The sequence below is a fragment of the Sphingomonas caeni genome, from assembly GCF_026013415.1.
Taxonomy (GTDB): domain Bacteria; phylum Pseudomonadota; class Alphaproteobacteria; order Sphingomonadales; family Sphingomonadaceae; genus Sphingomonas; species Sphingomonas caeni.
The window spans coordinates 111,943-322,568 of sequence record NZ_JAPDOK010000005.1 but is presented as its reverse complement, the minus strand read 5'-3'; the positions used below and the strand labels follow the sequence as shown (position 1 = coordinate 322,568).

At 66.8% G+C, this 210,626-nt stretch carries 219 protein-coding genes, 4 tRNA genes, 2 other RNA genes and 1 pseudogene (1 of these 226 running past the window's edge); 140 read left to right on the top strand and 86 right to left on the bottom strand.

Going from position 1 to position 210,626, the window contains the following annotated elements; translation table 11 throughout:
- Nucleotides 1–237 precede the first annotated feature (237 nt).
- Nucleotides 238–660, top strand: a complete 423-nt coding sequence (locus OF829_RS14835; RefSeq protein ID WP_264940868.1) for a hypothetical protein — start codon at nt 238–240, stop codon at nt 658–660.
- Here OF829_RS14835 and OF829_RS14830 read toward each other — a convergent pair.
- From OF829_RS14830 to OF829_RS14810, 5 genes are all read right to left on the bottom strand, one after another.
- Nucleotides 652–1,374, bottom strand: coding sequence for a 3'(2'),5'-bisphosphate nucleotidase CysQ (locus OF829_RS14830; protein WP_264940866.1), 723 nt, complete (start codon nt 1,372–1,374; stop codon nt 652–654). The genes OF829_RS14835 and OF829_RS14830 overlap by 9 nt on opposite strands.
- Nucleotides 1,375–1,471: 97 nt before the next feature.
- A complete protein-coding gene (gene cysN / locus OF829_RS14825; RefSeq protein ID WP_264940865.1) occupies nt 1,472–3,391 on the bottom strand; it encodes a sulfate adenylyltransferase subunit CysN in 1,920 nt (639 codons plus the stop codon).
- 124 nt (nt 3,392–3,515) lie between these two features.
- Nucleotides 3,516–4,418, bottom strand: coding sequence for a sulfate adenylyltransferase subunit CysD (gene cysD, locus OF829_RS14820; protein WP_264940864.1), 903 nt, complete (start codon nt 4,416–4,418; stop codon nt 3,516–3,518).
- A 67-nt stretch (nt 4,419–4,485) separates the two neighbouring features.
- Nucleotides 4,486–5,487, bottom strand: coding sequence for an NAD-dependent epimerase (locus OF829_RS14815; RefSeq protein WP_264940863.1), 1,002 nt, complete (start codon nt 5,485–5,487; stop codon nt 4,486–4,488).
- Nucleotides 5,488–5,546: 59 nt separating this feature from the next.
- Complete coding sequence (locus OF829_RS14810; RefSeq protein ID WP_264940862.1) at nt 5,547–6,548, bottom strand: M48 family metallopeptidase; 1,002 nt, start codon at nt 6,546–6,548, stop codon at nt 5,547–5,549.
- Between the two features lie 86 nt (nt 6,549–6,634).
- Between OF829_RS14810 and OF829_RS14805 the strand changes: the two genes are divergently transcribed.
- The 11 genes from OF829_RS14805 (at nt 6,635) to OF829_RS14755 (ending at nt 20,951) form a co-directional block, all read left to right on the top strand.
- Nucleotides 6,635–8,035 (top strand): exopolysaccharide biosynthesis polyprenyl glycosylphosphotransferase, encoded by a 1,401-nt coding sequence (locus tag OF829_RS14805; RefSeq protein ID WP_264940860.1) that lies wholly within the window; start codon nt 6,635–6,637, stop codon nt 8,033–8,035.
- Between the two features lie 10 nt (nt 8,036–8,045).
- Nucleotides 8,046–9,221 carry a glycosyltransferase family 4 protein gene (locus OF829_RS14800; RefSeq protein WP_264940859.1) on the top strand — a complete coding sequence of 392 codons (1,176 nt, stop codon included), beginning with the start codon at nt 8,046–8,048 and terminating at the stop codon, nt 9,219–9,221.
- On the top strand, nt 9,218–10,324 hold the full coding sequence (locus OF829_RS14795) for a glycosyltransferase (protein WP_264940858.1): 1,107 nt from the start codon (nt 9,218–9,220) through the stop codon (nt 10,322–10,324). The genes OF829_RS14800 and OF829_RS14795 overlap by 4 nt, the downstream gene beginning before the upstream one ends.
- Entirely contained in the window at nt 10,321–11,508 is a 1,188-nt protein-coding gene (locus OF829_RS14790; RefSeq protein ID WP_264940857.1) for a glycosyltransferase family 4 protein, read from the top strand. The genes OF829_RS14795 and OF829_RS14790 overlap by 4 nt, the downstream gene beginning before the upstream one ends.
- 317 nt (nt 11,509–11,825) lie before the next feature.
- On the top strand, nt 11,826–11,948 hold the full coding sequence (locus OF829_RS14785; RefSeq protein ID WP_264940856.1) for a hypothetical protein: 123 nt from the start codon (nt 11,826–11,828) through the stop codon (nt 11,946–11,948).
- A 154-nt stretch (nt 11,949–12,102) separates the two neighbouring features.
- Nucleotides 12,103–13,452: an O-antigen ligase family protein gene (locus OF829_RS14780; protein WP_264940881.1), complete on the top strand. Its 1,350-nt coding sequence runs from the start codon at nt 12,103–12,105 to the stop codon at nt 13,450–13,452.
- An 8-nt stretch (nt 13,453–13,460) separates the two neighbouring features.
- A complete protein-coding gene (locus OF829_RS14775) occupies nt 13,461–15,737 on the top strand; it encodes a GumC family protein (protein ID WP_264940855.1) in 2,277 nt (758 codons plus the stop codon).
- Nucleotides 15,738–15,743: 6 nt separating this feature from the next.
- Nucleotides 15,744–16,958 carry a tetratricopeptide repeat protein gene (locus tag OF829_RS14770; protein WP_264940854.1) on the top strand — a complete coding sequence of 405 codons (1,215 nt, stop codon included), beginning with the start codon at nt 15,744–15,746 and terminating at the stop codon, nt 16,956–16,958.
- Nucleotides 16,955–18,502, top strand: a complete 1,548-nt coding sequence (locus OF829_RS14765; RefSeq protein WP_264940853.1) for a hypothetical protein — start codon at nt 16,955–16,957, stop codon at nt 18,500–18,502. Before OF829_RS14770 ends, OF829_RS14765 begins: the two co-directional genes overlap by 4 nt.
- A gap of 12 nt (nt 18,503–18,514) precedes the next feature.
- Entirely contained in the window at nt 18,515–19,993 is a 1,479-nt protein-coding gene (locus OF829_RS14760; RefSeq protein ID WP_264940852.1) for an MBOAT family O-acyltransferase, read from the top strand.
- A 4-nt stretch (nt 19,994–19,997) separates the two neighbouring features.
- Complete coding sequence (locus OF829_RS14755) at nt 19,998–20,951, top strand: hypothetical protein (protein ID WP_264940851.1); 954 nt, start codon at nt 19,998–20,000, stop codon at nt 20,949–20,951.
- On the opposite strand, the gene OF829_RS14750 is transcribed toward OF829_RS14755, so the two are convergent.
- Both OF829_RS14750 and OF829_RS14745 read right to left on the bottom strand, forming a co-directional pair.
- The gene (locus OF829_RS14750) at nt 20,948–23,680 is read right to left on the bottom strand and encodes a polysaccharide pyruvyl transferase family protein (RefSeq protein ID WP_264940850.1); all 2,733 of its coding nucleotides are present in this window, start codon (nt 23,678–23,680) and stop codon (nt 20,948–20,950) included. The two genes, OF829_RS14755 and OF829_RS14750, sit on opposite strands and share 4 nt — an antisense overlap.
- A complete protein-coding gene (locus OF829_RS14745) occupies nt 23,677–24,867 on the bottom strand; it encodes a glycosyltransferase (RefSeq protein ID WP_264940849.1) in 1,191 nt (396 codons plus the stop codon). The genes OF829_RS14750 and OF829_RS14745 overlap by 4 nt, the downstream gene beginning before the upstream one ends.
- Before the next feature lie 206 nt (nt 24,868–25,073).
- Between OF829_RS14745 and OF829_RS14740 the strand changes: the two genes are divergently transcribed.
- A complete protein-coding gene (locus OF829_RS14740; RefSeq protein WP_264940848.1) occupies nt 25,074–25,334 on the top strand; it encodes a hypothetical protein in 261 nt (86 codons plus the stop codon).
- On the opposite strand, the gene OF829_RS14735 is transcribed toward OF829_RS14740, so the two are convergent.
- The 4 genes from OF829_RS14735 to OF829_RS14720 form a co-directional block, all read right to left on the bottom strand.
- On the bottom strand, nt 25,331–26,020 hold the full coding sequence (locus OF829_RS14735; RefSeq protein ID WP_264940847.1) for a hypothetical protein: 690 nt from the start codon (nt 26,018–26,020) through the stop codon (nt 25,331–25,333). The genes OF829_RS14740 and OF829_RS14735 overlap by 4 nt on opposite strands.
- Entirely contained in the window at nt 26,020–26,736 is a 717-nt protein-coding gene (locus OF829_RS14730) for a polysaccharide biosynthesis/export family protein (protein ID WP_264940846.1), read from the bottom strand. The genes OF829_RS14735 and OF829_RS14730 overlap by 1 nt, the downstream gene beginning before the upstream one ends.
- A 164-nt stretch (nt 26,737–26,900) precedes the next feature.
- The gene (locus OF829_RS14725) at nt 26,901–27,719 is read right to left on the bottom strand and encodes a flagellin N-terminal helical domain-containing protein (protein ID WP_264940845.1); all 819 of its coding nucleotides are present in this window, start codon (nt 27,717–27,719) and stop codon (nt 26,901–26,903) included.
- Between the two features lie 267 nt (nt 27,720–27,986).
- Nucleotides 27,987–28,247, bottom strand: coding sequence for an SWIB/MDM2 domain-containing protein (locus OF829_RS14720; RefSeq protein ID WP_264940844.1), 261 nt, complete (start codon nt 28,245–28,247; stop codon nt 27,987–27,989).
- A 311-nt stretch (nt 28,248–28,558) separates the two neighbouring features.
- On the opposite strand from OF829_RS14720, the gene OF829_RS14715 reads away from it, so the two are divergent.
- The 7 genes from OF829_RS14715 (at nt 28,559) to OF829_RS14685 (ending at nt 33,650) form a co-directional block, all read left to right on the top strand.
- Complete coding sequence (locus tag OF829_RS14715; protein ID WP_264940843.1) at nt 28,559–28,729, top strand: hypothetical protein; 171 nt, start codon at nt 28,559–28,561, stop codon at nt 28,727–28,729.
- A gap of 193 nt (nt 28,730–28,922) precedes the next feature.
- Complete coding sequence (gene leuA, locus OF829_RS14710; RefSeq protein ID WP_264940842.1) at nt 28,923–30,581, top strand: 2-isopropylmalate synthase; 1,659 nt, start codon at nt 28,923–28,925, stop codon at nt 30,579–30,581.
- Nucleotides 30,582–30,625: 44 nt separating this feature from the next.
- A complete protein-coding gene (locus OF829_RS14705) occupies nt 30,626–31,321 on the top strand; it encodes a hypothetical protein (protein ID WP_264940841.1) in 696 nt (231 codons plus the stop codon).
- A 62-nt stretch (nt 31,322–31,383) separates the two neighbouring features.
- Nucleotides 31,384–32,298: a glutathione-dependent disulfide-bond oxidoreductase gene (gene yghU, locus OF829_RS14700; RefSeq protein ID WP_264940840.1), complete on the top strand. Its 915-nt coding sequence runs from the start codon at nt 31,384–31,386 to the stop codon at nt 32,296–32,298.
- Nucleotides 32,299–32,384: 86 nt separating this feature from the next.
- Entirely contained in the window at nt 32,385–32,882 is a 498-nt protein-coding gene (locus OF829_RS14695; protein WP_264940838.1) for a DUF2975 domain-containing protein, read from the top strand.
- 2 nt (nt 32,883–32,884) lie between these two features.
- Nucleotides 32,885–33,121 carry a helix-turn-helix domain-containing protein gene (locus tag OF829_RS14690; protein WP_264940837.1) on the top strand — a complete coding sequence of 79 codons (237 nt, stop codon included), beginning with the start codon at nt 32,885–32,887 and terminating at the stop codon, nt 33,119–33,121.
- A 100-nt stretch (nt 33,122–33,221) separates the two neighbouring features.
- Nucleotides 33,222–33,650, top strand: a complete 429-nt coding sequence (locus OF829_RS14685; protein ID WP_264940836.1) for a hypothetical protein — start codon at nt 33,222–33,224, stop codon at nt 33,648–33,650.
- Nucleotides 33,651–33,758: 108 nt separating this feature from the next.
- Here OF829_RS14685 and OF829_RS14680 read toward each other — a convergent pair whose 3' ends face one another.
- From OF829_RS14680 to folE, 3 genes are all read right to left on the bottom strand, one after another.
- Nucleotides 33,759–34,109 (bottom strand): dihydroneopterin aldolase, encoded by a 351-nt coding sequence (locus OF829_RS14680; protein ID WP_264940835.1) that lies wholly within the window; start codon nt 34,107–34,109, stop codon nt 33,759–33,761.
- Nucleotides 34,102–34,866, bottom strand: a complete 765-nt coding sequence (locus OF829_RS14675; protein ID WP_264940834.1) for an SDR family oxidoreductase — start codon at nt 34,864–34,866, stop codon at nt 34,102–34,104. Before OF829_RS14675 ends, OF829_RS14680 begins: the two co-directional genes overlap by 8 nt.
- Before the next feature lie 115 nt (nt 34,867–34,981).
- Nucleotides 34,982–35,602: a GTP cyclohydrolase I FolE gene (gene folE, locus OF829_RS14670; protein ID WP_264940833.1), complete on the bottom strand. Its 621-nt coding sequence runs from the start codon at nt 35,600–35,602 to the stop codon at nt 34,982–34,984.
- 231 nt (nt 35,603–35,833) lie between these two features.
- Between folE and OF829_RS14665 the strand changes: the two genes are divergently transcribed.
- Nucleotides 35,834–38,566 (top strand): TonB-dependent receptor, encoded by a 2,733-nt coding sequence (locus tag OF829_RS14665; protein ID WP_264940832.1) that lies wholly within the window; start codon nt 35,834–35,836, stop codon nt 38,564–38,566.
- Between the two features lie 75 nt (nt 38,567–38,641).
- On the opposite strand, the gene OF829_RS14660 is transcribed toward OF829_RS14665, so the two are convergent.
- Nucleotides 38,642–39,316: a phosphoribosylanthranilate isomerase gene (locus OF829_RS14660; protein WP_264940831.1), complete on the bottom strand. Its 675-nt coding sequence runs from the start codon at nt 39,314–39,316 to the stop codon at nt 38,642–38,644.
- An 18-nt stretch (nt 39,317–39,334) separates the two neighbouring features.
- A complete protein-coding gene (locus OF829_RS14655) occupies nt 39,335–39,937 on the bottom strand; it encodes a TMEM175 family protein (protein ID WP_264940830.1) in 603 nt (200 codons plus the stop codon).
- Between the two features lie 129 nt (nt 39,938–40,066).
- On the opposite strand from OF829_RS14655, the gene OF829_RS14650 reads away from it, so the two are divergent.
- Nucleotides 40,067–40,210, top strand: coding sequence for a hypothetical protein (locus tag OF829_RS14650; protein ID WP_264940829.1), 144 nt, complete (start codon nt 40,067–40,069; stop codon nt 40,208–40,210).
- A 72-nt stretch (nt 40,211–40,282) separates the two neighbouring features.
- On the opposite strand, the gene ilvC is transcribed toward OF829_RS14650, so the two are convergent.
- The 4 genes from ilvC to miaA form a co-directional block, all read right to left on the bottom strand.
- Nucleotides 40,283–41,302, bottom strand: a complete 1,020-nt coding sequence (ilvC, locus tag OF829_RS14645; protein ID WP_264940828.1) for a ketol-acid reductoisomerase — start codon at nt 41,300–41,302, stop codon at nt 40,283–40,285.
- Between the two features lie 133 nt (nt 41,303–41,435).
- Nucleotides 41,436–41,951: an acetolactate synthase small subunit gene (gene ilvN, locus OF829_RS14640; protein ID WP_264940826.1), complete on the bottom strand. Its 516-nt coding sequence runs from the start codon at nt 41,949–41,951 to the stop codon at nt 41,436–41,438.
- Nucleotides 41,951–43,693, bottom strand: coding sequence for an acetolactate synthase 3 large subunit (locus OF829_RS14635; RefSeq protein WP_264940825.1), 1,743 nt, complete (start codon nt 43,691–43,693; stop codon nt 41,951–41,953). Before OF829_RS14635 ends, ilvN begins: the two co-directional genes overlap by 1 nt.
- A 79-nt stretch (nt 43,694–43,772) precedes the next feature.
- Nucleotides 43,773–44,702, bottom strand: a complete 930-nt coding sequence (gene miaA / locus OF829_RS14630; protein ID WP_264940824.1) for a tRNA (adenosine(37)-N6)-dimethylallyltransferase MiaA — start codon at nt 44,700–44,702, stop codon at nt 43,773–43,775.
- Between miaA and serB the strand changes: the two genes are divergently transcribed.
- From serB to OF829_RS14605, 5 genes are all read left to right on the top strand, one after another.
- Nucleotides 44,701–45,579 (top strand): phosphoserine phosphatase SerB, encoded by an 879-nt coding sequence (gene serB, locus OF829_RS14625; protein WP_264940823.1) that lies wholly within the window; start codon nt 44,701–44,703, stop codon nt 45,577–45,579. The genes miaA and serB overlap by 2 nt on opposite strands.
- Nucleotides 45,580–45,605: 26 nt before the next feature.
- Entirely contained in the window at nt 45,606–46,460 is an 855-nt protein-coding gene (locus OF829_RS14620) for a GNAT family N-acetyltransferase (protein WP_264940822.1), read from the top strand.
- Complete coding sequence (locus OF829_RS14615) at nt 46,453–47,241, top strand: PhzF family phenazine biosynthesis protein (protein WP_264940821.1); 789 nt, start codon at nt 46,453–46,455, stop codon at nt 47,239–47,241. The genes OF829_RS14620 and OF829_RS14615 overlap by 8 nt, the downstream gene beginning before the upstream one ends.
- Nucleotides 47,238–47,648, top strand: coding sequence for a GFA family protein (locus OF829_RS14610; RefSeq protein WP_264940820.1), 411 nt, complete (start codon nt 47,238–47,240; stop codon nt 47,646–47,648). The genes OF829_RS14615 and OF829_RS14610 overlap by 4 nt, the downstream gene beginning before the upstream one ends.
- A 152-nt stretch (nt 47,649–47,800) precedes the next feature.
- The gene (locus OF829_RS14605) at nt 47,801–48,676 is read left to right on the top strand and encodes an alpha/beta fold hydrolase (RefSeq protein WP_264940819.1); all 876 of its coding nucleotides are present in this window, start codon (nt 47,801–47,803) and stop codon (nt 48,674–48,676) included.
- A gap of 123 nt (nt 48,677–48,799) precedes the next feature.
- On the opposite strand, the gene OF829_RS14600 is transcribed toward OF829_RS14605, so the two are convergent.
- Nucleotides 48,800–49,789, bottom strand: coding sequence for an SPOR domain-containing protein (locus tag OF829_RS14600; protein WP_264940818.1), 990 nt, complete (start codon nt 49,787–49,789; stop codon nt 48,800–48,802).
- A 200-nt stretch (nt 49,790–49,989) separates the two neighbouring features.
- Here OF829_RS14600 and OF829_RS14595 point away from each other — a divergent pair, with 200 nt between their 5' ends.
- From OF829_RS14595 to OF829_RS14585, 3 genes are read left to right on the top strand one after another with little or no spacing between them, the layout of a single operon-like run.
- On the top strand, nt 49,990–50,706 hold the full coding sequence (locus OF829_RS14595; RefSeq protein ID WP_264940817.1) for a ParA family protein: 717 nt from the start codon (nt 49,990–49,992) through the stop codon (nt 50,704–50,706).
- The gene (locus tag OF829_RS14590) at nt 50,706–51,308 is read left to right on the top strand and encodes a hypothetical protein (protein WP_264940816.1); all 603 of its coding nucleotides are present in this window, start codon (nt 50,706–50,708) and stop codon (nt 51,306–51,308) included. Before OF829_RS14595 ends, OF829_RS14590 begins: the two co-directional genes overlap by 1 nt.
- Nucleotides 51,305–52,702: an SPOR domain-containing protein gene (locus OF829_RS14585; RefSeq protein ID WP_264940815.1), complete on the top strand. Its 1,398-nt coding sequence runs from the start codon at nt 51,305–51,307 to the stop codon at nt 52,700–52,702. The genes OF829_RS14590 and OF829_RS14585 overlap by 4 nt, the downstream gene beginning before the upstream one ends.
- Nucleotides 52,703–52,793: 91 nt before the next feature.
- Here the strand turns inward: OF829_RS14585 and OF829_RS14580 are convergent, their stop codons facing one another.
- The 4 genes from OF829_RS14580 to OF829_RS14565 form a co-directional block, all read right to left on the bottom strand.
- Nucleotides 52,794–54,002 (bottom strand): dihydroorotase, encoded by a 1,209-nt coding sequence (locus OF829_RS14580; protein ID WP_264940814.1) that lies wholly within the window; start codon nt 54,000–54,002, stop codon nt 52,794–52,796.
- Nucleotides 53,999–54,988, bottom strand: a complete 990-nt coding sequence (locus OF829_RS14575; protein ID WP_264940813.1) for an aspartate carbamoyltransferase catalytic subunit — start codon at nt 54,986–54,988, stop codon at nt 53,999–54,001. Before OF829_RS14575 ends, OF829_RS14580 begins: the two co-directional genes overlap by 4 nt.
- A gap of 12 nt (nt 54,989–55,000) precedes the next feature.
- Nucleotides 55,001–55,279 carry an HNH endonuclease gene (locus OF829_RS14570; protein WP_264940812.1) on the bottom strand — a complete coding sequence of 93 codons (279 nt, stop codon included), beginning with the start codon at nt 55,277–55,279 and terminating at the stop codon, nt 55,001–55,003.
- 67 nt (nt 55,280–55,346) lie between these two features.
- Nucleotides 55,347–56,018: a hypothetical protein gene (locus tag OF829_RS14565; RefSeq protein ID WP_264940811.1), complete on the bottom strand. Its 672-nt coding sequence runs from the start codon at nt 56,016–56,018 to the stop codon at nt 55,347–55,349.
- 142 nt (nt 56,019–56,160) lie between these two features.
- Between OF829_RS14565 and OF829_RS14560 the strand changes: the two genes are divergently transcribed.
- On the top strand, nt 56,161–57,093 hold the full coding sequence (locus OF829_RS14560) for a sterol desaturase family protein (protein WP_264940810.1): 933 nt from the start codon (nt 56,161–56,163) through the stop codon (nt 57,091–57,093).
- Here OF829_RS14560 and ruvX read toward each other — a convergent pair.
- Together ruvX and OF829_RS14550 are read right to left on the bottom strand one after the other, a co-directional pair.
- Nucleotides 57,080–57,541 (bottom strand): Holliday junction resolvase RuvX, encoded by a 462-nt coding sequence (ruvX, locus tag OF829_RS14555; protein WP_264940809.1) that lies wholly within the window; start codon nt 57,539–57,541, stop codon nt 57,080–57,082. The genes OF829_RS14560 and ruvX overlap by 14 nt on opposite strands.
- 105 nt (nt 57,542–57,646) lie before the next feature.
- Entirely contained in the window at nt 57,647–58,747 is a 1,101-nt protein-coding gene (locus OF829_RS14550; protein WP_264940808.1) for a DUF3089 domain-containing protein, read from the bottom strand.
- A gap of 172 nt (nt 58,748–58,919) precedes the next feature.
- Here OF829_RS14550 and OF829_RS14545 point away from each other — a divergent pair, with 172 nt between their 5' ends.
- Genes OF829_RS14545 through gatB form a run of 5 tightly spaced genes read left to right on the top strand, consistent with a single transcriptional unit; the run spans nt 58,920 to nt 64,893 of the window.
- On the top strand, nt 58,920–60,722 hold the full coding sequence (locus OF829_RS14545; RefSeq protein ID WP_264940807.1) for a DUF4153 domain-containing protein: 1,803 nt from the start codon (nt 58,920–58,922) through the stop codon (nt 60,720–60,722).
- 39 nt (nt 60,723–60,761) lie between these two features.
- Nucleotides 60,762–61,049: an Asp-tRNA(Asn)/Glu-tRNA(Gln) amidotransferase subunit GatC gene (gene gatC / locus OF829_RS14540; protein WP_264940806.1), complete on the top strand. Its 288-nt coding sequence runs from the start codon at nt 60,762–60,764 to the stop codon at nt 61,047–61,049.
- A complete protein-coding gene (gene gatA, locus OF829_RS14535; protein ID WP_264940805.1) occupies nt 61,046–62,527 on the top strand; it encodes an Asp-tRNA(Asn)/Glu-tRNA(Gln) amidotransferase subunit GatA in 1,482 nt (493 codons plus the stop codon). The genes gatC and gatA overlap by 4 nt, the downstream gene beginning before the upstream one ends.
- Before the next feature lie 4 nt (nt 62,528–62,531).
- Complete coding sequence (locus OF829_RS14530) at nt 62,532–63,389, top strand: FkbM family methyltransferase (protein WP_264940804.1); 858 nt, start codon at nt 62,532–62,534, stop codon at nt 63,387–63,389.
- Between the two features lies 1 nt (nt 63,390).
- Complete coding sequence (gene gatB, locus OF829_RS14525; protein ID WP_264940803.1) at nt 63,391–64,893, top strand: Asp-tRNA(Asn)/Glu-tRNA(Gln) amidotransferase subunit GatB; 1,503 nt, start codon at nt 63,391–63,393, stop codon at nt 64,891–64,893.
- Here gatB and OF829_RS14520 read toward each other — a convergent pair.
- Nucleotides 64,862–65,716: a hypothetical protein gene (locus OF829_RS14520; RefSeq protein ID WP_264940802.1), complete on the bottom strand. Its 855-nt coding sequence runs from the start codon at nt 65,714–65,716 to the stop codon at nt 64,862–64,864. The two genes, gatB and OF829_RS14520, sit on opposite strands and share 32 nt — an antisense overlap.
- Before the next feature lie 125 nt (nt 65,717–65,841).
- On the opposite strand from OF829_RS14520, the gene OF829_RS14515 reads away from it, so the two are divergent.
- From OF829_RS14515 to OF829_RS14505, 3 genes are all read left to right on the top strand, one after another.
- On the top strand, nt 65,842–66,450 hold the full coding sequence (locus OF829_RS14515) for a peptidylprolyl isomerase (RefSeq protein WP_264940801.1): 609 nt from the start codon (nt 65,842–65,844) through the stop codon (nt 66,448–66,450).
- 150 nt (nt 66,451–66,600) lie between these two features.
- The gene (locus OF829_RS14510; RefSeq protein WP_264940800.1) at nt 66,601–67,251 is read left to right on the top strand and encodes a hypothetical protein; all 651 of its coding nucleotides are present in this window, start codon (nt 66,601–66,603) and stop codon (nt 67,249–67,251) included.
- Nucleotides 67,248–68,126, top strand: coding sequence for a hypothetical protein (locus OF829_RS14505; RefSeq protein ID WP_264940799.1), 879 nt, complete (start codon nt 67,248–67,250; stop codon nt 68,124–68,126). The genes OF829_RS14510 and OF829_RS14505 overlap by 4 nt, the downstream gene beginning before the upstream one ends.
- A gap of 9 nt (nt 68,127–68,135) precedes the next feature.
- On the opposite strand, the gene OF829_RS14500 is transcribed toward OF829_RS14505, so the two are convergent.
- Nucleotides 68,136–68,309 (bottom strand): hypothetical protein, encoded by a 174-nt coding sequence (locus tag OF829_RS14500; RefSeq protein ID WP_264940798.1) that lies wholly within the window; start codon nt 68,307–68,309, stop codon nt 68,136–68,138.
- 108 nt (nt 68,310–68,417) lie between these two features.
- On the opposite strand from OF829_RS14500, the gene OF829_RS14495 reads away from it, so the two are divergent.
- Nucleotides 68,418–68,502: transfer RNA gene (locus OF829_RS14495), tRNA-Leu, on the top strand.
- 64 nt (nt 68,503–68,566) lie between these two features.
- Nucleotides 68,567–70,201, top strand: coding sequence for a trigger factor (tig, locus tag OF829_RS14490; protein ID WP_264940797.1), 1,635 nt, complete (start codon nt 68,567–68,569; stop codon nt 70,199–70,201).
- A 59-nt stretch (nt 70,202–70,260) separates the two neighbouring features.
- Here tig and OF829_RS14485 read toward each other — a convergent pair whose 3' ends face one another.
- A complete protein-coding gene (locus OF829_RS14485) occupies nt 70,261–70,851 on the bottom strand; it encodes a DUF4328 domain-containing protein (protein ID WP_264940796.1) in 591 nt (196 codons plus the stop codon).
- Nucleotides 70,852–70,947: 96 nt separating this feature from the next.
- Here OF829_RS14485 and OF829_RS14480 point away from each other — a divergent pair, with 96 nt between their 5' ends.
- The gene (locus tag OF829_RS14480; protein ID WP_264940795.1) at nt 70,948–71,871 is read left to right on the top strand and encodes a glycosyltransferase family 2 protein; all 924 of its coding nucleotides are present in this window, start codon (nt 70,948–70,950) and stop codon (nt 71,869–71,871) included.
- Here the strand turns inward: OF829_RS14480 and OF829_RS14475 are convergent.
- Together OF829_RS14475 and OF829_RS14470 are read right to left on the bottom strand one after the other, a co-directional pair.
- Nucleotides 71,828–72,886 carry an acyltransferase family protein gene (locus OF829_RS14475; protein ID WP_264940794.1) on the bottom strand — a complete coding sequence of 353 codons (1,059 nt, stop codon included), beginning with the start codon at nt 72,884–72,886 and terminating at the stop codon, nt 71,828–71,830. The two genes, OF829_RS14480 and OF829_RS14475, sit on opposite strands and share 44 nt — an antisense overlap.
- A gap of 10 nt (nt 72,887–72,896) precedes the next feature.
- Nucleotides 72,897–73,910: an SDR family oxidoreductase gene (locus tag OF829_RS14470; RefSeq protein ID WP_264940793.1), complete on the bottom strand. Its 1,014-nt coding sequence runs from the start codon at nt 73,908–73,910 to the stop codon at nt 72,897–72,899.
- A 138-nt stretch (nt 73,911–74,048) separates the two neighbouring features.
- On the opposite strand from OF829_RS14470, the gene OF829_RS14465 reads away from it, so the two are divergent.
- Complete coding sequence (locus OF829_RS14465; protein ID WP_264940792.1) at nt 74,049–74,690, top strand: ATP-dependent Clp protease proteolytic subunit; 642 nt, start codon at nt 74,049–74,051, stop codon at nt 74,688–74,690.
- 159 nt (nt 74,691–74,849) lie between these two features.
- On the top strand, nt 74,850–76,106 hold the full coding sequence (gene clpX / locus OF829_RS14460; RefSeq protein ID WP_264940791.1) for an ATP-dependent Clp protease ATP-binding subunit ClpX: 1,257 nt from the start codon (nt 74,850–74,852) through the stop codon (nt 76,104–76,106).
- 60 nt (nt 76,107–76,166) lie between these two features.
- On the opposite strand, the gene OF829_RS14455 is transcribed toward clpX, so the two are convergent.
- Complete coding sequence (locus OF829_RS14455; protein ID WP_264940790.1) at nt 76,167–77,012, bottom strand: energy transducer TonB; 846 nt, start codon at nt 77,010–77,012, stop codon at nt 76,167–76,169.
- A 66-nt stretch (nt 77,013–77,078) separates the two neighbouring features.
- Between OF829_RS14455 and OF829_RS14450 the strand changes: the two genes are divergently transcribed.
- Complete coding sequence (locus OF829_RS14450) at nt 77,079–77,801, top strand: hypothetical protein (protein WP_264940789.1); 723 nt, start codon at nt 77,079–77,081, stop codon at nt 77,799–77,801.
- A 23-nt stretch (nt 77,802–77,824) separates the two neighbouring features.
- Here OF829_RS14450 and OF829_RS14445 read toward each other — a convergent pair whose 3' ends face one another.
- Nucleotides 77,825–79,279 (bottom strand): NCS1 family nucleobase:cation symporter-1, encoded by a 1,455-nt coding sequence (locus tag OF829_RS14445; protein WP_264940788.1) that lies wholly within the window; start codon nt 79,277–79,279, stop codon nt 77,825–77,827.
- A 134-nt stretch (nt 79,280–79,413) separates the two neighbouring features.
- On the opposite strand from OF829_RS14445, the gene OF829_RS14440 reads away from it, so the two are divergent.
- The gene (locus tag OF829_RS14440; protein WP_264940787.1) at nt 79,414–80,037 is read left to right on the top strand and encodes a hypothetical protein; all 624 of its coding nucleotides are present in this window, start codon (nt 79,414–79,416) and stop codon (nt 80,035–80,037) included.
- Nucleotides 80,038–80,173: 136 nt separating this feature from the next.
- Nucleotides 80,174–81,430, top strand: coding sequence for an MgtC/SapB family protein (locus OF829_RS14435; RefSeq protein ID WP_264940786.1), 1,257 nt, complete (start codon nt 80,174–80,176; stop codon nt 81,428–81,430).
- Here OF829_RS14435 and OF829_RS14430 read toward each other — a convergent pair.
- Genes OF829_RS14430 through OF829_RS14420 form a run of 3 tightly spaced genes read right to left on the bottom strand, consistent with a single transcriptional unit; the run spans nt 81,427 to nt 84,472 of the window.
- Nucleotides 81,427–82,035, bottom strand: a complete 609-nt coding sequence (locus OF829_RS14430; RefSeq protein ID WP_264940785.1) for a methyltransferase family protein — start codon at nt 82,033–82,035, stop codon at nt 81,427–81,429. The genes OF829_RS14435 and OF829_RS14430 overlap by 4 nt on opposite strands.
- Entirely contained in the window at nt 82,032–83,747 is a 1,716-nt protein-coding gene (locus OF829_RS14425) for a M1 family metallopeptidase (protein WP_264940784.1), read from the bottom strand. Before OF829_RS14425 ends, OF829_RS14430 begins: the two co-directional genes overlap by 4 nt.
- A gap of 5 nt (nt 83,748–83,752) precedes the next feature.
- On the bottom strand, nt 83,753–84,472 hold the full coding sequence (locus OF829_RS14420) for a hypothetical protein (protein WP_264940783.1): 720 nt from the start codon (nt 84,470–84,472) through the stop codon (nt 83,753–83,755).
- Between OF829_RS14420 and lon the strand changes: the two genes are divergently transcribed.
- The 6 genes from lon to OF829_RS14390 all read left to right on the top strand — a co-directional run bounded on the left by lon (nt 84,471) and on the right by OF829_RS14390 (nt 93,889).
- Nucleotides 84,471–86,930 carry an endopeptidase La gene (lon, locus tag OF829_RS14415; RefSeq protein ID WP_264940782.1) on the top strand — a complete coding sequence of 820 codons (2,460 nt, stop codon included), beginning with the start codon at nt 84,471–84,473 and terminating at the stop codon, nt 86,928–86,930. The two genes, OF829_RS14420 and lon, sit on opposite strands and share 2 nt — an antisense overlap.
- 121 nt (nt 86,931–87,051) lie before the next feature.
- Nucleotides 87,052–87,390, top strand: a complete 339-nt coding sequence (locus OF829_RS14410) for an HU family DNA-binding protein (protein WP_264940880.1) — start codon at nt 87,052–87,054, stop codon at nt 87,388–87,390.
- 187 nt (nt 87,391–87,577) lie between these two features.
- Complete coding sequence (locus tag OF829_RS14405) at nt 87,578–88,735, top strand: hypothetical protein (protein ID WP_264940781.1); 1,158 nt, start codon at nt 87,578–87,580, stop codon at nt 88,733–88,735.
- A 329-nt stretch (nt 88,736–89,064) separates the two neighbouring features.
- Nucleotides 89,065–89,139, top strand: a tRNA-Val gene (locus tag OF829_RS14400).
- Between the two features lie 258 nt (nt 89,140–89,397).
- Nucleotides 89,398–91,080, top strand: a complete 1,683-nt coding sequence (locus OF829_RS14395) for a hypothetical protein (RefSeq protein WP_264940780.1) — start codon at nt 89,398–89,400, stop codon at nt 91,078–91,080.
- 88 nt (nt 91,081–91,168) lie between these two features.
- Nucleotides 91,169–93,889, top strand: coding sequence for a TonB-dependent receptor domain-containing protein (locus OF829_RS14390; RefSeq protein WP_264940779.1), 2,721 nt, complete (start codon nt 91,169–91,171; stop codon nt 93,887–93,889).
- 296 nt (nt 93,890–94,185) lie between these two features.
- Here the strand turns inward: OF829_RS14390 and OF829_RS14385 are convergent, their stop codons facing one another.
- Nucleotides 94,186–94,851 carry a prolyl hydroxylase family protein gene (locus OF829_RS14385; protein ID WP_264940778.1) on the bottom strand — a complete coding sequence of 222 codons (666 nt, stop codon included), beginning with the start codon at nt 94,849–94,851 and terminating at the stop codon, nt 94,186–94,188.
- Nucleotides 94,852–94,958: 107 nt separating this feature from the next.
- Here OF829_RS14385 and OF829_RS14380 point away from each other — a divergent pair, with 107 nt between their 5' ends.
- From OF829_RS14380 to OF829_RS14365, 4 genes are all read left to right on the top strand, one after another.
- Nucleotides 94,959–95,990: an ATPase, T2SS/T4P/T4SS family gene (locus OF829_RS14380; RefSeq protein WP_264940777.1), complete on the top strand. Its 1,032-nt coding sequence runs from the start codon at nt 94,959–94,961 to the stop codon at nt 95,988–95,990.
- A 50-nt stretch (nt 95,991–96,040) separates the two neighbouring features.
- Nucleotides 96,041–96,117: transfer RNA gene (locus OF829_RS14375), tRNA-His, on the top strand.
- Between the two features lie 126 nt (nt 96,118–96,243).
- A complete protein-coding gene (locus OF829_RS14370) occupies nt 96,244–97,296 on the top strand; it encodes a Glu/Leu/Phe/Val family dehydrogenase (protein ID WP_264940776.1) in 1,053 nt (350 codons plus the stop codon).
- A gap of 90 nt (nt 97,297–97,386) precedes the next feature.
- Nucleotides 97,387–97,731, top strand: coding sequence for a PilZ domain-containing protein (locus OF829_RS14365; protein ID WP_264940775.1), 345 nt, complete (start codon nt 97,387–97,389; stop codon nt 97,729–97,731).
- A gap of 18 nt (nt 97,732–97,749) precedes the next feature.
- On the opposite strand, the gene OF829_RS14360 is transcribed toward OF829_RS14365, so the two are convergent.
- A complete protein-coding gene (locus tag OF829_RS14360; RefSeq protein ID WP_264940774.1) occupies nt 97,750–97,965 on the bottom strand; it encodes a hypothetical protein in 216 nt (71 codons plus the stop codon).
- Nucleotides 97,966–98,008: 43 nt separating this feature from the next.
- Nucleotides 98,009–98,299, bottom strand: a complete 291-nt coding sequence (locus OF829_RS14355) for a hypothetical protein (RefSeq protein WP_264940773.1) — start codon at nt 98,297–98,299, stop codon at nt 98,009–98,011.
- Nucleotides 98,300–98,417: 118 nt separating this feature from the next.
- Here OF829_RS14355 and ccmC point away from each other — a divergent pair, with 118 nt between their 5' ends.
- The 7 genes from ccmC to OF829_RS14320 all read left to right on the top strand — a co-directional run bounded on the left by ccmC (nt 98,418) and on the right by OF829_RS14320 (nt 103,334).
- Nucleotides 98,418–99,173 (top strand): heme ABC transporter permease CcmC, encoded by a 756-nt coding sequence (ccmC, locus tag OF829_RS14350; RefSeq protein WP_406701434.1) that lies wholly within the window; start codon nt 98,418–98,420, stop codon nt 99,171–99,173.
- Entirely contained in the window at nt 99,170–99,298 is a 129-nt protein-coding gene (locus OF829_RS14345; RefSeq protein ID WP_264940771.1) for a hypothetical protein, read from the top strand. The genes ccmC and OF829_RS14345 overlap by 4 nt, the downstream gene beginning before the upstream one ends.
- Nucleotides 99,295–99,735 (top strand): cytochrome c maturation protein CcmE, encoded by a 441-nt coding sequence (gene ccmE, locus OF829_RS14340; RefSeq protein WP_264940770.1) that lies wholly within the window; start codon nt 99,295–99,297, stop codon nt 99,733–99,735. Before OF829_RS14345 ends, ccmE begins: the two co-directional genes overlap by 4 nt.
- A complete protein-coding gene (locus tag OF829_RS14335) occupies nt 99,732–101,648 on the top strand; it encodes a heme lyase CcmF/NrfE family subunit (protein WP_264940769.1) in 1,917 nt (638 codons plus the stop codon). Before ccmE ends, OF829_RS14335 begins: the two co-directional genes overlap by 4 nt.
- Nucleotides 101,645–102,175 carry a redoxin family protein gene (locus OF829_RS14330; RefSeq protein ID WP_264940768.1) on the top strand — a complete coding sequence of 177 codons (531 nt, stop codon included), beginning with the start codon at nt 101,645–101,647 and terminating at the stop codon, nt 102,173–102,175. Before OF829_RS14335 ends, OF829_RS14330 begins: the two co-directional genes overlap by 4 nt.
- Before the next feature lie 89 nt (nt 102,176–102,264).
- Entirely contained in the window at nt 102,265–102,675 is a 411-nt protein-coding gene (locus tag OF829_RS14325; protein WP_264940767.1) for a cytochrome c-type biogenesis protein, read from the top strand.
- Nucleotides 102,672–103,334 carry a tetratricopeptide repeat protein gene (locus OF829_RS14320; protein WP_264940766.1) on the top strand — a complete coding sequence of 221 codons (663 nt, stop codon included), beginning with the start codon at nt 102,672–102,674 and terminating at the stop codon, nt 103,332–103,334. Before OF829_RS14325 ends, OF829_RS14320 begins: the two co-directional genes overlap by 4 nt.
- A gap of 42 nt (nt 103,335–103,376) precedes the next feature.
- Here OF829_RS14320 and ald read toward each other — a convergent pair whose 3' ends face one another.
- Nucleotides 103,377–104,483, bottom strand: a complete 1,107-nt coding sequence (gene ald, locus OF829_RS14315; RefSeq protein ID WP_264940765.1) for an alanine dehydrogenase — start codon at nt 104,481–104,483, stop codon at nt 103,377–103,379.
- A 133-nt stretch (nt 104,484–104,616) separates the two neighbouring features.
- Here ald and OF829_RS14310 point away from each other — a divergent pair, with 133 nt between their 5' ends.
- The 4 genes from OF829_RS14310 (at nt 104,617) to OF829_RS14295 (ending at nt 107,786) form a co-directional block, all read left to right on the top strand.
- Nucleotides 104,617–105,087: an Lrp/AsnC family transcriptional regulator gene (locus OF829_RS14310; protein ID WP_264940764.1), complete on the top strand. Its 471-nt coding sequence runs from the start codon at nt 104,617–104,619 to the stop codon at nt 105,085–105,087.
- A 138-nt stretch (nt 105,088–105,225) separates the two neighbouring features.
- Nucleotides 105,226–107,148, top strand: a complete 1,923-nt coding sequence (locus tag OF829_RS14305) for a potassium transporter Kup (protein WP_264940763.1) — start codon at nt 105,226–105,228, stop codon at nt 107,146–107,148.
- A complete protein-coding gene (locus tag OF829_RS14300) occupies nt 107,145–107,654 on the top strand; it encodes a 2'-5' RNA ligase family protein (protein WP_264940762.1) in 510 nt (169 codons plus the stop codon). Before OF829_RS14305 ends, OF829_RS14300 begins: the two co-directional genes overlap by 4 nt.
- A 55-nt stretch (nt 107,655–107,709) precedes the next feature.
- A tRNA-Met gene (locus OF829_RS14295) sits at nt 107,710–107,786 on the top strand.
- A 146-nt stretch (nt 107,787–107,932) separates the two neighbouring features.
- Here OF829_RS14295 and OF829_RS14290 read toward each other — a convergent pair.
- Nucleotides 107,933–108,577 (bottom strand): DUF4815 domain-containing protein, encoded by a 645-nt coding sequence (locus OF829_RS14290; protein ID WP_264940761.1) that lies wholly within the window; start codon nt 108,575–108,577, stop codon nt 107,933–107,935.
- A gap of 273 nt (nt 108,578–108,850) precedes the next feature.
- Between OF829_RS14290 and OF829_RS14285 the strand changes: the two genes are divergently transcribed.
- Nucleotides 108,851–109,237: a hypothetical protein gene (locus tag OF829_RS14285; RefSeq protein WP_264940760.1), complete on the top strand. Its 387-nt coding sequence runs from the start codon at nt 108,851–108,853 to the stop codon at nt 109,235–109,237.
- Nucleotides 109,238–109,375: 138 nt separating this feature from the next.
- Here the strand turns inward: OF829_RS14285 and OF829_RS14280 are convergent, their stop codons facing one another.
- From OF829_RS14280 to OF829_RS14270, 3 genes are all read right to left on the bottom strand, one after another.
- Nucleotides 109,376–109,762 carry a hypothetical protein gene (locus OF829_RS14280; RefSeq protein ID WP_264940759.1) on the bottom strand — a complete coding sequence of 129 codons (387 nt, stop codon included), beginning with the start codon at nt 109,760–109,762 and terminating at the stop codon, nt 109,376–109,378.
- Between the two features lie 470 nt (nt 109,763–110,232).
- The gene (locus OF829_RS14275; protein WP_264940758.1) at nt 110,233–110,946 is read right to left on the bottom strand and encodes a hypothetical protein; all 714 of its coding nucleotides are present in this window, start codon (nt 110,944–110,946) and stop codon (nt 110,233–110,235) included.
- Nucleotides 110,943–111,263: a metalloregulator ArsR/SmtB family transcription factor gene (locus tag OF829_RS14270; protein ID WP_264940756.1), complete on the bottom strand. Its 321-nt coding sequence runs from the start codon at nt 111,261–111,263 to the stop codon at nt 110,943–110,945. The genes OF829_RS14275 and OF829_RS14270 overlap by 4 nt, the downstream gene beginning before the upstream one ends.
- Nucleotides 111,264–111,837: 574 nt before the next feature.
- Between OF829_RS14270 and OF829_RS14265 the strand changes: the two genes are divergently transcribed.
- Both OF829_RS14265 and trxB read left to right on the top strand, forming a co-directional pair.
- Nucleotides 111,838–113,262, top strand: coding sequence for a tyrosinase family protein (locus OF829_RS14265; protein ID WP_264940755.1), 1,425 nt, complete (start codon nt 111,838–111,840; stop codon nt 113,260–113,262).
- A gap of 373 nt (nt 113,263–113,635) precedes the next feature.
- Nucleotides 113,636–114,607, top strand: a complete 972-nt coding sequence (gene trxB, locus OF829_RS14260; RefSeq protein ID WP_264940754.1) for a thioredoxin-disulfide reductase — start codon at nt 113,636–113,638, stop codon at nt 114,605–114,607.
- Here the strand turns inward: trxB and OF829_RS14255 are convergent.
- The 3 genes from OF829_RS14255 to OF829_RS14245 are packed head-to-tail and all read right to left on the bottom strand — an operon-like array spanning nt 114,604 to nt 116,254.
- Complete coding sequence (locus OF829_RS14255; protein ID WP_264940753.1) at nt 114,604–115,377, bottom strand: hydrolase 1, exosortase A system-associated; 774 nt, start codon at nt 115,375–115,377, stop codon at nt 114,604–114,606. The genes trxB and OF829_RS14255 overlap by 4 nt on opposite strands.
- Nucleotides 115,365–115,985, bottom strand: a complete 621-nt coding sequence (locus OF829_RS14250; RefSeq protein ID WP_264940751.1) for a hypothetical protein — start codon at nt 115,983–115,985, stop codon at nt 115,365–115,367. The genes OF829_RS14255 and OF829_RS14250 overlap by 13 nt, the downstream gene beginning before the upstream one ends.
- Nucleotides 115,982–116,254: an acyl carrier protein gene (locus OF829_RS14245; protein ID WP_264940750.1), complete on the bottom strand. Its 273-nt coding sequence runs from the start codon at nt 116,252–116,254 to the stop codon at nt 115,982–115,984. Before OF829_RS14245 ends, OF829_RS14250 begins: the two co-directional genes overlap by 4 nt.
- A 74-nt stretch (nt 116,255–116,328) precedes the next feature.
- On the opposite strand from OF829_RS14245, the gene OF829_RS14240 reads away from it, so the two are divergent.
- The 14 genes from OF829_RS14240 (at nt 116,329) to OF829_RS14175 (ending at nt 134,692) form a co-directional block, all read left to right on the top strand.
- The gene (locus OF829_RS14240) at nt 116,329–117,831 is read left to right on the top strand and encodes an acyl-CoA ligase (AMP-forming), exosortase A system-associated (protein ID WP_264940749.1); all 1,503 of its coding nucleotides are present in this window, start codon (nt 116,329–116,331) and stop codon (nt 117,829–117,831) included.
- A complete protein-coding gene (locus OF829_RS14235; protein ID WP_264940748.1) occupies nt 117,828–118,274 on the top strand; it encodes a hypothetical protein in 447 nt (148 codons plus the stop codon). Before OF829_RS14240 ends, OF829_RS14235 begins: the two co-directional genes overlap by 4 nt.
- A complete protein-coding gene (locus OF829_RS14230) occupies nt 118,271–119,479 on the top strand; it encodes a pyridoxal-dependent decarboxylase, exosortase A system-associated (protein ID WP_264940747.1) in 1,209 nt (402 codons plus the stop codon). Before OF829_RS14235 ends, OF829_RS14230 begins: the two co-directional genes overlap by 4 nt.
- Before the next feature lie 53 nt (nt 119,480–119,532).
- Complete coding sequence (locus OF829_RS14225) at nt 119,533–121,950, top strand: TonB-dependent receptor plug domain-containing protein (RefSeq protein WP_264940746.1); 2,418 nt, start codon at nt 119,533–119,535, stop codon at nt 121,948–121,950.
- 302 nt (nt 121,951–122,252) lie between these two features.
- Nucleotides 122,253–122,894: an XrtA/PEP-CTERM system exopolysaccharide export protein gene (locus OF829_RS14220; RefSeq protein WP_264940745.1), complete on the top strand. Its 642-nt coding sequence runs from the start codon at nt 122,253–122,255 to the stop codon at nt 122,892–122,894.
- Between the two features lie 7 nt (nt 122,895–122,901).
- Nucleotides 122,902–124,419 carry an XrtA system polysaccharide chain length determinant gene (locus tag OF829_RS14215; protein ID WP_264940744.1) on the top strand — a complete coding sequence of 506 codons (1,518 nt, stop codon included), beginning with the start codon at nt 122,902–122,904 and terminating at the stop codon, nt 124,417–124,419.
- Nucleotides 124,420–124,423: 4 nt separating this feature from the next.
- The gene (locus tag OF829_RS14210) at nt 124,424–125,398 is read left to right on the top strand and encodes an AAA family ATPase (RefSeq protein WP_264940743.1); all 975 of its coding nucleotides are present in this window, start codon (nt 124,424–124,426) and stop codon (nt 125,396–125,398) included.
- A 23-nt stretch (nt 125,399–125,421) separates the two neighbouring features.
- The gene (locus OF829_RS14205; protein WP_264940742.1) at nt 125,422–127,002 is read left to right on the top strand and encodes a hypothetical protein; all 1,581 of its coding nucleotides are present in this window, start codon (nt 125,422–125,424) and stop codon (nt 127,000–127,002) included.
- A 17-nt stretch (nt 127,003–127,019) separates the two neighbouring features.
- Nucleotides 127,020–128,117 carry an ExeA family protein gene (locus OF829_RS14200; RefSeq protein WP_264940741.1) on the top strand — a complete coding sequence of 366 codons (1,098 nt, stop codon included), beginning with the start codon at nt 127,020–127,022 and terminating at the stop codon, nt 128,115–128,117.
- Between the two features lie 9 nt (nt 128,118–128,126).
- Nucleotides 128,127–128,969 carry an XrtA system polysaccharide deacetylase gene (locus OF829_RS14195; protein WP_264940740.1) on the top strand — a complete coding sequence of 281 codons (843 nt, stop codon included), beginning with the start codon at nt 128,127–128,129 and terminating at the stop codon, nt 128,967–128,969.
- Nucleotides 128,966–130,039: a FemAB family XrtA/PEP-CTERM system-associated protein gene (locus tag OF829_RS14190; protein ID WP_264940739.1), complete on the top strand. Its 1,074-nt coding sequence runs from the start codon at nt 128,966–128,968 to the stop codon at nt 130,037–130,039. The genes OF829_RS14195 and OF829_RS14190 overlap by 4 nt, the downstream gene beginning before the upstream one ends.
- Nucleotides 130,039–131,244: a TIGR03087 family PEP-CTERM/XrtA system glycosyltransferase gene (locus OF829_RS14185; protein WP_264940738.1), complete on the top strand. Its 1,206-nt coding sequence runs from the start codon at nt 130,039–130,041 to the stop codon at nt 131,242–131,244. The genes OF829_RS14190 and OF829_RS14185 overlap by 1 nt, the downstream gene beginning before the upstream one ends.
- Nucleotides 131,241–132,773, top strand: a complete 1,533-nt coding sequence (xrtA, locus tag OF829_RS14180; protein ID WP_264940737.1) for an exosortase A — start codon at nt 131,241–131,243, stop codon at nt 132,771–132,773. Before OF829_RS14185 ends, xrtA begins: the two co-directional genes overlap by 4 nt.
- Nucleotides 132,774–132,799: 26 nt before the next feature.
- Nucleotides 132,800–134,692 (top strand): XrtA/PEP-CTERM system amidotransferase, encoded by a 1,893-nt coding sequence (locus OF829_RS14175; RefSeq protein WP_264940736.1) that lies wholly within the window; start codon nt 132,800–132,802, stop codon nt 134,690–134,692.
- Here the strand turns inward: OF829_RS14175 and OF829_RS14170 are convergent.
- Entirely contained in the window at nt 134,689–135,126 is a 438-nt protein-coding gene (locus tag OF829_RS14170; RefSeq protein ID WP_264940735.1) for an MAPEG family protein, read from the bottom strand. The genes OF829_RS14175 and OF829_RS14170 overlap by 4 nt on opposite strands.
- A gap of 63 nt (nt 135,127–135,189) precedes the next feature.
- Nucleotides 135,190–136,194: an alpha/beta hydrolase gene (locus tag OF829_RS14165; RefSeq protein WP_264940734.1), complete on the bottom strand. Its 1,005-nt coding sequence runs from the start codon at nt 136,192–136,194 to the stop codon at nt 135,190–135,192.
- A 122-nt stretch (nt 136,195–136,316) separates the two neighbouring features.
- Between OF829_RS14165 and OF829_RS14160 the strand changes: the two genes are divergently transcribed.
- Together OF829_RS14160 and OF829_RS14155 are read left to right on the top strand one after the other, a co-directional pair.
- Entirely contained in the window at nt 136,317–137,522 is a 1,206-nt protein-coding gene (locus OF829_RS14160; protein ID WP_264940733.1) for a saccharopine dehydrogenase family protein, read from the top strand.
- Between the two features lie 69 nt (nt 137,523–137,591).
- On the top strand, nt 137,592–138,767 hold the full coding sequence (locus OF829_RS14155; protein WP_264940732.1) for a carboxynorspermidine decarboxylase: 1,176 nt from the start codon (nt 137,592–137,594) through the stop codon (nt 138,765–138,767).
- 324 nt (nt 138,768–139,091) lie between these two features.
- Here the strand turns inward: OF829_RS14155 and OF829_RS14150 are convergent, their stop codons facing one another.
- Nucleotides 139,092–140,300, bottom strand: a complete 1,209-nt coding sequence (locus OF829_RS14150) for a type III PLP-dependent enzyme (protein ID WP_264940731.1) — start codon at nt 140,298–140,300, stop codon at nt 139,092–139,094.
- Between the two features lie 148 nt (nt 140,301–140,448).
- On the opposite strand from OF829_RS14150, the gene OF829_RS14145 reads away from it, so the two are divergent.
- Genes OF829_RS14145 through OF829_RS14130 form a run of 4 tightly spaced genes read left to right on the top strand, consistent with a single transcriptional unit; the run spans nt 140,449 to nt 142,080 of the window.
- The gene (locus OF829_RS14145) at nt 140,449–141,417 is read left to right on the top strand and encodes a threonine ammonia-lyase (protein ID WP_264940730.1); all 969 of its coding nucleotides are present in this window, start codon (nt 140,449–140,451) and stop codon (nt 141,415–141,417) included.
- Nucleotides 141,418–141,421: 4 nt separating this feature from the next.
- On the top strand, nt 141,422–141,595 hold the full coding sequence (locus tag OF829_RS14140) for a hypothetical protein (protein WP_264940729.1): 174 nt from the start codon (nt 141,422–141,424) through the stop codon (nt 141,593–141,595).
- Between the two features lie 3 nt (nt 141,596–141,598).
- On the top strand, nt 141,599–141,778 hold the full coding sequence (locus OF829_RS14135; protein ID WP_264940728.1) for a hypothetical protein: 180 nt from the start codon (nt 141,599–141,601) through the stop codon (nt 141,776–141,778).
- Nucleotides 141,779–141,786: 8 nt separating this feature from the next.
- Complete coding sequence (locus OF829_RS14130) at nt 141,787–142,080, top strand: hypothetical protein (RefSeq protein ID WP_264940727.1); 294 nt, start codon at nt 141,787–141,789, stop codon at nt 142,078–142,080.
- Between the two features lie 161 nt (nt 142,081–142,241).
- On the opposite strand, the gene OF829_RS14125 is transcribed toward OF829_RS14130, so the two are convergent.
- Nucleotides 142,242–142,898 (bottom strand): alpha/beta hydrolase, encoded by a 657-nt coding sequence (locus tag OF829_RS14125; protein ID WP_264940726.1) that lies wholly within the window; start codon nt 142,896–142,898, stop codon nt 142,242–142,244.
- 136 nt (nt 142,899–143,034) lie between these two features.
- On the opposite strand from OF829_RS14125, the gene OF829_RS14120 reads away from it, so the two are divergent.
- From OF829_RS14120 to ffs, 6 genes are all read left to right on the top strand, one after another.
- Nucleotides 143,035–144,087 (top strand): cysteine desulfurase family protein, encoded by a 1,053-nt coding sequence (locus OF829_RS14120; protein ID WP_406701437.1) that lies wholly within the window; start codon nt 143,035–143,037, stop codon nt 144,085–144,087.
- The gene (locus OF829_RS14115; protein WP_264940724.1) at nt 144,084–145,178 is read left to right on the top strand and encodes a cysteine desulfurase family protein; all 1,095 of its coding nucleotides are present in this window, start codon (nt 144,084–144,086) and stop codon (nt 145,176–145,178) included. Before OF829_RS14120 ends, OF829_RS14115 begins: the two co-directional genes overlap by 4 nt.
- Nucleotides 145,175–145,507 carry a 2Fe-2S iron-sulfur cluster-binding protein gene (locus OF829_RS14110; RefSeq protein WP_264940723.1) on the top strand — a complete coding sequence of 111 codons (333 nt, stop codon included), beginning with the start codon at nt 145,175–145,177 and terminating at the stop codon, nt 145,505–145,507. Before OF829_RS14115 ends, OF829_RS14110 begins: the two co-directional genes overlap by 4 nt.
- The gene (locus OF829_RS14105; protein ID WP_264940722.1) at nt 145,507–146,118 is read left to right on the top strand and encodes a hypothetical protein; all 612 of its coding nucleotides are present in this window, start codon (nt 145,507–145,509) and stop codon (nt 146,116–146,118) included. Before OF829_RS14110 ends, OF829_RS14105 begins: the two co-directional genes overlap by 1 nt.
- 320 nt (nt 146,119–146,438) lie before the next feature.
- A complete protein-coding gene (locus OF829_RS14100; protein WP_264940721.1) occupies nt 146,439–146,735 on the top strand; it encodes a hypothetical protein in 297 nt (98 codons plus the stop codon).
- Nucleotides 146,736–146,796: 61 nt separating this feature from the next.
- An RNA gene (gene ffs, locus OF829_RS14095) (signal recognition particle sRNA small type) lies at nt 146,797–146,890 on the top strand.
- 12 nt (nt 146,891–146,902) lie between these two features.
- On the opposite strand, the gene arr is transcribed toward ffs, so the two are convergent.
- Together arr and OF829_RS14085 are read right to left on the bottom strand one after the other, a co-directional pair.
- A complete protein-coding gene (gene arr / locus OF829_RS14090) occupies nt 146,903–147,304 on the bottom strand; it encodes an NAD(+)--rifampin ADP-ribosyltransferase (RefSeq protein WP_264940720.1) in 402 nt (133 codons plus the stop codon).
- A gap of 125 nt (nt 147,305–147,429) precedes the next feature.
- On the bottom strand, nt 147,430–147,783 hold the full coding sequence (locus OF829_RS14085) for a DUF1428 domain-containing protein (protein ID WP_264940719.1): 354 nt from the start codon (nt 147,781–147,783) through the stop codon (nt 147,430–147,432).
- A gap of 83 nt (nt 147,784–147,866) precedes the next feature.
- On the opposite strand from OF829_RS14085, the gene OF829_RS14080 reads away from it, so the two are divergent.
- The 3 genes from OF829_RS14080 (at nt 147,867) to OF829_RS14070 (ending at nt 150,247) form a co-directional block, all read left to right on the top strand.
- Nucleotides 147,867–149,486, top strand: a complete 1,620-nt coding sequence (locus OF829_RS14080) for a DNA polymerase III subunit gamma/tau (RefSeq protein ID WP_264940718.1) — start codon at nt 147,867–147,869, stop codon at nt 149,484–149,486.
- Nucleotides 149,487–149,574: 88 nt separating this feature from the next.
- Nucleotides 149,575–149,895 (top strand): YbaB/EbfC family nucleoid-associated protein, encoded by a 321-nt coding sequence (locus tag OF829_RS14075; RefSeq protein ID WP_264940717.1) that lies wholly within the window; start codon nt 149,575–149,577, stop codon nt 149,893–149,895.
- Between the two features lie 58 nt (nt 149,896–149,953).
- Nucleotides 149,954–150,247, top strand: a complete 294-nt coding sequence (locus OF829_RS14070) for a hypothetical protein (RefSeq protein WP_264940716.1) — start codon at nt 149,954–149,956, stop codon at nt 150,245–150,247.
- Between the two features lie 3 nt (nt 150,248–150,250).
- Here OF829_RS14070 and mtgA read toward each other — a convergent pair whose 3' ends face one another.
- The 3 genes from mtgA to OF829_RS14055 form a co-directional block, all read right to left on the bottom strand.
- Nucleotides 150,251–150,925, bottom strand: a complete 675-nt coding sequence (gene mtgA, locus OF829_RS14065; RefSeq protein WP_264940879.1) for a monofunctional biosynthetic peptidoglycan transglycosylase — start codon at nt 150,923–150,925, stop codon at nt 150,251–150,253.
- 873 nt (nt 150,926–151,798) lie between these two features.
- Nucleotides 151,799–152,701 carry an RNA polymerase sigma factor RpoH gene (rpoH, locus tag OF829_RS14060; protein WP_264940715.1) on the bottom strand — a complete coding sequence of 301 codons (903 nt, stop codon included), beginning with the start codon at nt 152,699–152,701 and terminating at the stop codon, nt 151,799–151,801.
- 56 nt (nt 152,702–152,757) lie between these two features.
- A complete protein-coding gene (locus OF829_RS14055) occupies nt 152,758–153,720 on the bottom strand; it encodes an RluA family pseudouridine synthase (RefSeq protein ID WP_264940714.1) in 963 nt (320 codons plus the stop codon).
- A gap of 13 nt (nt 153,721–153,733) precedes the next feature.
- Between OF829_RS14055 and OF829_RS14050 the strand changes: the two genes are divergently transcribed.
- The 4 genes from OF829_RS14050 (at nt 153,734) to OF829_RS14035 (ending at nt 156,050) form a co-directional block, all read left to right on the top strand.
- On the top strand, nt 153,734–154,129 hold the full coding sequence (locus OF829_RS14050; RefSeq protein WP_264940713.1) for a M67 family metallopeptidase: 396 nt from the start codon (nt 153,734–153,736) through the stop codon (nt 154,127–154,129).
- A gap of 56 nt (nt 154,130–154,185) precedes the next feature.
- Nucleotides 154,186–154,842, top strand: a complete 657-nt coding sequence (locus OF829_RS14045; RefSeq protein WP_264940712.1) for a glutathione S-transferase family protein — start codon at nt 154,186–154,188, stop codon at nt 154,840–154,842.
- Between the two features lie 62 nt (nt 154,843–154,904).
- Nucleotides 154,905–155,051: a lmo0937 family membrane protein gene (locus OF829_RS14040; RefSeq protein ID WP_264940878.1), complete on the top strand. Its 147-nt coding sequence runs from the start codon at nt 154,905–154,907 to the stop codon at nt 155,049–155,051.
- 234 nt (nt 155,052–155,285) lie between these two features.
- Nucleotides 155,286–156,050 (top strand): hypothetical protein, encoded by a 765-nt coding sequence (locus OF829_RS14035; protein WP_264940711.1) that lies wholly within the window; start codon nt 155,286–155,288, stop codon nt 156,048–156,050.
- On the opposite strand, the gene OF829_RS14030 is transcribed toward OF829_RS14035, so the two are convergent.
- Complete coding sequence (locus tag OF829_RS14030) at nt 156,047–157,585, bottom strand: alpha-N-arabinofuranosidase (protein ID WP_264940710.1); 1,539 nt, start codon at nt 157,583–157,585, stop codon at nt 156,047–156,049. The two genes, OF829_RS14035 and OF829_RS14030, sit on opposite strands and share 4 nt — an antisense overlap.
- Before the next feature lie 5 nt (nt 157,586–157,590).
- Complete coding sequence (locus OF829_RS14025) at nt 157,591–158,727, bottom strand: aldose epimerase family protein (protein ID WP_264940709.1); 1,137 nt, start codon at nt 158,725–158,727, stop codon at nt 157,591–157,593.
- 160 nt (nt 158,728–158,887) lie between these two features.
- Between OF829_RS14025 and OF829_RS14020 the strand changes: the two genes are divergently transcribed.
- The 3 genes from OF829_RS14020 (at nt 158,888) to OF829_RS14010 (ending at nt 161,674) form a co-directional block, all read left to right on the top strand.
- A complete protein-coding gene (locus OF829_RS14020) occupies nt 158,888–159,532 on the top strand; it encodes a histidine phosphotransferase family protein (RefSeq protein WP_264940708.1) in 645 nt (214 codons plus the stop codon).
- 143 nt (nt 159,533–159,675) lie between these two features.
- The gene (locus OF829_RS14015; protein ID WP_264940707.1) at nt 159,676–160,467 is read left to right on the top strand and encodes a CmcJ/NvfI family oxidoreductase; all 792 of its coding nucleotides are present in this window, start codon (nt 159,676–159,678) and stop codon (nt 160,465–160,467) included.
- A 31-nt stretch (nt 160,468–160,498) separates the two neighbouring features.
- Nucleotides 160,499–161,674, top strand: a complete 1,176-nt coding sequence (locus OF829_RS14010) for a serine hydrolase domain-containing protein (RefSeq protein WP_264940706.1) — start codon at nt 160,499–160,501, stop codon at nt 161,672–161,674.
- A 39-nt stretch (nt 161,675–161,713) separates the two neighbouring features.
- Here OF829_RS14010 and OF829_RS14005 read toward each other — a convergent pair whose 3' ends face one another.
- The gene (locus OF829_RS14005; protein WP_264940704.1) at nt 161,714–162,937 is read right to left on the bottom strand and encodes an RtcB family protein; all 1,224 of its coding nucleotides are present in this window, start codon (nt 162,935–162,937) and stop codon (nt 161,714–161,716) included.
- Between the two features lie 291 nt (nt 162,938–163,228).
- Between OF829_RS14005 and OF829_RS14000 the strand changes: the two genes are divergently transcribed.
- The 6 genes from OF829_RS14000 to OF829_RS13975 all read left to right on the top strand — a co-directional run bounded on the left by OF829_RS14000 (nt 163,229) and on the right by OF829_RS13975 (nt 169,155).
- A complete protein-coding gene (locus OF829_RS14000) occupies nt 163,229–165,553 on the top strand; it encodes a chemotaxis protein CheA (protein ID WP_264940703.1) in 2,325 nt (774 codons plus the stop codon).
- Entirely contained in the window at nt 165,553–165,981 is a 429-nt protein-coding gene (locus OF829_RS13995; protein ID WP_264940702.1) for a chemotaxis protein CheW, read from the top strand. Before OF829_RS14000 ends, OF829_RS13995 begins: the two co-directional genes overlap by 1 nt.
- An 89-nt stretch (nt 165,982–166,070) precedes the next feature.
- Nucleotides 166,071–166,436, top strand: a complete 366-nt coding sequence (locus OF829_RS13990) for a response regulator (RefSeq protein WP_264940701.1) — start codon at nt 166,071–166,073, stop codon at nt 166,434–166,436.
- A gap of 123 nt (nt 166,437–166,559) precedes the next feature.
- Nucleotides 166,560–167,525: a chemotaxis protein CheB gene (locus OF829_RS13985; protein ID WP_406701436.1), complete on the top strand. Its 966-nt coding sequence runs from the start codon at nt 166,560–166,562 to the stop codon at nt 167,523–167,525.
- A gap of 10 nt (nt 167,526–167,535) precedes the next feature.
- Nucleotides 167,536–168,390 (top strand): CheR family methyltransferase, encoded by an 855-nt coding sequence (locus OF829_RS13980; protein ID WP_264940699.1) that lies wholly within the window; start codon nt 167,536–167,538, stop codon nt 168,388–168,390.
- A gap of 63 nt (nt 168,391–168,453) precedes the next feature.
- The gene (locus OF829_RS13975) at nt 168,454–169,155 is read left to right on the top strand and encodes an N-acetylmuramoyl-L-alanine amidase (protein ID WP_264940697.1); all 702 of its coding nucleotides are present in this window, start codon (nt 168,454–168,456) and stop codon (nt 169,153–169,155) included.
- Between the two features lie 3 nt (nt 169,156–169,158).
- Here OF829_RS13975 and OF829_RS13970 read toward each other — a convergent pair whose 3' ends face one another.
- Nucleotides 169,159–169,506, bottom strand: a complete 348-nt coding sequence (locus OF829_RS13970; protein ID WP_264940696.1) for a DUF2185 domain-containing protein — start codon at nt 169,504–169,506, stop codon at nt 169,159–169,161.
- 60 nt (nt 169,507–169,566) lie between these two features.
- On the opposite strand from OF829_RS13970, the gene rnpB reads away from it, so the two are divergent.
- The 4 genes from rnpB to OF829_RS13950 all read left to right on the top strand — a co-directional run bounded on the left by rnpB (nt 169,567) and on the right by OF829_RS13950 (nt 171,587).
- An RNA gene (rnpB, locus tag OF829_RS13965) (RNase P RNA component class A) lies at nt 169,567–169,936 on the top strand.
- A gap of 44 nt (nt 169,937–169,980) precedes the next feature.
- On the top strand, nt 169,981–170,403 hold the full coding sequence (locus OF829_RS13960; protein ID WP_264940695.1) for a hypothetical protein: 423 nt from the start codon (nt 169,981–169,983) through the stop codon (nt 170,401–170,403).
- A 156-nt stretch (nt 170,404–170,559) separates the two neighbouring features.
- On the top strand, nt 170,560–171,096 hold the full coding sequence (locus OF829_RS13955; RefSeq protein ID WP_264940694.1) for a J domain-containing protein: 537 nt from the start codon (nt 170,560–170,562) through the stop codon (nt 171,094–171,096).
- A gap of 50 nt (nt 171,097–171,146) precedes the next feature.
- A complete protein-coding gene (locus OF829_RS13950) occupies nt 171,147–171,587 on the top strand; it encodes a hypothetical protein (RefSeq protein WP_264940693.1) in 441 nt (146 codons plus the stop codon).
- A gap of 39 nt (nt 171,588–171,626) precedes the next feature.
- Here OF829_RS13950 and OF829_RS13945 read toward each other — a convergent pair whose 3' ends face one another.
- From OF829_RS13945 to pspA, 11 genes are all read right to left on the bottom strand, one after another.
- On the bottom strand, nt 171,627–172,031 hold the full coding sequence (locus tag OF829_RS13945; protein ID WP_264940691.1) for a SufE family protein: 405 nt from the start codon (nt 172,029–172,031) through the stop codon (nt 171,627–171,629).
- 69 nt (nt 172,032–172,100) lie between these two features.
- On the bottom strand, nt 172,101–172,343 hold the full coding sequence (locus OF829_RS13940; RefSeq protein WP_264940877.1) for a hypothetical protein: 243 nt from the start codon (nt 172,341–172,343) through the stop codon (nt 172,101–172,103).
- 24 nt (nt 172,344–172,367) lie between these two features.
- The gene (locus tag OF829_RS13935) at nt 172,368–172,649 is read right to left on the bottom strand and encodes a hypothetical protein (protein ID WP_319951557.1); all 282 of its coding nucleotides are present in this window, start codon (nt 172,647–172,649) and stop codon (nt 172,368–172,370) included.
- A gap of 26 nt (nt 172,650–172,675) precedes the next feature.
- Complete coding sequence (locus OF829_RS13930; RefSeq protein WP_264940689.1) at nt 172,676–172,798, bottom strand: hypothetical protein; 123 nt, start codon at nt 172,796–172,798, stop codon at nt 172,676–172,678.
- 11 nt (nt 172,799–172,809) lie between these two features.
- Nucleotides 172,810–173,073 (bottom strand): hypothetical protein, encoded by a 264-nt coding sequence (locus OF829_RS13925; RefSeq protein WP_264940688.1) that lies wholly within the window; start codon nt 173,071–173,073, stop codon nt 172,810–172,812.
- 12 nt (nt 173,074–173,085) lie between these two features.
- Nucleotides 173,086–173,409 carry a hypothetical protein gene (locus OF829_RS13920; RefSeq protein ID WP_264940687.1) on the bottom strand — a complete coding sequence of 108 codons (324 nt, stop codon included), beginning with the start codon at nt 173,407–173,409 and terminating at the stop codon, nt 173,086–173,088.
- A 13-nt stretch (nt 173,410–173,422) separates the two neighbouring features.
- On the bottom strand, nt 173,423–173,713 hold the full coding sequence (locus OF829_RS13915; protein ID WP_264940686.1) for a hypothetical protein: 291 nt from the start codon (nt 173,711–173,713) through the stop codon (nt 173,423–173,425).
- A gap of 24 nt (nt 173,714–173,737) precedes the next feature.
- The gene (locus OF829_RS13910; RefSeq protein ID WP_264940684.1) at nt 173,738–174,031 is read right to left on the bottom strand and encodes a hypothetical protein; all 294 of its coding nucleotides are present in this window, start codon (nt 174,029–174,031) and stop codon (nt 173,738–173,740) included.
- A 31-nt stretch (nt 174,032–174,062) separates the two neighbouring features.
- Complete coding sequence (gene pspC, locus OF829_RS13905) at nt 174,063–174,440, bottom strand: envelope stress response membrane protein PspC (RefSeq protein WP_264940683.1); 378 nt, start codon at nt 174,438–174,440, stop codon at nt 174,063–174,065.
- Nucleotide 174,441: 1 nt separating this feature from the next.
- A complete protein-coding gene (pspB, locus tag OF829_RS13900) occupies nt 174,442–174,708 on the bottom strand; it encodes an envelope stress response membrane protein PspB (protein WP_264940682.1) in 267 nt (88 codons plus the stop codon).
- Nucleotides 174,709–174,712: 4 nt separating this feature from the next.
- Nucleotides 174,713–175,381, bottom strand: coding sequence for a phage shock protein PspA (gene pspA, locus OF829_RS13895; protein ID WP_264940681.1), 669 nt, complete (start codon nt 175,379–175,381; stop codon nt 174,713–174,715).
- Between the two features lie 418 nt (nt 175,382–175,799).
- Here pspA and pspF point away from each other — a divergent pair, with 418 nt between their 5' ends.
- Nucleotides 175,800–176,834: a phage shock protein operon transcriptional activator gene (gene pspF, locus OF829_RS13890; protein WP_264940680.1), complete on the top strand. Its 1,035-nt coding sequence runs from the start codon at nt 175,800–175,802 to the stop codon at nt 176,832–176,834.
- A gap of 70 nt (nt 176,835–176,904) precedes the next feature.
- Here pspF and OF829_RS13885 read toward each other — a convergent pair whose 3' ends face one another.
- Both OF829_RS13885 and OF829_RS13880 read right to left on the bottom strand, forming a co-directional pair.
- Nucleotides 176,905–177,186 carry an endonuclease domain-containing protein gene (locus tag OF829_RS13885; RefSeq protein WP_406701433.1) on the bottom strand — a complete coding sequence of 94 codons (282 nt, stop codon included), beginning with the start codon at nt 177,184–177,186 and terminating at the stop codon, nt 176,905–176,907.
- Between the two features lie 153 nt (nt 177,187–177,339).
- The gene (locus OF829_RS13880; RefSeq protein ID WP_264940678.1) at nt 177,340–177,900 is read right to left on the bottom strand and encodes a urate hydroxylase PuuD; all 561 of its coding nucleotides are present in this window, start codon (nt 177,898–177,900) and stop codon (nt 177,340–177,342) included.
- A gap of 185 nt (nt 177,901–178,085) precedes the next feature.
- Here OF829_RS13880 and OF829_RS13875 point away from each other — a divergent pair, with 185 nt between their 5' ends.
- A complete protein-coding gene (locus OF829_RS13875) occupies nt 178,086–178,706 on the top strand; it encodes a superoxide dismutase (RefSeq protein ID WP_264940677.1) in 621 nt (206 codons plus the stop codon).
- 196 nt (nt 178,707–178,902) lie between these two features.
- Nucleotides 178,903–179,265, top strand: a complete 363-nt coding sequence (locus OF829_RS13870) for a hypothetical protein (RefSeq protein ID WP_264940676.1) — start codon at nt 178,903–178,905, stop codon at nt 179,263–179,265.
- Nucleotides 179,266–179,267: 2 nt separating this feature from the next.
- Here the strand turns inward: OF829_RS13870 and OF829_RS13865 are convergent, their stop codons facing one another.
- From OF829_RS13865 to mtaB, 3 genes are read right to left on the bottom strand one after another with little or no spacing between them, the layout of a single operon-like run.
- Nucleotides 179,268–179,888, bottom strand: a complete 621-nt coding sequence (locus OF829_RS13865; RefSeq protein WP_264940675.1) for a septation protein A — start codon at nt 179,886–179,888, stop codon at nt 179,268–179,270.
- The gene (gene ftsY, locus OF829_RS13860) at nt 179,878–180,813 is read right to left on the bottom strand and encodes a signal recognition particle-docking protein FtsY (RefSeq protein WP_264940674.1); all 936 of its coding nucleotides are present in this window, start codon (nt 180,811–180,813) and stop codon (nt 179,878–179,880) included. The genes OF829_RS13865 and ftsY overlap by 11 nt, the downstream gene beginning before the upstream one ends.
- The gene (gene mtaB, locus OF829_RS13855; RefSeq protein WP_264940673.1) at nt 180,810–182,120 is read right to left on the bottom strand and encodes a tRNA (N(6)-L-threonylcarbamoyladenosine(37)-C(2))-methylthiotransferase MtaB; all 1,311 of its coding nucleotides are present in this window, start codon (nt 182,118–182,120) and stop codon (nt 180,810–180,812) included. The genes ftsY and mtaB overlap by 4 nt, the downstream gene beginning before the upstream one ends.
- On the opposite strand from mtaB, the gene OF829_RS13850 reads away from it, so the two are divergent.
- A complete protein-coding gene (locus OF829_RS13850) occupies nt 182,120–182,725 on the top strand; it encodes a DUF924 family protein (RefSeq protein ID WP_264940672.1) in 606 nt (201 codons plus the stop codon). The two genes, mtaB and OF829_RS13850, sit on opposite strands and share 1 nt — an antisense overlap.
- Here the strand turns inward: OF829_RS13850 and OF829_RS13845 are convergent.
- Nucleotides 182,700–184,367 carry a putative bifunctional diguanylate cyclase/phosphodiesterase gene (locus OF829_RS13845; RefSeq protein ID WP_264940671.1) on the bottom strand — a complete coding sequence of 556 codons (1,668 nt, stop codon included), beginning with the start codon at nt 184,365–184,367 and terminating at the stop codon, nt 182,700–182,702. The two genes, OF829_RS13850 and OF829_RS13845, sit on opposite strands and share 26 nt — an antisense overlap.
- A gap of 229 nt (nt 184,368–184,596) precedes the next feature.
- Here OF829_RS13845 and OF829_RS13840 point away from each other — a divergent pair, with 229 nt between their 5' ends.
- The 11 genes and pseudogenes from OF829_RS13840 to rplS all read left to right on the top strand — a co-directional run bounded on the left by OF829_RS13840 (nt 184,597) and on the right by rplS (nt 194,797).
- The gene (locus OF829_RS13840; protein ID WP_264940669.1) at nt 184,597–184,803 is read left to right on the top strand and encodes a helix-turn-helix transcriptional regulator; all 207 of its coding nucleotides are present in this window, start codon (nt 184,597–184,599) and stop codon (nt 184,801–184,803) included.
- Nucleotides 184,796–185,191 (top strand): hypothetical protein, encoded by a 396-nt coding sequence (locus OF829_RS13835; protein ID WP_264940668.1) that lies wholly within the window; start codon nt 184,796–184,798, stop codon nt 185,189–185,191. The genes OF829_RS13840 and OF829_RS13835 overlap by 8 nt, the downstream gene beginning before the upstream one ends.
- A 24-nt stretch (nt 185,192–185,215) precedes the next feature.
- On the top strand, nt 185,216–186,106 hold the full coding sequence (locus OF829_RS13830; RefSeq protein ID WP_264940667.1) for a TraB/GumN family protein: 891 nt from the start codon (nt 185,216–185,218) through the stop codon (nt 186,104–186,106).
- Between the two features lie 181 nt (nt 186,107–186,287).
- Nucleotides 186,288–187,793, top strand: coding sequence for a signal recognition particle protein (ffh, locus tag OF829_RS13825; protein ID WP_264940666.1), 1,506 nt, complete (start codon nt 186,288–186,290; stop codon nt 187,791–187,793).
- A 38-nt stretch (nt 187,794–187,831) separates the two neighbouring features.
- A pseudogene (gene rpsP / locus OF829_RS13820) lies at nt 187,832–188,275 on the top strand (30S ribosomal protein S16); the annotation flags it as partial.
- Nucleotides 188,276–188,804: 529 nt separating this feature from the next.
- Nucleotides 188,805–191,648, top strand: coding sequence for a M10 family metallopeptidase C-terminal domain-containing protein (locus OF829_RS13815; RefSeq protein ID WP_264940665.1), 2,844 nt, complete (start codon nt 188,805–188,807; stop codon nt 191,646–191,648).
- Between the two features lie 41 nt (nt 191,649–191,689).
- Nucleotides 191,690–192,175 carry a ribosome maturation factor RimM gene (gene rimM, locus OF829_RS13810; protein WP_264940664.1) on the top strand — a complete coding sequence of 162 codons (486 nt, stop codon included), beginning with the start codon at nt 191,690–191,692 and terminating at the stop codon, nt 192,173–192,175.
- Between the two features lie 44 nt (nt 192,176–192,219).
- Nucleotides 192,220–192,798 carry a glycine-rich domain-containing protein gene (locus OF829_RS13805; RefSeq protein WP_264940663.1) on the top strand — a complete coding sequence of 193 codons (579 nt, stop codon included), beginning with the start codon at nt 192,220–192,222 and terminating at the stop codon, nt 192,796–192,798.
- 4 nt (nt 192,799–192,802) lie between these two features.
- The gene (locus OF829_RS13800) at nt 192,803–193,636 is read left to right on the top strand and encodes a TIGR04222 domain-containing membrane protein (protein WP_264940662.1); all 834 of its coding nucleotides are present in this window, start codon (nt 192,803–192,805) and stop codon (nt 193,634–193,636) included.
- Between the two features lie 38 nt (nt 193,637–193,674).
- Nucleotides 193,675–194,406, top strand: coding sequence for a tRNA (guanosine(37)-N1)-methyltransferase TrmD (gene trmD, locus OF829_RS13795; protein WP_264940661.1), 732 nt, complete (start codon nt 193,675–193,677; stop codon nt 194,404–194,406).
- Between the two features lies 1 nt (nt 194,407).
- Nucleotides 194,408–194,797, top strand: coding sequence for a 50S ribosomal protein L19 (rplS, locus tag OF829_RS13790; RefSeq protein ID WP_264940660.1), 390 nt, complete (start codon nt 194,408–194,410; stop codon nt 194,795–194,797).
- 72 nt (nt 194,798–194,869) lie between these two features.
- On the opposite strand, the gene OF829_RS13785 is transcribed toward rplS, so the two are convergent.
- The 3 genes from OF829_RS13785 to OF829_RS13775 all read right to left on the bottom strand — a co-directional run bounded on the left by OF829_RS13785 (nt 194,870) and on the right by OF829_RS13775 (nt 197,033).
- Entirely contained in the window at nt 194,870–195,322 is a 453-nt protein-coding gene (locus tag OF829_RS13785) for a PA2169 family four-helix-bundle protein (protein ID WP_264940659.1), read from the bottom strand.
- A gap of 81 nt (nt 195,323–195,403) precedes the next feature.
- Complete coding sequence (locus OF829_RS13780) at nt 195,404–196,636, bottom strand: glycoside hydrolase family 172 protein (RefSeq protein WP_264940658.1); 1,233 nt, start codon at nt 196,634–196,636, stop codon at nt 195,404–195,406.
- The gene (locus tag OF829_RS13775) at nt 196,629–197,033 is read right to left on the bottom strand and encodes a surface-adhesin E family protein (protein ID WP_264940657.1); all 405 of its coding nucleotides are present in this window, start codon (nt 197,031–197,033) and stop codon (nt 196,629–196,631) included. Before OF829_RS13775 ends, OF829_RS13780 begins: the two co-directional genes overlap by 8 nt.
- Nucleotides 197,034–197,177: 144 nt before the next feature.
- Here OF829_RS13775 and OF829_RS13770 point away from each other — a divergent pair, with 144 nt between their 5' ends.
- Nucleotides 197,178–199,406 carry a beta-glucosidase gene (locus OF829_RS13770; protein ID WP_264940656.1) on the top strand — a complete coding sequence of 743 codons (2,229 nt, stop codon included), beginning with the start codon at nt 197,178–197,180 and terminating at the stop codon, nt 199,404–199,406.
- Nucleotides 199,407–199,537: 131 nt separating this feature from the next.
- Here the strand turns inward: OF829_RS13770 and OF829_RS13765 are convergent, their stop codons facing one another.
- Nucleotides 199,538–199,918 carry a VOC family protein gene (locus OF829_RS13765; protein WP_264940655.1) on the bottom strand — a complete coding sequence of 127 codons (381 nt, stop codon included), beginning with the start codon at nt 199,916–199,918 and terminating at the stop codon, nt 199,538–199,540.
- Between the two features lie 107 nt (nt 199,919–200,025).
- Here OF829_RS13765 and soxR point away from each other — a divergent pair, with 107 nt between their 5' ends.
- Nucleotides 200,026–200,460: a redox-sensitive transcriptional activator SoxR gene (soxR, locus tag OF829_RS13760; protein WP_264940875.1), complete on the top strand. Its 435-nt coding sequence runs from the start codon at nt 200,026–200,028 to the stop codon at nt 200,458–200,460.
- Here the strand turns inward: soxR and OF829_RS13755 are convergent.
- Complete coding sequence (locus tag OF829_RS13755; protein WP_264940654.1) at nt 200,457–200,807, bottom strand: surface-adhesin E family protein; 351 nt, start codon at nt 200,805–200,807, stop codon at nt 200,457–200,459. The two genes, soxR and OF829_RS13755, sit on opposite strands and share 4 nt — an antisense overlap.
- Before the next feature lie 163 nt (nt 200,808–200,970).
- Between OF829_RS13755 and OF829_RS13750 the strand changes: the two genes are divergently transcribed.
- The gene (locus OF829_RS13750; RefSeq protein ID WP_406701432.1) at nt 200,971–203,190 is read left to right on the top strand and encodes a S9 family peptidase; all 2,220 of its coding nucleotides are present in this window, start codon (nt 200,971–200,973) and stop codon (nt 203,188–203,190) included.
- A gap of 261 nt (nt 203,191–203,451) precedes the next feature.
- On the opposite strand, the gene OF829_RS13745 is transcribed toward OF829_RS13750, so the two are convergent.
- Nucleotides 203,452–205,041 (bottom strand): sensor histidine kinase, encoded by a 1,590-nt coding sequence (locus OF829_RS13745; protein WP_264940653.1) that lies wholly within the window; start codon nt 205,039–205,041, stop codon nt 203,452–203,454.
- Between the two features lie 8 nt (nt 205,042–205,049).
- Complete coding sequence (locus OF829_RS13740; RefSeq protein ID WP_264940652.1) at nt 205,050–205,196, bottom strand: NepR family anti-sigma factor; 147 nt, start codon at nt 205,194–205,196, stop codon at nt 205,050–205,052.
- 238 nt (nt 205,197–205,434) lie between these two features.
- Here OF829_RS13740 and OF829_RS13735 point away from each other — a divergent pair, with 238 nt between their 5' ends.
- The 3 genes from OF829_RS13735 (at nt 205,435) to OF829_RS13725 (ending at nt 207,225) form a co-directional block, all read left to right on the top strand.
- Complete coding sequence (locus tag OF829_RS13735) at nt 205,435–206,238, top strand: response regulator (RefSeq protein ID WP_264940651.1); 804 nt, start codon at nt 205,435–205,437, stop codon at nt 206,236–206,238.
- A gap of 99 nt (nt 206,239–206,337) precedes the next feature.
- Nucleotides 206,338–206,472, top strand: coding sequence for a hypothetical protein (locus OF829_RS13730; protein WP_264940650.1), 135 nt, complete (start codon nt 206,338–206,340; stop codon nt 206,470–206,472).
- Nucleotides 206,473–206,571: 99 nt separating this feature from the next.
- Nucleotides 206,572–207,225, top strand: coding sequence for a sigma-70 family RNA polymerase sigma factor (locus tag OF829_RS13725; protein ID WP_264940649.1), 654 nt, complete (start codon nt 206,572–206,574; stop codon nt 207,223–207,225).
- A 100-nt stretch (nt 207,226–207,325) separates the two neighbouring features.
- On the opposite strand, the gene OF829_RS13720 is transcribed toward OF829_RS13725, so the two are convergent.
- Nucleotides 207,326–207,460, bottom strand: a complete 135-nt coding sequence (locus OF829_RS13720; RefSeq protein ID WP_264940648.1) for a hypothetical protein — start codon at nt 207,458–207,460, stop codon at nt 207,326–207,328.
- A gap of 126 nt (nt 207,461–207,586) precedes the next feature.
- Here OF829_RS13720 and OF829_RS13715 point away from each other — a divergent pair, with 126 nt between their 5' ends.
- Nucleotides 207,587–210,277 (top strand): bifunctional [glutamine synthetase] adenylyltransferase/[glutamine synthetase]-adenylyl-L-tyrosine phosphorylase, encoded by a 2,691-nt coding sequence (locus tag OF829_RS13715; protein ID WP_264940646.1) that lies wholly within the window; start codon nt 207,587–207,589, stop codon nt 210,275–210,277.
- Nucleotides 210,277–210,626 carry the 5' portion of a peroxiredoxin gene (locus OF829_RS13710; protein WP_264940873.1) on the top strand. 124 nt of this gene lie beyond the right edge of the window, so 350 of the gene's 474 nt are visible here — the first part of the coding sequence; its start codon is at nt 210,277–210,279; its stop codon lies beyond the right edge, outside the window. Before OF829_RS13715 ends, OF829_RS13710 begins: the two co-directional genes overlap by 1 nt.

Genomic DNA, 210,626 nt, shown 5'->3' with positions numbered 1-210,626 from the left:
CGACATAGCCGAGGCCGATGATGCCGATGGTGAAGTCGCGCTGGTCCACCTTCTCGAGAAGCCGGTCGAGCATCGGGTTCGATTTCCTTGGTTGGCGGCCCAGGGCGAGGCCGCGAATGGTGCGTTGCACAATCACGTTGCAATATTATGCGCCCGCGGCCAAGGGGCCTTCGCCTTCGCCAAGGGGTTTGCGGCGCGGCGCAGGCCGGGTATCGTGCACGAATGCAGGGAGAAATCATGAAGCCCAGTTCGATCGTGCAGTTCGAGCGCCTGTTCCTCGGATCGCTCGCGGTTCGTGCCCTGAGCGACGCGATCGCCTTTGGTGCCACGCTGCAGGCCACGAAGGCCAATGCGCTGACCGCCACCTATGGCGTCGGCGCGGTGCTGGCGACCTTCGCCATCGTCTATCTGGCGATGGCCGCGCTCTGGTATTTCGCGGCGCGGCGGGGAAGCGCCGTGGCGAAATGGCTGATCGCCGCATGGTTCGTGACCGGTGCCTGCTTCACCGCCTATGGGGTGTTCCTGCTGCTCACCGGGCGAATGAGCCTGGGTCTCGTCACGGTGCTGAGCTGGGCGGCCTTCGGACTGCTCGGCTGGGCGACGAGCTATTTGTTCAAGCCCGATGCCGACGCCTGGTTCGCGAAGAAGCCGTCAGCCTGAAATGATCGCCAGCAGCCGCTCGGCGAGTTCGGGACGGCAGATCAGCAGATCGGGGATCGAGGTGCTGGCCAAGTTGTAGACGATCGGACTGCCGTCGATCCGCGAGACGTGCAGCCCCGCGGCGGCGGCGACCGCGGCGGGCGCGCAATTGTCCCATTGATGCTGGCCGCCGTCATGGAAATAGATCTCGGCCTCGCCGCGTACCACCGCCATCGCCTTGGCGCCGGCCGAGCCCATCGGGACCATCTGCGCACCGATCGCCTCGGCGATGACGTGGGTCTGCGCGGGCGGGCGGGTGCGGCTGACGACCATGCGGGGCGGGTTGTGCGCTGGGGCGAGTGGCGGTGGGGCGTCGGTCGCGAGGGTGACGCCCAGGCCGGGCAGCGCGACCGCGCCGGTCTGAGCAATGCCGTCCACCGCGAGCGCGACATGGACGGCCCAGTCGCCGCGGCCCTCGCCGAACTCGCGGGTGCCATCGAGCGGATCGACGATCCAGACGCGGCTGGAGGTCAGGCGCGCGGGATCGTCGGCGGATTCCTCGGAGAGGATCGGGTCGCCCGGCCGTTCGGCGCGCAGGCGCGCGAGGATGTGGAGATTGGCCTGGAAATCGCCTGCGTTGCAGAGTTCGCGGCCCGACAGGCCCGATTTCTGGAGCGCGAGGAGGAGTTCGCCGGCTTCGGTGGCGATTTGCGCGGCGAGTTCGGCGTCGGTCATCCTCGTGCTCCGGCGAAGGCCGGAGCCTTGGCGGGCGACCCGCTTCGATCTCCAGCGCTCCGGCCTTCGCCGGAGCACGGGTGGGGCGCGGCCGGCTTCACAGCACCGGGCTCCACACGCCCATGATCTGCTCGACGATCAGTTCGGCCGCCGCTTCCGGGCTGGTCCGGGTCGTGTCGATGCGGATCTCGGGGTTCAGCGGCGCTTCGTAGGGGCTGGTGATGCCGGTGAAGTTGGCGATCTCGCCCGCGCGCGCCTTTTTGTAGAGGCCCTTCACGTCGCGGCGCTCGGCTTCCTCGAGCGGGGTGTCGATGAAGATCTCGAAGAATTCGCCCTCGGGCATCATCTGGCGGACCATCTCGCGCTCGGCGCGGAAGGGCGAGATGAAGGCGGTGAGGACGATCAGTCCGGCATCGGTCATCAGCCGCGCGACCTCGCCGACGCGGCGGATATTCTCGATCCGGTCGGCATCGGTGAAGCCCAGATCCTTGTTGAGCCCGTGGCGGACATTGTCGCCGTCGAGCAGGAAGCTGTGCTTGCCGAGCGCGTGGAGGCGCTTTTCGACAAGGTTGGCGATGGTCGACTTGCCCGAGCCCGAGAAGCCGGTGAACCAGAGCAGCCGCGGCGACTGGCTCTTCTGGCGGGCATGGGCTTCGCGGTTGATTTCGGCCGCCTGCCAGTGGACGTTCTGGGCGCGGCGCAGCGAGAAGTTGAGCATACCGGCGGCGACGGTGGCGTTGCTGATCTTGTCGATCAGGATGAAGCCGCCGAGGTCGTGGCTCTCGGCATAGGGCTCGAAGACGATGCCGCGGTCGGTGTACACCTCCGCGACGCCGATATCGTTGAGGCCGAGCGTCTTCACGCTGAGCTCGGCCATGGTGTTGACGCAGATCGCGTGGCGCGGCTGCTGGACGGTGGCGCTGACGGTGCGCGTGCCGAGCTTGAGCCAATAGGCGCGGCCGGGGAGCAATTCCTCCTCGTCCATCCAGACGATGGTGGCCTGGAACTGATCGGCGACCTGGGGCGGGGAATCGGCGGCGGCGATCACGTCGCCGCGCGAGCAATCGACCTCGTCGGCGAGGGTGAGGGTGACCGACTGGCCGGCGACGGCCTCGTCGAGATCGCCATCGAGGGTGACGATGCGGGCGACGGTCGTGGTCTTGCCCGAGGGGAGGATGCGGACGGGGTCGCCGGGCTTGACTGTGCCGCCCGCGATGAGGCCGGCGAAGCCGCGGAAATCGAGATTGGGGCGGTTGACCCATTGCACCGCCATGCGGAACGGCCGCGCCTTTGCGGCATCGGTATCGACCTCGACGGTTTCGAGATGGTCGATCAGCGTGGGGCCGGCGTACCAGTCCATATGCGTCGAGGGCGTGGCGATATTGTCGCCCGCGAGGCCCGAGATCGGGATCGCCGTGAACGTTTCGATTCCGATACCGTTGGCGAATTCGCGATAGTCTTCGACAATCTGTTCGAAGCGGGACTGGTCATAGCCGACCAGGTCCATCTTGTTCACCGCGAGCACGATGTGGCGGATGCCGATCAGGTACGCGAGATAGGAGTGGCGGCGGGTCTGGGTGAGCACGCCCTTGCGCGCGTCGATCAGGATGACCGCGAGATCGGCGGTCGAGGCGCCGGTGACCATGTTGCGGGTATATTGCTCGTGGCCGGGCGTGTCGGCGACGATGAACTTGCGCTTCTCGGTCGCGAAGAAGCGATAGGCGACGTCGATCGTGATGCCCTGCTCGCGCTCGGCGGCGAGGCCGTCGACGAGGAGGGCGAAATCGATGTTCGCGCCCTGGGTGCCCACCCGCGCCGAATCGGATTCGAGCGCGGCGAGCTGGTCCTCAAAGATCTGCTTTGAGTCGTAGAGCAGGCGGCCGATCAGCGTCGACTTGCCGTCGTCCACGCTGCCGCAGGTGATGAAGCGGAGTAGCGACTTGTTCTGGTGTTGCGCGAGATAGGCCGAAATGTCCGAGGCGATGAGGGCGTCGGGGCGGTAGCTGGAATCGTTCACGCCACACCCCCGTCATGCTGAACTTGTTTCAGCATCCACCGCGCGACAAGCGCCGTCGTCGCTCGCGGAGGGGTGGACCCTGAAACAAGTTCAGGGTGACAGAGAATTTGGGGCAGCTGGCGCATCAAAAATACCCCTCCTGCTTCTTTTTCTCCATCGACGCGGCCTGATCGTGATCGATCGCGCGGCCCTGGCGTTCGCTGGTGGTGGTGAGGAGCATTTCCTGGATCACGGCTTCCAGCGTATCCGCCTCGCTCTCGACCGCGCCGGTGAGCGGATAGCAGCCGAGCGTGCGGAAGCGGATCGAGCGTTCTACGGGCACTTCGCCGGGATTGAGCCGGAAGCGCTCGTCGTCGACCATCAGCGTAAGGCCGTCGCGGATCACCGTGGGGCGCTTGGCGGCGAAATAGAGCGGGACGATCTCGATCTTCTCGGCGAGGATATATTGCCAGATGTCGAGTTCGGTCCAGTTCGAGATCGGGAAGACGCGGATGCTTTCGCCCCTGGCCTTGCGCGCGTTGTAGAGATTCCAGAGTTCCGGCCGCTGGTTCTTGGGGTCCCAGTGATGGTTGGCGGTGCGGAAGGAGAAGATGCGCTCCTTGGCGCGGCTCTTCTCCTCGTCGCGCCGCGCGCCGCCGAACGCCGCGTCGAAGCCGAACTTGTCGAGCGCCTGCTTGAGCCCCTCGGTCTTCCACATGTCGGTGTGGAGACCGCCATGGTCGAACGGGTTGATGCCGCGCGCCATCGCCTCGGGATTGTGATGGATCAGCAGCTCCATCCCCGCCTCGCGCGCGGCCTTGTCGCGCAGGTCGTACATGGCGCGGAACTTCCAGGTCGTATCGACATGGAGGAGCGGGAAGGGCGGGGGCGCCGGATAGAAGGCTTTCTTGGCGAGGTGGAGCATCACCGCCGAGTCCTTGCCCACCGAGTAGAGCATCACCGGCTTCTCGGCCTCCGCGACGACCTCGCGCAGGATATGGATGCTTTCGGCTTCGAGCCGTTGCAGATGGGTGAGGCCGGACGTCATGCGCGGTCAGTTAGTGACTCCAAATGCGTGGCCGCACAGCATTTTTGTTTGCGGCCCCACAGCAAGCCTATTTGCCGTAATAGTCGCGGTACCAGCGGACAAAGGCGTGGACGCCCTCGCGGACGCTGGTTCCGGGGGTGTAGCCGGTGAGCGCGCGCAGCAGCGAGGGGTCGGCCGAGGTCGCGGGGACGTCGCCCGGCTGCATGTCCATCATGTGGAGCACGGCCTTGCGGTCGATCGCTTCCTCCATCGCGCCAATATAGTCCATCAGCGGCGTCGAATTGCCCCCCGCAATGTTGACGACGCGGCTGGGGGCGACGCGCGAGAGCGTGTCGATCTCCGGCACGCGGTTCGCCTCGTTCGGGACGACATCGACCAGCCGGGTGATCGCCTCGACCAGATCCGAGACATAAGTGAAATCGCGCGCCATCTTGCCATGGCCATAGACGTCGATCGGCTCGCCCTTGAGCGTCGCATCGACGAACTTGAACAGCGCCATGTCGGGGCGGCCCCAGGGGCCATAGACGGTGAAGAAACGGAACGTCGTCGTCGGCACGCCGAACAGGTGCGAATAGCTGTGCGCCATCGCCTCCATGCTCTTCTTGGTCGCGGCATAGAGGCTCATCGGCTCGTCGGCGCGGTCGATCTCGGCGAAGGGCATCTCCTCGTTGCCGCCATAGACCGAGGAGGTCGAGGCGAGCAGGAGGTGCTTGGGCTGGAGATGCCGGGCAAGCTCGAGCACCGCCCAGGAGCCGACCAGGTTGCTGTCGATATAGGTGCGCGGATGATCGATCGAATAGCGGACCCCGGCCTGGGCGGCGAGATGGATGATCACCTCGGGCTCGCCCAGATCGGCGGCGCGCTGGAGCGCGCTCTGGTCCTCCAGATGCCCCTTCACGAAGCGGAAATTCTGCGTGCTCGCCAGCTTGGCGAGGCGCGCCTCCTTCAGGCGGACATCGTAATAGTCGGTCACCGCATCGAAGCCGGTGACGAAATGGCCGTCGGCGAGGAGGCGTTGCGCGAGATGATAGCCGATGAACCCCGCGGTCCCGGTGATCAGGAAACGCATGTGTCGATTTTTCCCTTTGCCCCTGCGGTCCCGATAGAGGCTTGGTTGCGCTGCGGCAACTATCGGAGCGCAGGGAGGGTCGCGCCCATCATGAAAAGCGGCCGCGGGGTCTCGCCCGCGGCCTTCATCGCCACGATCCGCGCGGTCTCGCGCTCGACCATCGCGATGCGGGCCTTGGGGCTGGGATGGGTGGGGGCCGCGAGGAAGCCGAGGATGTGCGCGCGGTCGTAATGCTCCCAGAATTTCACGATCGCCTGGGGGGAATAGCCGGCGCGGTCGAGGAGGTAGACGCTGAGGATGTCCGCCTCCTCCTCGGTCTGGCGGATGCGGCGCGCATTGCGGCCGAACTGGCCCAGCAGCCCCCGGCGGATGCCGACCGCATTGAGCCGCTCGCGGTGGTGCAGGATATTGTGCGCGAGTTCGTGCGCGACGATCGCGGCGATCTGATCCTCCTCGCCCGCGAAATCCATCGCGCCGGTGGTGATCTCGACATAAATTCCGTCGGCCAGCGAATCGATCGTGCCGCTGACCTTGGTCTGGAATCGGCTGGGGCAGCCCTCGGGCGCCGGGGCATGAATCGTCAGCAGTCGGCCGTCGCGGCGGACGCCGAGATCGAGCATGTGATCGGCGGCGGCGCGGTCGAGCTGGGCGAGCAATGTCTCAATCCGGGAATAGCTGCGCCGCGAGCCCGGCCTGGCCGGGGCTATCGCGCCGCCGTCGATGCTGACCAGCGCATCGCCTTCGCGCAGGCCGGCGGCCGCAGCGGGGCTGTCCGGCGCGACGGCGAGGACCAGCGGGTCGGCTATGAACCCGAAGGCGGCGCGGGCGTCCGCCTGCTGATCCGCAGAATATTGTGAGAGGTCATGGATCGAAAAGCCGGTCAGCGGCGTTGTGGCCGCACAGAGCGACACATTTGCGGCCGCCAGTCGGTATCCGATCGTGTTGAGTTGCCGGTCATAGCGCTGAAGCGCGAGGAGGCCGGAAGGGTCTGCATAAGCCGCGGGGGCGGCCAAAAACAAGGCGGGGGCAATGAGATAGATGAGCGCGCGCTTACGTTGCATTGCAGCAGAAATCGCCTTGAGTGGTTCCTGCCCTCCTGTACAGTCCCGGCGTGACGGCGTCGATTCGCCGCGCACGGGGGCTTGAGATGACGATCGAGATCGGCCGCCCCCGGGCGTCCGCCACCCTTTCGGACGAAGGGCCCGTGCGCAACCGCAGCCAGCCATCGCGGCGTACGCTCCGTTTCCGCCTGCATCTGTCGCTGATCCTTCTCGACATGGTCTGCATCGTCGCGAGCTATTTCGTCGCCGGGATCGTCTATCCCGCCGAGCCGCGGACGCAGTGGTTCACCATGGTCTCGACCCTGGTGCCGCTCTATCTGGTCACCGCGTTCGGCGCGCGCGCCTATACGGTCGAGGTGATCCAGAATGTTTGGCGCGGGATCGCGCGGATCATCCGGTCGCTCGCGATCGCGGCGGGCGCGGTGCTGTTCATCGCCTTCTATTTGAAGTCGTCCGCCGAAATGTCGCGCGTGATCTTCGCGCTGGGCTTTGCGGGCAGCATCGTCACGCTGATGGTCGGCCGCGGCATCTTCTCGAGCGCGGCGCAATCGATCCTGGGCGGCAATCCCTATACGGTGGTGCTGATCGCCGACGATGGCGCGACCTTCGAGCCGAGCGCATTCTCCGAGATCATCCCGGGATCGAGCTTCGACCCGGAATCGCAGGATCCGGCAATGTATGACCGGCTCGCCAGCGCGGTCGAGCATGCCGACCGGGTGGTGGTGAGCTGTTCGGCGGCGCGGCGGCTCGCCTGGGTGCACGCGCTGCAGGGCGCCAATGTGGTGGCCGAGATTTTCGTGCCTGAGCTGGTCGCCATGCGCCCGCTGGGGATCGCGCGCGTGGCGGACACGCCGACCATGGTGATCGCACGCGGGCCGCTGAGCTTCCCCGACCGCATTCTCAAGCGCGCCTTCGATCTCGCGGTGGGCTCGGTGCTGTTGCTGATCTGCCTGCCGCTGCTGCTGGTTGTCGCGCTCTTGATCAGGCTCGAGAGCCGGGGTCCGATCTTCTTCGTTCAGACGCGCATCGGGCGGGCGAACCAGCAATTCCGCATGTACAAGTTCCGCAGCATGCGCGCCGACCGCACCGACCACGACGCCAGCACGCTGACCGCGCGCGATGACGACCGGGTGACGCGGATGGGCAAGTTCATCCGCGCCACCAGCATCGACGAGCTGCCGCAGCTGATCAACGTGCTCAAGGGCGAGATGAGCATCGTCGGTCCGCGCCCGCACGCGCTGGGCGCGCGGGCGGACGAGAAACTCTATTGGGAGGTGGATGAGCGCTACTGGCATCGCCACGCGGCCAAGCCGGGGCTGACGGGCCTTGCGCAGGTGCGCGGCTTTCGCGGCGCGACCGATCGCCATATCGATCTGGTCAACCGGCTCCACGCCGATCTGGAATATCTCGACGGCTGGACGATCTGGCGCGACGTCAAGATCATCCTGATGACCTTCCGCGTGCTGATGCACCCGAACGCCTTCTGACGCGGCATCCATGACAGTCCTGTTCTGCCACGATCACCGCTTCGTGATCCGCGACGGCCGCGTCTGGACGACGGGGGCGCTCGATGCCGAGACCTTCGCCGCCTATGAGCGCGTGTTCGGACCGGTGACCGTCGCGGCGCGGCTGCACGCGCTGGCGCCGGGGGAGGATCCGGCCAAGCTGAGCCTGACCTTCGACGATGTCGATCGGCTGGTGGCGATCCCCAACCTGTCGAGCCCGCTCAACCTGGTGCGGCCCGATCCTGCCGCCGTGCGCAAGCTGCGCGCGGCGGTCGCCGCGACCGATATCGTGATCGCGCGGTTGCCCAGCGAAATCGGGCTGCTGGCGCTCAGGGAAGCACGGCGCGCGGGCAAGCCCGCGATCGTCGAGGTGGTGGGGAGCTGGATCGACGCGCTGTCGCGGCATGGCGGGCGCGGCGCGAAGCTCTATGCCCCGGTCGCCGAGTGGCGGATGCGGCGCGCGGTCGCCCGGGCCGATTACGTCCATTATGTCTCCGCCGAGTTCCTTCAGCTTCGCTATCCGAACGACAAGATGACGGTCGGCGTCTCCGACGTGATGGTCGAGCGGCCAGGGCCGGAGGTGCTCGAAGGTCGGCTGGCGCGGATCGGCGATGCGCGGCCCCTGGTGTTCGGGATGGTCGCGGTGATCTCGAACCGGCAGAAGGGCGTGGATATCGCGATCAAGGCATTGGCCGAGGCGCGGCGGACCGATCCGGGGCTCGAGCTCAAGGTGCTGGGGCCGGGCGATCCCGAGCCTTGGCGCGCGGTGGCGGCGGAGCAGGGCGTCGCCGACGCGGTCGAGCTGTGCGGCCCGGCTCCGCGCGGCGATGCGGTGCTCGACTGGATCGACGGGATCGACGTCTATGTGCAGGCGAGCTTCCAGGAGGGGCTGCCCCGCGCGCTGATCGAGGCGATGCGGCAGGCGACGCCCGCGCTGGCCTCGACTGCGGGGGGGACGCCCGAGCTGGTGCGCGAACCCTGGCTGCATACGCCCGGGGATGTGGCGAAGCTGGCGGCGCAGATGCTGGCGGTGCGGCCGGCCGAGGTGCGCGCGGAGATGGCGCGTACCAATTTCGCGACCGCGCTTCCCTATAGCCTCGACGCGGTGACGCGGCGGCGCGAGACCTTCTGGCGCGCGGTGATGGCCGATGCGGGGATCGCGGCATGACCGATATCGCACTGGTGCTGGTGGCGGCGAGCGGCGGCGGGGCCGAGCGCGCGATGATCGGGGTGATGAACAGCCTCGTGAAGACCGGGCTCAAGATCGACGTGGTGGTGGTCCGCAAGACCGGGCCGTTCCTCGGCGAGATCGATCCGGCGATCCGCGTGGTCGATCTGGGCGCGGGCAAGGTGCGCAAGATGCTGCTGCCGCTGGCGGGCTATGTGAAGCGCGAGAAACCAACGCTGATCGTGTCGGCGCTGACCGCGACCGATCCGTTCGTGCTGATCGGCAAGGCGCTGTTCCGGTGGAAATCGAAGGTGCACATCTCGGTGCAGAATGCGCCGACCGCGAGCGCGGTGTCGGACGATTTCTACTTCCGCATCTGGCCGCGGGTGATCCGCTGGTTCTACCGGTTCGCGGAATCGCTGAACGCGATCTCGGCCGGGGTGGGGCGCGATGTCGAGCGGCTCACGGGCAAGCCCGAAGGCTCGATCGCGGTGATCCATAACCCGGTCGATATCCCGCGCGCGGCGGCGATGGCGGCGGAGCGGCCCTCGCATCCCTGGCTGGCGGACAAGACCGAGCCGGTGCTGCTCGCGGTCGGTCGGCTGACGATGCAGAAGGATTTCCCGACGCTGCTGCGGGCACATGCGAAGCTGCGCGCGACACGACCGGTGCGGCTGGTGATCCTGGGCGAGGGCGAGGATCGTGTTTCACTGGAAGCGTTGGCGGGGGAGTTGGGGACTGCGGAGAGCGTCGCGATGCCGGGGTTCGACGCCAATCCCTTCGCGGCGATGGCGGCGGCGGATGTGTTCGTGCTCAGCTCGCGCTGGGAAGGGTTCGCCAATGTCGTCGCCGAAGCGCTGGCGTGCGGGACCCGGGTAGTGAGCACCGATTGCCCGAGCGGGCCTGCCGAGATCCTCGAAAACGGGCGCTACGGGACTTTGGTGCCGATCCAGCATGTCGAGGCGCTTGCCGATGCGATGGGCGCGGCGATCGATGCGCCGGTGGATCGCGATGCGCTGCGGGCCCGCGCGAACGACTTCGCGCTCGAAAGGATTGCAGCGCAATATGACGCGATGTTCCGCGAGCGAGGGCTGATCGGGTGAGCGAGCCGCGCGTCCTTTTCGTGATCCACCAGATCGGCAGCGGCGCCGATGGCGGAATCCGCAGCATCGGCGAGATGATCAGCGCGGTGCCCGATGTCGCCAAATGGGTGGTCACCAATGCCGAGAGCGGCGTGACCGAGAGCCTGCGCAAGGATGCGCCGGTGATGATCTGGGACATGCCCGAAGCCGGGTACAACCAGTCGAAATCGAAGATCGCCTACCGCATCGGCCAGGTCCGCGCGCGGCTCGCCAACAATATCCGCGCGTGGCGGACGGTCAAGAAGCTCGGGATCAACATCCTCCACGCCAATGATCACCGCGCCTTCTGGAACACCATGTTCGGCGCGAAGCTGGCGGGGGCGAAGGTGATCCTCAACGTCCGCGACACGATGATCGAGGGCGGCAACGTCAAGATGTGGAAGGGCGCGCTCGCGCGGTGCGACCGGTTCCTCGTGCTCTCGCAGGAGATGCTCGATGCGTGGAAGCGCGATCTGGCGCCGGAATCGGAAGGGCCGGCGGCGGCGGGCAAGTTCGCCTTTCTCTACAGCATCGTCGACCGGACGCGCTTCTTCCCCGTCGATGCCGCGGCGAAGCGGGCACTGCGCGGCGAATTGGGAATAGAGGATGCGCAGCCCGCGCTCGCCTATGTCGGGCGGTTCGAGCCCAAAAAAGCGCAGCTCGCGCTCATCCGCGAGGTGCTTCCGCGCGTAGCTGAGGACGTGCCGGAAGCGATCACCTATTTCGTCGGCGATTTCGAGCCGGAGCGCGACGCCTATGCATCGGCGTGCGCCGATGCCGTCGAGGCGCTCGGCCTGGGCGATCGGGTGCGGTTCATGGGATATAGCCCGCGCACCGCCGATTGGTACCGCGCAGCGGATCTCGTCTACCTGGCTTCGGAGCGCGAGGGGCTGGCGCGGTGCATGATCGAGAGCCTGGCTTGCGGTGCGCCGTTCGTCAGCGTCGATGTCTGCTCGGCCCGCGAAATCCTGGAGAAACATGATTGCGGTCTAGCCGTGCCGCAGCACAATCCCTTCGCACTTGCACAAGCAATTGGGCAAGTGACCCACGATGGGACGCTCCGCGCACATTTTGCGATGCGGGGTCCGAGGGTTGCCGAGGCTCTTTTCGACAAACGCCAAAATGGCTTGAATTACCGAAAGCTTCTTGCTACCTGCTTGGATTGAAACGATTTACAGGGTTAATGGAACTTTTTTCATCGTTTCGTAACCGAAATGTGCAACCTTTTTCCGGCTGGTGCATTTGTGCCGCACTGCGGGAAAAAACACGTTAACCTTTGGTCGGTTTTGGTTGACCCATTCTGGGCGATGTGAGACAGACTCGAACGAGCGTCAGCTTTTGGAGATGCAATATGGGGTTTTTACGGAGCAGCGTTTTGACGCTTTCAGCCATGGGGTTTGTGGCTTCGGCTTCGGTTGCCACTGCGCAGGTCCGTCCGTCTGACTCGCTCGTTTCGGCCCCTCGGGCCGCGCAGACCACGCCGGTGGCGGGTCGTCAGGGCGCCAAGATCGAAGATGCGAACCATATCTCGCCGGCCCTGCTGCTGCTGATCCTGGCGGGTCTGATCGGCGGCGGCTATGCGCTGAGCGAAGCGATCAGCCCCTGAGCTGACGGCGACGCGGATTTGATTCCAGAGTTTCACAAGGCCGCGCTTGCAAGTTCAAGCGCGGCCTTGTTCATTATGGCGCGCATTCGGGCGCCGCGCTGACCAGGGGGCAACGATCACTATCGCGCGCAAGCTGCACTGGCCCGAAGCCGTGATGCCTGTCAGTGGGCTGGGCTCGGCGCTGATGCCCTTGGTGCTGCTGGTGCTTGCCTTTGCCTTTGGCGGTGGCAGCGCCGGCCAGCCCGTTCGTGACATGATCGTCGAGCTGTTCGCGATCCTCGTGCTGCTCGCGGCGGCTTTGGGCTGGTTCGGTCGCGGTCTTTCGCCCGACGCGCGCATTCCGCTGATCCTGATCGGCCTGCTGACAGCGTTGTTCCTGTTCCAGCTCACCCCGTTGCCGCATGGCGTCTGGGCCGCGCTGGGAGGGCGCGAGGTGGGTGACTCGGTGCTCGGACTGATCGGCGAGGCCCAAGGCATGCGGCCGCTGTCCGTGCAGCCCGAACATACCGTGCTTTCCGCGCTGGCGGTGCTGCCGGGCGTGGCGATGGGGATTGCGGCGATGCGGCTGGGAACGCCGGCGCGGCTCGCGCTGGCCTGGAGCCTGGTGGCGTTCGCGCTCGCCAGCCTGTTGCTCGGCGCGGTGCAGGTGAGCCTGGGAAGCCAGGCGCAGACGCTTACCTTCTACAAGACCTCGCATCTCGGGCTGCCGATCGGGGTGTTTGCCAACACCAATCATCAGGCGGACCTGCTGCTGATCGGCATCGTGATGGCGGGGGTGCTCGCGCCGACGCTTTCGGGGCCCAGCGCCCGGACGTGGCGCTGGCTGGCCTGGGGCGTGATGGCGCTGCTCGCGGTCGGGGTGGTCGCCACCGGGTCGCGCGCCGGGATCGCGCTGATGGGCGTGGGGCTGATCGCGGTCGTGGCGCGTGAGCGGCTGACGGGTCATGTCCGCCTGTTCCTGCTCGGCGTGGCCGGGCTCGGCGGCGCGCTGGCGCTGCTGATCGCGTTCAACCCGGTCTTCGCGCGCTCGTTCGCGGACTTTGCCAATGTCGACGATCCGCGTTTCCATTTCTGGCCCAACGTTCTCTACGCGATCGGCCATTTCGGCTGGCTGGGGACCGGGGCGGGGACGTTCGACGGCGTGTATCGCTCGGTCGAGACGCTCGACACGCTCTCCTCGGCCTATGTCAACCACGCGCATAACGACTATCTTGAGATCCTGCTCGAAATGGGGATTCCGGGCATCTTGCTCCTCATCGCCTTTGTCGGCTTCCTCGTCTGGCGCGGGATCGCGGTCGTCCGGCGGACCGACATTCGGCTGAGCCTCAACCTTGCCTATGCGGCTATGGTATGTGCGGGACTGCTGCTATTGCATTCGGCAGTCGACTATCCGCTGCGTACGCCGCTGCTCGGCGTGGTGTTCGGCCTGTGCTGCGCGCTGATGACGCGCCCGCCGCGCGAAGACGCGGAAGCTGCTAACAAGACCCAGACCAATCCGGTGTAAGTGAGACCATGAACGATCAGACCCCCCGCCGCGCCATCGCGGACGACGCGCCGCAGATCGAACCGCTCGGCCTCGCCTCGCTCGAGGAACTCGAGGAAAATCGCCAGCGCGCCAACGCGCTCGATTTCGACATCAAGGCGATCTGGTCCGCGGTCTACCGCAACCGCTGGGTGATCCTGGTGATCATTGCGCTGTCGGTGGTGCTCGGCATGGTCTCGGCGATGCTGCAGACGCCGATCTACCGCGCCAGCGCGAGCGTCCAGATCGACCAGAACGTCGCCAAGGTGCTCGAGAGCGAGCAGAATGACCCGACCCAGGCGCTGCCCGATGCCGAACGCTTCCTCCAGACCCAGCTCGACGTGCTGCGCAGCCGGTCGCAGGCGGTGAAGGTCGCCGACGATCTGGGGCTCGCGCGCAACAACCAGTTCCTGGTCGCGATGGGCGAGCCACCGAGCAGCGGTACGATCGGCGGGCTCAACGCCGTCGCCTCGCGCCGCGAGCGCGTGATCCGCGTGCTCCAGCACCACATGACCGTCGAGCTGCCGCGCAACTCGCGCGTCGCCACGATCAACTTCGACAGTCCCGATCCCGCGCTCGCCGCGAGCGTCGCCAACGCCTATGTGAAGACCTTCATCACCGCCAATCTCCAGCGGCGCTTCGATACCTCGGCCTATTCGCGCGAATTCCTGTCGAACCAGATCGCCGAGGGCAAGGAACGGCTCGAACAATCCGAGCGTGCGATGATCGCCTATGCGCGCGGCGCCGGGCTGATCGACACCAGCGGTGCCGCCGCCAAGGGCGCCGTGGGCGGCCAGTCGCAGACCTCGTTGACCATGTCGAACCTGGTCGGCATCAACCAGAGCTATAACGAGGCGCGCGCGGCGCGGATCAGCGCGCAGCAGCGCTGGGAACAGGTCCAGCGCACGCCATTGATGAACATCCCCGAAGTGATGGGCGATCCGGTGGTCCAGAAGCTGCGCGCGGACCGCGCCTCCGCCGCGGTCGAGCTCCAGCAGACGCTCGAACGCTATGGTTCGAACCATCCGACCGTGATCCAGCTGCGCGCGCGCGTTGCCGAACTCGACGCGCAGATCGGCCGCCAGGCGAGCGCGATCCGCAATACGATCCGCGAGGCCTATCAGCTCGCCGCCAAGCAGGAAGCGGCGCTGAGCGGCAGCGTCAGCCAGCTGACCAAGGATACGCTTGCCGAGCAGGACCGCGGCGTCCAGCTCAACATCCTCAAGCGCGAGGTCGATACCAACCGCACCAATTACGAGGCGCTGCTGGCGCGGTTCAAGGATGTCAGCGCGGCCGCGGGCATCACCACCAACAATGTCTCGGTGATCGACGTCGCCGAACGGCCGGTGGCGCCGATCTCGCCCAATATGCGGATGAACATGCTGCTCGGCGGGCTTGGCGGGTTCGCCTTTGCGCTGATCGTCGTCTTCATGCGCGAGCGCCTCGACGACATGATCCGTTCGCCCGAGGATATCGACCGCAAGCTCGGCCTGCCGTACCTCAACGCGATCCCGATCGTCGAAGCCGGTACGACGCCCGAGGAAGCGCTCGAGAACCAGCGGTCGCACTTCTCCGAAGCCTATTTTGCGCTTCGCACCGCGATCGAGCTGGCCTCGCCGGCAGGGCTGCCCGACAGCATCTTCTTCACCAGCGCCGCGCCGGCGGAAGGCAAGTCGACGACCGCGCTCGCGGTCGCGCGCACCTTTGCGCAGGTCGGGCGCCGCACAGTGCTGATCGACGCCGATCTTCGCAAGCCGACGCTCCACCGCGAGCTGGGGCTGAGCAACGATTGCGGGCTTTCGAACGTGCTCGCGCGCCAGCGCTCGCTCGCCGACGCGATCCAGGCCTCGGGCATCCCCAATCTTGATGCGATCACCAGCGGCAAGCTGCCGCCCAACCCGGCCGAACTGGTCTCGGGCACCGCGATCGCCGAGCTGGTCGCCGCGCTCGAGGGGCGGTACGATGTCGTGCTGATCGACGGCCCGCCGGTGCTCGGCCTGGCCGACGCGCCCGCCATCTCGTCGATCGTCGACGCCACCGTGTTCGTGATCGAGGCCAACCGCTCGTCGCGCGGCAAGACCAAGGCGGCGGTGCGCCGCCTGCTCAGCGCGCGGGCGCGGATCATCGGCGCGGTGCTTACCAAGTTCGACGCCAAGCGCATCGGCTATGGCTCCGATTACGGTTACTATTACTATTATTACGGCGGACAGGGCCCGCAGGGCCCCGGATCGGCCCGGCCCGGGCGCGTCCGGCAGAATAACGGCTGATCGCCGATGCGGTGGGTGCGTCTGGCGGTCGCCTTTGTGGGGGCGGGATGGCTCGGCTATCTCGTGCTTTGCTACGGGCTCGCCGCCGCGGCGCTCAATCAGGGCGATGCGCGCACCGCTTTGATCGTGCGCCCGCAATCGGCCGAGGCGCTGTCGCTCGCGGCCGAGAAGGCGCTCGAGCGCAACGATCTCGCCGGGGCCGAGCGTGACGCGCGCGCGGCGCTGGCGATCTTCCCGCGCGACGTTCGCGCGCTCCGGGTGATGGGGATGGCGGTCAGCCTGCAGGGGCGGCGGCGGCTGGGCAGCGAATTGCTGCTACGCTCGGGCGTGCTCAGCTGGCGCGATCCGCCGACCCAGATCTGGCTGATCCGTGCCGCGCTCGACCAGCGCAACTATGCGACCGCAGCGCAGCGGATCGATGCGATGCTGCGGGGCGGCCAGGCGCTGAGCGACATGCTGCGGCTCGCCCACGGCGTGGCGGCGATCCCCGAGGCGCGCGCCGAGCTGGTCGAACGGATGGTGGAGGACCCGCCCTGGCGCAGCGCCTTCCTCGCGGACTCGGCCTCGCTGCCCGACGGGATGGAGGAAAGCCACGCGCTGGTGATCGCGGCGCTGCGTGCCCGCGGCGTGCCGCCGACGCGCGCCGAGCTGGTGCGGTTCGTCAATCACCTGATCGAGAAGAACAAGTTCGTGCTGGCGCGCACCGTCTGGCTCGCAAGCCTGGAGGGCGAGGCGCGGACCTATGCCGCCGGCGCGGTGTTCGACGGCGATTTCCATGACGATCCCGCGGCGGATGCGGATCAGCCGCGCTTCCCGTTCGAATGGGAGCTGGACAGCGGCCATGGCGCGATCGCTTCGCTGGGGACGCCGCCGCTGCTGGTCAACGAGACCGCGCTCAACGTCCGCTCGGGCGATGGCGAGCAGCGGCTGGCGAGCCAGATCCTGCTGCTCGGCCCCGGGCGGCACGTGCTCAGCTACGCGACCATCGTTGGCGGCGAGCAGGCGCCGCAGGGCTTTTTCTGGCGGCTGTCCTGTGTCGGCTACAACGCGCCGATTGTGCTGGACGACCCGGAAAGCCGCACCGTCGGCGCGTGGCGGACCAGCACGCAGAGCTTCGAGGTGCAAGCCGCGAATTGCGGCGCGCAGCGGCTCGAACTCGTCGCGCGCGCGGGCGGCGTCGGCGGCAGCGGCGCCTGGTTCGACCGGGTCGGCGTCCAATGAGGGCGGCACGCGCGCTCGCGGCGCGGATCAACGCGCGGCAGGAGGAATCGCCGTTCCTCCCCCTCGGCCAGATGGTGCGCGCGGCCTTCCTCTTCTATCTCTTCGCCTATCGCATCCTCTTCCCACTGATGGTGGCGCTGACGAGCGAGGGGTCGCAGGACCTGCTCGCGCCGCGCTTCATCGCCGAATTCTATTATACCTGCCTGCTCGCCTACCCCTTCATCTTCTATCGCAAGGAATATGGCTGGCTGCACCCGCTGGTGCTCCCGGTGTTCTGGGAATTGGGCAAGGCGCTGGCGAAGAACCCGCTGACTTTGGTGTTGCCCTTCCAGTTCCCGCTGGTCGATTTCGCGGTGGAATCGCAGAGCAAGGCCGCGTCGCTGCAGATGAGCAATATCGACCTGGCCTGGACCCGGCTCCAGCTGAGCCTGGTCTATTGCATGTCGCACTCGGCCTATCTGGCGATGTTCCTGTTCGGACCGACCTTCAAGGTGCCGCGGTTCAAGCTCTATCGCCCGCACAATATCGCGATCACCTCGGGCGCGTTCATCCTCGTCGCGATGGGAATGGCGTCGGTGTTCGTGATCTCGAAGGGCGGGGTTTCCGAGCTGCTAGTGGCGATGCGCGGCGGGCGGCGCGAGCTGTTCGAGGGCTATGGTCAATATGTCAACGCGGCGCTGCTTGCCCCGATCATCGCACTCGCCTGGTTCGTCTATGAGAAAAGACCCTTCACCAATCCCTTCTTCATCACCGGCCTCGTCGCCTCGCTGGTGACAGCGCTGATCGCGTCGGGCGCGCGCAGCGTGATCATCCTTTCAGCGCTCAACCTGATCCTGTTGTGGTGGAAGCGGCGTGGGCGGCCGCTGCTGCTGCCGACTCTGGTGGCCGCGCTGATCGGCGTGATCGTGGTCGGTGCCTTTGGCGCGATCCGCCAGGACTATGGCTCGCAGACCATCGACACCTCGGTGCTCGATCCCGCCCAGATCGGCGTGACGATCCAGCGCGCCTATGAGGAGATCGGATATCGCGACGACGAGGAATCGGCGCTCGCGGTGATGGCCGGCGCCAACGACAAAGGGCTGCTGTGGGGCAAGAGCTATGTCAACGCCGCGGTCTTCTGGGTGCCGCGCGCGATCTGGGACAGCAAGCCCGACGGCATCGACAAGTATAATATGTGGATCAATTTCCTCGATTATCCGATCAACAGCACCCCACGCGATTATGGCGTGTGGGGCATCCCGGTGAACGGGGAAATGGAAGCCTATTGGAATTTCGGGCTGATCGGCGTGGTGGTGGTGTTCGGGCTGCTCGGCACGTTCAACGCAACGCTCGCCAAGGCGGCGCATGTCTATCAGAAGGTGCCGATCTTCTGGGTGATCTATATCTACACCGTCCTCAATTTGGTGGGGACGTCGCGGTCGGTGATCGAGCTGCTGCGCGCGGTGGCGGTGCTGGCGCTGTTCATGCTCTTCGCGGGGATCATCCGATTGCGCCGCGGCGGCGAGATCGAGCTCAAGCCCAGCGCGGCCGGCGCGGCCGGCTGAACGGCACCCGCCATGCTGTTCAATTCGATTCCGTTCCTCGTCTGGTTCCTGCCTGCCGCGGTCGCGCTCTTCTATCTGGCGGGGCGGCTGGGCGGCGGGGAGGCGGCGCGCTGGACGCTGATCGGGCTGTCCTTCTTCTTCTATGCCTGGACCTTGCCCTGGCATCTGCTGCTGCTCGTCGCCTCGCTGCTGATCAACTTCAACGCCGGGCGCTGGATCGAGGCGGCGGAAGGGAAGCGGCGCTGGTGGCTGACCGCGGGGTTCATCGCCCTCAATCTCGGGCTGATCGCCTGGTTCAAATATCTCGATTTCCTGGTGGGGACGCTCTCCGCGATCCTCGGGCTCGACGCGCATCTGCTGCATATCGCGCTCCCGCTGGCGATCAGCTTCTTCACCTTCCAGCAGATCGCGTATCTGGTGAACGCCTATCGCGGGCAGAGCCTGAAGCCGACGCTCAGCGAATATATGAGCTTCGTCGCCTTCTTCCCGCACCTGATCGCAGGGCCGCTGGTGCAGCACAGCGACATCATCCCGCAGTTTCGCGATCCGCGCACCTATCGCTTCGATCCGGACCGCTTCACCACGGGGGTGACGATCTTCCTGCTCGGCCTCGCCAAGAAGGTGGTGCTGGCGGACCAGTTCGGCGTTTGTGCCGACACCGCGTTCAACGGCGTCGCAGGCGGGATCGATCCGACGCTGTGGGAGGCATGGGGCGGGATCCTGTCCTACACGCTCCAGCTCTATTTCGACTTTTCCGGCTATTCGGACATGGCGATCGGTTTGGGGCTGATGTTCGGCATCGTCATGCCGGTCAATTTCAACTCGCCCTACAAGGCGGGTTCGATCATCGATTTCTGGAACCGCTGGCACATGACGCTGTCGCGCTTCCTGCGCGATTTCCTCTACATTCCGCTGGGCGGCAACCGGAAGGGGCCGGCGCGGCGCTACCTCAACCTGATGATCACCATGCTGCTCGGCGGGCTGTGGCACGGCGCTGCGTGGACCTTCGTGCTCTGGGGCGGGCTCCACGGCGCCTACTTGGTGGTCAACCATGCCTTCCGCACGGTGGCGGGGGAACTGAAGGGCAGGGCGGTGGCGCTCGGCGGCTGGGCGCTGACCTTCGTCGCGGTGGCGCTCGCCTGGGTGCCGTTCCGCGCGCATGATCTGAAATCGATGGGTGCGATCCTGAGCGGGGCGTTCGGCGGGCATGGCGCGGCGCTGCCGGGCGAGCTGGTGGACAAGCTGCATTTCCTCAAATTGTTCGGCGCACCGGTGGGCAAGCTGCCGCTCGCGGCGGACGGGACCAATCTCGGTTTTCTGTCCATGTGGCTGCTGCTCGTCTTCGGGCTCGCTTTGGTCTGGTTCGCGCCCAATATCCAGCAGATGAGCGAGAAGGCGCGCCGCTGGATGATTGTCGCTTCGTTCGCGCTGGTGGTGCAGAAGGTGTTCTTCTCCGGCGCGATCTCCTCCTTCCTCTATTTCAGGTTCTGACGCGGTGGGCGGGCTCCTCAGGCTGATGGGCGCGATGGCGCTCTCGCTGGCGGTCTACTTCGCGGCCTCGGCGCTGCTGCTCAACAAGCCGGTGACCTACGACTCCATCACCCGGATGGTGGACCGCAAGATCGCCTATGCCGAGAAGCAGCCGAGCCCCAAGCTGGTGCTGATCGGCGGGAGCGGGGTGCGGACGAGCCATCGATGCGACGTGCTTGCGGCCGAGACGGGCTGGCCCTGCGTCAATGGCGGGGCGACGGTGGGGCTGGGGCTCAACTATGTCTTCGCGGAGTATCAAGCCTTTCTGAAGCCGGGTGACGTCGTCTATCTTCCGCTCGAATATCAGCAATTCACCATCACCCGCGCGCAGCTGCTGACCGGGCCGGACGCGGCGATCTTGTTCCGCAAGGACTGGAAGCAACTGGCCGGGCGCGGACCCGAGGGCTTTGCGCGCGCCGCCTTCATGGCCGATATCGACTATGTATCGCAGAGCCTGATCGAGCAGGCGCTGTCGGCGGCGGGGGTGCGCGCGCGGTTCGACAAGCAGACCAGCAACGCGTTCGGCGACCAGACCGGGCTGACGCATGAAGCGGGGCGGACCTATGACGGCTTCATCGCTACCACCGGCTGGCGCCCACCCAGCGTGGCCCAGTTCCGCGATGCGCATGGCGCCAAGGACGAGATCGCCCGCTTCCTCGACTGGTGCCGCGCGCACGGGGTGCGGGTAATCGCAGGGCTGCCGGTGGCGTTCGACAAGCCGCGCGTAGACGACGATCTGATAGGGGCGCTCCGGGCCTTCTATGCCGGGCATGGCGCCACGCTGATCGTGATGGACAATCGCTCGCAATATCCGCGCGACTGGTTCTACGACACGCCGTTCCACCTCGAGGAAGAGCATGCGGTTGAGCATAGCCGCAGGCTCGCGCCCTATCTCAAGGCGGCTTTGCCCCGCCGCTAGGCGCGGACCAGCGCGATCATCGCCGCGTAGCTGGCCTCGATCGCCGCGACCTGGCGCCGGAGCCCCTCATCCCCGGCCTCGACGATCACTGCCCGCTCGTCGAGTGCGCGCTGCGCGTCGGCGAGCAGCTTGGCGGCCCAGCCGGGATCGCCCATCTGGTGGGTCGCGAAGGGATAGCGGAGCTGCGCGAAGATGCCGGTCAGCTTGAAGAGCTGCGGCTCGATCGAGATCACCGGCGCCCCGGCGCACATCGCGAAGATCGAGGCATGAAGCCGGCTGCTGATCACCAGGGCCGCGCCACGATAGAGGCGGACCATTTCAGCGTAGCCGGGTTGGCGGATGTGGAAATCGAGTTGCGCTTCGCGCTCCATCTTGCGGGCGAAGGGGATGTCGTCCTTCATCGAATTGGAGACGAAAACGATCGGACGGCCGGTCATTTTGAGCCCGGTGATCAGTCGGCGCCAGCTTTCGTCGCCGCCGCGATGCGCTTCGAGCCCGTTGATCGAGAGCACGATGCTGCCCTCGGGCAGCGGATCGGCGGGGGGCAGCTCGAGCTCGGGGGCGAAGCCGGGCTTGGAGAGCATGAAGGCGAGATCGGGGACGATGTGGAGCTTGCCGGCAGGCACCTGAAGCTCGATCCCGCGATCATAGGAGCCCTGTTCGCGCACGCTGATGAAATCGGCGTCGCGATAGACAAGCGTGATCAGCCGGTTGATCACCGGATCGGTCGCCTCGAGACTATGGTTGACGATCGCGATGCGCTTGCCGAGCCGCTGCGCGAGGCGGACCATCACCAGGAGCAGCATCACCTCGTCCGAGCGGCCCTTGGGATGGAGCTCGCCCGCCGGGTTCCACACCACCATGTCGGCCCAGTAGAGCGTGTTGAGCATCGCATCGGCATCCTCGCGCTGGAGCAGGCCGAAGGCCTTCAGGCGGCTGCGGATGCGAATCGTTCGCTTGGCCCAGCGCATCAGCGGCGAGCGGATGCGCGGGGTGGCGATCAGTCCGATCATCGCCTCGTCGGCGGTGGGCGAGAGCGGGGCGGCGGCGCTGCCCCAGGCCTGGACCTTGTCGACGATCCGCTCGAACTCGGCGATCGGATCCTCCGCCCGCGCGAGCCGGTCGAAGCGGAAGCGGGTCAGGATCTGAGGGTGACGGTCCATCAGCCGGACATTGTCGCTGCCGACATGCTGGACGAGGTAACGCGCGAGTACGGTCGACAAGGCTTCGTTGCCGGCATTGTCGTTCACCAGACGTGTCATCACGGCCACTCGGCCGCCGGGTGGCTCCTGTGAATCCTGGCGCATGCGATCCCTTTTTTCTTTGCGCTGCACATCGGCTCCGCCCTGCTTCGGGGCATGATTGTTTCCCGGATGTGCCTGGGATTCCTCTCCGTTCGAAATTCTGCCGAGGCGCTTCATGAAGAGCCAGACCGACGGCCCCGATCTGAGATCGAGATCCCAGGCGCGCAGCCCCGAGGCGCGATAGAGCAGGATCGAGACGAGCACGCGCCAGCTTACCGCCGAAATGGCGGTAGCGATCGCCGCGCCGACCGCGCCGTATATCGGGCACAGGACCAGCGAGAGCGCGATGTTGAGCCCGAAGCCGAACGCCGCCGAGACGATCGTCAGCCGCTCGCGCCCGGACATGTTCGCGAGCGAGGTGACGTTGCTCATCGTGACGCTGACGAAATGCCCCGCGGCGATGATCGCCATCGGCGCCCAGCTGGCGGCATATTGGGGGCCGAAGCCGATGCGCAGCGCCAGCGGGCCGAGCAGGAGGATGCCCAGCAGCACCGATCCGGCGAAGAGCAGGTTGAGCAGGTTGGACTGGCCGATCAGCTCCTGCATCGCCGCCTGATCGTCGCGGTGATGATGCTCGGCGAATTTGGGGCCGGTGATCGTCCCGATCGCGAAGAGCGAGAAGAGCGCGAAATCGCTTCCCAATGTGGCGACGCGGAACAGCGCCATCTCGGTGGGCGGGGCATGGATGCCGAGCACGAAGGCTGAGCTCTGGGTGAGCGCGACCTGGAGCCCCGCGATCGCCGAGAAGGGGAGTAGCGCCTTGAACCAGAAGCCCGTCTGGAAGCTGGCCCGGCCCGAACCCACGGTCCGCTTGTAGGTGCGGCGGAGCAGGACATTGCCGAGGAGGAACGCCGATGCGCTCGCCAGCACATAGCCGGCCAGGCCCTGGAGCGTCGTCAGCGGCCCATCGAACATCGCAAAGACGACGATCGCGAAGATGCCGATCCCGATCGGACGGACGACCTGCTCGGGAAGCTGCGACAGGATCGGATCGCCCAGCGCGCGCTGGATGCCCGCGCGGGTATTGGCGAGCGAGCCGAGCAGGATCGCGGGGAAGACCGTGGCGAGCCCGATCATGAATTCGGGCGCGACCCGGCCGCGCGCATTCCAGAGGAACAGCGCGGTCCCCGCAGCCATGATCAGCGTCAGGCCGATCACGGTGAGATTGGAAAAGATCATCAGCCCGCGGATGCGCGGCGCATCCTCATCGACGCGCGCGCGGGTGATCTCGCGCATCATCAGATTGGGGATGCCCGCCTCGCCAGGAATCGCGAGCAAGGTCGCGACGACCAGCACATAGGCGTACACGCCGTAATCATGCTGGGTCATCAAATGGGTGAGCAGGATCGAGGTGCCGATCCCCAGCACGAAACGAATGACCTTGAGCCCGACCGATTGGACGCTGAGGCGGATCAGCCAGTTCATGCGCGCTTGGATCCTGCCAGGTCATGGAGCGTATCGACCAGATCGGCCCATACGCGTTGGTTCGAGAATTGGGTGCGTACCCGTTCGGATGCGGTTTGTCCCATCCCGCGACGGAGCGCGCCATCGGCCATCAGCCGGGCGGTGCATTCGGCGAAGGCGGCGGTGTCGCCCAAGGGCGCGAGCAGGCCGGTGACGCCGTCCTGCACCGCCTCGCGCACGCCGAACGTATCGAAGCCGACCACCGGCAGCTCGGCCGCCTGCGCCTCGAGCGCGACGTTGCCGAAGCCTTCGCGCGCGGACGGGAAGAGGAACAGATCGGCGGCGGCATAGAGCGGGGCGGGATCGGACTGGAAGCCGAGCCGCACGACGCCATCCCGCGCATCGAGATCGGCGAGTATCGCGGGATCGACCGGCTCGCGCCAGTCGACCGGGCCGACGAGCATCAGCCATGCGGGAATGCTGCGCTCGGCGAGCAGGTCCATCGCCGCGGGGAGGTGGTGGATGCCCTTGTCATAGGCGAGGCGGCCGACATAGAGCATCAGCGGCGCTTCGTCGGGCACGCCGGCCTCGCGCCGGATCGCCATGCCGGCCGCGAGGGCCTGCGGGCTGCGGCTGAAGCGGGCGGTATCGATCCCGTTGCTCGATCCGGCACCGAAATAGCGGAGCTTGGGCGCCGGGCAGATGCCGTCGGCGGCCATGGCCTCGCCCATCTCGCGCCCGATCGGGGCGACATAGCGCGACAGGCGGCAGACCAGCCCATCGACCGCCTCGTAGAGCTTGCGGCCGAGCCCCGTTCGCCCCTGATAGATGCGGGTGCGCACGACGAAGAGAATGGCCGACTGGCCGGTGAGGCGTGCGGCGATCGATGCGAGGAAAGCCGCCTTGACCGTCGAGACATGGATCGCGTCGTAGCGGTGGCGCGCGAAGAAGCCGATCAGCCGGATCAGGCTGACGAGATCGCGCCAGGGGCTCGGCTCGCGCACCATCGGAATGACATGGACGGGCACGCCCTCGAGATCGGGATCGCCGCCCAGATAGTCCGAATCGCCGGTCACCGCCTCGCAATCGAAGCCCCGCTCGCGAAGATGCGGGAAAAGGCCGCGATAGAGGGTGGTGAGCGCGAAGCTCTGGGTGCAGACAAAGGCGATCCGCGGGCGTTTGGCCGGGACGGCATTGCTCTCGGTCATTGGTGCCCCGCCCCTCCAACGCCATGGAATGAAAGGCGTGTCCCGACGGCGGCATCTTTGCCGGGCACGCGGGCGGAACGCAAGATTATGCTGCATCGCCGCAGGGACGGCAGCCGGTTGCCAGTTGCTTTTGTGGGCCGAGCGCGCATTAGAGGGGCGGGGGGACAGCGGAACGCCGGTGCGGCGGCCGCTCATGGAGGATTTGAATGGAATTGGTACTGCGGTCACTCGGCGCTCTCGTCGTGACCTATGTGATGAGCCGCATCGTGCTCGGCCTGCTCAAGGGGCGGGTGCGGTTCAGCGCGGCGGTGCTGGTTGCCATACATTTGTTCTGCTTCGGCGCGGTGGCGTTCGTGCTGGGGCTGATGCGCGCCTATCTGACCTGGTTCGAATGGAACGCGGCGGCGGTCTATGCCGTGCCGCAGGCGGCCTGGCTGCTGCTCGATCTGGCGCGCTTACGCCGTTAAGGCACCAGGAACCGCAGGAAGAGCGGGATTCGCGAGAAGATCGAGCTGGTCTGCCGGTGGATGGTGATCCGCCGCAGCGAATATTGCTCGAGCCCGAATTCCAGCCCGACGCTGGGATAGCGCAGCTCCGCTGCCGGGCCGTTGAGCTCGCGCACCGGGGCCGAGCCCAGCCGCCATGCGATGTGGCTCTCGAATTCGCCGAGTTTGACTCCGAACGCGTCGGGGCAGGCGCCGGGATCGCCGGCGGCCTGGAAGCAGCTCACCTCGTCGGATTGGCCGTCCGTGGCGAAATGGAAGCGATAGGTGCCGCCGCCTTCGCCCGGATATTGCCAGAATTCATAGTCGTCCATCGGGGTCGCCTTGTCGACGCGGACCATCGGGGTGCCGCTGTTGCCGACGAATTGCGGGCGGTTCCAGCCATAGAGGATCTCGGACCTGGGCACGCCGGTGGGGCGGAAGCCGATCATCACCGTGTCGGCATGGAACCACTGGCCCATCAGCCCGACATAGACGAGTGCCACGACGCCGACCGCGACGTTGAGCCAGCGCTCGAAATTGGGTGCGTGCAGGACGTTGCCGACGCGGATCTTGCTGCGCGCGCCGCGTCCGCTGCCGCCGCCATAGCCGCGGCGGCGGCGGCCCAGCGACTTGATCGCAGGCTCGGCCTTGTCCCCGGTCTCGGCCATCAGCCGAACGGACGCAGGAACAGCGCGAACACCGGCGCCGACTGGAGGAAGTCGCGCCAGAAGCCGCTGAGGCGATTGAAGCCGACCACGACCACGTCATTGCCCTGGAGCACCGGATTGGGCGCCTCGCCGCGGCGAATCGCCGCGAGATCGAACTTGGCGGCGCGCTGCTCGCCATTGATGACGCGGAACACCGCGACCTCGGTCACCCGCGCGGTGCGGGTGGTGCCGCGCGACATGGCGATCGCGTCGAGCAGGGTGGTGGGGCCGGTGAGCGGATAGATGCCGGGCTGGACGACCTCGCCATCGACGGTCACGCGCTGCGAGACCGCCTCGACCAGGTTCACGGTCACGCGCGGATTGACCAGATAGCCGCCCGAGCGCAGCGCATCGCCGACCTCGCGGCCGAGCTGATCGGTCGACTTGCCCGCGGCATGGACGCGGCCGACCAGCGCAATGTTGATGTTGCCGCCGACATCCACGCGCAGCGTGGGCGACGAGAAATCGGGTTCGTTGAACACCGTGACGCTGATCGTGTCCGACGGTCCGATCAGATAATCCTGGAGCGGCGGCTGCGCGGTGCCAGGCGGGAAGATCGCATAGGCATCGGCGCCCGAGGGCAGGTTGAGCGGGCGCTGGGCGCAGCCCGAGAGCAGCAATGCGCCGGCGGCAAGCGCGGCGCAGAGTGCGGGAAGTCTCGAAATGGCGATTGGCATTGCGGCCCCCGATGCTGATCCTTTGGGCCATTAACCCTCGAACCGTGCCGTTCGCAAGTGCGAACGCCCCATTGGGGCTGTCGGGAAGCGCCAAGCGCTGCCATGAGGCGGCGGCAGGACGACCCCCGGCCGGAATGGGCCGGGGGGCGGGGGCGTCCCGTAACTTACTTGAGCAGCGAGAGAACCGTCTGCTGGCTCTGGTTCGCCTGGGCGAGCATCGCGGTCGATGCCTGGCTCAGGATCTGCGCCTTGGCGAGCGCGGTCGTTTCCTGCGAGAAATCCGCATCCTCGATGCGGCTGCGCGCGTCGGTGAGGTTGGTGACGTTCGAGGTCAGGTTGTTGACCACCGATTCCAGGCGGCTCTGGGCGGCGCCCAGCGTCGCGCGGGCGGTGTTGACCGTGGTCAGCGCGTCGTCGAGCGTCTCGAGCGAGTCAGAGGCGTCGCCCTGGTCCGAAATGTCGATGTCGACGGCGTCGTCGAGGTCGACCGACGAGAGGGTGAGGGTGACGGTGTCGTCCGCGGTCGAGCCGACCTGGATGGTGACGTCGCCCGAGTCACCGGCGGTGCCGTCGAACAGGACATTGCCGTTGAACTTGGTGTTGGCGAGGATGTCGCTGATCTGGCCGGTCAGCTCGGTGACTTCGGCCTGGAGGTTGGTGCGGTCGTCATCCGAATAGGTGCCCGATGCCGACTGAACCGCGAGCTCGCGGATACGGTGCAGCATGTTGGTGACCTCGCCCAGCGCGCCTTCAGCGGTCTGCGCCATCGAGATGCCGTCATTGGCGTTGCGGATCGCCTGGTTCATGCCGCGGATCGACGAGGTCATCGTCGAGGCGATGGCGAGACCCGCCGCGTCGTCCTTCGCGCTGTTGATGCGCTTGCCGGTCGACAGGCGTTCCATCGCGGTCCCCAGCATCTTTGCTGCCGAGTTGGCCGCATTGCCCGCACGCAGCGAGGCAATATTCGTACCGATAACGGTCATGTTTCCAATCTCCTCAGGCTCCCGCTCCCCCCATCGGGAACCCGAGCCACGATGCTTAATCGCGAGGTAAGGTTAACATTCCGTATCCGGAGTGAGGGCGCACGGAGGCGATCTGCGCATCGGTGCAGATAAAGCCCAAGGCCGAGTCGGGGAGGGGGAAGGGCCTGCCGGAGCGGCGGCCGGGGGCGAGATGCAGAGAGGGGCGGGGCCGCCGGCGCCCGCCCGTCTCGCCCAGGACGAAGGGCCGGCGCGTGGCCGGCCCGACGCTTACTTCATGTGCTTGGAGAGCAGCTTGTTCATTTCGAACATGGTGCACTTGTCGACGCCGAAGATGGGCTTCAGCTTGGCGTCGGCCAGAATTTCCCGCTTGTTCGCAGGGTTTTGCAGGTTGTTGGCCTTGATATAGGCCCAGATCTTGCTGACGACTTCGCTGCGCGGAAGCGCGGCCGAACCCGTGATCGCCGCGAGCTCGGGCGACGGGGTGACCGGCTTGGCGATGCCCCCGCGAGCTGCTTTCTTCTCCGCCATCTTTGTTCTCCTGTTCGTGCCCGTGGGCGGGCTATTCCTTGGGTAGCGCAGCCGGTTCGAGCAGCGCCCTGACGCCGCTGTCGCTGACCCGTGTTACTGCGCTTATTCGCTGGATGCACCACCCTCTGAGGCATTTTTGGCTCTGTTTCGGCGGATTGCCTGTGAATAACTCGCTCAGACAGCCCCCAGAGGGGATTTCGGCCCCCTGAGAGGGGCTTGTCCAGCCGTCCGGACTCGCTTCGTCGCTTGCGATGTTCGGCTGGGCGTGGAACTCTGGCGCGAGAAGGTCGAAATCTCCGGAGGAGGACAGGATGCGGGTGCTGCTGCTGGGCGGATTGCTGATGCTGAGCGGGTGCGGCGGGGGTGGCTCAACCACCGGCACCAACTATTCGGATCCGCCGCCCCAGGCGACGATCGTCGCGACGCCTTCGCCGGCCGCGACCCCCGCGCCACAGGATGTGCCGCCGGGCAACGCGCAATAATATTGCGTTTTTCGGAGCGGTGTGGACAAATTAACTGCGCTGCGCTTATGGGCGGGGCGTGACGAAGCTGCTTGCTCTCGACCTGCTCCTTACGCGCCCTTAGGGGCGTGGCGCTTTCGCGCATCTCCCCTAAGGGATCTCTCAAATTTGGACAGACCTGACCGGCAAGCGCCGGCCGAGCGAGAGAATGCACATGCTGCGCGACCCCAGCCTGAAATACCGCCCCTTTCCGACGATCGACCTGCCCGACCGGCAATGGCCCTCGCGGACGATCACCGCGCCGCCGCGCTGGCTCTCGACCGACATGCGCGACGGCAACCAGGCGTTGATCGATCCGATGGATGGCGAGAAGAAGACGCGCTTCTTCGAATTGCTGTGCCGGGTGGGGGTCAAGGAGATCGAGGTCGGTTTCCCCGCGGCGGGGGCGACCGAGTTCGATTTCATCTCGGGGCTGGTACGCTCGGGGGCCATTCCCGACGATGTGATGCCGCAGGTGCTGACCCAATCGCGCCAGGATCTGATCGAGACGAGCTTCCAGAGCCTGGTCGGGGCCAGGAAGGCGATCGTCCATCTCTACAATGCCGTCAGCCCGGCGTGGCGCGAGGTGGTGTTCAAGATGAGCCGCGCCGAGATCCGCGAGATCGCGGTCGCCGGCGCCAAGGTGCTGCGCGACGAGGCCGCCAAGCAGCCCGATACCGACTGGCACTTCGAATATTCGCCGGAAACCTTCTCGACCGCCGAGCTCGATTTCAGCCTCGAGGTCTGCGAGGCGGTGATGGAGATATTGCGCCCGACCCCCGAGCGGCCGATCATCTTCAATCTGCCCGCGACGGTCGAGTGCGCGACGCCCAATGTCTATGCCGACCAGATCGAATGGTTCGGGCGCAATATCCGCAATCGCGACAGCGTGGTGATCAGCCTGCACACGCATAACGACCGCGGCACCGGCGTCGCGGCGACCGAACTGGGGCTGCTCGCCGGCGCGGACCGGGTCGAGGGTTGCCTGTTCGGAAACGGCGAGCGGACCGGCAATGTCGATCTCGTCACCGTCGCGCTGAACATGTACACGCAAGGCATCGATCCGGGGCTGGATTTCTCGGACATCGACGCGGTCATCAAGACCGTCGAATATTGCAACAACATCCCCGTCCATCCGCGCCACCCCTATGCCGGCGATCTGGTGTTCACCGCCTTTTCGGGGAGCCATCAGGACGCGATCAAGAAGGGGTTCGCGGCGCAGGCCGAGCGCAACGACCAGCTGTGGAACGTGCCGTACCTGCCGATCGACCCCAAGGATCTGGGGCGCGATTACGAGGCGGTGATCCGGGTGAATTCGCAGTCGGGCAAGGGCGGGGTGGCCTGGGTGCTCGAGCAGGACCGGGGCCTGAAGCTGCCCAAGCGGATGCAGGCCGATTTCTCGCGCCATGTGCAGGCGCTGGCCGACGAAACCAGCCGCGAGCTCAATGCCGCCGATATCAGCGCGCTGTTCGACAGCGTCTATCTGCCGGGAGAAGGCGACCGGTTCGCGCTGGTCGATTATGAGGAGACCGGGGCTACCGGGAGCCGCGTGTTCGTCGGCCGGGTCGCGATCGACGGCGAGGTGCGCTCGATCTCGGGACGCGGCAACGGCCTGATCTCGGGCGTGATCGCGGCGCTTTCGGGGAGCACGGGGCCGAACCTCGACGTGGTCGATTATGTCGAGCATGCGATCGGGCACGGCGCGGACGCGCAGGCGGCGACCTATCTCGAATGCCGGACCGAGGACGGGCGGACGGTGTTCGGCGTGGGGATCGACGCGGATATCGCGACGGCCTCGGTCCGGGCGGTGCTGAGCGCGGCGAATAGGGCGTGAGGCAGCACTATTTGCCCCGCATACTTGTCTGATTTGGAGGGCCTATGAGCCAATCATTTTTCGACAGCAACTTTTGGTCCGCGATAGTCGGCGCGGTGCTTGGCGGTGTGATAGCGCTCCTGGCGCAACTCGCGGCAATCCGGAACGAGCGCAAAACCAAAGAGATAGAGAAACGGGAGCTTCAATCCGCGCACGGCATGGCGGTTCTAACTAAACTTGCTCGTATGCATAAACAACTGAAGGCGCTCGTTACACATTTCAATAAGTGCAAAGCAGAGCACCCGGATTTGGAACCATGGGCTTGGGCGCGTCCGTTCGCTGCCCTCCCGCTTCCTAGCGATTTTACAAGCGATGAATTGGTGACTATTTTTAGGTTGGATGCAGCGCTGATGAGTGAGCTGGTCGACCTCAACGACAATTACCGCGTCGCGCTGGGAACTTATGACCTTTTCATGGAAAACCGCGCGCGCCTAATCACGATTGGTTCCCCTGCTCGCATCGGGGATATGGTAGCGCACGTTACGTGGGATAACGCTGCGGAGCGCGAGGCAATGCTGTTGCGCGCATCGCTGAACCAACTTGCGCCTACGATGCTAGAGCATAATGCCGCCGATGAGGGGAAAATCCGAGCCCTAATAAATCGGACAACGACGGTGATGAACTCAAAGCTGGGTACAACCCTAACCGCGATGGTTGGTGTAAGTGCGCCGGCAGAGCCGTTGCCGATTACAAAGCTGTGACCCTTCCAAACCATTACCCGCCACCTAGATACACCCCTCAACATGCAAGCAGGGGACACCCCATGGCCGACGCTCCCGATCCCGCGCTCAACCAGCCTGCGGGTTATGTACCCCCCAGGGTGTGGACCTGGGACAAGGAGAATGGCGGGCAGTTCGCAAGCATCAACCGGCCGATTTCGGGCGCGACGCATGAGAAATTGCTGCCGGTGGGGGAGCATCCGCTCCAGCTCTATTCGCTGGGGACGCCCAATGGAGTGAAGGTGACGATCATGCTCGAGGAACTGCTCGCGGGGGGCTTTTCGGGCGCGGAATATGACGCCTGGCGGATCGATATCTCCAAGGGCGACCAGTTCGGCAGCGGGTTCACCGAGATCAATCCCAACTCGAAGATCCCGGCGATGATGGACCATTCGACCAGTCCGCCGACGCGGCTGTTCGAGAGCGGATCGATCCTGTTCTACCTTGCCGAGAAGTTCGGCGCTTTCCTGCCTACCGAACACCATGCCCGCGCCGAGACGATGAACTGGCTGATGTGGCAGATGGGCGCGGCGCCGTTCCTGGGCGGCGGCTTCGGGCATTTCTTCAGCTATGCGCCGTTCAAGATCGAATATGCGATCGATCGCTATGCGATGGAGGTGAAGCGGCAATATCACGTGCTCGACACGCAATTGGGCAAGACCGAGTACGTCGCGGGCGACGAGTACACGATCGCGGATATGGCGATCTGGCCTTGGTATGGCGCGGTCGCGAAGGGCGCGGCCTATCCCGGCGCGGCCGAATTCCTCGCGACCGACGAATACGCCAATGTCGCCCGCTGGGTCGAGCTGGTCGGTAGGCGCGAGGGGGTGCAGCGCGGGCGGATGGTCAATCGCAGCGCGGGCGATCCCGCCACCCAGCTTCGCGAACGCCACGCCGCGCGCGATTTCGAGGACAATACCGAGGACAAGGTGATCGCGCGGGGCGGCGAGCGCATCTGATATATCGAATATCGATAAATGATTTGATGTTTATCGATACATGGCATATCGAGAGTCGTGATCAACCACGACTCGAAGGTGTGCCCATGTCCCGTTCTGCCGCTCCCGCACTCGCCGTCTCGCACGGGCTGTTGCGCGCGCTCGTCGCGCTCAACCTCCTCGCCGGACTGTTCATTCTGACCCTGCTCGTCCTCAGCCTCGTCGCCGCGCCCTTTTTCGTGAAGGCGATGGGGATCGCCCCCGGCACGCTGCTGCTGGGCGGGCGTCTGATCATGCTGTTCGGGCTCGCATCGATCCCGCTGATGCACCGGCTGCTCACCCGGCTCCTTGCGATCGTCGGGACGGTGGGGGCGGGGGATCCGTTCGTCCCGCTCAATGCCCAGCGGCTGAGAACCTGCGCCTGGGCGCTGCTGGGGCTCGAGCTGCTGCATCTGGCGGTCGGCGCGGCGTCGGCTGCGGGGCAGATCGATGTCGATTGGGATTTCACCCCCACCGGGCTGCTCGCGGTGCTGCTGCTGTTCGTGCTCGCCCAGGTCTTCGCCCAGGGTGCGCGGATGCGCGACGATCTCGAAGGGACGGTGTGACCATGGCGATCATCGTCAATCTCGATGCGGTGCTCCACGACCGCCGCATGACGCTCACCGACCTCGCCGACCGGATCGGGATCGCGCTCGCCAACCTCTCGATCCTCAAGACCGGCAAGGCCAAGGCGGTCCGCTTTTCGACGCTGGACGCTATCTGCGCCGCGCTCGAATGCCAGCCCGGAGACATATTGGCGTTCGACCCGAACCTGGCCGCCGCTGATGATGGAGAGGAGGCGTGATCGGCGCGCTCGTTCAGGCCCTGCTCGAGGTGCAGCACGCGCTGGCGGTGGTGACGCAGGTGCTGCAGAGCATCCCCGCCATCGTGCTGGGCGCGCTGACATGACCGGCGCCGGCAAAGCCGCGACCGCCGGCGAGCTTCCGCTATGGCGCCTCTATCTGCTCCGCGCCATGTATCTGGTGATGGCCGCGGGGCTGGGAATCTTCATGTGGCCCTCGATCGTCAGCCACCGTCCCGAATGGCCGCTGATGAGTTCGGTGGTGGCGTGCATGCTCGGCGCGCTCGGGCTGCTCTCGGTGCTGGGGCTGCGCTATCCGGTCAGGATGCTGCCGCTGCTGCTGTTCGAGACGGCGTGGAAGCTGATCTGGCTGATCGCGGTGGCACTGCCCCTGTGGCGCGCCGGACGGTTCGACGCGGCGACGGCGAGCAGCGTGCGCGATTGCCTGCCGGTGGTGCTGGTGATCCTCGTGGTGCCGTGGCCCTATGTCGTCCGGACCTATCTGCTCGCGCCGGGGGATCGCTGGCGGTGAACCAAAGCCTCCGTTCGGCCTGAGCTTGTCGAAGGCCAGCTTTCCATGGGCGTATCGTTTGTCGATGGGCGCCCTTCGACAGGCTCAGGGCGAACGGCAAATTGGAGGCTAGCGGGTGCGGACGATCTCGCACCCGATCCGCGCGTCGGGATAGATGTCGGGCTTCATCGAGCGGACCGTGACGCGGACCACCGCGGGATCGGCGAAGGCGAGTGCGGCGACCGCTTCGCACAGGGTTTCCTGAAGCTCGAAATGGCGTGAGCCTGTGAGGCGTAGGATGCCCTCTCGCAGGAAATCATAATCGACCACCGCGTCGATCCGGTCTTCGGGCACTGCGGCGTAACTACAATCCATCGCGACGTTCAGCACGACCCGCTGGCGCGCGGCGCGTTCCTCGGCGTGGATGCCGAGACCCATCACGACCTCGAGGCCTTCGAGCAGGATGCGATAGTCAGCCATGCGGGCGCTCCCGGCCCTCGAACATCACATCGCCGTCGCGCGGCAGGAAGCGTTGGCCGCAATCGACGAACAGGTTCTGGCCGGTGATACTGCGCGCGGTGAGGAGGTGCTCGACCGCAGCGGCGACATCGTCGAGCGCGACGGGGCGCTGGAGGAGGTTCTGGCGGGCATGCTCCGAGAATTCCTGCTCGGTCTGGTCGAGGCTGGGGAGGGTGAGGCCCGGAGAGACCGCGTTGACGCGGATGCGAGGGGCGAGCGCGCGCGCCATCAGCTCGGTCGCGGCGGCGAGCGCGGACTTGCTGAGCGTGTAGCTGAGGAAATCGGGATTGAGATTGGCGACCTTCTGGTCGAGCAGGTTGACGACCGCGCCTTCCTCCAGATCCGCCTGGCTCACCAGCGCCGAGGCGAGCGCGACCGGGGCGCCGAGGTTCACGCGCATATGCTGGTCGAGCAGCGCGAAATCGGTGAGGGGAAGGGCGTCGAAAGCGAAGATCGAGGCATTGTTGACGAGGCCGGTGACGGGACCGCCCAGTCCCTCGCGCGCGGCCTCGATCAGCGCGGGGGCGGTGGCGGCGTCGGCGAGCTCGCCCGAGACGACGCAGGCCGTGCCGCCGGCCGCCGCGATGGCCGCGCGCAGGGCCTCGGCGTCGTCGGGAGCATGGTGATGGTGGATCGCCACCGCATGGCCGCGCAGCGCCAGCCGCCGGGCGATCCCCGCGCCGATCCGCTTCGCGCCGCCGGTGACGAGGACGCGCATCAGAACCCCACAACCTTTCCGTTCGTTTCGAGCGAAGTCGAGAAACACTGGCCTGAGCGCGGGCTTCTCGACTTCGCTCGAAGCGAATGGAGAGGGGAGGCATGCAGGTTCAAGCTCACAGCCCCATCAGCGCGAGCACTTCCTTGCGGCTGCGCTCGTCGTCGCGGAAGACGCCCATCATGCGGCTGGTGGTCATGCCGACGCCGGGGGTGCGCACACCGCGCGCGGTCATGCAGGCATGGGTGGCGCGGATCACCACGGCGACGCCCAGCGGCTTGAGATGGGTCCAGATGCAGTCGGCGACCTCGGCGGTCAGCCGCTCCTGCACCTGCAGCCGGCGTGCATAGGCATTGAGCACGCGCGCGAGCTTGGAGATGCCGACAACATGGTCGCGGGGGAGATAGGCGATGCAGGCGGTGCCGATGATCGGCGCCATGTGATGCTCGCAATGCGACTGGAACGGGATCTCCTTGAGCAACACGATCTCGTCATAGCCGCCGACCTCCTCGAAGGTGCGGGCGAGATGGTGCGCGGGGTCCTCGGCATAGCCCTGGCAATATTCCTTCCAGGCGCGCGCGACGCGCTGGGGCGTATCGAGCAGACCCTCGCGGCCGGGGTCGTCGCCCGACCAGCGGATCAGCGTGCGGATCGCGTCGGCGACGTCGTCGGGCACCGGAATCTTGAGGCTCGGGGCAATCAGATCGCCATCGTCGGGGGTCTCGTTCCGGTCCGCCATGATTTCAGTCTTTCCAGTTCAATTTCAAATTGACGCTACGGCAAACGCGATTCTTGCCCAGAGCCTGTGTTGCATCCCTGTATCGCCTCGGGAAAAACCGCCAAAAACCGCGATATTCCGCCGTTCAATTCCGTTGACGCCCGCTTTCCGTGAGCGTTAGTGTTTGCCGTAACAAAAGCAACGCGCGACCAACGTAAGAATGGCGCGTGTCCGTCAGGAGGGGTGCACCCAATGAAAAAGTTCAATCTGCTTGCTGCCTCGGCGCTTACGCTGTTCGTCGCCACGCCCGCCTTCGCCCAGGATACTCCGCCGAAGGACGAAACCAACAGCCAGGAATATCAGTCGGCCAACGACATTGTCGTGACCGCCACCCGCCGTAACGAGACGGTGCAGACCGTGCCGCTCGCGGTGACCGCGGTGCCGAACTCGCTGCTCGAAAATGCCGGCGTGCAGGACATCAAGGGGCTCGAGCAGCTCGCCCCCTCGCTTCAGACCACCACCGGCCAGTCGGCCGCGACGGGCTCGTCGCTTTCGATCCGCGGCGTCGGCACCGCCGGCGACAATCCGGGCTTCGAGCCCGCGGTCGGCGTGTTCATCGACGGCGTCTTCCGTCCGCGCGCGGGCGTGGCGCTTTCCGAGCTGCCCGAACTGGAGCGCGTCGAAATCCTGCGCGGGCCGCAGGGCACGCTGTTCGGGCGCAACACCTCGGCGGGTGCACTGTCGATCTTCACCGCGCAGCCCGCGTTCGAGCTCGGCGGCTATGTCGAGGGCAGCTACGGCAATTATAACGCCTGGGAGCTCGAGGGCGCGATCACCGGCCCGGTCTCCGAGCAATTCGCGCTGCGCCTCGATGCGGGCGTGCGCAAGCGTGACGGCTTCATCGACGACGCTAATTCGTCGCGCTTCATCAACAATATCGATCGCTGGAACGTCCGCGGCCAGGCGCTGCTCGACAGCGGCGACTTCACGCTGCGGATCATCGGCGATTATTCGGAGACCGACGAGGCGTGCTGCGGCGCGGTGAGCATCGCGCGCGGTTCGCTCGCGGGAGCGATCAACTCGATCGCGACGCCGCAGGGGCTGGTCGGCCTCTATACCGGCGCGCAGGTGACGGTGCCCTATACCACGCCGACCCCGGGCTCGATCACCTTCTCGCTCAATCCCGACGACCGCGTCCAGGCGGTCTCGCCCAACCGCTTCTATGGCGAGCAGGTGAAGGATTATGGCGGCTCGGCCGAGATCAACTGGGATCTGGGCGGGGTCAACCTGACCTCGATCACCGCCTATCGCCAGTGGCGCGCGACCCGCGCGCAGGACATCGACTTCTCGGGCATCGATCGCGCCTATCGCGACGGCTACAAGACCGGGCTGAACGACTTCACCCAGGAAATCCGCCTCCAGGGTTCGGCGGGCGTGCTCGACTGGCTCGTCGGCGGCTTCTACCTCAACGAGAAGCTGGACCTGACCGATACGGTGCGGTTCGGCAATGACGGCAATCGCTATGTCGATACTGTGTTCGCCGGTGCGCTCGGCGCGCCGCCGCCCGCGGGCTTCGGCACGCCCCTGCAGTTCTACGGCTCGCTCGGGCCGAGCGTGCCGCTGTTCGGCGCGGCGTTGCTCAACCCGGCGGTTCCGAACTCGATCCCGGCGCTACAGGCGGCCTATGGCCAGCAGCTGGGCCTGCTGGTCGGCTGCTTCCGCGCCAATGTCGGCACCGCGCCGGCCGCGACCTGCGTGATCCCGGGTGTCCCGACGGCACCGGTTCCGGGCCTCGCCGCGCTGGTGACCAACCCGCTGCCGGGCGTCAGCGCCGGCCAGGGCAACAACAGCGACGTGTTCGGGGTCAAGACCAACGCCTTCGCGCTGTTCACCCACAACATCATCCATGTCGACGATCGCCTGTCGATCACGCTCGGTGCCCGTTGGAACTACGAAACCAAGGACATGACGGCGTCGATCAACAACAATACCGGATCGTGCGCCTTCTTCGACCAGGTGCGTGCGGGCAATCCGGCGGCGGCGACCTATGCCTTCTATCTGCGCCAGGCCGGCCTGTTCAACAATCTGTTCCTGCTGAGCTGCAACCCGGCGGTGAACACCGAGTTCAACGGCAACTACACCCACAGCAAGAGCGAGAGCCAGATCACCGGCACGGCCAAGATCGCGTACAAGTTCTCGCCGAGCATCCTGGGTTATGCGAGCTATGACCGCGGCTACAAGTCGGGCGGCTACAATCTCGATCAGGCGACTTTCCGGTCGGTCCTGCTCGGCGGCACCGGCGCGCACGGCTCGGATCTGGCGTTCGGCCGCGAGACGGTCGACTCGTTCGAAGTCGGCTTCAAGACCAGCTTCGGCCGCGCCTTCACGCTGAACGCGGCGGTGTTCTACGCGAAATATCACGACCTGCAGAACCTGGTGTTCAGCGGCAACAACTTCGTCGTCCAGAATATCCCGCGCTCGACCTCGAAGGGCGTCGAGCTCGAATCGATCATCCGCCCAGCCTCGGACTTCACCGTCCGGCTCGGCTACACCTATCTCGACGCCAAGTACGACTCGTCGAACAACTTCACCGGCACGCCGCTTGCCGGGCTCGAGGGGCGCCAGATCCAGAACCAGCCGCAGCATGTCGTGACCGCGACGGCGACCTGGACGCCGAAGCTTTCGGACAACATCAACGGCCTGATTCATGTCGACATGCGCTACAACAGCGAGGTCGAGATCGCCGGCCGCAGCCCGCTCAACCCGGATCGCGGCATCATCCGCAATCCGGGCTATCCGCTGATCTCGGCGCGCGTGGGCCTGCAGTCGTCCGACGGCAACATCCGCGGCGAATTCTATGTCGAGAACCTGACCAACGCCTATTACAACATCACCGGCTTCGCGGTGCCGGAGCAGACCGGCAACTATGCGGGCTATCCGGGCTATCCGCGCTTCTATGGCGCGCGGGTGCGGTTCGGCTTCTAAGCCCGCCGCCTATCGGACCTGAGAGGGGGCCGGGACCGCGAGGTTCCGGCCCCTTCTTGCTGACGGGAGTCCGCTTCAGGCGGTTCGGGCCTCCTGGTCCGCTTGCCTGACGGCGGAGATGAATGCCGCCAGCTTTTCGGGGTCCAGGCGGCCTTCGGTGCGAACGCCCGAACACAGGTCCAGCCCGAACGGCCGAACCCGGCGGATCGCCTCGGCGGCATTGGCGGCGGAAAGGCCGCCGGCCAGGAACACCGGCAATCGGCTTGCCGCGACGAACGCGGCGCTCACCGCCCAATCATGCGACTGACCGGTGCCGCCGAACACCGGCGTCGCCGCGTTGGGCTTGCCGGAGTCGAGCAGGAACGCGTGTATGTGCGGCGAATAGCGCGGGATCAGGTCGAGGGCCTCGGGACCCTCGACATGGATAACCTGCACCCGGCGAACCTGTGGCTCCAGTTCGGCCAATCGCGCCGATTCGGCCGGGTCGATGTGGCGCAGGATCTGGACCACCGACGGCCGCGTTTGCCGGACATGCGCGGAGATCGTCCTGGCCGATTGCTCCGAGGTGAGCAGGAAGGTCGCGACGGGGGGCGGCACGGCCGCGACGATCTCGGCGATGCTGGCGTCCGGGATCGTGCCGTGCGAGGGCGGCCTGGTGGCGACGAACCCCAGCGCGTCGGCGCCCGCGCCGATCGCCATGCGCGCCTCCTCGACCGAGGCGATGCAGCAGATCTTGACCCGTGTTCTCACCGGATGCCCCTTCCTTCCTCAGCTCCCGAACAGATTGTCGAGCGGGCTCTTGGGCAGGAACCACAGGATCGCGACCAGTGCGGCGCAGGTGAGGCCCAGGCCCGGCGAGACGAAGCTGAGCGGGATGCCCGCGGCATAGATGACGCTCGCCACGAAGCCCTTGCGCATCGATCGGCGGTGATAGTCCTGCGCCGCTTCATCCTGGGCGCCGGTGCGGCGGATGACGGTCTGGAGCCAGAGATAGGCGAAGGAAGGGAGCATCATCGTGCCCATGTAGAGCAGGGTCGCCTCGCGGCTGAAATGATGCTCGCCCAGATAGGCGGTCGCGAAGGGCACCAGCGACAGCGCGAAGAGCAGGGCGATGTTCGACCAGAGCAGGGCGTTGGTCACGTGCGTGGCGTGGTGGAACATGCGGTGATGGTTGACCCAGTAGATCGCGACATAGGCATAGCTGAGCGCATAGGCGGTCAAGACCGGCCAGAGCGCGAACAGGGGCTCCCAGCCGGCCTCCTCGGGCGCGTGCATCTCGAGCACCATGATCGTGACGATGATCGCGATCACGCCGTCGGAAAACGCCTCCACCCGCTTGGCGCCCTCGCGGCCCTCCGCACCTTCGCTCATCGTATTATCCCCAATTGCCCGCCTCCTTGTGGCGTGGCGATTATGGAGCCGTCAAAAAAAATCGCGGCCGGCAATCTCCTGTAAATCCGGCGCGGATATCATGGCGTCATCATCGGGAGGGTAGACCCTATGCGACTGCTTCGTCATTTGCTTCCCAGGCCCCGCCGCACGGGCAGCATCGGTCCGCGCTATGCGCTGACGCCGTCGAGCCTTGCGCCGCTCGAGCTCGACTACGATCCGCTGGTGGCCCAGCTCGCGAGCCAGTGCCGCTGAGGCGCTGAGGCCCAAGAAAAAGGCCGCGAGCGCTGAGCGCTCGCGGCCTTCCTCTCCCCAGGCCTGTCGGCCTTAGTTCTTGTCTTTGTCGACGAGCTTGTTCGCGCCGATCCAGGGCATCATCGCGCGCAGCTCGGCGCCGACCTGCTCGATCTGATGCGCGGCCTGGAGCTTGCGCGCGGCCTTCATCTGCGGGTTGCCGGCCTTGTTGTCCTGGATGAACTTGGCGACGAAACGCCCGCGCTGGATATCGTCGAGGACGCGCTTCATCTCGGCCTTGGTCTCGGCGGTGATCATGCGCGGGCCGGTCTCGTAATCGCCGAACTCGGCGGTGTTCGAGATCGAGTAGCGCATGTTCGCGATGCCGCCCTCATAGAGCAGATCGACGATCAGCTTGGTCTCGTGGAGGCACTCGAAATAGGCCATTTCGGGGGCATAGCCCGCCTCGACCAGCGTCTCGAAGCCCGCCTGGATCAGATGGGTGATGCCGCCGCACAGCACCGCCTGCTCGCCGAACAGGTCGGTCTCGCATTCCTCGCGGAAATTGGTCTCGATGATGCCCGAGCGGCCGCCGCCGACGCCCGAGGCATAGGCGAGCGCGATGTCGTGCGCGTTGCCCGAGCTGTCCTGGTGGACCGCGATCAGGCAGGGCACGCCGCCGCCGCGGACATATTCGCTGCGCACGGTGTGGCCGGGGCCCTTGGGCGCGATCATGATGATGTCGAGATCGGCGCGCGGCTCGATCAGCCCGAAATGGACGTTGAGGCCGTGCGCGAAGGCGAGGGTGGCGCCCTGCTTGAGGTGATCGCGCAGCTCGGTCGCGTAGATCTCGGCCTGGTGCTCGTCGGGGGCGACCATCATCAGGATGTCGGCCCAGCCCGCGGCCTCGGTCGCGGTCATCGTCTTGAAGCCGGCATTCTCAGCCTTGGCGCGGGTCGCCGACCCTTCGCGCAGCGCGATCGCGACTTCCTTGACGCCACTGTCGCGCAGATTCTGCGCATGGGCATGGCCCTGCGAGCCATAGCCGATGATGGCGATCTTCTTGGCCGTAATCAGGTTCAGATCGGCATCGCGATCGTAATAGACACGCATTTTTCCCGTTTTCCCTTCTTCTTACTTCGTCATGCTGAACTTGTTTCAGCATCCATCGTGCAACCAGCGACGTCGTCGCCCGTGGAGAGATGGATCCTGAAACAAGTTCAGGATGACGGTGGTATTTGTGGCTCTAGGCCGCCTCTTTCCCTCTCGAAATGGCGACGACACCCGTCCGCGCGACCTCTACCAGGCCGACTTCGGACATCAGCTCGACGAACTTGTCGATCTTGTCGCGCCCGCCGGTCACCTCGAACACGAAGCTCGAGATGGTCGCGTCGAGCACGTGTGCGCGATAGACTTCGGCCAGCCGTAGCGCCTCGATCCGGTGATCGCCGGTGCCCGCGACCTTCACCAGCGCCAGCTCGCGCTCGACATGGGGGCCGAGCGCCGTCAGGTCGGTGACCTTGTGCACTGGCACCAGCCGCTCGAGCTGGGCGATGATCTGCTCCATCACATGGGCGGAGGCAGAGGTGACGATGGTGATGCGGCTGACCGCGCGGTCGTCGGTGATCTCGCTCACCGTCAGGCTCTCGATATTGTAGCCGCGCGCGGTGAACAGGCCGGCGATCCGCGCGAGGATGCCGGGTTCATTGTCCACGATGACGGTGAGCGTGTGGCGCTCGCTGGCTTCCTGCTTGATGTGCATCAGACCAGCGCCTTCGCTTCGTCGTCCATCTCGCCCGAGACTTCGTTGCCCTCGAGGATCATCTCGGTATGCGCCGCTCCGCTCGGGATCATCGGGAAGCAATTGGCGAGCTTCGCCACGCGGCAATCGACGATCACCGGGCCGTCATAAGCAAGCATGTCGGCGATGCCGGCGTCGAGCTGGTCGGGGCGTTCGATGAGGATGCCCTTCCAGCCATAAGCCTCGCCCAGCTTGACGAAATCGGGGAGCGCGTCGCTATAGCTTTCCGAGTAGCGCGACTGATAGGTCAGCTCCTGCCACTGGCGGACCATGCCCATATATTCGTTGTTGAGGATGAAGATCTTGACCGGCAGGCGGTACTGGGTCGCGGTCGCCAGCTCTTGGATGTTCATCTGGATCGAGGCCTCGCCGGCGATGTCGATCACCAGCGCATCCGGATTGCCGAGCTGCGCGCCGATCGCCGCGGGGAGGCCGTAGCCCATGGTCCCAAGGCCTCCGCTGGTCAGCCATTTGTTGGGTGCCTCGAAGCCGAAATGCTGCGCGGCCCACATCTGGTGCTGGCCGACCTCGGTGGTGATGATCGGCGCCTTGTGCTTCGTCGCCTCATAGAGCGCGCGGATCGCCCGCTGGGGCATGATCTCGTCCGCGCGGTCGGCGAAATCGAGGCAGCGGCGCGCGCGCCAGCCCTCGATGCGGCGCCACCATTCGGACAGGTCCGGCTTGGGGTGCTTGCGCGCCTTCCACGCCGCGACCATGTCCGCGAGCGCCGAACCGACATCGGCGATGATCGGCAGGTCGACGCGGACATTCTTGTTGATCGACGAACGGTCGATATCGACATGGACCTTGCGGCTGTTCGGGCTGAACGCGTCGAGCCGGCCCGTCACGCGATCGTCGAAGCGCGATCCGAGCGCGATGATCAGGTCGGCGCGGTTCATCGCGAGATTGGCCTCATAGGTGCCGTGCATGCCGAGCATGCCGAGCCACTGATCCGACGAAGCGGGCAGGGCGCCGAGGCCCATCAGCGTCGAGGTGACCGGCGCGCCGGTGAGCTCGGCCAGTTCGCGCAGCAGCCGGGTCGCCTCGGGCCCCGAATTGATGATCCCGCCGCCGGTGTAGAGGATCGGCCGTTCCGCCGCCGCGAGCATATCGACCGCCGCCTCGATCGCCGCGGCGTCGGCCTTGGTCTGCGGAGCGTAGCGCTGGGTGTTCCGGCCCGGCTTGCGCGACGGGGCAGTGGCGACCTGGACGTCCTTGGGGATGTCGATCACCACCGGACCCGGCCGGCCCGCGGTGGCGATATGGAACGCCTCATGGACCGCATCGGCGAGCTGCGCCGGGTCCTTCACGAGATAGTTATGCTTCGAGCAATGCCGGGTGATGCCGACCGTATCGGCCTCCTGAAAGGCATCGGTGCCGATCAAGGCGGTCGGGACCTGGCCGGTGATCACGACCATCGGGATCGAATCCATCAGCGCGTCGGTGATGCCGGTGACCGCATTGGTCGCGCCGGGGCCCGAAGTGACGAGCACGACCCCGGGCTTGCCGGTCGAGCGGGCATAGCCTTCGGCGGCATGGGTCGCGGCCTGCTCGTGGCGGACGAGGATGTGCTTGATGCGGTCCTGCTTGAACAGCGCATCGTAAATGGGGAGCACCGCGCCGCCCGGATAGCCGAACACGACCTCCACACCGAGATCGCACAGCGTCTCGATGAGTATGTCTGCTCCGCTCTTCTCGGCCACGTCGAACCTCCCTTGCTGCGGTGCGTCATAACACCGCTGGAACGGCGCTGCTAATCGCACGAAAATATTAGGTCAAGCGCTATTGAAACAATTTTCTTTCAAATTGGTCAAGCAAAGTGTATGTTTCTGTCTCTGTCGTCCGCTCCCAGGCCCCTGGGGGCTGACGGCGGAACCAGGTGTACTGGCGCTTGGCATATTGCCGCGTCGCCGCCTGGGCCCGCGCGAGGGCTTCGTCGCGGGTGATGAGCCCCGCCTGCCAGTCGGCGATCTCGCGCACCCCGATCGCGCGGCGGACCGGGGCGTTTTCGCTGAGGTCGGTGCGCGCTTCGAGTTGGCGGACCTCGTCGACCGCGCCGCTTTCGAGCATCATTTCGAAGCGTGTGTCGGTGCGGGCGTGGAGCCAGTTGCGGTCGGGCAGGAGGATTTTCGCCGAGAGCGCGATCTCGCCGCCGATCCCGCCGGTGCGCTCGGCGTGCCAATAGGCGAGCGGGAAGCCGGTCGAGCGGATCACCTCGAGCGCGCGGGCGACGCGGGTGGTGTCGCTCGGGTGGAGACGGGCGGCGGCTTCGGGGTCGAGCTTCGTCAGGTGCGCATGCGCGTCCGCCACCGGCATCGCGCGAATTTCCTCGCGGATCTCGGGCTCGATCTCGGGAATCGGGGCGATGCCGTCGAGCAGGGTGAGCAGATAGAGGCCGGTGCCGCCGACGAGGATCGGCAACAGGCCATGGGCGTGGGCGTCATGGATCGCCGCGCGCGCCTCCGCGGCCCAGCGCGCCGCCGAATAGGTGTCCGCGCCGTCGATATGGCCGAACAGCCGATGCGGGACGCGGGCTTCCTCCTCCTCGCTCGGGCGCGCGGTGAGGATGCGCAGATCGGCATAGACCTGCGCGGAATCGGCGTTGATCACCATTCCCCCACGCTTTTCGGCAAGCGCGATGGCGAGCGCGGACTTGCCGCTGGCGGTCGGCCCTGCGATGAGCGCGACCTTCGGGAGATTGGGGCCGGTCATGTTCGTAGCAACGCTTGTAGCAGAAGCTTTGAGTGCCGGGGAAATGTCCGTGGCTGCGGACCGGCTGGCGAGTTCCGGCTGCGCGCCGGCCGGCTGGCGCTGGCTCGATCAGGGCAGGGCGGCGGACCTCGATTTCGCGCATGATCCGGGTGCGGCGCGGGCTGGTCTGGAGGGCGCGTTTGCGGCGACCGACGTGATCGTCCAGCCGGTGGCGGGCCGTGAGAAGAAGCTGCTCGTCGCGGACATGGATTCGACGATGATCACCGTGGAATGCATCGACGAACTGGCCGACTATGCCGGGATCAAGGCGCAGATCGCCGAGGTGACCGAGCGGGCGATGCGCGGCGAGCTCGATTTCGCCGAGGCGCTCGATGCGCGGGTGGCGCTGCTCGAGGGGCTGGAGGAAGGCGCGATCGACCGCTGCCTCGCCGAGCGGGTGAGGCTGATGCCGGGCGCCGAGGCACTGGTGAAGACGATGCGGACGCGGGGCGCGCTGACCGTGCTCGTCTCGGGCGGGTTTACGCGCTTTGCCGAGCCGGTGGGGGAGCGGATCGGGTTCGAGCGGATGATCGCCAACCGGCTGCTGATCGAGAATGCGATGCTGATGGGCAAGGTCGCCAAGCCGATCGTCGACAGTTCGACCAAGGAGGCCAGCCTGCTGGGCGCGGCGGCCGAGCGCGGGCTCGACCTGGCGGATACGCTGGCGGTGGGTGACGGCGCCAACGACCTCGCGATGATCCGCAAGGCCGGGCTGGGGGTCGCCTATCACGCCAAGCCGATCGTCGCCGCGGCGGCGGGCGCACGGGTGGATCATGGCGACCTGACGGCGTTGCTCTACGCGCAGGGGATTTCTCGGGCGGAGTGGGTCCTTACTTGACGCCGCATGGCTCGTCCGGCGCCGGCGTGGCGCTGAACTGGAAGCGCGGGCTGACCCGGCTGGCGCTGTTCCTCGCGACGCTGACGATCGGTTATGCGATGGCGGAGGCGCTCGTGGCCGCGGGGGTTGAGGCCGGGCTTCGCGCGGCGGGCTCCGCCTCGGACAGGCTGCCGTCCAATCTCGATGCGGCGGTGCTGACGGCGGACGCCATAACGGATGCCTCCCATTGGGGAGGGCCCGTGCCGGCGCTTCTCCTGATCGGTGCAATCTTGTGGGTGGGTGTGGGCTTTCAGCCGGGCGGCGTTTCGCCGGCTGCGGGACTTGGCGTGCGCGCCAGAAGCATCCGCACCGCGCGGCTCGTGCTACGGCGGCCCCAATGGGAGGACGGGGAAGCGATCCACGCGATCTTTTCCGACGATGAGACACTGCGCTATTGGGACCGGCCGCCCTACGCCACCATCGAGGAGAGCCGGCAATGGCTCGAGCGGCTCTGCGCTTTGCCGCCCGAGACCAGCGACGTCTTCATCATCGAGCGCGAAGGGAGGGTGATCGGCGTGATCGGATCGATGTCGCGGCCATGGCTCACCTTCCTGCTGGCGAAGGGCGAATGGCGGCAGGGCTATGCGAGCGAGGCGCTGCAGGCGTTTCTGGGCTACACGTTCGGGCGCGGCGTGCCCGAGGTCCATGTCGCGACGCATCCCGACAATGCCGCGTCGCTGGCGCTGCTGCGCAAGGCCGGGTTCGAGGAATATGCCCGCTCCACCGGCCTGTTCAAGGTGCGCGGCGAGCCGGGTGCGGCGGTCCATCTAAAACTTGATGCGCCGTCGGCCGGTCCGGTGGAGGCGAAGGACGCGACGGCGATGGAGTCCGCCAATGGCTGAAGTCCCGATCTTCCAGGTCGATGCCTTCGCGGATCGTCTGTTCGGCGGCAATCCGGCGGCGGTGATGGTGCTGCCCGGCTATCCCGACGATGCGCTGCTTCAGGCCATCGCCGCGGAGAATAATCTCGCGGAGACCGCCTTCCTCGTCGCGGAGGGCGCGGACTATCGGTTGCGCTGGTTCACGCCCGCGGTTGAGGTGCCGCTGTGCGGCCATGCGACGCTGGCCAGCGCGGCGGTGGTGATGGAACGGCTCGAGCCCGGGCGCGAGCGCGTCACCTTCCATTCGGCGAGCGGCCCGCTCGCGGTGCGGCGGGCTGGCGGCGGCTATGTCCTCGATTTCCCGGCGCGGCCCTCGGAGTCCGTCGCGGCGCCCGCGGGGCTGGCCGAAGCGCTCGGCGCGGGTCCGGATGAGGTTCGCGTCAACGCCTTCAACTATATTGCGGTGCTCGCCAGTGCGGCGCAGGTGCGGGCGCTCGCGCCCGATATGGCGGGCGTCGCCGCGATGGACCGGCCGGGGGTGATCGTCACCGCGCCGGGCGATGGCGCACATGATTTCGTCAGCCGCTATTTCGCGCCGGCCAAGGGCATCAACGAGGACCCCGTGACCGGGGCGGCGCACTGCATGCTCGCGCCCTATTGGGCGGCGCGGCTGGGCAAATCGGAATTTCGCGCGTGGCAGGCATCGCGGCGCGGCGGCGAGGTGATCTGCCGCCTCATCGGCGACCGTGTCGAGCTCGAGGGCGGCTGCGTCTTCTTCCTCGAAGGGCGGGCCCGGCTATGAGCTATCGCGGTGCCTGCCATTGCGGCGCGGTGCGCTTCGAGGTCGATTTCGAGATCGCCGAGCTGACGACCTGCGACTGTTCGCTGTGCGCGATCCGCAACGCGGTGATGGCCAGGGTGCCCGAAGCGGCGCTGAGGTTGACCGCGGGGCGCGAGCATCTGACGCTCTATCAATGGAATACCAGGGTAGCGGAGCATCATTTCTGCAGCCGCTGCGGCATCTATGTCTTCCACCGCAAGCGCGCGGCGCCCGGTCATTTCGGGGTCAATGCCTTCTGTCTTCAGGGCTTCGATCCGGAATCGGTGCCGCTGCGCGCGACCGAGGGGGCGAACATGACCGTCGAGGACCCCGGTGCGCGCCCCGAATGGCCGGGGCCGCGGCCGATTGCACCCCGAACATCCGGCTAACCTCGAAATGCAATTGAACTGACCCGATCACCGCGTAACGCCAGCGCATCGGCGCCTCCGCCCGACCCCGATTCGACTGCGACAGGCGGCATCGCCGATTCCACGCAACCATGCCGGCGCTCCCGTGCCGGCCAGTCGAGAGGGCTCATGCTATGCCGATGATCACGGTTCAGGACGGCACCCAGATCTTCTACAAGGATTGGGGTGCGAAGGATGCGCAGCCGATCGTCTTCCACCATGGCTGGCCGCTGAGCGCCGACGATTGGGACGCGCAGATGCTGTTCTTCCTCGAAAAGGGCTATCGCGTGATCGCGCATGACCGGCGCGGTCATGGCCGTTCGTCGCAGACCGATACGGGCAACGAGATGGACACCTATGCCGCGGACGTGAAGGCGCTTGCCAGCGCGCTCGATCTGCGGGACGCGATCCATGTCGGCCATTCGACGGGCGGCGGCGAGGTGGCGCATTATGTCGCGCGCGCCGAGCCGGGCCGGGTCGCCAAGGCGGTGCTGATCGGCGCGGTGCCGCCGGTGATGGTCAAGTCCGACGCCAATCCGGGCGGCACGCCGATCGAGGCCTTCGATGGCCTGCGCGCCGCGCTCGCCGCCAATCGCGCGCAATTCTATCGTGACCTGCCGAGCGGGCCTTTCTACGGCTATAACCGCCCGGGCGCGCAGGTCTCGCAGGGCGTGATCGACAATTGGTGGCGCCAGGGCATGATCGGCGGCGCCAAGGCGCATTACGACTGCATCAAGGCCTTTTCCGAAACCGACTTCACCGAGGATCTGAAGGCGATCGACGTGCCGGTGCTGCTGATGCACGGCGATGACGACCAGATCGTGCCGATCGCCGATTCGGCGCTGATCGGGATCAATTTGCTCCGGCAGGGCACGCTCAAGGTCTATCCGGGCCTGCCGCACGGGATGTGCACGACGCATGCCGATATCATCAATGCGGACTTGCTGGCGTTCATCGAGGGCGAGCTGGTGGCTGACGCGCCGATCATCATCGAGCCGGCTTTGGCGTAAATTCCGCTCCCATTGGGAGAGGGAGGGAGCAAGCGCAGCTTGCGGAAGGGTGAGGGCGGTCTGTCCTCATCCTTCCCACCGCTTCGCGGCGGGCCCCTTCCTTCTCCTAAAAGGAGAAGGAGTTTAGTTCGAAACGGGCACGCAGGGGCTGACCCCGCGGCAGCTGCCGGCAGCCTCGGCGCGCGAGGCGAAGGGGCCGACGAGCACCTTGGTCAGGCTGCCCGACTTCACATAATAGACCTGGCGGCCCGGGAAGCGGCCCGCGACCTGGCCCCAGAGCTTGCGCGCGTTGTTCGGATCGCCGAACGCGCCGAGCTGGACGCGCCAGCCGCCGTCGCGGACGGGCGCCGTGACGGGCGGACGTACGACCGGGGGCTTGTTGACCGCCGCGACCTGGGTCGGCGGGGGCGTGGGTGTGGGCGTCGGGCGCGGCTGGATGGCAGGGAGCGTTCCGTTCTGCTGCGGCGACCGGCGGTTCGGCTGGGTCGTCGTGGCGGCGACGCGGGTCGGCTGGGTCGCGGGGCGCGAATAGTCGACGGGCGGCTGCGGGCGGTTCGCCATATCTTCGTACGTGCGCGCGAGCGCGAGACCCTGCTGGCGATCCTGCAGCGAGATATATTTGTCCATCTGCGCGAGCGCGGCCGAGGCCTGGGGCAGGCCAGACTGCGACGCGCGGACCATCAGCGCATAGGCGCGCACCCAGTCGCGCTCGACGCCGTCGCCGTTGAAATACATGGTGCCGAGCACGAACTGCGCGCGCGGCTCGCCGCGATTGGCCGATTTTTCGAGCCAGGGCACCGCCTCGGCGCGCTTGCCGTTCTGGAACAGGGCGAGGCCATAATTATCCTCTGCCTGCGGATGACCGCGCAGCGCCGCCTTGCGGTACCAGTCCTCGGCCATGTTGAGATCGGCGGCAACGCCGCGGCCGAGCTTATAGGCCTGGCCGAGATTGAACTGCGCATCGGGGTTGCCGGCGATCGCGGGGCCGCGCCACTTGTCGACCGCGGCCCGGTAGTCGCCGCGTTCCCAGGCTTCGACGCCTTGCTTGACCTGCTCGTCCTCGGAAACCTGCGCATGGGCGGGCATCGCCGCGATCACGCAAGAGCCGGCCATTGCGGCCAACCAGACAGACTTCATCGCAAAAAACTCCCGCGCCCCCGCAACCATGGATAAGTGACAGTTAACCATCGATTGTGAAAGAAATCCTTACGCCGCGCGGGAGGGGGAAGAGTCCCGGTGCGGAACGCGTTAACCTCTTCTTATCTCCCGCCGTGGCACTTCGTTTCCAGGGATTACCGGGAGTTTAGGGGTACATGCGCGTCCTGGCGATGGCATCGCAGAAAGGTGGTTCGGGAAAGACCACGCTGTCCGGGCACCTGGCGGTGCAGGCACAGCGGGCTGGTTGCGGACCCGTCGTCCTGATCGACATCGATCCGCAAGGATCGCTGTCCGACTGGTGGAATGAGCGCGACACCGAGTTTCCGGCCTTCGCCCAGACCACGGTCGCGCGGCTTGCAGCCGATCTCGAGGTGCTGCGCCAGCAGGGTTTCCGCACCGCGGTGATCGATACGCCGCCCGCCATCACCATGGCGATCCAGAGCGTCATCCAGGTGGCCGAGCTGATCGTCATCCCGACCCGGCCGAGCCCGCACGACCTTCGCGCCGTCGGCGCCACGGTCGATCTGTGCGACCGCGCGGGCAAGCCGCTGATCTTCGTCGTCAATGGCGCGACGCCCAAGGCGCGGATCACTTCCGAAGCCGCGGTCGCGCTGTCGCAGCACGGCACGGTCGCGCCGATCACGATCCATCACCGCACCGATTTCGCCTCGTCGATGATCGACGGGCGCACCGTGATGGAAACCGATCCGAACAGCCGCTCGGCACAGGAAATCACCGAGCTGTGGGGCTATATCAACGACCGGCTCGAGAAGAATTTCCGCCGGACCGTGTTCACGGCCCCCGCGGCGCAGGTCAATCACTATGGCGCGGCGCGCCCGGCAGGCGGCTTTGGCCGCCGGGTGGTGTCGTGATGAGCTTCGGGACCCCCAAGCCGATGGCCTCGCTCTCGTCGAGCCTGCTCGCCCGCAAGGGCCATGCCCGCCCCGCGATGCGGCCGCAGGGTTATGTGTCGCTCACCCCCAGCCAGGACGATCTGGGCTGGAACGACATGGGCGAGGAATTCGTCCAGGCGCACCAGCCGGTCGCGCCCGTCGCCCCCGTCGCGGTGCCGCCCTCGGCGCCGATCGAAGCTCCCGAGCCCGAGGTACTGCGCCAGCGCGACGTGCTGGCCGAGCAGTTCACGCCCCAAAAATCCGGGCAGCCGGCGGTCCAGGCCGAGCCCGAGCCCGTCTTCACGCCCGCGCCCGCCGCGGCTCCCGCACCCAAGGCGATCGTCACGCAGGGCACGCTCGCCCGCGTCGCGCGCGAGGTGAGTAGCAGCAAATCCAAGGCCGCGTTCACGCTGCGGCTCGATACCGACCGCCACCTGCGCCTGCGCCTCGCATCGGCGGTCACCAATCGTTCGGCGCAGCAACTGGTGACCGAGGCGCTCGACGCTTTTCTCGAATCGCTGACCGACGTGGACACGCTGGCGACCCAGCTTTCCGCGCGGGGTGGAAGGACTGGATCATGAAGACCCGTATGTTGCTCTCGATCGGGCTTTCCGCGCTCGTGCTGACGGGAGCCGTCGGCGGTGCCGCGTTCCCGGGCATGATGGCCTCCGCCGCGTCGGCCGAGAACCCCAAGCGTGCCGCGAGCGAAGCCGCCGCCGCGCGGAAATACATGGCGAAGCGCAAGGCCGACAAGGCCGTGCAGCATGCCGAGCTCGCGGTCTCCTTCGCGCCCAACGTTGCCGAATATCGCGCGCTGCTGGGGCAGGCCTATCTGCTCGCGGGGCGCTTCGTCTCGGCGCGGCAGGCGCTGACCGATGCGCTGACGCTCGATCCGAACAATGGCCCCGTCGCGCTCAACCTCGCGCTGTCGCAGATCGCGCAGGGCGACTGGTCGGGCGCGCGCCATACGCTCGACGCGCATGACAATATCGCGGCGAGCGATCGCGGCCTCGCCTATGCGCTGGCCGGCGATCCGATGCGCGCCATCGAGATCCTCGAGCCCGCTTCGCGCGCGGCCGATGCCAGCCCCAAGACCCGCCAGAACCTCGCGCTGAGCCTCGCGCTCGCCGGGCGCTGGGCCGACGCCAAGACGGTCGCGTCGATCGATCTGTCGCCCGCCGATGTCGATGCGCGGATCATGCAATGGGCGAGCTTCGCGCGCCCGGCCAACGCCTATGACCAGGTCGCGTCGCTGCTCGGCGTGCGTCCGATCCAGGATGCCGGCCAGCCGACTGCGCTGGCGCTGGTGGTCGCGAACCCCAATGTCGGAGTCGCCGCAGCAGAGGTGCCCGCGCCGGTGCCGGTGCCCGATCCGGTCGACACCTATATGCCCGGAACGCCCAGCAACGCCGCCGAAGTGGCAACGCAGGTGAGCGCCGAGACGGGCGTCGATGTCGCCGCGGTCGAGCCTCAGACGCCCGTTGAATCTGGCGTTGAGCCTGTCGCCGTCGCCGGCACCACGCCGTCGGTCGTGTTCGGCCCGCGTGCGGAGATCGTCCAGGCGGTTTCGCTGACCCCGGTTCGTCCGGCGCCGCTTTCGGTCGTGCGTCCGGCCGCGGCCCGCGTTGCCGCGGTGCGCGTTCCCGCCGCCGCGCCGCAGCGGGTGAGCTATGCCAAGGGCAATTTCTACGTCCAGCTCGGCGCCTATGACAGCCCGGGCGTCGCCCGCGATGCCTGGGCGCGGACCTCGCGCCGTATCCCGGCGCTGGGCCGCCACACGCCGCAGGGCGCGAACATCAGCACCGGCGCGGGCAATTTCTATCGCCTGTCGGTCGGCGGCTTTGCGCGCAACGATGCCGATTCGCTGTGCCGGACGGTGCGCGCGAGCGGCCAGACCTGCTTCGTGCGGGCCGGTGCCGGCGACCGCGTCGCGAGCTGGATTCGCCCGAACGAAACGCGGCTGGCGTCGCGCTGAGCGGCGTCGAACGTTAGGAAAGTTAGGGGGTCCGGCGGTTTTCCGGGCCCCTTTTGATTCACGGCGCCGGAATCCAACATTTCCAACCCGCTCAGGCGATCTCGCGCCCGCCCTTCCACAGCTTGATCACCTTGCCCTGGACCGGCATCCCGTCGAACGGCGTGTTGCCGGCGCGGGCGTGCATCTCGGCGCCGGAGATCTGCCACGGCGCGTCGGGATCGATCAGGACGATGTCGGCGGCGAGGCCGGGTTCGAGCGCGCCGGCATCGACGCCGAGGATGCGCGCCGGGTTGCGCGCGAGCAGCTCGAACAGGCGGGGCAGGTCGATCGTGCCGTTGTGGACGAGCGTCATGCCGAGCGCGAACAGTGTCTCGGTGCCCGACATGCCGGGCTCCGAATCGGCGAAGGGCAGGCGCTTCTCCTCGGGGCCGCGCGGATCGTGGCCCGAGGCGAGGACGTCGATCGTGCCGTCCGCCAGCGCGGCGAGCGCGGCCTGGCGGTCGGATTCGGCGCGCAGCGGCGGCGAGAGGTGCGCGAAGGTGCGGAAATCCAAGATGTCGATGTCCGACAGCAGCAGATGCGCGGGGGTGATGCCGCAGGTGACGGGCAGGCCGCGGGCCTTGGCGCGGCGGATCAGATCGAAGCCGGCGGCGGTGGTGACCTGGCGGAAATGGAGGCGGGCGCCGGTTTCTTCGGCCAGCGCCACATCGCGCGCGATGGCGAGCGCTTCGGCGATGCTGGGGGCGGCGGCGAGACCGAGGCGCATTGCGGTCTCGCCTTCGGTCGCGACGGCGTTGGCGGTGAGGCCGCTATCCTCGGCGTGGGCGATGACCGTTAGCCCGCAATCGCGGGCATAGGCCAGCACCTTGCGCATCACGCCCGAGTCCGAAATCCAGCGGCGGCCGGTGGCGACCGCGCGGGCCCCGGCGGCGGCGTTGATCGCCATTTCGGCGAGGTCGGCGCCGGCAAGGCCCTGGGTCGCTGCGGCGAGGGGGTGGACCCAGAGGTCGGGCTTGCCCATCAGCGCGGCGCGGCGGACGATGCCGGGATCGTCGAGCACCGGGGACTGATCGGGCATGAGGCCGACCCGGGTGATCCCGCCCGCGCGGCACGCCTTGCGGTCGACCGCGAACACCCCGAGATCGATGATGCCGGGGGCGAGGATGCCGCCGTTCCGGGCGAGCTTGGCGCAGTCGATGACTTCGGCGTCGTCCTGGACGTCCGCGACGATGGTGTCGCCATCGATCGAGAGCGAGTCCGCACCGGAGAGCAGCCGGGAATTGGCGAAGAAGCGTTTCATGCCCAGCCCTCCACGCCGCGCGCGCGGCGGGTGAGGACGTCGAGGCAGGCCATGCGGACCGCGACGCCCATCTCGACCTGTTCGGTGATCGCCGAACGCTCGGGGTGATCGGCGACCGAGGAGGTGATCTCGACTCCGCGGTTCATTGGGCCGGGGTGCATCACCAGCGCGTCGGGTTTCGCCCGCGCCAGCCGTTCGTCGGTAAGGCCGTAGCGGAGATGATATTCGCGGGTGGAGGGGATGAAGGCGCCGCTCATCCGCTCATTCTGGAGGCGGAGCATCATCACCACGTCGGCGCCGTCGAGCGCCGTGTCGAAATCGGCGAAGGGGGTGACGCCCATCCGCTCGATCGCCGCGGGCATCAGCGTGGCGGGGCCGCAGACGCGGACTTCGGCGGCCAATGCGGTCAGCGCAAGCATGTTCGATCGCGCCACGCGGCTGTGGAGGATGTCGCCGCAGATCACCACGCGCTGGCCGGCGATGCTGCCGCGGCGGCGGCGGATGGTGAGCGCGTCGAGCAGCGCCTGGGTGGGATGTTCGTGCCAGCCGTCGCCGGCGTTGAGCACCGGGCAATCGACCTTGGTCGCGATCAGCTGGACCGCGCCCGAGCTGCCGTGGCGGATCACGATCACGTCGGCGCGCATCGCGTTGAGCGTGACCGCGGTATCGATGAGGGTTTCGCCCTTTTTCACCGAGCTCTGGGCGGCGTGCATGTTGACCACATCGGCGCCGAGCCTTTTGCCCGCGATCTCGAACGAGAGGAGCGTGCGGGTGGAGTTTTCGAAGAAGGCGTTGATCTGGGTAAGGCCGGCGAGGCGCTTGTCGGGCTTGGCATGGGCGCGGTTGGCATCGACCCATTGTTCGGCCTCGTCGAGCAGGAACAGGATCTGATGCGGCTTGAGGCCCGCAATGCCGGTCAGGTGCCGGTGCGGGAAGACGGCGCCGCCCGGGATCTGGGCGGCGGGGCGATGATCTGAGGCTGGCATTAAAGGGGCCGGTTAGCGGGGTGGGGCGGGGGGCGCAAGCTTCGCGGCGGCTTTCTTTGCCTGACGATCACGGTTCATCTGCCTGCCGCGATGCTTGTTGCAATGATCGCAGGCAGCCTTGAGGTTGGCGACATTGTCGCGGCCGCCGTCCATCTTGGCCTTGCAATGCTCGATGGTCGGGCGCGTCGGGCCGGTTTCGGTGAAGGGCCGGCGGCAATAGCAGCAGCGATTGCCCTGCTCGGCGGCACGGCGGACACGAACGTTGCGCGCATAGCGGCTATTCAGGGCCATGATGTCCCCCAGCTAACGATAGGGCGGAAGCTACGCCCCAATCGCTAAGCGGAAGTAACCGCCGCCTTCACTGAATCGGCCGTACCTCGATGACCTTGAGATAGTCCATCCGGTCGCTGCCCGGCACCAGCATGTTGAATTGCGACCAGCGGCCGGGGAGGTACTGGCAGGCCTGGGTGTCGATCTGAGGGCCGATCGGACCGATCGCCACGGGGAGTATGCGGGTCACCTCATAGGTGACGACGCGATCGACCTGGGATTTGAAGACGAGGGTGACAGCGAGGTATTTGCGGACGTCCTCGACGGTCGAAATATAGTCGAACGTGCCCCAGCCGCCCGGCCAGGTCTCCTTCTGGCCGGGGGCGAGCGCCATCTGGAAACGGGTGCCGACGGGCAGGATGGCGGTGGGCGCCGCCATGAGCGTGCCGCTGGCCGAGGGCTGGGTCGGCACGAACCAGGTCGGCCAGGGCGAGCCGCCCAGGCCGTTGTTGACGAGCGTCTGATAGGCCTTGGTGGCGGTGGCGTCGTCAGCGTAGCGCCAGCGCTCGGCGGCCCACCAGGCCTTGCCCGGCGGCGAATCGATCGAGGTCGCGTCGCAGACCTGCGCGACGGGGACCAGCGTGGGGCCGCCGCTGGGGGCGGTGGGCGCGGGGCGGGCGGTCTGGGCCGCGGCGAGCGCGGGGTTGAGGAGCGCGAGCGCGAGGCTTGCCCGCAAGAGCCAGGTCATGGTGCCGCGCATCGATTTCCCCCTTTGATTGCCCGGGCTCTGCGTATCACGACCGATCGCGGAAGGAAAACGGCTTTAGCGAGCAAGAAGAGCGCGGGGATGGTGGCGGTCGTTTGTTCGATTGGATAGGGTGGTGGCAGGGGGATTCGGCGGCATGTTCGGTTGGACCAATACCTTGCCGGTCGCGGAGCCGGAGATCGTCGCGGTTCCGGCGGCGCTCTTCTTGTTGATCGGCTTGCTCGACTATCGGTTTCGGCTGCGCGGGACGCGATGGTCGCGGGCGCTGGCGCATGTGTTTCCGGCGGAACTCTATCGGCGGCAGGCCAATTCGATCGGGTTCGTCAATTACTGCCTGTCGCTGGCGCTGATCTTCAAAGGGGGCGGGGTGGTGACCTCGTTGATCGCGGCGCAGGCGATCGCCGGGGCGGGAGTGCCGCTGGCCGGAGTGGGGGGATGGACGGGCGTCGCGATCCAGGTCGCGCTGATCTGGCTGGCGCATGACTTCGGCAATTATGTCCAGCATCGCGCCCAGCATGCCTCGCCATTGTTGTGGCGCTTTCACCGGCCGCATCATTCGGCCGAGGTGCTGACCCCGTTCGTGCAGATACAGGGGCATCCGATCGACCTGCTCGTCGGGATGGCGATCGAGTTTCCGTTCACGCTGGCCGGAGCAGTGCTGGCGCTGATGCTGACCGGGGGGAGCTTCCTGGGCGGCACGCTGGGGGGACTCGGGGTGGTGGCGGGGATCGGGCAGCTCAAGGGCGCGCTGGGGCATAGCCATCTGGCGATCTGCTTCGGGTGGTGGAACCGGCTGGTGCTCGCTCCCGTGACGCACCAGATCCACCACAGCGCCGAGGCGCGGCATCGCGGGCGCAATTTCGGCAGCAATTTCGGGATCTGGGACTGGATGTTCGGGACGCTGTACGTGCCGGAGCCGGGCGAGCGTTTCCGGCTGGGGCTCGATGCGGCGTCGCTGGGGGCGGACAATCCCTATCGGACCGCGGCCGATATCTATTGCGAGCCGGTGGCGAGCGCGGCGGCCATGGTGGGGGAGGCGATCCGCCCGGTGGGTTTCAAGGACGCGTGAGCGCGTCGATCGCGGCCTGAAGGATGTGCGCGGCGGCCATATTGTCGATCCGCTCCGCGCGCTTGGCACGGCTGAGGTCCTGCTCGATCATCGTCCGTTCGACCGCGACCGTGGACCAGCGTTCGTCCCACAGGAGGATGGGGAGACCCATATCCTCCAGATTGCGGGCGAAGGCGCGGGTGGATTGGGTGCGGGGGCTGTCGCTGCCGTCGAGATTGAGGGGGAGGCCGATGACGAGACCCTTCACCTGCTGCTGCGCGGCGAAGGTGGCGAGCGCGGCCTTGTCGCTGGTGAATTTGGTGCGGCGGATCAGCGTGGCGGGAGAGGCGAAGCTCCATTGCGCGTCGCAGAGCGCGGTGCCGATCGTCTTGGTGCCGACATCGAGGCCCAGCAGGCGGCCGCCCTGGGGGAGGGCTTCGCGATAATCGGGGGCGAGGGGGGTGATCATCCGTTCCCTCTAACCCCAACCGTCATCCCGGCGAAAGCCGGGACCCAGAGCCACGGGCTGCGTCGCGTGCGATTCCCTGGGTCCCGGCTTTCGCCGGGATGACGGTTATTTGTTCGAGAACGCCGCCAGCCGGCGTTCGGCGTCCTTGCGGATATTGGCCCAGAACAGGCTGTAATCGAAGACGTGATAATTGTTGCCGGGCAGGACATAGGGGCCGAGATCGGGCGGGTTGGTGCCGATCAGCAGGAAGCCGCGGCCGGCGCAGCGCGCGGGGACGCGGCCGGGCTCGAGCGTGGCGTTGGTGAGGTCCTTGGTGGGGAGGAGGGCGCCGAGATTGGCCTGCGCCGGGGCGGTGTCGTTCGCCTTGCCGGTGATCGGGTTGGTGCAGACGAACGCGGTGCCCTTGCGGGGGAGGCCGGTGAAGCCCGTGCTGGCATCGAAGGCGTCGGTGATCAGCCCGGTGTCGGCGGGCTCGCCGAAGCTCTGCCACGAGAGGATGCAGCCGGCCTGATCGGCGGTGGCGCAGGCCGGAAGCCCCATTCTGGGCAGATCGGCGGTGATCGAGACCGGCCAGCCGACGACATAGGCCGCGACGATGCGCTTCTCGATTCTGGTCCCCGCGATCCGCTCGGCGAGCAGGCGCGACAAATGCAGCGCGCCCTGGCTGTGGCCCGCGAGGATGATCGGCCGGTCGCCGGCCTCGACCAGGAACTGCTCGAACGCGGCGAGCACGTCGCGATAGGCGAAGTCGATCGCCTTGTGCGCTTCCTCCTTGCTGGTGAGGAAGGCGCCGAAGGTCGCCTGGCGGTAACGCGGCGCCCAGATCGCGCCGACCGCGTTGAACGCACTCGCCTGGCCGCGCAGGAACAGCTCGGCGCGGGCATTGGCCTCGGCATTGTCGAGCGGGGCGTTCCAGCGGGTGCGCTCGAGGAAGGAGGTGGGGTGGATGAAGAAGACCGCAGCCTCGGGGTTGGCGGCGGGGCTGTGGCCCGCGGGGGTCCAGAGCGCGGGGTTGCCGGGCTTGTCGGGCCGGGCGATCCACATCTCGGCGCGGGCATAGCTGCCGGGCGGGGGGAGCGCGGCGACCTGGACGCTGGGGACGAGCGCCTGCCTGAGCAGCTCGGCGCCCCAGAAACGGAAGGCAAAGGTGGTGGCGAGCGCGATCACGATGAGGACGACCACCAGATAGAGGAACTTGCGGGCCAAGCGGCACTCTCCGTTGTGCAATGCAACATAACCGCCCCCGCGGCAATCGCGTTCCCCGTGATACATGGTTGCTCGGGATGCAACCTGTCCCGGTCTGCACGGGAAATCCACTTTACCCCGGGGCCGCGATGCGAGACCCTCCCCATCGCGCCATGGCGTCAGGGAGGGGATCATGACCGACTCGTTCGAGGAAACGGAGGCGCCCGCGCCGGAAGAGACCGCGCCATGGCCGCTGCGGCCGGTGTTGCTGGCGCTGATCGGGCTGGCGGCGGGCTATGGCGTGCACCTGATCATCGGCGCCGATTTCACGAGCGCGCATACTGCGTGGCAGCTCACCAAGCTTTCTGGGCTGATCGTATCGGCCGGACTGTTCGGCTTCACGCTCGAGCGGCGGCACTGGTGGGCGTCGCTGATCTTCGCGCTGGCGATGGGGGCGACGGCTGCGGGGATTTTCTGGTGGAACGGCGATCCCGATCATTGGGGCGGCGGCGACGGGTGGCGGATGTTCAGCCTCGCCCTGGCGCTCGCGATCGCGGCGCCCCTGTTCCAGGCGGCACGCGATGCCGACGGGATCCATTTCCCTTACCCTTCGGTGCACGATCATGCCTGGACCAATATCGTGCTGTGGGTCGCGTGCTGGGTGTTCGTGGGGATCGTCTTCGCGCTGGCCTGGCTGCTGGCCGCGCTGTTCCACCTCATCAAGATCGATTTCCTCCAGGAGCTGCTGGAAAAGATGTGGTTCGGGCGGTGCCTGATCGGGCTGGCGTTCGGCGCGGGGCTCGGGTTGCTGCGCGAGCATGACTTCGTGGTGCGGCTGCTCCAGCGGGTGGTGGCGACCGTGCTCGCGGTGCTGGCACCGGTGCTCGCGGTGGGGCTGGTGATGTTCCTGGGTGCCTTGCCCGCCACCGGGCTCGCGCCGCTCTGGGCGGCGGGGAACTCGACCGCGATCTTGCTGAGCTGCACCGTCGGCGCGCTGATCCTCGCCAATGCGGTGATCGGCAATGCGCCGGATCAGGAGCGGCAATTTCCGCTGCTCAAGGGCGGGGCGATGGCGCTGGCGGCGGTGATGCTGCCGCTGGCGGTGATCGCGGGAGTCGCGATCGGGCTGCGGATCAACCAATATGGCTTCACGCCGGAGCGGCTCTGGGCGCTGACCTTCGTGATCATCGCCTGCGCCTATGGGCTGGCCTATCTGGCCGCGCTGCTGCTTGGCCGGGCCGACTGGGCGGCGAAGGTGCGGCCGGCCAATCTGGGGCTGGCGATCCTGCTCTATCTGGTCGCGCTGGTGCTGGCGACGCCGCTGGTGAGCTTCAACGCGATCTCGACCCGCGACCAGGTCGCGCGGCTCGAATCGGGCAAGCTGACGCCGGAGAAGTTCGACTGGAGGGCGTTGGCGTTCGAGTTTGGCGAACCCGGGCGGGCGGCGATCGAGCGGCTGAAGCACTCGCCCAACGCCGCGATCAAGAAGCAGGCGATCGCCGCGGGGCAGGCGACGGACCGCTGGGAAGTGACTGACGGGGGCGAAGGGCACGCGACGCTCGCGACTCTCGAGGAGAGGCTGAGGCTGCTGCCGGAGGGCAGGACGCTCCCGGCCGACCTGCGCGCGCTGATCGTCGATCACTATCCATGCGGGCGGGACAGCGGCGACGGCGGCAAATGCACCCTGTTCTTCGTGAGCGAGCAGGAAGCGCTGCTGATCCAGGGGGGCTGCTTCGAGACGCCGGCACCGGCGCCGGCGGGCAAGCCGGAGGGGACGGTCGTTTCCCCCGCGGTGGAGACGGTGTGCATCGCGCAGTCGCCCCAGCGTTATGTGGTGCTGGGCGGCAAATGGGTCCAGGCGCCGCCGGGCTGGCAGCTCGATGACGCCGCGCGGGCCAAGGCCGGTGCGGGCTACCGGACCGGGCAGATCGAGGTGCGCAAGGTCGAGCGGCGGCAGGTGTTCGTCGGCGGCGTGCCCGTGGGGGACGCCTTCTAGCGCTTGATGGACGGGGGGCGCCCCTGCTAGGCGCCCCTCATGTCCGTAGATAGCGCCACCGTGAAGAAGGTCGCGAGCCTCGCCCGCATCGCGATCACCGACGCCGATGCCGATCGGCTCGTGCCCGAACTCAACAACATCCTCGGCTGGATCGAGCAGCTGGGCGAGGTCGACACCAAGGGCGTCGAGCCGATGACCGCGGTGATCCCGAACACGCTTCGCCTGCGCGACGATGTGGTGACCGAGGGCGGGCAGCGCGACGCGGTGCTGGCGAACGCGCCGCAGGGCGAGCATGGCTTCTTCACCGTGCCGAAGGTGGTGGAATGAGCGACATCACCGATCTCGGCATCGCGCAGCTGCGCGACGGCATCCGGCAGGGGAAATTCTCGGGCCGCGAGGTCGCCGATGCGTTCGTGGTGAAGGTGAGCCGCGCCAAGGCGCTCAACGCCTTCATCGTCGAGACGCCCGAGCATGCGATCGCCGCGGGCAAGGCCGCCGACGAGGCGCTGGCCGCGGGCAGGCCGCTCGCGCCGCTTGCGGGCGTGCCGATCGGCATGAAGGATCTGTTCTGCACCAAGGGCGTGCAGACCACCGCGGCGAGCCACATCCTCGAGGGGTTCAAGCCAGTCTATGAATCGACCGTCTCGCAGAAATTGTGGGACGCGGGCGCGGGGATGCTGGGCAAGCTCAACCTCGACCAGTTCGCGATGGGATCGTCGAACGAGACCAGCTATTTCGGCAACGTCATCTCGCCGTGGCGCAAGCGCGGCAGCAACGCCGCGATGGCGCCGGGCGGCTCTTCGGGCGGCAGCTCGTCGGCGGTGGCGGCGCGGCTCTGCCCGGGCGCGACCGGCACCGACACCGGCGGTTCGATCCGCCAGCCCGCGGCGTTCGTGGGCATCAGCGGCATCAAGCCGACCTATGGCCGCTGCTCGCGCTGGGGCGTGGTGAGCTTCGCCTCGTCGCTCGACCAGGCGGGGGCGATGGCGCGTGATGTGCGCGACTGCGCGATCATGCTCGAGGCGATGAGCGGGTTCGATCCCAAGGATTCGACCTCGCTCGACCTGCCGGTGCCGAAGTGGGAGGAGGGGCTGTCGTCCGATCTGCGCGGGCTGCGCGTCGGCGTGCCGGCCGAATATCTGGTCGACGGCATGCCCGCGGAGATCGCTGCGCTCTGGCAGCAGGGCATCGACTGGGTGAAGGATGCCGGTGCCGAGGTGGTCGAGGTGTCGCTGCCGCATACCAAATATGCGCTGCCGGCCTATTACATCATCGCCCCCGCCGAGGCCTCGTCGAACCTCGCGCGCTATGACGGCGTGCGATACGGCCTGCGCGACCTGCCCGAGGGCGCGAATTTGCAGGAAATGTACGCCGCGACCCGCGCCGCCGGTTTCGGCGACGAGGTCAAGCGCCGGATCATGATCGGGACCTATGTGCTCTCGGCGGGCTTCTACGACGCGTACTTCACCCAGGCGTCGAAGGTCCGCACGCTGATCGCCCGCGACTTCGACAACGCCTGGGCGGTGTGCGACCTGTTGCTGACCCCGACCGCGCCGAGCGCGGCGTTCGCGCTGGGCGAGAAGCTCGCCGATCCGCTGGCGATGTACCTCAACGACGTGTTCACGGTGCCGTCGAGCCTGGCGGGCCTTCCGGCGATGAGCGTGCCGGGCGGGCTCGACAAGGACGGGTTGCCGCTGGGGCTGCAGATCATCGGCAAGCCGCTCGACGAGCAGCGCGTGCTCAATGCGGGCCTCGCGATCGAGGAGCGGGCGGGGTTCACGGCACGTCCCGACGCCTGGTGGTGAGGCGATGAGCCTGGTCAATCGCGCGCTGCAGCGGGGCGGGGAGCTGTTGCAGCGTGCCGGGCTCGCCGTCGGCCGGATCGAGACGCCGGGGTCGCGCGCGGCGGGGCTGTCGCTGCAGTGGCGGCGCGATCCGCCCGAGGTGACGCGCGGCGCGGTGGTCGAGACGCGTGCCGAGGGGCATAAGGTCCGCTTCTTCGTCGCCGATGGCAGCGACGTGATCCAGCGGCATCATCTGCGCGGGAGCTTCTACGAGGCCGAGGAACTGGCGCTGCTGGCGCCGTACTTCAAGGGCGGGCTGTTCGTCGATGCGGGGGCGAATGTGGGCAACCACAGCCTCTATGCGATGCTGGTGCTGGGGGCGGAACGGGTGATCGCGTTCGAGCCCAACCCGCCGGCGCTGCGCGTGCTCGACCTCAACCTCGCGCTCAACGGGCTGAGCGAGAAGGTGACGGTCCACCGCGTCGGGTTGGGCGATGGGCCCGGTCGGGCGAGCATCCATCTGCCGCACGCCAATCTGGGCGGCGCCTGGATGGTGCCGGGCGCCGAGGGCGCGTTCGAGATCGTCGCGGGCGATACGCTGCTCAAGGACGAGCCCGTCGCCTTCCTCAAGATCGATACCGAAGGGCTGGAGATGCAGGTGCTCGCGGGCCTGCGCGCGACGATCGCGGCGCACCGTCCCGCGATCTTCGTCGAGGTCGAGGACCGCAACATCCCGGCATTCGAGGCATTTTGCCGCGAGATCGGCTATCGCACCGAAAAGACCTATAAACGCTATGCGGTGAACACCAATTTCCTGATGGTTCCCGACAAACCCGCGCCGGCCAAGCGCCGCGCGCCCCGAAGCAAGAAACAGGGTAACTGAGATGGCGAGCACAGCCTATCGCGTCCATGGCGAAACCGGCGAATGGGAGGTCGTGATCGGCCTCGAAGTCCATGCGCAGGTGACGTCGAACGCCAAGCTCTTTTCGGGCGCCGCGACCGAATTCGGGGCGGAGCCGAACAGCCAGGTGTCGCTGATCGACGCGGCGATGCCGGGAATGCTGCCCACGCCCAATCGCGAGTGCATCCGCCAGGCGGTGCGCACCGGCATGGCGATCGGGGCGGTGATCAACAAATGGTCGCGCTTCGACCGCAAGAATTACTTCTACGCCGATCTGCCGCAGGGCTATCAGATCAGCCAGCTCTTCCACCCGCTGGTGGGCGAGGGGCAGGTCGAGATCAGCCTCGACGAGAAGGACCCCGAGGCCGAGGTCAAGACGATCGGCATCGAGCGCATCCATGTCGAGCAGGATGCGGGCAAGCTGATGCACGACCAGCATCCGACGCGCTCCTATGTCGATCTCAACCGTGCGGGCGTCGCGCTGATGGAGATCGTGTCGAAGCCGGACATGCGTTCGCCAGCCGAAGCAGGGGCTTATCTGGCGAAGCTCAGGTCGATCCTGCGCTATGTCGGGTCGTGCGACGGCAATATGGACCAGGGATCGATGCGCGCCGATGTCAATGTCTCGGTGCGCAGGCCCGGCGACGAATTCGGGACGCGGACCGAGACCAAGAACGTCAATTCGGTGCGTTTCGTGATGCAGGTCGTCGAGATCGAGGCGAAGCGCCAGGTCGAGGAGATCGAGGCGGGGCGCCGGATCGTCCAGGAGACACGGCTGTTCGACCCCGACCGCGGCGAGACGCGCGCAATGCGATCGAAGGAAGATGCCCACGACTATCGCTACTTCCCCGATCCCGACCTGCTGCCGCTCGAACTCGACGACGCGTTCCTCGAGGCGTGCCGAGCGAGCCTGCCCGAGCTGCCCGACGCCAAGCGCCGCCGCTACGAGAGCGAGCTGGGCCTGACCGCGTACAATGCCGCGGTGCTGACCGCCGACGCGGATACCGCGCGCTGGTTCGAGGCGCTGCTGGCTGAGAGCGCACGGGTGCAGGCCAAGGGCGAGCAGGAAGTGGCGCGGGCGAGCGCCAACTGGCTGATCTCGGACCTGTTCGGGGCGCTCAACCGGCTGGGCAAGGATCTGGCCGAGAGCCCGGTAAGCCCGGTGCAGGGTGCCGAACTGCTCGCGCTGGTCGCGGACGGCACGCTTTCCGGCACGCTTGCCAAGCAGGTGTTCGAGATCATGCTCGAAACCGGCGAGGGTGCGCCCAAGATCGTCGAGGAGCGCGGGCTCAAGCAGACCAGCGACACCGGCGCGATCGAGGAAGTGATCGCGGGCGTGCTCGCGGCCAACCCCAACCAGCTCGAACAGTATCGCGGGGGCAAGGAGGCGCTGTTCGGCTTCTTCGTCGGCCAGACGATGAAGGCGATGGGGGGGAAGGCGAACCCGGCGGTGGTCAACGAGCTGCTGAAGAAGGCGTTGGGCTAGGCGACGGCTTGTCGACAGGCAGGTCCTTGATCTCGCGGACCGCGCCGGGCCATCGCTCCACGAGCCGCTTGCGCAGCACGGGGAAGGTCGCCTGCCACTCGTCGCCCCGATGCTGGGTGACCGAGACCTCCCAGATATGGTTCGGCCTGTCGAAGGGGCGGGCGGATATCAGCGTGCCGGGCGTGCCGCAGATCTGGATCGAGCCCGGCCCGCCCAGCGACACCGGCGGACCCAGATCGCGAACGATCGTCCAGCCATTCTCATGCGCGAAGCGTTCGATCTCGCCGCGCGCTTTCTCCCATTCGGATTCGGGCAGGTCGAGATAGAAGGACTCATGCGGCCCCACCAGCAACGCGCCGCGAAGGTTCTGGATATGGCAACTATAGGCGAAGCTGGGCTGGAAGCTCACCCAGCTCGACGCCGCCAGCGCCGCGGCGCCCAGCGCGATCCGCAGGCGCGATTCGCGTGATTCGATGTTGAGCACTAGCCGGAACACCAGCCCCGAGGCCGCGCCAGCGAGCAAATAGGGCAAGGCAACGCGCCACGTGTCGATCCCGAGCGCCGGCACCGACAGCAGGAGCGGGAATGTCACGCCCGTGAGTGCTCCGGCGATGGCAGCGCTCCACGCGTTGACCCGGCCGGTTGCACGGGCGGCGAGATAGAGCGGCAGACCGATCGGCATGAAAGCGGCGACGGTGACGAACCAGTAGACGACGATGACCGACCACATCGATACCGGCAGCGCGACGGTGACCAAAGCCGCGGCGAACAGCGAGGATACCGCGAAGGCCCCGATCGATCGCGTCGTCTTCCGCGCTTCCATGGGCGATCCTTCTCCTCCGTTCCGAACCTATCACGGCAGGCGCGAAACGCCATTGCGCCGCCGGGTTGCCCGCCCGCCGAAACCGCTGGTAGCGTGAAGGCGAATCTCCCCGGGAGTAGACACGCATGGTTCGGACATTGATTGCGCTGCTGCTGTCGCTGCTCGCCTTTCCCGCCTTCGCCCAGACCACGCCCGCCCCCAAGCCGCCTGTCCGCGTCGCGATCGTGACGAGCGTCGGCAGCTTCACGATCGAGATGGACGATCGCGCTCCGATCAGCAGCCGCAATTTTCTGCGTTATGTCGATCAGAAGCGGCTCGACGGGATCACATTCTATCGCGTGGTGAAGGTTCAGGACAATTTCGGCTTCGTCCAGTTCGGGGTGCGGGGCGCGCCGCGCCGGGTGCTGCCGCCGATCGCGCACGAGCCGACCACCCAGACCGGCATCAGGCATACCGACATGACGCTCTCGCTGCCGCGCTTCGCGCCGGGGACGGCGGGGGGCGACTTCACCATCGTGGTGGGCGATCAGCCCTCGTTCGATGCCGATCCGAGCAAGCCGGGCGACAATCTGGGCTATGCCGCCTTCGCGCATGTGGTGGAGGGGCGCGAGGTGGTGATCAAGATCTTCGACGCGCCCAATTCGCCCACCGCGACCGACCAGGGCTATTACAAGGGCGAGATCCCGCAGGCACCGGTGACGATCATCAGCGCGCGGCGGGTGACGGCGCCCTGATCAAGCGGGGCTGGGTAGCTGAATAGCGAATGAATAACTGCCCCTATATGCCGATGAAGTCGGCGTTTTTACCCTTCGCGCCCGAATAAACCGGCTTGCTTAAATCATTGCGCTGGACGATGTTTCCCGCTGCATAGGGGAGGGGTTTCCATGCGATCGAGAAGATGGGCCGTCGCGCTTGCGGCCACGGCGACGTTTGTCGCGCCAGGCGCATGGGCTCAGGACGCGGCACCCGCCGCGGCCAACGGACCGGCGACCGGGACGGCCGCCGCGACCGATGCGCCGCCGCAGGTGAGCGTCGAGGATCGGGGCGAGCTGCGGATCGATCCGGCGAAAATCCAGGTTCCGGACATCAATTTCGTCGCGACGCCTGAAATCGAGGCGAATTTCGACAAATATTTCTTCTTCTGGCGCGAGGGCACCGATTTCGAGACCGCGCTGGCCGATATCCGCGAGTGCGACGATTATGCGCGCGGGGCGAGCTATCACACCGCCTATACCAACCCGTACATGTACGGTTATGGCGTGCTGCCCAGCGCGATCGGCGGGGCGATCGGCAGCGCGATCGCCGATGCGATCTTCGGATCGGCGGCGCGGCGGCGGCAGCGCTGGCAGAATCTGCGCATCTGCATGGGCTATAAGGAATATGGCCGTTACGGCGTGCCCAAGGATGCGTGGGAGCAGTTCAACTTTTCCGAAGGCAATGGCCGCATCTCCGAGCGCCGCCGCCAGGGCTATCTCCAGCAGCAGGCGCGGATCGCTTCGGGCGCGCGCCCGGGCGGAAAGGTGCTCGAGCCATGATCAAGCGTCTCTCCCTGGCGATCGCCGCGATGGCGGCCCTGCTGGTTCCGGCCGCGGCTTCGGCCCAGGTCATCCGGCAGTTCACGCGCAAGGATCTGACCATCCAGGTCGATCCCGCGCTCAGCTACATCTTCTATCGGACCCAAGCCCAGGCGCCGATGATCTTCATCCGCGAGCCGGACGCGGCGGATCGTGCCGACTGGCGCAAGGCGCGCGATGCGGCGCTCGAAAAGGCGCGGCGGAAATATCGCAACGAACTCCACACCTATGAGTCCGCCATGTGGACGTGGAACCGGACGCCCAGCTCGGCCCGGGCCGGCCTCGTCAAGCCGGTAGCACCGGTGGAGCCCACCGAAGAGAATGTCGTCTCCCCGACCATGGAGATGATCACGATGACCGAGGGGCGGATCAGTCCCGCCTTTTTCAAGGCGAAGCCGGTGTTCGGCTTCCTGATCGCGGTCAAGCCGGGAACCTATTCCATCTATGGATCGGTGCTGATGACCGGCAACGGCTTTGGCGGCATCTGCCTGTGCATGGGCACGGTGAAGTTCGACGCAAAGCCGGGCGAGATCGTCGATCTGGGGATTTTCGCCACGCACGGCGTCGCCGTCGGCGGTCCGTTCCCGCGCATGGAGCCCTATGGCCATCCGTTGCCGACCGAGCTGCGACCGTTCGACGGACCGCCGCCGGCGCCGCTCCAGGGCCTGCCGGTGCACCCGGCGGTGTTGCGCGCGGCGGGCAAATTCCCCAATTATTTCGGGGTGACGATCGACCGGATCCATCCGATGCAGGGCGTGCTGAGCTATCGGCGCGACACGATCATCGACGAACGGACCGGCCAGCCGCTGGCGAACCAGAGCGGCACGGCCGACTGAGATTTGCCCTCACCCCAGCGGCTGCCCCGGCGCGATGTCGGGCGCGGTGCCGGGGTGGGGGACGTCGATGTCGGGAGCCGACGGCGCGATCTCGGGCGGCGGGGCGGCCGGCTGGACAGGCTGCCCCGGCGCCGGGGTTTCGGGGGGCGGCGTGGTGGGCTGGACCGGGGGTTCTACGGGCACGCTGGCGGTCTCCTTTGTCCACTCAACGTTTGTCCCGCATATGGGGTTGCTTCGCGCTTGCCCCCGGACCCCTGACTGCTATAGAGCCCGCCGACCGGCGGTGCCCCTGCGGGCGTGGCGGAACTGGTAGACGCGCCAGATTTAGGTTCTGGTATCGAAAGGTGTGGGGGTTCGAGTCCCTTCGCCCGCACCAGCACCGCCGCTTCCCATCAGCGTTCGGACGCCGCTAATCCGATTCCTTAGTTGAAAGCCGTGAAATGCAGACTGTCGAGACGTTGAACGAGGGCCTCAAGCGCGCCTACACGCTGAAGATCAGCGCCAAGGATATCGACGCGAAGGTCGATGCCGAAGTGAAGCGCGTCGCACCGCAGGTGCGGATGCCCGGCTTCCGCCCCGGCAAGGTGCCCGCCAATCTGGTGCGCAAGATGCACGGCGAGGCGATCGCTGCCGACGCGCTCAACACCGCGATCCAGGACGGCGTCCAGCAGCTGATGGCGAAGCACAAGCTGCGCCCGGCCATGTCGCCCTCGGTCAGCCTCGGCGAGGATTATGCCGCGGGCAAGGATGCCGAGGTCACGGTCGAACTCGAAGTGCTGCCCGACGTGCCGCTGCCGTCGATCGAGGGCATCACGCTCGAGCGGCTGGTGGTGCCGGTGTCGGACGCCGATGTCGACGTGCAGCTCAAGCAGCTCGCCGGCCAGCAAAAGGGCTGGGAAGATGCGCCCGCGAAGCACAAGGCCGCGACCGGCGACCAGGTGGTGATGGATTTCGCCGGCAAGGTCGACGGCGTCGCGTTCGACGGCGGCACGGGCGAGGGCATGGCGGTCGAGATCGGCTCGGGCCGGCTCATTCCGGGCTTCGAAGACCAGCTGATCGGCGTGAAGGCGGGCGACGAGAAGCAGATCAATGTCACCTTCCCGGACGATTACGGCGCCAAGGACCTGGCGGGCAAGCCGGCGACCTTCGACCTCAAGATCACCAAGGTGCAGACCGCAGGCGAGACCAGGCTCGACGACAGCTTCGCCGCCTCGCTGGGGCTGCAGAGCCTCGAGCAGCTCACCACGCTCCTCAAGGGGCAGATCGAGCAGCAGCATAACGGGCTGACCCGCACGCATATGAAGCGCAAGCTGCTCGACCATCTCGCTGCCGGCCACGATTTCCCGGTGCCGCCGACGATGGTCGATGCCGAGTTCGAGCAGATCTGGGGCCAGCTCCAGCACGAGGCCGAGCATGAGGCCGATCCCGACGCCGCCAAGGCCGAGCTCGAGGCCGAGCGCGGCGACTATGTTTCGATCGCCGAGCGCCGCGTGCGGCTGGGCCTGCTGCTGTCGGAGATCGGCACCGCGAACGGCGTCGAGGTCTCGCAGTACGAGATGAACCAGCTGGTGGCGCAGGCCGCGCAGCAATATCCGGCGGACCAGCGCGAGCGCTTCATCGAATATCTCCGCCAGGAGCCGATGGCCGCCGCGCAGCTCCGCGCGCCCCTGTTCGAGGACAAGGTCGTCGATTTCCTCTTCTCCAAGGCCGAGGTGACCGAGCGCGAGGTTTCGCGCGAGGAGCTGGAAGCCGCGATCGAGAGCGAAGACGGCGCGATCCCGCACGTCCATGGCCCGGGCTGCGGTCATGACCATCACGACCATGCGCCGAAGAAGGCCAAGGCCAAGAAGGAAGCACCGGCCGCCGAGGCCGTCGCCGAGGAACCTGTGAAGAAGGCCGCCACCAAGAAGGCGCCTTCGAAGAAGGATGTGGCCCCCGAGACTCCCGCCGACGCCGACGATCTCGTCGCCGCCGAGCCGGTGAAGAAGGCCGCGACCAAGAAGGCGCCTGCCGCGAGGGCCGAGCCTGCCGCGCAAGCCAAGCCCGCCAAGAAGGCGCCGGCGAAGAAGAAGTAAGGCCTGACCGGCCGATCGATCAGCCCCCGTCCGGACCCGTCCGGGCGGGGGCTTTCGATTCAGGCGAAGACTTCGTCGAGTGCTTCGGCGGTCAGCTGGGTTTGCGCGCTCGCGATGCCGCGGATCATGACGATGGCGACCACCGCCGCCACCGCGTCCAGCCCGCTTCCGATCCACAATATCTCGAGCGAGGGCCCTTCGGGGCTGGCGCCGATACTGGAAAAGGAGCCGAAAAAGTTGGTCGCGAGCCACAGCAGCCACCAGCTGGTGATCAACGAATGATTGTCGGCATAGTCCTGGCGGTGGCTGGCATTCCACAGCTCGCGCATGCCTTGGAAGGGCTTGAACAGGCACGCGATCGGGACGGCGAACCACCAGATGCGGGCGCCGGGGGTGAATTCGAGATCCTCGAAGCCCGCGGCGAGCAGATTGGCCCCGGCCCGGTAGATCCAGACCGAAAAGATGATCATCGTCAGGATCTTGACGAGGAAGGCGATGCCCTGGATTCCCGAGCCGTCCTCAAGGGCGACGAGGAAGAAGCTGTCGGGGTCGACCTCGCGCCAGACCAATGCCGCCGGGATGGCCAGCGCGTCGATCACGACCATGACCGCGACGATCATCGTCAATACGCCAAGATTTCGAACCTTCATTGCGTCCCCCAACCCCGCGCCATGATCGCGGATCGGCGGGAAAGGTCAAACGACAAAATAGTCGAACCTTAGGAACTTCGGCTCTATGGCGAGCCCATGAGCCGTTCCGTCGCCGTCATCCTGCCCTGCTACAATGAAGAAGCCGCGATCGCGCAGACCGTGGTGAGCTTTCGCGCGGCGCTGCCCGAGGCGGCGATCTATGTCTACGACAATAACAGCCGCGACCGGACGGTCGAGGTCGCGCGCGAGGCCGGCGCGATCGTCCGCACCGAGCGGATGCAGGGCAAGGGCAATGTCGTGCGGCGGATGTTCGCGGATATCGATGCCGACATCTATGTGATGGCCGATGGCGACGCGACCTATGACGCCAGCTCCGCGCCCGCGATGGTCGCGCGGCTGGTGGAGGAGGGGCTCGACATGGTGGTCGGCACCCGGGTCCATGAGGAAGCCGAGGCGTACCGGCGCGGGCATGTGCTCGGCAACAAGGTGATGACGGGGTTCCTTGCCGGGCTGTTCGGGCGGACCTTCACCGACATCTTCTCGGGCTACCGCGTCTTTTCGCGGCGCTTCGTGAAGAGCTTTCCGGTGCTCTCGGCCGGGTTCGAGATCGAGACCGAGATCAGCGTCCATGCGCTCGAGCTCAAGATGCCGGTCGGCGAGATCGAGACGACCTATTTCGCGCGGCCCGAGGGATCGGTGTCGAAGCTGTCCACCTATCGCGACGGGCTGCGCATCCTGCGGACGATCATCACGCTCTACCGGATCGAGCGGCCCTTGCTGTTCTTCGGCTGGATCGCGGCCTTTTTCGCGGTCGCGGGGCTGGGGCTGGGGATTCCGCTGGTGTGGGAGTTCATCCAGACCGGCAAGGTGCCGCGCCTGCCGACCGGCGTGCTCGCGACCGGGCTGATGCTGCTCGCCTCGCTCAATCTGTTCACCGGGCTCATCCTCGACACGGTCGTCCATGGCCGGCGCGAGGTCAGGCGGCTGGCCTATCTCGCTTATCCGGGGCTCGCCCGCTAGCGAACCGCCGGCGGAGTGCGCGGCGGACCGGCTCGTCATAGAGGCGCCACGCGATCAGGCTGACCGCCACCACGATCGCGCATTGCACGAGCCCGCTCGCGAGGGGGTAGGGGATGGCCGCGGCGAGCGGCCGGTGGATCAGCTTGAGCACCGGAGCCTGAAGCACATAGACTGGATAGGAAAGCCCGCCGAGCCACGCGCAGAGCCCGGGAAAGCGTGCCTCGCGCCGCGCGCTCGCGAGCAGGATCAGCGGGAAGAGTCCGAAGACGATCAGCGGATCATAGAGGGTCGCCACCCTGGGCGAGATCGGCACCGCGGCAAGGCTGAGCAGCAGCAGCGGCGCGGCGATCAGGCCCAGCCGGTCCGCGCGAAACCGGTCCAGGCGATGCACCCGCAGCAGCCCCACGCCGATCGCGAAGCCGGCAAAGGCGCGAAAGCCCGCGGTCGGGCCGGGGTCGAGCAGGCCGTGATTGCAGAGGCTCACGCCCACCGCGCCCGCCACCGCGGCCGCGACGATCGCTCCGAGCAGGCGGTTGTTCAGGCGCGGCGCGGCGAGCGCGAACGCCAGATTGACCACCAGCTCCCAGAAAAGCGACCAGGAAGCCGAGTTGAGCGGGAATTTGTACGGCGGCGCGATCCAGAAGGCGGGGAAGGGAAGAAACGCCACGGCCAGGGTGAGCAGCGGGTGCGCGTAAGGCGGTTCGCCCGCGATCATCGACGCGAGCAGCATCGCGCCAGGCGGAATCAGGCTCAGCACCAGCAGCGGGTGGAGGCGGATGACGCGGTCGCGCAGGAACGGGCCCAGTCCGCCCGGCGCGCGGAGCCGCGCCTCATAGGCATGGGCGATGACGAAGCCGCTGAGCATGAAAAAGAAATCGACGGCGAGATAGCCGTGCGCGAAGGCCCAGCCGATCCGCATCGTGCCTTGCAGATGGAAAAGCAGCACGGCGAGCGCCGCGACGCCGCGCAGGCCATCAAGCGCCAGGAACCGCTCTCGTGCCGCGCCGGCTCCCAAGGCGCCGGTCCTAATCGACCAGTCCCAGGGCCTTCAGGCTCTCCGCAGTCGCGAGGATCGCCTTTTCGTTCGAGCGTGGGGTCCAGCCGAGCGCCTTGGCCTTGGCGTTGCTGGCGCGGCCCTTGATCCCGAGGCGGGGGACCGCTTCGCGCGCCATCGGGTTGAAGATCGCCATGGTGCGGATCAGCCAGCTGGGCAGGCGGCGCGGGATCCTGGTGCCGAGCCTGGCGTGGAGGATCTTCGCCATCTGGTGCATCGAGGCGGGTTCGCCCGCGACCGCGAGGAAGCGTTCGTTCCTGGCGCGGGGGTCGGTCATGGCGAGGATCTGGAGCGATGCCACGTCGCGCACGTCGATCACGCTGAACCAGAGGTCGGGAGTGCCGGGGATCTTGCCCGTCATCATCTGCTTGACCAGTTCGATCGAGGTCGAGAGGTCGCCGCTCAGCGCGGGGCCGAATATCCCGACGGGGTTTACCACCGTCAGCTCCAGCCCGTTGCCCTCCGCCGCGATGAAGTCCCAGGCGGCGCGTTCGGCAAGCGTCTTGGACTTCATATAGGGCTGGAGGCCCTTGCCCTCGAGATTGGTCCAGTCGGCCTCGGTGAAGATCGCCTTGCGCTTGCCATGGCCATAGCCGATCGCAGCGAAGGAGGAGGTGAGCACGACGCGCTTCACCCCGGCATCGCGCGCGGCGCGGAGCACGCGCAATGTGCCCTCGACCGCGGGGCGGATCAGTTCCTGCTCGTCCCTGGGCTGGTTGATCGGGAAGGGGGAGGCGACGTGCTGGACGTAATCGCAGCCCGCCACCGCCTCGGCCCAGCCCTCGTCCTTTTCCAGATCGGCGGCGAAGAAGGAGAGGCGGCCGGTGTCGGCGCCCGCCGCCTCCAGCGTCGCGCGCACCTCGGGCTCGCGCTTGAGGTTGCGCACGGTGGTGCGCACCGTGTGCCCCGCCTCAAGCAGCTGGAGGATGACATGGCTGCCGACAAAGCCGGACCCGCCGGTGACCAGGACTGTGAATGTCGTCATCGTAACGATGTGCGCCCGCTCGGGCGCTCGGGCAAGTCCCCGGCGTTAAGCGAGCCCGTTGACCGTCTTCCCCCCTTGCGCCCCGCAATCCGAGCGCCGATGTAGGCCCCGGGCAAAACGACAAACGAGAAATTTCCCATGCATCCGCTTCACAGCGAAGTCACCGACGGCCTGGTTCCCATCGTCATCGAGCAATCGAGCCGCGGCGAGCGGAGCTTCGACATCTATTCGCGCCTGTTGCGCGAGCGCATAGTGTTCATCACCGGCGGGGTCGAGGACCATATGGCCTCGCTGATCACCGCCCAGCTGCTCTTCCTCGAGTCCGAAAACCCGAAGAAGGACATCTGGATGTACATCAATTCGCCCGGCGGCGTGGTGACCGCGGGCATGGCGATCCACGACACGATGCAATATATCCGTCCCAAGGTCGGCACGGTGTGCATCGGCCAGGCGGCGTCGATGGGGAGCTTCCTGCTCGCGAGCGGCGAACCGGGGATGCGCGTGGCGCTCACCAACGCCCGCATCATGCTCCACCAGCCCTCGGGCGGCGCGCAGGGCATGGCGTCGGACATCGAGATCCAGGCGAAGGAAATCCTGCGCATCCGCGCGCGGATGAACGCGCTCTATTCGAAGTATACGGGTCAGCCGATCGAGCGGATCGAGCAGGTGATGGATCGCGACAGCTTCTTCGAGGCCGATGAAGCCAAGGCGTTCGGCGTTGTCGATGAAGTGTTCGACAAGCGTCCCGCGCCTACTGACGAGGCGTCAGGACCTGCTTAAGGAAGCTCGGCTACAACCGTCACTTAGATGAAGTGTTGCAGCCGTGCCCCGGTGGGGCGGAACTCGTCGGAAGCGGCCCGATTTTGGATTGCCGGACAGCCACCCGCGTGTAGGATAGCGGGTGGCGGTACGCGTTCGGCGCGTAAAGGATGGATTTGAATGACCAAGCTAAGCGGCGGTGACTCGAAGAGCACGCTCTATTGCTCGTTCTGCGGAAAGTCGCAGCACGAGGTGCGCAAGCTCATCGCGGGCCCGACCGTGTTCATCTGCGACGAGTGCGTCGAGCTCTGCAACGACATCATCCGCGAAGAGACCAAGTCGTCGCTCGTCTCCAAGAAGGACGGCGGCGTCCCCACGCCGCAGGAAATCTGCGACGTGCTCGACGATTATGTGATCGGGCAGAAGCAGGCGAAGCGCGTGCTCTCGGTCGCGGTGCACAACCATTACAAGCGGCTCAATCACGGCGCCAAGGGCGCGGATGTCGAGCTCGCCAAGTCGAACATCCTGCTCGTCGGCCCCACCGGCTGCGGCAAGACGCTGCTGGCGCAGACGCTGGCGCGCATCCTCGACGTGCCCTTCACCATGGCCGATGCGACCACGCTGACCGAGGCGGGCTATGTCGGCGAGGATGTCGAGAACATCATCCTCAAGCTGCTCCAGGCCTCGGACTATAATGTCGAGCGGGCGCAGCGCGGGATCGTCTATATCGACGAGATCGACAAGATTTCGCGCAAGGCCGAGAATCCCTCGATCACCCGCGACGTTTCGGGTGAGGGCGTCCAGCAGGCGCTGCTCAAGCTGATGGAAGGCACCACCGCGAGCGTTCCGCCGCAGGGCGGGCGCAAGCATCCGCAGCAGGAATTCCTCCAGGTCGATACGACCAACATCCTGTTCATCTGCGGCGGCGCCTTTTCGGGCCTCGAGAAGATCATCGGCGACCGCCTCCAGGGCAAGTCGATCGGCTTCGGCGCGCATGTCGCCGCGCCCGACGAGCGCCGCACCGGCGAGACTCTCAAGCAGGTCGAGCCCGAGGATCTGCTCAAGTTCGGGCTGATCCCCGAATTCGTTGGCCGCCTGCCGGTGATCGCAACGCTCGAGGATCTCGATGTCGATGCGCTGATGAAGATTCTCACCGAGCCCAAGAACGCGCTGGTGAAGCAGTATCAGAAGCTGTTCGACATGGAGCAGGTCCGGCTCGGCTTCAACGACGACGCGCTGGTGGCGATCTCGAAAAAGGCGATCGAGCGCAAGACCGGCGCGCGCGGCCTCCGCTCGATCCTCGAGGCGATCCTGCTCGACACGATGTTCGACCTGCCCAGCATGGACGGCGTCGACGAGGTGATGGTGGACAAGGACGTGGTCGGCGGCACGAAGGAGCCGGTGCGCGTCTATGCCAAGAAGGAAAAGGCGGGCTGATCGCCTTGCCATGGGCCTGACGAACGGGGCGTCGCGAAAGCGGCGCCCTTTTCGTTCGCGCTACCGTTTTATCGTGCTTGGAGCGTACATGACCGGCGGAAGCGGCGGCGCGACCCATTGCTTGGTAAAGCCGTAGCTGCCGGCGGTCGCTCGGCCCTGAGCGTCCAGCGCCGGCTCGAAACGGGCGCGGCGCGAGTAGATCCCGCAAGTCGCCTTGTCGAGCACCTCGCTTCCGGAGGACGCGATCACTGCGCAATCGCTGGCATAGCCATAGGCAGTGACGGTCAGTCGGACAGTTACCGTTCCACTCGTCTGCGTTCGTATCGCGGACCCGGGATAATCGTCCGGCGTCATCAGATTTTCCTGCCTCCCCCGCAAGCGCGGAGGCGTCACCACGGTGGCGCCCGATCCGCGCTCCTTGATCCTGGCGTCGGCAAGGCAGCGTTCGAGATCGCGTTCCGCGAACGCGCTCGGCGGCAAGGTGAGGCTCACTTCACGCTCGGAGGGGTAGGATCGGAATATGATCGTGCGGGCGGCGAGCAATTTGGTGAAATCCTCTCCCCACAAACTCGTCGTGAAGCCGTTACGTACCGCGTCGCCGCTAAGTGATTCGGAGCCCCTCGAGAACGCAACCCCGTCCACGATCAGCAGGAGGCGCGGGGAGGTTGCGGGATCGAAGGGCCAGCCCGTGGCCTTCGCCGCAAGGCTGACATGCATCCAGCCCCGGGTCCATCGGGTGATGGCGATCTCGGTGGCGGCAGGGTCTTTCGCGACGTGGCGTAGCGTGCAGCTGCCGCGATCCTGCGTGATTTCCCAGCTGCCGCTCCAGCCGAACAGGGCCTGTGCTGCGGCGGGCGTTGCGGTGCTCAGCGACAGCGCGACGGCAACCCATTTGATTCCCATCATTGCGCTCCCCCGCCTCGATTCCGCCAAAGCCCTCGAATAGTCTCCCGCGTGGAGGATGAACCCCAAATGACCGAGCGCGCGGCTGAGAAGGAAGGGATGGCCGCGCCGGCGCGCGAGGGCTGGCTGTTGCCGTATCGCGGCATCCGCTTCTCCACCGCGTTCCGCTGGCTGCTCGGCGGCGTCCTGCTCTACGCGCTGCTGCTGCTCGTGGCGATCAAGGGGCGGCCCGACGATATCATCTCGCCGTTCATCGGGCCGAGCTTCTATCTGACGCCGACGTTCGGGCTGCCCTTCGTGCTGCGGACATTGCACCGGCCGGGACGGCTGCGGCGGCTGGTCTATTTTCTGCTGATCGTGCCCGCGGTGCACATGGCGGCGATCTATCTCGCTTTCTACCATCTGATGTCGAACTTCGATCCGATCGATACCGGAGGCACCTTCTTCCGCGCGCTGGCGAGCGGGGCGTGGGGCGGGGTGACGGGCGCGGTGCTCGCCTTTGCCGGCCTGTTCGTGGTGCGGCTCGCCCCGCGGCGGCGGGCGGAGCTGGCGGCGATGAGCTTCTTCACGCTGCTGCTCGGCGCGATCGGCGCGGCGGGGTTGGGGCAGGCGGTGCTGTTCGCCGGGCCCGACCTGATCGCGGCGTCGCATGACAGCGAGCGGCTGATCATCGGTTTCGAGAGCGTTCACCTCTCGTGGCAGGCGGCGTTCGCCTTCGCCCTCGCCTGGCTGATGCGGCCGCCGCACGCGCCGCGCAGGGCAGCGGCTGGCGGAACGCCTCCGGCCAGTTGATCGCGGCGGCGAACGGCTTCAATTCACGCATCTTTTCCCTCCCTTTGGCCCCGCATCAGCAGCGTGTAGACGATCAGCGCGATCGCCAGCCCGATGAACCAGGCCCAGGTGTAGATCGCATTCCACGGCTCGCCGATGAATGCGAAGGACGAGGGGACGGCGGTGTGGAGGAAGCCCGGCAGGTTGGGCAGCACGCCCGCGGCGAAGGCGATCAGCGCGGCCGGGTTCCAGCCCGAGCGATAGGCGTAGCGGCCATCGGCGCGGTAGAGCGCATCGACGTCGATCCGGGTGCGGCGGATCAGCCAGTAATCGGCGATCAATATGCCCGCGATCGGCCCGAGCAGCGCGCCATAGCCGCCGAGCCAGACGAAGATGTAGCCGCCCGACGACTCGAGCAGCTTCCACGGCATGATCACGATGCAGATCAGCGCGGTGATCATGCCGCCGGTGCGATAGCTGATCCGGCTGGGGCTCAGCGACGAGAAGTCGTACGCCGAGGAGACCATGTTCGCGGCGATGTTGCACGAGATGGTGTCGATGCTGATCACCACCAGCCCGAGCAGCACGAACGGCCCCGCGAGCATGCCCGACAGCTTGACCGGGTCCCAGATCGCCTCGCCATAGATGACGACCGTCGCCGAGGTGGTGATCACGCTGGCGAGCGCGATCAGCCCCATCATCGGCGGCAGGCCGAGCGACTGGCCGACAATCTGGTCGCGCTGGCTGTGCGCGAAGCGGGTGAAATCGGGGATGTTGAGCGCGAGCGTCGCCCAATAGCCGACCATCGCGGTGAGCGCGGGCCAGAAGATCGTCCAGAACTGCCCCTCCTTCGCGCCGCCGGCGGCGAAGGCGGAGGGAGCGGAGAGGATCGGGCCGAGGCCGCCCGCCGCATCCACCGCCCACCAGACCAGGGCGACGCAGACGAGCAGTTTGACCGGCGCGGTCCAGGTCTCGAGCCGGCGGATCGTGGTGAGGCCCTTGCGGACGAAGAAGAGCTGGAGGCTCCAGAAGGCGAGAAACGCGAGCAATTGTCCGATGCCGATCCCGAGCACGGGGAGGGGCGAGCCGCGCAGATCCGCGCCCAGGAAGATGCCCAGCAGGGTCAGCAGCGCCTCGCCGCCGATCCAGGTCTGGATGCCGTACCAGCCGCACGCGACCAGGGCGCGGGCGAGCGCAGGGAGACGCGCGCCGATCGTCCCGAACGAGCTGCGCACCAGCACCGCATAGGGAATGCCGTGCCGCGCGCCCGCATGGCCGATCAGCAGCATCGGGATCAGCACGATGACGTTGCCGAGCAGCACCGTCAGCGCCGCCTGGCCGGCGGACATGCCCTCGCCGATCAGCCCGGCCGCGAGCATCCATGCCGGCACCGCCACGACCATGCCGACCCATAAAGCGGCATAGTGATACCAGCGCCACGTCCGCTGCTCCGGCCCGGTAGGCGCGAGATCGGGATTCCACAGGCTTTCGTCCGCCATTTCATTCCCCCTCGAGCGGCGATTTCGCCCGAGTTTCCCCCGTTCGGGCGCGCACCGCAAGGGTGCGGGATGATTTGACCTTGGGCCTGATGAGGCGCACAATGCGCACAGTAATCGGATGCGGGAGAAGACCGATGTCTGATGATCTGATCATCCATGAGGAAAATGGCCGGGAGTATCACTCGGCCTTCGATCTTGAGCTCGATTCGGTCGCGATCGAGACGATCAAGTGGCTCGTCCTGGGCCATCTGCTCTACCTTGGCGGCCTGGCCTTTGCGCTTCTTGCGTCGATCGACAAGGGCAATGTGTGGATGACGCCACTGTATGTGCTCCCGCTGCTCTGGGCGGAGCGCAAGCAGACCAACTGGATGCGGGTGGCGGTGTTCGTTATCGGCTTCACCGCGCTCCATTATGCGGCGGTGGCGCTGGCGTTCAACGCCTATCCCGACAGCGTCCGGGCGCCGGGCGGAAACCCGATGCTGCCGGGCCTTGTCGGCGGTGCGGCCGGGGCGTTCGGAACGCTGGCCTTGTGCGCCGTCTGCGGGATGCTCAAGCCGGGTGCGCCGACCCTGATCTTCGCGGCGTTCGGCGGGCTGCTGCTTGCCGGCCTGGGCAGCTTCGGGGTCTATATGTACCTGACCACCGGCGCGGACGAGAGCTTTGCGAGCGCATTCACGCGGCTGCTCTGGGTCTATTCGCCGTGGCAGCTGCTGTTCGCCTATGTGCTGGCGAAGACGTTGAAGCCCGCCGGGGATTGACGCCGAGCCAGGCCTGGGGATCGGGGAGCCGCGCGGCGCGGCTTCCGGCCCCTGCTTCGTGCCATTGCGCGCCCGCTCCCGCGTCGGCGGCGCAACGGCATTGCCGCGGGCGCAGGCAGACCCTAGCCATGGGCCGATGCTGGAGATCGACCCCACCCTCCGCGCGCTGGCCGCGGCGCTTGCCATCGGGCTGCTGATCGGACTCGAACGCGGCTGGCGGCAGCGCGAACTCGCCGATGGCGCGCGGGTGAGCGGGTTTCGCACCTTCGCGCTGATCGGGCTGGCCGGCGGAATCGCCGCGCTGCTGCCGCCGCTGCTGGCCGCCATAGTGGGCGCGGGCGTCGCGGCCAGCCTCGTGCTCGGCTACGCCTCGATGCTCCGGCGGCAGGCGAGCCTGTCGGCCACCACGACGGTGATGGCCTTCCTCACCTTCGCGCTCGGCTATCTCGCGGCGTCGGGGATGATCGTCCAGGCATTTGCGGCGGCGGGCGTGGCGCTGATCGTGCTGGTATCGCGCGGTCGGCTCCACGGCCTGCTCAAGGGGATGAGCGAGGCCGAGGTCGAGTCGGTCGCGCGCTTCGCGCTCGTCGCGTTGGTGATCCTGCCGTTGCTGCCCGACGCCGATTTTGGCCCGTATGGCGCCTGGAACCCGCGCCGGTTGTGGATGGTGGTGGTGATCCTGCTCGGCTTCTCGTTCGCGGGCTATGTCGCGGCGCGGCGGTTCGGGGCGGAGCGGGGCATCCTCGTCACCGCGATCTTCGGCGCCTTTGTCTCCTCGACCGCGGTGACGCTCAGCTATGCGCGGCGGCTGCGCGAGAGCAGCGGGGCGGAAGGGGCGCTGGTCGCGGGGATCGCGCTGGCGTCGCTGGTGATGTTCGTGCGCGTGCAGGTGCTCGCCGCGCTGCTCGCGCCCTTTGCGAGCTGGTCGCTGGCGATCACGATGCTGCCCGCGCTGACGGCGGCGCTGCTGATGGCCGGACTGGCGCTGCGGCGCGCGCGGGGCGAACGCGCCGCCGAAGAGGTCAAGCTCGGCAACCCGATGGACTTCCGTCCGGCGCTGCTCCTTGCCGGACTGCTCGCGATCCTGTCGGTGGTCGCGCGCTGGGCGCTCGAGCGCTTTGGGCAGCAGGGGATCGCGGTGCTGCTCGGGCTGACCGGCATGCTCGATGTCGATGCTTCGGTGGTGACGCTCGCGGGGCTGCCAGAGGGGGCGATAGACGGCTGGACGGCGGGGGTGGTACTGTCGATCCCGATCCTCGCCAACACGCTGATCAAGGCATTGCTGGCGCTGTTCGGCGCCGGCGGGCGCAAGGGGCTGGCGGCATCGGCGCCCCTGTTCGCGGCGGTGCTGGCATCGGTCGCGGGGATCGCGCTGGCAAGCTGGCTGGGCTAGACCAGCCCCGGCACGAAGCGCTTCACGCGTGCGGCATAGGCGTCATAGGCCGGGCCGAACTGGGCGCGGAGCAGGCGTTCCTCCTCGACGACGCGAAGCCCGGTGCCGAGCCAGTAGAGCGGCACGCCGACGATCAGCCCGCGCCAATGGCCGAAGGCGAGCGACAGCGCGAGCATGAAGGCGAACAGCCCGGCATAGATCGGATGGCGGACCCAGGCGAACGGGCCCCAGGTCACTAGCTCATGATCCTCGCGGGTGCGCGCGACCAGGCTCCAGTTGCGGCCCATCGCGCGGGTCGAGGCGAGGAAGACGGCGAGGGTGAAGCCGACCAGCGCCAGCACCGCGGCTCCCTCGCCGATCGCGAGCGGCGAGTCGGGCGGCAGCTCGACGCGGAGCGGCCCCATCCCGACCACGGTGAAGCCGATCATCTGGATCAGGATGCCGAGCACCGACAGCGCCGACCGCTTGGCCCGCGCTTCGCCGCCGCCGCTGCCGCCCATGCTTCGCCGTGCGAAGGAGAGGCTGAGGAAGAAGGCCGCCAGCCCGGTCGCCATTGCGAGGAAACCGGGCAGGCCGACGGGCTGGGGCGCGACCAGGCCGATCATCGCCGGCCCATCCGCCGCTGATAGGCCTCGATCGCCACCGAACGCTTGAGGATGCGCGAGGCGGGATCGACCACGACATGGGTGCCGGCGCCGACATCGAGCTTCGCGGTGCCGCCGGTCATCGGCACGAGGCGGACCTCGTCGCCGACCAGCACTTCGACGGGCAGCGGGAAGGGCTTGCCGTTCGGCGCCTTCCAGCTGAGCGTGAGCGTGCCGCCATCGCGTTGCTCGACCAGTTCGGGCAGGGCCGCCTGGTAGAGATAGACGTCGAAGAACCAGCCGTAGTCCTTGCCGGTCACCTCGTTGACGATCTTGATATATTCGGCGGTCGAGCTGAAGCGCGGCTGGAAATTGCCGGGCTTGGGATCGGGGCGGCCATAGACGAGGCGGCGGGTGACCTCCCAAAAGGCCTTGTCGCCGATCGTATTGCGAAGCGTATGGAGCATCCACGCGCCCTTGACGTAGATGTCGCTGCCCGGGCCGCCATTCTCCTCCTCATAGACCTGTTCCTCGGTCATGATCCGGCCGGAGACGATCGGCGCCTTGTTGGCGATCTGGATGCGGAATTCGTGCATCATCACCGCGTAGCGCGCCTCGCCCTCGCGCCAGCGGCCGTACATGGGCTGCATGTATTGGGCGTAGCCCTCGTGAATCCAGTAATCGTCCCAGTTGGAAACCGTGACCTGATTGCCGAACCATTCGTGGCTCAGCTCGTGCTGGAACAGCCAGTCGAACCCGGTCGAGTCCTTCTCGTAATTGTTGCCGTACGCATTGATCGTCTGGTGTTCCATGCCGAGATGCGGGGTCTCGACCACGCCGAGCTTCTCGTCGCCCCACGGATAGGGGCCGACATTGGCCTCGAAGAAATCGACCGTCGGGGCGAATTCGTCGAACAGCCCCTGCGCGAGCACGTCGCGGCCGCCGGTGTACCAATAGGTCATCGGGAAGCTGTTGCCGAAGCGGCTGTGATAGACCTGGGTGATCTCCTTGTACGGCGCGATGTTGAGCACGACGCTGTACGGATTGGGGCTGCGCGCGCGCCAGTTCCAGGTGGTGCGGCCGTCGGCGAGCTTGTCGATGCCAACCAGCGTGCCGTTCGAGGGGGCGGAGAGGCCCGCAGGGACGGTGATGTGGAGATCGACCTTGCTCGGCTCGCCCTGGGGCCAATCGAGGCAGGGCCAGAACAGGTCGCAGCCATAGCCCTCTGCAGTGGTGGCGATCCAGGGCTTGCCGTCGCGGGTGCGCGACCAGACGATGCCGTCGTCCCAGGGCGCGCGGACCGCGACATGGGGCACGCCGCCATAGACGATCTTCACCACCACGCTCGCCCCGGCCTTGAGCGGGCGGGGCAGGGTGATCATCAGCCGGCCCTCCGGGTTGCTCCAGCTGCCGGGCTTGAGCGGCTTGCCGTCCACGCTGATCGCGCTGACGGGGAGGTTCTTGTCGAGATCGACCTGGAGCAGCTTCTGCGGGGCGCTGGTCGCGATGGTGAGCGTAGCGGTGCCCGCGAGCTTGCGGGCGTCCGGGAAGACTTCGATCGCCAGATCGACATGCTGGAGGCTCAGCGCCGCGCGTTCGGGCGCGATGGCGCCGCCCGAAACCTTGGTGAGGTCGGAGATCGGGGGCTTGCCCGGCGTCTGGGCGAGCGCGGGCGTGGCGAGCGCGAGCGCGCTGGCGGCGAGGAACAGGATCGTGCGGATGGGAGCCTCCATGGGTGTCAGGCGAATTCTGCGGTCATCGTATCGAGGGTGAGCGAGAAGATCGAGTTGCCTGCTCCCGTACTCGGACGCTGCTCGATGACGAGCTTGTGCGGCCACGAAAGCCCGCTCACGTCGCGCCAGTCGCTGCAGCGGATCGTCTCAGCGATCGAGCCATTCCCGTCGGGCGCATCGACGGTGTAGGTCGCGGCGGTGACGCGGCCATCGGCGGCATCATATTCGAACGGCCAGCAATCCGCGCGGTTCAGGCGCAGGCCCTTGCCACTATCCTTGCGCTGCGCGGCCATGACGAGAAAGCCGTAGATCGCGTACTGCTGGTTCTCATGGTGCCCCTGCGCGGCGGGGAGCGGGGTGCGCGCGCCGCCGCGCTCCATCCAGCCCTTGTCGCCCTCGACGATCAAGGTGCGGACGTCGCGCGGATCGCGGCCGATCAGCCAGGTTTCGGAGCGGGCGCGGGGGACGAAGGGTTCGACCCGGGTCTTCACATGGATGCTCAGCTCCTGCGCGCGGGAGACAAACTCGGCCACACCCTCCCAGTTGAGCGCCGCGACCCGCCTGGCCTGTCCCGCCCAGGCCGCCACCGGCAGCGCCAGCGCGCCGCCGATAAGCGCCCTTCTGCCGATTACGGCTAGCTCGTGATTGATGCCGCTGGCACACTCACCATATAGACACCCTAATGATGTTATACGGCCCGGTTCGGGCTGTTCCGGAGTACCCATGAAGCAATCCTATCCCGTTCTGCCGCTTCGCGACATCGTCGTGTTTCCGCACATGATCGTGCCGCTGTTCGTCGGCCGCGACAAGTCGGTCGCGGCGCTCGAGGCGGCGATGGCCGACGACAAGGAGATTTTCCTCGTCGCCCAGCTCGATCCCAGCGAGGACGATCCGCGCCGCGAGGATCTGTACGACACCGGCGTCTCGGCCGAGGTGCTCCAGCTGCTCAAGCTGCCCGACGGCACGGTGCGCGTGCTGGTGGCGGGCAAGGAGCGCGGCACGCTCGACGTGCTGACCGAGGAAGGGGCTTTCCTCACCGCGACCGTGCTGCCGGTCGATGACGGCGATTCCAGCCTGGAGGCCGCCAGCACCGAGCTGGGCGAGAAGGTCGAGAATATCACCCCCGACGATCTCAGCGCGGAGCTGAAGGCGCTGATGCGCTCGGTGATCGATCAGTTCGAGAATTACGCCAAGCTCAACCGCAAGCTGCCCGCCGAGACCGCGGTGCAACTCGCCGAGCTGGAAAGCCCGTCGCGCCTCGCCGATGCGGTCGCATCGAACATCGCGGTCAAGGTGTCGGACAAGCAGGCGCTGCTGGTCGAGAAGGACCCGCAGAAGCGGCTCGAGATGGTGTTCGCCTTCATGGAAGGCGAGCTTGGGGTGCTCCAGGTCGAGAAGAAAATCCGGTCGCGCGTGAAGCGCCAGATGGAGAAGACCCAGCGCGAATATTATCTCAACGAGCAGCTCAAGGCGATCCAGCGCGAGCTGGGCAATGAGGGCGAAGAGGGCGACGGCGACGAGATCGCCGAGCTGACCCAGAAGATCGCGACGCTCAAGCTCAGCAAGGAAGCGCGGAGCAAGGCGCAGACCGAGCTCAAGAAGCTCAAGACCATGGCGCCGATGAGCGCCGAGGCGACGGTGGTGCGCAACTATCTCGACGTGCTGCTGGGGCTGCCCTGGGGCAAGAAGTCGAAGCTCAAAAAGGACCTGGTCGAGGCCGAGGCGGTGCTCAACGCCGATCATTATGCGCTCGATAAGGTCAAGGACCGGATCATCGAGTATCTCGCGGTCCAGGCGCGCACCAACAAGCTCAAGGGGCCGATCCTGTGCCTCGTGGGGCCGCCGGGCGTCGGCAAGACCTCGCTGGGCAAGAGCATCGCCAAGGCGACGGGGCGCGAGTTCATCCGCCAGTCGCTGGGCGGCGTGCGCGACGAGGCCGAGATCCGTGGCCACCGGCGAACCTATATCGGTTCGCTGCCGGGCAAGATCGTGACCAATTTGCGCAAGGCCGGCACGAGCAACCCGCTGTTCCTGCTCGACGAGATCGACAAGCTCGGCCAGGATTTCCGGGGCGATCCCGCCTCGGCGCTGCTCGAGGTGCTCGACCCCGAGCAGAACGGCAAGTTCCAGGACCATTATCTGGAGATCGACGTCGATCTCTCGGACATCATGTTCGTGACCACCGCGAACACGCTGAATCTTCCGCAGGCATTGCTCGACCGCATGGAGATCATCCGGCTGGAGGGCTATACCGAGGACGAGAAGGTCGAGATCGCCGAACGCCACCTGATCGCCAAGCAGCTCGAGGCGCATGGCCTGAAGGACGGCGAGTTCACGCTGACGCACGAGGGGCTGCGCGCGCTGATCCAGAAATACACGCGCGAGGCGGGCGTCCGCACGCTCGAGCGCGAGATCGCCAAGCTCGCGCGCAAGGCGCTGCGCCGCATCCTGGAAGGCAAGGAAACGAGCGTGACGATCACGCCCGACAACCTGGCCGACTATGCCGGGGTGCAGAAATATCGCCATGGTCTGTCCGAGCTGGAGGACCAGATCGGCGCGGTCACCGGGCTCGCCTGGACCGAGGTCGGCGGCGAGCTGCTGACGATCGAGAGCGTGACCGTGCAGGGCAAGGGCGCGATCAAGACCACGGGAAAATTGGGCGACGTGATGAAGGAATCGGTCGAGGCCGCGTTCAGCTTCGTCAAGGCGCGTGCGCCTTCCTACGGGATCAAGCCGAGCCTGTTCGCGCGCAAGGACGTCCATGTCCATTTGCCCGAGGGCGCGGTGCCCAAGGATGGGCCGTCGGCGGGCATCGGCCTCGTCACCGCGATCGTTTCGACGATGACGGGCGTGGCGGTGCGCCGCGACGTGGCGATGACCGGCGAGGTGACGCTGCGCGGCCGCGTGCTGCCGATCGGGGGCTTGAAGGAGAAGCTGCTCGCGGCGCTGCGCGGGGGCATCAAGACCGTGCTGATCCCCGAGGAGAATGCCAAGGACCTGGCCGAGATCCCGGCGAACATCCGCGAAGGGCTGGAAATCATTCCCGTCGCGCATGTCGACGAGGTGCTCCGCCTCGCGCTCACCGGGCCGCTCGAGCCGATCGACTGGACCGACGCCGACGAACTGGCGGCCCAGCCGCCGGTGGGCGTTCCGGGCATCGGGGAGCCGGTGCACAAGCACTGATTTGATCCGCTCACGCCAACAGGGCCGGTGCCGCGCCACGATAATATTAGCGCCGCATTTCCGTCATTTTTGCCCAGAAAATGGCGGAAATCCTTTGACACCGGTGTGCGGGGCGTGCTGACTGCCCCGTCACGGCAACGCCGCGACTCAAAAAAACAAACGGCACAACAAGGGGGTAACCAGCACGATGAACAAGCAGGAGCTGATCGCAACGGTCGCCGATACGTCGGGCCTGGGCAAGGGCGATGCGAGCAAGGCGGTCGAGGCCGTGTTCGATGCGATCTCCACGGCGCTCAAAAAGGGCGACGAGGTTCGCCTGGTCGGTTTCGGCACCTTCTCGGTGAGCAAGCGCAAGGCGTCGACGGGCCGCAATCCGCGCACCGGCGCGCCGATGACGATCAAGGCCTCGTCGCAGCCCAAGTTCAAGGCGGGCAAGGGCCTGAAGGACGCGGTCAACTGACCTGACGGCGGGGCCGCAAGGGTCCCGCCGCTTCCCCCCTGGCGGGGCGCGGGCGCGCAAGCTTGCGGCGCACGCCATCACTGTCTTCGGTATTGCTTTCCCAGGTCCGGATCGGGCCGAGTAGCAGCGTCTATCGAATCCCGGTGGCGCCCGAATCCCGCAGGGAGCCGCCCAACAGGAGCGGTGCATGGCGACCGATTTCGCGGCGAACGCATACCGGATCAGCAGCCTCAACATGCTGACGACCAGCCCCCAGCTGGCCGTCACCGAGGGCGCGGCGTGCGACCCGCCCTATCTCTACGTAACCCCGCACAACAGCTATATGATCGCGAAGATTGACACGCGCACCTTCAAGATCGTCGATACGCTCGATCTCACCCTGGTCGATCCGAGCCTGACGGGGATGCTCGGGAGCTTCGTCGCGGGCGGCTATCTCTATGTGCTGCCGCATCTGAGCAATACGGGCCCGCTGTATCAGGACAATGTCGTCCGCGTCGATCTGAGCAATTTCACGCCCGCCGGGTGCCAGACGCTTGCGGTGCTGAAGTCCGGCCCGAAACTGTCGGGTTCGAACGGTCTGACCGACGGCGTCAACGGCTATCTCAATCTGACCGTCAACAAGATGGTCGCGGTCACGCGCTTCGGGCTCGGCGCGAATTTCAATTCCGCCAGCGTCTCGATGGTCGCGATCCCCGAGATCGCCGGCTATCCGGTGCTGCTCGGCTATCTGGTCGCGGTGGATCAGACCAACGCCTATATGATCGCGACGGTCCTCACCTATGCCGGCACCGGCAATAACGACCGGACGATGGATTTGTGGCTGGTCACCGTCCCGACCGCGAACTTCAACGCCAAGGCGGCGAAATTCCAGCGGCTGACCAACCTCAACTTCCTCGGCGGATCGATGCCGGCCATCTATACCGCGATGGACGACGGCCAGAATCTCTGGACCTTCCCGATGCCGGTCCTCAGCGGGCCGCAGACGGGCAAGTTCCTGGGGGTGATGAAGATCCCCAAGGCCAATCCGGCCGCGGTGACGATCAACCAGGGGCCGACCAGCCAGGCCTATCCGTCGCGCTCCTCGGTCAGCGGGACGACCTTCTATGACGGCTGGCGCTACGGCTATGTCGCCTCGCAGACCGCGGCGCAGATCCTCCAGCTCGACACGCAGAATCCGGGGGTGGTGAACCCCATCGACATCTCGGCCAATTCGGGGAGCTATCCGATGTACGGCCTCGGCTATGACGGGCATTGGGGCTATGCGGTGTCGTTCAACGGCGGGGCGGGGCTGTGCCTGCGCTTCATGCCGACGCCAAGGCGCGGAAGCTCGGTCGATCAGGATTAGGACTGAATTGGCGCACAGGGCTGGGCCGTCCCGGCATGTGAAAGTTGACACTAGCTTCACACTATCGCGCATGTTTTCCCCCGCGCAGTCTCCGGGGGAAACGTGCCGTTCGTGTTGCGCGGATCGATGGGGTCAAAGAGCGGCCGGAGCGACCGGCTGCGCGAGCCAAGCAGGCGAAATCCTACATTGCAAGGCCTTGGCCCCCGATGCGCTGAAGCCAAGCCGATGCGTCGAAGCCAAAGCGAACGGCGTACAGACCCCAACCGGTCTGGACAGCGCGGTTTCCTCCGCCTAAAGGCCCGCTTCCGGTTTTTCCGCCAGTCGGATCCGGGCGCGTAGCTCAGCGGTAGAGCACACCCTTCACACGGGTGGGGTCACAGGTTCAATCCCTGTCGCGCCCACCATGGCATAGCCCGCTGGTCGAGAGACTGGCGGGCTTTTTCGTTGCCGCGCCGCCTATCGTTTCCCCCCGCGACCGGAACCGTTGCACTTCCGCATCGTCCCCGAATTGTCATTTTAGAGTCGCGCAACCGTCTCCGAATCTGACCAGCGCTGTCACGCGCCGCCCCTAGCGACGTCTTCCGAGGACGACAGGGGGAACCGAGTCGCTCCTTCCGCACGCCCACCAGCAATCCGGCAGCCCCGCCCGGAACGGAGACTTTATGGCCAGCTTCAAACGCCTCACCCTCATTCTCATGTCCGGCGCTGCGACGGTCGCGCTTGGCGGCTGCGACGGCGCGCTCAGCATCGCCTCGCCCGGCGAAGGCGTGATCGTCGTTCCGGCTCCGGCGCCCCCCGCGCCGACCCCGACTCCGACGCCGACCCCCACTCCGGGAACCCCGGCCGCCTCGTGCCCCGCCGGCACGATTGATCGCGGCGTGATCGGCAGCTTCCGCGGCTGCCGCCTGCCGTCGCTGATCACCGGTACCACCACGCTCGCGAAGATCGCCGGCGTTGCCTATGAGATCAACGGCCGCGTCGATGTCGGCATCGATGTCGGCGGCGCCGGCACCGCCCCGGGCGGTTCGAGCGCGATCCTCAGCGTCGCCCCGGGCGTGGTTTTCTACGCCAACTCGCTCGACGCCGATAACGACTATATGATCGTCAACCGCGGCTCGCGCATCCTGGCGGAAGGCACCGAGACCCAGCCGATCATCTTCACTTCGCGCGAGAATGTCGCGGGCACCGTGACCGACGAGTCGCAGGGCCAGTGGGGCGGCGTCATCCTCGCCGGCCGCGCCCCGGTCTCGAACTGCAACCTGGTCGGCGTCGTCCAGGACGCGGCGGGCAGCAACGCGGCGTGCGAAAACGTCGTCGAGGGCACCGGCACCGCGCTGTACGGCGGCAACGCCCCGGCCGACAATTCGGGCACCTTCCGCTACGTCCAGATCCGGTATTCGGGCACGATCCTGGCCGAGGGCGTCGAGCTGCAGGGCCTGACGCTGGGCGGCACCGGCTATGGCACCCAGATCGATCACGTCCAGATCCACAACAGCTCGGACGACGGCATCGAGATCTTTGGCGGCCGCACCAACCTGAAATATCTGGTGATGACCGGCGCCGACGACGACTCGCTGGATTATGATGTGGGCTGGCGCGGCCAGGTCCAGTTCCTGCTGGGCATCCAGAAGCCGACCAACACCCAGGTCGACAACTATATGCTCGAGGTCGACTCGAACAATGGCGAGGACGCGCTGCCGCGTACCTGGGGCCAGATCGCCAACTTCACGCTGGTGCAGACCAGCACCGCGACCAACGCCGCCATCCGCATCCGCGGCGGCGCCGATACGCGCCTGGTCGACGGCATCGTGACCACGCCGAACGCCTGCCTCAACATCGTCGCGGGCGCCGATGTCGGCGGTCAGCACACCACCACGCGTCCGTCGGACTCGACGCCCTCGACCACCACCCCGGCCTCGAACGGCTCCACCGGCCCGCTGCAGGATTACGGCCCGCCGCTTTTCCATTCGATCTACTTCGCGTGCGGCGCGAACAAGTACGCCGCAAGCACCGTCAACGGCATCAGCGTGACCACGGCCGAGCAGCAGGCGGTGACCGAGGTTCCCGGCCGCAACGTTGAGATCAACGGCACCACCGCGAATGCGCTGACCCCGGCCTTCCTCCCCGGCACCGGCGCCGCGGCGGTCACGGCGATCAGCCCGGTCCAGTTCAACCCGGCGCCGACCACCGGCCTCGCCTCGTTCTTCGTCATCACCAACTATCTCGGCGCGATCTCGCCGACAGCGGGTGACGCGAACAACAGCTGGTACAAGAGCTGGACCTGCAACTCCAACCGCGGGACCTTCACCACAGGCGGCATGAGCTGCACCGGATTGCCGAACTGATCGACGAGATGGGCGGGGCGGCGCGAGCCGCTGCCCCGCCAAGCTTGAGCCCTCTGGCCGACTCTCTGCCCTCCGACCGGAAAGCCCCATGAAAAAGCAGCTCGCATTCGGCACGCTCCTTCTCGCTACCACCGCGTTCATCGCGCCTGCCGCCTACGCGCAGGAAGTGCCGGCGCCGACCACCCAGGACCAGCCGCAGGACAATCAGGCCCAGGAAGAGCCGGTCGAAATCTCGGCGCCCGGCGTGGAGCCCGAGGACAATCAGGAAATCGTCGTTCAGGGGCGCAACATCCCCAACGTCGTCAAGGCGACCCCGCAGGTCGTCTCGGTCCTGTCGACCGCCGATATCAAGCGCACGGGCGAGGGCGATATCGCCGGCGCGCTGTCGCGCGTCACCGGCCTTTCGGTGGTGGGCGACGGCTTCGTCTATGTGCGCGGCCTGGGCGACCGCTATTCCTCGTCGCTGCTCAACGGTTCGCCGCTGCCGAGCCCCGAGCCGCTGCGCCGCGTCGTCCCGCTCGACATCTTTCCGACCAACGTCATCGCATCGTCGCTCGTCCAGAAGAGCTATTCGGTGAACTATCCGGCCGAATTCGGCGGCGGCGTGATCAACCTGACCACGCGCGCGGTGCCGACCGAGACCTTCCTCCAGATCGGCGCCTCGGTGGGGGCGGACACCTTCACCACGAGCAATTCGGGCTTTGTCTATGACGGCGGCCGCGCCGATTTCTTCGGCTATGACAGCGGCGAGCGCGACGTTCCGCAGTTCATCAAGGACGCGGGCCACAACCGCACCGCGACCCTGCCCTCGAACGTCATCACCGGGCTGACCAACGCGCAGACGACTTTGGTCATGCAGAACTACCACATCCCGCCCAACCTCAACTGGGAAGCCAGCGCGGGCGGCTCGGTCGATATCGGCGGGGTGCGCCTCGGCGCGATCGCCGCGGGCGGGTTCAGCAATTCGTGGCGCACGCGCGACGCGATCCAGCAGTTCGCGATCGACAATGACGGCGGCCTCGCCAAGGATTTCCGCACCGTCACCACCGACAACCGCGTGATCGTCAACGGCCTGGTCGGCCTCGGCGCGGAATTCGGCGAGCACAAGATCCGCTTCACCAACCTCTATATCCACGACACGCTCAAGCAGGCGAGCATCGGCACGGGCGGCCAGGGCAATAATTTCGACGTCATCAACGGCCACCAGTCGTTCCTCGACCAGAACACCAACTGGTTCGAGCGGCAGCTGATCAACTCGCAGCTGACGGGCGAATTCAAGTTCGGCGATTTCAGCGTGGACGTGCGCGGCGCCTATGCCGAAACGACGCGCAAATCGCCGTACGAGCGCTATTTCCGCTACCAATATGTGGGCATGCGCGGGAACGTGCCGATCAACGATTATGTCAACAGCCTCGGCACGCTGACCCCCGCGACGATCGCGTTCAGCGATCTCAAGGAGACGCTCTGGTCGGGCCAGGCGGACCTTGCCTATCGCTTCGACGGGGCGATCCCGATGACGATCTCGGCGGGCTACGCCTATAGCGACACCGATCGCGACTCGAGCCGCTACTCGTTCCAGTTCTTCGGCCCCAACGGCGCCTCGCTGCCCGATATCCTCGCGCAGCTCCGCCCCGATTACCTGCTGTCGGACGATACGATCCTCAACGGCTGCCGCCGCTGGATCCCGGGCTTCCCGGCGAACAGCACCGACTGTATCGAGCTGCGCAACACCTCGGCCAACTCGGGCGCCGCCGAATATCGCGCCGAGCTGACGATCCATGCCGGCTATCTCCAGGCCGATATCGAGCCCTTTGACGGCGTCCGCGCCAATATCGGCGTCCGCTACGAAAAGGCCGAGGAGCGCGTGACCACCACCAACACGGTCGGCACCGCGCTCAACAACGATTATTGGCTCCCCGCGGCGACGATCACCTGGAACTTCGCGACCAACATGCAGATCCGTTTCCACGGATCGAAGACGGTCGCCCGCCCGCAGTTCCGCGAACTCGCGCCGCAGCTCTACCAGGATTTCGAGAGCAACCGGCAGTTCTTCGGCAACCCGCTGCTCAACGACTCGACCCTGCTCAATGGCGAGGTCCGCGCGGAATGGTTCTTCGCGCGCGACCAGCGGATCACGCTCGCTGGCTTCTACAAGAAGATCGACCGGCCGATCGAGACCGTCGCCTTCTTCCCGGGCGGCGCGACCACCCCGCAGGTCGGCTTCTCCTACGCCCCGAGCGCGGTGCTGTTCGGCGGCGAGGCCGAGGTGGTGAAATATTTCCCGCTCAGCTTCATGTCGCCGGGCCGGCGCCTGCTGGTGATCGCGAACTATACCTACACCAAGTCGGAGCTGCGCGTCGGGACCCAGCTGGTGCCGAGCCCGCTCCAGGGCCTCAATCCGATCTATGTCCAGGCGAACCAGCTGTTCGTGGACGGCGATCCGCTGGTCGGCCAGTCGGACCATATCGCCAACTTCCAGATCGGCATCGAGGACAAGGATTCGCTCTCGCAGATCACCTTCCTGGCGAACTATGCGAGCGACCGCGTCAGCAATCGCGGTCCGCTGCCGCCGAGCGGCAATGGCGTGCCCGAGCCGAACATCATCGAGCGGCCGGGCTGGCGCTTCGACATCGTCGCGCGCCAGGGCGCGAGGCTGATGGGCGTCGATCTCGAGTTCAAGTTCCAGGCGCGCAACCTGACCAACCGGCGCTACGAGGAGTTCCAGCTCTTCCCGAACGGCGTCCGCCGCGACCTGAACACCTACGATACCGGCCGCATGTTCACCCTGGGGGTCAGCGCGACCTTCTGAGGCGAGTTCAAGGGGGAATCGGCTCCGGGTGTCGTCCTGCACCCGGAGCCTTTTTCTTGGGGCTTCCGCCCGGCCCTAGCGGGCCGGTCGGGTGAGGGTCTTCTTCTTTTCAGACAGCAGAGGAAGATCCTCATCCTTCCCGGCGCGTGTACGGAGGCCGATCCGGAAACAGGTCATATCGTCATCCCGGGGAAAGCCGGGACCCAGAGCCAAGCAGGGCATCGCTTGTGACTCTGGGTCCCGGCTTTCGCCGGGATGACGATGAATGGATGCGAATTCGGCTCAAGGCGGCGGGATCACCCCCAAGGCCGCTCCCTGAACCACTTTGTGATGACGTATTTCGTCCCCGCGCGGACCTTCATCGCGTGGTGGAGGGTTGAGGGGTTCACCGTGCCGTTGGGGCGCAGATTGTTCCAGGCGAGCAGCTTGCCGACCTCGGGCTGGACGATCTTGTCGATCGCCTTGAAACGCGTCGCACCGCCCGCCTCGACTTCGTTCAAATAGGCCATCACCGTCCAGGTCCGCTGGCCCGAGACGGTGCAGTAGCGCGCATAGTCGCGGCCGGTGGGCTCGAAATAATCGGTGTGCGCCTTGAACTCCTGCCCGACCTCGTAGCGCTGGCCCTGGAGCGATTCGCCGTGCCTGGGATCGATGCCGAGCAGATCGGCGATCGCGGCCTCGACCCGCGCCACCACCGCGTCCGAAGATTTGAGGTCGCAGGTCTCGCTGGTGCGGAAGGCATAGTCGCCATTGGGGTCGGCGATGGTGGAGGGGCGCCGGTCGGCATCGATGAGCCGAATCAGCTCGGTGCAGGTCTCGGCATCGAGGAAATTCTTGACGACGAACATCGCCACCTTGGGGCTCGGCACCTGCTGGACGCCGGGCGTGGCCTTGAGATGGGCGACAAGGCCCTCGGAAGGATGGCCGCAGCCGAACGGATGGGTGAGCGAAGCGATTTGCATGACGCGCTTTTTGCCAAATCGCCGGGCGGGTTTCCAGTCCAACCCGTCGGTTCTCCGAAACGTCACAAAAGCGCAAACCCCATGTCATGTGACCTGCCTAGGCCGTCATGATGGATCTGGCGCAGGAAGCGACACTCCCGTCCGCCGAGGAACGGCCCGCCTTGTTCGGCGAGGCCGGGGCGTCCGGCCCGGTCGCCGAGATGCTCGATCGCGCCGTCGCGGCGGGGGCCAGCCATGTCCATCTCGATCGCGATGGCGATGCGCTCAGGGTGCGCTTCCGCGTGGCGGGGCGCCTGCTCGACGCGATGCGGCTGCCGGCGGGCGCCGATCTTGGCTTCGAGCGCAACGGGATTTCGGTCGCGACGCTGGACGAGCGGATCGTGCTCCATCTGGCACCGCGCGACACCCGCTACCCAGCGCTCGAGGCGCTGGGCATGACGCCGGGGCTGGCGCGGACGATCGGCGGAATCACGGGCGGACTGGTGCTCGTCGCGGGACCGCCGCGCTCAGGACGCAGCACCACGCTCGCGACGCTGCTGGCGCAAAGCGACGACGGCGCCCACAATCTCCTCGCCGCCGCCAGCGCCGCGGAGCTGCACGCGGTGCTGCGGCAGGATCCCGACGCGATCCTGATCGATTCGGTCGCCGACCGCGAAATGGCGGCGCTCGCGCTCCAGGCGGCGGAGGCGGGGCATCTGGTGCTCGCCGGGGTCGATGCGGGCGATGCGGTGGGCGCGATCCTCAGGCTGCGTGCGCTGCGTGCCGATCCGTTCCAGCTCGCCTCGACGCTGCGCGCGGTGCTTTCGCAACGGCTGGTCAAAAGGCTGTGCGGCGGGTGCCGGCGGCCGGTGCAGGCGCAGGGCTCGACCTCGTCGCTGCTGGGCTTCGATGCGGGCACGGTGGTCTATGCCGCGGAGGGCTGCGGGGCGTGCGAGAGCGGCTTTACCGGCCGGACCGCGGTGTTCGAGGCGATCCATGTCGATGCCGCCTTGCGCCGGCTGATCAACGACAATGGCGACAGCGCGATCATCTCGCGCCACGCGTTTCTGAGCGCGCCCAATCTCGGATCGGCGGCGCGCACGCTCGTCCGCGAAGGCGTGACCACCGCCGAGGAAGCGGTTCGTGTCTCGCGGGGCTAGCAACTATCTTGCGCTCGGCGGACGCCCCCGCTAAGCGCGCATCCTTCGCGGCGACCGTAGTTCAATTGGTTAGAGCACCGGCTTGTGATGCCGGGGGTTGCGGGTTCAAGTCCCGTCGGTCGCCCCACCTCTTTTGGTCAGCTCACGCTGACGGGCGGTGCCGGCCCGCTCCCCCTCCCGGCCACCCATAGGCTAATCGTAAGGGTGGCCGGGAGGGGGAGCGGGCCGGCACCGAACTCCGCAAGGAAAGTACATGCTCACCGACTGGGGCTTCCCCGATTTCGACGACCATGAGGGCGTCCATCTGTTCACCGACCGCGATTCGGGGCTGAGCGCGGTCATCGCGATTCACTCGACCAAGCTGGGCCCGGCGGCGGGCGGGGTGCGCTTCTGGAACTATGCGGACAGCAAGGCCGCGATCACCGACGCGCTGCGCCTGTCGCGCGGCATGAGCTACAAGAACGCCATGGCCGGGCTGCCGATGGGCGGAGGCAAGGGCGTGGTGCTTGCCCCGCGCCAGGGCGCGGCGATCACTCCGGCGCAGCTCGAGGCGTTCGGCCGCGCGGTCGAATCGCTCGGCGGGCGCTATGTGACGGCCGAGGATGTCGGCATGTCCGAGAACAGCATGAAGATCGTGGCGACGCAGACGCGCCACGTCTCGGGGCTCCCCGTGGCTGCGGGCAGCGCGGGCGGCGATCCGGGACCGGTGACCGCGATGGGCGTCTATCTGGGCGTCAAGGCGGCGGCGAAGCGCGGCCTCGGCGCCGATTCGATGCGGGGCGTGCGCGTTTCGATCCAGGGTGTGGGCAGCGTCGGCGGCGGGCTCGCCCGGCTGCTGGCGAAGGACGGCGCGGTGCTGACGCTGGCGGACATCCATGGCGAGCATGCCAAGGCGCTGGCGGCCGAGATCGGCGCGGCGGTGGTGCCGACGGAGGAGATTCTCGGGCTCGAGACCGATATCGTCAGCCCCAACGCGCTCGGCGCGATCCTGACCGAGGCGAGCATCGCCGCACTCAGGTGCAAGGTCGTGGCGGGCGGCGCGAACAACCAGCTCGCGACCCGCGCCGACGGGCACCGGCTGCACGGCCGCGGCATCCTCTACGCGCCCGATTATGTGATCAACGCGGGCGGGATCATCAATGTCGGGCTCGAATATCTGGGGCTGGGCGACCGCGCCGAGGTGATGGCGCGCGTCGACAAGATTCCCGAGCGGCTGATCGAGGTGTGGGACGAGAGCGACCGCACCGGCGATCCCGAGAGCGAAGTGGCCGACCGGATCGCGCAACGGCTGATCGGCCGGGGCTGAGCCGGGAGCCTAGGGAAAAATCCGAATCGCGGAATTTCCGGAGCCATTCGTTCCAATCGCGTTCATCATCGCCGACGCATATGCGCGCCCATGGAACCGCAGCGTGCCAGCCGCCTGGACAAGCGCGAGAGCGTGATGATGCGCGCCCAGATCTGGGTGCCCGGCGCGCGTGCGCCTTCGGATTGCCGCGTCCGCAATCTGTCGCTGTCGGGCGCCTGCATCATCTCGCCGGGCCGCCTGAGGCGTGGCGACGCGATCCGGGCGAGCATCGGCCATGTCGAGGATGTCGATGCCGAGGTGATGTGGGTCACCGCCGACGCAGCGGGTATCCGCTTCGAGGACCCGATCGACCTGGCCGCCGCCCGCCGCAGCCGCAGCGCGGGGGTGGCGCAGGCCGGCTGGATCGGCGGGATGAACGACTTCTACCGGCGCTGAGTCGCCGGCACGCCTCGGCTACTTCCCGGCGAGGATCTGCCTGCATCGCGTATGCGACAGGTTCATGGCGTTGGGGCCCAACCCCTTGGCTTCGCCATGGTCGTGCTGGGCTTGCGTGCCCATCGACTCGGCCATGCGCTCGCAATAGGCGCGCTCGTCCGCGGTGGCGGTTCGTGTCGTGGCGCAGCCGGCCAGCGCGGCGAGCGGCACGAGGCAAAGCGAGATGAGTTTCATCGATCGTCTCCTGGGATGAGGGGTTTGAGGCTGCGGCGCACGCCTAGTCGCGCGCGGCCGGCGTGATGAGCCGGTAGGTGCCCGCGATCAGCGCACCGGCGATTGCACCGAACAGGATCGACCAGCACAGGCCCTCCGCGAGCGCGGCGAGGGACGAAATCTCCGCCCTGGTGAACAGCTGGATGTACATGTGGCTGGCCGCGCCGACCGATAGTAGCGCGCCCGCCCAGCATAGCAGGAAGAAGATGCCGGACGCGATCGCTCCCGTAGCGGCAAAGCGAAGAATGTTCGGGCGGAAAGCACTCGGCCCGGTTGAAGAGATTGCGCTTGTCACGACGTTTCTCCCGATATTTGCGAGCGGAGACGTGCGACACCGGCCGGTATGCAGCTATTCGTAATTGTACGCAGCGGCGGGGGAGGCGGCAAAACAGGCGCGCTACGCTAATCCCCGCATGGACCCTCGCCCCAATCCTCGCTATCCCGCGCGCGTGGCTACCCTTCATGCCTTCGCCAATCCCACGCGCTTCCTGAAGCTCGCGCGGCCGCTGACGCCGGCGCTGTTCTGGAGCGGCGTGGCGCTAGCGCTGTTCGGCGCCTGGGCCGGGCTGACGCTGACGCCGCCCGACGATCTCCAGAAGGAGACCGTGCGCATCCTCTACATCCACGTCCCCGCCGCCTATCTCGGCATGGCGGGGTGGGGCGGGCTGGCGGTCGCGAGCCTGAGCTACCTGATCTGGCGGCACCCGCTGGCGAACCTTGCCGCGGTGGCGATGGCGCCGGTGGGGGCGGTGTTCGCCGCTTTGTGCCTCATCACCGGATCGATCTGGGGCCGTCCGGCCTGGGGAACCTGGTGGGAGTGGGACGGGCGGCTGACCTCGATGCTGCTGCTGTTTTTCGTCTATATCGCCTATATCGCGCTCGCCCGCGCGGATAGCGACCGCGGCGGCGACGGGCGGGTGCCGGCGCTGTTCGGCGTGGCGGGGAGCGTGCTTCTGCCGATCATCCATTATTCGGTGATCTGGTGGAACACGTTGCACCAGGGCGAGAGCCTGATCCGCGGCAAGATCGACCCCTCGATGGTGTGGCCGCTCTTCTTCACGCTGGGCGGCTTCACTTTGTTCTTCGCCGGCGTGGTGCTGATGCGGATGCGCGCGGCGCTGGCGAGCCAGAAGGTCGAGGCGCGGATGAAGCGGATGGCCGCGCAATGAACCATTGGGCGTTCGTGACCGCGGCCTATGCCGTGATGGCGCTCGGATCGGGCGGGATCGCGCTGGTCAGCTGGCTGGCGATGCGGCGTGCCGAGGCGGCGGCCGAGGGGCTCAAGCGGTCATGATGGTCAAGCCCAAGCATCAGCGGCTCGCGCTCGCTTTGGCCGCGCTCGCGGCGATCCTGGGCGCGGGCGGGCTCGCGCTGTCGGCGCTGAAGGATCAGGCGGCCTTCTTCTACGCGCCGGGAGATGTGGCTGGTAAACCCTTGCCGCTGGGCAAGAATGTCCGGCTGGGCGGAATGGTCGAGAAGGGGTCGCTCACGCATGAGGCGGACGGCGTGTCGATCCGCTTCACCGTCACCGACGGCAAGGCCAAGGTGCCCGTGGCGTTTCGCGGCGTGACCCCGGACCTGTTCCGCGAAGGATCGGGCGTGGTCGCCGAGGGGCAGTTCCAGGCGGATGGCAGCTTCGCCGCCGACAATCTGCTCGCCAAACATGACGAGCGCTACATGCCGCCGCAGATCGCGGGCAAGATGCACAAGACCGAGACGCTCGAGAAATGATAGCAGAGGGGGGGCTCGCCGCACTCTGGATCGCCGCCGCGATGGCGCTGGTCCAGCTCGTGCTCGGCGGCAGCGCGGCGCGATCGGGCGCCGAGGAGCTCATGCGCGCGACCCGCAAGATCGCGGTCGTGCAGGGGCTGCTCGCGCTCGGCGCGTTCCTGACGCTGATCCTGCTGTTCGTGCAGAGCGACATGTCGGTGCTGCTCGTCGCGACCAACAGCCATTCGGCCAAGCCGCTGATCTACAAGATCGCCGGCGCATGGGGGAACCATGAGGGCTCGATGCTGCTCTGGGTCACCGTGCTCGGCGTCGCGGGAGCGGGGGTGGCGATCTTCGAGAAGCGGCTCGACGGCAAGACGCTCGCCGCGACGCTCGCGGCGCAGGCGGTGCTCGCGCTGGGCTTCTACGCCTTCCTGCTGCTCGCCTCGAACCCCTTCCTGCGGCTCGATCCGCCGGCGCCGGACGGGCAGGGGCTCAACCCCCTGCTCCAGGACCCCGGCCTCGCCTTCCATCCGCCGACGCTCTATCTCGGTTATGTCGGCCTCTCGGTGGCGTTCAGCTTCGCGGTGGGCGCGCTGCTCACCCGCCAGATCGGCCCCGCCTTTGCGCGGGCGATGCGGCCCTGGGTGCTGGGGGCGTGGTTCTTCCTGACGATCGGGATCACCGCGGGCAGCTATTGGGCCTATTACGAGCTGGGCTGGGGCGGCTGGTGGTTCTGGGACCCGGTCGAGAACGCCTCGCTGATGCCGTGGCTCGCGGCGACGGCGCTGCTCCATTCGGTGACCGTGCTCGCGACCCGCGACGGCCTGCGCGCCTGGACGCTGATGCTCGCGGTGGTCGCCTTCTCGATGTCGATGATCGGCACCTTCCTCGTCCGGTCGGGCATCCTCGTCTCGGTCCACGCCTTCGCGGTGGACCCGACGCGCGGCACCTTCATCCTCGCGCTGCTGGCGATCTATATCGGCGGCGCGCTCGCGCTGTTCGGGGCGCGGGTGGGGACGGTGACGCAGGGATCGACCTTCCAGCTCGTCAGCCGCGAGGGCGCGCTGGTGCTCAACAATCTGCTTCTCTGCGTGATCCTGGGCGTCGTCTTCATCGGCACCCTCTATCCGCTGGTGGCGCAGGCGATGGGGCAGCAGCTTTCGGTCGGCGCGCCCTTCTTCAACGCCGCGAGCGTGCCGGTGGCGCTGGCGCTGGTCGTGGCGACGATGGCCGGGCCGATGCTCAAATGGCGCAAGGACCAATGGGGGGCATTGGGGCGCAAGATGATGCTGCCCGCCGCGGCGATGGTGACGATCGTCGTGGTGCTGCTGGTCGCGATGCCGGGAACGCCTATCGTCCCGCTGCTCGGGCTGGTGGCTGCGGCGGGGCTGGCGGTGGCGAGCATCGTCCCGCTGCTCGGGCGCAAGCTGCGCCGCACGCCGATCCATATCTACGGCATGGTGCTCGCGCATCTCGGCGTTGCGGTGGCGATCGCGGGGATGGCGTCGGACACGGCGTTCAAGCAGGAGCGGCTGGCGGCGGTGCGGGTGGGCGAAACCGTCGCGGTCGGCTCGTTCAAGGCCAAGCTGACCGAAATCCGGCCGATCATCGGCGAGAATTGGTCGGCGCTCGAGGCGACGCTGAGCATCCGGCGCAACGACGGCGATCCCTTCCGCCTCCAGCCGCAACAGCGCTATTTCAGCCAGCCGGTGACCACCACCAGCGAGGCGGCGATCTCGACCATGATCGACGGCCAGCTCTACACCGTGCTCGGCGCGAGCGACGGGCAGGGGCGGTATCAGATCCGGATGTGGTGGAAGCCGTTCGTGACCTTCATCTGGCTGGGCGGCTTCATGATCGCATTCGGCGGGCTGCTGGCGATGGTCGGGCGGATACGGCGCGAGATGCGTTCCGAGGATGAGGCCGAATGAGGCGCGTGCTGATCTGGGCGCCTTTGGGCTTTTTCGCGCTGGTGTTCGCGCTCGTGATGACCGGGCTGCTCGCCCCTTCCGATCGCGCGGTCAAATCGGCGATGGTGGGCAAGCCGGTGCCCGGCTTCGTGCTGCCGGCGCTGGTGCCGGGCAAGCCGGGGGTGAACAGCGCCGCCTTCGCCGACGGCAAGCCGCGGCTGATCAACGTCTTCGCCAGCTGGTGCGTCCCGTGCATCGCCGAGGCGCCGCAACTGATGAAGCTCAAGCAGCAGGGCGTCGAGATCGTCGGCGTGGCGACCGCGGACACGCCCGAGGACATGGCGAACTTCCTCAAGACCGCGGGCGATCCCTTCGCCGCGATCGGCGACGACCGCATCCGCAAGGTCCAGTTCGCGCTGGGCTCGGCGGGGGTGCCGGAAAGCTTCGTCATCGACGGCAGCGGCAAGATCGTGATGCAGCATATCGGCTATATCGGGCCGCAGGACATGCCCAAGATCCTTGCGGCGCTGGCGGGGGTGCAGCCGTGAGCGCTTCTTCCTTCCGTCATCCCGGCGAAAGCCGGGACCCAGGGCCAGGAGGGCGTCGCTTGCGACTCTGGGTCCCGGCTTTCGCCGGGATGACGATAATGGTTCTGGCGCCTCAAGCCCTCGCCGATTCACGCCTCCCGCCGCCCCCGCTCGCTTACACGCAGCTGCAGGACCCCAAGCAGGAAGCCGTCGCCAAGGCGCTGATGGAATCGCTGCGCTGCCTGGTCTGCCAGGGCCAGTCGATCGCCGATTCGGACGCCGAGATGGCGGGGAATATGCGCGCCGAGGTGCGCGAGCAGGTTCAGGCAGGCAAATCGCCCGGGGAAATCCGCGCCTGGCTGGTCGATCGCTATGGCGACTATGTCACCTATGATCCCCCGTTCAACTGGCTCACCGCGCCGCTCTGGCTCACGCCGATCCTGCTGATTGCGATCGGGCTGTTCGTCGCTCGCAGGTCTTTTGGAAAAGATGAGGCGTTCGGCAAGGAGGAAGCGGAATGATGGGCTGGGTGATCCTGCTGCTCGTCGCGGTGATCGCGGGCGCGGTGCTGATCGTGATCGGCTTTCCCGCGCGGCTGTGGACGATCGCCGCGACCGCGCTGACGCTCGGCGCCACCGGCTATGCCTGGCAGGGAATGCCGGGGCTGGAGGGGCATCCGGTCAGCCAGGCCGACAAGACCGGCGAACTCGATCCCGACGAGGTGCTGCTGCGCAACGCCATGTTCGGCGAGTTCAACTTCGCGCGCCAATATTTCGCGCCGGCGGATGCGTTCACGCGCGACGGAAAATATGATCTGGCGGTGACGGTGATGCAGGCGGGTACGATCAAGTCGCCCGGCGACGCGTCGCTCTGGACCGGCCTCGGGACGGCATTTTCCAACCATGACCGCGGCGTCTCGCCCGCCTCGCGCTTCGCCTTCGACCGCGCGATGAAGCTGTGGCCGCAGCACCCGGGGCCGCCCTTCTTCCTGGGGCTGGCGTATGTCCGTATGGGGGCGCTCGCCGAGGCGCGGCCGTTCTGGGCACGCGCGGTCGCGCTTACGCCGGAGGATGTCGGCTATCGTCAGGTGCTGATGGCCCAGCTCGACTGGCTCGACCGGCGGATCGCCGAACAGGCGGCCCGGCAGAAGCAGATGCTCGCCGAGCCGCCTGCCGAATAGTCTTAGCCCTCTCCCGCTTTCGCGGGAGAGGTGTGTAGGGAATTACTCCCTCCAGGCCTCGAACGGCAGGTCGAGCGCCTCGGCGACCGCGGCGTGGCGGATCTTGCCGTCGGAGACGTTGAGCCCCATCGCGAGGTGCCTGTCGCCCATCATCGCGGCTTCGGCGCCCTTGTTCGCCAGCTTGAGCACGAACGGCAGCGTCGCATTGTTGAGCGCGAAGGCCGAGGTGCGCGCGACCGCGCCGGGCATGTTCGCCACGCAATAATGGATGATGCCGTCGATCTCGTAGACCGGGTTGTCGTGGGTGGTGGCGTGGCTGGTCTCGAAGCAGCCGCCCTGATCGATCGCGATATCGACCAGCACCGAACCGCGCATCATCGTCTTGAGCATGTCACGGGTGACGAGCTTGGGCGCGGCGGCGCCGGGGACGAGCACCGCGCCGATCACCACCTGCGAGCGCGCAACGGCTTCGGCAATGGCGGCCTTGGAGGCATAGGCGGTCTTGATCTGGCTGCCGAAATGCATGTCGAGCTCGGCGAGCCGCTCATTGTTGATGTCGTAGATGGTCACGTCGGCGCGCTGGCCGACCGCCATCTGCGCGGCGTTGATGCCCGAAACGCCGCCGCCGAGGATCGCGACCTTGCACGGCGCGACGCCGGGGACGCCGCCGAGCAATTCGCCGCGGCCGCCCTGTTCCTTCTCGAGATAGTGCGAGGCGACCTGGATCGACATGCGGCCCGCGACTTCGCTCATCGGCTTGAGCAGGGGGAGGGCGCCCGAGTTCGAGGTCACCGTCTCATAGGCGATGCAGGTCGCGCCGGACTTCATCAGCCCTTCGGCCTGCGGCTTGTCCGCGGCGAGGTGGAGATAGGTGAAGAGCAGGTGGCGGGGCTCGAGCAGCGCGATTTCCTGCGGCTGCGGCTCCTTGACCTTCACGATCATGTCGCTGCCCGCGAATACCGCCGCGGCGTTCGGGGCGATCTTCGCCCCCACCTTGGTATAGGCCTCGTCGCCGAAATCGATGCCCATGCCGGCCTGGGTCTCGACCAGCACGTCATGGCCCGCATGGACCAGCTCGGCGACCGACGCGGGGGTCAGGCCGACACGATATTCGTGATTCTTGATTTCCTTGGGAACGCCAACGCGCATGGCACCTCTCCTATGGCCGTATAACGCGCCCTATAGCCCAAAGCTCCGGTGCGAATCCCTGCAAAGATGTGCGCGATGACTGGCGTGAGCGCATGAATATGCTATCATGGGAAAAATATCCGGGATTTCATGCGTGATTGACAGAATTGACGGTGCAATCCTCCAGCTGCTCGCGGTGGACGCGCGCGCGCCGGTGAGCGCGGTGGCGAACGCGGTGGGGCTGTCGCAATCGGCGTGCACGCGGCGCATCCAGGCGCTCGAGGCCTCGGGGCATCTGACCGGCTATGCGGCGCGGCTGGGGCACCGGCGCCTGGGGTTCCGGGTGACCGCGCTCGTCGACATTACCCTCGGCACCCAGGTCGAGGAGGATCTCGAACGGTTCGAGCGCGCGGTGGGGGCGATCGACGGGGTGGTGGAGTGCGCATTGGTCTCGGGCGGGCAGGATTACCGGCTCAAGATCCTCTGCCGCGACCTCGACGATTATGAGCGGCTCCACCGCGAGCATCTGGGGCGGCTTCCCGGCGTGATGACGATCAATTCGAGCTTCGTGCTTCGCTCGGTGCCCACCCGCAGCGAGGCGCAGGCGCTGTTCGGAGGTGCTTGAGCGGGAGGGAGCCCATACCCATATTTCGATGTCCGTTGCGGACCCATGTTGCACGTGCTAACGGCCCGCGCACCTTGAAGAGAACCCAGGTCGCATGACCAATTCCGTTCGCTGCCCCCAGGCCAAGCTGTACTCCCTGTGAGCACCACCGCATCCGAGCCCGCACCGGCTCACGACGATCCGCACGCCGGGCATGGCCACGCCACGGACGGCATCCTCAAGCTCGCGCTCGGGGCGATCGGCATCGTGTTCGGCGATATCGGGACCAGCCCGCTCTACGCGTTTCGCGAGACCTTTCACGGCCACCATCACCTGACGCTCGACCAGACCAACATCATGGGCGTGATCAGCCTGATGTTCTGGTCGATGATGGTCGTGGTGACGCTCAAATATGTCACCATCATCATGCGCGCCGACAATAAGGGCGAGGGTGGCAGCCTGGCGCTGCTCGCGCTGATCTCGGGCCGCGCGGGGCAGAAGCGCTGGACCGCGGGGATCGTGCTGCTCGGCGTGTTCGCGACCGCGCTCTTCTATGGCGATTCGATGATCACCCCGGCGGTTTCGGTGCTCTCGGCGGTCGAGGGTATCGCGGTGGCGGCGCCCGCCTTTGCCGGGCTGGTGGTGCCGATCGCGGTGGTGATCCTCGTCCTGCTCTTCTCGATCCAGAGCACGGGCACGGCGCGGGTGGGGCTGTTGTTCGGCCCGATCATGCTCATCTATTTCGCGGTGATCGCGACGCTCGGCACGATCAGCATCGTCCAGAGCCCCGAGGTGCTGCAGGCGCTGTCGCCGGTCCACGCGCTCGAATTCTTCATCCGCGATCCGCTGCCGGCCTTCCTCGCGCTCGGATCGGTGGTGCTGGCGGTGACGGGCGCGGAGGCGCTCTACGCCGATATGGGGCATTTCGGGCGCAACCCGATCCGCGTCTCGTGGCTGTTCTTCGTCCTGCCCGCGCTGATCCTCAACTATATGGGGCAGGGCGCGCTGCTGATCCGCGTGGGCGAGAGCGCGCTGGTGAGCCCCTTCTACAATCTCGCGCCCGAAAACCTCCAGCTGCCGCTGGTCGTGCTGGCGACGATGGCGGCGATCATCGCGTCGCAGGCGGTGATCTCGGGCGCTTTCTCGGTCACGCAGCAGGCGATCCAGCTCGGCTTCATCCCCCGCCTGCGCATCGAACATACCAGCGCCTCGACCGCGGGGCAGATCTATATCCCGCTCGTCAACTGGGCGCTGATGGTGATGGTGATCCTGCTCGTCCTGTTCTTCCAGAACTCGTCGAACCTGACCGCGGCCTATGGCATCGCCGTCACCGGCGCGATGTTCATCGACAATTGCCTGCTCGCGGTCGTCCTGTCGGTGCTGTGGAAGTGGCGCCGGCGCTATAGCTGGCCGCTGCTCGCGGTCTTCTTCACCGTCGATCTCGCCTATTTCAGCGCGAACCTCACCAAGGTGCCCGATGGCGGCTGGTTCCCGCTGCTGGTCGGCTTCATCATCTTCACGCTGCTGACCACCTGGTCGAAGGGCCGCAAGCTGATGATCGAGCGGCTGCGCGAGAGCGCGATGCCGATCAAGATCTTCATCGATTCGGCTGCCAACTCCGCCAGCCGTGTCCCCGGCACCGCGGTCTTCATGACCTCGACCCCCGACGGCGTGCCGCACGCGCTGCTCCACAACCTCAAGCACAACAAGGTGCTGCACGAGCGCGTGATCCTGCTGACCGTGAAGATCACCGATTCGCCCTACGTCACCGACGAGAACCGCTTCCTGCTCGAGGATCTGGGCAAGGGCTTCCACCGCATGGTGATCAAATATGGCTTCATGCAGGAGGCCGACGTCCCGGCGGCGCTCAAGATGGTCAAGCAGTGCGGCGCCGAGTTCAAGATGATGGACACCAGCTTCTTCCTCGCGCGCCAGACTTTGCTGCCGTCGAGCCGGCCGGGGATGATGATCTGGCGCGAAAAGCTGTTCGCCTGGATGCTGAGGAACGCGGAAAGCGCGATGGAATTCTTCCGCCTGCCGACCAACCGCGTGGTCGAGCTGGGGAGCCAGGTCGAGATTTGAGCGGGAACGCGCCACTGATCGTCACCGCGCTGTTCGAGCGGTCCGAACAGAGCTGGTTCAATCACCTCCGCCGCGAGCATTTCCCGCCCGAGCGCAATGTCGTCGAGGCGCACCTCACCTTGTTCCACCATCTCCCGCCCTCGGTCGCGGACGAACTCAAGCACCGCCTCAGTCAGGCCACGCGCGGCATCCGCGCGCCGCGCGCGAAGGTGAGCGGGCTGATGACGCTGGGCCGCGGGGTCGCCTACCGGATCGAAGCGCCCGAGCTGACCGCGATTCGCGAGGATCTGGTCGCGGCCTTTGCCGGGCTGCTGATGCCTGCGGACGCGGGCCGCTGGCGCCCGCACGTCACGATCCAGAACAAGGTGACGCCGGTGTTGGCAAAGACCCTCATCAAGGCGCTGGAGCGCGATTTCGTCGCCCGGGAAGTGGAGATCGCGGGTCTGGCGAGCTGGTGGTACCGCGGCGGCCCCTGGGAGCCCCATTCGCGGCACATGTTCGCTTGACCGCTCGCGGCACGGGACTTATGGCGCGCCCTCGCTTCGGCGAACGCCTTGGTAGGGCGGAGTAGCTCAGTTGGTTAGAGCACGGGAATCATAATCCTGGGGTCGGGGGTTCAAGTCCCTCCTCCGCTACCATTTCAACGCTGCGACCTGTCACCTCCGCTTCGAGAGCATATTCGCCCGTGGCCGGCGCAGGCCTGAAAGCTGCCGGTCGGCTTCCGACCCAATACCCGGCGCAGGCGAGCCCCACAGATGCCTCTGCACTCCTGACCTGCGCCGCCCTAGCGGGCGGCCCTCACCGACTCCACATCGAGCTGGAAGAACTGCCCGTCGAAAGGCGCAGGTGCCGGCGGCACGCCGGCCACCACGAAATGTTTGTGGTTGGCGATCGCCACGTCATTGGAGTCGTACGCGCCCATCGTCACCGTCGCGCCGCCGCGAATCGGAATCGTCACGCGATAGTCGATGGGAAACGTGTAGTGACCCACCTTCTCCTCGTTGCGATTGAAGGTGTAAGTCGCTTCGGGGTCCGAGACGTGCAGGCTGTAGAAGTTGTAGTCGTTCTTGACCGGCGTGCCATCGGTCTGGAAGTGCTCGAACTGAACGGTGCCCCCGGTGAAGTTCTTGGGCTCGACCACGCCGCGCACACGCATGGTTACCTGGTAGGTCGTCCCGGGCTTGCCGCCAAAAGTCCGCACAATCTCGCGCCTGAGTTTCCATTGAGGATCGGCGGACTGCAGCAGGTTCTGGTCCCAGTGGCATTCAGTGTCCTGGTTGAACTTCGGATTCGCACAGGGCACTTCCAGGCGCAGCCCCGCGAGGCTTGCAGCAGGCGCCGCGCTGTTACCTGGCGCCCGGGTAACGCACGAAGCCAGCAGGACTACTCCAATCGCCGCGCCGGCAATTCTCTCTCCGATGCGATTCATGAACCCCCCTCTCGCACGATAGTTAGACACGCGCCAAGCTAGGCGCAGGACCCACGCGCTGACTAGGCGTAACAGGCACGCGTAGACGCGAGCAATAGAAGCACCAATCCGCCAGTCGGAAAACTCATGACGGCGAGGTTGCGGCTATGGCAGCTAACCACCCAATCTCGGTCAATCCAGCACCGGGCGCGCGCCAATAGCAGCCGGGCAGGAAGCGACCCAGTTGCAGACGTTCGCCCGGCGCAGCTACAAATGGGAGATCGGGGGGGACTGATGCGGCTATTTGGTAAGAACGAAAGACAGCATCCGCTGGCAGAAATGCCCGTGTGGATTGTGCCGCTGCACGTTCGAGCGGGTTCGGAGCAACTTCCAGCTCCGCTGATTGGCGCTTACGTTCAGGTTTTCTGCCGTGGCGACGACCCAACAACGGCAGCATGGGCTGCGATCCAAGCCGTTGAAGCCATGGGGTATTCGGTTCCAGAGAGCCCCACGACGGTTAATCAGATGCCAGCCGCAGATTACGACGGGTTCGTTTCATCGCAGTGGCCGGAGCAACGTGCGGCCATGCCGAGCCAAGCGGAGTTCTACGAGAGCATGGCTGAATACCGAACCGTGTTCGGGCCTTTTGGCGGATACGACACTCCAGCGTCGAACAGCTAACCAACGTCCGCTTTCCACCCTTCCCAGCCATTCGTCGGGAGCGACGTCGATGCCGAAAGCGGACGGACTGCTACCGACCCAGAAGCGGAAGCTGATCGGTTCTGATAAACGCACCGAGAGCTGTCTTTCGCGGCTGTCTTAAACGTCGCTCGTGTCTATGCCGTCTGGCACGCCGGTTCCGCCGCCTAGCTTGGTGATCCTCCAACGGGTCAAGTCGTGCCACTCAAAGTCGAAATTGTATTCAAAGGTTTTATCCACGGTCAGCAGCAACACGCCCTTGTCCTTGCCGAAAGCCGCAAATAGCTCGGGCACAAGCTTGCCCATTGGGTGAAAATAATCTGATTTTCCCATAGCATCGATAATCTCAATCTTCGGTCCCTCGATGTAAGACCCCTTTGTCTCTGTCATGTTCTGGTCCGACTGGCAGCGCAGGAAGGCTCGGTCAAAATTGGGCGAGACAGCCAAAACGAGCCGGAAAAACAGTTTTGCCAGCTCGATCACGATCGGCGTAGCAGCATCTTCCATTCATCTTCTCCGCCCGAAGCACGCCGAGCCCAGGCGGCGCTTTGCACATTATCTAACGTGGCAATGGCGGCTTTCCACCCCTCCATCGCCGGAGCTGCCGGACAGAAATCCACCCAATCTCGGTCACTCCAGCACCGGGCGGGCGCGCTAATAGCGGTCGGGCAGGACGCGACCCAGTTGCGGACATTGGCTTAATGGTGCCTGTGTGCCCATTCTAGCGACAATGCCTCTTGGCCGGGCGCCGCAATGCTAAGCGCGCGGTCGGTCAAGGGCGTAATAGCGGATCGCGGCGGAAGATTGTGAGGAACGTGGACGTCCCACGCGAGCCCGATCCATTCTAGGAATTGGACGAACCGAAACCCTGGATCGGCTTGGCCGGGATAAAGGCCGTGCCTAGCGGACGCCGGGAAGGCATGGTGGTTGCAATGCCAGCTCTCGCCCATGGTAGGGATGGCGAGCCAGCCGATATTTTAGCCTTGGACGGCGGCGTCCTCGACGAACCAGTCCTGATGCCCGCGACGATGCGCGACATGCGCGATATACCAGTGCATGGTGAAGCAGACGGCCACGCGCACGACCACGCCCCACACCACCCACGACCAACCACCGAGCCAGAATAGGACGAGAGCGACTGGAACTTGGTGCAACATCCACGTCCGCTGTAGGAACCTGTAGAAAGGATCGTCACCAATACCGGGGCCCGCATCGAACTGCGGCGGCTTGTCGAACAGCAGCCTGAAATTGAGATAGTAGAAGCCATCGGCCAGCGCTGACTTGCCATGCCGGAGAAACCAGTGGCAATCCGCCTGACGCTGGGCCCAGTCGCGGATGTCGTGCAGTCCGACGGTCCATAGTGGCCCGCCCATGCCGACCAAAACGCCGACATAAATCATCGCTCGCTCAAGCCATTTTGGGCAATCGAAGCTGCGGTGGATCAGACGGCGGTGGAAGCCGACCGAATGGCCAACGCACAGGGTGAACCCCGACAGGGCGAGGAAGACGATAACGCCGTTCCAGCTAAAGAACAGCGGCCCGAGGATCAGCGCGCCTGCGATGAACGACATGTTCCAGATCGAGCGCGGCACATCCCATTTGAGCCGGCCGCTCCCAGCGTCGGCATGCTCGAGATCACCCAGCGAATTGACCTTGAATGCACCTTCCGACGCTTCGCCCGCGATACTCATGTAGCATCTCCCTTGGATCGACGCCGCGTCATTTTCCGCTCGGCACTGATCTTGCGCGCCTCGGGGCAGAAGGGCGTCAGGAAACTGTAGAGGCTGTTGGCGAGATGAGCGGCGGCGATCGAATATATGATGTGCTGGCCGCGCTTCTGCTGGTGAACCAGTCCCGCACCGTGGAGGACCGAGAGATGCTTCGAGATCGACGGCATCGCCATGTCGAACTTGGCGGCGATCTCGCTGACCGTCATCGGGCCGCCAGCAAGATGGTTGAGGATGCGCCGACGGGCCGTCGACGCGAGCGCCTTGAAAGCCTTGTCCATCGTTACTTTCCTAATTAGGAAAATACGAAAGTCAATGGACGTCCGCTAACCACCCATTTCCGGTCTTTCGCCGACAGACCGCGACCGACCCGATCTCGGTATTCATTCGACCCAGATTTCAGTTCCGATAGGGACGTCACTCCTAGTCAGCGCCGGACCAGGCAGGATGGAATACAGAGGGGTTGGGCGGCGATGCCATCTCAGCTTGTGCGGCCGATCGAGCCTGTCGCCCAAGGTCTTGCAATGTAGGATTTCGCCTGCTTGGCTCGCCGTGCCGGTCGCTCCGGCCGCTCTTTGACTCGATCCTCACGAAGCGAATGAAGCGCATTCGCCCAGGAACTGCGCGGCGGAGAACCCGCCGACCAGTGTCACCCTAGTGTTACCTTTCACATGCCGGGACGTCTGAGCCACACAAGCCGCAGGACCGTGAAGATGCGCGATAGTGTGAAGCTAGTGTCAACTTTCACATGCTGGGACGGCCCAGCCTGGCGCGCCAGCGATGGGGGCGGGCAGTGCTCCGCTATCATTCTTCCCACCGCCTGCCATGATGCCCGCCACGAATCGGGGGAACGTGATGCTGGATCGGCGCGCCATATTGGGGGCATTGGCGGCAGTCGGGGCCGGGACAGCGCTGGGGCCGGTCGCGGGGTTCGTGCCGCCCGCCGTGCGTCCGCGCGAGCCGTGGAGCAGCTTCGCCAAGGGCCCGCATTACGCCGCGTTCGTGAAGGCGGTGGGCAAGCTCAAGGCCGATACCGACCCCGAAAGCCCCGACAACCTGCGCTTCTGGGCGGATATCCACCAGCATTTCTGCCCGCACGGGAAGGACTATTTCCTCGCCTGGCACCGCGGCTATCTGTTCCTGTTCGAGGCGAAGCTGCGCGAGCTTTCGGGGGTGGATGCGCTGCGGCTACCCTATTGGGACTATTTCGCCGCGCCCGCGATCCCGGCCGAGTTCACCAAGGGCAATGGCGTCTCCAACCCGCTCTACGAGCCGCGCAAGGGGAGCGGGGTGAAGCCGGCGCTGGGCTATGCGGCGTTCCAGCCCGGGGTGACCGCGTTCCAGCGCGGGCTCGATGGCGCGTTCGAGGCGAAGATCGAGGGATCGCCGCACAACAATGTCCATAATCTGGTCGGCGGCAAGATGGCGACGATGCAGTCGCCGCTCGATCTGCTCTTCTGGCTCCACCACGCCAATGTCGATCGGCTCTGGTCGGCCTGGATCGCGGCGGGGCAGGGGCGGACGATGCCGCCTCCGCAAGCCGATTACTGGAAGGGGCGGTTCGAGTTTCCCGCGGGGCTGGTCTTCGATCGCAACCGTGCGCTCGGGTGCGAGGCGCTCGGCTATCGCTATGCCGATCTGGCGCTGCCCGCCCCACCGCCGCCGATCGTGCGAAGCGTGGCGCCGGGGGCCGAGGGCGGGGTGCCGCTGCCGCGGGTGGGGGCCGCGCCGGGGCCACGCCTGTTGGGGAACACCGGCGCGGAGGAACTGTCGCTCGGCGAGGAGTCGGTGACGGTCGGTACGCCGCTCGTCACCGTCCACCGGCTGGAGGGCGCCGCGCCGCCGATCCCGCGGGTGGGGGCCGCGCCCGGCGGCGGCAAGCGCGCCAACGCCGCGCCGCCCCCCGAGCTCGAATCGGTGCGCGAGCAGCTGGTGCTCGTGCTCGAGGAGGTGACGCTCACCGAAATCGGCACCGAGGGCGGCTTCTTCTACAAAATCTATGCGGGGCTCACCGGCCAGGGCTTTGACGAGGACGAGCGCCGGCTGCTCGGCACGATCGGCCCGTTCCAGATCGCCGCCGCCATGCACCATGCCGGCATGGGCGCCGCGCGGATCGAGATCCCCGCGACCGAGGTCGTCAAGCGGCTCGTGAGCGAGCAGGGTGCGCTGAAGACGCCCACGCTCGCTCTCAGCTTCGTCCGCATCAACGCCGATGGCGCGCCCGCAGGCAAGGTGATCGGCATCGGCCGTTACCGGATCGAGGGCGCACTGGAGGGTTAACGGCCCCCTCCGTGCGAACCCCGATCGCATCTTTCCCGGAACGACATCGGTTCAGCAACGGTTCTAAAAGGAAGTTGCAGGAGAATGATCCCACAATGGAGGTGGGGAGTATGAGGTCGCTACAGGAAATACCGCCGTCGATGATCGAACGCGACGATCGCACCATGCCGCCGGGGGGCGGCCTGCTGATCGCGGTCACCGTGTCGTTCCTCTTCTGGGGCGCGCTGGTCTGGCTGGTGCTCTGACCCAGTGTGAACCCGTGCGCAGCCCGGCTATCGGGCGCGAAACATAAGGTTCGTCCCCGCGCAATTGCGCTGTGGATAGTCGAGTCCAATCTGTTGCGCACGAGCACGCGCACACCCTAGATGGACTCATGACCGCTACCCATTCCACCCGTATGCTCATCCTCGGTTCGGGGCCCGCCGGGCTCTCCGCCGCCATCTATGGCGCGCGCGCCGGGCTCGCCCCGATCGTCGTCCAGGGCATCCAGCCCGGCGGTCAGCTGACCACCACCACCGATGTCGAGAATTATCCCGGCTTCCGCGACGTCATCCAGGGCCCCTGGCTGATGGAGGAGATGCAGGCCCAGGCCGAGCATGTCGGCGCGCAGATGATGTGGGACACGATCGTCGAGATCGACCTGTCGCAGCGGCCCTTCCGGCTCGTGGGCGATGGCGGGACGGTCTATGTCGGCGATGTGCTGGTGATCGCCACCGGCGCCCAGGCCAAATGGCTGGGGCTCGATTCGGAGAAATTGCTCCAGGGCAAGGGCGTGAGCGCCTGCGCCACCTGCGACGGCTTCTTCTATCGCGGCAAGAAGGTCGCGGTTATCGGCGGCGGCAATACCGCGGTCGAGGAGGCGCTTTACCTCACCAACCATAGCCATGACGTCACGCTGATCCACCGGCGCGACAGTTTCCGCGCGGAGAAGATCCTGCAGGACCGGCTGTTCGCGAACGAGAAGATCAAGGTGCTTTGGAACAAGGCGGTCGAGCGCTTCATCGATGGCGGCGGGGTGGCCGGGCTGGTCGGGATCGAGCTGCGCGATACGGTGACGGGCGAGCTGTCGACGATCGAGGTCGATGGCGGCTTCGTCGCGATCGGGCACCATCCGGCGACCGAGCTGTTCCGTGGGCATCTCGAGCTCGACGAGGATTCGTACATCAAGGTCGAGACCGGGAGCACGCGGACGAGCGTGGCGGGCGTGTTCGCGTGCGGCGACGTGATGGACAAGGTGTACCGCCAGGCGGTGACCGCTGCGGGAACCGGCTGCATGGCGGCGCTGGATGCCGAGCGGTTCCTCGCGGAAACCGACTTCGAAGCGAAGGCGCACGCGCCCGCTTAAGCGAGCGCTTCCTTCACCCGTTCGAACAGCCACGCCTTGTCGGCTTCATGCGCGAAGCTGTGGCTGGCGGTGTCGCATTCCTCGATGCGCGCCGAGCCCTTCCACGCGGCGCGGAAGGCAATCGCGGTGTTGTCGCCCTTGGCGAGCAGGATGGTGACGGGCGTTCCGCTGGCGGCCAGCGCGTCCGCCATACGCGCGACGAGGTTCGAGTTTTCCTCAGATTGGCTATGCGAAATCTTCGATAAGCCACTGATTAATTTTTTGATATCGACCCCACCGCGTACCAGCCGCACCCATTGCTTCGGATCGCGCAGCCGCTCGGCATAGCGCGCGCGGATCGCGGCGGTGGGGGGGAGGTCGCCCTCGGCCTCGACCACCCAGGGATTGGCGAGCAGCAGCGAATCGATCCCGGCGACGCTGTGGAACAGCGCCAGCGCGGTTGCCGCGTCGCAATTGCCGAATGCGATCAGGCGGCGGACGTGCGGCGCTTCAGCGGTGAAGGTCGCGGCAGCGGCGGCGATATCCTGGACGCTCGATTCGAACCCGCCATTGACCCCCGACGAATCGCCGATCCCGCGCCGATCGAAGCGGAACACCGGTGTGCCCAGCTCCGCCGCGACGCGTGCGCCAAGCAGCGCCATACCGCGATGCGCCCCGGCGCGGATCTCGTTGCCGCCGGACACGATCAGCAGGCCGGTGCCGCCCGCGGCCTCATCGAGCGTGCCGACCAGCGTCTCGCCCGCGCAGGGGAATTCGATCAGCCTTCGCATGCGCGAATCCAGGCGGCGATATCGTCGGCGAGCAGGGCGGCGAGGACGAGGTCGTTGTCGGGCTCGGCGCGGCGCCATTGCGGGGCGCCGGGGACGGTGAGATCGGCGGGCCGCGCATCGCTCTCCAGGCGGACGACGCGCGCAGGATCAGGTTCCGCACCCACCAGCTCGACGAGAAATTCCGGCGAGATGATGTTGCCGGCGAAATCCTCCGCCTCGCCAGCCTGCCGCACCCGCTCGAGTTCGCGCACAAGATCGGCCCCTGGCTGGGGCGCCAGGTGCCAGCGGCCCTTGCGCGCGCCCGCATCGAGCAGCGCGCCGCTGCGGATCGCGATCGTATAGGCGCCCGGAACGGCCGCAAAGGCATTGCGCATCGCCGCCAGCCTCGCCGCGCCGGTCGGCAGCAGGCTCTCCCCCTGACCTGGCAGGTCGGGCAGCGCGCTCGCGATTCCCCGGCTGGCAAGCCCGCGCAGGATCGTCACCATGAACGCCCGCGTCCGGTTCGCTTCCTCGAAGAGCGGGAGCGCCGCGACCACGACCGGCCCGCCGGCAGGCCCGAAGCGCATCATCGCCTCGCGCCCGCCGGGCCAGTCGTAATGATCGATCATTTGAGCGCCTTGGCCGCGGCGAATTCGGTCAGTGCGCCAAAGGTCTCGAGCATCTCGCCATCGACCTCGTCATCCTCGATCAATATGCCCAGCCGATCCTCGAGCTCGGTGAGTACCCCCGCGACCGCGAGCGAATCGAGTTCGGGCAGCGCCCCGAACAAGGGCGTGCCCTCGCGGAACGCGGCGGCGCGCGCTTCGCTGAGCCCCAGCACGTCGCGGAGCACCGCGCGCACGGCATTTTCGACTTCCAGCTTCCCGTCGGGCAGCACGATGATCTTCCCTGCGTATATTTTTTCGCTGCCGTAAGGGTTGGCGCGCGTGCTGCCAAGGCTAAGGGTAGCGCATGGTTCCGCTCGATCCCGTGCCGAGGCCGATCGATACGCTCCCCGGATGCGGGGCGGCGGGGGACATTGCGCTGGAGGATCGCGCGGGCACGCTCACCTATGCCGGGCTGGAAGCCGCCGTGGGGGGCATGGCGCATTGGCTCAGCGGGCAGGGGCTGAAGCCGGGCGATCGGGTGGCGAGCTGGCTGCCCAAGACGCGCACCGCCTGCCTGATGCCGCTCGCCGCGCCGCGGGCGGGGCTAGTGCATGTGCCGGTCAATCCGGTGCTCAAGCGCGCGCAGGTAGCGCATATCCTGACCGATTCGGGTTCGCGGTTGCTGGTGACGCAGGCGGCGCGGATCGAGACGCTTGAGCCTGGCGACATGCCGGCGGACTGCCGGATCGTGACCGAGGAGGAACTGACGGGCAGCGACGCCATGCCCGCGTCCGCCGCCGATCCCGATGCGCTGGCGGCGATCCTCTATACCTCGGGGTCGACCGGAAAACCCAAGGGGGTGATGCTCAGCCACGCCAATTTATGGTTGGGAGCGGTGAGTGTATCCCATTATCTTCAGATAAGATCTGAAGATCGCGTGCTGTGCGTACTTCCGCTCAGCTTCGACTATGGTCAGAACCAGCTGCTCTCGACCTGGCGCGCCGGCGGCCGGGTGATCCCGCTCGACTATCTGACCGCGCGCGATGTGGTGAAGGCGGTCGAGCGGTACGATGCGACCACGCTGGCGGGAGTGCCGCCACTCTGGGTGCAGCTGCTCGAGGCCGAGTGGGGCGAGACCGCGGGCAAGCTCCGGCGGTTGACCAATTCGGGCGGGGCCTTGACGCGGGGCATGGTCAAAGGGCTGCGCGAACGCTTCCCGAACGCCGATCTCTATCCGATGTACGGGCTCACCGAGGCGTTCCGCTCGACCTTCCTCGATCCCGCCCTGGTCGATGCCAATCCGGACTCGGTGGGCCGCGCCATTCCCTTTGCCGAGATTCTGGTGGTGCGCCCCGACGGCAGCCGCGCCGCGCCGGGCGAGACCGGGGAATTGGTCCATGCCGGGCCGCTGGTCGCGCAGGGCTATTGGCAGGATGCCGAGCGCACCGCGCAGCGCTTCCGTCCCGCGCCGGATTACGCCACAAGCGGGGGCATGGCGGTATGGTCGGGGGACACTGTGATCGAGGGCGCGGACGGGCTGCTCCGCTTCGTCGGGCGCGACGACGAGATGATCAAGTCGGCCGGCAACCGGATCAGCCCTACCGAGATCGAGGAAGCGGTGCTTTCGGGCGGCGAGGCGGCCGAGGCGGCGGCGTTCGGGGTCAGGGACGAACGGCTGGGGCAGGCGATCGTGGTGGTGGCGCGCGGCGATGGCGCGCGGGAGGCGGATTTGCGCGACCGGCTGCGGCGCGAGCTGCCGAGCTTCATGCAGCCGGTGCGGTATGAGTGGCGCGGGGAGCTGCCGAGGAACGCCAATGGGAAGCTGGACCGGGCGGCAATCCGGCAGGAATTGGAGCAGGCACCATGACGGAACCCGTGGACGCGCCGGATGATACCGCGATGGTGGCGATCAAGCGCCGCGGCGCGATCATCCTGGGGGTGGTCGCGCTGGCAGCGCTGGCGTTGATCTGGAACAGCGGGCTCGTGATCCAGCACTGGATGATGCCGGACAAGGGCCCGGTCATCGGTTGCTACAAGGGTGGCTACACCATGGTTCGGCTTTCGGCACAGGGCTTCCTCCACACGCCCGACGGCAACTGGCCCTACACGGTGGGCGGCGGCCCAATCGATCCCCAAACGCTCATGATCGACGAAGTCGCCGCCACCGCGGAAGGGGCCGGGGTGAAGTTCAGCCGCGCGCCGCGCGGGCAGGGCATCCAGGAACCGATTTCCCGCAACGCGGGGTTCAAGCTGGGCAATGTCGCCTTCGTCCATGTCGCCTGCGAGGGCATGGAGCGGCGCAAGTCGTGAAGGCCAGCGGACCCATCCCGCCCGAGTTCGCCGCGCGCGAATTGCCGCTTGCCGAGTGGATCGCGCAAGCTGGCAGCACCCCGCTCTATGCGTATGACTTCGGGATCGTGCGTGCACGGATCGCGCGGCTGCGGGCGGCGCTCCCGAGTGGTGTAGGCATACATTATGCCGTGAAGGCAAACCCTTATGCCCCATTGTTGAGCGCGATCGCGCCGCTTGTCGATGGCATGGACGTCGCCTCGGCGGGCGAGCTCGAAAAAGTGACTGCGGTCATGACGTCAAAATCGATGAGTTTCGCCGGGCCCGGCAAGCGCGATGCCGAGATCGAGGCGGCGATCGTGGCGGGCGCCACGATCAACCTCGAATCGGAAGGCGAGGCGAGCCGCGCCTTCGCGATCGCGGAGCGGCTGGGCAAGGTCCCGCGGCTTGCCGTCAGGGTGAACCCCGATTTCGAACTGCGCGGTTCGGGAATGCGGATGGGCGGGCGGGCCTCACCGTTCGGCGTCGATGCCTCGCGGGTGACGGCGCTGGTGAAACGCATCGGATCGGCGGGGGCGGAGTGGCGCGGCTTCCATATCTTCGCCGGATCGCAGTCGCTCGATACTGCGGCGATCAGCGAGACGCAGGCGGCGACCGTCGCGCTGGCGGGCCGCCTCGCCGAAGAGGTGGATTCGCCGCCGCCGCTGGTCAATCTCGGCGGCGGCTTCGGCATCCCCTATTTCGCGGGCGACGTGTCCGTGAATGTCGAAGCGATCGGCCGCTCGCTCGGCCAGCAGCTCGACCGCCGACCGACCATCCTCTCCGCCACGCGCTTCGCGGTCGAGCTGGGGCGCTGGCTGGTGGGCGAGGCGGGCATCTATCTGGCGCGTGTTGTCGACCGCAAGGAGAGCGGGGGCGAGACGTTCCTGGTGGTGGACGGCGGGCTCAACCACCATCTCGCCGCGACGGGCAATTTCGGCACGGTGGTGCGGCGGAACTACCCGGTCGCGGTGGCCGGGCGGATCGGCGCGGAGGCGGAGGAAGTGGTGTCGGTGGTGGGGCCGCTCTGCACCCCGCTCGACCGGCTGGCGGACCGGGTGGCGCTGCCGCGGGCGGAGGTGGGGGATGTGATCGCGGTATTCGCCTCGGGGGCCTATGGGGCGAGCGCCAGTCCGAGCGCGTTTCTGGGGCATCCGGCGGTGCGGGAGATTCTCGTGGGCGTTTGAGAGCGGCATGCTATGCCCCTCTTCCGATCGATTCCATGCTCGGGGGGAACCGAATGATCAAGCTCAGTGCGGGCGCCATGCTGGTGGCGCTCGGATCGATCCAGCCTGCGCTGGCCCAGGACACGCAAGCCGATCCGGAAAGCCCGATCATCGTGACGGGCACGCGTGCTACTGGGCTGCGGGCGATCGACAGTCCGGCGCCGGTGCAGGTGCTCGATTCGGGGACGCTCGAGCGCGCGGGATCGCCCAGCCTGATGAATGCCCTGGCGACCAGCCTGCCTTCGCTCAACACCCAGGCGGTGGGCAACGACCTTGCCAATGAGTCGCTCGCCGCGCGGCTGCGCGGGGTGTCGCCAAACCACACGCTGATCCTCGTCAACGGCAAGAGGCGGCACGGCACCGCGAATCTTTCGGTGCTGTCGAGCGCCTTCCAGGGGGGCGCGGCGCCCGATCTCAACTTCATTCCGATGGCCTCGGTGGGCCGCGTCGAAGTGTTGCTCGATGGCGCCGCCGCCGAATATGGCTCGGATGCGATCGCCGGGGTGGTCAACATCATCCTGAGTGACGACCGCTCGGGCGGGCGCGTCAGCATGACCGCGGGGCAATATTTCCAGGGCGATGGCGAGACGCTGGGGGTGTCAGCCAATATCGGCGCGCCGCTGGGGCAGGACGGGTTTCTCAACCTGACCTTCGAGAGCCGCTATCACAATTACAGCAATGCCGGCGGGCCCGATGCCCGGGTCGAGCGGGCGATCGCATCGGGCGCGCATCCCGAATGGCGCAACCTGCCCGGCTATCCCTATCTCAACCGCGTGTTCGGCGATGCGCGCTACACGCTGCAGCTGGCGAGCGTGAATGCGGGCTACCAGGTCTCGCCCGATGTCGAGGTCTATGCGTTCGGCAGCTATGGCTACAAGCGTGCGGGCGGCTGGGCCAATTTCCGGCTGCCGACGCGGCTGCCGCAGCTCTATCCGCTGGGCTTCAATCCCGTGGACCGGCTGCGGACGCAGGATATCTCGGTCACGGTCGGGGCGCGCGGCGAAGTCGCGGGCTGGGATTGGGACCTCAGCAACACCTATGGTATCAACGACAACCGCGTCCAGGTGACCGGATCGGCGAATATCGACCTGTTCAACGATACCGGAAGGACTCCTGCCGATTTCGACGCGGGCGCCTTCACCGCCAAACAGTCGATCACCAATCTCGATCTGCGCCGCGAGCTCGACCTGGGGCTGAGCGCGCCGGTGACGCTGGCGCTGGGCGCCGAATTGCGGACCGAGCGCTACACGCTGCGGGCGGGCGATCCGGCATCGCGCTACAAGGCGGGGTCGCAGAGCTTTCCGGGCTTCTCGCTCACCGACGCGGGCAGTCATGGCCGGCGCAACATCGCTGCCTATGGCGAGGTCTCTTTCCTGCCCGTGCCCGCCCTCACGCTCGATTTCGCGGGGCGGTTCGAGCATTTCTCCGATTTCGGCGACACGACCGTGGGCAAGGTCAGCGCGCGCTATGCCGTCACGCCGGCGGTTGCGCTACGCGGCACGGCGAGCACGGGGTTCCGCGCGCCGACGCTGGCCGAGGCCTATTATTCGGCGACCAACGTCCAGCCCAATTCGGCTTTCGTCCAGCTGCCGCCCAATGCCCCTGCGGCGCGGCTGATCGGGATCGAGCCGCTCAGCCCGGAGCATTCGACCAATTTCAGCGCGGGGATCGTCGCGACGCTCGCCCCGCGCGCGACGCTCTCGGTCGATGCCTACCAGATCTCGGTCCGCGACCGGATCGTCGCCAGCGGCACGCTCTACGGCTTTTACAACGGCGCGTTGCGCTCGGCCGCGGTCAACCAGGCGATCGTGGCCAATGGCAATGTGCTCGAGCCGGTGCCCTTTTCGGGGATCAACGTCTTTTCGAACGGAATCGATACGCGGACGCGCGGCGTGGACGTCGTGCTCAATTTCATGACGCCATTCGCCGGCGGGCGGATCGATTGGTCGCTGACCGGCAACTACAGCGAGACCGGGATCACCAGGATCCGCGCGACCCCGGCGGCGCTTGCCGCATCGGGGCAGAGCCTGTTCGACAAGGTCGCGCTCTCGACGCTCGAGACGGCGTCGCCGCGCTACAAGATCATCCTGGCGGGGGTGTACACGCAGGGGCGGCTGACGATCTCGGCCAAGGAAAGCCTGTTCGGCAACGCCTCGCGCTTCGCCGATCCGGGCGACGGCAATTTCTACCTCGACGAGACGGGCACCGCGCTGATTACCGACCTCGATGTGTCGTACCGGCTGGGCGACGGCCTGAGCTTCACCCTAGGCGCCAACAATCTGTTCGATATCCGCCCCGAGCGGGTGAACCAGGCCGGGCTCAACGTCGCCGCGCAGGCGGGCAGCCCGGCGGTGGAAATCTACCCCAATTTCTCGGCTTTCGGGGTCAATGGCGGCTATTATTACCTGCGGCTAACCTTCGCCTTCCGATAAGGTGGCTGAGATATACCGTCATCCCGGCGAAAGCCGGGACCCAGAGCCAGGAACGGCAGCGCGTGTGATTCTGGGTCCCGGCTTTCGCCGGGATGACGATTGAATTGAATTCGTCCTCAGGGTTCGAATCCGGGACGCGTCCCCGATTGGGAACGGGTGCGCAATAAGCCCCTCGAACGCGGCCAACCGAGCCCAACCCCTAACGCTATCTTTACCTCTCCAGCCCCATACCGGCCTCGATCCAGCGCGGGTTGTGCCGAGACGTCGGCGCTCACCGCCCGTGCATGGAGGGAGGCTCGAGCATGCGTTTCTCTGTTTTCGGCAAGGTCTTCGCGGCCCCGGTTCTCGCGATGACGCTCCTGTCCGGCTGTGTCGGCGGAGGGCGGCCGCAGCTGCCCGCGGCGCCTGTGGGCGGCGGGCGCGAAGGGCCCAGCGAGGAATATGTCATCGGCCCGATGGACCAATTGTCCATCTTCGTGTGGCGCAACCCCGATCTTTCGGCAAAGGTGCAGGTGCGGCCCGACGGGCGCATCACCGTGCCGCTGATCAGCGACATGCCCGCGGTCGGCAAGACCCCGGCGATGCTCGCGGACGACCTGCGCTACGCCTATAGCGAATATATCAAGGACCCGATCGTCTCGGTGATCGTCGAGAATTTCTCGGGCACCTTCAGCCAGCAGGTCCGCATCGTAGGGGCGACCGAGAAGCCGGCCTCGATCCCCTATCGCGCGAACATGACCCTGCTCGACGCGATGATCTCGGTCGGCGGGCTTTCGGAATTCGCGGCGGGCAACCGCGCGCGGCTGGTCCGCTTCGACAAGCGCAGCGGGCGGCAGGTCGAATATGGTCTCCGCTTGGGCGACCTCCTCAAGAATGGCGATGTCCGGGCGAATGTGAAGCTCGAGCCGGGCGACGTCATCATCATTCCGGAAAGTATGTTCTGAGCCGCTGATGGGTAGTCTCTACGACGAACTTCGCGCCGCGATGCATGCGGTCTGGATGCGCCGGTGGCTCGCACTGGCGGTGGCCTGGGGCGTGTGCCTCACGGGCTGGCTCGTCGTGTCGCAGATGCCGGCGAAATATGAGAGCCGCGCGCGCGTCTCGGTCCAGCTCCAGCAGATCCTGCCGACCGACGGCCTCCAGGCCCAGCAGGACCAGCAGCGCGATATCGACCGGGTGCGCCAGACGCTCACTTCGGCGGCAAACCTCGAGAAGGTCGTGCGCGGCACCGATCTCGCCAAGACGGTGCGCACCGACCGCGACGTGGCGGACCGGGTCGCGTCGCTGCAGACGATGATCAAGCTGACCGCCACGGCCGACAATCTGTTCGAGATCACCGTGACCGCGGGCAGCGGCACGCTGGCCAAGCAGATCGCGCAGAAGCTGATCGATATCTTCGTCGAGGACAATCTCTCGGGCAATCGCGAGGAGACCGCGCAGGCGCTGCGCTTCCTCGACCAGCAGATCGACGCGCGGCAAAAGGCGCTGCAGGAGGCCGAGGCCAAGAAATCCGATTTCCAGGCGCGCTATCTGGGCTCGCTCCCGGGCACGGGTTCGCTCCAGGAGCGGATCAGCCAGGCGCGCTCGCAGCTCGCCCAGGTCGAGAGCGACCTTGCCGCGGCGCAGAGCGCACTCACCACGATCGACGCGCAGATGCGCGGCACCACGCCCAATGTGGCGGGTCCCGGCGGCGGCGCCGTCGCCGGGCCGGCGCGGGCGCGGCTCGCGGCGATCCAGGGCCAACTCGCCGAGGCGCAGGCCCGCGGCTGGACCGACAATCATCCCGACGTGATTGCGCTCCGCAACCAGCTCGCCGCCGCGCAGCGCGATGCCGCGCGCGAACCGCTGACGGGCGGCGGGGGCGGTTCGGCGAGCAACCCGCTTTATGTCAGCCTCCAGGCGATGCGCGCCGACAAGGTGACGCAGGTCGCGATGCTCACCCAGCGCAAGGGCGCGATCCAGGGCGATCTCGACCGGCTCCAGGCGGCGCTGACCGACAATCCGGCCGCGGCCGCCGAGCAGTCGGCGATCGACCGCGACTATCAGGTGCTCAAGGACCAGTACGACAAATTGCTCGCCGACCGCGAGCAGGTCCGCATCAAGAGCTCGGTCCAGACCGACACCGACTCGGTCAAGTTCAGCGTGATCGACCCGCCGACCCAGCCGCGCGCGCCGACCTCGCCGAACCGGCCGCTGCTGCTGACGGGCGTGCTGATCGCGGGGCTCGGCATGGGCATCGCCGCGGCATTCGCGCTCGGCAAGCTCAAGACGACCTTCCCGACCGCGGCCAAGCTCGAAAGGGCCACGGGGATGCCGGTGATCGGTTCGATCGGCGAGGTGCTGACCCAGGCCCAGATCGCGATGCGCCGCAAGAAGCTGACCCTGTTCGCAGGCGGGGTCGCCGCCTTGTGCGTGGCGTGGGTCGCGCTGCTCGGGGTCGATATCATCCAGCGCGGATTGGGGGCGTGACGCGATGAACGATCACAGCCCGCGCCGCTACAAGGGGACCCTGCTCGAGCGCGCCGCCGAGCAGTTCCACTATGGCCAGCCGCCGGTGGCGCCGCCTCCGGTGGCCGAGCCGCGTTATGCGCCGCCGCAGATGCCGGCCTATCAGGCGCCCGACGAGCCGCTCGAGCTCGACACCCCGGCGATCCGGCGCGGCTATGCCGAGGAAGCGCCGGTCCAGAAGATCGCCAGCGGGCGCCGCACCGCGACGATCGACCGCGAGGCGCTGCGCAAGGGCGGGATGATCGTGCCGGGTGGCTCGGTCACGCCGCTCGCCGAGGAATTCCGGCTGGTGAAGCGCCAGCTGCTGCTCACCGCGCGCGGCGTGGCGGCGGCGGACGCGCAGCGCGCCCGGATGGTGCTGGTCTGCTCGGCCCAGCCCGACGAGGGCAAGACCTTCTGCGCGATCAACCTGGCGCTTTCGATGGCGGCCGAGAAGGATGTCGAAATCCTGCTGGTCGATGCCGATTTCGCCAAGCCCGACATTCTCAGCCGGCTCGGCATCCCCGAGGGGCCGGGCCTGCTCGACGTGCTCTCGGGCGCGGTCGGCAATGCCGAGGACTGCATCGTCGAGACCGATGTGCCGCAGCTCTGCGTCCTGCCCGCGGGCACCAAGAGCCATAGCGATACCGAGATGCTCGCGTCGGACCGTGCCCGCACGGTGATCGACGGGCTGACCGCGGCCAATCCGCGCCGCATCGTGATCTTCGATTCGCCGCCTGCGCTCGCCGCCTCGCCCGCTTCGGTGCTGGCGCTGCATGCGGGGCAGGTGATGCTCGTCGTCCGCGCCGACCGCACCAGCGAGTCGGACCTGCGCGAGGCGACCGCGATGCTCGATGCCTGCGAGCATATCCAGCTCGTGCTCAATTCGGTCTCGCTCCAGCCCGGCGGCCGCCGGTTCGGGAGCTATTACGGCTATGGTTATGGGGAGGCGGGCAAGTGACCCGGTTCGTTGCACTTTCTCTGTTGTCCCTCGCGGCACTGGCGGCCACGCCCGCCCAGGCGCAGCGCGCGCAGATCCGCCCGCATATCGATGTGGGGCAGGTGCTCACCGCCGACCTCCAGGGCGGCGACGTGCTGACCTATTCGACCGTGGGCGCGGGCATCGACGTCTCGATGCATTCGCGCCGCGTCGAGGTGCAGCTCAGCTATAATTACCAGCACCGCTTCTCCTACGACAACGCCACCCCCGATGACGATGTGCATAGCGGCATCGCGATCGTGCGTGCGCGGGTGACCCCGGGCCTGACGCTCGAGGCGGGCGGCATGGCGGTGCGCGGCCGGACCGACATCCGCGGCGCCTCGCCGGGCAATCTCAGCCTGAGCGGCAACAACCGCAGCCAGATCTATTCGGCCTATGCCGGCCCCAATCTCTCGACCCATGTCGGGCCGATGTTCGTCAACGGCGCCTATCGCTTCGGCTATACCCGAGTGGAGGCGCCGCGCGGCGGCACCGGGGTTCCGGGCACGGCGATCCCGCTCGATATCTATGACGATTCGACCGTCCATGTCGCGACCGCCAGCGCGGGCGTGAAATCGGGGACGATCCTGCCGATCGGCATCACCGTCAGCGGCGCCTATACCCGCGAGAATGCCGGCCAGCTCGATAACCGTTTCGAGGGCAAATATGGCCGCGGCGACGTGGTGCTGCCGATCGGGCGCGGCCTCGCGATCGCCGGCGGCGTCGGCTACGAACAGATCCGCATCACCCAGCGCGACGCGCTGGTGGTCGGCGGCGTGGTCCAGCGTGACGCGAACGGCCGCTTCATCACCGATCCCGCCTCGACGCCGCGCATCGCCTATGACACCGACGGCCTCTTCTGGGACGCGGGCGTGATCTGGCGCCCTAGCCGCCGCACCTTCCTCGAGGCGCGCGTCGGCAAGCGCTATGGTTCGTGGAGCTATACCGGTTCGCTCTCCTATCAGATCGGGCCGGGTTCGGGCCTCCAGGTCGGCGTCTATGACAGCGTCACCAGCTTCGGCCAGCAGGCCAATGGCGGCGTCGCGGCGCTGCCGACCTCGTTCGACACCGACAGCGAGAATCCGTTCCAGCAGAACAATAGCGGCTGCACCTTCGGCAATCAGGGCAGCGCCGCGGGCAGCTGCATGAACGGCATCTTCGCCTCGGCAGCAACGGGCAATTACCGCGCGCGCGGCGTCACCGGCGTGCTGGTGTTCAACCGCGGGCCCAACCATCTGGGCTTTGGCGGCGGCTATGCACGGCGCGACTTCATCGCGCCTGCCGGGCCGGGCGTGCCCGGCATCTCGATCAACGGCACCTCGGACCAGACCTATTACGCGCAGATCTTCGCGGCGCGTGAGCTGGGCCGCAGCGCCTCGATCAGCGGCAACGCCTTCATCACCATGTATGACAGCGATCTGCCGGGTTCGGATACGACGATGGGCTGGGGCGCCAATGGCGCCTATACCCAGCGCTTCTTCGGCCATCTGGAGGGCACCGCGGCGGTGGGCGTCTATGGCTATAAGGCGCAGGGTACCGATCAGCTCAACGCGCAGGGCCTTGTCGGCCTGCGCTACGGCTTCTGAGGGGCGGGACAAACGCCATGTATGACGATCACTATGGATTGAGCGGCCGGCCGTTCCAGCTGACCCCCGATCCGCGTTTCTGGTTCGATACCGCCACGCACCGCAAGGCGATGGCCTATCTCGGCTATGGCCTGAGCCAGGGCGAGGGCTTCGTCGTGATCACCGGCGATCCGGGCGCGGGCAAGACCACGCTGATGGGGCATCTGCTCGGCCAGATCGACCGCGAGCGAATGAACGTCATCAAGATCGTTTCCACCCAGCTCAAGCCCGAGGATCTGCTGCGGCTCGTCGCGGCCGGGCTGGAGATCGAGGCATCGACGCTGAGCAAGGCGGCGATGCTTTCGGCGATCGAGAAGGGGCTGCACGCCGTGGCGCGCAGCGGGCGGCGGACCTTGCTGGTCGTCGACGAGGCGCAGGCGTTGCCGCTCGAAAGCCTGGAGGAGCTGCGCATGCTCTCCAATTTCCAGGCGGGCGGATACCCGCTGCTCCAGATCTTCCTGCTCGGCCAGCCCGAGTTCCGTCTGCGCCTGCAGGATGCGCGGCTCGAGCAGTTGCGCCAGCGCGTGATCGCGATGCACCATCTCGATTCGATGGATGCGGACGAGGTCGAGCCTTACCTGATCCACCGCCTGTCGTGCGTCGGCTGGCGGGGCAAGCCGCGCTTCACCAACGACGCGGTCGCGGCGATGTACCGCTGGTCGGGGGGCAGCCCGCGCCGGCTCAACCAGCTTGCGGGGCGCGTGCTGCTGTTCGGGGCGATCGAGCAGATCGACACGTTCCAGGCCGAGGACCTAGCCGCGGTGATCGCCGATCTCAACGACGATACGCCGCTGTCCAATTACGTGCCCTCGCAGCCGCCTTCGCCCGCCGAGGAGCCGCTGGACCTGCACGATATCGCGCCGATGCCGATCACGCCGCCGCAGCCTTCGCCGATCCGGCAGGATCAGGGAAGCAGCGATCCCGCCATGGCGCGCCGCATCGCCGAGCTGGAGGTGCATCTCAAGGAACAGGACGAGGCGCTGCGCCGCGTGCTGACTTTGCTGGTCGACTGGGTCGAGAGCGACGGTCGCAAGCCCGCCGATCTTTCTGCGCTCCGCCGTGGCAATGCGGCCTGAGCGCCCCGCATGGTGCTCAACGCCCTCTCCGTCGATGTCGAGGACTGGTTCCAGGTCGGCGCCTTCGAGAAGGTGATCGACCGGGCGGATTGGGATTCGCTCGAGCACCGCGTCGAGGCCAATACCGACAAGGTGCTCGCGCTGTTCGACGCTGCCGGCGCCAAGGCGACCTTCTTCACGCTCGGCTGGGTGGCGGAGCGCTATCCGGCGCTGATGCGGCGGATCGTCGATGGGGGCCATGAGATCGCCAGCCATGGCTGGGACCATCAGCGCGTCTTCACCATGGGCCCCGAACAGTTCCGCGCCGACCTCGCCCGCGCCCGCGCTACCATCGAGGATGCGAGCGGGGCCAAGGTGACGGGTTACCGCGCGCCGAGCTTCTCGATCGACATGCGGACGCCCTGGGCCCATCGGGTGCTGGCGGACGAGGGCTATGCCTATTCATCGAGCGTCGCGCCGATCCGGCACGATCATTATGGCTGGGCCGATGCCCCGCGCACCGCGCACAAGCCGCTCGCTGACTCGGACCTGATCGAGCTGCCGGTCACCATCGCCCGGGTCGCGGGCAAGGAAGTCACCACCGGCGGCGGTTTCTTCCGGCTGCTGCCGGGCAGCATCGTCAGCGGGGCGGTGAGCGAGGCCAACCGCGCGGCGCGGCCCGCGGTCTTCTATTTCCATCCCTGGGAGATCGATCCCGACCAGCCGCGCGTCGCCAAGGCGCCGATCAAGTCGAAGCTGCGCCACTATGCCCGTCTTGGCGCGATGGCGGGCAAGCTGCGCACGCTGATCGCCGGGCACGACTGGGGCCGCACCGACGCGGTGGTGGCGCATGAAGCGGCGAAGCTGCAATGAATGCGCCCATGCTCTCGCAGCCGATCGGCCTTCATGTCGCCAATCTGGGCGATCCGATCGAGCGCGCCCGGATCGGCGCGTTCGTGCACGATCATCGCGAGGGCACGCCCTTTCACCTGCCGGCATGGAGCATCGCGGTGGAGAAGGGCTGCGGGCAGAAGGCGCATTATCTGGTCGCCGAAAAGGGCAATGGCGAGATCGTCGGGGTGATGCCGCTGACGCATTGCAAGTCGCCCTTGTTCGGCAGCGTGATGGCCTCGGCCGGGTTCGGGGTGGGCGGGGGGATTCTCGCCGATAGCCACCAGGCCGTGACAGTGCTCGCCGAGGCGAGCTGGGCGCTCGCGGAAAAGCTCGGTTGCGGATCGATGGAGGTTCGCGGCGGGCCGCTGCCCGGGCCCGAATGGGACATCGAGAAAGAGCGCTATCAGGGCTTCGTCCGCCCGCTCGCCGCAGATGACGAGGCCGAGATGCTCGCCATCCCGCGCAAGCAGCGCGCCGAGGTCCGAAAATCGCTCGGATTCGACCTTGAAGTGGCGACCGGCTGTCATCTCGCCGACGCCGACGAGCATTACGCCGTCTATGCCGAGATGGTCCGCAATCTCGGCACTCCCGTATTTCCCCGGACTCTATTTTCCGAGGTTTTGCGGGAGTTTGGCAAATCTGCCGACATCCTGATAGTCCGGCATCGCGGAGTGGCTGTGTCGAGCGTATTGAGTCTTTACTGGAACGGCACGGTCTATCCCTATTGGGGCGGCGGCACCGCCGCTGCGCGCCCGCTGCGCGCGAACGACCGCATGTATTTCGAGCTGATGCGCCACGCCCGCGAGCGCGGATGCACGCGCTTCGACTTCGGCCGCTCGAAGACCGGGACGGGCCCCGCAGCCTATAAGAAGACCTGGGGCTTCGAGCCCGAGCCGCTGACCTATTATGAGCGCATCGCCGGGGGCGGGAAGGCGCGCGACGCGAGCCCGCTCAACCCCAAATACCGGCTGCAGATCGCCGTGTGGAAGCGGCTGCCCCTGTGGCTCGCCAACCGTGCGGGCCCCTTCATTTCGAAGGGTCTCGGCTGATGGGCGACCTCCTCTTCCTCGCGCACCGCATCCCCTATCCGCCCGACCGGGGGGACAAGATCCGCGGCTTCCACATCCTGAAGTATCTTTCGACCAAGAAGCGCGTCCACCTGATCGCCTTTGCGGACGATCCCAAGGACATGAAGAACAAGGGCGGCCTTGCGCGCTATACCGGCAACCGGTCGGTGATATGGCGTTCCAAGGGGCAAACGACGTCGGGGTTCGAGGCGCTGATGTCGCACCGCCCGGTGTCGCTGACCGCGTTCGACAATCCCGAGATCCGCGCCGCGGTCGACAATCTGCTGGCGCGGCACGCGATCGACACGATCTTCGTCTTCTCGAGCCAGATGGCGCAATATCTGCCGCCGCGGCCGCGCCAGAAGGTGATCATGGACTTTGTCGACATGGATTCGGCGAAGTTCGCGGCCTACGCGCAGACCTCGAAGGGGCCCAAGGGCTGGATGATGGCGCGCGAGGCGCGGATGCTGCTCGCGCACGAAAAGGCGGTGGCGGCGCGGGCGGATGCGAACCTGTTCGTCAGCCAGGCCGAGGCCGATCTGTTCGTCGAGCGCACCGGCGCCGAGCGTGTCCATGTGATCGAGAACGGGATCGATACCGACCAGTTCGATCCGCAGGCGAGCTTCAAGCGTATCGACGCGATGGGGCGGCTGATCGTCTTCACCGGGCAGATGGATTACCGCCCGAACATCGAGGGCGTGATCTGGTTCGTCGAGACGATCCTGCCGCATATCCGGCTGGTCCACCCCGATGCGCGCTTCGCGATCGTCGGGCGCAATCCCACCGACGCGGTCAAGGCGCTCGCCAAGCAGCCGGGCGTGACGGTGACCGGCGAGGTCGCCGACGTGCGCGGCTGGCTCGCGGCCGCCTCGGTGGTCGTGGCGCCGCTCAAGCTCGCGCGCGGCATCCAGAACAAGGTGCTCGAGGGCATGGCAATGGCCAAGCCCATCGTCGCCTCGGCGGCGGCGGCGCAGGGCATCGACCATGCCGATACGATCAAGGTCGGCGCGACCGTCGGCGAGATCGCCGAGGAAGTGACGCAGCTCCTGTCGGATCCGAAAAAGGCTGCCGCTTTGGGGCAGGCCGCGCGCCAACGGGTGATCGATCGCTATAGCTGGGAGGCTCGGCTCGCCCCGCTCGACAAGATTCTGGACGTCCGGCCGATCGGGAAGAGGATCGAGCGGTGACCGCCGCGACCGCCTCCCGCGGGGCGCCTTCGGTCGAGTTCAGTCCCGCGTGGAAGCGGCACGCGGCGATGCTCGCGGGAAGCTGGGCGGCGCTGCTGCTGCTCTTCCACCGCGACGCGGGCGACCTCGCGACCATCTATTGGACCAATACCACCTTCGGCCACTGCCTGTTCGTCGCGCCCGTCATCGCCTGGCTGGTGTGGCAGCGCCGCGTGGAGCTGTCGCGGGTGAGCCCGAGCGGTTGGTGGCCGGGGCTGATCGTCGTTGCGGCGGGTGGGTTCGGCTGGCTGATCGGCGACGCCGCGGGCGTGGCGCTGTTTCGCCATGCGGGGCTGGTGCTGATGATGCAGGGCGCAGTGGTGAGCGTGCTGGGGTTGGGCGTGACCCGCGCTTTGCTGTTTCCGCTGGCGTACATGGTCTTCCTCGTGCCCTTCGGCGATTTTCTCGAGGAGCCGCTGCAGGACATCACGGTGCGGATGGTGATGCCGTTGCTCCATCTGTTCGGCGTCCCCGCCGAGGTGGACGGGGTGCTGATCTCCACCCCCAACGGCTATTTCGAGATCGCCGAGGCCTGTTCCGGCGCCAAGTTCCTGATCGCGATGGTGGCGTATGGCGTGCTGGTCGCGAACGTCTGCTACGTCTCGTGGCGCCGCCGCGCCGCCTTCATGGCGATGGCGCTGGTCGTGCCGGTGATCGCCAATGGGCTGCGCGCCTTCGGGACCATCTATGTCGCCTGGTGGACCTCGGTAGAGCAGGCGACGGGGCTCGATCATATCGTCTATGGCTGGGTGTTCTTCGGGCTGGTGATGGTCGCGGTGCTGGCGATCGGCTGGAAGTGGTTCGACCGCGATCCCGATGCCGCCTGGTTCGATCCGGCGAAGCTGCAGCGCGATCCTGGCCGCCACATCGACGGCGCGGTCGCCTCGCTGCTGGTACCGGCGGTGGCGGCGCTGTTCCTCGGCTGGTCGAGCCTCGTTGCCGCGCGCGCCGAGCCGCTGCCCGCCACGGTCGAACTCCCCGAAATCCGCGGCTGGACCCGCGCGCCCTTGAGCGCCACCGCCCCCTGGGCCCCCAACTTCCCGAACGCCGATCATTTCCTGATCGGCCGCTATGTCGATGCGCAGGGCAGGGCGGTCGATCTCGCCGTCGCGCTCTACGGCAGCCAGCATGAAGGCAAGGAGCTGGTCGGCTTCGGCATCGGTGCGATCCGCGAGAATGACCGCTGGGTGCGGATCGAGGATCTTCCTGGCGTCGCGGGCGGGAATACGCTGCGCATGGTCGGGCCGGGCCGGGTCGAGCGCGTCGTCACCAGCTGGTACCGCGTCGGCGGCGTGATCACCGGGAGCGACAAGCGCGTCAAGCTGGCGACGCTCCGGGTCAAATTGCTCGGCGGTGAGCAGCGTGCGGCCGCGGTGCTGGTCTCGGCCGAGCGCAGCAGCGATTATGACAGCGACGCGGCGGTGCGCGACTTCCTCGCGGCAGTCGGCCCGATCGATGCGCTGGCCGACCGCATGTCGGGCTCGCGCTGACTCCAACGGTCCGCTAGGGGCAGCGCATGTGCGGCATCGCTGGTCTCTATTACCCCGGAACCCCCAAGCCCGTTGACCCCGCGCGGTTGACCGCGATGGCCGATGCGATCGCGCATCGCGGGCCCGACGGATCGGGGGTTTGGACCGCGCCGGGCGTCGGCCTCGGCCATCGCCGCCTGTCGATCATCGATATCGAGGGCAGCCCCCAGCCGATGGCGACGGCGGACCAGGGCCTGGTCGTCGTCTACAATGGCGAGATCTACAACTTCCAGGCGGTCCGCGCCGAGCTGGAGGCGATGGGCGCGCGCTTCCAGACCAGCGGCGATACCGAAGTGCTGCTCCATGGCTGGCGCGCCTGGGGGCCGGACATGCTGTCGCGGCTGAACGGGATGTTCGCCTTCGCGCTCTATGACGACACGCGGAAGAGCCTGTTCCTCGCGCGCGACCGGTTCGGCGTGAAGCCGCTCGTCTATACCGAGCTGTCGGACGGCGCGGTCGCCTTCGCCTCGGAGATCAAGGGTCTGCTCGCGCATCCCTCGTTCCGCAGCACCGCCGATTTCCGGGCGGTCGAGGACTATCTGGGACTCGGCTATGTTCCCGACGATGCCTCGCTGCTGGCGGGAGTGAAGAAGCTCCCCGCGGGCCATTTCCTGCTGCTCGAACGTGGCAAGCCGGTGCCTGAGCCGGTGCAATGGTGGGACATCGATTTCTCGAAGCGCGCCACGGGCAAGACTCGGGACCTCGAAGCCGAGCTGATCGATCTGATGCGCAAGGCCGTGGTCGCGCGGATGATCGCCGATGTGCCGCTCGGCGCCTTCCTCTCGGGCGGGGTCGATAGCTCGGCGGTGGTGGCGATGATGGCCGAGGCGAGCAAATCCGCGGTCAAGACCTGCACGATCGGCTTCGACGAGGCCGACCATGACGAGACCGCCCATGCCCGGCTGATCGCCGAGCGCTTCGCCACCGCGCATCGGGAGCGCAAGGTGGCGTCGGACGATTTCGCGCTGATCGACACGCTGGTCGCGGCGTTCGACGAGCCCTTTGCCGACGCCTCGGCGCTGCCGACCTACCGCGTCTGCCAGCTCGCGCGCGAAAGCGTGACGGTAGCGCTATCGGGCGATGGGGCGGACGAGGCGTTCGCGGGCTATCGCCGCTACAAATTCTTCGCCGCCGAGGAGCGGATGCGTTCGGCGCTGCCGGAGGGGCTGCGGGCGAGCGTGTTCGGCACGCTCGGTCGCTTCTATCCCAAGGCCGATTGGGCGCCGCGCCCCTTCCGCGCCAAGACCACCTTGCTGGCGCTCGCCGAGGGCGGCGAGTTCGCTTACCCCAAGGCCGTCGGCGTCACCGGCCCGGCACTGCGCGACCGGCTCTACAGCGACGCCGCGCGCAAGGCGCTGGGCGGGCACCGCGCCGAGCAACGCTATACCGACACCATGCGCCGCGCCCCCGCGCGCGATGGGCTCGACCGGGCCCAATATGCCGACATCAAGCATTATCTGCCCGGCGATATCCTCACCAAGATCGACCGCACCAGCATGGCGGTGAGCCTCGAGGCGCGCGAGCCGTTGCTCGACTATCGCCTGGTCCAGTTCGCCGCGACGCTGCCGCCGGGCCTTCGCATCAAGGCCGGGCAGGGCAAATGGCTGATGAAGAAGGCGCTCGAGCCCTGGCTGCCCAAGGAGATTCTCTACCGCCCGAAAATGGGCTTCGTGACCCCGGTGAGCGCCTGGTTCCGCAAGGCGCTGGCCGATGAGGCCGCGAACCTTGCCACTTCGAAGATATTGCTCGCCACGGGCTGGTTCGATCCCGCGGCGATCGCCCATCTCGCCGCCGAGCATCGCGCCGGCCGTGCGGAACACGGCCGGACGCTATGGCAGTTGCTGATGCTCGAACGGAGCCTCGTCCGCCTGTTCGGTTAGAATGGCAGCAGCCCGGCGTGGATCGCCGCGCGGAACGCCTGCACCGTCAGCGCGATCAGCACGAACGAGGACAGCGCGAACAGGCTGAAGCGATAGAGGATGCGGTTGCTCGTCACCTGCACGATCGAGTGGACGATGCGCAGTCCGACATAGGCCCAGGCCAGCGTGGCGTTGATCCCGCCGCCCGCATGGAGCAGCGCGAGCGAGAAGATGACCGCGTAGAAGAGCGTCGGCTGTTCGACGAGGTGCATGTAGTTATGCGCAGGCCATTGCGCCTTGTCGGCGACCACGCCGTCGAGCGCGCCGGGCCTGCTGCCCGAAATCTTCATGACGTCGATCCCGGCCTTTCTCAGCGCCGGCATGCGGACAGCCACCATCAACGCCCAGATCACCATGCTCCATGCGATCAGCACGATCACGGGTACGAGTATCATGTCGGTTCCCCCTCCTGTTTGTGACGGGAAGGTTGCGGCAATCGGTACGCAATTGCAACGGAGTTAGAAGAGCGCGGTCCAGCGGGCGAATTGCAGCGGCCAGGGGCGACCCGACGAACTCTCGGGCAGATGCGCGCCGCCAAAGCCGTGCCCGCCGGTCTGGAGCAGATGCACTTCGACCGGCACGCGCGCGGCGAGGCAGGCCTCCATCCAGGCGATGCTCTGGCGGATCGGCACGCTCGTGTCGTTCATCGCATGGATGAGGAAACTGGCCGGCGTGTCCGAGCTGACGCGGGCAAGGGCATTGTAGCGCGCCATGGTGGCGGCATCGGTGGTTTCGCCCCATAGGCCGCTGCGCGTATTGCCTTCCTTGCCCGCCGAGGTGAAGGACGTGACCGCATAGCCCAGCCCCGCATAGGCCGGTCGCGCCGACTGGACGTCCGCCGCATCGACCGCGGCATAGACCGGGTCCGAATGCGCCACCGCCAGCATCGCGGCGAGGTGCCCGCCCGCCGAAAAGCCGATCATGCCGAGCTTGTCCGGGTTGATCCCCCAGGTCCTGGCGCCCGCCCGGATCAGCCGCATCGCCCGCTGCGCATCCTGGAGCGGCACATCGGCGCGGTTGGTCCAGCCTTCGCCGGGCAGGCGATAGACGAGGACGAAGCAGGTGATGCCCTGCGAGGTGAGCGCCGCGGCGACATCGATGCCCTCATTGTGCACCGAGACGAAGCGGTATCCGCCGCCGGGGATGATCAGTACCGCGCGCCCGTCGGGCTTGGCGGGGCGGAACACCCCGACATGCGGCTCGGCCACGCCGGTGAGCCAGAGTTCACGGGCATTGGCGGGGCCGTTCATCGTGGCCGTCGGGGTGGGGCGGGTCGCGGGGGCATTGGGCATCCTGCCGGCGGGCCACAGCGTGAAGCTCTCCGCGGGCGGCCATTGCGGCGCCCTGGGGTCGCCCGCGGCGGGGGTGGGGGGATCGCCCCATTGCTGCGCCCTCGCAGCGTTGGCGGCGAGTGCCGTGGCGCCGAGGGCGGCTCCCAGCATGGCGCGGCGGTCGATCGGCATTGGCCCCTCCTCGATTTTGAGCCGAGCTTAGCGGCATGGACGGGCTTGGGAAGCGGCGCCGTTTGCATCCCGCCCCCCGGTCCCATATGAGGCGCCCCAACCCCCTATTGACGGAGAATCAGGTGAAGGACGTTCTGGTCATCGGCGCCGGCGGCGTGTCGTCGGTCGCAGTGCACAAGATGGCGAAGAACCCCGAATTGTTCGGGAAGGTCACGCTCGCCAGCCGCCGCAAGTTCAAGTGCGATGCGATCGCCGAATCGGTCAAGGCGCGCTTCGGCGCGACGATCGACACCGCCGAGGTGGACGCCGACGATGTCGCCGCGACCGCCGCGCTGATCGAGCGGGTTCGCCCCAAGCTGCTCGTCAACCTGGCGCTTCCCTATCAGGACCTCAACCTGATGGAGGCCTGCCTCAAGACCGGCGTCGATTATCTCGACACCGCCAACTACGAGCCGCGTGACGAGGCGCGGTTCCAATATTCGTGGCAGTGGGACTATCATGAGCGCTTCGAGAAGGCGGGGCTGATGGCGCTGCTCGGCTCGGGCTTCGATCCGGGCGTCACCAGCGTGTTTGCGGGGCATATCAAGAAGCATCTCCTCGACCGGATCGACACGCTCGACATCCTCGACTGCAACGGCGGCGATCACGGCCAGCATTTCGCGACCAACTTCAATCCCGAGATCAACATCCGCGAGATCACCGCCCCCGCGCGGCATTACGAGAAGGGCCAGTGGATCGAGACCCCCGCGCTTTCGACGCGCCAGGTGTTCCAGTTCGACCAGGTCGGCACCAAGAACATGTACCTGATGTATCACGAGGAACTGGAGAGCCTCGCGCGCTTCTATCCCGAGATCCAGCGCATCCGCTTCTGGATGACCTTTGGCGACCAGTATCTGACGCATCTGCGCGTGCTGCAGAATGTCGGCATGACCTCGATCGAGCCGGTGATGTACGAGGGGCGCGAGGTGATCCCGCTCCAGTTCCTCAAGGCCGTGCTGCCCGAACCCTCGACTTTGGGCACCACCACCAAGGGCAAGACCAATATCGGCGACATCGCGACCGGCGTGAAGGACGGGGCGGAGAAGACCGTCTATGTCTACAATGTCTGCGATCACGAGGAAGCCTTCGCCGAGACCGGCAACCAGGCGGTGAGCTATACCACCGGCGTCCCCGCGATGATCGGCGCCTCGCTGATGCTCGAGGGCGCCTGGGCGGGGAAGGGCGTGTTCAACATCGAGCAGTTCGATCCCGATCCGTTCATGGCGATGCTGAATGCGCACGGCCTGCCGTGGCAGGTGCATGAGCTGGACGGGCCGCTGAAGTTTTGACCTCTGGCCCTCTCCCCTCCGGGGAGAGGGTTGGGAGAGGGAGTTATGGACACCCGCCACACGCCACCGATGACGACCAAAGCCGGCAGCGCGGGCGCGTTCGCGGACTTCGATCTGTCGCGCGTGCCGTCACCCTGCTTCGTGGTCGACAGGGCCGCGATCGAGCGCAACCTCGCGACCCTGGCGGACGTGCGCGACCGGGCGGGGATCAAGCTGCTGCTCGCGCTCAAGGCTTTTTCGATGTGGTCGCTGGGTGATCTGGTCGGGGAATATCTCGACGGTGTCGCCACCTCGGGGCTGTGGGAGGCGCGGCTGGCGGCGGGGCACTACAAGGGTGAGGTCGCGACCTATTGCGCGGGATACAAGGCCGCGGACATGGCCGAGATCTGCCGGCTGTCCGATCATGTGATCTTCAACACGCCGAACCAGGGACGCGCGATGGCGGGCGAGCTCGCGTCGGCGCGCGCGCGCGGAGAGGCGTTCGACGTGGGGCTGCGGCTCAACCCGATGCATAGCGAGGGCGAGGTCGCCAAATACGATCCTGCCCAGCCGCACTCGCGCCTCGGCTTTCCTGCCGATCAGCTTCGGTCCGAGCATCTGGAGGGCGTTGACGGCATCCATGTTCACTCGCTGTGCGAACAGGATTTCCCGCCGCTGCGCCGCACCTGGGAAGCGCTGCGTCCGCGCCTCGCGCCCTATTTCGGCCAGCTCAAATGGCTCAATTTCGGCGGCGGGCATCACATCACCCGCGCCGATTATCAGCGTGACGACCTGGTCGCGTTCCTCCAGCAGGTCCGTGCCGAAACCGGCCTCGACGTCGTGCTCGAACCCGGCGAGGCGATCGCGCTCGATGCGGGTATCCTGGTCGGCGAGTTTGTCGATCTGTTCGACAATGGCATGCCGATCGGCGTGGTCGATATCTCGGCGACCTGCCACATGCCCGATGTGATCGAAGCGCCCTACCGCCCCAAGATGCTGGGCGAAGCGGGTGGTGAGGGCGTGGCGGTGCGGCTGGGCGGCCCCTCGTGCCTGGCGGGCGATATCATCGGCGACTATCGCTTCGCCGCGCTTCCGGCAGCGGGCCAGCGCTTCGCGTTCCTCGACCAGGCGCATTATTCGATGGTCAAGACGACCACTTTCAACGGCGTGCCGCTGCCTGCCATCGCGCTGTGGGACAGCCGCGACGACAGCCTTCAGATCGTCCGCGAATTCGGTTGGGAAAGCTTCCGCGACCGGCTGAGCTAGGGTACCAGCGCCCCGGACTGGGCCGTCCCAGCATTTGGAAGGTTAGGCGAAGGTTAGGCGAAAACGGTGGTTTGAACCGTCCCGGCATTTGGAAGGTCACATGAAGATCGCACCAACACGCATGTTTGCCGCCGCGCAGTTTCCGGAAGGATGCGCTTGGTTCGCTTGGTGCAGATCGACAGTGTCAAAGAGCGGCCGGAGCAACCGGCCGCGCGAGCCAAGCAGGCGAAATCCCACATTGCAAGGGCCTGGGAGCCGGACTCGGTCCTGAACAAAAAGGCGGGGACCGAAGCCCCCGCCTTTCCGGTTTTCAGTGATGGCCGCTCAGCGCCGCAGCCTGCGCCGAACCTCGTCGAGCCGCACCACGTTGCTCGCCAGTTCGAGCGCACCCGAATAGAGCGTCGCCATCGGCTCGTCATCGACCATCGCCACCTGCTCCGTACCGAAGCCGTTGAACGCGGTGCGCATCGCCGAGCCGTACGCGCCGAGCATGCCGATCTCGATATAGTCGCCGGCCTGCACGTCCGCTGGCAGTACGAACGGGCCCGCCATGTGATCGAGATCGTCGCAGGTGGGGCCATAGAAGCTGTACTCGGTCTCCTCGGCCTTGCTGGCCCCCTCGCGGAGCAGCTTGACCGGGAAGCGCCAGCCCAGATGCGCGGCGTCGAACAGCGCGCCATAGGCGCCGTCATTGATGTACAGCTCGTCGCCGCGGCGCCGCTCGACGCGGACCAGCAGCGAGCTGTACTCGGCGCACAGCGCGCGGCCCGGCTCGCACCAGAGTTCGGCCGAATAGGAGATCGGCAGATCCTCGAACGCGCGGTGGATCGTGCGGAAATAATGCTCGAGTGCGGGGGGCTCCATGTCGGGATAGAGCGACGGGAAACCGCCGCCGACATCGATCACATCGACCAGCACCGAGGCCTCGACGATCGCGAGGCGCACGCGCTCCATCGCCTGGGCATAGGCGTCGGGCGACATGGCCTGGCTGCCCACATGGAAGCAGATGCCGAGCGAATCCGCCGCCTGGCGCGTCGCCTGGAGCAGCGCCTTGGCTTCGGTCGCCGAACAGCCGAACTTCGACGCGAGGCTGAGCTTCGAGAGGTCCGACGAGACGCGCAGGCGGACGCACAAAGTCAGGTCCTGCGCTTCACGCGTGGCGCGGACGATCTTCTCGAGCTCGTCGAGCGAATCGAGGCTGAAAGTGCGGACGCCGTGCTGGAAATAGGCCTCCTCGATCGCCTCCTCAGCCTTGACCGGATGCATGAAGCACAGGGTCGCGGCGGGCAGCGTCTTGGCGACGAGCCGCACCTCGGCGATCGAGGCGACGTCGTAATGCGTGATTCCGCTGTCCCACAGGATCTGGAGCAGATCCGGCGAGGGATTGGCCTTCACGGCGTACATCGAGCGGCCCGGAAACTTCTCGACGAAGAATCGGGCGGCGCGCCGTGCGGCGTGCGGGCGAATGAGCGTGACCGGCTGGACCGGACGAAGGGTGGTAGCTAACCCCAGCGCGCTATGATGCTTGTGCAACTCAAGGGACCTCCAATTGCCTTTCGGCGTACGGTGAAAAGCTGCCTTGCGGTTGGAAGTCCCATGGGGCAGCGGAAGGCGCACATAGGATCGGCGGGTTAACGTGTAAAGTGATTCCGGGTCCGTATTTTTCCGGCGGGGGTGGATAGTGACGATTTTGCGACAGCCAACGCGGGCGGGGGTGCGGGACGCCGCAGCAAAGATCGCGGCAATATTGCCGCAAACTCCTCTATTGATTGCGGAAATCCGGGGCGTGCCGGTCGCGTTCAAGGCGGAGATGCTGCAGCCGGTCGGCGCGTTCAAAATCCGCGGGGCGTGGCACCGGCTGACGGCTCTGGACGCGGGGACGCGCGAAAAGGGCGTGGTCGCCTTTTCCTCGGGCAATCACGCACAGGGAGTCGCCTGGGCGGCGAAGCGGCTGGGGATCCCCGCGGTGATCGTGATGCCGGCCGACGCGCCGAAGGTGAAGCTCGACGCGACGCTCGCGCTGGGGGCCGAGGTGGTCAAATATGACCGCAAGACCGAGAGCCGCGAGAAGATCGCCGCGCACCTCGCCCATGCCCGCGGCGCGACCCTGGTGCCGAGCTTCGACGATGCCTGGATCATCGAGGGGCAGGGGAGCATCGGCATCGAGGCGATGACCCAGTCGGTCGAGATGAAGCTGCCCGATCCGGTGCATGTGATCGTGCCGTGCGGCGGCGGGGGGCTGGCGGCGGGGATCACGCTGGCGCTCCCCGAATCGGAGATCACCGTGGTCGAGCCCGAGGGCTGGGACGATATGCGCCGCAGCCTCGAAGCGGGCTGGATCGAGCCGGTGGGGGAGAATCCCCCGCCTACCGCCTGCGATGCGCTCCAGACACCGCTCGTGTCGCCGCTCACCTTCGACGTGCTTTCGCGGCGCGGGGTCACCGGGCTGGCGGTGACCGAGTTCGAAATCCGCGAGGCGCAGCGCTGGGCGGCGCGCACGCTCAAGCTGGTGGTCGAGCCCGGCGGCGCGGCGGCGCTGGCGGCGCTGCTGGCGCGCAAGATCGAGGCGCGGCCAGGAACCTTGGTCGTCCTATCTGGCGGAAACGTCGATCCGGACGCATATGCGCAGGTATTGAATTCGAAGGATTGAGACGATGGCGCGGGTTTCGGGCAATGTGGCGGCGGCGTTGATGAGCGGCTGGTCGTGGCTGTTGACGCATTCGGTCTATGGCGTGCTGCGCATCATCTACCGGCGCGACATGCGCGTGATGGCGCTCTACGCGGCGATCCTGGCAGCGATCGTGCTGCTGGTGCGCTGGATTTTCTGAAGCGTGCCGCACCAGCCGGGCATCCTCGCCTCGGTGATGCTGAGCGTGATGATGCTCGGTGCGTTCGGGCTCGTCTGGGGATCGTGGTGGATGGCGTTCCGCCGCGGGAACAGGCTCAAGGGCGTGCTGATGCTGGTCTGCGCCGTGGTGATCGTGGGGAATGTGCTGATCTGGACCGTGTGAGGGGCGGGATGGACTGGAAGTTCGATCAGGTGCGAAATGCTGCCTGCATTACCGTCCGCTCGGTGATCGATGGCGCGCCTGTCCTGCTCGTCACTCACTATGACGATGACCATTCATGGGCGTTCATGGATGGGGAGGTGCATGACACAGCAGATGGCATGGTTGTGGCCATGTCGACCGTCCTGGACCGCCATCCTGAGCTTCAGGAGATTGCGCATATTCCGCCCGGCTGGTCGGCAACCCGTACCGCTGCCGGCCAGCCATGGTCGCCATACCAGAATGATTGGGACGACGAGGACTGACCGCAACCTTCGTCACCCCCGGCTCAAGGCCGGGGTGACGGGTTGGGTTGAGGCCGGGCATGGGCAAAGCCCATGCCATCGGCCGGCGCTGACGGCGCCGCCGGCCGGGGGCACCTAGTTCGCTCGCGATTAGCTGGCGCCAATCACTTCGCCGGCGCCCCTCAGCGGATCGGCGAATTCGGGTCCAGCCGCATGTCCAGATATTTGTCCACGCTGCCCATCAGATCGTCCATCTCATGTTCGAAGAAATGGTTCGCGCCCGGAATGGTATCGTGGTGGATGGTGATGTGCTTCTGGGTGCGCAGCTTATCGACCAGCTTCTGGGTCGCGCCCGGTGAGGCGACCTCGTCATTCTCGCCCTGGATGATGATCCCCGACGAGGGACAGGGCGCGAGGAAGGTGAAATCGTACATGTTCGCCGGCGGCGCGATCGAGATGAAGCCGCGAATCTCCGGGCGGCGCATCAGCAGCTGCATGCCGATCCACGCGCCGAAGCTGAAGCCTGCGATCCAGGTGGTCGAGGCTTCGGGGTGGAAGCTCTGCACCCAGTCGAGCGCGCTGGCCGCGTCGGACAGTTCGCCGATGCCGTTGTCGAACACGCCCTGGCTCTTGCCGACGCCGCGAAAATTGAAGCGCAACGTCGCGAAGCCGCGGCGCTGGAAGGTCTTGTAGAGCTCCTGGACGATGCGGTTGTTCATCGTGCCGCCCGCATTGGGGTGCGGATGGAGGATCATCGCGACAGGCGCCCGGGGGCGCGGAGCGGGGGCGAAACGGCCTTCGAGGCGGCCTTCGGGACCGGGGAAGATGACTTCGGGCATCGGGGACCTTGAATTCTGGGTGGCGCCGGTGGAGCGCTTTGAGTTGCGCGCTATATAGGCAGCGGGCGCTCCGGCGCAATTGAAACGAGAGACCGTGATCCAGCGCATCTACCTCGACCATGCCGCGACCACTCCGATGCGCCCCGAGGCTGTGGCGGCGGTAGCGGAAGGCATGGCGCGCTGGGCCAACCCGTCGTCGCCGCATGCGGAGGGCAGGGCGGCGCGCGCGGCGCTGGAGGATGCCCGCGCAAGGATCAAGGCGGCGCTCGGCTGGGAGGGGGAACTGATCTTCACCTCGGGCGCGAGCGAGGCGCTGGCGATCGCCTTGGGGCGGGCGAAGGCGGAGCGGCGGTTGGTGTCGGCGGTGGAGCATGACGCCGTGTTCCGGGCGGCGCCGGGGGCGGATGTGCTGCCGCTGTTCCAGGACGACCAAGTCTCCATGCCGGCCACGCCCGACACGGATTTCCTGCGAGACTATCTGAAGCGGAGTGGAAAGGCGCTCGTCGCGATCCAGTCGATCAACTCGGAGACCGGCACGAATCTGCTGCCCTTTGCGCGCAACCCGGCCATCGAGGAGGTGCGCGAGGCGGGCGGCATCCTTCTCAGCGATTGTTCGCAATCCGCTGGCAAATACCCGCTGCCTCCTGCCGACCTGATCGCCTTGTCCGCGCACAAGCTGGGCGGGCCGCCAGGGATCGGCGCGCTACTGGTTCGTGATCTGGCGCTGATTGAGCCGGGCGGCGGGCAGGAGTTCGGCTATCGGGGCGGGACCGAAAATCTGCCCGGGGCGCTGGGCTTGGCTGCGGCACTCGAAGCCGGCGACGACGACAGCTGGGGAACGAGCGTAGAGCAGCGTTTCGCCTTCAAGGATCTGCTCTACGGCGATGATAGCGAGGTGATCCAGCAGGGCGTTCAGTGTGCACACATCTTCGCCGTCGCCATGAGCCGTATGAGCGCCGCCGCGCAGCTGATCCGCTTCGATGCGCTGGGCTTCGCGGTGTCGGCGGGGAGCGCCTGCTCGTCGGGCACGCTCAAGCGCAGCCGTGCGCTCAAGGGTTTCGGCGTGCCGGACGAGGTTGCCGACCGCACGATCCGGGTAAGCCTCGGGTGGTCGACAACGCCCGAGGAACTCGATGCCTTCGCTGCCGCCTATCGCGAAGCCGCAGAACAGGCCAAGGCCAACGCATGATCTATCTCGATTACCAGGCCACCACCCCGCTCGCGCCCGAGGCCTTCGCCGCGATGCGCCCCTGGCTCGAGACCAACTTCGCCAATCCGCACTCCGCCCACGCCCCCGGCCGCGCGGCGCGGGTGGCGGTGGCGGTGGCGCGGGATCAGGTGGCGGACCTGCTGCCCGACAGCGGCGATGTGAGCTTCACCAGTGGCGCGACCGAGGCGCTCAACTGGGCGATCAAGGGAACCAGCGGCCCGATCGTCACGCTCGCCACCGAGCATGCCGCGGTGCTCGACACGGTCGAGGCGTTGGCCGCCAAAGGCCGCGAGGTGACGGTGGTGCCGGTGAACAGTGACGGGCTGGTCGATTTCCCGGCCGTCCGCGCCGCGATCAAGCCGGGCACCGGGCTCGTCGCCGCGATGCTGGTGAACAACGAGATCGGCACGATCCAGCCCGTCGCCCAGCTCGCCGCGCTCGCACACGAGGCCGGCGCCTTGTTCCTGTGCGACGCCGTCCAGGGCTATGGGCGGGTGCGGATCCCCGAGGAATGCGACCTGATCGCGATCTCCGCGCACAAGATCCATGGGCCCAAGGGCATCGGCGCGCTGTGGATCCGCGACGGCGTCACGCTCGAACCCCTGCTCCATGGCGGCGGGCAGGAGCCGGCGGGCCGTTCGGGCACGCTCTCGCCCGCGCTGTGCGCCGGTTTCGGCGCCGCCGCTGCGCTCGCCAAGCAGCGCTTCGGCGCGGACCATGCCCATGTCCATCAGCTGTTCGATGCCGGCGCCCGGTCGCTGATCGGCCGCGGCTGGACGCTCAACGGATCGCGCGACGAGCGCTATCCCGGCAATCTCAATCTCCGCCTCGACGGCCTCGATGTCGCGCGCCTGATGTCCGAGCTGCGCGACATCGCCTTCTCCGCCGGATCGGCCTGCGCCAGCGGATCGGGCCGCCCCAGCCATGTGCTGCGCGCGATCGGCCTGACCGACAAACAGGCCAAGTCGAGCATCCGCCTCGGCTTCGGCCGCTACACCAGCGAGGACGAGCTGATGACCGCGCTCGACCGGATCGACGCAGCCGCGCGGGCGCAGAGGGTCGCGGCATGATCCGCGTCCGCTTCATCGGCACCGACGGCACCGAGCGCATGGTCGGCGCGGAGGAGGGCGCGATCCTTCTCGATGTGGCACAGGCCGACGGCCAGCCGCTCGAGGGAACGTGCGAAGGGCAGATGGCCTGCTCGACCTGCCATGTTATCGTCGCCGCGGAGGATTTCGCGCGGCTCCCGCCCGCGGCCGAGGAGGAAGAGGACATGCTCGATCTCGCCATCGGCGCGACCCGCACCAGCCGGCTCGCCTGCCAGATCGTGCTCACACCGGCGCTCGACGGGCTGACGGTCCGCATGCCGAGCGGCCATCGCGACATGCAGGGCCGCTGATGCTGGACTTCCTCCCCGGCAATACCGAGGCGATCGCGGCGACCGTCTCGGCCATCCTCACCGCGTTCGCGCTGTTCGCGGGCTGGCGTAGCAGCCGCAAGAACGAATTGCGCACCGAGGACGTGTTCGATTGGGCGGCCGAGGCGATCACCGCGCTCCAGACGCTATTGCTGATCACCATCCATGGCGACCCGCCGATCCCCGCCGCCGAGGCCGAGCGGCTGCGCGTCGAAGTGCTGGTCAAGACCTCGGCGTTGACCGAACGCGGGCGGCTCTTCTTTCGCAACGCCGGGCCCTATTCGGAGGGGCGCGAGAAGCCCCGCGCCTATCGCGGCAAGCGGCCCGAGATCCTCGACCAGCTCGTCGCCGCGCACCAGGTCGCGTGCCGCTGGCCCAGGGCGAGCGACGAGGAGCGGGTCCGGATGCGGCTGGTGGCGGAGGACAGCCTCAAGCAGTTCGTCTCGCTGGTGCAGACCGAGGTGGGCCGCAGCCGCACCGCCTCCGCCGACACGCGCCGCCGGGGCACCGGCGCGCATCTGACCGCGCGAATGGAGGAACTCGATCCCGATCGCGTCGCCAATGCCTGGGCGCAGGGGAAAAGGCTGGGATAGGGTGCACGAACCTGCATTGACTTGAAGGCTCATCGCGCAGAGCCTCCCTCCGCATTCGATCGAGCGGAGGCCGTCCATAGAAACAGCCGTAAACCAGCCTACGCATGTCATGTTCGGCGCCGCCCGCGCCGCGATGATCGCGCTGGGCGGGGGCCTGGAGGACCAGCTTTCGGGGCTGCTCGAAGGCTATGGCCGAGGGTTCCTTCAACGGGCAGTGACGGGTCCGCCCGCTCCTGGGCTTACCGTGCGATGGAACTATGCGGGCGGTTGCAGCGTCAAGACAGGGCAGGTTTATTTCTGCCAGTCTGGAGAGCTATGTCATGAAAATTCTTTCGCTTATTGCTGCGGCCGGCCTCGCGCTGATCGTGCCCGGGGCGGCCAGCGCCGCCCCCGCGCCGGCCCCCGCCAACGCCGCGCCGGCCCCGGCGCAGACGCATGTCCGCGTCACGGTGGGCGATCAGGACCGCCGCTATTATCAGCGCCGCCACTATGATCAGGGCCGCCACCATTGGCGCGGTCACGACAATCGCCGCGGCTATTGGCGCCGCGCCTGCCGCACCTATTGGCGCCATGGCCAGCGCCACCGGGATTGCCGCCGGGTCCAATATTGGCGCTAAGCCACGGAGAGGACAGGGGGCGGCACTTGCGCCGCTCCCTGCCTTCCCCCATATGGCCGCGCGAGAGTCGGGCGGACGTGGTCGTCGCCAACCTGGTCAGATCCGGAAGGAAGCAGCCACAACGATTTCGCCACGGGTCGTCCCGGCTCTCACCTCGCGCCGGGCGCTCAATCGATCGCCTCGACCCCTTCCGCATCGAGCCGCGCGAGCATCGCCCGCATCTCGGCCAATCGTTCGGCAGAATGCCCCTCCCACGCGGCCACCTCGCCGACGATCCTGAGCGGATCGCGCGACCGGTAGGACTGCGTCGGATTTCCCGGAAACCGCTTGTCGGTCAGGTTGGGATCGTCGAAAATCTCGCCCATGGGCTCGACGATATAGATGCGCTCGCGGCCTTCCCCGGCCGCCAGCTCCGCCCCCCAGATCGCCGCATCCAGCGTGCCGGTGAGGTAGATCCATGGCGCCTGTTTCCGCACCCCATAATTCGAGCTGAACCCGGCGGACAGCAGGTCGCCCGGCTTCAGGTCGGCCTTGGTGCCGTGATAATATTGCGTGATCTCGCTGGTCATTGCCGCATCTCCCTCGCAGGTTCGAATCGAGGGGCAGGCATATGGGGCAAGGCGGGGGACTTGCCGCAAGCCCCTATGTGCGTTATACAATTTCTACGGGAAGAGAGGGTGATTCCGCCTCTCCTTTAGCGCCCGATCACGCTGAGCGGCGCGAAGCACCCCAAAATCATCCGGCCCGCGTCGAACGGCGCCTCGATATCGGTTTCCAGTACGCCCTCGGCATGCATCCGCTCCTCGGCCGCATCGAGCGCTTCCCTGCTCGGCCAGATCTGCCAGGTGAAGACGATCTTCTCGCCGGGTTCGGCTGCCACCGCCTTGCGGAAATCGGTGTGCTTGCCTTCGGGGACGAAATCCTCCCAGGCCTCGACGATCTCGATACAGCCATAGCGCTTGAAAATGCCCGCGCTGTTCGCCGCCCAGGCGCGATAGGCCTCTTGCTGCTCGGCGGGGACGGGGATGACGAGGCCGCAGATATACATGGGGTCGGCTCCTTGTTTTTCTCGATCTAACACCGCCACCGGGCTTCGACACGCGCTGTTTCCGCCGCTAGGGTGGGTCCAGAATGAGCGACGAATCCCTGCTTGGCCTCGACGAACCGCCCCAGCCTCACAAGGCCGAGGCCTATCGTGTCCTGGCGCGCAAATACCGGCCGCAGACCTTTGCCGAGCTGATCGGGCAGGATGCGATGGTCCAGACGTTGGGCAACGCGATCAAGCGCGACCGGCTGGCGCATGCCTTCCTGCTCACCGGGGTGCGCGGGGTCGGCAAGACCTCGACCGCCCGCCTCATCGCCAAGGCGCTCAACTGCATCGGACCGGACGGGCAGGGCGGGCCCACGATCGATCCGTGCGGGGTGTGCGAGCCCTGCGTCGCAATCGCCGAGGGGCGCCATATCGACGTGATCGAAATGGACGCCGCGAGCCACACCGGCATCGACGATATCCGCGAGATCATCGAGGCGTCGCGCTATTCGGCGGTCTCGGCGCGCTACAAGATCTACATCATCGACGAAGTCCATATGCTGTCCAAGGCCGCGTTCAACGGCCTGCTCAAGACGCTGGAGGAGCCGCCGGCGCATGTGAAGTTTCTGTTCGCCACCACCGAGGTGAACAAGGTGCCGGTGACGGTGTTGTCGCGATGCCAGCGCTTCGACCTGCGCCGCATTCCCGCGGACAAGCTCGCGGCGCATTTCGCGGCGGTGAGCGAGGCGGAGGGCGTGGAGGCCGAGCCCGAGGCGCTGACGCTGATCGCGCGCGCGGCGGAAGGGTCGGCGCGCGACGGGCTGTCGATCCTCGATCAGGCGATCGCGCATGCCTCGATCGAAGGCGGCATGGTCCGCGCCGATGCGGTGCGGGGGATGCTCGGCCTGTCGGACCGGGGCGCGATCCGCGACCTGTTCGGGCTGCTGCTCGCGGGCGACGCGGCGGCCGCGCTGGCGTCGCTGCGTGGGCAATATGATCTGGGCGTCGATCCGCAGGCGGTGCTACGGACGTTGCTCGAGACGGTGCACGGCACCACGATCGTCAAGCTGGGTACCGATCCCAATGCCGGGCAATCGACCGAGGAGATCAGGGCGCTCGAGCGCTGGGCGGCGGGGCTGAGCTTCCCGATGCTCCATCGCCTCTGGCAGCTGCTGCTGCGCGGACATGACGAGGTGGCGCGCGCGGCACTGCCGATCGAGGCGGCGGAGATGGCGTTGCTGCGCGTGATCCACGCCTCGCAGCTCCCCGATCCGGGCGAGCTCGCAAAGCAGCTGGCGAACGGCACGGTGATGGCAAGTGCGCCCGCAGCCGCACCCGCCGCGCCCGCCGAGGCCGGGCCGAGCAGCATGCGCGAGCTGGCCGATCTGCTCCAGGCCAAGGGGCGGCTGACGCTGGCGCATCAGGTCGAGGATTATCTCCGCCCGATCCGATTCGAGCCCCCCGAGATCGAATTTTCTGCGACGCGCACGCTGCCGCATGATTTCGGCAAGGAACTCTCGGCGGCGTTGCGCGAATATACGGGGCGGCACTGGAAGCTGGTGCTCGCCGAAAGCGGCGGGAGTCCAAGCCTGCGCGAGACGCTGGAGGCGGCCGAGACCGCGGAACGCGACGCCGTATTGGCCTCGCCTCTGGTCGCTGCGGCGACGCAGGCCTTTCCGGGCGCGGAACTGACCGGCTGGTCGAAAACAGGAAGCGGGTAAGCCCGCTTCCTTTTTGTTTGTTGTCGCGTTGCTTATGCGAAAAACCGGCAACCACTTTTTCGCGCAACGCTAAAGGAAGCTGACTGAGATGGATCTCGAAAAGATGATGGCCATGGCGCAGAACGTCCAGGCCGAGCTGACCAAGGCGCAGGCCACTCTCGACACGATCGAGGTCGAGGGTGTGTCGGGCGGCGGGCTGGTCAGGATCCGCGCCAGCGCCAAGGGGCGGATCATCGGGATGGATATCGACGATTCGCTGCTCAACCCGGCCGAGAAGGGCATGCTCGAGGACCTGCTCGCCGCCGCGTTCAACGATGCCCGCGCCAAGGCCGATGCCGCCAGCCAGGCCGAAATGGGCAAGATGACCAGCGGCCTTTCGCTCCCGCCCGGGTTCAAGCTGCCCTTCTGAGGGAACAGGCCGCAAGTCCAATCCGTTGAGCCGCCAAGGTTTTCAACGGAGGTTTCCCATGGACGACGACGTCACCACCACGACCACGCCCAATTCGCCGGGCCAGACCACGATCATCGAGCGCCGCGGCGGCGGGGGCGGGATGGGGCTGATGATCGGCTTCATCCTGCTCGTCGCGCTGGCGATCGGCGCCTTCTACCTGATCAATCAGAACCGCAACGAGGCAGTGAAGACCGACGCGATCAGCGATGCCGCCAAGGGCGTCGAAAAGGCCGCGGGCAAGGTGGGCGACGCCGCGGAGAAGGCCGGCGACGCGATCACCGGGAACGAGAAGAAGCCGGAGAAGAAATAGGGCTTATTTCCTCAGGCAGCCATCGAGCCCGTCGCCGCGGACCACGCCGATCCGGGCATTGATCGAATTGCCATAGCGCCGCGTGAAGCCCTTGGGGTCGATCGCGGCGCGCTTCTTGGGGAGCGGCAGCACCGCGGCGATCAGCGCGGCCTCGCGGTCGCTCATCCGGCTGGCGTCATGGCCGAAATAGCGTTGTGCGCCGGCATTGACGCCGTACGTCCCGATCCCGGTCTCGGCGACGTTGAGATAGACCTCCATGATCCGGCGCTTGCCCCAGATATTCTCGATCAGCAGGGTGAACCACGCCTCCAGCCCTTTGCGGAAGAAGCCGCCGCCTTGCCACAGGAAGACGTTCTTGGCGGTCTGCTGACTGATCGTCGAGCCGCCGCGGATCTTGCCGCCGCGGGCATTGCGCGCGGCGGCCGCCATGATCGCCTTGTAGTCGAAGCCCGAATGCTCGCAGAAGCGTCCGTCCTCGGCGGCGATCGCGGCGCGGGCCATGCTCGGGTCGATCCGGTCGAGCGGCATCCAGCTCTTGGTGATACCGTGCCCGCCGATCGCATCGCCGATCATGGTGAGGGTGACCGGCGGCGCCACGAAGCGATAGGCGGCGACCCACAGGATCGATCCGATCACGAAGATCAGCACCGCCTTGAGCAGCCAGACGAAGATGCGCATCGGCCAGGCGCGGCGCTTGCGCCTGGGCTCGGGCGGCGGAAGCGGCTCGGGGCGCGGGCGGCGGGCGGGGCGCTCGATCCGCTCGAGATCGGGCATCGGCCCGGGGCCGAGCGGTTCGGAAGGCTCGGCGAGCGGCCATTCGACCGGCGGCGGGACCTGCACCGGCACGGCGCGCGGCGCGGGCGGCTCCGGCGCCGGGAGGGGCGGGAAATAGCGTTCGATCCGCTCGCCGGTCCGCCGCCCTTGCTGCTGGGGATCGGGTTCGGGGCCGGTTTCGGGCTCGGCTTCTGGTTCGGGGTCCGAAGGGGACTCAGGCTCGGCTTCCGGCTCGGGCTCCGAAGGGGGCTCGGGCTCGATGACCTCCAGTTCGGCTTCCGAAGGGAGCTCGGGCTCGACCGCTTCCGGCTCGATTGCCTCTTCCGCCAAGGGCTCCGGCTGGGCGGGCTCCTCGGGCGGCGCGGGTTCGGGCGGCGGGTCGGGCTCGTCCATGGCGGACGCATGACTCATCGTTCCGGGCGGGGCAACGGCGATCGCGTTTCAGCCTGTGTCAGGCGTGCCGGGATGGCGCAGTGTGTTGCATGGTTGGCACACTGTATGGACCTATGACGCGGTGGTGATCGTCGGCGCGAGCGGGCGCTCGCACTTACTGGCGCCGCTGCCGAAGCCGTGAGGCGGCGTCAAAGTTGACACTAACTTGACACTGGTCCGCATGTTTCGGCGAGGCGGGAAGGCGGCGAACATCGTCTGTGGCGAACTGATTGCGATCGACGGTTTCAAAGAGCAGCCAGGGATCGGCTGGGCCAGCTAAGCCTTTGGAATCCAACATTGCAAGGGTTCAAAACCCCTCCCTTTCAGGGGAGGGGCTTAGGAAGGTCAAACCGTCAGCAGCCTTTTCTCGCCGGCAATCCGCATCATCGCCTTTTGCAGCTTTTCGAACGCGCGCACCTCGATCTGGCGGACGCGTTCGCGGCTGACATTATAGACCTGCGAGAGTTCCTCGAGCGTCTTGGGATCGTCGGTCAGGCGACGCTCGGTGAGGATGTGGCGCTCGCGATCGTTGAGGTCCGACATCGCCGACACGAGCATCTCGTGGCGGACATCGGCTTCCTGCGTCTCGGCCAGGACTTCGTCCTGAAGCGCGCTGTCGTCCTGCAGCCAATCCTGCCACTGGCCCTCGCCATCCTCGCGCATGGGGACGTTGAGCGAGGTATCCCCGCCCATCGCCATGCGGCGGTTCATCGAGGTCACTTCCTCCTCGGTTACGCCGAGATCGGTGGCGATCTTGGCGAGATTTTCGGGGGAGAGATCGCCATCCTCGAACGCGTCGAGCTTGGCCTTCATCCGGCGCAGGTTGAAGAACAGCTTCTTCTGCGCCGCGGTGGTGCCCATCTTCACGAGCGACCAGCTGCGCAGGATGAATTCCTGGATCGAGGCGCGAATCCACCACATGGCATAGGTCGCCAGGCGGAAGCCGCGATCGGGCTCGAACTTCTTCACGCCCTGCATCAGGCCGATATTCCCTTCGGAAATCAGCTCGCTGACGGGCAGGCCGTAGCCGCGATAGCCCATCGCGATCTTCGCCACGAGGCGCAGATGCGAGGTGACGAGCTGGGCCGCGGCCTCGGGGTCGCCATGCTCCTGGAAGCGCTTGGCGAGCATATATTCCTGCTCGGGCGCCAGGATCGGAAACTTCTTGATCTCGGCAAGGTAGCGGTTGAGGCTTGCCTCACCGCCAAGCGCGGGAATCGTCGCAGGGACGTTGCTTCCGCTAGCCATGATCACTTCTCCCTTTCAACAGGGCGCATCCCAGAAGAGGCAATGCGCCGTAAAAATCATACGATGAGTTTATTGTAGAGTTCCCGCATGTCCGACGGCATTTCGCTATCGAAGGACAAAGCGATGCTTTTGACGGGGTGAATGAACCCCAGATGCGCGGCGTGCAAGGCCTGGCGCCGGAAATTCAAGGTTTCCAAAACGCGCCCCAGGCTCCCAAGTTGTCCGGTGGGGCGGGCGTAGGCGGGGTCGCCCGCAAGGGGGTGACCGATCGACGCCATATGCACGCGGACCTGATGCGTGCGGCCCGTTTCGAGCCTGCATTCGACCAGGTCGGCGCCCTGCAGCGCCTCCAGCTTGCGCCAATGGGTCACGGCATGCTTGCCGCGGCCTTCGTGCACCACCGACATCTTCTTGCGGTTGCTCGACGAGCGGCCGAGCGGGGCGTCCACCGTTCCCGCGAGCATCCGCAGATGGCCGATCACGATCGCCTGATAGCGGCGGTCGATACTGTGCGCCTTGAACTGGGCCGAGAGGCCGAGATGCGCGGCGTCGGTCTTGGCGACCACGATCAGTCCCGACGTGTCCTTGTCGATCCGGTGGACGATTCCGGGCCGCGCGACCCCGCCGATCCCCGACAGGCTGCCGCCGCAATGATGGAGCAGCGCGTTGACCAGCGTGCCGTCGAGATTTCCGGCGGCGGGATGGACGACGAGGCCCGCGGGTTTGTCGACCACGATCAGGTCTTCGTCCTCATACGCGATGTTCAGCGCGATATCCTGCGCTTCGTTCTCGAGCGGCGCGGGCGCGGGAACGGTCACGCTGAACAGCGTGCCGGCCGCGGCCTTGCGAGACGGATCGCGCGCGGGCCCATCGGGACCGATGACGAGGCCCGATGCGATCAGCGCTTTGAGACGTTCGCGGGAAAGAGAGGGGACAGCGTCGGCGAGGGCGCGGTCGAGCCGCCAGCCATCGGCACTGTCCGAAATCCGAGCTTCGATTGTAGAAACCCCCCGGTCCATTATGCTCCGATAAATGGGGTCGCGGTGTAGGATTTCAAGGTGTGTTATCGACACAATCCAGCGGGCGGCCGCGGACGCGGCGCCGCGCGAGGCGTGCGGGCTGCTGTTTGGAGATAGGGACCGGATCGATGCGGTTCAAGTGACTGAGAATGTGTCGGAAACGCCGGAGACGCGGTTCGAGATCGACCCGAAGGCCTTGTTCGCGGCGCTGAAGGCCGAGCGGGCGGGCGGGGCGAAACTGGTTGGATACTGGCATTCGCATCCCCGTGGGGACGCGACGCCCTCGGCGACCGATGCGGCGATGGCGGAAGCGGACGGGAAGCTGTGGCTGATCGTCGCGGGGGAGGCGGTGACGGCGTGGCAGGCACAGGGACCGGGATTCGAGCCGGTGGATTTGGGCGTGTTTTAGGGCTGGTCAAGGTGGCGGTAATTGGTTAGGTAAAAACCTTACTATTGGAGTTGGCCATGACCCTCACCCTCTATTCGCACCCCTTCTCCTCCTATTGCCAGAAGGTGCTGACCGCTTTGTGGGAGCGCGAATTGCCCTTCACCTACCGGAATGTGGAAGAACCGGGGGTGGGGGAGGAACTGGCGAAGCTCTGGCCGATCGGAAAGTTTCCGGTGCTGGTGGATGACGGGCGGACGGTGGCCGAGACCTCGATCATCATCGAATATCTCGACCTGCATCACGGCGAAGCGCGGCGAATGGTGCCCGCCGATCCCGAGGCCGCGCTCGAAGTGCGGTTCATGGACCGGTTCTTCGATCTCCACGTCATGAATGCCATGTCGGGGCCCGTATTCGAGGCGCTGCGGGCGGAGAAGGCGGACCGCAAGGGCGAGGCGATGGAGAAGGCGCGGGCCGCGCTGGATACCGCCTATGCCTGGCTGGAGGAACGGCTGAGCGGGCGGAGCTGGGCGGCGGGCGAGGATTTCTCGATGGCCGATTGCGCGGCTGGGCCTTCGCTTTTCTATGCCGATTGGGTGCACCCGATCGGCGAGCAATTCCCGACCGTGCGGGCCTATCGCGCGAAGCTGCTGGTGCGGCCTTCATTCGCGCGCGCAGTGGAGGAGGGGCGGAAATATCGCCACTATTTCCCGTTGGGGGCGCCGGACCGCGACTGATCTCCCGGGAACGTTCCGTCGGCGCAACGCGTTGGCAGGAAAACGTTTTCAAGGAGAGTATGATGCTCTGGACCGTCGTCGTCATCCTGGTGGTTCTGTGGCTGCTGGGGTTCACGCTCCATATCGGCGCGGGGCTGATCCATATCCTACTGGTGATCGCGCTGGTGGTGGGGCTGATCCAGCTCTTCACCGGACGCCGGGTCGTCTAGGGCGATCGACATTCAACGCATCCTCCCCCGCCAGGGGGAGGTGTCACGCGCAGCGTGACGGAGGGGGAGGACGGCGGCCACGTCTGTGCCGTGTCCTCCCCCTCCGACGCCTTCGGCGCCACCTCCCCCTGGCGGGGGAGGATTCATCGCTCGTACAAGCTAGTACCCCAATCGCGGGCGATTGCCGGGCCTGGTTGGCGGCCATAGGCTCGGGCTTCCGAAGAGGAGACCGGGATGATCGCTGCCGCGCTGGCGCTTGCATTGGCCCCATGCCCCGACCTGCCCGGGGTGGAGGCGCTATGGGCGCGGCCCTCCCGCTGGATCGTCGCCGGCGAAAGCCATGGGACCGCCGAGGCGCCCGCGGCCTATGCCGAGCTGGTATGCCATGCCGGCGACCAGCGGCCCGTGGTCGCGGCGGTGGAGCAGCTCGAGAGCGATCAGCCGCTGATCGACGCCTGGATCGCCTCGGATGGGGGCGAGGCGGCGAAGGCGGCATTGCTCGAGGCGCGGATGTGGACGACGCGCGACGGGCGGTCGAGCCTGGCTTATCTGGCGCTGTTCGAGCGGCTGAGGCTGCTGGTGCGTGAGGGGCGGGTGCGCCGGGTGGTGGCGTTCCAGCCGGCATGGACGGGGCCGTTCGATCCGGCGCGCTATGAGGTGATGATGGCCGAGCGGCTGCGCGCGGCTTCGCCCGATCCGAGCACGCGGGTGGTGGTGCTGGTCGGCAATGTCCATGCGATGCTGCGCGAGGTGAATTTCGGGGGCACGGCTTACATGCCCGCGGCGGGGCTATTGCCGAGCGGCGAGACGCTGACCCTCAATCTCATGTCGAACGGCGGTGCGGCGTGGAACTGCACCGACGAGGGATGCGGGGCGCACGACGGCGCATGGCAGCCACCCCAGCGCGTTCCGCGCGGGATCGTGCTGGGGGGCGATACGCCGTGGTCGGGGACCTTCTATCTCGGCGTGAGGACGACCGCTTCGCCGCCGGCGCTCTAGCGGATCGCCACCACCGCGACCGACTTCGCGGGGAGGGTGAGCACCAGCCGGCCGCCGCTGCCGCGCGCGTCGATCGGCTTCGGCGTCACGGCGTTGGGGGCGTCGAACGTGTTGATCGAATCCACCTTGGGCGCGGTGAGCACCTCACCCTTGGCCGAACGTCCGGTGAGGGCGATCTCCAGCGGCTGGTTCGGGTCGACATTGGTCACCGCGAGCCATAGCGTGCCGTCCTTTGCCCGCGCGGCGAAGGCATCGAGGCGGGGCATCGACCATTTGCCGCGGGTATAGGTCCCGGCGGCATAGGTTACCGGCACCGCGACCGCGTCCTGGAAGGGCACGTACATCCGGAAGACGTGATAGGTCGGGGTGAGCACCATGCGGGGACCGTCGGTGAGCACCATCGCCTGGAGGACATTGGCCATCTGGGCGATATTGGCGACGCGGACGCGGTCGGCGTGGCGCATGAAGACGTTGATGTCGACCGCGGCGAGGATCGCGTCGCGCATCGAATTCTGCTGCTGGAGGAAGCCGGGGTTGCTGCCCGGATTGGGCGCGAGCCAGGCGCCCCATTCGTCGACCGCCAGGAACAGCTTCTTCTCGGGATCGTAGCGGTCCATGATCGCGGTCTGCTTGGCGATCAGCGTGTCCATGCGCTGATTGTCCGCGAGCAGGTTCGCATAGTCATCCTCGCCGAAATTCGAGCTGGGCAAATGCGGGGGCCAGCCGGCGACGGTGTAGTTGTGGAGCGAGATGCCTTCGATGTCCCAGCTCCAGACCTTGCTCTTCCAGGCCTGCATCACCGATTCGGTATAGTCGCTCTTGCCGCTGTCCCAGCCGACCGCGACGCGCTTCATCGCGTTGGCGCCGGTCTGGGCCGGGTTCAGGTTGCGGGTGTAATGGGCGAAGCGCTTCATTTCCTCGACATAATGGTCGTTCGACATGGCGCCGCCGCAGCCCCAATTCTCGTTGCCGAGGCCGAGATATTTGACGTTCCACGGCTTGGCGCGGCCGTTGGCGGCGCGCTCCTTGGCGAGCGTGCTGGGGCCGTCGCCGGTCATATATTCGAGCCAGTCGGCCGCCTCCTCGGGCGTGCCCGAGCCGATATTGACCGAGAGGAAGATCTCGGCGCCGATCTGGTCGGCGAAGTCCATGAACTCGTGGGTGCCGAACGTGTTCGGCTCGATCACGCCGCCCCAATTGGCGTTGAGCGTCGAGGGACGCAGCGCGGGGGCGCCGATGCCCTTTCGCCAATGATATTCGTCGGCGAAACAGCCGCCGGGCCAGCGGACATTGGGGACGTGGAGCGCGCGCAGCGCCGCCACCACGTCACTGCGGATGCCGCGGACATTGGGGATGGGCGAATCCGGGCCGACCCAGACGCCGCCATAAATGCCGGTGCCGAGATGCTCGGCGAACTGGCCGAAGATGTCTCGGTTGATGGTGGCGCCGGGCGTGGTGCCGATGGTGACCGGCACGGGATCGGCCGCGGCGGGCGTCGCGGCGAGCGCGAGCGCGGCGAGGGCGGTCTTGAGCATGCGCATCAGCGGGCCACCGAGAAGCTGAAGGTCATGACATTCCGGTAGGTCTGGCCCGGATCGAGGCGTGCAGAGCCGAATTCGGGGCGGTTTGGCGTATCGGGGAAGATCTGCGGCTCGAGCGCGATGCCGTCGCCCTGGCGGTAGAGGGTGTGGCCCTTGCCCGAGACGGTGCCGTCGAGGAAGTTGCCGGTATAGACCTGCACCCCGGGCTGGTTCGAGGTGATCGTCAGCACGCGGCCGCTCGCCGGGTCCACGAGCCGGGAGAGGAGGTGCTGGTTCGGCGATACGGTGCGGGCCACGACGTAATTGTGATCATAGCCACGGCCGACCGCGATCTGGGGGTCGCGAGAATCGCGGAGGCGTGCGCCGATCGCCATGGGCTTGCGGAAGTCAAAGGGCGTACCCGCGACGGAGCGGAACTCGCCGGTGGGGATCCAGCCGGCATCGACCGGGTTGTAGCTGTCCGCCGGGATGGTCAGCACCTGGCTATCGACCGACTTGCCCGATCCTTCGCCTGCCAGGTTCCACAAGGCGTGGTTGGTCAGGTTGACGATCGTGGGTTTGTCGGTGGTCGCCTTGTATTCGACGGTGAGGTTGTTGGTCTCGTCGAGCGAATAGGTGGCGGTGACGGTGAGGGTGCCGGGATAGCCCTCTTCGCCATCGGGGCTGACATAGGAGAGGGTGACGTGCGCAGTGGGGCCGCTCGCGACCTCGACCACCTTCCACAGGCGCTTGTCGAAGCCCTGCACGCCGCCATGGAGCGCGTTGACGGTGTTGTTGGTGGCGAGCTGGTAGCTGTTGCCGTCGATGCTGAAGCGGCCGAGGCGGATGCGGTTGGCAAAGCGGCCGACCGAGACGCCGAAATAATTGGGATGGTCGAGATAGTCGCCGATGCTCGAATAGCCGAGCGCGACGTCGGCGATCCGCCCCTTGCGATCGGGCACCTCGACCGCCTGGAGCGTCGCGCCATAGCTGATGACGCGCACGCGCATGTGATGCGAATTGGTGAGGGTGATCGCCTCGACCGGCGTGCCGTCCTTGAGCGTGCCGAAGGGTGCGCGGCTGGCGTCGGTGGCATGAGCGGCGGCGGGAAGCGCGAGCGCGGCGGCGAGCGTGGTGAAATAGAGTGCGGTGCGCATCGTGATTCTCCCCTGGGTGCCCGCTTCGGGGCGTGATCGCGGTAAAAAATACTCGTACCTTTTAGTCAAGGGGCGTTGGGGTCGGGGGGTGCGGAATCGCCCTTAACTTGCAGCGCGCGCCGCGCTGCGCCAAAGAGACGCCACACACGGGAGCCCGCAGTTGAACATCAGTCCGACCGACTTCGCCAGCCTGCTCTGCTCGCGGCTCTGCCACGACCTGTTGAGCCCTGTGGGTGCGCTCAACAACGGGCTCGAATTGCTCGCCGACGAGCATGACCCCGAAATGCGTGCGCGCTGCCTCGAGCTGCTCAACGAGAGCGCCAAGGCATCGGCGAACAAGCTCAAATTCTTCCGGCTGGCGTTCGGCGCGGCGGGCGGGTTCGGCGAGACGGTCGATACGCGCGAGGCCCAGGCGGCGATCGAGGGGCTGTTCGGCGACAATCATCGCGTCAATGTCGGCTGGATGGTCGATGATCCGGTGCTGCCCAAGCAGGCGATCAAGGTGCTGCTGAACCTCGCGCTGATCGCGGGCGACGCGCTGATCCGCGGCGGGCAGCTCGATATCGGCGCGGAGATGAATTCCGGGCAGGTCGAGATCGTGGTGCGCGCGGATGGCGCGCGGATCGTGCTCGATCCCGAGCTGCGCAGCGCCCTGGCCGGGGGCAAGGACGAGGTGCCGATCACCCCGCGCGCGGCGGCGGCCTATCTGGTGCATGCGCTGGTGACGCAGGGCGGGGGGACGCTGCAAGTGTCGCCGCCCGATGCGGAGATACTGCTGTTCGGGGCGAATTTCAGGGCGGGGTGAAGCCACCTCCGATTGACGGAGGCCTCGTTACTCTGTAACGCAGAGTAACGAGGAGATAGGGCGTGCATACAATCGTCGAACGCAGCACTCAGGTCCGCCTCAACGGATTTTTCCCCCCGGACTATGCCAGTGACACGCCATTCGTGGCACCTGTAGGCGCCCCGCCGCCCGGGCCGGTGCCGCAATATCCGCCGACCGAGATCGGCGATGCGCGGGCGCTGCAGGGTGAGGCCGATCCGGCGGCCTTCCTGGCCGAGCATGGTTTCGTGCTGCTCCCCCACGCGACGCAGGTGCGCGACTGGGACCGTGACATCACCGACATTTATTGGGCTGAGATCGACGCCGTGATCCGCGAGCGGCTGTTGCCCGGCCGCCGCGTCGAGATCCAGCAGGCGCCGACACTGTTGCGGCGGGGGCGCGATACGCCGGTGGCCTTCTATGCCGAGGGCGTGCATTCGGACGGCGGCGCCGGTGCCGACGATTATGCGCACAATATCGGCGCCTTCTCGAACCCCGAATTCGCCCGCTATTGGCGTGCGCGCTACGATCAGGACGATGTCGAGGCGTTGTGGTGGCTCGATTTCTGGCGGCCGACCAACATGTCCGAACCGCTCGAGCATATGCCGCTCGCGCTGTGCGATGTTTCGAGCCTCGATCCGGCCGATCACGTGCCGACCGAGCTGACCGGAATCGCGCCGGAGGGGCGGCCGACGCGCCACCTTTCGCTGCGCTTCAACGCCGGGCAGCGCTGGTACAGCTATCCGCGGATGACCAATGACGAGCTGCTGGTGTTCAAGCTCGCCGGGTTCAGCAAGGCGGGCGGGCCACCGCAGAATTGCTTCCACAGCGCGTTCCGCGATCCCGGCGCGCGTGCCGGTGCGCAGGAGCGGCAGAGCTGCGAGCATCGTGTGGGCGTGCTGCTGCTCCGGGATTGAGCGGCTGGCGAAACCATCGGGGAGGACGTTGATGCGAGCTGCAAGGCGCGATGTGCTTGGAATGGGCCTGGGGGCATCGGCGATGGCGCTGGCCGGGGAGGCGGCGGCAGTCGCGATCGCGGGGGCGGACCCGCGGATCAAGGCGCTGGCTGCGCTCGCCGCCGGGCTGGTCCGTGACGGGCATAGCGCCGGCGTGCAGATCGGAGTCGCGGTGGAGGGTCGGAAGCCGTTCGTCGCCGGCTATGGCTCCGCCAATCTCGAAACCGGCACGCCCGTCTCGCCGGGGAGCGTGCTCCGGATCGCGTCGTGCACCAAACAATTCACCGCCGCGGCGATCCTGTTGCTCGCCGAACGCGGGAAGCTTGCGCTCGACCAGCCGATCGAAGCGTTCTTCCCGGGGTTCCCCAAGGGCGATCAGGTGACAGCGCATCAGTTGCTGACGCACACCTCGGGCCTTCACGACTATGTCTATGGCGGAATGCCGGCCGACGCGGCCGGCGAGTGGCAACGCGACCCGGATCGGCACCGGTTCCTCGCGAAGATGGCGCAGCCGTTCGATTTCGAGCCAGGAACCTACTGGTCCTATTCGAACTCGGGCTATGCGCTGCTGGGGGAGCTGATCGAGAAGCTCTCGGGGAAGTCCTATGCCCAATTCGTGCATGCGAGCCTGATCGAACCGGCGGGAATGGAGTTCACGGCCCTCGACGAACCGGGCGACGTGGTTCCAGGGCGTGCGGCCGGCTATTCGCTTGACGCCGACCGGCCAGGCGCGTTCCGCAACGCCTTTTGGGGCGGGTTGCCGATCGCCGAGGGCGGCCTCCGATCGACGACGCTGGATCTGTTGCGCTGGAACGCTGCGCTGTTCGGCGAACGCATCCTCTCCCGCGCCAGCCTCGATCGGATGACCGCACCGGCTCGGGTCAAGGACGGCCGGCCGGTGGGCGAGGCGCATTTCGCCCCTCCCGGCCAGAATCCGGGCAAGCCGCCGGCCTTTGTCAGCGAGCCCAATTATGGCTGCGGGCTGGAAGTCTGCCGGATGTTCGGCCGCCGGGTGATCTGGCACAGCGGCGGGATTCGCGGTTTCAACGCGCTGCTCTTCCATTTCGCCGACGATGGGCTGGACCTCGCGCTGCTCTCGAATACCGACAACGGGCTGGTGACGGCGTTCGAGGCGTTTCTCCGGGCCGCGACGGGCGGCCCGCGATAGAATCGACCGGCGCGTTCACGGGGAACGCGCCGGTCTTGTTCAGCCCTTGATGTTGATGATCTGGCGCAGCCGGTGGCGGATGACCACCAGGTCCTGCTGCGCATCCATCACCGCGCCGATGTCCTTGTAGGCTGCCGGGCTCTCGTCGAGCACGCCCTCGTCCACCCGCGCTTCGATGCCCTTCATCGCCTCGGCATGCTGTTCGAGCGTGATCCGCCGCTTGGCCTCGCCGCGCGACATCACCCGGCCCGCGCCGTGCGAGCAGGAGCAGAAGCTCTGTTCGTTGCCCAGACCCTCGACGATGAAGCTGCCGGTGCCCATCGAGCCCGGGATGATCCCGAGCTCGCCCGCCCGGGCGCTCACCGCGCCCTTGCGGGTGACCCACACCTGCTCCCCGAAATGCCGCTCGCGGGTCGCGTAATTGTGGTGGCAGTTGATCGCCTGCTTGTCGGTCTTGAACGCCGGCAGATGCTTGCGCAGCGCTTCCAGCACCCGGCCCATCATCAGCTCGCGGTTCGCCACCGCATAGTCCTGCGCGAAGTGCATCGCCTCGATATAGTCATCGAAGAGCTGAGACCCTTCGCTCAGGAACGCCAGGTCCTTGTCGGCAAGGTGGAAGTCGAGCCGCTCCTTGGCGATCGCCTCCTTGGCGGCGTCGATGAAGTAGGTGCCGATCCGGTTTCCCGTTCCGCGCGAGCCCGAATGGAGCATCACCCACAGCCGGTCCTCTTCATCGAGGCAGACCTCGATGAAGTGGTTGCCGCCACCCATCGAACCGAGCTGGTCGCTGGTCTTGCCATCCACCTTCGGGTGCCGGGCAAGGATCGCCCGCCACCGCGCCTCGAACCGGTCGTTCCAGGCGCGGCCGACCGAGTTGGGCGTGATCGCCCAGCCGCCCTTCACATGGTTGGCGGTCTGGCTCGATTCCATCCCCTTGGGCACCGCGCGCTCGATCTCTGCGCGGATCGCGGAAAGGCTGTCGGGCAGCTGATCCGCGGTGAGCGAGGTGCGCACCGCCATCATCCCGCAGCCGATATCCACCCCCACCGCGGCGGGCACGATCGCGGCCTTGGTTGCAATCACCGAGCCCACGGTCGCGCCCTTGCCCCAATGGACGTCGGGCATGCCGGCGACATGGCGGAAGACGAACGGGAGCGAGGCGACGTTGCGCAGCTGCTGCATCGCGCCGGTCTCGAACGGACCCGCGCTGTCCCACAGCTTGAGCTGGGCTCCGCTGGTGTCGTGCGTGCTGTACTGGTTCATCGTCTTCACTCCTGCTGCTTCGATTGCTGCAGTTTTTCAGGGAGTGGTCCCGCCGTGATCGACGGATGCTCGCGCCTCGTACGAGCCACACCCCGAACGGGGTGCAGCCCCCGTTCGTCACCAGGTACCGGTGACGGATTCTTTCGAGAGGCGCGGCAGACAGGTCATAGCGGGAGCGCCCCTAGCCGAAACGGGGGCGAAAGGAAAGTACGCGGCATTTCGGGCGCTTCCACTAACCCGGAATTAACCCTCCAAACCCCATGGTAGCCCAGCAAATTTGCCTGGGGCCCTATGGACGACCTGCTGCAAGAATTCATCGCGGAGACGCGTGAGACGCTCGAGGCGCTTTCGGGCGAGATCGTCGCCTGGGAATCGAGCCCGGACGACAAGAGCCGGCTCGATGCGATCTTCCGATTCGTGCACACGGTGAAGGGGAGCTGCGGCTTTCTCGATCTGCCGCGGCTCGGCCGGCTGAGCCATGCCGCCGAGGATGTGCTGGCGCAGGCCCGCTCGGGCGATCGGTTTCCGGATCGCGCGATGGTCAATGCGGTGCTGGCGATCGTCGACCGGATCGGCGAGCTGGTCGAGGCGATCGATTCGGGCACCAGCCTCGACGATAGCGGCGACGAGCTGCTGATCGCGGCGCTGGCCGAGGGCGCCGAGGAAGTGGCGCAGACCAATGTGCCGGGAATCCAGCGCGCGGCGTCGCGCAGCGTTCGTTTGAACGTCGAGCTGCTCGACCGGATGATGAGCGGCATGTCCGACATGGTGCTGGCGCGCAACGAACTGGCGCGGCGGCTGCGGCAGGGCGAGATCGAGCCCGCGGTCGAGGCGGCGCTCGAACGGCTTTCGCTGACCGTCGGCGAGATGCGCGATACCGTGACCCGGACGCGTATGCAGAAGATCGACGCGCTCTTCTCCGCGCTGCCGCGGATGGTGCGCGATACCGCTGCGGGGCTGGGCAAATCAGTGTCGCTCCATATCGACGGCGCGGACGTCGAGCTCGACCGCGAGATGATCGAGGTGATGCGCGATCCCCTGGTCCACATCATCCGCAACGCGATCGATCATGGCATCGAAGGTCCGGCCGACCGGCGACAGGCGGGCAAGCGCGAGAATGGGCGGCTGATCGTCTCCGCGCGCCAATCGGGCAACCAGATCATCATCGAGATCGCCGATGACGGGCGCGGGATCGATGTCGAGCGGCTGATCAAGAAACTTTCGGCGAGCGGCGCCCGCAATGAGCGCGACCTGCGCGCGCTTTCGGAGCGGCAGAAGCTCGATCTGGTGTTCGAACCGGGCCTGTCGAGCAAGGACGAGGTGACCGACGTGTCGGGCCGCGGCGTCGGCATGGACGTGGTCAAATCGTCGATCGAGCAGATCGGCGGGCGCGTCGAGCTCGACAACGCACCGGGCAAGGGGCTTCGGCTCGCGATCCATGTGCCGCTGACGCTGTCGATCATCTCGGCGATCGTCGTCGGCGTGGGCAAGCAGCGTTTCGCGGTGAGCCGCCAGGCGATCGAGGAGATCGTGACCGAGCGCGGCGAGGCGATCCGGATCGACACGATCGGTGGCGCGCAGGTGGTGACGGTCCGCGACCGGCGGCTGCCGATGATCGATCTGGGCAGCCTGCTGGGCGTGCCGCGAACGCAGAGCGAGACCGGGCAGATGCTGGCAATCGTCAGTGTCAGCGACGGCAGTTATGCACTTAGTGTCGATACGGTGCTCGATAACGAGGAGCTGGTGATCAAGCCGGCCTCGCCTGCCGTCATGTCGACCGGGCTCTACGCCGGACAGACGCTTCCCGATTCGGGCCTGCCGATGCTGCTGCTCGATTGCGCGGGCATGGCGCATGCCGCGCATCTCGATTTCACCCGCAATGCCGGCCACGCCTATGACGAAGTCGAGGCCGAGGAGGTGGCGAAGGGGCTGCCCGCTCTGCTCTTCTGCGACCTGGACGGGGTACGCCGCGCGGTGCCGCTCGGCATCGTCGATCGTGTCGAACAGGTCGATGCCCAGTCGGTGCGCCACACCGGCGGCCAGCTCCGCATCGCGATCGAGGGCCGCATCCTGCCGCTGGTCGCGCAGGGCGATTATGACGAAACCAAGCGGCTCAACGTGCTTCGCCTGAAGGATGGCGAGAGCGAAGTCGCCTATGTGATCGACGAAGCGATGGACATCGTCGTGCTTCCCGAGGAGATCGTTCCGGCCAGGGCGCCGGGGCCGGTGGCGGGCGTGGTGCTGCTCGACGGCGAACAGGTCGAACTGCTCGATGCCTATTGGGTGTTCGGCGAATATGCCGGCAACGAGGGCGAGGGAGCGCAGCCGATCTGCCTGCTCGCCGACGACGCCGATGGCTGGATGACCTCGTTCGTACGGCCCTTGCTCGAGGGCGCGGGCTATCGCGTCGTGACCGAGCTGGACACGGGCGAGCGCGCCTCGGTGGTGCTTTCGGGCGATGCCGAGGTCGAGGCGGCGAAGGGGCTCGCCGCGCCCCTGGTCCGCCTGCGCCGCCGCAAGACCGCCAAGCCGGGCGACGACAGCATCTATCGTTACGACCGCGCGGGACTGCTCTCCGCGCTCGAAGACCGCATCGCGGCGAATGGAGGCCGTTGATGGCGCATCTCTACCTTATCGCCCAGATTGCCGGCCGCGCCGTCGCGATCGATTCGAACCAGGTCGAGTCGGTGGTCGATATCGGCGAGGTCACCGCAATCCCGCGCGCGGCCGAGCATGTCCGCGGGCTGGCCGCGCTGCGCAGCCGCGTGGTGACGGTGGTGGATACGCAAAGCGCGCTGGGGCTCGAATCGTCGGGCGAGGCGCGGCGTGCGGTGATCACCCATATCGACGGGCATCATTATGCGCTGCTGGTCGATGCGCTGGAGGATGTCGCGCCGTTCGACCTGCTGCCGCTCGCGGGCGGGTTCGCGCTCGACAGCGCCTGGCGCAACGCGGGGCGGGGGATCGTCGAGCGCGACGGGGAGCCGATTCTGGCGATCGACCTGGCCTCGCTGGTGCCAGGACACGCCGTGGCTGCGGAATAATACGTACTAAAGGGCGCAATTAACAGGTCGCTTACAGGTTTCGGGCAAAAGAGGGCGTCAGGATCGCCCCCAACAGGGAATAGAGTTTTATGAAGACTTGCCTCGTCGTCGACGACTCCAAGGTGATCCGCAAGGTCGCACGGCACATTCTCGAGACCCTCGATTTCGAGGTTCGCGAGGCCGGTGACGGGCGCGAAGCGCTCGATTCGTGCATGGCCGCCGCGCCCGATGTGATCCTGCTCGACTGGAACATGCCCGTGATGAGCGGCATGGACTTCCTGCGCGCGCTCAAGGATTCGGGTATCGCGCACAAGCCCAAGGTCGTGTTCTGCACCACCGAGAACGGCATGGCCTATATCCGCGCCGCGATCGAGGCGGGCGCCGACGAATATGTCATGAAGCCGTTCGACCGAGAGACGCTGGAAAGCAAGCTGCAGATCGTCGGCGTCGCGTAAGCGGCTGCAGGGGAGCCCGTCGTGGCCATTTCCAGCATCGCCGAAACGGGAGGCCATCAGGGCCTGCCCGCCCGGGTGCTGATCGTCGACGATTCGGTCGTCGCGCGATCGGTGATCGGGCGGATGATCGACGGCACCACGCGATTCATGGTCGCGGGTGCGGTGAGCGATGCGCGCGCTGCGCTCCAATATCTGGGCAACAGCGCGGTCGATATCATCCTGCTCGACATCGAAATGCCGGGAATCGATGGACTGACAGCGCTCCCGGACCTGCTCGTCGCGGGCAAGGGCGCCAAGGTGCTGATCGTCTCCTCGTCCGCCGATGAAGGCGCGGCGGCGACGATCCAAGCGCTGGCGCTGGGCGCGGCGGACACGCTGGTGAAGCCCGGCGTGGGCGCATTCGGCGGCCGCTTCGCCGATGTGCTCGAAGAGAAGCTCGCGCGGCTGATCGAACCCACGACCGACACGCGCGTCCAGACGATCGTCGAGCCGCCGCGGCCGGCGCTCTATGACGATTTCGATATCGTCGCGATCGGCGCCTCGACCGGCGGCATCCATGCGCTCAGCCAGCTGCTCCGCGCGATCCCGCCGACCTTCCAGGTGCCGATCCTCGTCACCCAGCATCTGCCGCCCTCGTTCATGAGCTTTTTCGCGGCGCAGCTCGCGGTGCTGGGCTCGCGGCCGTGCGAGGTCGCGACCGATTCGATGCGGATCCGGCCCGGCCGGATCATCGTCGCTCCCGGCACCGCCCATATGCGCATCGTGCGCACGTCGGACGGCGCCGCGATCCGGCTTTCGGAGGAAAAGGCCTCCAGCGGCTGCATGCCCTCGGTCGATCCGATGTTCGACAGCATCGCCGATGTCTACGGTTCGCGCGCATTGGGCGTGGTGCTGAGCGGCATGGGCCGCGACGGCTGCGAGGCGAGCGAGAAGCTCGCCGCCGCGGGCGCGCGGATCGTGGTGCAGGACCGCGAGAGCTCGGTCGTGTGGGGCATGCCCGGCGCAATCGCCAATGCCGGCCGCGCCAATGTCGTGCTGCCCCCCGACGAGATCGGCAAGCTGATCGCCAGCCGCCGGCGCCCGATATGATGGCGCCCCGATGATCACGCCAACCCCCTCCGCTTCGGCGATGAATATGATCGCCGCGCTGCTCGAGCAGCGCACGGGCCAGCAGATCGCCGCGAACCGCGCGTGGCGGATCGAGACGGCGCTCAAGCCGCTGCTGAGGATGCGCGGGCTCGAAACGCTGGACGATCTCGTCGCCCAGCTGATGATGTCGCGTACCGGGGAGCTTGGGGATATGGTGGTCGACGCGCTGCTGAATCAGGAAACCAGCTTCTTCCGCGACAGCGCGGTGCTCGACATGGTCGCAGATGCCGCGGGCGCGCTGCAGGAAGAGGCGGGGACGCGGCGGCTGCGGATCTGGTCCGCGGGCTGCTCGACCGGGCAGGAGCCCTACAGCCTCGCCATGCTGTTCGACGAGCGCAAGATCATGACGTGCAGCTCGCCGCCCGAGATCGTCGCGACCGATATTTCGCCGGCGGCGTTGGCGCGGGCGCGCAGCGGGCGTTACTCGCAATTCGAGATCCAGCGCGGGCTTTCTGTCCGCCGTATGATGCAATGGTTCGAAGGCGGCGAAGGCGACTGGGCCGCCAATCCCGAGCTGACCCGCAAGGTGCAGTTCCGCCAGCACAATCTCGCGGGCGATCCGCCCCCGCCGGGCAGGTTCGATATCGTGCTGTGCCGCAATGTCCTGCTCTATTTCTCGGGCGCGCTGCGCAAGGCGGTGTTCGACCGGCTGGCGCAAGCGGTGCGGCCGGGCGGGGTGCTCGTGCTGGGCGCGGGCGAGACGGTGATCGGCCAGACCGACCTGTTCGCGCCGAGCGAGCGGTTCCGCGGCTTCTATAATCTCGCCGAGGCTGTGGCGCCGGGCGCGCGTTCGGCGCTGGGCTGAGCCCAGCCTCGTGATGGGTGGGCACTGGACGGCCCCCACCGTTAGACTCTAGTCATGGCGGCGATGACGAGCGGCCTTACCATCATCGAGACCCCCTCGCCGAATTTCGACGAGCGCGGCGCGCCCGTGAGCATCCTCGTGCTCCATTATACCGGCATGCAGACCGCCGACGCCGCGATCCAGCGGCTGTGCGATCCCGCGGCCAAGGTTTCGGCGCATTATCTGGTGGCCGAGGACGGCACGATCCTGCGCATGGTGCAGGAGGACAAGCGCGCCTGGCATGCGGGCAAATCCTATTGGCGCGGGCATTCGGGGCTCAATTCGATCTCGATCGGGATCGAGATCGTCAATCCCGGGCATGAATTCGGCTATCGCCCGTTTCCCGATGCCCAGATGAGCTCGGTGATCCCGCTCGTCGCCGATATCAAGGCGCGGTACGGCATCACCCGCGGCAATGTCGTCGGCCATTCGGACATCGCGCCCGCGCGCAAGCAGGACCCGGGCGAGCTGTTCCCGTGGCACAGCCTGGCGCGCCTGCGGCTGGCGCTGCCGCGGCCGACCAAGAACCTGATGGACCCGGGCTGGACCGATGCCGGCTTCATGCTCGCGCTCGAACGGTTCGGCTATGACGTGAGCGACCAGAAGATGGCGGTGATCGCGTTCCAGCGCCGCTTCCGCCCCGAGCATATCGACGGCGAGATCGACATGGAGTGCCGCTGCATCCTGCTCGCGCTGCTGCTGCCCAAGCCGCAGGGGGATGATTAGAAGTCAGGCGGAATCGTCAGGCGCGCCCAGTGGATCGGGCACGTAGGTTTCGCCGTCACGAAAGAAGGCGCTTCCGATCGGCGCGTCGAGAAACGGTATGATTGCGGGTGAATAGTTCGCGATCGTGTTGACATCATAGATGGCGTGGTTGCTGGGCTCGTCCATATAGGCTTCGTCTTCGTCGCCACCCATGAACCGCCAGCCGCTGTCCAAATTGTTGTCGGGCACGCCGCGATACATGTAGCCGACACCTCGCCCTTCGACAGTGATCCTGTCGGTAGCGATGCAGCCGCCGCGTCCAGTCGCCAACGGTCTGATCTGATCTCCCGATATGGCGAACGTCTTGGTCATCCGATCCTCCATTGATGACGGAGATTGCCAAGCGGGGAAGCCTGTAGCAATACGCCCCCGCCAGAGGGTTGGGCGGCCGCGTTGATGCTCGCATCACCGAGGAAAGTCCGGGCTCCACGGAAACGACGGTGCCGGTTAATGGCCGGCGGGGGCGACCCCAGGGAAAGTGCCACAGAGAGCAGACCGCTCACTGCCTTCGGGTAAGAGCAAGGGTGAAAGGGTGCGGCAAGAGCGCACCGCGCGACGGGTAACCGGAGCGGCATGGCAAACCCCACCGGGAGCAAGACCGAATAGGGACGGCATATGGGCCTCGTTCCGGCTCGCCGTCCGGGTTGGTTGCTTGAGCGGCGGAGCGATCCGTCGCCTAGAGGAATGGCCGCACATCCCTTTCGAGGGTGGACAGAACCCGGCTTATAGACCCTCTGGCATTTTCCTTTGTCCTTCGTAGAGTTGGGGCAAGGCTCCGGGGGACGCATGGGCACTATCGGCATCACTATCCTGGCGGCTGCGCTCGGGCTGACGGCGGTAGCGCAGGCGGGCGAGGTCGCCTCGGCGCTGGAGGTTGCGACCAAGACTTATCGTTCCAAGGGCTATTCGCCCGCGGGTTGGGAGCAGATGGGACGGCTGGCCAACGCGGCCGACACGCGCCTCGTCCTGCCGCTCAAGGGCGGGCATTCTTACCAGATCGTCGCGGTGTGCGAGCGCAAATGCACCGATCTCGACCTCCAGCTGTTCGATGCCGCGGGCAAGGAGGTCGATTGGGACGCGCAGGATGACAACTTCCCGATCGTCGCGACCTATGCCCAGGCGACGCAGGACTATACGCTGCGCGTGGCGATGAGCGCGTGCGGCCAGACCCAATGCGCGTTCGGGGTCAAGGCGTTCGTCAAGAACTGAGTTTTCCCGCCAAACCGCGCGGGCCTACTTTTGGCGCCACCGCGCTGCCGCGCTGGCGTATTTTTTGGCGCCACCGCGCTGCCGCGCTGGCGTATTTTTTGGCGCCACCGCGCTGCCGCGCTGGCGCTTGCCACCTCCTGCCCCTATCTCGGCCCGATGGCGCGTTCGACACGATCGATGGATTGGGGCTTTCCCCGCTGGCGGAGCTACGGCTCGGCGCGCGAGGCGCAGCAGGTGCGGCTGTGCGACCGCCATGGCTGCGAGGAGCCCGGCGACCGGCCCGCGCCCAAATCGCCCAACAGCCCCGAGCGCTGGTATTTCTGCGAGGCGCATGCCGGCGAATACAACCGCAACTGGAATTACTTCGAAGGCCTGACCGCCGAGGAAGCGGCGAAGCGCGAGGCCGATGAGCGGCGCGGCGCCGACGGCTATGCCGAGGCCTCGCATTATGGCTGGGCGGGCCCCGGCGACGGCAGCCGCTCGCGCGACGAGATGCGCGCGCTCGAAATGCTCGAGCTCGAGGCCGATGCGGACTTCGAGGCGGTTCGGCTCGCCTGGCGGCGGCTGGCAAAGTCGCACCATCCCGATCTCAAGCCCGGCGATGCCGAGGCGGCGAAGCGCTTCCAGGCGATTCAGGCGGCCTATGACGTGCTCAAGGCTGCCGAGGAGCGCCGCACCTGGAAAGGCGAATAGGGCGCCGTCGCCCGCTTGACTTGGGGCGGCCGCACCGGGACATTCGAGCGATGAAGGCGTTTCCCAATCCCGTGCTCGCGGCCGCGCTTGTGGGGGCCGCGATGCTGTGCGGCAGCCCCGCGGCGGCGCAGAGCGGGACGGTGGACACGCTCCTCGCGCGCGCCGACGAGGTCTATGACCAGCACGGCTATGTGAAACAGGGCTGGGAGCGGCAGAGCCTGCTCAAGCAGGGCGGCGAAGAAAGCTTCACCATCACGCTGACCGGCGGGCACGAATATAGCCTGATCGGCGTGTGCGACCGCGATTGCGAGAATCTCGACCTCTATGTGACCGACGAGAAGGGCGTGGAGGTGACCAAGGATGTCGAGGACGACGATTATCCGGTGGTCTATATCAAGCGCGGGGGGACGCTGACGCTCAGGGTCCGCGCGGTGATGACCAAGTGCAGCGACGCGCCGTGCGAATATGGGATCAAGGCGTACCGGATGTGAGGTTTGCGACACCGGTCCCATCGGCGTGAGCCGATCACACTAGGCGTAACGCCCCGCGGTCTCGCGGATCAGCGCGATCATGTTGGGGATGCCCTGGGTGCGGTTCGAGCTGAGCTGGTTCGAGAGATCGAACGGGGCGAGCGCGGCGGGGATATCGGTCGCGAGGATTTCCGCAGGGCTGCGGTCCTGCACCGTCAGCAGCACCAGGGCGATAATCCCCTTGGTGATCGCCGCATTCGAATCGGCGAGGAAATGGAGCGTGCCGTCCTCGCGGCGCGTGGGATAGACCCAGACCGCCGCCGAGCATCCGCGCACCAGGGTCGCGTCGGTCTTGAGCGGATCGGGCATCGGTTCGAGCCCGCGGCCCAGATCGATCAGCAGCCGGTAGCGGTCGTCCGCTTCGAGGAATTCATATTCGTCCTGGAGATCGGCGAGGCTCGTCATCCGGGCGGCTATAGCGCGCCGGCCCTGCTCGCATAGCCCCTCCCATTCGCGGGAGGGGCGTCAGTCAAGTCAGAGATCGACGCCCGCCGCGATCGCTTCGAGCTTGCGGATACGCTCCTTGAGGTCGGCCATCTCGATCCGCGAGGCGGCCGATCCGGTGCCGGAGACCGGGGCCGGGGCGTTGGCGCCCAGGCGGTCGCCGAGTTCCTCATGCTTGAGCTGCAGCCAGCCGCGCCAGCCCGAAAGCCCGGCGGCGGTGACCATGCCGAGGCCGGCGAGGCCCGAAACGGCGACGGTCATGTAGAGATTCATGTCGTTGGTCACATCGCCCTCCAATCAGACGCTGTTCTTGTCGCGCAGCTTTTCGATCTCCCGATCGAGCCGCCGCGAGCTGGTTTCGTCATCGGTGATCACCCGCTCGAGCACCTGGATCCGGTCCTTGAGCGAACCGATCTCGTGGCGCAGCCGGTCATTCTCGGCCTTGGTGGGGCCGTCGGCCGAAACAACGGTTTCATTGCCCCATTGATCCTTGCGGACGCCGTAGCGGGCCTTGGCCACGCTGGCGATGCTTCCGACAATGACGATCCCGAGGACCATCTCGAATACACCGATAGCCATTTCTTTTCTCCCTGTTCCGCCTGCGCTTATTCGGCGGGCTGGATCATGCGCGCCTGGCGCTCGGCGCGGCGGCGGGGGCGGTCCCGGTGCTCGGCGGCCCAAATCAGCAGCCCGCACATCACCGCGAGAACTCCGAATACGATGATCATGATACTTCCTTTCAGTTCACCGGCTCGTCGCGGAGCCGTTCGATTTGGTCGGACAGATCGACACCCTTGTCGGTGATGATCCGTTCAAGGACGCGCACCCGTTGCTCGAGGCGTTCGGTCTGCGCGGCATATTGGGCGGCCTTTTCGGCGACCATGTTGGCGTCCAGCTCCATCTTGCGCTCCTGAAGGCGGAGCCAGGGGCGGAAGATCTGGTTCGCGAAGACCGCGAGCAGGGCAACGGAGATGCCGAGAGCGGGGATCCAGAGAACGTTCATTTCAGTCTCTCCTCAGTTCCGCTTGCCGCGCAGCTGCTCGATCTCGCGATCGAGGCTGTGGGAGCTATCTGTGACGATGCGCTCGACATTCGCCAGCCGGTCCTTGATCGAACCGAGTTCGGCGCGGAGCTGGGCGTTTTCCTGGCTGAGCAGCGTGATCCGCGCCATCGCCTCATCGTCCTTCTTGGGATAGAGCGCCTGGCCCCATTGCCCGTCGAGCGGATAGCCGTTCTTGATGCGCAGCCAGGTGGTGAACACCCATCCGCCGACCGCGACGGAGACGATCACCGCGATCAGCGGGAAGATCGACTGGATGAAGATGAGCTTGTTTTCCATGTGCTTCGTTCCTTCAGCGCAGTGCGTCGATTTCGCGGGCAGTGCGCTCCGCGGGATCGGTGGCGATGCGTTCCATCACCGCGATCCGCTCTTCCAGCCGGTCGATCTTGCCGTTCAGCCGGTCATTCTCGGCGGCGAGCAGCTCGAACTTGCGTTCGGCGTTCGGATCGCCCTTGGCCGACATGCCCGACCATTCATTCTCGATCGGATATCCGTGCTTGGCCCGGATCCAGCTGCTCATCACCCAACCGAAGGTCGAGATGGCGATGATCGCGACCACAAAACCTGGTCCACCCCATTCCATTGTTCTTCTCCCTCTCGCTTTGGCTCAGCGCAGGCTGTCGATTTCGCGGGCGGTGCGTTCGGCGGGATCGGTGGCGATCCGTTCGAGCACTGCGATCCGCTCCTCGAGCCGCGAGATCTGGCCGGTCAGGCGGTCATTCTCGTTCGAAAGCAGGTCGATCTTGCGCTGGGCATCCGGGCCGGCGGTGCCGGGGAGCGGATTGCCCCGCTTGTCGGTCGGCGCGTAGCCGTGCTTCATCCGGAGCCAGTTGTTGACGATCCAGCCGCCGCTCGTGAGCGCGATGATGGCGAGCACGAAGACCATAGTGTCGATGTGCATGTCTTCCTCCCTGTTTCAGCCGCTGCTGTGTTCAGCGCAGGCTGTCGATTTCGTCGGCGAGCCGGGTGTTGCGGCTCGTATAATAGGTTTCGATGTCCCCCAGGCGGCGATCGATGTCGCGGAACTTGGAGCGGACCTCGGCGGTCGAGCGCTTCGGATTGGTGCGCACGCCCTGCCAGAACTTCTGGTCCTCGCTGCTCTCGTAGAGGTCCCGCGGCTTGTTCGGCGCCATCCAGGCGATCAGGATATAGGCGACGAGGTTGAACGGGAACATCGCGAAGGTCATCAGGACGAAGCCGAGGCGGAGCCAGAGGACTTCGATGCCGGTGTAATCGGCAAGCCCCGAGCAGACCCCGAGCCATTTGGCGTTCTGCTTGTCGAGATAGAATTTGGTGCGGCTGGCGGACATCTCAATTCCTCCCGGAAAAGTCGTACTGATCCGGCTCGGCGTTACGCGCGGGGCGGAAATCGGGGTTGTCGGCGGCGATGATGCGTTCGACGGTCTGCAGGCGCTCCTCGAGCTGGCGGGCGAGATAGTGGAGTTCGTCCAGCAATTTCTCGTCCTCGCCGGTGATCGTGCCGGCCTGCTTCCACTTGGTGATGTAGTGCATGATCACCCAGGGGAGCCCGATGAAGAGCATCCCGACGATGACGATGGGGAGAAAGACGTCATCCATGGGATCAGCCCTTCTTCGCGATGCGCTTCTTCAGCGCGACCAGCTCGGCTTCGACCTTGTCCGACGAGCGGAGCGCGGCGATCTCTTCCTCGAGCGTCGGCGGGGCTTCACCCATGCCGGCGGCGTCGGCGCGGCCTTCGGCCAGATCGACGCGGCGTTCCATCACGTCGAAGCGCGAGAAGGCGTCCTGCATCTTCGAGCCGTTGTACATCTCGCGGACACGGGTGCGGTTGTTCGCGCTCTCGAGCCGGGTCACCAGCGAGTTCTGGCGGACGCGCGCCTCGCGCAGCTTGGTCTGGAGCTTCTGGATATCGGCTTCCGAACCCTGCAGCGCCTCGTCGAGCACCGCAATCTCCTGGCCGAGCTGGTCGCACATGTCGGCGGCCTTCTGCTTCTCGGTGAGGGCGGCCTTGGCCAGGTCCTCGCGATCCTTGGAGAGCGCCAGCTCGGCCTTTTCGGTCCAGCTCTCCTGGAGCTTTTCGAGCCGGCTGATGTGGCGGCGCATTTCCTTCTGGTCGGCGATGGTGCGCGCCGCGCTGGCGCGGACTTCGACCAGGGTTTCCTCCATCTCGAGGATGATCATGCGGATCATCTTCGCCGGGTCCTCGGCCTTGTCGAGCAGATCGGTGACGTTGGCGGCGATGATGTCGCGGGTTCGCGAGAAGATGCCCATCTGATGTTACTCCTTCGGATACTCGGTGATACTGGGGTCTGGGTACCGGCGGGAGGGTCTAGGGGGTGACCCTCCCGCCGGAGGGGCCGCTCGCCGGGGCGGGCGAGCGGGTAGGTGGGTTAGGCGGCGACCGCGGTGACCGCGGGACCGACGACGCTCGCCAGGAACAGCGAGCTGAAGAGGACGGCACCGGCAAGCGAGACGGCGACGTTGCGGAAATTGTTGCTCTGGTAAGTCATGATCGTAATCCCTGAACCTGGTGTTTCGTGAGGCCCGTCATCGGGCTTGCCGACATCTCTGCAGCATGCGTGCCAATTGCCGAAAGTGGCGGATTTCTGCGGTTTTTGCCGTTCATTTGGCGTTCAGGCGGCAATTGTAACTTGCCAAGAGTTGGGAAAATACGCCAAAGGTTTGGTCCATGGAGCGAACCACGCAAGTCATCGGCCAAAGCTCGGCCTTTCTGGACGCGCTGGAGCGCGCCAGCCGCGCCGCCGCGCTCGATCGCCCGGTGCTGGTGATCGGCGAGCGCGGGACGGGCAAGGAATTGGTCGCCGAGCGTCTCCACCGCCTGTCGCCGCGCTGGGATCAGCCGCTGGTGGTGATGAACTGCGCGGCCTTGCCCGAGACGCTGATCGAGGCGGAATTGTTCGGGCATGAGGCGGGGGCCTTTACCGGCGCGACCAAGGCGCGGGTGGGCCGCTTCGAAGAGGCGCATAACGGCACGCTGTTCCTCGACGAGCTCGGCACGCTGTCGATGGGCGCGCAGGAAAGGCTGTTGCGCGCGGTCGAATATGGCGAGGTGGCGCGGATCGGCTCGTCGCGGCCGATCCGGGTCGATGTGCGCATCGTCGCGGCGACCAACGAGCATTTGCCCGACCGGGTGGAGAGGGGCAATTTCCGCGCCGACCTGCTCGACCGGCTGAGCTTCGAGGTGGTGACCTTGCCGCCGCTCAGGCACCGGGGCGGCGATGTGATGGTGCTCGCCGAATTCTATGGACGGCGCATGGCGTCGGAGATCGGCTGGACGGACTGGCCGGGCTGGGGGCCGCACGCGCTCGACATTCTCGAGAATTACGACTGGCCGGGCAATGTCCGCGAGCTGCGCAACGTCGTCGAGCGCGCGGTATACCGCTGGGAAGCTGAGGGGCCGATCGATTCGATCGAACTCGATCCGTTCCAGTCGCCCTATCGTCCGCGGACGGCAGCGCCCGCGTCAGCCCCGGTGGCGGTGACGGACGAGGTTCCGGCGAACGATGTCGCGGCGCCGGCGATGGGCTTCGACGAGGCGCGGGACTTCAAGACGCGGGTGGCGCGGTTCGAGCGCGACCTGCTCTCGCGCGCGCTGGCGGAGCACCGGTTCAACCAGCGCGCGACGGCGGAGGGGCTGGGGCTGACCTATGACCAGCTGCGGCATGCGCTGAAGCGGCATGAGCTGCTGGGGGCGGGGGGGTAATTCGTTTTCCTCCCTCGCTGCGAAGACAGCGGGGGAGGGGGACCGCGCCCGAAGGCGTGGTGGAGGGGGCTCACCCGCTCGAATCGATCACATCGACGATGTGACGGACCACGCTTTCGAGATTGCCCATGACCTCCCGCGCCGGAATTCGCAGCGTGCGAACGCTTTGCTCCACTAACCAGGCATCGCGTTTCGCATCTCGTGCGGGGCGATCTCCATATCCGTGGGCCTCACCATCCACTTCAATGCAGAGCTTTGCTTTGGCGCAATAGAAATCGAGGCGGTGGGGGCCGGCCGCATGCTGGCGGCGGAAATAATGACCGCCCGGCTCCTTGCGCAGTTCCAGCCACAACCGGACTTCCGCAGGGCTCATCTTCTGCCGGGATCTGCGCGCGCCGCGCTTGGCGCCTGACCAGCCTCTCAATTCCACCGGTGAGCCCCCTCCGTCACGCTGCGCGTGCCACCTCCCCCGCAGGTGCCCTGCGGGGGAGGAAGAGAGTGAAGATCAATGCGCGTTGGTCATCGCGACCAGCATCGGGATCGACAGCATCGTGTTGATCCGCGAGGCATACATCGCGACCTTGGCCGCCTTGGCCTTGGCCGCGTCGTCCGCCGCGACGATGCCGAGCGCCTTTTTCTGGTTGGGCCAGATCACCACCCAGACATTGGTCGCCATGATCAGCGCGAGCCACATGCCGACGCCGATCAGCCGGTGCGTTTCCTCGAGCAGCAGGCCCGAATGGAGCTCACCGTAGAGATAGGCGAGGATCGCGCCCGTGATCACGGTGAACACCGCGGCCCAGCGGAAGAAGAAGAGCGCCTTGGGGGCAATATATTTGGTGACGCCCGGCTTCAGCTCGGCGGGGACGCTCGGCATGGTCGGGATCTGCACGAAGTTGAAATAGTAGAGCAGGCCGATCCAGGTGATGCCGAAGAAGACGTGCAGCCACTGGAAAATGCCGCTCACCTGCTCGGCGCCCTGCGGAAAGCCCGAGAAGATGAGGCCGAGCGCGAGCACGACCCCGATCAGCAGCACCAGATGCAGATTGCCCAAAATCTTGTCCATGGATCGATCCCCTGTGGTTCGTGCGGCTGCTTGCCCCGCCGCTATCGGTTCCCTCTCTATGCCGTCAGTTTTCGTTTGTCACATGCAACGATTGCTGGGGGCGGCGGCTCGTTTCGGAGGTATAAGGGAGGGACCGCAACTCGGCCCCGCACGTTGAGCGGGCAACCCGAACACGGAGTGGTATCATGGCTTTCGAACTTCCGGCACTTCCCTATGCTCCCGACGCGCTGGCGCCGCACATGTCGGCCGAGACGCTGGAGTTCCATCACGGCAAGCATCACAAGGCCTATGTCGACAAGACCAACGGGCTGATCGCGGGCACCGACCTGGAAGGGCGCAAGCTGACCGAGGTGATCCGGGCGGCCAAGGCCAAGGGCGACAAGGGGCTGTTCAACAACAGCGCGCAGATCTGGAACCACAGCTTCTTCTGGCAATGCCTGTCGCCGGAGAAACAGACCCCCTCGGGCAAGCTCGCCGAGATGATCGCGTCGAGCTTCGGCACGCCCGAGACGCTGGTGAAGAAGCTGGTCGAGGAATCGACCAATCATTTCGCGAGCGGCTGGGGCTGGCTGGTGCTCGACGGCGACAAGCTCGGCGTCGGCTCGCTCCACGACGCCGACACGCCGGTGGCGCATGAGGGGATGGTGCCGCTGCTCACGCTCGATGTGTGGGAGCATGCCTATTATATCGACTATCGGAATGCCCGGCCGAAATATCTCGAGGCGGTGACGGCGAACCTGATCAACTGGGATTTCGTGGCGCGGAATCTGGATGGGCAGGGGATCAGCCGGGCGGATCAGGGGTGATCTAAATTCCCTCTCCCATTGGGAGAGGGAGGGAGCGCCGAAGGCGCGGAAGGGTGAGGACGATCCGTCACCCTCATCCTTCCCACCGCTTCGCGGCGGGCCCCTTCCTTCTCCCAAAGGGAGAAGGAGTTGGGACCATTCATCCGCCGTTCAAACGCCGGGCGGGATCGTCGCTTCATCTGCGGAGGAGACGTCCATGCGCGGTTACCTGTTTCTCGCCCCCTTGCTGCTGATCGCGAGCCCTGCTTCGGCGCAGTTCTGGGGTGGCCCTTCGGGTTCGGCGAGCATTTCGGGCGGGATGCCGCGGGGAATGCAGCCGGCGACCTGGACGCCGCCGAACCGCGAGACCGACCGGATCCGGCATGACATCCGCGACGGGCGCGAAAGCGGGCAGCTCAGCCGGCGCGAGGCGCGGCAGCTGCGGCGCGAATCCTGGCAGATCGACCGGCTGGAATCGCGCTATGGCCATGGTGGACTGAGCGATTCCGAGGCGGCGGAACTCGCGACACGGCGGCAGCTGCTGCGCGAGGATGTGTTCCGCAAGCGCAGCGGGTCCTGACCTCAGCCCTCGGGCGGGACCGGCGCGTCCTCGGGGCCTTCCAGCTGGAGCCCGTGCTTGAGCAGCATCGGGATGTTGCACGCCGCGAAGACGAGCGTCATCGGGATCACACCCCAGGTCTTGAAGGTCACCCAGCTGTCCCATGCGAGAAAATGGCGCGCGACCTCGTTGAGCACCGCCATCGCCGCGAAAAAGCCGGTCCAGTTGATCGTCAGCAGCCGCCAGCCCTTCTCCGAAAGCCCCGGATAGGCAGCCTCGAGCAGCATCTGGAGCAGCGGCTTGCGGGTGACGAGGCCGTAGCCGAGGATCACCGCGAACATCGCATAGACGATGGTCGGCTTGATCTGGATGAAGGTCTCGTCGCGGAAATAGAGGGTGAGGCTGCCGAACACGAGCACCACCGCGCCGGCGATCCACAGCATGGGCGAGACGTGGCGCGTCTTCCACCACGACACCGCCATCGCCACGAACATCGCGACCATGAAAGCGGCGGTGGCGGCAAGGATGCGCACGATCTGCGGCCCCGGCGCGAAGCTGTTCACCAGGAAGAACAGGATCAGCGGACCGTAATCGATGCCGATCCGGAGCAGGGGCGAGGGGGCGGGGGACGGGTTACTGGCCATGTGTCAGCTCTTCCACGCCCGCGATGATCCGCGCAACCTCGTTCGCGTCGAACGGGCGGAGATCATCGACTTTCTCGCCCACGCCGATCGCGTGGATCGGCAGGCCGTATTTCTCCGCCGCCGCGACGAGGACGCCGCCGCGCGCGGTGCCGTCGAGCTTGGTCATGACGAGGCCGGTGACGCCCGCCACTTCCTTGAACACCTCGATCTGGTTGAGCGCGTTCTGGCCGGTGGTGGCGTCGAGGACGAGCACCACGTCGTGCGGCGCTGCCGGATTGAGGCGGCCGAGCACGCGGCGGATCTTGGCGAGCTCGTCCATCAGCTCGCGCTTGTTCTGGAGGCGGCCGGCGGTGTCGACGATCAACACGTCGATGCCCTTCTCGGTCGCCTGCTTGACGGCTTCGTAGACGATCCCCGCCGCGTCGCCGCCCTCCGGGCCGGTGACGATCGGCACGCCGATCCGCTCGGCCCAGGTGCGCAGCTGGCCGATCGCGGCGGCGCGGAACGTGTCCCCGGCCGCCAGGATCACGCCATAGTCCTGCTCGAGGAACAGGTTGGCGAGCTTGGCGATGGTGGTGGTCTTGCCGCTGCCGTTGACGCCGATGACGAGAATCACCTGAGGGCGGGGGAAGGCATCGACCTGCAGCCGCTTGGCGACCGGGGCGAGCGTCTTGGCGATCTCGTCTGCGACGACGAGGCGAATGCCGAGCTCCTCCATCCCGCGTTCGAACTGGCCCTCGGCGAGGCGGGTGCGGATCTTGGCCGCGGTGCCGGGGCCGAGGTCCGAGGCGATCAGCGCCTCCTCGATCTCGTCGAGCTGCGCCTCGTCGAGGCGGCCGAGGCCGAGGCCCGCGAGGTTGCCGAGGAGCCGGTCCGAGGTGCGCTTGAACCCGCCGAGCAGGCGATCGTGCCAGCTGGTGCTCATGCGGGGGTTCCGAGGAGTTTGCCGTTTTCGATGCCGGTCACTTTAACACTCACGATCTTCCCAATCCCCGTTCGGGCCGAGCTTGTCGAAGCCCTGTCCTTTTCTTCGAAAGAAGAACAGCCCTTCGACAAGCTCAGGGCGAACGGGGGAGGGGTTAGCCTTGCTTCTGCGAAGTTGGGCGTGTGGCCGCGATCGCCGGGGCGTTCGATCAAGACCTGTTGCTCGGTGCCGACCAGGCTTGTGAGCCAAGTATCGCGGCGTTCGCTGGCAGCCTCGCGCAGCCGTGCGGCCCGGGCCTTGACCACTTCGGGCTCGACCTGCGGCATCTTCGCTGCCGGGGTGCCCGCGCGGGGCGAATAGGGGAAGATATGGGTGTGGACGAGGCCGCAATCGGCGATCAGCGCGAGCGTGTTGGCGAACATCGCCTCGGTTTCGGTGGGGAATCCGGCGATCAGGTCTGCACCGATCGCGATGCCGGGGCGCGCGGCCTTGAGGCGTTCGGCGAGGGCGACCGATTCGGCGCGGCTGTGGCGGCGCTTCATCCGCTTGAGGATCATGTCGTCGCCCGCCTGGAGCGAGAGATGGACGTGCGGCATCACCCGCGGCTCCTGCGTGAGCAGCGCGAACAGCCGGTCGTCGATCTCGATCCCGTCGAGCGAGGAGAGGCGGAGGCGCCGGAGCCGGGGCACGTGGCGCAGGACGCGCTCGACCAGCGTGCCGAGATCGGGGCGGCCGGGGAGGTCATGGCCGTAGCTGGTGAGGTCGACCCCGGTCAGCACCACTTCGGCATGGCTTTCGGCGAGCGTCGCGATCCGCTCGATCACCGCGCCCGCGGGCACCGAGCGGCTGTTCCCCCGGCCATAGGGGATCGCGCAGAAGGTGCAGCGATGGTCGCAGCCATTCTGCACCTCGACGAAGGCGCGGGCATGGGTCGAGAAGCTGGCGGCGAGATGCGGCGCGGTTTCGCGCACGGCCATGATGTCCTGGACGAGCACCGGGTCGGGCGCGGCCCAGGCAGCGGCGGCGAGCTTCTCGGCATTGCCGATCACGCGGTCGACCTCGGGCATCGCCGCGAATCCCGCCGGATCGATCTGCGCCGCGCAGCCCGTGACGATCAGCTCCGCTTCCGGCCGGTCGCGGCGTGCTCGGCGGATCGCCTTGCGGGTCGCCTTGACGGCTTCGTTGGTGACGGCACAACTATTCACCACGACCGTGTCACGCCCCGTCAGAAGCGTACGGATCGTTTCACTCTCGGCGAGGTTCAACCTGCACCCGAGGCTGACGATGTGAGGCGAGGAGGATGCCATTGGCCGGTGATCTAGGTGCGGACGCTGTCGATGTCCACGCGAAGGCCAAGGAAGTGCTCGGCTTCTGGTTCGATCTGCTGATGCCCGAGCAATGGTTTCGGGGATCGGCCTCGACCGATGAGGAGATCAGGGCGCTGTTCGGCCCCTTGCGCGACGCGGTGCTGGAAAGCGGCGCGGAGGGCTGGCGCGACGATCCCGAGACGCTGCTGGCGGCGGTGATCCTGCTCGACCAGTTCAGCCGTAACATCCATCGCGGGACGGCGGAGGCGTTCGCGGCGGACCCGCTGGCACAGGCGCTGACCTGCGAGGCGCTGGAGAAGGGATGGGACCTGGGCGTTCCGAAGGAGCGGCGGCAATTTCTCTATATGCCGCTGATGCACGCGGAGAATCCCGAGTTGCAGGCGCTGTGCCTGAGCAGCTTCGAAGCGCTGGGCGACGCGAGCAACTTCGAAGCGCTGGGCGACGCGAGCAACCTCGACTATGCCCGCGACCATGCCGAGGTGATCGACCGCTTCGGGCGGTTCCCGACGCGCAACGCGGCGCTGGGGCGGGACTCGACCGAAGCCGAGAAGGACTATCTCAACCAGCCAGGCGTTGGTTGGTAGCGGCCTCGGGGAGTTCGCCGGCCACCGGCTCGACGATCTCGACCGTCAGCGGTCCGCTGGCCTGCGGCTGCTGCAACAGCCGCCGTTCCGCCAGCATGCGGCGCACGCCGGTCACCGAGAGCGGCTTGCCGTAATACCAGCCCTGCGATTTGGCGATGCCGAGCGCGCGCAGGCGCTCCTCGATTGCGGCGTCCTCGACGCCCTCGGCGGTGACGGGCAGGTTGAGGCTCTCGCCCAGTCCCGCAATCGCCTTCACGATCGCGGCGCTATCGGCATTCTCGTTGAGCGACATGACGAAGCTCTTGTCGATCTTGATCCGGTCGAACGGAAGCGCACGCAGATGGGCCAGCGACGAATAGCCGGTGCCGAAATCGTCGAGCGCAAGGCGCGCGCCCTGGTTCTTGAGGCTGCCGACGATCGATTGCGCCAGCGCGAGATTGTCGAACAGCGAGCTTTCGGTGATCTCGATCTCGAGCCGGTTCGCGGGGAAGCCGGTTTCGGTGAGTACCTTGATGATCTTCTGCGCCAGCCAGGCGTCGCGCAGCTGCCAGGGCGAGATGTTGATCGACAGGCTCAGCGACGGGTCCCAATCGCGCGCGGCGATGAAGGACTGGCGCATGATCGACAGCGAAAGGTCCGCGATCATGCCGGTTTCCTCGGCGATCGGGATGAACAGGTCGGGGCTGATCAGCCCGCGCGTCGGATGCTCCCAGCGCGCCAGCACCTCGAAGCCGTGGAGGCGGCCGGTCTGCAGATCGACCTGCTGTTCGAAATAGGGAACGATCTCCTGCCGCGGGATCGCCATGCGCAGCCCGGACTCGAGCTCGTTGCGGACCTGAAGCTCGCGCTCCATCGACTGGTCGAACCAGGCATAGCGGTTCCGGCCCGATTTCTTCGCCTGGTACATGGCGATATCGGCCGAGCGCATCAGCGCGTCGATGCTCGCGCAATCGAAGTCCGAGCGCGCGATGCCGAGCGAGCACGAGATGTGGAGGTGCAGCCCCTCGGCCTCGAACGGCTGCGCCATGCGCGCGACGAGGCGTTCCGCAATGCGCTCGACCGTGTCGGGCTGTTGCGGGTCGAACAGGAAGCCGCACGAGAATTCGTCGCCGCCCAGCCGCGCCTGGAGCGCGATCGGCGGCATCGCCTGCGCGATCTCGACCGCGACCGCGCGGAGCAGCGCATCGCCCACGGCGTGGCCGTGCATGTCGTTGATCGTCTTGAAATGATCGAGATCGAGCATGATCAGCGCCATCGCCTTGCGGCGGCGATGCGCGCGGACGAACATGGCGGCACCCTCTTCCGCCAGGCTGCGGCGATTGAGGAAGCCGGTGAGCGGATCGCGCGACGCAAGCTGCTGCGCGCGTTCCTCGGCTGCGGTGCGGATGCGCACCTCCTGGCTGAGCGCACTGTGGCGGCGCCAGCCGAACAGGATCAGCGCGACGTTGAGTAGCAGCGCGATGACGAGCGTGCGGTCCGCGGGCGCGCCGCCCTCGAAATAATGCTGGAGCGTCGTCGAGAGCACCGAGCTGCCGGTGCCGACGAACATCAGGATCGCGGCGACGCTGATCGCGCCGGTCACGATATCCTGCTTGCCCTTGGCGGGCTGCGTGCTGACGTCTTCCTCGAGATCCAGCGCCATGCCGGAACGTCCCCCGATGCTTCGATAACGGGAGGGAAATCGCATGCCGAGGGTGTAGATCGCGTTAAACGCCTCCGGGATTTTACGGTAACCGGCGGGTTAACCCTGATCCCCCGCCCGGCGCCGCGCTCCTCCTCGAAAATGTCAGGTTGTGTTGACATCGATCGCGACTCGGCTTATGTAAGGTAATCCTGACAATTTGTCAGGACATAGTGACATGAGCGATGCGATGAAGAACCGTATCAAACTGCTGCGCACTGAGCGCGACTGGAGCCAGGCGGAGCTTGGCGGCCGGATCGGCGTGTCGCGCCAGGCCGTGATCGCGATCGAGGCGGGGAAGCATGACCCCTCGCTCGCGCTGAGCTTCCGCATCGCGCGGGTATTCGGTCTCACGATCGAGGAGATTTTCGATGACGGGGAGCAAGCCAATGGGTGAGGGCGAACGCGCCGAAGCAGTGCGCAAGCGGCGCACGGCGATCCTGTTCGCCGCCTCGATGGTGGTGGGGGTGGCGATGGTTGTCGGTACCGCGATCTTCAAGCAGGGGCACGGTCGGATCGCGCCGGGCTGGGCGATCGCGTTCGTGGGTCTGTATCTGCTGGCCGTGTTCGGCAGCTGGCGTTTTGCCTGCCGCGTTTCCGACGAAGTCGAGTTGCGCGCGAATGTCGGCGCGCTGGCGACGGGCGGCACCGCCTATGCGCTGGTCTATCCAAGCTGGTATTTCCTGTGGCGGGGCGGGCTGGTGCCCGAGCCCAGTCATGAGGCGCTGTTCGTGATCGCCTTCGTCGCGACCATGTCGGCCTATCTCTGGAAGCGATTCCGCTAACCCCTCCAACCTCGGAGAATAACCATGTTGAAGCTGCTGCGCAGCGCGGTTGCCGCGCTGACCCTTTTGCTCGTCCCCGTCACGCCGGCACCGGCGCAGACGATCCGCGACGTCGATCCGGCGTTGTGGGTGGTGAAGGACGCCGATACGACCCTCTATCTGTTCGGCACGGTGCATATGCTCAAGCCCGGGCTCGGCTGGTTCGACGATGGCGTTCGCGCCGCGTTCGACGCCAGCGACGAGCTGGCGATGGAGGTGATCGCCCCCAGCGATGCCGAGATGCAGGCGATCGTGATGCGGACCGCCTTCAATCGCGACGGCCCCACGCTGACGATGCGCCTGCCCGAGAACCGCCGGGCCGATTTCGCCCGCGCGCTGGGATCGATCGGAATGCCGCCCCAGGCGATGGACAAGGCCAAGCCCTGGTTCGCGGCGATGATGCTGGGCGCGATGCCGATGACCAGGCTGGGCTATGATCCGGCGCTGGGCGTCGAGCCGATCCTGACCGCGGCGGCGCGCGCGGGCGGCAAGCGGTTGGTCGGGCTCGAGACCCCCGAGGAGCAGTTCGGCATGTTCGATGCGGCGCCCGAAGAGGCGCAGATCGCCTATCTGCTGCGCGTGATCGATCAGATGGACAAGATCGCGCCGATGCTCGACGACATGCTCGGCCGCTGGTCGGCGGGCGACGCCGATGGGGTGGGGGAGCTGCTCAACCTCTCGCTGGCGGAGAGCCCGATGCTGGCGAAGCGGATCCTGTTCGATCGCAATGCGCGCTGGGCGGACTGGATCGAACAGCGGCTGAAGACGCCGGGCAAGGTCTTCTTCGCGGTCGGCGGCGGGCATCTGGGCGGGCCGGGCAATGTCCGTGCGCTGCTGGCCGCCAGGGGCATCTTCGCCCGGCGCGTCGCCTATTGAGGCGGGCAGATGCGGCGCGGCTTGCCCTTTGGCGGCCGCGCCGCTATGTGCCCCGCCTGAACGTTCCTGAGCGAACGCGATAGCATAGCGCCCACGGGTGCAGGCCGGCCGACGAGGTTTCGTCCGCCGGCTCGCTTTGCGTTTGGCGGAAACGACGTGATTTTGGAGTGAAACGGGTCTCATGTTCGAGAGTCTGAGCGAGCGGCTGGGCGGCGTCTTCGAGCGCCTGCGGGGCCGTGGCGCGCTCAACGAAGCCGATGTGCGGACCGCGATGCGCGAAGTCCGCGTCGCGCTGCTGGAGGCCGATGTCGCGCTTCCGGTGGCGCGCGACTTCGTCGAGAAGGTGACCGAGCAGGCGATCGGGCATCAGGTGCTGCGTTCGATCACGCCGGGGCAGCAGGTCGTCAAGATCGTCCATGATGCGCTGGTCGAGATGCTCGGGCCCGATACCGCCGAGCTCAATCTGGGCGTCACCCCGCCCGCGGTGATCATGCTGGTGGGCCTCCAGGGCTCGGGCAAGACGACCACGACGGCCAAGCTCGCCAAGCTGATCGGCAAGACCGAGGGCAAGAAGATCCTGATGGCGTCGCTCGACGTCAATCGGCCGAACGCGCAGGAGCAGCTGGCGGTGCTCGGCACCCAGACCGAGACGGCGACGCTGCCGATCGTGCCTGGCCAGCAGCCGATCGAGATCGCCCGGCGCGCGCTGAGCGCGGCCAAGCTGCAGGGCTATGACGTGGTCATGCTCGATACGGCGGGCCGCCTGCACGTCGATCAGGCGCTGATGGACGAGATGAAGGCGGTCGCGGATATCGCCCGCCCGCAGGAAATCCTGCTCGTCGTCGATGCGCTGACCGGCCAGGACGCCGTCAATGTCGCGTCGAGCTTCTCGGCGCAGGTGCCGCTGACCGGCGTGATCCTCACCCGCATGGACGGCGATGCGCGCGGCGGCGCGGCGCTGTCGATGCGCGCGGTGACCGGCAAGCCGATCAAGTTCGCCGGTATGGGCGAGAAGCTCGATGCGATCGAGCCGTTCCATCCCAAGCGCGTCGCGGGCCGCATCCTCGGCATGGGCGACGTCGTGTCGCTGGTCGAAAAGGCGGCGGCGTCGATCGAGCAGGAAGATGCCGAGCGGATGGCGGCGCGGCTCGCCAAGGGCCAGTTCGACATGAACGACCTGCGCGGCCAGCTCAAGCAGATGCGCAACATGGGCGGGATCGGCGCGCTTGCCGGCATGATCCCGGGCATGAAGAAGGCGCAGGCCGCGGCGGCCAATGTCGATGAGCGCATCCTGCTGCGCATGGACGCGATGATCACCTCGATGACGCCGAAGGAGCGCGCCAAGCCCGAGCTGATCAACGCCAAGCGCAAGATCCGCATCGCCAAGGGCTCGGGGACGACCGTTCAGGACGTCAACAAGCTTATGAAGATGCATCTCGAGATGCAGACCGCGATGAAGCGGCTCAAGAAGATGGGCGGGATGAAGGGCCTGATGTCGATGCTGGGCGGCGGTGGCGGTGCCGGCGGTATGGGGGGCATGGGCGGTGCCGGCGGGCCGGGTGGCCTGGGCGGCGCGGGCGGTCCCGATCTCGGCGACCTGATGGGCAAGATGGGCGGCGGGCTTCCGGGCATGCCGGGCCAGCCCAACCTGCCGCCTGGTTTCCAGAATTTCCTGAAAAAGAAATAACGTAACTCTGAACTCAGAACTCGAAGAAGGAAGAAGTAATGGCTCTCTCTATGCGTTTGTCGCGCGGCGGTTCGAAGAAGCGCCCCTATTACCGGATCGTCATTGCCGATGCGCGCAGCCCGCGTGACGGCAAGTTCATCGAGAAGATCGGGACCTATAACCCGCTCCTCGCCAAGGACTCGGCCGAGCGGATGAAGCTCGACACCGATCGCGCGAAATACTGGCTGGGCGTCGGCGCGCAGCCGACCGACCGCGTCGCCCGCTTCCTCGACGTACTGGGTGTCAAGGAGCGCGCCGCCAAGAACAATCCGAACAAGGGCAAGCCCGGCGAGAAGGCCACCGAGCGTGCGGAAGAGCGCGCCGAGAAGGCGAAGGCCGCCGAGGAAGCGGCCGCCGAGGCCGCTGCCGCCCCGGCGCCGGAGCCCGAGCCCGCCCCTGAGCCTGTTGCCGAGGAGGCTCCCGCCGAGGAGACCGTCCACGCCGCCGAGACCGCCGAGGAGGCCGAGACCGTCGAGGTGATCGCCGAGGCCGTCGAGGCCGCGACCGAAGCGCCGACTCCCGAGGCCGAAGCGGTCGTCGAGGAAATTGCCGAGCAGACCCCGCCGGTGGAAGTGGCCGCCGAGGAAGCTACGGCCGCCGAGGAAGCTGCTCCGGCCGCTGAAGAGGCTGCCGCCGAAGCCCCCGCCGCCGAGGGCGAGACCGAGGAAAAGGCCGAGGGTTGATCCCTTCGCTCCCCTCCCGTTCGCGGGAGGGGGGCTACGGCGCGCGATTCCGTTACAACTGAAACTAATTTGATCCGGACACGGAACAGAAATATTACGCCGGCGTTAACCCGCGCATTGGCCTAGCCAGGTCGTGTAAAAAGGGGTCGGTGCCGGTCGCGCGCGCATTGAATTCCGGCGTTTCACTTTCCCAAATTGCTCAAGCCAGCCCCGTGCATTTTCGCGCGCGCGGACGGCTGGATTAAAAGCCGTGGCTGGGCCGTTCCCTTCTGAGAAAGGAGACACGCCCATGAGTAATCCGAAAATCGCCCGCATCGCTGCGGACTCCCTGCCCCTGATCGTCGACGGCGACAGCATCGCCGCCATGGGGCAATCCGGCTTCAATCCCATCCTCTCCAATCAACTCCTCGACACCGTCCCCGGCGACACCAGCACCACCGCGACCCTCACCGTCGACGCCGCTCCCACCATCTCGGGGATCGACACGATCGGTGACCAGGATTTCTACGCGGTCACCCTCACCGCGGGGCACACCTACAATATCGGCATGTTCGGTTATCTGCCGCAGGGGCCGGGCGATCCGGTCGGGCCGAACGGCGTCCCGCTGCTCGACAGCTTCATCGAGCTCTATGACGCGGGCGGCAACCTGATCACCAGCGCGGATGGCGGCGCGGACACGGTGTTCAACTCCGCCAATTCTGGGTTCGACGCGCTGCTGACCTTCAGCGTGACGACCACCGGCACCTATTATATCAACGCCCGCGCCTTCGATAATGTCGCGCAGGACGGCGACAATGGCGACATGGTCGGCGATTATGGCGTCTATGTGCAGGACGTGACGGGCGACGACTCGCTCTACACCCCCTATTACGACGCCAACAGCCCGCTCTACGCGATCGACTGGGGCACGCAGGTCGACGGGACCGCGCGCAATCCCGACGGGGTCGAGACCGGGCACGTCACCGGCGATCCGCAGGGCACCCCGGCCAACCCCTGGGGCTATAGCCAGCCCGGCAAGAACGTCATCACCATCTATTTCGCCAAGGCGGGTGACGCCTTTGTCAGCAACGATCCGACCAATCCCGGCCTGCCCCCCGCGACGATCACCGCGACCGGCGTCCAGCAGTTCGAGCATGACGCGGTGATGACTGCGCTCGGCGAATTCTCGAAGGTTGCCGATGTCGTCTATGTCGAGGTGCAGGACCGCGCCCAGGCCAATTTCATCTACACCAGCTATCAGGGCACGCCGGGGCCCGGCGTCTCGCTGCTCGGATCGATGAGCCCGCCGGGCGAGAGCGACGAAGGCCTCGCCCAGTTCAACTCGGGCGATTATCGCTGGAACGCGACCGACCTGCAGCAGGGCGGCTTCTCGTTCGTCACGCTGATCCATGAGTTCGGCCATGGCCATGGCCTCGCCCATCCGCACGACAATGGCGGGCATTCGGGGATCATGCACGGCGTCGAGCCCGAAGGCGCGGGCGTCGCCGACTATACCACCGGCGACTATCACCTGAACCAGGGCGTCTTCACGATGATGTCGTACGAGGATGGCTGGCAGGACAGCCCCTATGGCAATGCGCCGACCGATGTCGGCTATGGCTATCTGGGCGGGCTGATGGCGTTCGATATCGCCGCGATCCAGGACAAATATGGCGTCAACGAGAACTGGGCGACCGGCAACGACGTCTACACGCTCAAGGACGTCAACGCCGCGGGCACCTATTACACCTCGATCTGGGACGCGGGCGGCAACGACACGATCACCTATGGCGGTTCGCGCGACGCCAATATCGATCTGCGCCCCGCGACGCTGCAATATGAGGAAGGCGGCGGCGGTCGCGTCTCCTATGCATACGGCATCTTCGGCGGCTACACGATCGCCAATGGCGTGGTGATCGAGAACGCCACCGGCGGCGCGGGCAACGACACGCTGACCGGCAACGATGCCGCGAACACGCTGATCGGCAACGCCGGGAACGACGTGCTCGATGGCGGCGCGGGGAACGACAATCTCCGCGGCGGGCTCGGCGACGACACTTACTATGTCGAGGGCAACAGCGACACCGTCTACGAGAGTTCGGGGCAGGGCACCGATACGGTGTTCAGCTCAGGCAGCTTCTCGATGGCCGGTATCTATGTCGAGAACCTGACCCTCACCGGCACCGCCGACATCAACGGCACCGGCACGGGCTATGCCAATGTCATCACCGGCAACTCGGGGAACAACATCCTCGATGGCGGCGGCGGCGCGGATACGCTGACCGGCGGGCTCGGCGACGACACCTATGTGATCGACCAGGCCGGCGACGTGATCGTCGAGAACGCCAATGAGGGTCACGACACCGTCCGCAGCGCGATCAGCTACTCGCTCATCGGCACCAACATCGAGGATCTGGCGCTGACCGGCAGCGCCGCGATCAACGGCACCGGCACCGATGGCGACAACCGTCTGACCGGCAATAGCGGCGCCAACACCCTTACCGGCAATGGCGGCAACGACATTCTCGACAGCGGCGCGGGGAACGACAATCTCCGCGGCGGGCTCGGCGATGACAGCTACTATGTCGAGGGCAATAACGACACGATCTACGAATCGGCAGGGCAGGGCACCGACACGGTGTTCAGCTCGGGCACCTTCTCGATGGCCGGCATCTATGTCGAGAATCTCGTGCTCACCGGGACCGCCGACATCAACGGCACCGGCACCGGCTATGCCAATGTCATGACCGGCAATTCGGGCATCAACACGCTCAGTGGCGGTGGCGGAAACGACAGCCTGCATGGCGGTCTCGGCAACGACGTCCTGATCGGGGGCGCGGGCCAGGACAGCTATTATTTCGAAACGTTGGCGGGCGCGAGCAACTGGGACGATCTCCAGGACTTCTCGCACGCCGAGGATTCGATCTATCTCGACCGCGACGTCTTCACCGGGATCGGTGCGGATGGTGCGCTCGACGCGGGTGCTTTCCGCGCTGGCGCGCTGGCCGTCGATGCCGATGACCGCATCCTTTACGACAGCACCACCGGCAATATCTACTATGATGCCGATGGCTCGGGCGCGGGCGCGGCGGTGCTGTTCGCGCATGTCGCGTCGGGGACGGTGGTGGACCACACCGACTTCTTCGGCTTCTGATCCGCTTGCGAGCGGAGGTTCAGGCGGGCATGGGGCTACCCATGTCCGCCGACCAGACCAAGCCTGTCACCCTTGCCGTCGTCATCGGCGCGCATGGGGTGACGGGCGAGGTTCGTTTGAAGGTCTTCGCCGAGGATCTGGAAGCGCATCGCAGCTTCAACGGTGGCGCGCTCACGCTCAAATCGCTCCGCCCGGGCAATAACGGCGCGATCGCGCGCTTCGCCGAGATCCCCGACCGCAACGCCGCCGAGGCGCTGCGCGGCACCGAACTGACCGTGCCGCGAACCAGCCTCCCGCCGCTTGGCGAGGGCGAATATTATCATGTCGACCTGCTCGGCCTGCCCGCGGTTTCGGCGGGCGGAGACGCGCTCGGCACCGTGGTGGCGATCGACAATTTCGGCGCGGGCGACGTGATCGAGATCGAACGCCCGGACAAGAAACGCTTCATGGTGCCGATGCGGCCCGAGGCGGTGCCCGAATGGGATGGCGAGCGGCTGGTGGTGGCGGACGATTTCGTGGAAGGATGACCGTCATCAAACGGTAATACCTACTGTGCTAGTAGGAAATATAGATGAGCACGACTCCTGGTCTGCCTGCATCGACTGAAGGCCACCCGGTCTGGCTGGCACTCTCCGACTATTCGATTGGTCCCGAGGACGCGGCGCTCTCCTTCGCGGAGCGGCTCGCGCGCGAGAATGGCTGGCGGCCGGAACGCGCGGCGCGGGTGATCGAGGAATATAAGCGCTTTGCCTTCCTGGCGGCGACGGGCGGGCAGGAGGTGACGCCCTCCGACCCTGTCGACCAGGCCTGGCACCTGCATCTCACCTACACCCGCGACTATTGGGACCGCTTCTGCCCGGACGTGCTCGGCTGCAAGCTTCACCACGGGCCCACTGCTGGCGGAGGCGATGAGCGGCAGCGCCATTTTGAGCAATATGCCCACACGCTCAAGGCCTATGAAGCGGCATTCGGATCGCCCGCCCCCGCCGATATCTGGCCCGAGGCGGCGGACCTGCTGATCCATGCCCCCAAGGCGCGCCGCGTGCACCCGCGCGACGCGGTCATTCTTCCCCGATCTTCGGTTTGGGCGCTGGCGGCGATCGCCGCTGCACTCCTGTTGGCGTATTGGATGTTTCTCAGAGGAGCATAAGGCCATGTCCCCCTTCGATCTGACCGGAGGACCCTTTCTTCAGCTCTACGCAGTCCTGTTCGCGCTCGCCTTCATCGCCGGGCTGATCATCCCGGGCTGGCTGCGGCCCGAGGGTAATCGCCCGCGCGCGGTGGGCGTCGATGAACTCGCCTGGCTCGCCGGCGGGCGGACGCGCTTCGCCGACGCGCTGGTCGCGCGGCTGCTTAGCCGCCGCGCGCTGTCGATTACCGGCGGCAACCGCTTCGCTCCCGAACGGGGTGTCGCCGCGGAAAACGCCGCCGAGCGCAGCGTGCTCGCGCTCACGCCGGCGGCGCCCTGGGGCACGATCGAGCGCACGCTCCGGCCGCATGGCGAGGCCATCCAGGAGCGGCTGGTGGCGTCCGGCCTGCTGATGGATGGCGGCACGACGCTCCAGATGCGTTTCTGGCAGACCTTGCCCTATCTGCTGCTGATCGGCTTCGGCGCGATCAAGCTCGATGTCGGCCTGGCTCGCGGCAAGCCGATCGGCTTCCTCGCCATCTTCCTGACCGTCACCGCGATCTTCGCGCTGGTCCGCTTCCTCGCGGTCGACCGCAAGACGCACGGGGGCAGGGAAGCCCTGGCAGAGGCCCGCTCGGAGGCCGACAGGCTCCGGCGCGCCCCCGCGACCGACGAGACCGACATGGCGGTGGCGCTGTTCGGCACCGCCGTGCTCGCGGGATCGAGCTGGGCCCCTTTCCACCAGATGCGCAGCGCGAGTTCGAGTGGCGACGGCGGCGCGAGCAGCGGAAGCGATGGCGGGGGCGGCTGCGGCGGTGGTGGCGGCGGCGGCGGTTGCGGAGGCTGTGGCGGGAGCTGAACTAGCCTCGCCACCCCTGCTTCGCCTATGGGCTGCGAATGACCTTCGCCGCCACCGTCCTCACCCTCTATCCGGAGATGTTCCCCGGCCCGCTCGGCGTATCGCTGGCGGGCAGGGCGATGCGCGAGGGGGTCTGGAGCCTCGACACCGTCCAGATCCGCGATTTCGCGACCGACAAGCATCGCTCGGTCGACGATACCCCCGCGGGTGGCGGAGCCGGAATGGTGATGCGCGCCGACGTGCTGGCTGCCGCGCTCGACAGCGTGCCCGCGGGGCGCCCCGTGCTGGCGATGAGCCCGCGCGGCAAGACCCTCACCCAGGCGCGCGTCCGCGAACTGGCCGGGGGTCCCGGCGTCACCATCCTGTGCGGCAGGTTCGAGGGTTTCGACGAGCGAATCTTCGAGGGCCGCGACGTCGAACCCGTCTCGATCGGCGACTATATCCTCTCGGGCGGGGAGATGGCGGCGCTGACGCTGCTAGACGCTTGCATTCGGCTGCTTCCCGGCGTAATGGGCGCGCCTTCCAGCGGCATGGACGAGAGCTTCGAAACGGGGCTGCTCGAATATCCGCATTATACCCGACCTGTTGAATGGGAAGGGCGCACGATCCCCGAGGTGCTGCGATCGGGGGATCATGCGAGGATCGACGCCTGGCGAAAGCTGCAGGCGGAGACCGATACACGGCTAAGGAGGCCGGACCTTTGGGAGCGCCACGAGGGCGCTCGGGTCAAGTCTCCCTCTGGCGCGCGGCGACGAAACAAGGACGAATGACATGAACGTCATCCAGACGCTCGAAGCCGAGCAGATTGCCAAGTTCAACGAATCGAAGAAGATTCCGGAATTCCGCCCGGGCGACACCGTCCGCGTCGGCGTGAAGGTGATCGAAGGCGAGCGCACCCGCGTCCAGAATTACGAAGGCGTGTGCATCGCGCGCTCGAGCAAGGGCATGGGCAGCAACTTCACCGTCCGCAAGATTTCGTTCGGCGAGGGCGTCGAGCGCGTCTTCCCGCTCTATTCGCCGAACATCGAGTCGATCGAAGTCGTCCGCAAGGGCGTCGTCCGTCGCGCCAAGCTCTATTATCTGCGCGGCCGCACCGGCAAGTCGGCCCGCATCGCCGAGCGCCGCGACGCGCGCCCGACTGAGGTTGACGCCGCCGAATAAGCCCGCTTCGTACGAGGTAAAGGAAGGGCGCGGGAGCTTCGGTTCCCGCGCCCTTTTCCTAATTCGTGGCTTCTAATCCGCCGCCTCGAGTTCATGCTTCAAATGGCTCGCCCGGTCGTGCCCGCGCACCACCGATTCATACGCCCGGCGGATCACCGCGAGCGTTTCGGGCGAGGTGATGCCGTCGTTTAGCGCGCGCTCATATTCCTCCTTGAGATAATCCTCGCCGCGCTCGACCTCTTTCACCAGCGCAGCATCGCCGCCGCCGAGTGCGTGGCGCAGGTCTTCCCAGCGGCGATGGATCGTCGCGGCGGTCGAGCCGTAATCGGCGGGGGTCCCGCCGAGCGCGCGGCTTTGCTCCTGGAGCAGTTCGACCACGCCGCGCCGCTCGCCCGCCATCGCGCGGAAGAAACCGGCATAGCGCCGGGCATCGGCATGCTCGGCGCTGTGTTCATAGCCCTTGATGCTGTCGATCGTGGTGATGATCAGGTCGTCGAGTTTGCCGGTATCGTGCATGGTGGACATGGCCCATCTCCTGTCTGGGTTTGACCGGAGAACGAGCGGGGCAGGGCGGGGTTGCTGGCTAACGCCCGGTAACCATTTGATTCATTTGGGTGGGCGCAGGCCCGCCACGCGTTCCGCGACCGGCGCGATCGGCGGCAGGCCGTTTTCCGGCCGGTCGAGATAGAAATAGGCGACTGCGGAAACATCGTCGCTGCGGTAGAAATCGACCCAGCCATCGGGCTGCTGCGCCAGCGGCGCCGGCTTGTCATAGTCGAGCAGCTTGACGAAGGCGGCGCGGTTGCCCGCCGCGATATTGACCGGGACCAGCGGCACGCCCGCCGCCATCATCCGCATCACATCCGCCTTTTGCGCACCGCCCATCTGCGGGAGCGCGACGCGGAGATCGCGGTTGAAGAAGATCGGATCGGGAATGTGGAAGCGATAGAAGCTCCATCGCCCCCGATCGGCATCGGCGATCAGCGAACCCTGGAAGCGGCCGACATAGCTTCCCTGTTCCCAGCCGCTGCCGATATAATCCTCGGTACCAGTGCCGATCAGCGTGGGCAGGTCGCGGTCGCCGTCGAGGAAGATCTTCATCTCGCCTTCGCCCCACCAGGTCTTGCCATAGGCCGGATTGGTGAAGACTGTGACCGTCGCGCCCAGGAAGCGGCCGCGCCCGGTGATGCGGGGAAGGATCGCGAAAGGCTCGCCCAGCCTGGTGGCGCGATCGCGGCTCCACCAGGCGTGGAAGTAAAGGGTGTCGGGGGCGACGCGTTTCAACCGGCGGAAATCGACATCGTAGAAGAGCAGCATCACCTCGCTCGCGCCGTCATTGGTGAGGACGATGCGCGCGCCCTTGCGGAAGGGCATGGGGATATAGGAGACGAACGAGCGGCCCTCGGGGCTGGCGAAGAGCGCGGTTTCCATCCGCACCATCTCGCCCGCACCGCCGAGGAAGAAATCGCCGAGCGGCGCGGAGACTGCAGGGGTCCTGGCCCCGTCCCACCAGATTTCGAGCCGGAGCGAACGCAGCACTTCGGGGGTGCGGAACAGGGTGGTCAGCCACATCCGGTCGATGACGCCGGGGCCCTTGATGTCTGCGAGGACGAGCGAGCCGCCCGCGGGGATCGTCTCGAATGGATGCCCCTTGGCGCCGCGATTTTCGCGCCCGCCCGCGCCGGGCTCGGCATTGGGGTTTTCGGGGCTGGCCCAGCGCGGCGCCTGATCGGGCTGATGCTGGTAGAGCGGCACCTCCTGCGTGATCGCGGCGGCAGGCAACAGCAGCGCACAGAGCGCCGCAACCAGCGCCCCTGCGACGCCGCGCCGGTCAGCCACAGACGGCGGCGATCTTGAGCCCGCCAAGCGATTCGGGTGCGGCGGCGATCCAGTCGATCTCGCCCTCGGCCCAATCGAAGCTGGCGAGCACGCTGTCGTCCGCCGCATAGAGCGTCACCTTGCGCAGCCGCACCGCGCGCTTCCGGCAGTCATAATTCTCTTCATAGACGCGGCGCACCACGCCCTTCTGGATGCCGTCGCCGACATAATCGGTGCGGCTGGTGGCGTTTCGCATATCGCCCTGAATCACGGTCGATGCCTGATCGATATAATAGCTGCCCTTGGAATCGCTCGTGACGAGTTTCCAGCCGGCCTGGGCCAGCGCGGGTCCGGCGATGAGGAGGCACAGCGCCAGCGCGGCGATGCGGGCGCAGAAACGGACAGGGGTCAGCGGCATGGCAGGTCCTCCTCCCGGGACCGGAAGCATATGGCATGCCCGCGGCGCGTCAAGCGGACGACAGCGTTGTCGTTCGCCGTGCGCGGGCGTAGGATGCCCGCGCGACCGGCCACAGATGCCGGCGCGTTGCGAGAGGAGGGGCGGATGATCCGGAATCGTCGTTCGAGGCTTGCCGCATGGTTCGCGCTGCTGCTGCTGGTGCCGCCGCTTCCGGTCGCCGCCCGGCCCGCGGCGCCCGACAGGCCCTGGATGGACCGGAACCTCGATCCGGACCAGCGCGCGCGGCTGCTGATGGCGGCGATGACGACCGAGGAGAAGCTGACCCTCGTCCATGGACCGATGGGCCGCCCGCGGCTTGGCATCGCCCCGCCCGAGCGTGCGCTGGGATCCGCGGGGTTCATCTTCGGCATTCCGCGGCTCGGCATTCCCGACTTGCAGGAGGCCGATGCCAGCGTGGGCGTGACCAATCCCGGCAATGTCCGTCCGGGCGACGGCGCCACCGCCTTTCCCGCGACGATCGCGCTGGCGTCGAGCTGGAACCGCACGCTCGCTTATTCGGGCGGCGCGGCGCTCGGCGACGAGAGCTGGCGCAAGGGGTTCAACGTGCTGCTCGCGGGCGGCACCAACCTGGTGCGCGAGCCGCGCAACGGGCGGAACTTCGAATATATGGGCGAGGACCCGTTGCTCGCGGGTTCGCTCGTCGGCGATCATATCCGCGGCATCCAGAGCCAGAATGTCGTCTCGACGATCAAGCATTTCGCCTTCAACAATCAGGAGACGGCGCGCTTCTCGGTCGATGTGCAGATCGGTGACGCCGCGGCGCGCGAGAGCGACCTGCTCGCATTCGAGCTGGCGATCGAAGGCGGCAAGCCGGGTTCGGTGATGTGCGCCTACCAGCTCGTGGACGGGCGCTATTCCTGCGAGAATGACTGGTTGCTCAATCAAATTCTGCGCAAGGATTGGGGCTATCCGGGCTGGGTGATGTCCGATTGGGGCGCGGTGCATTCGACCGAGGCGGCGCTGAACGGGCTCGATCAGGAATCGGGCGAGCAGCTCGACCGGCAGGTCTATTTCGGCCAGCCGCTGACCGACGCGGTGGCGAAGGACCCGAAGTACCGCGCGCAGCTCGACCTGATGGTCCACCGCATCCTGCGCAGCCTGTTCGCGACGGGCGTGATGGACCGCCCCGCGACGCGCTCGCCGATCGACTATGCCGCCAATAGCCGGGTGTCGCAGTCGATCGCCGAGGAGGGGAGCGTGCTGCTCAAGAACGAGGGTGGGCTGCTGCCGCTCGCGGGCGTGAAGAAGGTTGCGGTGATCGGGGGCAATGCCCAGTTCGGCGTGCCTTCGGGCGGCGGCTCGGCCAATACCACCGCGATCGAGGGGCCGGGGCTGCAGATCCCGGTAATGGGCTGGGGCACGCTCGGCTCGCCGCGGCTGATGGTGTTCCATCCCTCCTCGCCGCTCGAAGCGCTCAGGGAGGCGATGCCGGGGGTCGAGTTCGTCGTGAACAATGGCGACTATCCGTCGAGCGCGGCGATCGCCGCCAAGGATGCGGACGTGGCGATCGTGTTCGCGACGCAGTGGACGACCGAAAGCTACGACGTGCCCGACCTCACCTTGCCGCACGGGCAGGACGCGCTGATCGCGGCGGTGGCGGCGGCCAATCCGAAAACGGTGGTGGTGCTCGAGACCGGCGGGCCGGTGACGATGCCGTGGCTGGGCCAGGTCAGCGCGGTGCTCGAGGCCTGGTATGCGGGCAATCGCGGCGGGCCGGCGATCGCCAATCTGCTGACCGGGCGGGTCAATCCTTCGGGCCGGCTGGCGGTGAGCTTTCCGGTGAGCGAGGCGCAGCTTCCCCGGCCGTCGCTGACGGGGTGGGGGACCTCGGCGGACCGGCCGTCCAACTATGATCACCCGATCCCGCTGCCCTATGCCGAGGGGGCGGACGTCGGCTATCGCTGGTATGCGCGCAAGGGGCTGACGCCGCTCTTCCCGTTCGGGCACGGGCTTTCCTACACCAGCTTCGCCTATTCGGATCTTGAGGTGCGCGGGGGCAGGACGCTCGAGGTCTCGTTCACGGTGTGCAACACGGGCGAGCGGACAGGGGCGGATGTGCCGCAGGTCTATCTCACCAGCATCGCGGGCAGCCCCGAACCGCGGCTGATCGGATTCGACAAGGTCCGGCTGGCACCGGGTGAGACGCGACGCGTGACCGTCACGGCAGACCCGCGCCTGCTCGCCCATTTCGACGAAAAGGGGCATCGCTGGCGGGTGGCTGGGGGGAGTTACGGCGTCGCGGTTGGCGCCTCGTCGGCGAGCTTTTCGTTGACCGGGAGCGGGGCGGTGACGGCGGGGTTCGTGAAGCCGTGAACTCATCCTCCCCCGCCGGGGGGAGGTGTCAGCGAAGCTGACGGAGGGGGAGGGCGGCGGCCACATCTGCTTCGGGTCCTCCCCTTCCGACGCCTTCGGCGCCACCTCCCCCTGGCGGGGGAGGATTGGAGTCAGTCGTAACTCACCACCTCGAACTCGGTCCCGTCATGATCGAGGAAATAGAAGCGCCGCCCGGGCTCGTAGTCGCCATGGCTGAACGGCGTCAGCCCGGCCACGACCACCTTCGCCTCCAGCGCGTCGAGATCGTCGACGACGATCCCGACATGGTTGAGCGGCTGGCCCTTGCGGAACTTCGCGTCCGGCGTCCCGGCGCCGTCATGCGTGTAGAAGGCGAGGTAGAAGCGGTCGTCGCCGACATGGACGGTATGCCCGCCGAGCAGCGACGGACCCTGCCAGCGGACATGCCAGCCGAACAGGCCGATCATCAGCGCCGCGGCGCGATCCGGGTCGCGCACGGTGATGTTCACATGTTCGATGAAGGGGGCGGTCATAAGCATGTTCCTCGTGCGATTCGGGTCATGCTTGTGGCTGCTACAACCTCAAGCTAAGTTGAGGTCAAGCTGTTTCGGGAGGCAATGTGAAGCGCGGCGACGAACTGATGACGATCGGCGATCTGGCGGCGCGCACGGGGATGAGCGTTTCGGCGATCCGCTTCTATGAAGCGAAGGGCCTGGTGCAGCCCTTCCGCACATCTGGGGGGCAGCGGCGTTTCCTGCGTTCGGACATCCGCCGCCTTTCCTTCGCGCTGATCGCGCAGCAACTGGGGCTGACGCTGCCGCAGATCGCCGGCGAGCTGGCTGGGCTCCCCCAGGGCCGCACCCCGACCCAGGCGGACTGGAAACGGATCAGCAAGGGCATCCACCGTATCCTCGACGCCCGCATCGCCGAGCTCAAGCGCACCCGCGACGTGCTCGACAATTGCATCGGCTGCGGCTGCCTGTCGCTCAAGCGCTGTGCGCTCTACAATCCCGACGACAAGGCGGGGAAAGCGGGGGCGGGGCCGCGCTTCGTGATCGCCAGGCGCAAGGACTAGCCCGTGGCTTTGATCTCCACGGCGCAGACGGCATCGAGCTTGGCCTCGCCCATCGAGCCCGGCTCCACGGCCTTCCATTCGGATTGATCCGCGGCGAGCGACATGGTTCGCAGGACCTTGCCGTCGCGGCCATAGGCGACTGAACCCCGGGTGCGGAGCCTGCGACCGCCGCAGTCATAGTCCTCCAGCGCCCTGCGCAAACTCACATCGCCCCCGCTGACCTTGCTATAGTCGGTTCGGGTCCAGGCCTGCCGATAGCCGTCCATCTCGCGGACCGAGTCCCGATCGAGCGAGAAGACTACGCCATTCTCGGCTTCGGAGATGAGCACCCAGTCTTCGCCCGGCATCGCCGGCGAAAGCGCAAGGGTAAGTGTTGCGGCGGCGAGGGCTAACATCGGGGGTTCTCCGGCTGTGGCGGCGCCAGTCTTCCCAGCAATCCCGACGGCAATAAGGCGGTTCCGCGGCTTTACCCTTCGGCATTTGCCCGCAATAACGTCCGCCAATTGGAGGATGCGAATGTGGAAGTGGATCGCGGGGTTTGCGTTGGCGATGGCGGGGCTCGTGCCCGTGGCTGAGGCGCAGGTGGCGCCGCTGACGCTCGAGCGCGTATTCGCGAGCCCCGATATCCAGGGCCCGGCGCCGCGCGCGATGAAGCTTTCGCCCGACGGCAAATGGCTGACCGTGCTGCGCAACCGCGCCGACGAGAAGGAGCGGTTCGACCTGTGGGCGATGGACACCGGCACCGGCCAGTGGCGGATGCTGGTCGATTCGAAGAAGGTCGGATCGGGCGCCGAAATGTCCGAGGCCGAGAAGATGCAGATGGAGCGCGCCCGGCTCGGCGGCACGCGCGGCATCATCGCCTATGAATGGGCGCCCGACAGCCAGTCGATCCTCGTGCCCCTGGAAGGCGAACTCTATCTCGCCGAACTCGACGGCAGCGCCGAGAAGCTCCCCGCCGATGCGGGTGCCAAGCTCAACCCGGCGGTGAGCCCGGGCGGTGGCTATGTGAGCTTCGTCAGCGACCAGAACCTGGTGGTGATGGAGACCGGCGGTGCGCGGAAGAAGTGGCACGTGACCAGCGACGGCGCGGGCACGGTCCATTGGGGCGAGGCCGAATTCGTCGCGCAGGAGGAGATGGCCCGCACCAACGGCTATTGGTGGTCCCCCGACGACAGGCACATCGCGGTCGAGCGGTTCGACGAGGCGCCGGTGGGGATCGTCACCCGCACCGCGATCGGCGCGGAGACGACCAAGGTCTATCAGCAGCGCTATCCCAAGGCGGGCACCGCCAACGCGCTGGTCGAGCTGTGGATCATGGATCCGCTCGGGCAGAACAAGGTCAAGGTCGATCTCGGCAGCGATCCCGACATCTATCTCGCCCGCGTCAAATGGGCGCCCGACGGCAAGGCGCTTTACGTCCAGCGGCAGAACCGCGATCAGACCGTGCTGGATCTGCTCAAGGTCGATCCGGCCACCGGCAGGTCGGAGATCGTCTTCACCGAAAAGGCCGCCGACAAGAGCTGGGTCAACCTCTCCACCGCCTTCACTCCGCTCAAGGACGGCAGCCTGATCTGGTGGTCCGAACGCGACGGGCACGGCCATCTCTATCATGTCGCCAAGGGCAAATGGACCCAGCTGACCAAGGGCGACTGGGAAGTCGCCGAGGTGGACGGGATCGACCAGAAGAGGGGCGTCGTCTACTTCACCGGCAACAAGGACGGCGTGCTCGAGCGGCATCTCTATTCGGTGAGCCTGAAGGGCGGCGCGGTGACGCGGCTGACCGAGCTGGGCTGGTACAATCTCGTGACGATGGACACCGCCGCGACGCGCGCGATCGTCACCCGATCCAATCCCGATCAGCCGCCCCAGGTCTATCTGGCCGATACCAAGGGCAAGCGCATCGCCTGGGTGGAGGAGAATGACGTGCGCAAGCCCGATCATCCCTATCACCCCTATCTCGCCAGCCATCAGGAACGGACCTTCGGCACGATCAAGGCGGCGGACGGCACCGAGCTCTATTGGGAGATGATCAAGCCCAGGATGGAGCCGGGGAAACGCTACCCCGTCTTCTTCCAGCATTATGGCGGCCCCCATGCGCAGCAGGTCGCACGCAAATGGGGCGGGGCGCTCCAGCAATATATCGTCGGCAAGGGCTATATCTGGTTCCAGATCGACAATCGCGGATCGGCCAATCGCGGCAAGAAGTTCGAGGATGCGCTCTGGCACGCGATGGGGTCGGTCGAGGTCGAGGATCAGCTTGCGGGCGCTGCCTTCCTCAAGACGCTCGATTTCGTCGATGGCGGCCGGATCGCGACCTATGGCTGGTCGTACGGCGGATATATGACGCTCAAGCTGCTCGAAGCCGCGCCGGGCGTGTTCGCCGCCGGCATCGCGGGCGCTCCGGTGAGCAAATGGGAGCTGTACGACACCCATTATACCGAGCGATACATGGGCGATCCGCGGCTGGTGCCGGACGCCTACAAGGCCTCGAACACGGTCGAGAATGCGCTTCGCATCCGCGATCCGCTGCTGCTGATCCACGGCATGGCCGACGACAATGTCGTGCTCGAACATTCGACGGTGATGATGGGGCGGATGCAGGCCGGCGGGGTGCCGTTCCAGGTGATGCTCTATCCGGGGCAGACGCACCGCGTGGGCGGGCCGGGGATCAGCGTCCATCTGTGGGAGACGATCTTCGCGTTCCTCGACCGGAGCATGGGGAAGCGTTAGCGGGCCGGGCCAGCACGGCAAGGCGCGCGGCGCGGTCGGACTGGGCCTGCGCGTGGACCGGTCGGGGTCAAAATCGGCTCTCGGAAAAAAGATTTAGGCCCGGAAGCGTCACCGGGGGGGGGGAGGGTTGACGCTTCCGGGCCCATGTCTTGGATAGCGAGAGCGGGGGGGCAAAAGGTCACTATCCGAGGTGTAAAATGCACAAGGAAGCCCTCGGTTCCCGCTCGTTCAAAAAATTTTTCAAATATTTTTTGAGGGCGTTCAGGGCCGTCCATTGACCGCGATCGCCGCCTCATAGGCGCCCGTCAGCGGATCATGGTGCAGCTGGGTGCGCAGCTGCCGCGCCAGCCCGCCCATCACCCGGCCATAGCGGTTGGCGACCAGGCCGACCAGCTCGGGGCTGTCGCACAAGGCGGGCGAGACCACCCGCAGCACGGCCCGGTTCGGCTCGGCATCGGCCTTGATCGAGATGCGCACCTGCGCCGCCGGATTGCAGCTGATCGCCAGCTCGACGATCTCGGTGATCAGGAAGGCGACCGCGACCGCGGTATCCTGCGAGACGAGGAACGGCTCGACCTCCAGCGTGATCCCGATCCCCGATGCGCGGTCGGGCGTGGTCGCGCGGATGTTCGACGCCAGCTCGCCGATCACCGATCGCAGCTCGAGCCCGCGATTATCCTCCATCTCGGCATAATGGTGCCGGTGCACCACCGCGAGCGCATCGACGCGGCGCTGGATCGCGGCATAGGCCTCGGTCGCCTCGGCTCCCTTGGCGCCGCGCGCGTGGAAGTTGATCAGGCTGGCGATCACCTGGAGGTTGTTCTTGACGCGGTGATGGACCTCGCGCGTCAGCTTGGTCTGGCGGACGAGCCCCTCGGCGAGATCGGCCTCGTGCGCCTGGACGGTGCGGCTGATCTCGCGGAACGTGTCGCCCAGGTCGCGTATCTCCTGCGCGGGGATGCCGTGCAGCCGGCTGATCTCGATCACCTCGCCCGGCTGATAGTTGCCCACGGTGGTGCGCAGCCGGCGCAACGGGCGGATCAGCAGCCGATCGACTACGAACCAGCCGATCCCCGCTGCCGCGATCCACATCAGCACCAGCAGCACGGTCGCGATGATCAGCGGCGAGGTGATCGGCGTGCCGAGCATCGCCATCGACAGCCTCAGCCCATCGACCCCCAGATCGGCGTCCATCGTCTCGCGCCGCTGCAGCGGCCCTTCATTGGCGAGCGCGCGCAGCGTCAGATTCTGCCCCCGCCTGTTGGCCAGCGCGGCAGCATATTCGGGAACGAAGCCGTTCGGCCGTCCCAGCGTGGCGAGCGCCTCGACCGGATAATAGGCGGTCGCGGTCCCTCCGCGCTGGCCGCCGATCCGCAGCACCAACCCCTGTTCGATCAGTTCGGCGCGGACTTCGCCCGGACGAATCACGACCGCGCCACTGACGGTGACCCGCTGGCCGCACAGCAATTCGCCGCGCTCGTCGGTGATCGCGAACCGCGTGCCGCTATCGATCAGTGCGGCAAAGGCGCCCGCGACCCGGGTGCAGCTCGGCGCGTCGCCATGATCGGCCTCGAGCGCCGTCAGCCCTTCGCGCAGTTCGCTCTCGTTGTTGGCGAGGAGGTTGGCGAGCGCGCCCGAGCTCTCCTCGACCGCCGAGCGCAGCCGCTGGCGGCTCTCCTCATCGGCGGCGCGGGTATTCTGCAGCGCGACGAACAGCGCGATCAGCGCGAGCGGCGCGAGCGCCACGACGAGGATCGAGAAGACCTTCGCCCCGGTGGGCATCCTCGCCAGGATAGACGGCACGGCTGCCGCGGGCCCGGTGGCGCGCGGCTCCTGATCGTCATTCTCCATGATTTAGATTAGTCGAGCTTCTTCAGCAGGTCGAGCAACTCGTCCGGGATCGCCTCGCCGATCGCCTCGTCATAGGCCTCGCGCAGCGCGTCGCCCACCGCCTTGCCGGTAAGCTCGCCGTTTGTTCCGCCTTTGTTTTTCGGCGTTTTCGTCATTGGATCATTCGCGGAACGCACCATTCCCCCGGAGTATAAACCAACGCCGCCGGACGCAAGCATCCGGCGGGGCACTAGCCGAAGATACGGCTGAGTTGGATGAAACTAAAGACGCCCTCGTTTGTTCCACAGGCGATGCGATTTCTGGGAGGGGCTCCCACGGGACGCATAAAACACTTTGCAATCGCGGGGCACCGGCGCGAAAAGCCGGAACGTTCCGAGGGAGAAACAATCGCTTATGTCGCTTGGTCAGCAACTCGCGCCGCACCTTCCGTTCCTTCGCCGCTATGCCCGCGCCCTTACCGGCAGCCAGGCCGAGGGTGACCGCTATGTCCGCGCCTCGCTCGAGGCGATCGTCGCGGCGCCGGAGGAATTCCCGCGCGATATCGAGCCGCGCCTCGGGCTGTACCGCACCTTCCAGGCGATCTGGCAGACCACGCACCTCGAAGAGAGCGACGCCGGCACCGACAATGCGAGCGAGCCCGAGGCAATCGCCCGCCGCCGCCTCGCCAAGCTCGCGCCGCTCTCGCGCCAGGCGCTGCTGCTCACCGCGATGGAGGGGTTCAGCATCGAGGATGTCGCCTTCCTGATCCGCAAGGAGCAGAGCGAGGTCTCCGATCTGGTTGACGAAGCGATCGCCGAGATCGAATCGCAGACGCGCACCCGGGTTCTGGTGATCGAGGACGAGCCGCTGATCGCGATGGACCTCGAATCGATCGTCCGCGACATGGGCCATGAGGTCACCGGCGTCGCCGTCACGCGCGACGAGGCCGTCGCGCTGGCGATGGAAGAGCGCCCTGGCCTCGTCCTCGCCGATATCCAGCTCGCCGACGATTCGTCGGGCATCGACGCGGTGAAGGACATCCTCGCCGAGTTCAGCGTGCCGGTGATCTTCATCACTGCCTTCCCCGAACGGCTGCTCACCGGCGAGCGGCCCGAGCCGACCTTCCTGATCACCAAGCCCTTCCAGCGCGAGACGGTGAAGACCACGATCGCCCAGGCCCTGTTCTTCGATCAGGCGACCGTTCCCGTGGGCGGCTGACCGCTAAAATCCCACGGGAAATCGCCAAAGTCCGTCAGGAAAGGCTTTTGAGTTCCATCTGATACGGACCCAAAACGGTTCTCGTGGGTTTAGGTCAGCATGGCTGAGAACGACGAAATCCATATCGACGCCGAACGGGCTCGAGCCGGTGCCACCCCGCATATGACGCGCTACGTGCTGGGATTCGGCATGCTGCTCGTCATCATCGCTTTCGCCGTCATCCTCTATTCCTGAAGGCGAGCGGGACGCTGACCCATGCAATTGGCAAGCGCCTCCGTGCGGCCTATCTCCAAACCGTACCGCTTTCGCGCGGGCCCAAAAGAACGGGATCGAATGACTGAGTCCGTGAACGATCAAGACGCCGCCGAAGGCGCATCGGATTCGCCGGTCCCCGAGCATGTCTCGCTCTCCGATCCGGAGTTCAAGCAGCAGCTCGCCCTGGTGATCCCGCATCTTCGCGCGTTCGGCCGCTCGCTCTCGGGCAACCGCGACACTGCCGACGATCTGGTGCAGGAAACGCTCCTCAAGGCCTGGGCGGCGCGCAAGCGCTTCCAGGCGGGCACCAATATGCGTGCCTGGACCTTCATCATCCTGCGCAACCTGTATCTCAGCCAGATGCGCCGCGCGCGCTTCAAGGGCGAATGGGATGATCTCGTCGCCGACCGCATCCTCGCCGCGCCCGCGAGCCAGGACCGGCATGTCGAGCTGGCGGACATGCAGCGCGCGCTGATGCATTTGCCGCAGCCGCAGCGCGAGGCGCTGATCCTCGTCGGCGCGGGCGGTTTTGCCTATGAGGAAGCGGCGGAGATCTGCGGCGTCGCGGTCGGCACGATCAAGAGCCGCGTCGCCCGCGGCCGCGTCGCGCTCGAGGCGCTGCTGAGCGAAGGCCAGCTCACCTCGCGCCGCCTTGCCCCGCCCAATCCCGGCGGCAAGAGCACGCTCGACACGATCATGGGCGAAGTGGACGAACTCAGCCGGGATCGGTGAGTCAATCCGTCATCCCGGCGAAAGCCGGGACCCAGAGCCGCGAGCGATAACGCCTGTAACCCTGGGTCCCGGCTTTCGCGGGGATGACGTTATTTGAAAATCAGCAAACGCTACGCGTATCCGCGCCGTTCAGCCGACGCAGCAGCTTCGTCATATCATCGGGCAGCCCATAGTCGCGCTCATAAGCGTCGCGCAGCGCCAGGCCGATCGCGTCGCTCGCGCGGGGCGCTTGCACCTGATAGGCGGGCAGAACGGTAGTTGCAGAGGAGGAATCCGGGCGTGTCATGCGCCTAAAACGGTTTATCTTCACATTTGTTTCGTTACACGACGCCCCTGAAACAATTCAGAGACTTACAGGGTAATGCCGCACCGTTTCTCTTCGGAATCACTGAAAGAAGCCATCGAACGCGCCCAGGCCCACGCGCCGTTTCTTGCGCACCTGATCGAGCGCGAGGCGGAACTCGTCGCAGGGCTGCCCCAGGCACTCGTCGATCCGATCGCGGCGGCGCGGATCGCGGACGATATGCCCGAAGGGCGCCGGCTGCGGCTCGAACGGCGCCGGCTCGCGCTGCTGGTGGCGCTCGGCGATCTTTCGGGCTCGTACGACCTTACCCGGGTCACCAACACGCTCAGCGATTTTGCCGACGAGGCGATCGGCCGCGCCATCGCCGCAGCCATCGCCGAGCGCACCCCCGGCGAGGAACCGCGCGGCTTTGCCGCCATCGCGCTCGGCAAGCTCGGCAGCCGCGAGCTCAACTATTCGTCGGACGTCGATCCGATCCTGATCTTCGATCCCGCCACGCTCCCGGTGCGCCCGCGCGAGGATGCCAGCGAAGCTGCGGTTCGCATCGGCAAGCGCATGATCGAGCTGCTCCAGGCGCGCGACGCCGACGGCTATGTCTTCCGCGTCGATCTTCGCCTGCGCCCCTCGCCCGAGGTCACTCCGATCGTGCTGCCGGTCGAAGCCGCCATCTCCTATTATGAATCGCAGGCGCTGCCCTGGGAGCGCGCGGCCTTCATCCGCGCGCGCTTCTGCGGCGGCGACGCGGGGCTGGGTGGCGACTTCCTCGACGCGATCCGCCCCTTCGTGTGGCGCCGCGGGCTCGATTACGGCACGATCCGCGAGATCCGCGACATCAGCCGCCGCATCCGCGATCACCATGCCCAGGGCCAGGCGTTCGGCCCCGGCTATGATCTCAAGCGGGGCAGGGGCGGCATCCGCGAGGTCGAATTCTTCGCGCAGATCCACCAGCTGATCCATGGCGGCCGCGATCCGGCGCTGCGTGTGCCCGCCACCCGCGACGCGCTGGCGGCGCTGGCCAATGCGGGCCGGATCGACGGATACGAGGCCGGCACGCTCGCCGCCGCCTATACCCAGTTGCGTACGATCGAGCACCGGCTCCAGATGGTCGACGACCGCCAGACCCATTCGCTGCCGGCCGATCCGGAGGCGCTCGAGCGCGTCGCCGCGTTGCATGGGGCAGGGGACGGCGCCGCGCTGATCGAGAGCCTGCGCCCGCATGTCGAGCGCGTCGGGCGGATCTATGACGGGCTGGCGAGCGATGCCGAGCCGCGCCTCGCGGGCGATGCCCCCGTGCTCGAACGCCAGCTGGCCGAAGCCGGTTTCCCCGATACCGCCAACGCGCTCCGCCTGATCGAGGGCTGGCGGGGAGGGGGCAATTACCCCGCGCTCCGCACCCCGGCCGCGCGCGACGCGCTCGAAGCGGTGCTGCCGGGGCTGATCCAGGCCTTTGCCGGTGCCGCCGATCCCGCTCATGCGCTCAACCGCTTCGACGCGATGCTCGCGCGCCTCCCGAGCGCGATCAACTTCTTCCGTCTGCTCGAGGCCCAGCCCGCGCTCGCCCGGCTGATGAGCATGATCCTGTGCCATGCGCCGACGCTCGCAGACCAGCTCGCCCGACGCGCCGAGCTGCTCGACGGGCTGATCGACGCCAGCGCGCTCAAGCCGATGCCCGAGGTCCCCGAGCTGGTCGCCGAGATGCGCGAACGCGAGCGCGGCGGCGACTATCAGTGGCAGCTCGACCATGTCCGCCGCCTGGTCGGGGAGAAGCGCTTTGCGCTCGGCGCCCAGATCGTCGCCGGCGCATCCGACCCGCTCGAAGTCTCCGCCGGTTACGCCCGCGTCGCCGACGCCGCGATCGAGGTGCTCGCCACCGCCACGATCGAGGAATTCGAGCGCGCGCACGGCCGCGTGCCCGATAGCGAGCTCGTCATCCTCGCGCTCGGCCGGCTGGGCGGGCAGGCGCTCACCCACGCCTCGGACCTCGACCTCGTCTATCTCTTCACCGGCGATTATGCGGCCGAGAGCGACGGCGCCAAGCCGCTGGGCGCGGTCACCTATTACAACCGCCTCGCTCAGCGCGTGACCGGCGCGCTCTCCGCGCCCACCGCCTCGGGCCCGCTCTACGATGTCGACGTCCGCCTCCGCCCTTCGGGCGCGCAGGGGCCGCTCGTGGTGAGCCTGGAAGGATTCCGCCAATATCAGGAAAAGGATGCCTGGACCTGGGAGCATATGGCGCTCACCCGCGCCCGGCCGGTGTTCGGATCGCAGGCGGCGCGCGATGCGGTGTGCGCGGTGGTGAACGGTGTGCTGGCCGGCAGGCGGCCCGAGCGCGACGTCATTTCCGAAGCCGCGAAGATGCGCGCCGAGATGGCGGCGCACAAACCGCCCAAGGGTCCGCTCGACGCCAAGCTGTTGCCGGGCGGCCTCGTCGATCTCGAATTCGCGATTCACACGCTCCAGCTGGCGCACCGTACCGGCTTCGACGCCCGGCTGGGGCCCGCGATCGATGCGCTGACGGCGGCGAAGCTCCTCGCGCCGGGGATGCGCGCCGCCTATGATTTTCAGGGACGGCTGCTCGTCACCCTCCGTCTCGTCGCCCCCGACAGCCAGCCGCCCGCCGAAGCTACCCGCCCGCTCGTCGCCCGCGCCGTCGGGGTCAGGGATTGGGACGCAGTGCTTGCCGAACTGGAGCGCACGCGGCAGGAGGTTTCGGCGTGCTGGGGCGCGATCAAGCGGAAGGCGAAGTGATGGCGATCGAGGAAGGCGACAAGATCCCGGCGATCGAGCTGGCAACCCCGGCGGGCGGCAGCCTTGCCCTGCGCGACCAGATCGGCCGTCCCTTCGTCCTCTATTTCTATCCCAAGGACGACACGTCGGGCTGCACCCGCGAGGCGCAGGATTTCTCCGCGCTCCTCCCCGAATTCGAGGCGCTGGGTGCCTCGGTGCTCGGCGTGTCGAAGGACAGCCCGATCAAGCACCAGAAATTCGTCTCGAAATACGACCTCACGGTGCCGCTCGCGACCGACACCGACGACAAGGCGATGGAGGCGTTCGGCGTCTGGGTCGAGAAGCAGCTCTACGGCAAGAAATATATGGG

Coding starts and splice junctions, on each gene's coding strand:
- OF829_RS14835 (WP_264940868.1), top strand. CDS start 238: ATGAAGCCCAGTTCGATCGTGCAGTTCGAGCGCCTGTTCCTCGGATCG.
- OF829_RS14830 (WP_264940866.1), bottom strand. CDS start 1,374: ATGACCGACGCCGAACTCGCCGCGCAAATCGCCACCGAAGCCGGCGAA.
- cysD (WP_264940864.1), bottom strand. CDS start 4,418: ATGACGTCCGGCCTCACCCATCTGCAACGGCTCGAAGCCGAAAGCATC.
- OF829_RS14815 (WP_264940863.1), bottom strand. CDS start 5,487: ATGCGTTTCCTGATCACCGGGACCGCGGGGTTCATCGGCTATCATCTC.
- OF829_RS14810 (WP_264940862.1), bottom strand. CDS start 6,548: ATGCAACGTAAGCGCGCGCTCATCTATCTCATTGCCCCCGCCTTGTTT.
- OF829_RS14805 (WP_264940860.1), top strand. CDS start 6,635: ATGACGATCGAGATCGGCCGCCCCCGGGCGTCCGCCACCCTTTCGGAC.
- OF829_RS14800 (WP_264940859.1), top strand. CDS start 8,046: ATGACAGTCCTGTTCTGCCACGATCACCGCTTCGTGATCCGCGACGGC.
- OF829_RS14795 (WP_264940858.1), top strand. CDS start 9,218: ATGACCGATATCGCACTGGTGCTGGTGGCGGCGAGCGGCGGCGGGGCC.
- OF829_RS14780 (WP_264940881.1), top strand. CDS start 12,103: ATGCCTGTCAGTGGGCTGGGCTCGGCGCTGATGCCCTTGGTGCTGCTG.
- OF829_RS14775 (WP_264940855.1), top strand. CDS start 13,461: ATGAACGATCAGACCCCCCGCCGCGCCATCGCGGACGACGCGCCGCAG.
- OF829_RS14770 (WP_264940854.1), top strand. CDS start 15,744: ATGCGGTGGGTGCGTCTGGCGGTCGCCTTTGTGGGGGCGGGATGGCTC.
- OF829_RS14765 (WP_264940853.1), top strand. CDS start 16,955: ATGAGGGCGGCACGCGCGCTCGCGGCGCGGATCAACGCGCGGCAGGAG.
- OF829_RS14760 (WP_264940852.1), top strand. CDS start 18,515: ATGCTGTTCAATTCGATTCCGTTCCTCGTCTGGTTCCTGCCTGCCGCG.
- OF829_RS14750 (WP_264940850.1), bottom strand. CDS start 23,680: ATGAACTGGCTGATCCGCCTCAGCGTCCAATCGGTCGGGCTCAAGGTC.
- OF829_RS14745 (WP_264940849.1), bottom strand. CDS start 24,867: ATGACCGAGAGCAATGCCGTCCCGGCCAAACGCCCGCGGATCGCCTTT.
- OF829_RS14740 (WP_264940848.1), top strand. CDS start 25,074: ATGGAATTGGTACTGCGGTCACTCGGCGCTCTCGTCGTGACCTATGTG.
- OF829_RS14735 (WP_264940847.1), bottom strand. CDS start 26,020: ATGGCCGAGACCGGGGACAAGGCCGAGCCTGCGATCAAGTCGCTGGGC.
- OF829_RS14730 (WP_264940846.1), bottom strand. CDS start 26,736: ATGCCAATCGCCATTTCGAGACTTCCCGCACTCTGCGCCGCGCTTGCC.
- OF829_RS14725 (WP_264940845.1), bottom strand. CDS start 27,719: ATGACCGTTATCGGTACGAATATTGCCTCGCTGCGTGCGGGCAATGCG.
- OF829_RS14720 (WP_264940844.1), bottom strand. CDS start 28,247: ATGGCGGAGAAGAAAGCAGCTCGCGGGGGCATCGCCAAGCCGGTCACC.
- OF829_RS14715 (WP_264940843.1), top strand. CDS start 28,559: ATGCGGGTGCTGCTGCTGGGCGGATTGCTGATGCTGAGCGGGTGCGGC.
- leuA (WP_264940842.1), top strand. CDS start 28,923: ATGCTGCGCGACCCCAGCCTGAAATACCGCCCCTTTCCGACGATCGAC.
- OF829_RS14705 (WP_264940841.1), top strand. CDS start 30,626: ATGAGCCAATCATTTTTCGACAGCAACTTTTGGTCCGCGATAGTCGGC.
- yghU (WP_264940840.1), top strand. CDS start 31,384: ATGGCCGACGCTCCCGATCCCGCGCTCAACCAGCCTGCGGGTTATGTA.
- OF829_RS14695 (WP_264940838.1), top strand. CDS start 32,385: ATGTCCCGTTCTGCCGCTCCCGCACTCGCCGTCTCGCACGGGCTGTTG.
- OF829_RS14690 (WP_264940837.1), top strand. CDS start 32,885: ATGGCGATCATCGTCAATCTCGATGCGGTGCTCCACGACCGCCGCATG.
- OF829_RS14685 (WP_264940836.1), top strand. CDS start 33,222: ATGACCGGCGCCGGCAAAGCCGCGACCGCCGGCGAGCTTCCGCTATGG.
- OF829_RS14680 (WP_264940835.1), bottom strand. CDS start 34,109: ATGGCTGACTATCGCATCCTGCTCGAAGGCCTCGAGGTCGTGATGGGT.
- OF829_RS14675 (WP_264940834.1), bottom strand. CDS start 34,866: ATGCGCGTCCTCGTCACCGGCGGCGCGAAGCGGATCGGCGCGGGGATC.
- folE (WP_264940833.1), bottom strand. CDS start 35,602: ATGGCGGACCGGAACGAGACCCCCGACGATGGCGATCTGATTGCCCCG.
- OF829_RS14665 (WP_264940832.1), top strand. CDS start 35,834: ATGAAAAAGTTCAATCTGCTTGCTGCCTCGGCGCTTACGCTGTTCGTC.
- OF829_RS14655 (WP_264940830.1), bottom strand. CDS start 39,937: ATGAGCGAAGGTGCGGAGGGCCGCGAGGGCGCCAAGCGGGTGGAGGCG.
- OF829_RS14650 (WP_264940829.1), top strand. CDS start 40,067: ATGCGACTGCTTCGTCATTTGCTTCCCAGGCCCCGCCGCACGGGCAGC.
- ilvC (WP_264940828.1), bottom strand. CDS start 41,302: ATGCGTGTCTATTACGATCGCGATGCCGATCTGAACCTGATTACGGCC.
- ilvN (WP_264940826.1), bottom strand. CDS start 41,951: ATGCACATCAAGCAGGAAGCCAGCGAGCGCCACACGCTCACCGTCATC.
- serB (WP_264940823.1), top strand. CDS start 44,701: ATGTTCGTAGCAACGCTTGTAGCAGAAGCTTTGAGTGCCGGGGAAATG.
- miaA (WP_264940824.1), bottom strand. CDS start 44,702: ATGACCGGCCCCAATCTCCCGAAGGTCGCGCTCATCGCAGGGCCGACC.
- OF829_RS14615 (WP_264940821.1), top strand. CDS start 46,453: ATGGCTGAAGTCCCGATCTTCCAGGTCGATGCCTTCGCGGATCGTCTG.
- OF829_RS14610 (WP_264940820.1), top strand. CDS start 47,238: ATGAGCTATCGCGGTGCCTGCCATTGCGGCGCGGTGCGCTTCGAGGTC.
- OF829_RS14605 (WP_264940819.1), top strand. CDS start 47,801: ATGCCGATGATCACGGTTCAGGACGGCACCCAGATCTTCTACAAGGAT.
- OF829_RS14600 (WP_264940818.1), bottom strand. CDS start 49,789: ATGGCCGGCTCTTGCGTGATCGCGGCGATGCCCGCCCATGCGCAGGTT.
- OF829_RS14595 (WP_264940817.1), top strand. CDS start 49,990: ATGCGCGTCCTGGCGATGGCATCGCAGAAAGGTGGTTCGGGAAAGACC.
- OF829_RS14590 (WP_264940816.1), top strand. CDS start 50,706: ATGAGCTTCGGGACCCCCAAGCCGATGGCCTCGCTCTCGTCGAGCCTG.
- OF829_RS14585 (WP_264940815.1), top strand. CDS start 51,305: ATGAAGACCCGTATGTTGCTCTCGATCGGGCTTTCCGCGCTCGTGCTG.
- OF829_RS14580 (WP_264940814.1), bottom strand. CDS start 54,002: ATGAAACGCTTCTTCGCCAATTCCCGGCTGCTCTCCGGTGCGGACTCG.
- OF829_RS14575 (WP_264940813.1), bottom strand. CDS start 54,988: ATGCCAGCCTCAGATCATCGCCCCGCCGCCCAGATCCCGGGCGGCGCC.
- OF829_RS14570 (WP_264940812.1), bottom strand. CDS start 55,279: ATGGCCCTGAATAGCCGCTATGCGCGCAACGTTCGTGTCCGCCGTGCC.
- OF829_RS14565 (WP_264940811.1), bottom strand. CDS start 56,018: ATGCGCGGCACCATGACCTGGCTCTTGCGGGCAAGCCTCGCGCTCGCG.
- OF829_RS14560 (WP_264940810.1), top strand. CDS start 56,161: ATGTTCGGTTGGACCAATACCTTGCCGGTCGCGGAGCCGGAGATCGTC.
- ruvX (WP_264940809.1), bottom strand. CDS start 57,541: ATGATCACCCCCCTCGCCCCCGATTATCGCGAAGCCCTCCCCCAGGGC.
- OF829_RS14545 (WP_264940807.1), top strand. CDS start 58,920: ATGACCGACTCGTTCGAGGAAACGGAGGCGCCCGCGCCGGAAGAGACC.
- gatC (WP_264940806.1), top strand. CDS start 60,762: ATGTCCGTAGATAGCGCCACCGTGAAGAAGGTCGCGAGCCTCGCCCGC.
- gatA (WP_264940805.1), top strand. CDS start 61,046: ATGAGCGACATCACCGATCTCGGCATCGCGCAGCTGCGCGACGGCATC.
- OF829_RS14530 (WP_264940804.1), top strand. CDS start 62,532: ATGAGCCTGGTCAATCGCGCGCTGCAGCGGGGCGGGGAGCTGTTGCAG.
- gatB (WP_264940803.1), top strand. CDS start 63,391: ATGGCGAGCACAGCCTATCGCGTCCATGGCGAAACCGGCGAATGGGAG.
- OF829_RS14520 (WP_264940802.1), bottom strand. CDS start 65,716: ATGGAAGCGCGGAAGACGACGCGATCGATCGGGGCCTTCGCGGTATCC.
- OF829_RS14515 (WP_264940801.1), top strand. CDS start 65,842: ATGGTTCGGACATTGATTGCGCTGCTGCTGTCGCTGCTCGCCTTTCCC.
- OF829_RS14510 (WP_264940800.1), top strand. CDS start 66,601: ATGCGATCGAGAAGATGGGCCGTCGCGCTTGCGGCCACGGCGACGTTT.
- OF829_RS14505 (WP_264940799.1), top strand. CDS start 67,248: ATGATCAAGCGTCTCTCCCTGGCGATCGCCGCGATGGCGGCCCTGCTG.
- tig (WP_264940797.1), top strand. CDS start 68,567: ATGCAGACTGTCGAGACGTTGAACGAGGGCCTCAAGCGCGCCTACACG.
- OF829_RS14485 (WP_264940796.1), bottom strand. CDS start 70,851: ATGAAGGTTCGAAATCTTGGCGTATTGACGATGATCGTCGCGGTCATG.
- OF829_RS14480 (WP_264940795.1), top strand. CDS start 70,948: ATGAGCCGTTCCGTCGCCGTCATCCTGCCCTGCTACAATGAAGAAGCC.
- OF829_RS14470 (WP_264940793.1), bottom strand. CDS start 73,910: ATGACGACATTCACAGTCCTGGTCACCGGCGGGTCCGGCTTTGTCGGC.
- OF829_RS14465 (WP_264940792.1), top strand. CDS start 74,049: ATGCATCCGCTTCACAGCGAAGTCACCGACGGCCTGGTTCCCATCGTC.
- clpX (WP_264940791.1), top strand. CDS start 74,850: ATGACCAAGCTAAGCGGCGGTGACTCGAAGAGCACGCTCTATTGCTCG.
- OF829_RS14455 (WP_264940790.1), bottom strand. CDS start 77,012: ATGATGGGAATCAAATGGGTTGCCGTCGCGCTGTCGCTGAGCACCGCA.
- OF829_RS14450 (WP_264940789.1), top strand. CDS start 77,079: ATGACCGAGCGCGCGGCTGAGAAGGAAGGGATGGCCGCGCCGGCGCGC.
- OF829_RS14445 (WP_264940788.1), bottom strand. CDS start 79,279: ATGGCGGACGAAAGCCTGTGGAATCCCGATCTCGCGCCTACCGGGCCG.
- OF829_RS14440 (WP_264940787.1), top strand. CDS start 79,414: ATGTCTGATGATCTGATCATCCATGAGGAAAATGGCCGGGAGTATCAC.
- OF829_RS14435 (WP_264940786.1), top strand. CDS start 80,174: ATGCTGGAGATCGACCCCACCCTCCGCGCGCTGGCCGCGGCGCTTGCC.
- OF829_RS14430 (WP_264940785.1), bottom strand. CDS start 82,035: ATGATCGGCCTGGTCGCGCCCCAGCCCGTCGGCCTGCCCGGTTTCCTC.
- OF829_RS14425 (WP_264940784.1), bottom strand. CDS start 83,747: ATGGAGGCTCCCATCCGCACGATCCTGTTCCTCGCCGCCAGCGCGCTC.
- lon (WP_264940782.1), top strand. CDS start 84,471: ATGAAGCAATCCTATCCCGTTCTGCCGCTTCGCGACATCGTCGTGTTT.
- OF829_RS14420 (WP_264940783.1), bottom strand. CDS start 84,472: ATGGGTACTCCGGAACAGCCCGAACCGGGCCGTATAACATCATTAGGG.
- OF829_RS14405 (WP_264940781.1), top strand. CDS start 87,578: ATGGCGACCGATTTCGCGGCGAACGCATACCGGATCAGCAGCCTCAAC.
- OF829_RS14395 (WP_264940780.1), top strand. CDS start 89,398: ATGGCCAGCTTCAAACGCCTCACCCTCATTCTCATGTCCGGCGCTGCG.
- OF829_RS14390 (WP_264940779.1), top strand. CDS start 91,169: ATGAAAAAGCAGCTCGCATTCGGCACGCTCCTTCTCGCTACCACCGCG.
- OF829_RS14385 (WP_264940778.1), bottom strand. CDS start 94,851: ATGCAAATCGCTTCGCTCACCCATCCGTTCGGCTGCGGCCATCCTTCC.
- OF829_RS14380 (WP_264940777.1), top strand. CDS start 94,959: ATGATGGATCTGGCGCAGGAAGCGACACTCCCGTCCGCCGAGGAACGG.
- OF829_RS14370 (WP_264940776.1), top strand. CDS start 96,244: ATGCTCACCGACTGGGGCTTCCCCGATTTCGACGACCATGAGGGCGTC.
- OF829_RS14365 (WP_264940775.1), top strand. CDS start 97,387: ATGGAACCGCAGCGTGCCAGCCGCCTGGACAAGCGCGAGAGCGTGATG.
- OF829_RS14360 (WP_264940774.1), bottom strand. CDS start 97,965: ATGAAACTCATCTCGCTTTGCCTCGTGCCGCTCGCCGCGCTGGCCGGC.
- ccmC (WP_406701434.1), top strand. CDS start 98,418: ATGGACCCTCGCCCCAATCCTCGCTATCCCGCGCGCGTGGCTACCCTT.
- OF829_RS14345 (WP_264940771.1), top strand. CDS start 99,170: ATGAACCATTGGGCGTTCGTGACCGCGGCCTATGCCGTGATGGCGCTC.
- ccmE (WP_264940770.1), top strand. CDS start 99,295: ATGATGGTCAAGCCCAAGCATCAGCGGCTCGCGCTCGCTTTGGCCGCG.
- OF829_RS14335 (WP_264940769.1), top strand. CDS start 99,732: ATGATAGCAGAGGGGGGGCTCGCCGCACTCTGGATCGCCGCCGCGATG.
- OF829_RS14330 (WP_264940768.1), top strand. CDS start 101,645: ATGAGGCGCGTGCTGATCTGGGCGCCTTTGGGCTTTTTCGCGCTGGTG.
- OF829_RS14325 (WP_264940767.1), top strand. CDS start 102,265: ATGACGATAATGGTTCTGGCGCCTCAAGCCCTCGCCGATTCACGCCTC.
- OF829_RS14320 (WP_264940766.1), top strand. CDS start 102,672: ATGATGGGCTGGGTGATCCTGCTGCTCGTCGCGGTGATCGCGGGCGCG.
- ald (WP_264940765.1), bottom strand. CDS start 104,483: ATGCGCGTTGGCGTTCCCAAGGAAATCAAGAATCACGAATATCGTGTC.
- OF829_RS14290 (WP_264940761.1), bottom strand. CDS start 108,577: ATGAATCGCATCGGAGAGAGAATTGCCGGCGCGGCGATTGGAGTAGTC.
- OF829_RS14285 (WP_264940760.1), top strand. CDS start 108,851: ATGCGGCTATTTGGTAAGAACGAAAGACAGCATCCGCTGGCAGAAATG.
- OF829_RS14280 (WP_264940759.1), bottom strand. CDS start 109,762: ATGGAAGATGCTGCTACGCCGATCGTGATCGAGCTGGCAAAACTGTTT.
- OF829_RS14275 (WP_264940758.1), bottom strand. CDS start 110,946: ATGAGTATCGCGGGCGAAGCGTCGGAAGGTGCATTCAAGGTCAATTCG.
- OF829_RS14270 (WP_264940756.1), bottom strand. CDS start 111,263: ATGGACAAGGCTTTCAAGGCGCTCGCGTCGACGGCCCGTCGGCGCATC.
- OF829_RS14265 (WP_264940755.1), top strand. CDS start 111,838: ATGCTGGATCGGCGCGCCATATTGGGGGCATTGGCGGCAGTCGGGGCC.
- trxB (WP_264940754.1), top strand. CDS start 113,636: ATGACCGCTACCCATTCCACCCGTATGCTCATCCTCGGTTCGGGGCCC.
- OF829_RS14255 (WP_264940753.1), bottom strand. CDS start 115,377: ATGCGAAGGCTGATCGAATTCCCCTGCGCGGGCGAGACGCTGGTCGGC.
- OF829_RS14250 (WP_264940751.1), bottom strand. CDS start 115,985: ATGATCGATCATTACGACTGGCCCGGCGGGCGCGAGGCGATGATGCGC.
- OF829_RS14240 (WP_264940749.1), top strand. CDS start 116,329: ATGGTTCCGCTCGATCCCGTGCCGAGGCCGATCGATACGCTCCCCGGA.
- OF829_RS14235 (WP_264940748.1), top strand. CDS start 117,828: ATGACGGAACCCGTGGACGCGCCGGATGATACCGCGATGGTGGCGATC.
- OF829_RS14225 (WP_264940746.1), top strand. CDS start 119,533: ATGATCAAGCTCAGTGCGGGCGCCATGCTGGTGGCGCTCGGATCGATC.
- OF829_RS14220 (WP_264940745.1), top strand. CDS start 122,253: ATGCGTTTCTCTGTTTTCGGCAAGGTCTTCGCGGCCCCGGTTCTCGCG.
- OF829_RS14215 (WP_264940744.1), top strand. CDS start 122,902: ATGGGTAGTCTCTACGACGAACTTCGCGCCGCGATGCATGCGGTCTGG.
- OF829_RS14210 (WP_264940743.1), top strand. CDS start 124,424: ATGAACGATCACAGCCCGCGCCGCTACAAGGGGACCCTGCTCGAGCGC.
- OF829_RS14200 (WP_264940741.1), top strand. CDS start 127,020: ATGTATGACGATCACTATGGATTGAGCGGCCGGCCGTTCCAGCTGACC.
- OF829_RS14195 (WP_264940740.1), top strand. CDS start 128,127: ATGGTGCTCAACGCCCTCTCCGTCGATGTCGAGGACTGGTTCCAGGTC.
- OF829_RS14190 (WP_264940739.1), top strand. CDS start 128,966: ATGAATGCGCCCATGCTCTCGCAGCCGATCGGCCTTCATGTCGCCAAT.
- OF829_RS14185 (WP_264940738.1), top strand. CDS start 130,039: ATGGGCGACCTCCTCTTCCTCGCGCACCGCATCCCCTATCCGCCCGAC.
- OF829_RS14175 (WP_264940736.1), top strand. CDS start 132,800: ATGTGCGGCATCGCTGGTCTCTATTACCCCGGAACCCCCAAGCCCGTT.
- OF829_RS14170 (WP_264940735.1), bottom strand. CDS start 135,126: ATGATACTCGTACCCGTGATCGTGCTGATCGCATGGAGCATGGTGATC.
- OF829_RS14165 (WP_264940734.1), bottom strand. CDS start 136,194: ATGCCGATCGACCGCCGCGCCATGCTGGGAGCCGCCCTCGGCGCCACG.
- OF829_RS14155 (WP_264940732.1), top strand. CDS start 137,592: ATGACGACCAAAGCCGGCAGCGCGGGCGCGTTCGCGGACTTCGATCTG.
- OF829_RS14140 (WP_264940729.1), top strand. CDS start 141,422: ATGGCGCGGGTTTCGGGCAATGTGGCGGCGGCGTTGATGAGCGGCTGG.
- OF829_RS14130 (WP_264940727.1), top strand. CDS start 141,787: ATGGACTGGAAGTTCGATCAGGTGCGAAATGCTGCCTGCATTACCGTC.
- OF829_RS14125 (WP_264940726.1), bottom strand. CDS start 142,898: ATGCCCGAAGTCATCTTCCCCGGTCCCGAAGGCCGCCTCGAAGGCCGT.
- OF829_RS14120 (WP_406701437.1), top strand. CDS start 143,035: ATGCGCCCCGAGGCTGTGGCGGCGGTAGCGGAAGGCATGGCGCGCTGG.
- OF829_RS14115 (WP_264940724.1), top strand. CDS start 144,084: ATGATCTATCTCGATTACCAGGCCACCACCCCGCTCGCGCCCGAGGCC.
- OF829_RS14110 (WP_264940723.1), top strand. CDS start 145,175: ATGATCCGCGTCCGCTTCATCGGCACCGACGGCACCGAGCGCATGGTC.
- OF829_RS14105 (WP_264940722.1), top strand. CDS start 145,507: ATGCTGGACTTCCTCCCCGGCAATACCGAGGCGATCGCGGCGACCGTC.
- OF829_RS14100 (WP_264940721.1), top strand. CDS start 146,439: ATGAAAATTCTTTCGCTTATTGCTGCGGCCGGCCTCGCGCTGATCGTG.
- arr (WP_264940720.1), bottom strand. CDS start 147,304: ATGACCAGCGAGATCACGCAATATTATCACGGCACCAAGGCCGACCTG.
- OF829_RS14085 (WP_264940719.1), bottom strand. CDS start 147,783: ATGTATATCTGCGGCCTCGTCATCCCCGTCCCCGCCGAGCAGCAAGAG.
- OF829_RS14080 (WP_264940718.1), top strand. CDS start 147,867: ATGAGCGACGAATCCCTGCTTGGCCTCGACGAACCGCCCCAGCCTCAC.
- OF829_RS14075 (WP_264940717.1), top strand. CDS start 149,575: ATGGATCTCGAAAAGATGATGGCCATGGCGCAGAACGTCCAGGCCGAG.
- OF829_RS14070 (WP_264940716.1), top strand. CDS start 149,954: ATGGACGACGACGTCACCACCACGACCACGCCCAATTCGCCGGGCCAG.
- mtgA (WP_264940879.1), bottom strand. CDS start 150,925: ATGCGCATCTTCGTCTGGCTGCTCAAGGCGGTGCTGATCTTCGTGATC.
- rpoH (WP_264940715.1), bottom strand. CDS start 152,701: ATGGCTAGCGGAAGCAACGTCCCTGCGACGATTCCCGCGCTTGGCGGT.
- OF829_RS14055 (WP_264940714.1), bottom strand. CDS start 153,720: ATGGACCGGGGGGTTTCTACAATCGAAGCTCGGATTTCGGACAGTGCC.
- OF829_RS14050 (WP_264940713.1), top strand. CDS start 153,734: ATGGGGTCGCGGTGTAGGATTTCAAGGTGTGTTATCGACACAATCCAG.
- OF829_RS14045 (WP_264940712.1), top strand. CDS start 154,186: ATGACCCTCACCCTCTATTCGCACCCCTTCTCCTCCTATTGCCAGAAG.
- OF829_RS14040 (WP_264940878.1), top strand. CDS start 154,905: ATGCTCTGGACCGTCGTCGTCATCCTGGTGGTTCTGTGGCTGCTGGGG.
- OF829_RS14035 (WP_264940711.1), top strand. CDS start 155,286: ATGATCGCTGCCGCGCTGGCGCTTGCATTGGCCCCATGCCCCGACCTG.
- OF829_RS14030 (WP_264940710.1), bottom strand. CDS start 157,585: ATGCTCAAGACCGCCCTCGCCGCGCTCGCGCTCGCCGCGACGCCCGCC.
- OF829_RS14025 (WP_264940709.1), bottom strand. CDS start 158,727: ATGCGCACCGCACTCTATTTCACCACGCTCGCCGCCGCGCTCGCGCTT.
- OF829_RS14010 (WP_264940706.1), top strand. CDS start 160,499: ATGCGAGCTGCAAGGCGCGATGTGCTTGGAATGGGCCTGGGGGCATCG.
- OF829_RS14005 (WP_264940704.1), bottom strand. CDS start 162,937: ATGAACCAGTACAGCACGCACGACACCAGCGGAGCCCAGCTCAAGCTG.
- OF829_RS14000 (WP_264940703.1), top strand. CDS start 163,229: ATGGACGACCTGCTGCAAGAATTCATCGCGGAGACGCGTGAGACGCTC.
- OF829_RS13995 (WP_264940702.1), top strand. CDS start 165,553: ATGGCGCATCTCTACCTTATCGCCCAGATTGCCGGCCGCGCCGTCGCG.
- OF829_RS13990 (WP_264940701.1), top strand. CDS start 166,071: ATGAAGACTTGCCTCGTCGTCGACGACTCCAAGGTGATCCGCAAGGTC.
- OF829_RS13985 (WP_406701436.1), top strand. CDS start 166,560: ATGATCGACGGCACCACGCGATTCATGGTCGCGGGTGCGGTGAGCGAT.
- OF829_RS13980 (WP_264940699.1), top strand. CDS start 167,536: ATGATCACGCCAACCCCCTCCGCTTCGGCGATGAATATGATCGCCGCG.
- OF829_RS13975 (WP_264940697.1), top strand. CDS start 168,454: ATGACGAGCGGCCTTACCATCATCGAGACCCCCTCGCCGAATTTCGAC.
- OF829_RS13970 (WP_264940696.1), bottom strand. CDS start 169,506: ATGACCAAGACGTTCGCCATATCGGGAGATCAGATCAGACCGTTGGCG.
- OF829_RS13960 (WP_264940695.1), top strand. CDS start 169,981: ATGGGCACTATCGGCATCACTATCCTGGCGGCTGCGCTCGGGCTGACG.
- OF829_RS13955 (WP_264940694.1), top strand. CDS start 170,560: ATGGCGCGTTCGACACGATCGATGGATTGGGGCTTTCCCCGCTGGCGG.
- OF829_RS13950 (WP_264940693.1), top strand. CDS start 171,147: ATGAAGGCGTTTCCCAATCCCGTGCTCGCGGCCGCGCTTGTGGGGGCC.
- OF829_RS13945 (WP_264940691.1), bottom strand. CDS start 172,031: ATGACGAGCCTCGCCGATCTCCAGGACGAATATGAATTCCTCGAAGCG.
- OF829_RS13940 (WP_264940877.1), bottom strand. CDS start 172,343: ATGAATCTCTACATGACCGTCGCCGTTTCGGGCCTCGCCGGCCTCGGC.
- OF829_RS13935 (WP_319951557.1), bottom strand. CDS start 172,649: ATGGCTATCGGTGTATTCGAGATGGTCCTCGGGATCGTCATTGTCGGA.
- OF829_RS13930 (WP_264940689.1), bottom strand. CDS start 172,798: ATGATCATCGTATTCGGAGTTCTCGCGGTGATGTGCGGGCTGCTGATT.
- OF829_RS13925 (WP_264940688.1), bottom strand. CDS start 173,073: ATGAACGTTCTCTGGATCCCCGCTCTCGGCATCTCCGTTGCCCTGCTC.
- OF829_RS13920 (WP_264940687.1), bottom strand. CDS start 173,409: ATGGAAAACAAGCTCATCTTCATCCAGTCGATCTTCCCGCTGATCGCG.
- OF829_RS13915 (WP_264940686.1), bottom strand. CDS start 173,713: ATGGAATGGGGTGGACCAGGTTTTGTGGTCGCGATCATCGCCATCTCG.
- OF829_RS13910 (WP_264940684.1), bottom strand. CDS start 174,031: ATGCACATCGACACTATGGTCTTCGTGCTCGCCATCATCGCGCTCACG.
- pspC (WP_264940683.1), bottom strand. CDS start 174,440: ATGTCCGCCAGCCGCACCAAATTCTATCTCGACAAGCAGAACGCCAAA.
- pspB (WP_264940682.1), bottom strand. CDS start 174,708: ATGGATGACGTCTTTCTCCCCATCGTCATCGTCGGGATGCTCTTCATC.
- pspA (WP_264940681.1), bottom strand. CDS start 175,381: ATGGGCATCTTCTCGCGAACCCGCGACATCATCGCCGCCAACGTCACC.
- pspF (WP_264940680.1), top strand. CDS start 175,800: ATGGAGCGAACCACGCAAGTCATCGGCCAAAGCTCGGCCTTTCTGGAC.
- OF829_RS13880 (WP_264940678.1), bottom strand. CDS start 177,900: ATGGACAAGATTTTGGGCAATCTGCATCTGGTGCTGCTGATCGGGGTC.
- OF829_RS13875 (WP_264940677.1), top strand. CDS start 178,086: ATGGCTTTCGAACTTCCGGCACTTCCCTATGCTCCCGACGCGCTGGCG.
- OF829_RS13870 (WP_264940676.1), top strand. CDS start 178,903: ATGCGCGGTTACCTGTTTCTCGCCCCCTTGCTGCTGATCGCGAGCCCT.
- OF829_RS13865 (WP_264940675.1), bottom strand. CDS start 179,888: ATGGCCAGTAACCCGTCCCCCGCCCCCTCGCCCCTGCTCCGGATCGGC.
- ftsY (WP_264940674.1), bottom strand. CDS start 180,813: ATGAGCACCAGCTGGCACGATCGCCTGCTCGGCGGGTTCAAGCGCACC.
- mtaB (WP_264940673.1), bottom strand. CDS start 182,120: ATGGCATCCTCCTCGCCTCACATCGTCAGCCTCGGGTGCAGGTTGAAC.
- OF829_RS13845 (WP_264940671.1), bottom strand. CDS start 184,367: ATGGCGCTGGATCTCGAGGAAGACGTCAGCACGCAGCCCGCCAAGGGC.
- OF829_RS13840 (WP_264940669.1), top strand. CDS start 184,597: ATGAAGAACCGTATCAAACTGCTGCGCACTGAGCGCGACTGGAGCCAG.
- OF829_RS13835 (WP_264940668.1), top strand. CDS start 184,796: ATGGGTGAGGGCGAACGCGCCGAAGCAGTGCGCAAGCGGCGCACGGCG.
- OF829_RS13830 (WP_264940667.1), top strand. CDS start 185,216: ATGTTGAAGCTGCTGCGCAGCGCGGTTGCCGCGCTGACCCTTTTGCTC.
- ffh (WP_264940666.1), top strand. CDS start 186,288: ATGTTCGAGAGTCTGAGCGAGCGGCTGGGCGGCGTCTTCGAGCGCCTG.
- OF829_RS13815 (WP_264940665.1), top strand. CDS start 188,805: ATGAGTAATCCGAAAATCGCCCGCATCGCTGCGGACTCCCTGCCCCTG.
- rimM (WP_264940664.1), top strand. CDS start 191,690: ATGTCCGCCGACCAGACCAAGCCTGTCACCCTTGCCGTCGTCATCGGC.
- OF829_RS13805 (WP_264940663.1), top strand. CDS start 192,220: ATGAGCACGACTCCTGGTCTGCCTGCATCGACTGAAGGCCACCCGGTC.
- OF829_RS13800 (WP_264940662.1), top strand. CDS start 192,803: ATGTCCCCCTTCGATCTGACCGGAGGACCCTTTCTTCAGCTCTACGCA.
- trmD (WP_264940661.1), top strand. CDS start 193,675: ATGACCTTCGCCGCCACCGTCCTCACCCTCTATCCGGAGATGTTCCCC.
- rplS (WP_264940660.1), top strand. CDS start 194,408: ATGAACGTCATCCAGACGCTCGAAGCCGAGCAGATTGCCAAGTTCAAC.
- OF829_RS13785 (WP_264940659.1), bottom strand. CDS start 195,322: ATGTCCACCATGCACGATACCGGCAAACTCGACGACCTGATCATCACC.
- OF829_RS13775 (WP_264940657.1), bottom strand. CDS start 197,033: ATGCCGCTGACCCCTGTCCGTTTCTGCGCCCGCATCGCCGCGCTGGCG.
- OF829_RS13770 (WP_264940656.1), top strand. CDS start 197,178: ATGATCCGGAATCGTCGTTCGAGGCTTGCCGCATGGTTCGCGCTGCTG.
- OF829_RS13765 (WP_264940655.1), bottom strand. CDS start 199,918: ATGACCGCCCCCTTCATCGAACATGTGAACATCACCGTGCGCGACCCG.
- soxR (WP_264940875.1), top strand. CDS start 200,026: ATGACGATCGGCGATCTGGCGGCGCGCACGGGGATGAGCGTTTCGGCG.
- OF829_RS13755 (WP_264940654.1), bottom strand. CDS start 200,807: ATGCCGGGCGAAGACTGGGTGCTCATCTCCGAAGCCGAGAATGGCGTA.
- OF829_RS13750 (WP_406701432.1), top strand. CDS start 200,971: ATGCGAATGTGGAAGTGGATCGCGGGGTTTGCGTTGGCGATGGCGGGG.
- OF829_RS13745 (WP_264940653.1), bottom strand. CDS start 205,041: ATGGAGAATGACGATCAGGAGCCGCGCGCCACCGGGCCCGCGGCAGCC.
- OF829_RS13740 (WP_264940652.1), bottom strand. CDS start 205,196: ATGACGAAAACGCCGAAAAACAAAGGCGGAACAAACGGCGAGCTTACC.
- OF829_RS13735 (WP_264940651.1), top strand. CDS start 205,435: ATGTCGCTTGGTCAGCAACTCGCGCCGCACCTTCCGTTCCTTCGCCGC.
- OF829_RS13730 (WP_264940650.1), top strand. CDS start 206,338: ATGGCTGAGAACGACGAAATCCATATCGACGCCGAACGGGCTCGAGCC.
- OF829_RS13725 (WP_264940649.1), top strand. CDS start 206,572: ATGACTGAGTCCGTGAACGATCAAGACGCCGCCGAAGGCGCATCGGAT.
- OF829_RS13715 (WP_264940646.1), top strand. CDS start 207,587: ATGCCGCACCGTTTCTCTTCGGAATCACTGAAAGAAGCCATCGAACGC.